Origin of the sequence: Cohnella sp. WQ 127256, from assembly GCF_024519285.1 — a bacterium.
Classification (GTDB): Bacteria; Bacillota; Bacilli; order Paenibacillales; family Paenibacillaceae; genus Cohnella.
The window spans coordinates 346,029-576,714 of sequence record NZ_JAMZCY010000004.1; the positions used below are offsets into that span (position 1 = coordinate 346,029).

Sequence of the window (230,686 nt, forward strand, 5' to 3'; positions counted from 1 at the left end):
CGAGCAAGATCCGCTTGCCGTACGGTTTAACTAGTCCACCTAATTGACTAACCTTACCAGCCCCAAAAACAAGCTTAGTTGGATTATGTAGTTCAAATGCGTTCATGCTCTCTATTCCCTCCTAGGTTCATTAATGTGTCGTTCTGACCATAGTTTACCACTGTTACGGAATATAAGCACATTTGGATTCAATCGTATTTACTTTCACTCGTATAATTCCTTGGCCTTAGGTATGGATTTACAGCTTATTGTCGATTTATGTCGTTTTATGGTATTATTCCCCTATCCTATTTCGTTGTCGGAGGCAGATCTTTAGTGAATTATAATGAAACATTGCATCGGAGAAACAAGCTTCTAGTTAACATCATCTGGGGAATGCTAGTATTAGGAATTGTCGTTGATATTTTGACTGGAGCTCCTACAAGTTCGATTATTGTTCTCGTTATCGTAGGTACTATCGCCAGTGGATTAGCAACTGTGTTGACGTACAAGCGTTGGTTGTCCAGTTACATCATGTATGTCATTTCAGCTATCATTACCGTCCTAACACTGTTATTAATCATTACAGGGCCTGTCATTACAACGTATTCGCTTGTGTACATCAATCTAGCGATCATGACCTTGTATAGCAATTCTCGATCAATCGCATTCTCAGGCTTATCCGGAGTTGCTTTGACGAGCTACTTATTCATTAGCCCCTACAAAAACGAACTATTTGGAACGAGTGACTTCTTCACTATGATGATGTATTTGGTGCTTCTCGGCGTTCCTCTGTATGTATCTGCGAGGTTCAGCGAACGATTGCAGGTTGAAGCCTCATCGCAACGCGAGCAAGCCGTCACCGAGAGAAACCGGGCGCAAGGAATTATAGACAAAGTTTCAGTCTCCCTAACCACTCTTAACGATTTCAGCTCTAGCCTTAAGCAGAACATTACCTCCACAAGTTCCATTTCCAAAGAAGTAACCTCCTCCTTCTCTGAGGTCACTTCCAGCATCGAGACCCAAACCTCTAGCATAACTGAAATTAGCGAGTCCATACTCTTCGTTGAGGAAGAGATTGTCTCACTTGCCGCCCGTTCCACACAGATGAAGGAACGTTCGGAAAATTCAGTTAGACTGACGAGTATCGGAAGCGATGAGGCGGTCTCTTTAGAGACACAGATGAATCATGTCCATGAATCGATTGATACGTCCGTTGAGCTCATGAACGAGCTCAATGAACAAAATCAACACATTGGCGAAATCGTCACAACCATCAAGAACATCTCCTACCAAACCAATTTACTGGCGCTTAACGCAGCTATCGAAGCAGCGCGTGCTGGTGAGCATGGCAAAGGCTTCGCCGTCGTGTCCCATGAAATTCGCAAGCTAGCTGAATCTTCCAAGCAATCCACGGAGCAGATCGAGAGCATCCTAGAGATGATTCGCTCGAAGACAACTCAAGCTACCGAGCAAGTCATTCAAGGTCAACAAACCGTGATTGAAAGCAGCTCAGCGGTCAAGAATGTAGCCGAAATTATGCGTTCATTAGCGGATGACTCGAAGCAAGTCGACCTCCAATCGACGGAGATGAATCGCTCAGCAGATGATCTCACTCACCAATACAACAAGATTACGGATCAAATCGTGACGATAGCTGGTACGACCGAACAGAACATGGCATCTATCCAAGAGATGTCCGCCAGTATGACAACCCAAGATTCAAGACTCAGGGATATCGCGGAAAGCTTCTTACAGTTGGACAAGCTTGCTTCTGAATTGAATAAAATGACCGATCGTTGATGCTCGTAAATTAAAGAGCCACCCATTCAATTCTCAACTACATTGAATGGGTGGCTCTTGCTATTATTAAAGCTACACCGGCAAGGATACCTTCTCGCCTTTTTGCAGCTGATACATCTTATAGTAACGACCCTCTAGCTCCATAAGCTGATCATGATTTCCTCGTTCAACGATTTCCCCACGATGTAGCACGAGAATCTGGTTAGCCTCACGAATCGTAGATAGCCTATGAGCAATAATAAGTGTCGTTCTACCTTCGCTAACGACCTTCAGCGCTTGTTGGATCAAGCCCTCTGTCTCACTGTCAATGCTAGCGGTTGCTTCATCCAGGATGAGAATGGATGGATCAAATGCCAACGCACGAGCAAAGGAGATCAATTGTCGTTGACCGGATGAAAGTGTGCTCCCCCGCTCCACCACTGGCTCGTCATAGCCATTCGGTAGCTGCTCGATGAACGATGCGGCACCGACATCCCCTAGTGCTTTTTTTACCTGCTCAAGCGAGATCTCTTGATTGTAGAGACTCACATTGAACTTAATATCACCAGCAAACAAATAAGGGTCCTGCAATACGATGCCCATGTGCTTACGCAGAGCTTGCTTGGATATCGTTGAAATGTCTGTACCATCGATTGTTATCTTGCCTTTCCCGGGCTCGTAGAAACCTAGCAGTAGATTGATGATCGAGCTTTTACCGGAACCCGTGTGACCCACCAACGCGACCGTCTCACCTTTACGTGCCTCGAAGGAAATTCCTTTTAGAACATCTACACCTTCGTTATACGCAAATGTGACGTCATCGAATTTAACAATTCCTTCTGGGCGACTTACCTGCTCAGCATTCTCGATCTCTTCGCCTTCCCTATCCATAACAGCGAATACCTTCTCTGCGGACACGAACGCCCTCTGGGCATTGGTGAGTTGATCGAATATCCCAATAATCGGATTAAATAACCTGCCCAAGTAATCAATAAACGCATAGAACACACCGAATGAAATTCCGGCATTCTGAATGGAGCCGCGACCGAAATACCAGATGACGAACGCCGTGACTAAGCCACCAATCGTTCCCACAATATTCCTTGAGGACAAGGAAAACACGCGAAACTGTTTAACCTGGTTCACATAACGATCTTCGTTCAACTGCTCAAATTCCTGAAGAGTGACCTTCTCCCGACGAAAAGCCTGAATAATAGGCATCACATTAATTGATTCATTGATCATGGCATTCATATCACTTAATCTGGCTCGCATAATCGCAATATACTTCTTCGAGTACTTCAGATGAACATACATAATAAACACGAATAGCGGCGGAAGGAGCAGAGTGAACAAAGCAAGCTGGGCGTCTAATATAAATAGAGCCACAAAAATTCCCGTAAGTTGAACGAAGCTGACGACGAAGGTAGCCATGAAGCTCATGAACAAGTCACGAACGGCTTCCGTATCATTAGCAATTCTCGATACAACTTGCCCGATCGGCGTGTTATCGAAGTAACGAAGTGGAATTCGCTGAATATGTCGCATAATATCCATACGCATATTCTTAATAATTCTAAGCGCAGTGGCCTGCAAAACATAAGATTGCGTAAAATTACTAATTCCAGCAAGCAGAATGAGTCCGATGTAGAGGGCAAGCAGCCCTAATACAGGCTCTATATCGTTCGTCCGAGTGTAGAGATGCTTATCAATAATCGTCTTGATGATATAAGGACCACCAAGCTCTGCTCCAACAGCGCAGCATAGCACAATAATCGCACCGATAATCCGGTACTTATAGACGAGGGCGTAAGACAGCAGCCTTCTCGCCGTTGATCGTTTGGGATTCATAAAAGCCTCCTTCTATAGGATCAGGGATCCACATGCGATGCGTACTTTTATTCTTCCAAGCTCGCTTCCATCTGCTGCCGCTCCCATTGTTCCTTATACCAGCCAGCATGTAGCATGAGCTGCTCATGCGTTCCCTCTTCACGAATCCGGCCGTCATCCAGCACGACAATCCAATTCGCATGACTAACTGCAGAGAGACGATGCGTCGTAATCATCGTTGTTTTGCCAGCACGTTCCTGACGGATCTGTTGGACGATCCGACTTTCCGTCCGGGCATCTACTGCAGACAAGGAATCGTCCAACAGCAAAATTTCCGAGTCTATCAATAGGGCTCGTGCAATGGCAAGCCTCTGCTTCTGTCCTCCAGACAGCATAACGCCATTCTCGCCAACTATTGTTTCTAATCCTTCTGGCATCTGAGCAATGTCCTGCGTGAAAGACGCCATCTCAATCGCACGAGCAACTTCCTCCGGTGTCGCATCCGGTTTGCCAAGTCTAATATTGTCCCGAATCGATTTGGACAATAGAAGATGCTCCTGCGGAACATAAGCGATCCAGCGCTTCATCTGATCTATTGAAATATTTTCAACAGGGGTATTTGAAATGAAGAGCTTCTGTTCCTCAATCGGATATTGCCTCAGCAATTGCTTTAAGAGTGTGCTCTTCCCGCTTCCCGTTTTACCGACTATGCCTAACGTTTGGCCACGTTCCAGTTGAAAGGCAACGTTATTCAGGCTAGGATGGGTGGCCGTTGGGTAGGTAAAGGTTAACGCCTTCATCTCGATACGTGTAGGAAGTTCGATCTCAACCGGCTTGATCGCATCCTCCACATCCACCTTCTCCGTCAATACGGTTTCCAGACGATCCGCCGAAGCACTACCCCTTTGTAATACATTTATAAATTCGCCAAATGAAATCATAGGCCAGATGAGCATTCCCAAATAGATGTTAAAGGAGATAAGCTGACCGAGCGTAATTTCATCATGAAAAACCAGATAAGAGCCATAACCGATTCCAATACAGTAACTCACACCTACGATAATCGAGATCAGGGGTTGGAACAACGCATTCAAGATAGACACCCGTCTGTTCTTGTTCATCACATCTGTAGTCATCCGATCGAAAGCGTTAAGATCATGCTCTTCCTGTACATAGGAACGAATGACTCGGATACCGGAGATGGACTCCAGAGCATGCTCATTCATCTTCCCAAAGGATTGCTGAGCCGCAAGAAAGCGTCCCCGTACCTTAGTGCCTAACTTGCTAATGACAAATACGAGGAGCGGCAATGGAAGGAGTGCGGCAATCATCAGCTTCACACTTATGAAGGAAACCATCATGAAGATAACGACAGATACCCCCACCAGAGTATTCACGAGTGTCATCACGCCATAGCCTGATGTTTGTCCAATCGCCAAAATATCATTGGTAGCAAGCGCCATGAGCTGACCTGTACTATTACGTTGGAAAAACGCAGGCTTCATCCTCGTGAGGTGTTTCAGCAGCCTTGATCTCAGTAACTTCTCAATTAATGCAGAGTTCCCAAATAAGGTCGTAATCCATATGTAGACCATTATGTAAACCAGTATTGCAAGTCCGACAAGGATGAGAACCGTTTGATTTAATTGCGCCGATGTCAGCGTCTCTTTTCCCATTACATCGATCATATTTCCGATCAACCTTGGAGGGATCATGGACAATAGACTGACCGCGGTCATTAAACCAATCGCTATCGCATAACTCCCCCATCTTTCCTTGAAAAACCACTTCAGACGGATAACGAAAGACAACGTTCTCCCTCCCCATTTTTATTATTTGAGCGCATGATTCGATATTACAGTTTCATCCTGATGAAGTCTACGCTAACATTAAATTCCTTTTTACAAGTTACCTATTGTGTGCCCCATACATACTTTATACTTACTCATTCGCCTAATTAGTCAGGGGTAGAGATACTATGAACGATCTAAGAGCAACATTGATATCCATTCCGAAGGATGCAGCAGCCCATCCGGAGGCCAATCTAGAATGGTGGTACTGCTACGCCTTTATTAACGGTAGCGGTGGACGCCGGTATGCCTTGATGATCTCTTTCTTCCGTGTCGGAGAGCTGTCCCGAATCAAGGGACACTATTTGATTTATTCCCTCATTCGGTTGGACGAACCAGGATTCATTTCCCGCTCTTACCTTGACCGTTCCCTGTTTTATCATATGACCGGATTATATCTCCCATCCTATTTCCTATTCAAACCAAGCGATTGGCAGACGTGGGAGCAATACGGAACGCTATTCAAAGGCAAGCTTCCCACACCTCATTCTTGGATCAAGGACATATCCATGCACTCGCAACCAACCGCCATTCAATACGGCCACGCTGGAATCACCTTCATAGACGACGTGAGCCAGCAGTTTACGCTCCATATTGATGATCCCGAAGTACGTGTAGACCTCACATTCACTCCAAGTAAACCATTGACAGCCATTGATGAACAGGGCACATTGAACGGCCTCTATTATTATTCCTCTACCCGAAATACGATCACGGGACATATTCACCATGAGGGGGGTACGGATCAAGTATCTGGGGAAGGCTGGTTTGACCATCAATGGGGACGAAATTACGAGCTTCTCAAAGGGGAAGGCTGGAATTGGTTCGGGCTTCAATTGGATGACGGACGAGAGCTGCTCATTAACCAGCTACATGCAGCCAAATCAGCCACAACGCCGTCGTCTCCCACAGCAATACTCATTCTTAAGGACCAGGCTTCAATCTCGATAAACAATATCAAGATGAGGCCCCTGAGGGTTTGGCGAAGCTTCCAATCCGGAATGTCCTACCCCGTGGAATGGTACATCTCCATCCCCGATTACCAGCTCGAGCTACATGTCATCCCTGCCTTTGATAACCAAGAAATGCTAATTATCGGTCCAATTCGCGCCATATGGGAAGGAGCTTGTTTAGTCACCGGCCTTGATCATAGCAACAATACGCCAATTAATGGGAAGGGCTTTGTCGAGCTGGCCGGCTTTGCCAAATATGCGAAAGCATAAAGACATAACCGAACAATCGTTACACTCACAAGAATGATTCGTTGAGATTCCTACTGGGTAACAATCACTAACGCATCGGATATTTAATTAGCCGGGAAAGGGGTGGTTGAGATGCCAATTCAACAACGCAACATGGATATCGAAGAAGTTCATGTCGAGAAAAGAATCAATTCCAGCCAAGTCGCATCTACGTTCATTAAATATGCTGCCTATGTGATTATTACTCTAGGAATTTTATACTTCTTGGCGTATTACGTACTTCCTAAGCTGTAGGTGGAATGGGGGGCTACCTCGTTTAGCAGGAGTCCGCTCTCATTGTCGCTTTTTTCGACTAAGGTGGAGCGTGAGACACACCCACTCTCACAGCGAGAACAAAGCCCTTCAGCATCACTAACGCTAATTACGATGCTGGAGGGCTATTACTCGCTGATGCTATCTTCTACTCCGCTTCCGAATAATGCTCCTGACAGAAGGCAGCCAGTGCAGCTTCCTCTTCCGCTTCAAGATCGAGGTCGAGGTGACGTTCCGTGGACTTCTCGATCAGGTCGTAGTTCACAATACTCCCCTGCTCCCCATCGACCTTGTATACCACTTTAATGAATATCCCCTGCTCGGAGTAAAGCTCGTCATCCTCCTCGAGCTCCAGATCAAGTAGAAATTCATAACGCTTCCCCACTAAAATCTGAAAAGGGTCCTTAACCAGCTCAACGCTGTATTCTGCGATCGTAAGCATTTCCTCATCCTTCCTATCTCTATTCCCCCATTATACACGGATCGAGTCACTAGAACGAGAAGCCTCCATCGTTATAACCTGTCGAACGGGTACCATTTCGAGAGGTAGCCCGTTTTCTTTAGGACATGCTCCGTGAAGGGATTGAGCTCCGATATGGGTTCATATAACGAAAAGTAACGAAGCTCCAGTCCCTCATCGTCATTCACTCTGGGCGTGCCTTCGACGTTCATCGCCTCGTAAACGGCCATCACATTGTAGATCTCATCCCCGTGAGGATACTTGTAATACATGTCTTTCCCGGAGAGTAGGTCAACAAACCGAAATTCCTCTGCCCTTAATCCTGCTTCTTCGTAGAGCTCCCTGCCGGCGGCCTCTTCCAACGATTCTCCCAGCTCTAACGCGCCTCCGATTGTTCCCCAATCCTGACTATCGGAACGCTTTTGCAGCAACAGATGTCCCGCCTCGTTAAACACGAGCACGCATGCCCCTGGCATGAGCAGCGGTTGCGAGCCCACCTTTTCTCTTAGATCCATAATGTATCCCATGTCGCTCTCCCCTTAATGCGGCATGCCCGCAATTTCATTTAACGCCTTCTCGGCACGGAAAACGGAAACGTTGAACGACGACCACCGGAGATCCTCGACCTCGATCGTCTCCCATTTGTTAACCAATAAATTTTTCATATCCGGGTATTCATGCTCGCTGAAGTTAACTAACGTCGGGATGGCATCCGCGGACAAGCTGCTTAAGTAATGCAAGTCGATTTTCCCGGTTTCTTTGTACCGCTCGATGTTGTTCTCTGCGATCACCCGGTCCATTTCAACATAATTAATAAATACATACGCCGCCAGACTAATGACGATGTAACATTTCGCCAGCGGGAGGATGTGCATTCTGACTCTGACCGCGGCAATGACCAGCAGAACGGCCAGATAGATCATGAACGCGTGCACCAAAAATCGGATATAGGTGTATCCGTAAACCTCTTCATATAGCACGAGTCGCATGTATGCGGAATACAGCATGACCCCAGAACATCCGATTAGGATGTAGAGCAGAGCTGCTATTCGTCTTCGCGACATGTCTCCTTTAACAAGCGTTATCATAAGAAGGGCAAAATTAATGACGGAAACGGCCACTAGCTCGAGGAATCCGCTCCTCGCGTATTCCGCGTAAGTTTTCCCATCCGGTAATCCCCCGTCCCATGCGCCGAACAAATAGGAGAACTGAACCGCCACGAACAGCACGTACACCGCGTTCACCGAGAGAAGTAACGTCGTCAGAATGATCGAATCGATCTTGGCAGGGTCGTGCTCCCCGCTCTCCTGGAGCTTCCCAGCCGTTCCGGTCTTCACGCGTCTCGGCTTAACGAACCCCCAGAGGTAGCAGAAAAATAATACTCCACACAAGATGATCCATACCCCTCGCGAGAACCCTTCCCCTATCGAAAGGCTGTTTATCCATCTCGGAGCTCCGTTCACGAATCGATTAAATACACCGTCCGCCGAAGCTAATAAAGAAATGACGATAATGAGCAGAGGCATGGCGATGAGCAGTCCGATGAACACCTTGCCTAACGTACTCTTCTGCTCCGCTCCCATTTTTCTCGCAGTTGAGACCTTGAATATGCGGAACACCGTCGGAATATGACGTAAACTTTGCGAGAACACATGGTCGAGAGCGTCATTGACGATTCCGAAATTCCACCAAGCCAACCGCTTCGCCCCGCGCATGTAGGTCACATGAATGAAAATCAGAATCGGGACGGCAACCAAATTTAAAGAATACAAAATGGGATTCGAGAATAACGCATATGTTACCGAGAGCATTAGGATGACAACGAACATGAACCATCCGAATCCCGTAGTCTCTCGCAGTCGATCTCTCCAATCATGGAAAAGATACATATACATCAGAATGACGAACAAGGGATATGAAACTCCGGGGACGTTGTCATAAAACAAATACTGATGGGCAAAAGCGAGAACAAAAGCACCGATCAATGCTACCACGGATCGCCCCATGGGCTTGCGAAACGTGTTCAAGTAGATCACTCCGTTTCCTCATGTCTATCTACCGCCTATTTTAGATGTTAAAATAGGAAAATAAATAGAAATGTGCAGGAGATAAATTTCCTATTTTATACGAAGACGAAGAAATTCGATCCACTGAAGGAGGTTACCGCATGAAACTGCATCAGCATTTCCTGCAGCTTCACTCCCGTTTCGGGAGCCAGGACAGCGTCGAAACGACATTGGAGGAAATCGGCAAGCTGCTCGATTGCACCCCACGCAACGTGACGAATATCATTCGCTCGATGAGCAACGACGGATGGATTTCGTGGGAATCCTCCCGTGGACGAGGGCGTCGATCTACGCTACGTTTCCTCGCGCAACCTGAGGAAATCGCGGTGCAGTCCATGCTCCAAGCGATTAACCGTAAAGAAATAACGCGAGCCATCGAACAGATTCGCATCCATAAACAATCATCCACACTACAAGAACATCTGCAGGGCTGGCTACTCACTTATTTCGGTCACCACGCCGAAACGAACAGCGACCGGCAGATCGACACCTTACGGCTGCCGATTCGGCAGCCGTTACACACGGTCGACCCGCTGTACATGAATTTGTTAGCGGAATCGTTCGTGGCTAGCCATGTATTCGACGGTCTAGTACGGCGGACGAACGAAAGCGACGAAATTCTGCCGAGCATTGCCCATGCGTGGGAAACAGATGAACACCGCACACAGTGGACTTTTTTCCTCCGTAAGGAGGTGCTGTTCCACCACGGCAAGGTGTTGACCGCGGAAGATGTCGTCTATACGTTTGAGCGACTGATCCGCTCTTCGCGCAGGACGCTGTACAGCTTGATATATAAGCAAATCAAAGCCGTTCGCGCCCTCAACCCGACGACTGTAACCTTCGAGCTGGAGGAGCCCAACGAGCTGTTCCTCCCTTTCCTATGCACTAGCCGTGCGGCGATCGTTCCTAAAGACCTGAATCAGATAGGGAGCTTGAGATTCGGAACGGCCCCGCTGGGAACGGGACCTTTCAAGATTTCCGAGATGCATGAGGGCATATGCGTTTTGGAGGCGTTCACTCCCTATTTCCAAGGGCGAGCGCATCTCGATCGAGTCGAGATCGTTCATGTGCCGTGGGCAACGGAAGAGGCCGGAGCGAACGCCACTTCCGATCTCCTCTCTCCTTTCCACATCATCCATAACCCTTCTGCTGCAGACGAAACCCGAAGCCATATCCATTCGGATACGACCGTCCGGAAATTTTTCACGTGCAACACGCAGAAGGTCGGACCGTTAACCGATCCGACCGTTCGTGCGCATTTATTCGCTTCTCTTCAAGGGGATAAGGAACCCTTAAAGTCGGACATTCCCGCTTCCGATCGTACATGGCCGATCCCTATCCAAATCGCGACGATTCCTCCATACAAATTGGATGCGGAGTTACTTGCCGACAAGCTGGGACAATCCGGTTATTCATGTACGGTCGTATCCGTATCTCCGGAGGAATTCAAGGGAAATGTGCGGTTGGCCTCGGATCTGATCCTATTCTCGTTGTTCCGGGATCAGGACGTACAGCTCCGCTTATTCGACCTCTACCTGACGATCGCCGAACACGTCGATTCCCATATGCGGATCGACATCGAGCAAGCGTTACAGCGTATCGCCCGGGAATCCGATCCCGCCGTTCGAGCACGTCATCTCGATAAAATCGAGAGGCTACTTATTCACGAGCATCAACTATTTATTATCTCAGAGAGACCTTTGCCGACTGCCCATTTGCCTTCCGTTCGCGGTGTAACCTTCAACTCACAGGGCTGGGTAAATCTCCGAACAATTTGGTTTCCTCCGTCAATCACGTAAGAATAGCTCCTTCTACTCAGGGTTGGACTGCCGGAATAATAATCTGGTCGATCAGCTCACCAGAGCTGGAGCCCTCTCGCGAATCTGCATCTGACGTGACGACAATGACGATGTTCCATTCCGGTATGATCCGAATATGCTGGCCTCCGTAGCCATTGGCTTCATATTCGAATACATCCTTACCCGCCTTATCCTTCATATCGGGTAGCCAGAATAAATAACCATAGTCGGTATGGTCATCTACTTTCACCTGCTTTTTCACAGACTCCTCCACCCAGCTTTGCGGAATGAGGCTCTTCCCTTCCCACATCCCCTTCTGTAAATACAAATAACCAAACTTAGCCATATCTCTTGGTGTTAAGTTCAACATCGTCCCTCCTGAATACACGCCTTGCGGATCTGTGCTCCATCCGTAATTAGTAATACTCAATGGACCGAATAAATTCTGTATCGCAAATTCCTCCGTCGACATCCCCGAGACCTCCGTTATAACAGACGACAGCAAATGAGGAAGCCCTGTATTGTATCCAAATGTGGTTCCAGGCTCTTGAAGCAAGGGCCTGCTCAATGTATAGGCATTCCAATTCGCACTTTGAAACCATGACATAATATCATTGTCCACTGACTCCAAGCCACCGGTCAAAGTTAACGCCTGCCGAATCGTAAGGTCTTTCTTACGCGGATCGTCCATATTCATAAATAAGTCGGGTAATAAGTCTGCTAGCTTCTGTTCTGTTGATTGAATAAGTCCTTTGTCGATCGCGATGCCGATCAAAGCCGATAAAAAACTCTTCGTTACTGAAAACACTCCCGTTGGGGTATCTTGCGATTTGTTCTGATAGTATTTCTCATAGACAAGACGACCGTCTTTGACGATGAGCACGCTATACGTTTTGCCATGCTTAGCAGCTACCGTGGCATCGATTTTTGCGAGCGCTGTCTCATCCAGCCCCATTTCCTTAGGCGCTGCCACCGTCCATTCGAATGCAGTGCTCTCATTATTCGTGTTGCTCGCATTCGATGTCGTCTCCGGTACCTTTTTACTACAGCTAATCAACACCATAAGCAACACTACCGTAATAACCGATATTCCCCATCCTAATCTACGGTTCATTTTCCACACCCTTTCACCGACCCTTTTATTGTCATTATTTCAAAAATTGTAATAAAAAGATAGATAAAAGGCGTTTAACTCAACCAAAAATAACTAATTGTAGTAATATTGATTAATGATAACTAATCACACCATTTGGAGGGATAAATGTGACGATAAGAGAACTTGCGTTTCTAGCATTACGAGTCCTATCGATCTATTTATTTATTTTAGGACTTAGCCATCTGACCAGCCTGTTAGATTTTACTATACCGACATATTTACAAGTGATTGAGCACGATACGACTTACGCTGAAGTATTTCTCATCATCGGAATACCCACTTTTGTTCTCCTTGTAGGTGGTGTTATTCTTTGGATTTTTGCAGAAAAGCTTTCATCGTATATGGTACCAAAAAGCTCAACTGGATCTGGGAATTTTCCTACGAAAGAGCTTGAAGGATTTGTATTATCCGTAATCGGACTCATACTTTTGATTTTATCTTTCACCAGTATCGTGCGGTTAAGCATGAGCTATATACACCTGATCAACCAAGAAATTGGATTCGATAGGAAAACCTATATTTACCCCCTAGTAGAACAAGCGATTCGACTTCTCATCGGTATTATTTTGTTGTTTAAGGCTGAAGGACTAGCTCTAATGCTAAGAAAGACAAGAAATCTTGGATTAAAGCATCTCAGTAAAGAAAAATAAATAAGAAAGTGACCCAAGCAAAAAACGGGTATCCATAGCCTAACACCTTTTTTCTAAGTGTCCGGTCTATGGGTACCCGTTTAGTATTCATCTTATTATCTTGGGGTTACTGCATTATCAACAGAGGTCACAATCACAACCTCAGCATTCGTTATACCTGGTAACGACCTCGTCATGATTGGGGAATGGTATGCCACAATTTTCGTGCCCACCCTCAATTCAGTTCCCGATGAGAGCAAAGGGATCACTTTTGAACAGCCCCTTCAGGCTCTGACATTAGATTAATAACCGGTATACATCTGGCCGACGATCATAGAAGGGCGCAACTGCACCATGTGCTCTATTGTCCCAAAGCTGACGAAATTCGACCTCTGCGAGAACGATCATATCCTTATTAAGTGTTCCGATCTTCATGATCCCATCGGCCTCGAATGGCAAGTCACAGGGCGTAAAGACACCCGCTTGACTGTAGCCCGTATCTACCTGAGGTCGATCCTCGGATAAAGTCCCAACAAGTCCGCTCAATACAACGAAGAGCTGGTTCTCAACCGCTCTCGCCTGACAGCAATATCGTACACGATGATAGCCATAAGCACTATCGGTATAGGAAGGACAAAGAATCATTTCCACGCCATGAAGCGCTGCTGCCCTAGCTAGCTCTGGAAACTCGATATCGTAGCAGGTCAGGATCGCCATCTTGCCCCATTCGGTTTCGAATACATTCAAATCGTCCCCTGCGACTAGAGGCCAGCGAATCTGCTCCTCCGGTGTCAAATGCACCTTGTTTTGCGTTTCGACTCGTCCATCTGGGAAGAATAGAAATGCTTTATTCACGTATTCATCCTCTTGACCTTCCACCTTCTCTTGCCCTTTCACTTCAGCAGCCTTACAAATATGAGTCCCCGCTAGAATAGCGATGTTCCATTCCGCACTCTGCCGCTTAAAGAACTCCACATACTTGTCCGTTAGCTGAGCCAGAAAGAGACAAGCCTCGTCATGCAGCATGGACACCTCAAGACTTAAAAGATGCGCGGTCATATACTCGGGAAACAAGATCATCGAAGCACCCTGCTCGGCTGCGTCTGTAATCTTCTCTGCAATTCCCGTCCAAAATTGCTCTTCAGACTCAATATCGGTGAGTCCGTATTGGGTCATTGCGATCGTTAGCTTTTTCATATGCACCTCTATGATTTCGTACGAATTTGTAAGGAATAGATGTCAGTTCTGCGGTCATGGAACGAAAGTGCATCACTCGATTTGCGATACCGCTGAAGGGTTTCCATATCTACCTCAGCCATCATCACGGTCTCTGTATTCTCGCTGCACTCTCCCGCAATCCCATCGCGTGGAAATGCAAAGTCCGAAGGCGTATAGATTCCCGATTGCGCGTATTGAACATCTACATTGTCTACATGAGTGAGATTCCCAACTGTACCCGCGGTAACAATAAACACCTGATTCTCAATCGCCCGAGCTTGCGCGCAATATTTGACCCGTAGAAAAGTCTGCCTATCCTCCGCACAGAAGGGAACAAATATAATTTGAGCCCCTTCTTCTGCTACGATCCGAGAAACCTCGGGGTACTCAATATCGCCGCTGAGCTGGATTGATATTTTACCGCAATCCGTATCGAATACCTCCAGCTCCGTCCCGCCATTAATCCCCCACCACTTGCGCTCGTTCGGGGAAATATGTAGCTTGTATTGCTGTTCTATCGTTCCGTCCCGACGGAATAGGTGAGCTACATTATAAATCCGGTTGTTATTCTCAATAAAATGAGAGCCACCCACAATATTCACATTATATTTAACCGCTAATTCAGAGAATAGCTCCATATAGTGAGGCGTATAGGTGCTCAGCTTCCTTACCGCTAAGCTCGGTGAACGCTCATCTAGGAAGGAGAGCAGCTGCATTGTAAAATTTTCTGGGAAGACAGCGAAATCTGACTTATAGTCCGACGCTACATCGACGTAATGCTCACATTGTGTGGCAAATTCATCAAAGGAATCGATCTTCTTCATCATATATTGTATGACGCAAATACGGACGGGAAAAGACATTTTATAATGAGTCTTATTAATGCTTGGCTTGTATTCGATATTGTTCCATTCAAGCAAAGCCGCGTAGTTCTCAGAATCCACATCATCGGACAAGTAATTGGTGATGATCCGCTTGAGCGTGAAGCCATTCATCATCTGGAACGTGAGTACAGGGTCGTAAATGTTCTGCTGCAGCACTTCCTCTGCATACTCTCTAGGCGTCATTGTATCACTGTAATGGTGATAGCCCGGAATGCGTCCGCCCACGATAATACTTTTCAGATTCAGGTGCTCTGCCAGCCGCTTTCTTGCTTCATAGAGCCTTCTACCGATTTTCATACGCCGGAAATCAGGGTGCACCATAACTTCCATTCCATATAAATTCCCACCACGTGGATTGTGATTGCGAATATATCCTTTATCCGTAATTTCCGAATAAGTATGTTGCTCTAAATAATCGTCGAAGTTCACGATCAGGCTTGAGCAGGAACCTATAATTTCCCCATCCAATTCGACGCAGATTTGCCCCTCAGGGAAAGTGCGTACATGGCTCTCTAATTGGTCTATCTTCCAAGGACCCATATTGGGAAAACAAATATTTTGCAGGGCAATGAGGTTATCGAAGTCTGTGCGTACAATGTTGCGGATAATAACCTTCTTCTCAAACTGGGAGATCTGATCTGTTGACATATAGATAGCGACTCCTTAGTATGACTTTATTTATATTATACCCCAAGACCCATACTAATCGTATTATTGGGATGTTGACTCTGTGTTAAAGAAAACGGCACTGCCACATGGGCAATGCCGTTTCGCTATATTATCATTATTCCAATTTCATTAAATCGATGACGACCATCTGATGGCATTCCAGCTTCGGAACGGCGTAATCGATTCGTCCTTCGTTCTGTTCGAAGGAGATCGGAGTCATCTGCGGTGCTAAGTATACTCGCTCCGCTTTCCGCCCTTCAAGAAGCAGCGATACCGAAACATCGTATACGGGCAAAATATCCTCGATAATCTCGACGTCCTCGCCTCGCTTGACCGGAGAAGCATAGAGCAAATGATTGACGATACGCCCTTCGGAGGCTTGCTCTTGAAGAGTGACAACCCCTTGCGCTGGCAAGCTCGTCGTAAGCGTCTTACTAGGCAGCAGCCTGTTTAACGCATAGACGACCGACTCTTTATGCGCCAAGCTGCCTTTCACCGCATAATCCTCAAACACATTCCAAGCGATATAGATTCCGTTGTCGCTCTCGACCATCCCTGGACCGCCGTCCTTCGTGCTGTTAGGCGTGTGCTGATGCGAGCAGAAGGTAAACACGTCGCGGTTGAAGTAAGGATCCTCGCGTCGTCCTAGCTCCGTTCCACCGCTCAATTCGATTTTCTGGCCTTTCGCGTACATGATGAATGCTGCACCGCCTAAGCTAGCAAGAGGGAATCCGGGACGGAAGTAATCCGGCTGATACGGGTTGTCCATAACGTGCTTGACGCCAAGGTCGATCACGAATTCTTTCCCCTCTGGGTCTAATCCAGATTTCCCTGTTGCGAGCACTTTGCCCCCATGCTTGAAGAAATCTTCAAGCTTATCCTTAAGCTTGCCAGACACCACGATTTGATCGGGCAGAATCAATACCTTATAAGCATTGAAGTCGACATCCAGATCGACTACATCGAATAAGAACTTACCTTCCAGCAGCATCCGCACGGCACCCGCATCGGCGCGCCCCGTAAACATGGAGCTATCGTTGCTGATCCCTACCCCAGCCGCCTCAGACGTAAGCAAGGCAACGTCCGCGATATTGACCGTATCCGTGATCCAAGCCTCTTTCCGCTCGACTTCCGAATAGGCGGCTCCGATTAGCTCATAAGTACCCTGATCCATCGCCCCTCCCGGAGGAAGCTGGTCTCCAATGGAGCAACGTGCGCCGTTGGCAAGGCTTAGTGCCGTCTCGTAACGCAAAGCGTTCGGATGCTTGTATCCGCCGAACTCTCCCCAGAACGTATGGAACTTGCCAGTCATCCCCAAGAAGTCCATTCCGAGCAATTGGGCATATCGGGCAGAAAGCGGGAAGTGGTCATAGCCCCATCCGCCCGTTGGCAGAGATTCCAGCTCAAGATGCGAATTCATCGCGGCCAGATCCCTACGTCCTTGAGAGATGTGTCCCGCATTATGGAAAATTCCCATTCCCGGTTTAATCGCATGGACAGCCTCCTTAATCCGACTCGTATAATTCGCATAAACCTTCTCGCCCAATGCGATAATGTCGGCTTTATTGCGAGGATCCTTGCCATCTGCTCTCAAATCTGCGACGCAATTATGGCAATAACAAGTCCGAACACCTACGATGTCGAGGAAAATTCCGTCGCCGTCGTATTTGCGAACGACTTCCTCCACTTGGCTTACGAGCAAGTCCAGGTAAGGGGAATTCAGGCAAAATTGATGCCATCCGGCCGTCATGAAGCCCTTCACCCAGTTTGTTTGGTCGTTCTCGTCCCTCATCAACCAATCGGGGTGGCGACGGGCCAGCTTCTCGTCAAATCCGGCTGACACATATACCGGCGTTTTCACGCCGATCTCATGCGCGGCTTCAATCTGTGCTCCGAGTAAATCGAAATCCAAATGGGGATGCATCTCGTTCGTTTTCGAAGGAAAATACGCCCAGCCATGATGGCATTTGGCGAATATCGTGATCGAATCCACGTGTCCCACTTGAAGCATCTCTTGAAATTGCTGCTTGGAGAACTGCTTGCCGATATCCGGAATCATCTCGGATGTATGGAAGTCTAGATGGATTTGTCTAAAACGCATGTAAGTTCTCTCCCTCCGTTACTCTTACACTTATGCTTATGCTTTCACGGCGCCTGAGCTCAGACCGCCCTCGACTTTCTCTTGGAACAGTAAATACACAATGACGGTAGGGATGATTGTTAACGAAATACTTGCAAACGTAGGTCCCATTTGAGCGGATCCTCGTTCTCCGACGAATGACATCAACGCCATGGAGATATTGTACATATCCCGTTCCGTAATCAGAATGACGTTCCACAGAAGGTCATTATAGATGCTGAAGAATGCCAGTATGCCAGCCGTGGAAATCGCGGGCATCGCCAGTGGAGCTAGAATTTGAAACAAGAATCGGAATGGACCGCAACCGTCCATAACCGCGGATTCGTCAATTTCCTTATGAATGCCCTTCATGTATCCGGTAATCAAGAAGATCGTCATCGGCAACTCGAATACGCCGTAAAGAACCATCATGACGAAGTAGTTGTTAAAGCCGCCGATACTGCCAATCATTCGGGAGATCGGGATAACCAAGGAAAACACCGGGATCATCAGCCCGAGGATGAAATAAATATATACGAAACCGTTTATTTTCAAATTGAATCTCGATAACACATACGATGCCATCGTCCCTAAGAAGAGCGTAACGGCCGTGCCGGCAATCGCATATAGAAACGAGTTTAGAACGGCGTAATGAATATGGGCATCCGTAAACGCCATTTTGAAGTTGCTCCACAGCCACACGTCGGGCAAAGCAAATATTTTGCTGCTGTAGATCCCCGTATTGTCTTTGAAGGAAGACAGTAGGGAAAACACGAGCGGATAGATTAAGATGATGGAACAAATCGCCGAAAAGCTGTAGACGCCCATTTTTCTAAGGCCTGTCATATTTCTTCACCTGCCGATCTAGATTATCTTGCGTTACGGGTACCCATCAACTGATTCAGGATAACGGTCGATAACAATGCCGCAACGATAATGAATGTTCCTATACTGTTTCCTACGCCGAAATTGTTGTATTTGAACGACTCGTAATACAGCAAAGTGGTCGGAACATCCGTTGCTCCGTTCGGACCGCCGTTCGTCATGACGAAGATTTGCCCAAACACCCTTAGCGATTGCGTAACCGCCAGGATCGAGAAGATTTTGATCGTTTCCTGCATTAACGGTACGGTAATATACCGTAATTTTTTGAAGCCAGTCGCCCCGTCCAACGCCGCCGCCTCATACAGATCCTCCGGAATGGCGACCAGTCCGCTAGCGAAAATAATCATGTTCAAACCGCAATAAATCCATGCATTTACGACCACGACAACATAGATGGCGATGGCTGGCTCTCCGAGCCAATCCCTCGTCCATGAGCTCATGCCTAACACCGACATCACGGTATTCACAAGTCCTCCGTCACCCTTGAGTAAGAACTGCCACATTAGCCCGACAGCGGTTAGCGGAAGGATGGACGGCATGAAGAAAGCGACTTTGAAAAACCTCGTGCCCTTCAATTTGCTCGTTATAATAAGGGCGAAAGCAAAAGCAATCGGTAAAATCAGAACGAATGAAGACAGGATGAATACACCAATATTTTTTAAGGAGCGGTAAAACTCCGGTTTATCGAACATTTCAGAGTAATTGGCCCAACCCACAAATTCCAGGGGAACACTCTTGATCCCGTTCCAGCTAAAGAACGACATGTAGGCGGTTTGGAACATCGGAACGACGTACACGAGCGTGTATAACAGGAATGCCGGCAGCAGGAAAGCTGCTGCAATCATATAAGGTCTTCTCTTCACCACTTGAATCCCTCCATTTGAACCCGAATCCACCCCTTAAAGATAGATCATACCGCCCGAAAGTCAGGCGGTATGATGGGTTTGTAACGTTTGATTACTTCGTATTGGAGTCAACGAACTTCTGGATCGCATCCCCTGTTTTTTGCGGGCTATTGCCTGCGAACATCCCTTGGATCTCATTGCGGGTTTTGTCCAACAGTTGCGTGATCGGGCTGTATTCCGTAATTTCGCCTTTGAAGTCCGTAGCCGCGTCAAGAGCAGCCATATACTGAACCGTGATCGGATCTACAGAAGCAGGATCCACATCCATCTTAACCGGGTACACGCCACCGCCAGTTTCTTTCAAGTACGTTTGGAAAGCTTCGACCGAAGTCAAATATTTAAGCAATTTGATCGTCGCTTCTTGCTTGGCTCCTGTAGCTGCTTTGGATACCGAGTACCCGCCCGCTCCACCGAACCAATTGTCCTTCAATTCCGGTTTTTCTTTGTAGCCCGGGAATGCAATTACACCAATCTTGTCCTTGATCGGAGAAGCAGCCATCTGGGACAGCGCCCATACGCCTTCGAAGATCATCGCGCTTTTACCCTCAAGGAACATCGTCGTTGCCGTATTGCCGTCCATCGTTACGATGTTTTTACCGAATACGCCAGCATCCTGCCATTCCTTCATCGTTTGAAGCAAGGAAACCGTATCTGCATCATTCCACTTCGCTGCACCGCTGTTCAAATCCAGCGTTTTTTGGAATCCGTATTTCTTAAGTGATAGGTTCGTGATCAGATGGCCTCCGCGGAAGTTTTCTTTCTCTCCCATGGCCATCGGTACTGCGCCTACGGCTTTGAACTTCTCGACAAGCGCCGGGAAATCTTCTACCGATTTAGGCACTTCCGCGCCCGCTTTCTCGAACAGTTCTTTGTTGTAGTAAATCGCTACGCTATAAAATTCAGTAGGAACGCCGAAAGTTCCCGGTACGTCTTTGTATTGCCATGTGCCAAGCAGCGGCAAGAAGTCTCCTGCCCATTTTTTATCCGCATCCAAGTACGGTTGCAGGTCCAATGCGACATTTTTCGCGTATTCTTTGAACGTCTCTCCGCCGTAGTTCATCCAAATTTCCGGCAGGTTTCCGGTAGCCAAGCCCGTTTTGAACTTATTATTGAAGGCGGCTTCGTCGTTCAACGATTCGTCGACTACAGTAATGTTCGGATTATCCACCATGAACTTCTTCAGTAAGTTTTGATACGCCGTTACGGTTGGACTCGTGCCCGCCGAACGGGTCATAATTCTTATTGTGACTTTCTCGTCTTTGCTGCCTCCGCTTGCTGCAGGCGCCGATGAGCTTGAATTGTTGTTCGAATTTCCGCATGCAGCTAGAACCGTCGACATGGCTAGAATAGAAACGAGCGCGAACGAAAGCATTTTCTTGTTCATGGATGTATTGCCTCCCCTTAGTTGTATGCGTATACATTCGATGATGACGTTTGTGTCGGCCGGACATAACGTTATTATAAGGAGGGTTATCCTCTCTGGAAATGCAATATCTTTACGGCAGGGGGAATATTTTTAACATCCGTTAATCGGGCGTGATAAATTTAGACGGAGAAACGCTGTAATGCTTCTTGAAGCATTTGCTAAAATAATGCGTGTCCTTGTACCCGACCGATTCCGCGATAAAATAAAGATTTTTACAGCCTTGCTCGATTAACTCCTTAGCTTTCACCATTCTGCACCGGGTCAAATACTCAATAACGGAATAACCTAACTCATTCTTAAAAATACGGCTAAGATAGCTAGGATTGACGAAGACGCTTCCGGCGATCTCCGCCAAATCCATATCCGCGTTGGCGTAATTGTCATCTATATATTGCTTAGCTTTGCCCACCAGCTTGGCGGGAGTCGATTGCTTTAGACTGCTGGCACGGGCGAGCACTTTAGTATATTCGTCCCTTACCCAACGCTCGATCTCTTCTATCGTCTCCAGTTCGTCTGCAAGTCGCATCGGATTGAACGGCTCGCTTATCGACGCGTTAGCATCGACTTTGTTCTCCGCGGCGAATATATTCAAGGTCACCATCAGCTCGTAGAGGATCGAATAAAGCATTTCCACGGGTTGCCGATTGGCCGTCAACGATTCGAAGCCTTTATGCAATTGCTCTTGAACCGCAGCGGCCTCCCCTAATCTCAGCTTGATGATCATGCTTTCTCTCATGTACGAGAGATCGTCCGATATTTTCTTATTCGGAAGCCCATCCCACCGGATAACTCGATCGCCGCCGTAGATCGTTTTGTGTCGGATTGCCCTGATCGCTTCTTTGTACGATGTCGCTATCTTCTCAATTCCTACTACGCCGGGTCCAATTCCGGCTGTCACCGTAAACTTCAAGAACTTCCTTACGGCCTGAACCGCATCCGAACAAGCCTTCGATAATAGGTTAAGTCCTGTCTCTACGGAATGACCTTCCGGCATTCCAACTATCAAGACGATCCTATCGTCCTCGTCGTAAGTCGATTCGAAATGCATGAAACCATTCTCAGAGAAAATTTCGTTGCTTATATTCGCCGCCGCGAACCTTTTCCATAAAGGATTGTTCTCCACTCCGATTTTGTCGATACTGATGACAACGACGAACAGTAAATCTCCTATCAGGCTCGGGCAGTACGTTCTTAATTTGTCTTGATCCCTCTCGGTAGTGTCACCCTCCAGACAACTCTGAAGAAAATTCCGCTTCAGGATGCTGTCGCTTTCCATCATACTCATCTGCATATGGGCGCTCAGATGCTTCTGCATAGCATCCGACTCGATGCGTTCTCGAAGTCGATATAACACCTGTACCAGCTCGTCCATATTAATTGGCTTCAACAAGTAATCGGATACGCCCGCTTGAATAGCGGTTTTCGCATATTCAAAGCTGCTGTAGCCTGTCAGAATGACAATCTTCAAATTCGAATGGCTAACCCGAGCCGCTTGGGCAAATGCCAGTCCGTCGATAATCGGCATGTTGATATCTACAATTGCTAACTGCGCCGGAATATGCTCGAGCATCATTAACGCATCCTCGCCGTTGGCTGCTTCCCCCGCGACTTCATAGCCGAGCATGTCCCATTCCACGCACTGCTTCAATCTTTCTCTAACCAAATATTCGTCATCGATGATAAGTACTTTGATCATTCTAAGTCGCCTCCCGTCTCGAGCGTCGGCAACGTAATCGTGACTACCGTGCCTTCCCCGAATACGCTATGTATTTCCACCCCGTATTCCGTGCCGAAATACAGCTTGATCCGCTCGTTCGTTACCTTTAATCCGAACCCGCCCTTGTCTTTGTTATTATCCTGATTAACATCTCGCCCACAGAAGATGCTATCCAGTTTCTCCTTCGGGATGCCGACCCCGTTATCCCTGATGGAGATGATCAAACGATCCTCTTTAATCCTGCCTTGAATAGCAATATGTCCTTTACCGCGCTTATTCTTCAAGCCGTGGTAGATGGAATTTTCCACGATCGGTTGAAGCAGTAGCTTGATCGTATTGTAATGATACACGACAGGATCGATATCCATCGTATAGGTCATTTGGTCTCCATAACGGATCTTCAGGATTTCCAAATAGGTTTGCGTGATCACGATCTCATCCTCCATCGTGATGATCGCGCTGCCCTTGCTGAGCACCCCTCGATAGAACTGAGCTAGCTGATTAACGATTTTAACGACGTCCGCGTTTCTTTTCAAATCGGCAAGCCCGCATATACTCTCAAGCGTGTTATATAAGAAGTGCGGGTTGATCTGCGACTGCATGACGGCTAGCTCATATTCCCTTTTCTGCTTCTGTTCCTCGATAATGTTATTCATTAACAGCTTCGTGTTACCGACCATCTTGTTGAACTCCTTGGCTAAAGCGCCGATCTCATCCCTCGATTTGATGTTCAGCTTGACATCGAGATTGCCCTCTTGAACATCGCGTATCGTTTCCTTTATGACGTTCAGCGGACTCGTGATCGATTTGGCGATCAGCAGGGTGAGAATAACCGCGGCCAACACGAACAATGCGCCTATTCCAATGAACTTCTCGGTCAGGATCCGATTATCTTTCGTAATCTCGTAGATCGGAACGATTCCGATGATCACCCAATCGAATCGTGGGTAGCTTCGGGAAACAACCAAATAGTTCTGACCGTCCATCTTAAACACTTTCCCGCCCTCATCTTTAATCGCCCACGCAAAATAATCGGTGTTACTGATCGAAGTATAAAGCCTGTCCTTGCGGGTATCGGAGGCTACGATTCCGTTTTTATTCACAATAAAGATATTGCCGCTTGCCCCCATATCGATATTGGAATATTGATTGGCGATATACCTTTCGTCTATGGATAGCTGGAGAAGGCCTAAAGGCACACCTGTTTTGGCGGAGTTGAATTTCTGGAACAAGGAAATGACGTTACGGCTGTCATTCTCTTTCAAATAATTGCTGTCATGGGTATTCTTCCATTCGACCCCATACATGGAGCTTGCAAATTTTTCGAAGTAGAAGCTGCTTACATTTTTAATGTTACCCAGGCTTCCTGAATCATATATAGTTTGATGGAGATCATAGACGATCAGCGCATCGACGAAGGTTTTAGAATCCACAATGTTTCGTAACGATTCTTGCATAGCGAAGTATTTGTTGTAGTTTTCTAGCTGGTTCGTTGTCTGTGGCTCACTCATGACCTCTTGAATTGTTTTGTTAGTGATCGCGATTTTAGAGTAATTTTCCGCATTATCAAAGATGATTTCCAGCTTCTCTGAGACTAGCTTCAGATTTTGCGCTGTATTTTCAATCGCTTTATCGATCAAGATCCCCGAAGAGATGCGAAACGCGATTACTGCCAGCAGGATGATCAGCATGGATAATGCTAGCGTGAATGATAGCGTGATTTTTTTGTTAATAGACAAGGAGTAATAATAATCCGTGAGCTTCTTTGGGATAGACACAGCCATTTCTCCGCCTTCCTCTTTCTAAGTTGTCGAATACGCAAAAAGAAGGTGAGCAGTCACCTTCTTTTTGCGTATTTTACAACCGCGACGTACGTTAATCTTTACTTGAGGTTAATTCCGAGGAATGCTCAGCCTTATTGTGTAGCCAATCCTCCAATGTAGCAACTCTCTCCGGATATTCATAGCTACGAGCTAGAAATCCGGCTCCGTGATTCACCATGGGGTCCTGATCCGTCGGTTGATATCTGAGATCGACACTCCAACGGATGCCATCTGATTGGTTCGGCGTCGACATATGAAGCAAACGATCGTTGAATAGGATAGCTGTCCCCGCCTTGACCGGAAGTGCGACTGTTGGCGCCTTGCCGAGTTGATCTTCCCTTAAAGCTGTATATCCCGTTCCCGTTCGCGACTCTTCGTGCCACTTCAATAGCTTCTTCCTATGTGTGCCCGGCTTCAGATGAAGACAACCATTCTCAAGTGTAGCATCAACGAAGGAAATCCACACAGTGATGACTGGGTTCGAATTAGCATCCGGCCAGTATGATTTGTCCTGATGCCAGGGAACAGCTCCCGCGGCAACTCCCGGCACCTTAGGGCGAACGTTATAGACCGGATTGCTGAAAATCTCTCCGCCTATGAGCGACTCGATCGCATCCAGAATCTTCGGATTGCTCATCAGATGATAATAGCCCGGGATCCGATCACGCCAGCTTCGCCCGTACTTGAGAAACTCCTTATCCGTCATTCCCTTAAACAGCTCTGTCAGACGATATTTGAACGGTAGGTTCTCCAATTTATCAGATATCAATCCATCCGTATATAACTCCTCGGCAATCCTAGATACCTTCTCCATCATGGCCTGCTTCGGCAAGTCCATGTCTTCTTCGGACAATAGATCGTTTAGTACAAGATAACCATTAGCTTCGTAATGCTCCAGTTGATATTTGGTAAGACTTCCTCCAAAATACTGCTGAGTACCCATCTGGATAACCCCCAGACGTTTAATTTCTAACTGGATTTATTGTATCATCGAGATATCAAGACGTATTTCAACGACATTCCACTAATTTGTACAAATTTCCGCTAAATGATCAAGCAGAACTTGGGAGCATTCCGATGAAACAGCTAGTAGAAGTCATGCCATTTGTCCGATTGGCGATGCCTTGGACATACGTTGGGGAAGCCGCGGAAGGCACACGAATCGGTTACACCTATGCTTTCCATCTCTTTACCGAAGGTAGAGGACATGTCATCGTTGATGATGTGGCTCACATTGTCGAGAGAGGGTCACTCGTATTCATCCGTCCTGGACAAGTTCATTCGTTTCATCTGAAGCCTGGTTTCGTGTCGGAATCTTACAATGCTTATTGCGATTTCTGGGAAGTACCCGCCGTATTGAACCCGCGCTTCTCCTTTCACCCTGAGCCCCTTGAGCCGTCACTCATGACCCGAATCGAGAATTGCCAGGAGTTGGACACGCTGCCTACCAAATGTTCACTCCGTACATTTCCCTATCTCATAGAGCTATTCATGCAAATATCCAAATCATTCGAATCTGCACATTATGCCACACAAATTACGAGCAGCTTGATGCAAGCTTTCCTATTGCGGTGGTATAACAGCTTCACAGGTATGAACCCTAGCGATTACCGTATCTTGAAGATCACAGAGGAGATGGAGCGTCATCCGGAGCAACAACTGAGCTTTGAGCAATGGTGCGACAAGTGTAACCTAGAGAAATCGCATTTCTATAAGCTGTTTAAGAAGGAAACCGGAATGACCCCGAAACAATATTTGCTCCAGATGAAAATGAAAAAGGCGAACGTACTGCTACAAGAGAGCAGGCAGTCGATTACCTCTATCGCAGATCAGCTCGGTTACGACTCCATCCATTATTTTTCCAAACAATTCTCCGCCTATTACGGGATAAGCCCTTCTCGATTTCGCACAAGGACGACGACATAGATATTCCATATCGCAAGCGGTCAATCATGTGATCTACTATCGCGTATTTTCACTTTGTTTGGCGAATCCGCACTACCTTTGTCACCCTCGCAGGGAGCTGAACATGGACCGCGAATTAAGTAAATAAAGCTTTATTGAATGGAGTGTGCGTGACTATGAATACGATGAAAACAAAGGATGCATCAGTGCAGCTTGGCATTAGCCAAACCACTGTCAAACGTTGGGCTTCCCATTACCCCTCTTCCTTCCAGAAGGATCACTTAGGTCACTACATCTTCTCTGAATATGAGTTTAACCTGCTTCAATATATTAAGGACCAGATCGAGCTTGGTAATCCCCTAGACCAAATCGAGCTGCCTATTAACCCGAATAGCACTTCCGTAGATGCTTCAGAGATAGAACTTATGTCCATGGATGAACCTAATATGATATCCCGTATCTATGAAGTTGAACGCTCCTTACATCAGAAAGCGGATGAAGTTGTATCTGCGCAAGTTCGTCAGCATCGCACAGAGCTCGAGGAGCTGCGCCAAGTCGTAGCCCAGTTAGCAGCCACCGTGGAAACGATGCAAAAGAAGAACATCAAGCCTGTTTCTCAGCGAGAGGCGCTGCAGCCTTCATCCCTTGGGAATACGCCAGGACGAGCTCGAAAGAAACGATTTTTTCGATTCTTTTTCTAGAAATGACAATATTGAAGGATGGCTGGACAGCCTGCATAATATTGGACGTTTAAATCTAACAAAAAAGTTTAAGAATCCACGAATTGCCTCTAACTTTTCCCGCTTTGTTACGTCTAATTAGATAACCAAAAAGAACAGCAAGCGAAGTCGGTTCGTGTCGGTGGGGATGGGGATCCCTCCTGCGCGAATCATCCCCAAGCGCCTATCGTTTCTGGCTGGAAAGTGGAAATGTGGAGGAACGAGTAATGCGGGGAAATCAATCGAATAGAAAGCGACCTTTATGGGGTGCGCTTGGTATTATTATGCTCGCTGTATGGTTAAGCGGATGCTCTATGCTGGAAGAATGGAATAGTAGTGGATTGGGGGCACCTGGTATCGCCGATGCCGCTACTCCGACGGACACAGCTGATCCTTCTGAAACAGCAACAGCACCACCTATACCGACAGTAGTACCTAAACCATCAGAAACACCTAAACCAACTGTAACACCTAAACCAACAAAACCTGAAGTGACGACACCTTCTCCCAATCCGACGGATCCCAAGCAGCAAACTGAAGGCAAGCTTGTCTCCCTCACGTTCGATGACGGTCCCGATGGCAAGTATACCTCTCAAATTCTTGATATCCTTAAAGAATACAACGTCAAGGCAACCTTCTTCGTGGTAGGTCCACAGGTTGAGAAGTACCCGGACATCGCTAAACGCATCGTAGATGAGGGTCATTCTATCGGCAATCATACATGGTCTCATAGTAATTTAACTAAGCTATCTGACAAAGCTAGAATCAAAGAAATTGCTAGGGCTCAACAAGCAATTCTTGATGCAACGGGTGTTACCTCACAGTTGATGAGAGCTCCTTATGGCGCGACTTCGGCTAGTGTATTGAAAACCATTCATAACGACAATATGAAGCATGTCTTCTGGACAGTGGATACTAAAGATTGGGCGGGAACCTCTGTCAAAGAAATGTACACAAATGTGATGAGCAACACCCATCAAGGCGGAATTATTCTTATGCATTCTTTCGGTGGACGCAAACACGCTATCGAACATACCGTTGAACTTTTACCTTCTATTATTAAAGATTTAAGGAAGAAGGGCTTTGAATTCGCAACTGTCGACGAACTTATCGCGTCTGGTCAATACCAGGCATCGGTTATCAAGTAAATCGCCATCGCACAATAAACCAATAGCTAGCCACTCCCTTTCGTAAATGGGGCAGTGACTAGCTATTTTACTGTGTAGACATAGACTTGTGTCCGATAGAAATCCTTGCACGTAATCACTTTTTCCGGTTCCCAATCCGGTAACGCGAAGCATACACTTATTATCTGGGCTCCCGGTGCTAATTGTTCATGAAAAATCGGGCTTAACCGTTTCATTGCACCTGGATACAGATAGCAGATAACGAGATCCGCGTTAGCATAAGGGTAAGTATAGATGTTGCCCTTACGAAAAGTAACGGAAGAATAGGTTGACGAGGCTGAGCTCTGCTTCGGATGAACCCCAAAGGTAAGCCACGCTAATAACTGAGATACCCACAAGGGAATGGGTGAATTCTCGATACCCACAACTTTGCAGTTTCTACATTGCTTTGCCACATGTATGCCGAGCGTGCCCCAACCCGATCCTGCCTCGACGATTAACCCTGAATTCCATCCATAAAGCCGTTTAACCTCTTCCCCAACAACCTGCCTTACCTTGAGTGAGGTTGGCATCGGGGATATTCCATTCCTCCAGCTGACGAACACGATAGACAGCACGATCAACAATACAATTGAAACCAGTAAAAGTGTTACTGACTCATAATAGCCTATATCCATGTTTACCTCCGCAATAAGACCCCTTACATAGATAAACGATACACACCGACAGCCTTGTTTGCAATCTAGATTTAACATTGGCTAATCAGAAGGAGGCATTTCTCATGATGCAGATGATGCAATCCATCGCAAAGCTCAAGAGCCTCTCAAAAACTCAGCATCGACTATTAACCCTAATCCTCGTATGGTGCGGCATAGCCGTCGTATCTAGCGTGTACATTACATTGCCGATGACCTCGCTGTTCGCTCAAGCCTTTCAAACGACTCCGGAACTGACCGCTTGGACCAGTAGCGCCTTTTCTCTGACTTATGCTTTAGGATTCCTACTCCTTGCCCCTTTATCGGACCGCTATGGAACGAAAGCCATGATGCTATTCGGATTAGTCGCACTCACCCTAGTCTCCCCTTTAATCGGACTTATGGATAGCTTACCAGGGGTCATTACGATCCGTGCCGTTCAAGGATTGGTTGCCGCTTCTTTTGTACCCAACGCACTGACCTATATTATGGAGACTTTCCCATTGGAGAAACGGGTTGCAACCATCGGCTTCATTAGCACCGGCTTCCTTCTCGCCGGGATCGTTGGACAGGTGTTTAGCAGCCTCGTTGTTCAGAGCTTAAGCTGGTCCTATGTCTTTTATTGGTTAGGAATCGCCTACTTGCTTTCCGCTGTTTTATTGGGCCTCTTTGCTCCTTCGGGAGCCCATCCCAGAATAAGATCAACGTCAGCATCAACGTCTACGAATAGCTTCTTTCTTGTTTATAAGCAAATGGGGGTGTTATTCCGGAACAAACCGCTTATGTTCTGCTACCTCATCGCCTTGACCTTGTTTCTAACCTTCGTTGGAATGTATGCCGCGATAGGCAGCTACTTATCCTATTCTCCTTACGAATTGAATTCACAACAAATTCTAAGCGTACGCGCAACCGGCATCGTAGGCATGACATTATCCTTATTCACTGGAAAGCTAGTTGCCCGTTTCGGGATGCAGAGGATGGTAAAAGTCGGACTACTCGTTGCGATAACGGGATTAGCCGCGATCGGAATTCAAGGGAATCTTACTCTGCTGATCCTATCCAGTATCGTCTACGTTGCGGGTATTTCTATGATCATTCCCACACTCGTATCCTTGGCCGGGACAATCGCGGGCAACTCACGGGTCGCCGCTATGACGATCTATTCGTTTATTTTGTTCTTAGGAGCCACTCTCGGTCCGCTCATTACACTCAACCTATTGAAAACCACTAGCTTCGTTATCACATTCGAGTCACTTGCCCTTCTTCTTACGATTTCCTACTGCTTCTCCTATTTCACGAAGAATCCGGAGCAATAAATAATCTTTTCCTCTCCCCCTTTACATTGACCTAACGACAACGTTTAAAATGGGGTTGAGGAGGTGTTCGATATGAAAATTAAAGTAGTAGCAGATAAGCTGAACATCTCTCCGCGAGCGATCCGATTCTATGAGCAGAAAGGACTTCTGTCTCCTTCCAAGCAACCGGACAATCTGTATCGGACCTTCACTGAGAAAGACATCTGGCGATTGCAAACGATCATTTCTCTCCGCGAAGCAGGGATGTCCTTGTCGGATATTAGACAGGCTCTGGAGCAATCGGAGGAGCACGGCAAGGAAGAACTGCAATATTACCTGGAGCTTCAACGGTCGGTCATGATGTCCGAATGGCTACAAATCAAACAGATCATTGAAACGACCGATCATATGATTGAGCTTCTCGGAGCCGAGCACACCCTACCTCTTGATCATATTTTTCGGCTTGCCGAGGCTTCTAAGCAGTTAAGAGAGCAGCGCAGCAACTGGAAGGATACGTGGAATTTCAATCAACAGGCACCCACCCACGATGAACGCGTTGCGACGAATACGGGAAACTATGCGAACTACGATGATTCCTTGGACATGATTCTTCGGTCGGTTAAGCCAATGAAGGATGAGCATGGGCTTGATATTGGGACGGGGACAGGTAATCTGGCTGCGAGGTTTCTGGAGCTGGGTAGCCGAATGTCCGGCGTTGATCAATCCAAGGAGATGCTGCGTCTCTGTCGGAAGAAGCTACCTCATCTTGATACAAGGATAGGAAACTTCCTAGCCCTACCTTATCTCGAAGAACAATTTGATTTTGTTGTATCTAGCTTCGCCTTTCATCATCTCACCCCAGATCAGCAGATCCTTGCACTGGAAGAAATGCGAAGAGTATTGAAGCCTCTCGGACGAATCTGCCTTGGCGATCTCGCGGAATCAGATTCTCCCTCGCTCCGAGCCATGATCGAATGGTTTGAGATTAATGGGTATCGCACGAAGCTTCACCAAATGAACGAATCACTACACATCGTATACGCCTATAAGGAGGACAGCCCCCATGCCTGATCACACAAGGATTTATAAGCAAGAAGCAGCCCAATATGACGAATTAATTTCTAAACAGCCAGAGTTAAAAGAAGTGATCGAGGAAATACAGCCATTGAGTGGACTCGATATTGTGGACATGGGAGCAGGTACCGGAAGGTTAACGATGGTTCTCGCCCCAGAGGCCAAAACCATCATCGCTTTGGATGCCTCCGAGGCTATGCTTCAGATTACTGCTGAACGACTAGTAGATGCTTGCCTAACTAACTGGACTACTAAAGTTGCCGACCATCGCAAGCTGCCATTAGACGATCAAAGTGCAGATCTCATCGTCTCAGGATGGAGTATGGGGTACTTAGCAAACACCGACGAACCCGAGTGGGAACAGAACCTGGACATGATCATCAGCGAGATCCAACGTGTCCTTCGCCCTAATGGGACGGTCATTATTTTCGAAACATTAGGAACCGGTCATGAGACTCCTTCTGCACCTGACTTCTTGAAGGCCTATTACGCTAAGTTAGTCGACGTATATGGCTTCTCACATCGGTGGATCCGAACAGATTATGAATTTGACCATATTCAGCAAGCCGAGCGGCTTACACGCTTCTTCTTCGGGGAAGAGCTTGCAGATCGAGTCGTTGAACAACACTTAGTCCGGTTACCCGAGTGTGCTGGCATTTGGTGGCTTAGCCCAGATTAAATCGATACAGCCCAGCCAGTGGCTCTCTGTCTTCGTTATCTTCAATCCCGATTGGTTGACCAGATCGATCATATTACGAGTATGATGACAGCCAATTAATCGGTAGAGCAGCGGGTTCAGTATTTTCTGTCCAACAGAGAACGCCATATTAGAACTGATCCCATGCTCCAGAAGTAAGATTTCACCGCTGGGCTTGCACCATTTCCTAAGCTTTTCTAGTACTTTCAAGGGCTCCTTGTAGCTGCAAAAGGATAACGTGGAGACGATAGTATCAAAAGAATGCTCCGCAAACTCCAATTCATTGATGTCAGACAACATAAACTCAACTTGAGTCCGATATTGTTCTGCTGCCTTGGTCGCTTTCTTAAGCATCTCCGCACTAAAATCAGTAGCCGTAATCTGCACACCAGCGGGATAGAACGGGAAATTCGCCCCAGCACCCACGGCAAGCTCCAGCACATGACCCGACGCATGCTGCAATAGCTTCTGCCGCCATTGGCGTAAGGATTCAGGTTCCTTCTTCTTCTCATATTGTCCCGCTTGCCTATCAAAAATGCGAATTTGCTTATCCTTATTCATAGGCTTACCCACCCCCCATCCACCTCGCACAAACGATTCATTACCTGTATATACGACACAAATGAACAAACCCCTTTTATACTTGGCTAGCTCGGCTGATCGTTGACAGATGAAAGATGACAGCGCATCGCAACTCAAAAGCCCCCAAATCGCTTCATTTGGGGGGCTTCTATTACCTAGCTTCTATTCCCTACCTTCTATTGCCTAGCTTGTTGCTATGTCAGCTACCTACGACTCCAATCTCAAACAATCTAGCTGTCTTCACCTCAGGCAGATGGACAACAAGCTCTCCAGCCTCAGCGTTCCAGCTCCACTCACAATGATGGGCTTGCGGATAAGCGCAGCGAACGGCTAACTCTTGACCCTTCAGTTGTTTAATTGGCAGCGTCATTGTCGGTTCTTCACCAGAAATTCTCCATACTGCCAAATACAACCGATCCTCGCGGCGTAATCCGAAGCTAACCCAATCATCCTGCTGCGTGGGTAATCCGAGAGGCCAGAAAGGTAACGCTTCTCGAATGTCTTCCCGAATCGTCTTGTAATAATCAAGTGCTTCCTTAACTAGTTCCCTCCGGCGAGGACTTAGTTCAGCGAGATGTCCACTCTGGTGTACGCGAAGCAATAATGCGTTTACCATATTAAAGATGACTTCCTCGTCATCCCCCTCGCGAAGCGGATAAGACCAAATCGCGGATTGCTCCGGTGTGAGTGCCGCAGGCGAGCTCGCTGCGATGGCCGCGTATTTGGCGTAATCCTCTTGGTCACTAGTAGATTGAATGCTATGGCGACTAAGCATCGCATAATCCATCCTCATGCCACCACTTGAGCAATTCTCGATAACCAAGTCGGGATATCTTACAAAGATTGCGTCGAGCCAATCCAGATAAGCCCGATTATGCTGAAGCAAGCCATCTCCAAAGCTATCTGCTTCGGTTTCCGTACCGATGCCACCATTGATGTTGTAATCCATCTTAATGTAGCCAACCCCATAATCCTCGACCAATCGCCGAATGACTTCATTCGCATGAGCTATGACAGCTGGATTACGGTAATCCAGCTGGTAACGGCTCCGATCCTTCACTCTTGTCCCATGTCGCATGAAGAACCAATCATCGCTTGTCTCCACAAGCTTCTGACTGTTGATCCCCATCACTTCTAGCTCCAGCCACAATCCGGGGATCATCCCTTTGCCGCGAATATAATCAAGTACATATTTGATTCCTTCTGGAAATCTCTCCTGTGAAGGCATCCATTCACCAACTCCGTCCCACCATTCGCCCGGGGCATACCAGCCAGCGTCGATACAGAAGTATTCGCAGCCCACATCCGAAGCGGCATCAATTAAGGGAAGTAGCTTTTCCGTCGTTGGAGCACCCCATAGACAATTCATATAATCATTGAAAATAACCCGCAATTGTCGGTTATCCTCATTATCCCTGCGAATCCGCCGTCTATAGGTCGTTAACTGCCCAATTGCCTGCTCGAAACCACCATTCACAGCTCCAACAGCAACAGGAACAGAAACGAATTCCTCCCCTGGCTGCAGCTTTTTCCACCAATGATTATCGTGCTCTGTTGGCCCGCTTATCAATAAGGTCAGCCTATCAACTTGATCGATGATCTCCCAATGCCAAGATCCGTTATGCTCAATTTGCCAGAACAAGCTCGTTCCCGTTTCTGTGTTCTCCAATACAGCCATCGGAATATGCTCCGCCGCGGACCAAGAGCCGGTATTGCTGCAAGATATACGCTTGGATCCCCGATCAATGACGTGGGACAAGCCAAGCTCAGGTAGCTTATACGTTCTCCATTGCAGCTCACTTTGCCAGCCATTATGAGCCAACGACAAAGACATCTTCTCATCGCGATCCTGAATTCCACCGATATCCAAGCCAGTTAACGCAAATGACGAGACATATTCCACTCCAACGGAATCGCGACCCTCATTGCTCAAGACGTTCCAGCAACGTACGGTCTGAACCCCTTCGTAAAACTGAAAATGCTGCACCGCTCGCAAGCCTGTCACGGGATCCTTTAGCTCAATTTCGAGCTTACGTCCGTTTTCGTTTCGATTATCTCTATGCTCTTGATAAACCATGCGAAGGCCTGGATAAGTTGCCCGATGCGTTCTTCCGTGATATTCAGCACGATCCTCCCCTGTTAATTGCAGCTCCATAAGCCGGAATCCGGGCTTCTGCTCCTCCTTAACATGATCGGGCTCGAAGCGCTCCACTCCGAAATGAAGCAAGCGCGTATCCCCATCATCCGTTACCTCGATAACTAAGTTCAAACCATTTTCAACGACAGCGATTTGTTTGCTCATGATGGTCTCACACCTTCCCGTTTTTATCTACAAATAAAGCCTCCAACCCCACGTTTAGGTGGTATTGGAGGCCGGTTGTTTTGCTTATTGAGCAGAACCGAATTGAATCCATGCTTTCTGAATTTCATCGATCGCTTGATCCTTCTTCTTGCTGCCGCCAATGTAACCTTGCATTAGCTCACCGAATTTTTGGTGGAAAGTATCCAGGGAATAGTTAACCGACAGATCTCCGGATTTTTCGGTTTTCAGGATTTCTTCCATTTGCTTAGGCATATCCAAGTCAGGCATTGGAGCATCCTTGATCGGAGGAATAACCTTAGCTACGTTAGAGAACCATGCTTTGCCGTAATCAGATGTATACAGCCAGTTAAAGAACTCGATAGTTTCTTTGGCAACCTTGGAATCTTTGTTGATACGTAGAGCTTGATCTGCACCTGTAATGATTTGCGATTGCTCTGCTTTATCACTAACCGGGTAGCCCATAATGCCAAGCTCGAAATCAGGGTTGATTTTCTTAATCGCTTCCTCATCCCATGCGCCTTTACCTGTCATGAACGCTGCTTTACCAGAAGCGAAGTCACTTACTTCGGCATTGCTATCGCGCTCTAGAGGCTTATCTGTTCCGTGCTTCACGGTTTGATCGATAAATTCGAAGAAATTGTTATTCAGAACCGGGTGATCCTTGAAAGTCGTTGTGCCCGCAATGAATTGATCGACTAGCTCTTTAGGAGTGATATTAGCGTCTTGTGCAGCTGCATCCACGAAATGCTGAGCGACATGCTTCCATACCCACCACTCTTTATAAGCATTGGCGAATGGAGTAATTCCTTTCGCTTCCAGCTTCGTGATCGCATCGGCGAGCTCCGCAGTTGTCTTAGGAGGAGTTGCAATCCCTGCATCCGCCAACAATTTCTTGTTGTACATCATCACGAATAAGTTTCCTTTGATTGGAAGACCCAGAACTTTACCATCAGTTGAGCTCATATTTGAACGAACAGCATCCGTCATTGCCGCAGCAAGCGGCTCGCTAGTCAAGTCCGCACTGTATTCTGCAAACGTATCAATGTCCCCACCCGCAGTCGTTTGGAATACATCTGGCGTGCTACCCGCTGCGATTCTTGATTTCAGAACGGTATTATAATCGGCTTGCATAATTTCCAAGTTAATTGTGACGTTAGGCTTAACTTTTTTATATTCCGCGATATACGCATTGAAAGCATCCGTATATTCGGGAGAGGCTGTAAACATGTTGATTGTGACCGGTTTAGAAGAATTACCTTCCGCACTTCCTGTTGCCGTAGCGCCACCATTACCAGCGTTATTGTTGTTATTACTCCCGCATGCAGCGAGGATTCCCACTATTAATACCAAGCTTATGGACAGTGCCCCAAATCTTTTTAACATCGTATTGCCCCCGTTTCTTAAGTTGAATACTTGACTACGATGCCTATTCTAAACAAAGATAAGGCAGATAAGAATGTACATAAGTGAATAGTTAAGGGTAAAAAAGTGGTCGAATGCAGCCGGTTCACTTTTTATCCATCTGCACGTCCATCTCTATATTCTGAGGGTGAAAGAGAGTAGTAGTTCCGGAAAGCCTTGCTAAAATAATTCTTATCCTTGTATCCGAGCATCGCAGAAATGTCCTGAATCTTCAGGCTTGGATCGTCTAAGAGCTGTTTGGCCTTGTCCATTCTCACCTTCTGCACGTATTCATGAATGCCAAATCCAAATTGCTGTTTAAATAGCCTCATTAAGTATTCCCTGCTTAGGAAGTATTTCTCCGTGAACATCGAAATCTTAATATCCTCGAAATAATGGCTATCGATGTATGACTTAATATCCCCTACCTCGAACGGTCTGTTCGTTAACAAAGAGCTTCTTATTTCATCCCCATAATATTCTAAAATCCGGATTAACAATGCTTCGAATTGATCAAAGGTTGTAAAATCAGCCCCTATTCCGATCCCTCGCAAAGCATTCTGACCGTCCATCGGCAAGCGTTCAGAAGCAACCTTGAGCTCTAATGCCATATCATTCATCAGAATGGTGAAATCCTGCAAAGCCCGGTCTGCTTCACCGATGCTAAAGCTATCCAAGGATCTCCATCTTTTCACAAAATCACTCAGTATCGTTTTTGCGTGCTGAATATTCCCACTTTCAAACGCGTTGTGAATGAGCGGCATTCTCGAAATCAAGGAATGGGTGTCCTGCCCTAAGCCTCCTACGACCTTATCCGCCCCATTAACGACGACTGCCTTACGGAGCTTCAACAAATCAACTCCGTTAATAAATGATCGGGCGGTTTCATATGAGGTTGCAATTCCCATCACATCGTCGCAAATTTCCCCGATCCCAACAATCACCAGAGCGTCGAACAACTCATTAAGCTTTAAGGCTACCTTGTTCATCTGATGAACAGAACGATAGACCATATCCTCCCGATACCCGCCCTGCATCGTAACTACAGTAATGATTTCTCTTCCCTGCTTCGGATTAGCAAAGCTAAAGCATTGGAAATGATCACCCGCGATCTCGTTAATAACATTAGCAACAGCGAAATGAAGCAAGTCCACATCCTTATAAAAGCGCCGGCTGCTTATCTCCTCCAGATTGAGAATTCTGAAGATAACAGCCGCAAATCGGTTCGCGGAATGCTCCGCACCAATCAAAGGCAGCATGGCCTCGCTAAGATGAGTCTTTAAGCTACGATCGATGATAGACAAATATATTTTTTCCTTAAGCTTAGGTAAGGACATATTTAACGTGATGTTCTTGTTAATGAACTCGCTCTCCATCTTGTGCTTAGCTTTCAATACATTAACAGCTTTCGTGAGCGCTTGGTTCAAATCTGTCCGATTGACCGGCTTCAATAAGTAATCGACGACCTTGGAGCGAATAGCTTGTCTCGTATATTCGAAATCGTTGTACCCACTAATAACAATGGTCAATAAATCAGGGTACTCCCGTTCAATAATTTGGAGAAGCTCCATGCCGTTCAGTTCAGGCATCTTCATATCGACAATAGCCAGATCGATCTTGTGCTTCGCCAGCATCTCAAGACCCATTTGCCCATTCGTGGCTTCCAGCACCTGCTCGACACCTAGCCCCGTCCAATCCCCTAATATGCGAATGGCCTCACGTAATGGCTCTTCATCATCAATAATTAGCACATTATACATAATTCCCACTCCCCCGCGGTAACCACATCTGCATTTCCGTTCCCGTCGCATCCGATCGAATGCGTAACTCCGCCGCCTCCCCATAGAGAAGCTTCAAGCGTGTATTTAGATTAACCAATCCAATATTCTCGCTCTCGTCATTACGATCTTCCCAATCACTCTCGAAAGATTTCAACACTTTCCCCAGCTTTTCCAACGTAAAACCCGGTCCATCATCATGCACGGAAATCACTGCATGGCTTGGACTTAGCTGCGCTCGTATAATAATGGTCACCGTGCTCGACACCTTCTCGAGCCCATGCTTAATCGCATTTTCAACTAGCGTTTGAATAGACAGCTTCGGTAGCTGTAGCTCCATCAAAGAGTCTTCCCATTCATATGTGACCTGCAGTCTGCTCCCGAACCGGGCCTTCTGCAGAGCCATATAGCGTTCGATGTGTTTCAATTCCTCTCTTGCAAATACAACATCCTTCCCACTAATACAGTATCTCAATGTGAGGGCAAGAGCATCGATCATATCCGCAATATCGTATCGCTCGTTCTTCAACGCTTTAGTGGATATGGCCTGCAGCGCATTGTATAGGAAGTGCGGATTAATTTCCGCTTCGAGTGCTTTGAGAATTGCATTCTTCTCCACGAGCTTCATCTTATACCGCTCGTTAATGAGATCATTCGTCCGCTTCACCATCTGGTTGAAATGGCGGGATAAATACGAAATCTCATCCCTTCCTTTCACCTCAATCTCCGTATCGAAATCACCTGCGCTAAACCGGCTCATCTGATGGGATAGCTTCTTAAGCGGTCTGGTAATGGCGTTCGACGTAAGCGACACGAGAATTACGGAAAGAAGAAGGAACAGGATTCCGATCATGAAGCTCCAATTCCGAGTTGTCGTCGCCGCTTCATAGATTTGCTTGTAAGGAATGGGCTTAATGAGCTTCCATCCGTCCTGTTCTCCAACGTTATAAACCACAAGAAACTTCTCAGCACCTACTCCCCAGGTTACACGTCCGGTCGAGCTTTCCGTTAACTTATCGATAAATCCCTCTTCCTTGATCCGATTGTAGTAAGCAGGATTATCTGCATAAAAAGGCACATTATCCGGACTCAGAAATAAGAGATGCTGTCCGTCGTTATAAGGAATATCCTTCATAATCTCATCTGTGGCGGACTTGTTGAAGTAGAAAGAAAAGACAGCCTGTGGCTGCCGAGATACGATCGTCCTCAATACTCTGTGGTACGCCATAAAGCTTTTCTCAGTGTTAATCGGATAACCAGTCGCAGATACATTACCCACAAAAGATTGGAAAATCCGATTAGATGGATTGTTCAAAGCCTGCTTATACCAAGGCATATCAACGATGACAGGCGACGAGCCTGTGCGGACCGTGATGTTATAATTCTCCTTCGAAATGGAATAATACTTCTGCTGATCAATCAAGTAGAGGTAGATGGTTTCCAAGTCATTACGCGAGAAAAACAGATCACGTAAATAATCCTCTAAATACATTCTTGAGGCGTAGTCCTTATCTTCGTGCATAATCGCATTATTCAGTTCGTCATACCGGATTTGTGGCAGCGACAACTGCTCAATACCCGCCAAATAACTTTCTAGGTTCTGATTAACGAGATGCAAATTGTTCGTCGTGCTTGCAATGCTATTATCAACGGACTCCTTCTGTAGCATCTGATACGAAATAATCGTCAATGATGCAACGACAAGGATAATAATCGATGTAAAAAGCAAGATCAGCTTATTGACCAGCCGCCGCGAATAACGTTCGCTTATTGAAGAAACTGAGCGAATAGCTCGTCCAATTAACTTTTTCATCTTCATTTGGGGCACCCCATTCCGTTCACCTTTTTACCCTTAATTGATTTCTTAAATCCATTTTGCCGGGTGTGAGGCTATTTTATAATACACAGTATAGTCGAATTAAATCGGGTATGTCATATTCACCAACTAAGCCATCATGTGAAATAGGTAAAGAGAGGTGCTTTCATGTTTAAGTCTTTAGGGAGAAAGTGGAGCGACAAACTGGAATTCGGAATATTCACCTTGCCGGTTCTGATCTGTATTGCTGTAGCCTTCTACATCCCCTTCGCCATGACTATCCGCTATTCCATGACGAAGTGGAATGGGATTTCGAAACATCCGACTTTTATCGGACTCGATAATTTCAAGCAAATTTTTAGTGGGGATGCCAATTTCACCAATGCAGCTTTGTTTACATTGAAATACGCGATACTCTACATCGTGCTAGTAAACGTACTTGCGATTGGACTGGCTATCATTCTAGATATGAAGCTGAAAAGCACAACATGGCTTAGAACATCCTTCTTTATTCCTTATATCCTGAGTCTCGTTATTGTCGGATTCATCTGGAAATTCATTTTCATGCAAGGCTTCGAATCGCTCGGGGCAAGCACAGGATGGGGAATCTTCAAGCTCAGCTGGCTCGGGGACCCGGATCTCGCATTTGTTTCCATCGTCGCCGTTTCCATCTGGCAGTCCGTCGGTTTCTTCCTCGTCATTTACATCGCTGGCTTGCAGTCCGTACCTGAGGATTTGAAGGAAGCTGCAACCGTTGACGGCGCTGGACCTTTCCGTAAATTTTTCAGCATTACATTGCCGCTGCTTGCGCCATCCATTACGATATCCGTATTTATGGCTTTGACGAACTCGATTAAAGTATTCGATGTCATCCTTTCTTTAACAGGAGGAGGACCTGGAGGAACAACTTATAGTGTCGCGTACGATATTTATAGAGATACCTTCCAGAATAATCTATACGGCTACGGGACAGCCAAAGCGCTTATCCTATTCGTCGCTGTTCTAATCGTCACTATTGTTCAACTGACGCTCTTCAAACGAAGGGAGGTCGACGCCTGATGAAACGCAACAGAGCAGGTCGTCTTATCCTTGAAATCGTAATGGTGCTTCTCTCGCTCGTCTTCTTATATCCGCTGTTCTTGGCGATCAACAACTCACTTAAGAGCTTCGGAGAAGTCATGAGCGATGTGGTCGCTCTTCCTAAGCAGCTGGCATTTGAGAATTACTCTTACGTGTGGTCTTTCATTAATTATCCAAAGTTATTTCTTAATAACGCGGTCATTACAAGTGTTGGGCTGGCAGGTATCATTCTCGTTTCGTCGATTGCTGCTTACAAGCTCTCTAGAACGAAGAGCCGCTTTAGTATTATTGTTTACTTTCTCTGCATCATGCCGATGCTCATTCCGTTTCAATCGATCATGCTAACCGTGCTTCAGCTATCCAAGGATCTTCATCTGACGAATAGCACATGGGGACTAGGCGTTCTCTATTGGGGCTTCGGTGCACCTCTTGCGGTATTTATCTATCACGGATTCGTGAAGGGAATCCCTAAGGAAATCGATGAAAGTGCCACAATAGATGGGGCATCCGGCTTCGGTCTGTTCTTCAAAGTGATTTTCCCATTGCTTAAGCCAGTTACAGCTACAATTGTCATTATTGATGTCATGTGGATTTGGAATGACTTCTTGCTTCCGCTTCTCATGGTAAACGGTTCTCCATCCACCAAGACACTAACGCTTGCCGCTTACACGTTCGTCGGCCAATATACGTCGGACTGGCAGTATGCGATGACTGCCATGGTAATGGCTGTATTGCCATCCATCGTCGTATTCATCTTCTTGCAGAAGTTTATTGTCAAAGGCGTCGTTGCCGGCGCAGTGAAGGGCTAATATAATTCCAAATAACGGTTAAACAAAGAACGCCCGTTCGCTTCCCAGTTGGGAGTCGAACGGGCGTTCTTTTAAATAAACCTCTCTAGATGAATTTCATGCTCATTGCTAAGGTCGATATAGCTGCCGTTTACCTCCACAATAGGTTGTACCGGATCATGCGCTCCAACCCTTACGATTTTACCTACACATCCGTTCGATAACACTACCGTATTCCCTATCATGACATCCATAATTTTTTTTAAGAAACTCAAAGTAATCGATGGCTCAAGCCGGCCGTATGCATTGTCCGACATTTCCTTCAGCACCTGATAGAACGGGACCGGTAATTTGTAGACCCGCTTAGACACCATCGCATGGAAGACATCCGCAACCGCAACAATTTTACTATAACCATCGACCTCATGGCCCTTCAAGCCGAATGGATACCCACTCCCATCTTCGCGTTCATGATGCTGAAGGGCAACATAGGCATGCCGTTCGGGAATTCCTACAGAGCTCTTGATGATATCGTACCCATATAGCGTATGTTTTTTCACTATCTCATACTCTTCTTTAGTCAGCTTTCCCGGTTTGTTGAGAATCGCAGAAGGAACTTTTGATTTTCCAATGTCATGCAGGAACCCCGCTGTCATCAGCTCCAGCAATTGTTCATCACTGAAATCCAGTGCTTTACCGATTAGCTTAGATAACAGCGCTACCCCTATGCTATGTCGGTATACATACTCGTCGTAGTTTTCCAGATGAACAAGAATTTGATTTAAGTTAGGATGATTGCTCATGAATAGGATTATCGGAATGATTTTATCTCGAACGGTAGCGAAGGGAATATGGTCTGAATTTTTGGCAATATCGAATACCTGCCTAACTTCCTTGATCGCGGAGTCCACCAAATCAAGAATGGTGATCGGCTCCACATCTTGATCCGATAGAAATATCCCGTGCCCTGAAAGGAGGGCGATATCTATGTCTGTTAACGCCCTTAAAGCAGGGATAACCAGAATCCCCTGCTTGTTATATATATTCTTATTCACCCTCATTCCCAAATAATTATCCTGCCGCGTATCCCTATTCATCTCACCAACCACTTTCTGTTGTCAGACATCACTCATTGGTTTAGGCATTACTCTTTTATCATCTGAATATCGAAAGTTGTATCCTCAACGAGTTCGAATACGTCCTTGCAATATTTCCCGATGCATATGCGTCCCGAGAACATTTTTTGAACCTTCACTTTCCTCTTAGCTTTAAGCATGGAAATCGCACCCGTTTGACCCCCGATGACCTTTGCCGATATGCTGTCGCCTGCTTCTAAGCGAGAGCCTCTACATATCGAATTATCAGAAACGAACACGATGTTCCTGGCGGAAAATAATTCGCATAAGAGTACGCCGTCTCGATTGATCACAATGTCGCCGTTGGATTTTAGCTCGCTATTCTGACACTGATTGACGCTGATTTCCACGTTCTCCTCCTGCATCCGAGCGACTTCGCTGTGGGTGTCCTGCAGCAAGGCAAGAAAGCTTTGTACGCATCCGTAAGTGACCATCTCCAGCAGCTTCGTCGGTTGCGAGAATATCTCGGATACTTCCTTCAGCTTCTCGTACTCCTCTTGCTTAATATGCTGGATATTCGAGATCACGTATTGTAATTCTTTAATCGCTTCGGGAATTTCTTTCATCTTAGTTTCCATCAGCAATAGAACGATCTGTCCATATCGGACAGACTGATTCTTGGCTTCAAGCGCCTCCGTCAGAAGCTTGGAGGCAACCAGAAGCTTCTCCATATAATCGCACAGCATTTTCGAAGTATGATAGAGACGGTTAAACAATACGCCGAAGTAACCCGAATATAGCTTGCTCGCAATAACGTTTCCCCTCACGTTAATGCTACCTGTAGCCGTTATCGTAGAATTGTACACGCTTCCGTATACGTACACGTTACCAAGCGATTCGATGATCATGTTGTCTGTGACGTCCCCATGTACGATTACATCACCGGAGAAAACAATGTTGCCCGTCTCGATATCCACATCACCCGATACAACATAGGAAGTAGACACATCGAAGATTTTAATTTTGCTTCCCGTTATTCGTGGCCTTCCCTGAATCCTTGCAATCACGCTTCCATCGGCTGTAAGCTCGACATTGTCCTTCGCCACCATAAACAGATCTTTAGGGGGTGTTGGAAGCGTAATGCTACCGCGCACGTCATATCCGGCGATTCCGTCAACGAGCGGGATTTTTCTCGCCATCAATTCACCCTCCTTGACGGACGGAATTCGTAAATGATTACGAAAATCAATGGATCCATCAACCTCGAAAAATTCGCTCTCCACCTGCTGTGAGAAGTAGATTTCCAGCCGCGCATCTTTGCCCAACACGGGTGCTTTCCCCCTAGCAACGACAATGGGAAGATACGTCGGAAGCAACAGCTCTTGCTGGATCGCTGCAAATTCAATACGTGCCTTAATAGACATCTCTTCGAGCTTAGCCACAACATCCCCAAGCTGTACTGTCTTCAATACCATACCCATGTCCTCTTCAGCCTTAACAATCAACCGGTGTGCCGGGTCCGTATCGGCAATCCTCGAACAGTAACGTTCTTTGGCATGCAGGTGGAAATGAGCGATCAGCTTGTCTTCAGATATCATAACCTCGAACAAGGGCAGCTGTTCGATCTCCCATGATATTCGATCTTCCGCGCTGACCTCGGATTCCCCGAATACCTCCTTGTCGTTGATATACAATTTCAACGGACTCATCGGATAGATGACAGCAAAATCTCCGCCATTGATGGGATCCTGAACATGAATTTTCTGATTGTGGATTCGAATCGATCCATCTTGCTTATACGCTGGATCATTCGGGTCTATTTCATCTGTTCCCATTTCGCTAAACGCTGAATGTTCCTCCATCTTATCCAAATTTAATTGGTCAATGAGCGTTATCAGTTCAGTTTCCGAAATATGTTTCTTCAAGACTAGCACCTCTCGAATGGCAACTCATCGAAGTCACGAGTATACAAATTGCACGCCAACAAGCATAAACGACTGACACCGTCCTTTCACGGAGTTCAACGTTTATGTCGAAGACTTATCAGAAAAATAAAATGAATGATAACCTTTCTGATAGGCAAAAAAAAGAGCATCCTCCGAATGGAAGATGCCCTTACGCTCCATTCGGTAACTTGGCAACCATAGAACGTTAGTTCCTTAGGCCCACAGCTTTGCGTCCCTTTCTTTCAAAAGGTTTGCCTTTTCGTGCATGCGATTCATAGATGCATAATCATATTTAACTAATTTAGGTAGGCAAACATGCCTACCCACAAAAACTCATACCTACATTATAAGTCTTAGGTCTTAACTATATCAAGAGACATATCTAAATTTGTCAGATATGCGCCTTTTTTACTATATCTTTGGATCGACTTCCAAAATCCAACCAAATGGATCTTCTAATGTCCCTCTTTGCATACCGGTAATAAAGTCATATACCTTGGCCGAGATAGGCCCGGTTTGACCATCATTCAACGTCAGCTTGTCCCCTTGCCAGTTCAATTCCCCGATCGGTGAAATGACGGCAGCAGTGCCTGTACCAAACGCTTCCTCTAAGGTACCCTTGCGATAGGCTTCAACTAATTCGTCGATGGAGATTCTCTTCTCCTCGACCTCGATGTTCCAGTGTTGAAGCACTCGAATGACCGAATCACGGGTTACACCGTCTAATATGCTGCCGTTTAACGCTGGAGTGATGACTTTGCCCCCGATTTTGAAGAACACATTCATGCTCCCGACTTCCTCGATATACTTCCGATGAACACCGTCTAGCCAGAGCACTTGGGAGTATCCTTTTTCAGTCGCTTCCTGCTGCGCTTTCAATCCCGCTGCGTAATTACCGCCCGTCTTCGCATTTCCTACTCCACCTGTAACCGCACGGACATACTCCGATTCCACGTAGATGCTAACCGGATTGATTCCTTCTGCGTAGTACGAGCCTACCGGAGATAGGATGATGATAAAATGATACTGCTCCGATGGCGATACACCAAGCGTAGGTTGCGTAGCAATAACGAAAGGACGGATATATAGGGATGTACCTTGCTCGGCAGGAATCCAATCTTCATCTACTTTAATGAGCTGCTTCAGTGCTTCCATAACCAAATCTTCGTCGATGGATGGTATACTCAGGCGAGCATTGGAGCGATTAAGGCGCTGCAGATTCTTGTAAGGACGGAACATAAGAACCGATCCCTCAGGCGTCTTATAAGCCTTCATTCCTTCAAATACGGTTTGTCCGTAATGAAATACTTTGGCCGCAGGATCTAACGAGATCGGTTGATACGGAATGATCCGCGGATCATGCCAGCCTGCCCCTACATCATAATCCATGATGAACATATGGTCCGTAAAATACTTCCCAAAGCTGAGGTTTTCGATTGCCGGTTTTGTTTTAGGTGTTGTCGTTAACTCTACAGAAATCTTAAGGCCCATTTGAACATCTTCTCCTTACCTTCATCCGTTATTATTTAATGATAGCAGAGCGTTAAGTATATTGATAATATTTGTTTTATCGGTTATCCATACCTTTAGGGTATATATGAAGGGGGCAATCATCCGATGGATATGCGCCAGCTACGATACTTCTTAGCTATTGCCAACGAGAGACAGATTACTCGTGCAGCTAAACACTTAAATATGGAGCAGCCTCCGTTAAGTCGTCAGCTTAAGCTGATGGAGCAAGAGCTCGGGGTTATTCTTTTCGATCGCAACGGGAAGCAATTACAGCTTACCCAAGCCGGAGAGCTGCTTCGTCAGAGGGCGATCACCCTCATGGATCAATTTAACGAAACAATCACCTATGTTCAAGAGGTGGGTGAAGGAGTTCAAGGCGTCTTATCAATTGGAGTCGTCGTTTCTTGTATTTCCTTATTACCTCCAGCTATACGGTTGTTCAACGAAAAGTATCCGCAAGTTACCTTCAAAATTCAAGAGGGTGACCACTATCAGCTTGGCGAATTGTTAGAAAATCGAGATCTTGAGCTCATTGTGAGCCGACTCCCTTTTCAATCCGACCTACAATCGCAGCATTATTCCATACTCCCATTGCCTTCGGACCCGTTCGTAGCTGTCGTGCCAAGTGAATGGTGTACAGATCCCAATCAACGTACCATGACTCTACAGGAGCTTGCGCGTTATCCATTCCTCACCCTCAAAACGGATAGAACAACAGGCATGCACAATCGTGTTTTTCACGAGTTCAAACAACATGATCTAGAACCACGAATTATTTGTGAATGCTCCAGTGTCGCTATAACAGTCTCGCTAGTCGCCTCAGGAATTGGGGTGGCCATATTGCCGAAGTCGGTAATGAACACCTTTGCATCCCCTCACCTTAAACAAATCACGATAGCTGATGTGGAATTTCAAAGCGAAGTTGGTATTGTGTGGCTTCGGGATCGTCATCTCTCAAAAAGCGCGAGGCACTTCATGGAAATATTCGTGTAGATCGTTAATAAACCGCAGAAAAAAGCCTTCAAAACCACCTGTTACGCGGCTTGAAGGCTTTATTATTGTTTCTAATTTTCTTTTTATGAAATCATCGTGCCTTTTTTGAGGGCCTTCATATCTTTATTCGTATTATCGATCAAGGGTAGCATCCTCGTTCCACTAACCATCGGAGTGTGACACAGGTGACAAGTGGGTTGATTCTCGAATGCAAAGTTATCGCGAATCCAACCCTTACAGCCTTCCGTTGGGCATGACCAAATCGCTGTGTCTTCCAAAGGAACTTCCTCTAACGATTTTTTTCGATAGTACATATTAACCCCTCCTTAGATTAAAGAACTGCCCTCAACAATGTTAAGGGCAGTTCTTATCTTCCTAGAAATCTGAGAACTACAGTTTTACAACGTTCTCAGCTTGTGGTCCACGGTTGCCTTGTACAATGTTGAATTGTACTCTTTGGCCTTCGTCAAGGGATTTGTAGCCGTCGCCTTGAATAGCAGAGAAATGAACGAATACATCATTTCCGCCTTCAACTTCGATAAATCCAAAACCTTTGTCTGCGTTAAACCATTTTACTGAACCTGTTTCCATAATAAGTGACCCCCAAAATTTTATTAACATGTTTTTCTTGAGTTAAACAAAAATCACACATTGAAAAAGTTATCATTGCACAAATGAACACCTTTTCGATATGTGAGTTTCAAGGTTTTGATTTGTTTAGCAGATCAGATTCTTAGTATAACACATTCAAACGACAATAGCTCCTACTTCCGTAAAATATTTATATTTAGATGTAACTTTGGTCTAAAGCCCCTTCTCCCACTGCTAAAAACAATTTTCGGTTAAAGCTTGCTTATTACACATAAGTACTATATAGTAGGAAATCCAGTTGGAATTCGCAAGTCAGCTCATCTTATTAATGTCGCGGGGTGGAGCAGCCCGGTAGCTCGTCGGGCTCATAACCCGAAGGCCGCAGGTTCAAATCCTGCCCCCGCAACCAACTTGGAAACTTACCATCCTCGGCGATTATGCCGGGGATTTTTTTGTTTTATTTCCAAACCTACGTTAATAGAAGATACTCAATTCGGCATTATTGACACCTATAACATTATAACGTTATATTGTTTACAGAATAGATTAACCACTTCGCCGTGGAAAAGGGTGAAAACCATGCAACAACAATTCGTTTTACGCAACCTCAAAAGAGTGACGGGAGAAGCTATCGATATCACAATCAACAATAAGGTGATCGTAGATATTACTCCAGCCGGCAACGGACGAGGGGACGCGAGCTTCGACTTCTCCGATGTATACGTATCAAGTGGATGGATTGACCTACATGTCCATGCGTTCCCTGATTTCGATCCCTATGGGGATGAGATCGATGAGATCGGGATTAAACAAGGTGTAACTACGATTGTCGATGCAGGAAGCTGTGGTGCCGACCGAATCGGAGACTTAGTCTCCAGCGGAGAACAGGCTCTTACACAATTGTTCGCCTTCTTAAACATCTCTCACATCGGATTATCCCGAGTTGATGAGCTGTCTCAATTAGAATGGATCAATGAAGAGAAAGTTATCGATGCAGTGGCAAAGTATAAATCTAGCCTCGTTGGCTTAAAGGCTAGGATTAGCCAAAGTGTTGTCGGTGCAAGTGGCATCGAGCCCCTTCGTATCGCACGTAAATTATCCGATGAAACTGAGCTCCCCTTAATGGTACACATCGGTTCTGGACCACCGGATATTAGGGAAATCGTTCCCCTCTTGTCCAATAGGGATGTGATTACTCATTACCTGAATGGGAAAAAGAACAATCTGTTCGATCAGGAGGGTAATCCGTTACAGGTATTATTAGAGGCGATCAGTCGCGGCGTGCACCTTGACGTTGGGCATGGTACAGCTAGCTTCTCCTTTAGGGTCGCGGAAGCCGCCATTCAGCACGGGATAGCATTAAACACAATTAGTTCAGACATTTATCGGGGTAACCGCATGAACGGTCCCGTCTATAGCCTTGCACATGTTCTATCGAAGTTTCTTTACTTGGGATATTCCTTGGAGCAAGTCATCTCTGCAGTTACTTCGAATGCGGCAGAGTGGCTTCGCAAGCCGGAGCTAGGTCGTATTCAAATCGGAGATGTCGCAAATCTAACGTTATTCGATATTCGGAAAGAACCCGTCACTTTCATTGATTCTGAAGGTGACGAGCGTTCTGCCAACACTATTATTCAACCAAGAGGAGTTGTTGTGAATGGCAAGCTCATTGAATGCCAAATACGGTCTTAAACGCGTCATTAATGCAAGCGGTAGAATGAGTATTCTTGGCGTGTCGGCTCCAACCGATACCGTCATGGACGCCATGAAGCATGGCGGTCAGAATTATGTAGAGATCGCAGACCTCGTGGACAAGGCCGGAGACTATATCGCTGGAATTCTAGGATCAGAAGCTGCAGTCGTCGTGAACTCCGCATCCAGTGGTATTGCACTATCGGTAGCTGCCCTTGTGACACGCGGGAATCGCCGCAAGAGCGAGCGTCTACATCAAGAGACTATTCCGAACAACGAAATCATTATATTAAAGGGTCACAACGTACAGTACGGAGCTCCTGTTGAGACGATGGTCTATCTGGGTGGAGGCAAGCTTATCGAGGTCGGATATGCTAATGAAGGTAAAGCCGAGCACATCGAGGATGCAATCTGCGACAATACGGCAGCCATCCTATACGTCAAGTCGCATCACTCCGTTCAGAAGAACATGATTTCCGTCGAAGAAGCATGGGACATTGCACAACGCAGGGGCATCCCGCTTATCGTTGACGCTGCCGCTGAAGAGGATTTGCAGAAATATGTGAAATATTCGGATCTTGCTATTTATAGTGGTTCGAAAGCGATCGAAGGCCCAACCTCAGGCATCGTCGGAGGCAAACGCCAATATATCGAATGGCTCAAGGTTCAGCTGCACGGCATCGGCCGGAGCATGAAGGTCGGTAAAGAAGCCTCGTTCGGATTGCTTCAAGCGCTAGATGAGTATAGTGTGAAAATAGATAAAAGTGAGCAAGAGAAAGATGCGCTACAGGTATTGATGCCTCTTAACGAGCTTACGGGAGTACAAGTAACGATCGTGCAGGATGAAGCTGGAAGGGCGATATTCCGGGCCCGCATCAAGATTGATTCTACACTCGCTGGCACAACAGCTGGGAAAGTCGTTGCAGGGTTACAGGATGGCGATATTGCTATCTATACTCGCGACTATGGGGTAAAGCAAGGCTATTTCGATATCGATCCACGCCCGCTTCAAGGCGACGATATGCAAGTCATCGAATCCAGAATACGCGAATTAACAGGGGGACTCTAACATGTCGAATATCTCAAAACGTTTGTACAAGGGCCGTGCAGCATTAAATGTATTAACGAATAGCCTAGACAATGCGAAGGCAGTTTTCGAAGCAGCAGAAGGTTATGTTCTCGTTGGCGTTCTATCCAAGTCATACCCAACGGTCGAAGCGGCTGTTGCTTCTATGAAGGAATACGGCAAGGTGGTTGACGAGGCTGTATCCATAGGTCTTGGTGCAGGAGATAATCGCCAAGCGGCAGTCGTCGCAGAAATTGTGAAACAATATCCAGGTAGCCATATTAATCAGGTATTCCCTGCTGTTGGTGCAACTCGCGCTAACCTTGGTGGGCAAGACAGCTGGATTAATGCACTCGTATCCCCAACAGGACGTGTAGGATACGTTAATATTTCCACGGGTCCAGTCAGCGCAGCGCAATCTGAGCTCGCAATTGTTCCTGTAAAAACAGCTATTGCACTCATTCGGGATATGGGCGGCAATGCCTTGAAGTACTTCCCAATGAACGGACTTAGCTGTGAAGATGAGCTTCGCGCAGTAGCCAGCGCTTGTGCAGAGGAAGGCTTTGCTTTGGAGCCGACCGGCGGCATTGATATGGAAAACTTCGAGACCATCTTAAGCATCTGCTTGGATGCAGGAGTGCAGCAAGTCATTCCTCACGTTTACTCTTCCATTATTGATAAGACAACAGGCGCGACAAACGTTGATGATGTTGCCGAGCTACTCACTATAATGAAGAAGCTAGTGGACGCTGCCGATGCCTAAGAAGATTGCGGCATTCGGAGAAGTGATGATGCGGTTGCAGGTGCCGGGTTATGAGCTACTATCTCAAGCAAGCACATTAAGCTACTCTTTCTCCGGCACAGGGGTCAATGTGATTTCAGCAATGGCCCGCTTAGGGCATGAAGGATATCTCGTGTCCCGATTGCCTGCTAATGCCGTCGGCGATGCTGCTGCTGCTTATTTACGAAAGCTGGGTGTTTCCCAAACCTTCGTAGAGAGAAGCGGTAACTACCTGGGCATGTATTTCTTAGAAAACGGATTCGGCGTTAGACCAAGCCGCGTGACTTATTCCAATCGTCTTGAGAGCAGCTTTAACACCGCACCGGAAGGCACTTATGAATTCGATCGCATTTCCCAGCAGCTAGATGCCGTACATTTTTGCGGGATTACACTAGCCATGAATGATGCAGTTCGGAATCATATGCTCAGCTTTGCGGCAGCAGTTAAAGCTAACGGTGGCACAATCGTGTTCGATTGCAATTATCGCCCTTCTCTCTGGGGCGAAGAAGGTTACGCAAAGGCAAAGCCCTTCTATGAGAAAATGCTGCAGCATGCGGATATCGTCATGATGAACGAGCTTGACGCCATCCATATCCTTGGCATGACAACAGACAAGACAACTCGCCTTGATCAGCTTACTGAGCTTTTGCCGGTTGTAGCTGAGAAATATGGAATTTCTGTGCTTGCTGGTACGCATCGCTCCATTAATGGAGACAACACGCATTCCCTACTCGGCTATCTCTATAAGAACAAAGAGTTTGCTTTCGCTGAGAAGCTTACCTTTACAGTTTGCGATAGAATTGGTGCAGGAGATGCCTATGCCAGCGGTATCGTTCACGGTGAGCTTAAGGGTCTAGCGCCCGAAGCAAGTGTCCGCTTCGCAGCAGCGGCAGCCATGCTTGCTCATACAACGATAGGCGATACCCCTATGTCCTCTGAGAGTGATATACTAAGAGCAATGACACAATCGGTGAGCGATGTAGAGAGGTAGTGGAAGTCATCACAGTCTTCTTATCTCGGAAGAAAAAACCTTTATATTTGCAAATTAAAAATATCCTGAAGGATCGGATTTTACATGGTGCGTATCCCATCGATACAACCATTCCATCCGAGCCGCAATTGGAGCAGGAATTCAAGGTCAGCAAGATCACAGTTCGCAATGCGATCCAAGAGCTTGTTCAAGAAGGCTATCTGGAAAAGGGTAGCGGCAAAGGAACGAGGGTCATTCGCAACACTTCTACTTCCAAGCTGTCCAAACGGAAAAGCTTTACAGAGGTGTTGGTCGAGGAAGGACACCGCATTCGGAAGCAATTACTGCAGGCCGAAGTCGTTCGTAATGAAGTAGGGACGGAGCCTTATCGGTTGTTCGGGGAGCAGTGCTTCTGCATCGAACGCTTATATTATTTAGATGATGTCCCTTATATCCATTACACTCACTATTTAACGATGAGTACGGGGAATATCGAGCTCGCAGATATAGATGATCAGTCCTTGTATGGCTTATTGGAGGAACAAGAGATTACGCTTGATAAATTCCGCGATCAATTTGCCGTGGCATTCGCCCCTCCACTTATTGGGGAGAAGTTACGCGTGCAAGAGAACATGCCTTTATTGAAAAGATCTCGTTATTCCTATGAGGAATCGGGCAACGTCATTGAATTTAGCGTAGGCTATTACAACACCGCAATCCAGAATTACCTCGTCAATTATAACGTCTAACCTTTATTAGACAAGCAGCGAAGAAGCGTACTTGGAGGGTCTGTTTAGACTCTCCAAGTACGCCTCTTCTAAATGTTACATGTCGTTATGGCTTCAGCTCCATGTAGCAGGGGAACCAAGGTGCTTTTTTGGCCCTCGCGAACCAAACGCCACTGCTTCGGCTCAACCAAGGCACTTTTTTGGCCTTCGTGAACCAAATGTCGCTGTCGCAGCTCTACCAAGGCACTTTTTTGGCCTCCGTGAACCAAATGCCACTGCAACCGCTCAGCCAAGGCACTTTTTTGGCCTTCGTGAACCAAATGCCACTGCTTCGGCTCAACCAAGGCACTTTTTTGGCCTTCGCGAACCAAACGCCACTGCTTCGGCTCAACCACGGCACTTTTTTGGCCTTCGTGAACCAAATACCACTGTCGCGGCTCAACCAAGGCACTTTTTTGGCCTTCGCGAACCAAATGCCACTGTCGCGGCTCAACCAAGGCACTTTTTTGGCCTTCGTGAACCAAACACCACTATCGTGGCTCAACCAAGGCACTTTTTTGGCCTTCGTGAACCAAATGCCACTCTTCGGCTCTACCAAGGCACTTTTTTGGCCTTCGCTAACCAAACGCCACTGCAACCGCTCAACCAAGGTACTTTTTTGGCCCTCGCGAACCAAACGCCACTGCTTCGGCTCTACCAAGGCACTTTTTTGGCCTTCGTGAACCAAATGTCGCTGTCGCAGCTCTACCAAGGCACTTTTTTGGCCTCCGTGAACCAAATGCCACTGCTTCGGCTCTACCAAGGTACTTTTTTGGCCTTCGTGAACCAAATGCCACTGCTTCGGCTCTACCAAGGCACTTTTTTGGCCTTCGTGAACCAAATGCCACTGCAACCGCTCAGCCAAGGCACTTTTTTGGCCCTCGCGAACCAAAAGCCACTACTTCGGCTCTACCAAGGCACTTTTTTGGCCTTCGCGAACCAAATGCCACTGTCGCTGCTCAACCAAGGCACTTTTTTGGCCTTCGTGAACCAACATGTGACTTTCAACTCTGACGCTTCGGAGATGACTCCTTTGGACCCCTTTTAATCAGGCGTCACTGCCTGCCGCTAACCCAACTCGTAAATCCAAGTACCATTCGAACGCTTCATTAGGAGCCACAACTTGAGCGGTACCATTGCTGATAGCCCTGGAGAGCGAATCATATAATCCAATGCTAGGCTCTAGCGCGATGGTCGTCCTATCATTAAATAATCCCTCATCAATCCAAACCCCTAGATAAGGAACGAGATCCGGACAGACAGACATCTCCATATAGTTGCCGGTCTCCTCACCTTGCAAAGCGCACCAGCCTTCTGACAAAACGCTTGGCGCATAGAACTTACGGCCATCAGTGGTCATGTTGGGAGATACTAAACTTTGCTGATCCCATTCGTATTTATTCCCAACCGACAAGCTCTTACCTCCATAGACGCATATCATTTCCTTAACAGAATCCGGCAATCGTATCCTCGTCTTCTCTGTTACTTGGAATTGTGGATGCGGCACCCAGAGGAACGGCATATTCGCCGTCCCCCTATTCTCTACGCGATACCGCAACCGAACTTGATTAGCAGAGAGGAACGATACGCTTCTACTTAACCTATAGGGAATACAACTACCATCCACTGAACAGGTTATCGCGCGGCTATCCGCCTCACAGCTCCATGAGCGCGACCAAACCTCGCCATGATCAGGTAATGTAATCGCCTGCCCCTCACCAATTTCACAACAATCAATCGTCGGAAAGCATTCATCCCACCCACTCATGTCCCAGTCGCAGAAGCTAGAGCCTTCCTCTGGTTTCCTCAGGGAACGCTTCCCAGCATCCAGCAACCACTCTTTGCCTGTCGGCTTATAGACAAGAGATACGATCTTTGCCCCAATCTCTGGCACCATCTCTAACCGGACTTCATCGCTTTCCAATATGAATGACTCATAGCCTTCGTAATATCCCTCGTACACCTTAACCTTCACCTTATTGTCCACTAGCTTCCGGTGTTACCCATTCCGAATGAATCTGCACACCTTGATGATTACTGTCCAATGTAACAACCAGCTCGAATTGTTCCCTCGCTTTTGCAAATTGTCCAAGTCCTATAAGCCCTAAGCCCATCATAAAGCGGCAATGGATTTGATTCCGAATGTTCAAATCATCCTCGAAGACAAGGAAATCTGGAAGTGAAACGGCAAAGTAATCTATCTTAACCTCTTCGAACATGTGCTTCTCCGCATAATCAACAAGCTTGTGGAACCGCTTATTGGACTGCTTCGAATCCTTCAGCTTGCTCCATGCTAAGCCTTGATAGAAGATCATTTCTGGAGGCTGATCATTGTAATACATCGCGCTAGCCGGTTCCTCCAAACCTTGGGATGCCTGGATATAAGCCTCTTGGGCTTCAACCGGTAAACCGAGTCCTTCATACGCACAACCTATATAGTAGTAAATATGATTCTCTTGCGCGCCCGTCAATTTACCCTCGCCTAGATTGTCGGGATACACTAGCGCTTTATGCAAATGCTCTAGCGCTTGTTCATATTGCTTACTATGGAGAAGTCCCTTCGCAAGCTCAACATGAGCGAGCACATATTGCCCGGTGACCTTACCCTCGCCGCCTTCCCAAGGGTGGAACAACCTGGACGTGAGTAATTGTACTGCCTCTGTATGAAGCTTCAGCATATTATGAACGGTTACATATTCTACATATAAATCGTCCCTTGCTTGTACAAGCTCAAGTTTCTGCTTTAGCTGCTCTAGCCGTATTCTCGGTTCCACGCCAAGCTTCTTATAGAGCTGATCAAGCTCATAGAATATGCGTGCATCCGTTGGATCGCATATCACCGCATGCTCCAACGCTTCCCTAGCTTGCTCGGGACTGTTCATTTTATTATAGTAAGCGAGCGCTAAATTCCGGTTTACGATGGAGAACGACGGATTCGCCGCACGAGAGAGCTCCCAATGCTGAACCCCTTCCGCATGTCGCTTCTTATCGTATAGTAAATTCCCTAAGTAGTAATGCGCTTTGGAATCACCAGGACAAGCCTCAATCGCGTACTTCAATACCGCGAGATCAAACAGAGTGTTCGGGAAGCAATAGTCCGATATCGCTTCGCTACCTGTACGAAGATGTAAGATCGACTTCTCGCTATGTCCCATCTTTCCATATAAATATCCGATCGTGTACTGGATCATCGGATAGACATCCCCGGATTCACCTTCAACACTCGTCGAAAGTAATTCCAATGCTTCGTTATACAACCCCGCCTCGGAGTAATCCGCAGCCAATGACAGATAGTTATGAGCATCGCCCCTCATGAGAAGGAGCTGCTTCTCATACACGGCTTGGGCTTCCTCTGTCTCTCCGCCACCTTCTAACACCAATCTCAATTCGTTATAAGCACCAAAATCAGCAATATCGAACTTGATCGTTTCCCTTGTCCATTCTTTGGCTTCATCCCGTCTGCCCAGCTTACGAAGCATAGCCGACTTCAAATTGCGTGCCTTGTAATTACGGGTGTTCTTGATCAAAGAACGCTCAACAAGTTCTAACGCTTCTTCGTGCGAGCCTTTCCAAGCCGCAATCTGTGCAAGCGTGAAGTAACCACTGTCTTGCATGGCTGCAGACCAAACCGATTTATATAGCGCAGAGAAGGCTTCCTCCATCCGTCCCTGAAGCTTCAAAGTTACACCTAGCTGATAATAAGCTTCACTATCGTAAGGATTAGGATTACGAGAGGTTAAGCTCTTAATTGCTGTACGGAAGTGTTCCTCGCTTTGTTCTAGCAGCCCTCTGCGCAGCAGTAAAGTACCATAGGCGACATTAATGCGAATATCGTTCGCATCCCGCTTCAAGCCCTCCAAATAATACGCTTCCGGTTCAAAGGTTGCATGACGATATTGCTCAAGATGTAGCCCCGCCAAATAAAGCATTTCATTGGTTTTCATTTCGGAAGGCTCTTGTAGCGGTTGAGCCGCATCTGGCACTTGCTCAATGTCCGGCTTGTTAGGCTGATACCGGATAAGCTCCTGGCCCTTCTCATTGCTGACCTTCAGGATCAGTTCATGCTCCAGCTGACCAGGCTGCAATCCGATCTCAGCATGGAATGTATCGGTAGGGGATAGATTAGCTGTCTTGTTCAAATACACCTGTGAACCGCCCACTAATTCAACAATCAAGCCTTCCATTAGAGAAGTTGCATATACTTGCACGAATGCCTTCTGATTAGCGACATCCACCTCTAAATTTACAGCCAAATCTATCGAAGCATTTTTAACAACTCCAACATTTTTGTAGGGCATAAAATATTGCTTAAACGATTTTTCCTCATAGGGTTGTAGCCATGTGAAGTCAGGCTGGTTGTCGGTATAAACCCCCGTCATTAATTCAATATAAGGTCCATCCTCATCTGTCAGATTCCGATCCCAAGCCTGGCCGAATTCTCCATTGCCCCACGTCCACTGCTTTTTGCCCGGTGAAATATGATGATTGGCAACATGGAGTAAACCCGCTTGCACGGAATGATCATAACCACCCACAAAATTGTAGTCCGACTTATACGCCATATAAGAGGTTGGAACCGGAATATTCTTATAGCGTGAGATGTCTACTCCCTCAGAATAGTCCATCTTATAGTAGGTTCCCGTCGCAATCGGGAATTTGGATACGTCTCTTTTTCCATGATCGAACACTGCGGTGACATCAGGCGGAAATACGGATTGCGTAAAGTCGTTTACCGCTACAGCCGGATTTGCCCACCATAAGAACGTTTGAGGTTCTGGGGTACGGTTGTATAGTTGAGCGTGAATTTCCAAGTATGCCTTGTCCGGATATAGTGTAAAGCCTGCTGTAACCTTAGTACCATTAATACGATCAATCTCGCTTATCCATACCGTTGCGCTTCCATCTTCCTTCTGCTCCAGCCGATATTCCACGGGACCATACGTATTAGGGCGGTGATGCTGCGGCCAGTTAAACTCAATTCCTCCTGAAATCCATGGCCCCAATAGACCTACTAGTGCCGGCTTGATCACTTGGTTGTAATAAACAAAATCATATTGATTCGTTTTGTCTACCGCACGATAAATACGTCCACCCAGCTCGGGCATGACCTCGACACGCAAGTAATCATTCTCAAGAATGACCATCCGGTAAGCTTTCAATTGCTTCTCATCTTCAATCTTATCGATAACGGGATGGGGGTACACCTTGCCCGTGCTTCCTTGATAGACGCGTTTCTCTAGAAACATCGGGTTTTTGTCTGGCTTACCGACTTCATAGGTTGGAATTTCCATCGTTTCTTCCCATACTCGGGTATTTGCATTCAACCTTGTCAAATTCCTCACTCCTGTTTCTAGATAATCTTAGATAATGAACTATAAGATCACTTTAAAGGAGATCAAGGTGTTGGACAATTCACAATCCCCTGTTTATAATGGACGATATTCTGATTTTTAGAGAAACCAATGAGCCTTATGACAAGAAAGGGGAATAGCGGTGCTTAAAAAAGCTGAGGGGTTTGATTCCGAGAAAATTATCGTATTACCGCAGTATCAATTAAACGAATTAATGACTCATCCCCTCGTGAGAGATTTATATGTAACCGACATAGGTTATTTTCCTCGCGCCCTCCATCACTACCGTGAAAGGCCCCAAGGCTGCGAATCCCACATTCTCATCTATTGCGTCCGCGGAGAAGGCTCTGTGTCCTTCGGCCCCGATAAGACCATTCGGATGACGGAGCACACCTTAACCATTATACCTGCCGGGGCTGCTCATTCTTATCATGCAGTCGATTCCAACCCATGGAGTATTTACTGGTTTCACATTAAGGGCGAGCAAGCCTTCCCCTTCCTTCAAGCTTTGGATTTAGATACCCATTCCGCTCCTCTAAAGCTGTCCATCCACGATAGTGAACAATTTAGAAGCTTGTTTAATCAATGCTTTGACATTTTATCAACCAAATCTTACTCTCTTCCTCATCATGTTCACGTTTCACAATTGGTGAGAACTATCCTTAGCTTGATCGGACTTATTCCAGGTCGTAAAGAGGATGAACGGAAGCAGCATTATATCGATGATGCGATCGACTTCATGAGGGAAAGGCTCGAGCATAGCCTTACGTTGGACGAGCTTGTCTCCCACACGCAAATTTCCAAGCAGCATTTGAACTATTTATTTAAGCTATCCACAGGCTGTAGCCCGATTGATTATTACCACCGAATGAAAATCCAGCGCGCAGGACAATTGATGGACTTAACCGGTCTCACGATCAAGGAAATCTGTCATTCCCTTGGCTTCAAGGATCCTTACTATTTCTCGCGCATGTTCAAGAAAATCATCGGACACTCTCCAACCGCATATCGCAATCACTTGAAGGGCTAGATTGGCTGACTACCGGTCTTTACTCGGATTAATCCCGAAGTGTTTTTTATACAATTTACTGAAGTAGAAAACGTCCGCAATCCCAACCTTGTCGATAATTCTCGAGATTGGGTGTGTTGTAGTTCGCAGCAGCAGCCGCGCCTGCTTCAGCCGGTAGGCCTCCATATATTCCATGACAGCCACGCCTTGCTGCTCTTTAAATAGCTTAGACAGATGTGAACGGCTTAGATTCACATGTGCACAAACATCCTCTAACGCCAGCTTCGTGGCATAATGCTCGTGAATGAAGGTTAATGCCTTCGTGATCTCTTCCCGATGCCTGCCATTCCACTCCATCCCTCCAAGCCACTCTGTAAAAGCAACCTTGAAATCCGTGAGTCTGGAAGCCTGAAGCTGGTCAACCTCTGACTTTAAGGCTGCAGGGACGGCAAATCCACCCTTTTCAATAAACTGGATCAACGTCTTAACGTCTCCCTTAACAGATGCAGGTGGTCGACATAGATGACGGAGCAGCTCGAAATAGGTTTCGATTAATCCGGGCAAAGCCGTAACCTGGAACCTCCCATTGCCACTGCCTTCCACAGATTGAAAGAAAGAATACAAATCCAAATCGGCAACAGGCGCTTGCATCTGCTTAACATTAACCATACAAGCATTCTTCTCATAGAAAAAATGAACCAATTGCTGTCGAGATCCCAGCACCTTCTGGAAAAAATCGTTCATTCCACTAAAGTCACTGTTAATTAAGAAGGAAGCTTCTAGCCCCAGGTATTCCTTAGTAACGGCCGAAACATCCTCAATCTTCAAGGCATGTTGGTCGTCATCACATTCACCTAGATCAAGAACAACAAAACGATTATCTCCCAGATGAAACAGCTCGTTGCTCTTATTCCATCGTTTAATCGTTTCTCTAACGACATTGATCAGAGCGTAAACCGCTAAATCCGTCCGGCCTCTATATTTCTTTCCTGTCCAATCCTCGAATCTTTCAATTTCCATGACCGCGAATTTCGAAGGGGTATCGAATGCCTCCCGATATACAGATACGGATAGCCGCTCCGCTCTCCGAAGAAGCTCAGCATTGTGGATATGCCCATTTAGTCGCTCGTAAAACAAAGAATTCTGCACCATCAATATTTCGTTGGGGTCGAATTTAGCGCCTTTTTCCACAGCCTTATCCAGATGAACAATGGCTCTATGTACTTCCTCAGCGACTTTGTCCTTCGTAATCGTTGCTTTCAAGAGATAGTTGCGAGCCCCGTACTCCAACGCCTTTTGCGCCAATTCAAATTCGGCGAAGTTGCTCAGAACGATAAACCATACGTCAGGATGCCTCATCCGACACTGGCGAATCAATTCCATCCCATCCATGACGGGCATCCGAATATCGGTCAACACGATACTCGGGAGTGATCTCTCCATTTGCCGCAGCGCATCCTCCCCATTCACCGCCTCCATGACGGATAAGCCCTCCATGCCTTGAAGCATCGCCACCAAGTGACTACGAATTGCATATTCGTCATCCACGATCATGATATTCATACGACTTCACCTTTCAAATCCGGAATCGTTAAGGATATTATCGTCCCGCTTGGCTGCCTAACGGTAATCTCCAGTACCGATTGCTCCCCATAATGCAGACGCAATCTTTCTCGGACATTACTTAATCCAATGGACTTACGTGCAGTCAATTGTGGTGAGGCTGCAAAGCCGACACCATCATCAGAAACGACGAATCGCACGCCGCTCCCCCAACGATCAGCTTGGATAAGAATGCAGCCATTTGCTCTCCCATTGAAGCCATGTTCAAAGCTATTCTCCACTAGAGGCTGTAAGAGCATTCTTAAGATGGGCATTGGAGTCAGCTCCTTAGAGAAGTCTATCTTTACGATAATATTTTCACCGAATCTTGCCCGTTGGATTTCTATATATTTCAGAAGATATTCCTTCTCTTCCTCCAGTGTCCAATACCCTTCATTCCGATATAACTGTTGTTTCAAGAGATACGAAAGCGATAGTACGAGTGAGCCTATCTTATCCTGAGAGGATTGTTCTGCAAGAAAACGGATCGTATTCAATGAGTTCAGAAGGAAATGGGGATTCATCTGCTCCTGCAGAATTTGCATTTCCAGGTTTCTCTTCTCCGTGGCAGCCCATTCCAAATTGTCGCGTGAAATCTGAAGATTATGAATGAGCTGCTGCAGTAACTCCGATAACTCAGCCAAATGCTGGTCAGAGTGGACAGCGACGGATAGATCAAGGGAAGGATTAACTAGCCGTTTGGATAATAATCGTATTTGATTAAACACCTGGCTGATCGTCTTCATAACGAAGGTCGATGTTGTAATGAAGATCACCAATATAATGAGTATGGTAGCCATAACTGTAAGCTGGAAATAGCGCAATTCATTCTGGATGACAGCCGTGGAGTCCGTTTGCATCATTGACCAGGGCGTAGGAGGCAATAGAATCTTTGAATCGGATGTTGTCTCTTCTCTCCTCGGCTGCTCAGCTTCAGTAGAGAAGATCAGATTATTCTTATCGTCCCATATCGCATACGACCCATTATCCTGATTTAGAATTTCCTTCAAATTCGATAGAGGAATAACCATCGAGACGATCCCTCTTTTGTTAGCGGTAACCGGGCTAAATATCCACCGGCTAAGCACGATCAAAGGCTCGCTTCCCCCTTCGGGCTTAAGCATTCCCCATTGGTAGCTATTAAAAAAGTCATACCCTTCCCAATGAATCGTCTTGAGAATTCCCGCCTGTAGCTCTCCCTTGCGAATACCGAGTCTGGAGGGATTGGACTCGAACATATTACCGTAGTTATCTTGGATGACAACCGCATATTTTTCATTTAAGAAGAAGGTATACTGAAGACGTTCAATGGCCTGGAGATAGGTAGAGTTTTTCTCAATACTCATGGAATCCTTTTCCTGAAGCGCTTGAATGAAAGCTTTGTCGTAGATGAAGTTGTTCGTCGACATAAAGGTACGTTGGAATAGATCCTTCACCCTCGAGGCTGTTTGCTCCACTTTAATCCGGTTAATTTCCGCTACTTTATGCACCATCGTTCGCTCAGAAAAATGATAGGCTGTATATAAAATGATGATCAGCGGAATGAAGATGGAAACAAGTAAAATGATAATTCTCCGCTGCACAGATTTCGGCCCTTGATACCACTTACTTCCCCAGCTCATGACGTATCTCCTTATTAAGAAAAAGCTAAGCCCACCATAAGCGATGGGCATAGCCGTAGAGTCTAATTATTTTGTTGTTCCTTAATCGCTAAGTCCACTTTCTCTTTCACTACACTCAACACCTCATCGACCGTTTTCGAGCCCGTGTAGTATTGGCTAATGATATCAAGGAATGTCGATTCGTATTCTTGTGGCGCCCCCAAGACTGGCTTCTCTTCCACATTGATTACATTCGGATCGCCACCGAACAAGTAAGTCACTTGCTCAAGGTTGATCTCGTCATCCTTCAAAGCATTAGCTAAATCTTCAAAATACTTATCTTTGCTTACTTTAGTATACATTGGAAGTGCGCCAGTGCTCAATGTATAGTCCGCAATATATTCTTTAGCTAGAATAAGGGCCTCTTTAGCATTTTTCGAGTTTTTAGGTATGGCTAAGGAATCGATGCTGGACCAGTTCATGTGCTTTCCTGCCATCTCCGTTGGAACTGGCATTGGGGCAATACCGGCTTTCCAGTCACGCGGGAATTTATCCTTCTGTGTAGCTGCGAGTTGGGCATACCATTGCGCTCCTACAACCATTCCATAGTTTCCGTTCCAATAGGAAAGGAAATCCGTATTATTCTGGATAAACTCCCCGATTGGCATAGCGGCTTTCTTGACGTTCATGACATCGTTCATCCATTCCAAGCTGCGCTTGAATTCTGGAGCATTAATATTAACATTGCCGTCATCCGTGTAGAACTTGCCGTTATTTAGCTGGCTACCGTATCCATAGAAATACATACCCCAGTTGTTGTAGAACATGCCATACACTTTGTCCTTACCATTCAAGTTCGTAAGCTTCTGTGCAACAACGGCCATTTCGTCCCAAGTCATCGGCACTTTAGGATCCGGGTAAGGTACCTTGGCATCGTCGAATACCTTCTTGTTGTAGTAAAGCATCCAGTTATTTTGTTGAATCGGGAAACGATAGTATTTACCGTCTTTATCCGGCTTAAAGTCACCGAAGTCTTTGGACATATCAACATCAACTTCTTTGGCGATATCATCAAGCGGCATTAGAAACCCTTTGTTAATCGCATCGAATTGCTCAACACCATTGCCCCAGATCAGATCAACTTGCTCACCGCTGGCCAACATGATATTGCGCTTGTTAATGTATTGCTCGTGAGGTACGGAAATGGGATCTACTTTGATATTCGGGTATTTCACTTGGAAGCGCTCCAGGAAAGCCTTGAACTCTGTGGAATCCATATACTCCGAAATATTTAGAAACTTAAGTGTTACTTCTTTGTCCGAACCGCTGTCTTTAGATGCAACTGCTTCTGATCCCGACGCTGCCGGTGTAGACGATCCTGCACTGCCATCCTTGTTTCCATTGTCACCGCAAGCAGCAAGTGAGAATACCATTGCGGATGCTGCTAAGACTAACACTGACTTCTTAATCATGTTATAACCTCCCCATATTTATCTTGGTTCCGTTTTCATTATGAACTGCAATTGAATTCTCTCAAATGTAATAAATGCTTTTCTATTTGTATAATTGTATGCTCTTATCCTTTTAAGCCAGAAGATACTATGCTTTCTATGAATTGTTTCTGAAGAGCTAGGAACACAGCAAGTACCGGGATGATCGCTAGACAAGCCAGTGCCATTTGCAACGCATATTGCTTACCGAATTGCGTCTGGAAGCTTTGGAGACCTATCGGTATTGTATACATTTCTTTGGAATGCAGGAAGATAAGCGGCTGGTAATATTGATCCCAGATCATAAAAAAGCTAAGAAGTCCTAGCGTCAATAACGGTGTTCTAGCTAGCGGTAACGCAACTTTCATGAAGGAGCGGAATATACCAGACCCCTCAATGTATGCCGCATGGACTAATTCCTTCGGAAACGAGAGGAAAAATTGCCGCATCAGGAAAATAGACAGAATGTCGACGATGTTCGGAATAATTAACGCCCAATGTGTATCTAGTAGATTAATAAATCGGAACGATATAAATTGAGGGAGCAGTGTTAACTGATAAGGGATAAACATCGTCGTGAGAAAAAAGAGAAAGATCGTATCCGAATAGCGGAACTTCAGAAATCCAAAGGCATATCCCGCTAATGCGGATAGAAGAAGTCTGAGCGCAACGGAAATGATGACGACAAACACGGAATTCCACAACCACGTAGGGAACGCGGTATCCATCAAAATATGTTTATAATTGGCCCAGTTCATCTGATCCCAATGAACAAATACAAAGGGGCGTTCAAACACTTGGTTCTCATATTTGAAAGAAGTAGATACCATCCACAGCAAAGGTGTAATAAAAACAAGCCCGATCAATAAGTAAGCAATAGAACGAATAGTGTATTTTACATTCTGACTTAACAGCACCTTGTAATCCTCCCTCCGTGATGAATTATTGATAGAATACCCACTTTTTCTGAGCAAACCAGTTGATCATGATGAACACCAATGTAAGTAAGAACAGGAACATCCCTACTGCCGAAGCGTACGAGAAGTTATAGTATTCGAACGCCGAACGATAGATGTGATAGGTCATCGTAGTCGTACTGAACGCCGGCCCACCCTTGGTTAGAAGCGCCATTTGATAGAAGGCTTGCAAGCCCCCGATCATCGTAATTAATAACAGAAAGAACGACGTTGGAGAAATAAGAGGAAACGTGATGTGCTTAAAGCGTTGGAACCGATTGGCTCCATCGATAGACGATGCCTCGTAATAATCCTTGGATACCCCCTGTAGGGCAGCCAAGAACAATATGCAATGATAGCCTACGTCTTTCCATGAACCGATAATGGCTAGCATGGGAAGCGCCCAATCCACGTCAACCATGTACTGAGGCGGGTTATTTACACCGAGGCTCATGAGCAAGGTGTTTACTGGACCCTCGGTTGGGTGCAGGAATACGTTCCATACCACAAGCGTTGCGACGTACGTAGTGATGTACGGAATAATAAAGAAGGTTCTAACTACACCTCTTGCCCGCATTTTACTATTCAAGATGAGCGCCATCCCAAGACCTAACACTAAGGTAAGCGGAACATAGATGACCATATAGACCAAGGTGTTCCTCACACTTTTCCAGAAGTCCGAGTCGTGGAGCATTTTCTCGTAGTAGGTAAATTGCTTGAATTCAAACGTATTACTCATCAAATCGACTTTGAATAGGCTAAGCAAAAAAACACAAATCATAGGAATCAGCACAAATAGTAAAAAGCCAATGAGTGCTGGTGTGGCAAATAGCAAGCCCGCTCTCTGCTCTAATTTCTCCAAGGAATAGGATTTCGATTTTTTCTTCTTCTGTTTGTCTTTCAATACGGCCTCCATCATGCGCCCTCCTTTACTGCTTGTGTGTATTATGACTCAATCAGCGATGGGGAAGGAATAGAACAACTGCCGCTCTTATTTGTAAAATCGTCCGATTTAATCGACATAAGCCTGACTTACCAACTTCGTGAGAGATTCCCCTATCGACAAATAAAAAATCCCCCATACGGGGGATTTGGTGAGATATATCGTGAGTACCCATGGTGAGTATTCAATCTACTTTGTGCCAATAAACTCTTGCGTCCAGTGGGCCGCACCGTTCTTCAAGACGTAGCCGACTCCCATATGTGTAAAGTCACCGCTCATAATATTTTTGCGATGTCCCGGCGAATTCATCCATGCCTTTACGACCTCTTCAGGAGTTGGCTGACCCTTCGCGATGTTCTCCCCTGCGGATTGATATTGAACGCCAAAGCTCCTCATCATTGCGAAAGGATCGCCATAAGTAGGCGAGTCATGTGAAAAATAGTTATTCGTCGCCATATCCTCCGACTTAGCTCTAGCGCAGCGATTCAGGCTTGAATTATCTCCTGAGTAAGGCGCTAATCCTTCTTTCTGCCTTTCCTGATTCGTCAGCGTCAACACTTGCTGCTCATATCCGGTCATGCTCTCGTTCGCTGGTAGCGTAACCGTTTGATCCTTCTTAAGGGGATCATCCACCGTATCCTTAGGCACTTCTACCTGCTTGCTCGCACTCGGATTGCCAGTACCACCACCGGTACCTACACCTATCTGCTTTTTCAGATCGGGATTAGCATTCAACAAATCATCTAGGTTCAGGTGAAATTGCTCAGCAATATCCGCTATAGACTCGTTACTCTTAACATGATACTTGTTGACCGGAACATTCGTATCAATTGAGCTCACATGCATTCGCTCTTTCATTATCGGTTGCTGCGATTGTGCTTTCATCCGGGTTGACTGCCCATTCTGATTCCCGCAGGCCGTCAGCAGCATCAGCAACACCAAACTCGATAGCATGACCACACGTTTCATTGTCTTGTCCCCTTTATTTAACGTAATCCTATTCCCTGTTACTTTCCCCCTTTTATCGCGAAAAAATCCATCCATAAAAGGCACATTATCCGCGTACCACCTCGGAGAATGTGCCTTTATGGGGAGCCATTATTTCAATCAGGACGTTACGGGAGAATACTCTTGCTAACAGCGGATTTCCTATAACTAAGCAAAATACCAATAGAGCAAAGACCAATAACGAGCAAGACTTCATAAATATGTCGATACGCCTGAGCTAATGGGATACGGTCTTGATATTCGAGAAGAAGTCCGCATATTGCGACAGATACCGAACCTCCGAAAAACTGGATGAGCTGTGCAAGTCCCATCCCTGCTCCGATCAGATTTCCGGGTAGACGAAGAGAGGTTTCATTGTTCAAGGAGGACAATGTTGCCGACATTGCAGGTGAGAACCCAAGATAGCCACACAGAATGATTGCCGGTGAAACCGCAACATTCATGGCATACAGAGCCATTACAACGACAAGAATGACATGCCCGATAAGTAAAAACCGCATATTGCCATATCGGTCGATCCATCTTCCAACGAACCGCGACAGAATGACCGATAGAATTGCACCCGGAGCAATCATTAATCCGATACGCATCGCAGATTCATCAAATAAATGCGCAAGCACGAGCGGCATTAGGAACAGATTACCTAGGTTGATTACCAGAACACAGAAGCCTATCGCTAACAGCTTCCGATATCCCCTTTCCTTGAGTAGATCTGGATTAATAAAGGTTTCCTTCGCTTTTCTTAGATGCCAGAAATGTGCAAGGAAAGACAAAACACTTATCGCAAACCACATCATCGATTGTTGAGTTACCGCAATTAGCAACGTCCCTGCATTAACAACAGTTAAGACTGCCCCGATCAAATCGAAGTGGACGGCTGTGGGTACTTCCCGTGGGAGTAGTCGTAGCAGTATCGGAAGGATGGCAAGAATAAGACAGGTAACTGCGAATAACCCATTCCATCCAAAATACTCACTAATAACTCCTCCAACAATCGGGCCTAGCCCGAATGCCATTGCGCTCCCCGCAGAGATCATGGCAATCGCTCGGCCGCGCCGATGCGCAGGAACATATCGACTCGCAAGTACCAAGCCTAGCCCCGCCATGGATCCAGCGCCTGCTGACTGGAGTATCCTGGCCGCAAGCAATGCGTGAAAATTATGCGCAAATATCCCTACGATCGAGGAAAGCCCGAGAATTGTGAGCCCCACGGTCACCAGTCTTCGAATGGGCACCCCATCCGAAAGTCTGCTATAGATAACGGTTGATAACGCATATCCAATGGAATAACTCGATATAATCCAAGAGCCCAAGTCCGCAGAGATTTGAAGATCGCTAATGATGCTAGGAATCGATACATTAAACATCGTCGTGTTCATCACAACGATGAACAGACCTACAGTCCATATCGGCAATACAACTTTGTCATTCATAGATGCTCCACCTTTACTAAATCCAACACTAATTTACCCAAATACAAAAAGCAGGATGCATGGGCTTCTCTCCATGCTCCTGCTTACTATCATTCGTAATTTATGTCGTTAAAATCTCTACATTATAGTTAATAAACAAACCAGATTCGATCACTCCAGGTATAGCCTTAATTTCCTTCTCGTAATCGGCTGTTATCTTATTGAAACGAACATCCAAAATTAAATTTCTAGCTTCCGTAATGACCGGACCATCCTTGGATTTCGCTAATCTAAGTTGAATATCGTTCGCGCCCAGCTTCAGCAATTCCCCTTCAACCAAATTGATCGCTCTAGGGTCCACTTCGATCGGAGTCGCAAACTTCTCACCTAAATACGATACAAACTTAGAGGAGTCCACGAGGATATAATTCTCCGGTGAGCTCTTAATCACGAGCTTCTCAGCGAACATTGCGCCGCCTCTACCTTTGATCAAGCTCTTCTGAGGATCAACCTCATCTGCGCCATCGAATGACCAGTCTGGTCTTACATTTAACAAGGTTGATGTATGTAATCCAAGAATAGAACAGGTAAGCGAAACTTCATGTGACGTTGGAATAGCAAGAACGCTAAGATTCTGCTCCTTCACCTTCTTGCTGATCGCTAGCAGCGCTAGATATGACGTTGAACCAGAGCCAACTCCGATGACGTCTCCATTCTTAACGCGTTCCGCAATTTTATCTGCGACCTTTTCCTTTTGCTCTTTATTTGAAATTTCACTCGACCACTGTAAGGTAGTCGCTATTTTATTATCCCAGATCATGAGTAAACCTCGCTTTAGTTAAAGTGAATTGTCGCGCAACCTGATCATTATTATACCATGTTTGTTGGCTAGCGTTGCAAATTCATCCTTACAAAACCTTGTTTACATAAGGGATTCGCACAATAACTAAGGATATCGCAAAACAGATTACGATCGATAGCGGTCCAACAATGAATAGCTTAATTATTGGTGCAAGACTGCTCCCCATGAATAAGGCTGTAAAGCTGACTACAATAATCGGATGAATTACATATGCCGTATACGCGGAACGGCCTAAGCCACGGAATAACGAGCTTGCGGAAGACCAACGAGCTCGAAACCACGCGAGTAACGCAAGGCAAATCCCAAAACATACGAATGGCTCCCACATTGCATACAGGAATGCCTGAATATTGAAGCCACCCGCGAATTCAATATCGTCTTCTAACGCTCCAGTAAGTATTAATCCGATTGGCAATACCGGAATCGTCCAATAAGCAATTCGTCTCCATCTTCGGACCAATGTGCTAGGCATCTGCTCTAGCCAACCCTGTCGTTTGGCGGTAGTCCCCATCACGAATAGCAAGATGTACAGCGGGAAATAGCCTAATTGCAGCTCCCAAGGACCCGTACCCGTCGGGTAAATCAGCCTAACTAAGAAAGCAATCAAGCCACAAATAATAGCTGTAATCCATAATTTGCGATGACTAGGGAACGGACGAGGTTGAGCCCCTGCAGCCTTCTTGGAAAGCAACAGCTGATATGCGGCATACAAAACGACGAAATAAAGCAAAGCTTCCGCAAACCAAAGGGGTCCGAAATTTGGCATCCTTGCTCGAAGAATCGTTGTTGTGAAAAAATGATAATAAGATTCCTCATGACGATAATAGGCTACATACGTCGTTGTCGGACCGAGAAAGAGTAAATAGAACAGCATCGGCAAGCCAAGTCGAATGAATCGATCTATCAAAAACTTCGCGGTTCCTTTACGAGAAAGGGAGTCCGGTGTAAAAAATCCTGAAATAAAAAAGAACAGCCCCATAAAAAATGACTGACATACAGCCGTAAATATCGTTAACAATATCATCGGTACCGTTAATTCGCTTTTATCCACATCTTCAAGATACCATGAGCCCGCAGCCCCATAGGCAATCGTAGTGTGAAAAAAGATAACGAGTGCAGTTAAAGCCACCCTCAGATTATCCAAATCGTACATTCGACGACTCATCTCACACCTCGAACCCATTAGTTTGGGAATGGAAAAAGATAACCTCCGATATACTCCCCTTCATTCAATATAAGGGGCATGAGATTTTTATACAATCTGCAATTTGGGCTTGTTGTTTGTGGCAACCCCTCCAATTCCGTATAATGGTCTAACGAATACTCGATAATAGAACACATACGGACAAGGAGTGACAACATGGATTTTAAGAACAAAACAGCCATTATTACAGGTGCGGGTAAAGGAATTGGCTTAGCAACCGCTCACGCTTTAGCCAAAGAAGGCGTTCGTCTTGGCCTAGTCGCTAGGAATGCCGCTGATCTCGAAGCTCTACAAGGTGAATTGAAAAATAAATATGGCGTAGATTCTTACTTCGCGACAGCCGATGTATCCAAGCAGAACGAAGTCGCAATCGCGATAGACAAGCTGATCACACAGCTGGGATCTACCGATATTCTAATTAACAATGCGGGGACAGCTAGTTTCGGAACAGTGCTCGATATGGATCCGACCGAATGGGAACGAATCATTCAAGTGAATCTGATGGGCACCTATTATGTAACACGCGCTGTATTGCCAACGATGCTGAGCCAAAATGAAGGTAGCATCATTAATGTAGCTTCTACAGCGGGTGAGAGAGGCTTTGCTACGGGCTCTGCCTATTGCGCCTCTAAATTTGCCGTAATGGGACTAACCGAAGCGCTGTTCCAAGAAGTTCGCAAATCAAACATCCGTGTAACTGCCTTAACACCTAGTACAGTAAATACGGCTTTAGCCGTAAATGCCGGGTTGTCGATTGGTAGTGAGGACCACATGATGCAGCCTGAGGATGTTGCTGAGCTCATTATGGCGTCATTACGTCTACCTCAGCGAGTTGTTCTTAAGACTGCTGGAATATGGACGGCTAATCCACAGTAAGCAGCTCTTTTACTCATCACGACACTCATCACGAACCTAACCTATACAAACACGAAAAGGGCACCCCGAGGGATGCCCTTTTCGTTTTCGTTTATCCTCACTTGAAAAGCTGATCCTCCATATAAGAGACTAAAGCTGCTAATGGATTGCCGATAGCCACACCCGAATGCTGCTGAACTAACTTCGCTGCTTCTACCATGGATAGCTGAGCTACCGAAATAGGCTTGCCCGTCTCTGCCACACGTAAATTTTGAATGTATTCAGACACTACACTTCGGGATTTCTCCTTCTTCCCCAGCATGATTAACTCGAAGGCCTCAGGGATAATCCGAACATCAACTTGCAGCTGTTTCCCCAAAGCTAGCGCATGTTCATTCAACCGGTTCATGGTGCCTTCTACTGTAGCGGGATTAGTAAAGAGAAGGATCTGAGGCTGATCGTAACGACAGAGGGAGCTGAACAAGGGTTCGTCGATTTTAATAATAGGAACGGTAATAGAAAGCTGCTCCTCATCGAGCATGGCGATATAATTCGTGCATGTTATGAGAATGGCATCTACATGAGCTTGAGCGATCCACTCGATCTGCTCCCTGACCTTCCGCTCAGCATCCGCTGGACTAAAGGTCACATCCGAGGACACACGAAATACGAGTGCAGGATCTACAAAATGAAGAAGCTCAACCTCATAGGCAGATAGCGCCTGTTCAATATAATCAATGTTCGTATAATGCGCGTGAAGACAGCCTATTCTTTTTTTCATCATATATCCCTACCTTCAATCCTCATTTCTAGCTCTATTCTATCACAGTGTTCCATTACCGCCTTATTCGCCATTATACGGAAAAAGGCACCCCAAAAGGGTGCCCTTCATATTCTCGTCGCTTAATTCAACGATTATTTTGCAGTAACTCCGCCATCCACAGGCAATTCTACTCCTGTAATATAAGAAGAAGCATCAGAAGAAAGGAATAGCACTGCTTGCGCAACCTCCGAAGCTTGTCCGACTCTTGGCAAAGCTGTCTGGGACAGGAACCATTGTAGCATCTGCTCGTTATTCACAAATTCCGCACTCATTGGAGTCTCGATAAAGCCCGGATGAACGGAATTGACGCGAATGTTGTCCTTCCCAAAATCGACTGCTGCAGCTTTAGTTAACATTCGAACTGCACCTTTGGATGCGGTATAAGGTCCAGAACCACTTCCGCCAGTTAGGCCAGCGATGGATGAAATATTAATGATTGATCCACCTTTGTTATTTTGCATATGCGGAATTGAATACTTCATACCAAGAAAAACGCTCGTCAAATTAATATTAAGAACTTTATTCCATTGTTCTACTGTCGTATCTAACAAGGCTGTCGGCCAGGAGATTCCGGCATTGTTAACTAGTACATCTAACTTGCCATATTGTTTAATGGTTTCAGCGACTACCTTGATCCAATCCTCTTCTGAAGCCACGTTGTGAGAATAGGCAATAGCCGTGCCACCACTTGCTTTAATTTCTTCTACCACTGCTTGCACAGCAGCTTCGTTAATGTCAGTCGCTACGACTTTTGCTCCTTCTTGTGCGAGCAGCAGCGCTTCTTCGCGTCCCATTCCACTTCCAGCACCCGTAACGATTGCAACTTTGTTGTTCATAATCGACATGTTTGTTCCTCCTTAGTTGAATATCCTCACATGATGAATGTCTTACTGTTCATCATAAGTTAACCACAAGTTCTATTGGCAATGCTACAATGATATCGAGAATTTGAAAGCCGGTATGTAAATAAAGTCACAGACAAATCAAGCTAAATAAAGCCCCCAGCCTAAGTAAGAAAAAGCCGCCGTCACTAGGACGGCGGCACACCTTTATTCAAAGTAGATTGGAGATCAGCAGTATGAAACTACATAAAGGACAAGTCTTATTTCATCAAGGAGATACGGGACCGCTATATCATCTGAAGAGTGGACTTCTAAAAATCATCCGTCTACACGAAGATGGTACTCCGATATTAGTCAATATCATCGTGCCTGGCGAAATCATCCCACACCATTCCTTAATTAGCCCTAATATCAACTATGGTACAGCCGTAGCACTTGTCACTTGTGACATTGAAGTGCTGCCCTCAGCGGAGTGGTATCAATCATTGGATAACAATCCTGATAAATGTCGATCAATCGCCCTGCTCCTTCAAGAGAAGCTACGAATGATGCAAAAACGAATCGACCAATTAACGGAAGTCACACCCGCCGGCAAGCTTCAGAAGCTTCAAGCCTGGTTCAATTCTTACATCACACAGAAAGATATTACGGATGTACTCACCCAAGACGAGATTGCTCAGTTCATCGGTCTTCGCCGTGAGACGGTGAACCGACTCCTTCGATCTCAGACTGACTTGAGTGCAGACTCCGTTACAGCTTCCAAGCTACCTGCTGGTCCGAAAAATTCATAGTGAATATCTTGCGCTGGGATTCCCCATTCCTTCAATAAGCCATAGACAGCTTTCATGAATGGCACAGGACCGCAGAAATAGAAACTCGCATTACTCGTGGGAACGACACTTTGCAACCAAGACAAATCAATATAGCCTTTCTTGTGGTACGCTTGCGTTGATTCATCAGCAGTCGTCGGTCTCTCGTAACACCAATACGCCTGCACCTGTTGTTGATTGCTCGCAAGTTCCTCTACATGCTCCTTCATAGCATGGAAGTTCCCGCACTGCGCCGCATGGATAAACGTCACCTGACGACTAGAATTAGGATTAGCCTCAACCAGTGTGTTAAGCATGCTGATCATAGGTGTCAATCCAACTCCGCCACTGATTAAGACAACGGGGCGATGGTCTTGTTTGTTCAGTACAAAACTTCCAGCAGGTGCAGATATCCACAGCACCCCATTTTCGTTCATATGCTCATGTAAATAGACCGATACTTTTCCTGAGGGCTTTTCTGGGCTCGTATCTTCCCGCTTCACAGAAATCCGATAATAGGATTTATCAGGAGCATCGGAGAGACTATATTGACGAATGTGGGTATTGCTTTCACCTGGAATATCGACTTTAACACTGATATATTGCCCTGCTTCATAAGTCGCAATGCCTTTACCATCCTGTGGAACAAGATAGAAGGACGTAATCACGTCACTTTCCTTAACCTTTTTGACCACAGTAAATGCCCTAAAGTCCGCCCAGCCCCCATCCTGCTGCTCCGTTTGGGCATACATCTCAGCCTCGACGCTAATGAACACATCTGCGATTACACCGTAAGCTTCTGCCCAGGCTTGTATAATCTCTTCTGTCGCAGCATCGCCAAGCACATCCTTGATCGCAGCTAGGAGATACTGTCCCACTATCGGATAGTGCTCTGGCTTAACACCAAGACTCCGATGCTTATGGGCAATCTGCCTCACTACCGGAAGGATCGACTCCAGCTTGTCTATATTTGCAGCAGCCGCATACACCACATTCGCCAAGGCAGTCTGCTGCTTTCCCTGCTTCTGGTTTGCATGATTAAAAATATTTAACAGCTCAGGATGCTGAGAGAACAACATCTCGTAGAAACGCTTAGTTATTGCCGTTCCATGCACCTCTAAGACCGGTACTGTAGATTTGATGATTGCAATGCTTTTATGACTTAACATGATGTCTCCTCGCTTTCATAACACTGGAATGACTCCAGTATAGGCGAGCTCAACCCTGCCATCTTGTGACTTCAGTCACACTAAAAGTCAACAAACTGTGACTTTTCCCTTGCCCATCTTATAACTAGATCGTCTTAATTTGAAGTAGCTCATATTTCACAACGCCCATAGGTGCGACTACATGAATGGTGTCGCCTACTTTTTTACCCACAAGCTCTTTACCTAGCGGGCTTTCGTAGGAGATTTTATTATCCAATACATCCGCTTCGGCTGGGCCGACAATTTGAACATCCATTTTCTCAGAAAACTCAATATCATTCAGAACAACGAACGAGCCAATCTGGACCGTTGAATTGTCTAATTCTTCGGAATCGACGACCCGCGCCTTGTTCAGCATCTTCTCTAATATGATAATTCTAGTTTCCATGAACGATTGGTCATTTTTGGCGGAATGATATTCACTGTTTTCCTTAAGATCACCATAACTAATCGCGAGCTTAATACGCGCGGCTAGCTCCTTGCGTTTCACATACTTAAGATCATCAAGCTCGGCTTGCAATTTAGCTAAACCCTCTTTAGTTAAGACAATTTCTTCTTTAGACATCAGTTACAGCTCCCATTTTGCTTTCGTCTATCCATTGTAACCTATAATCAAAGTAAAACTACTTTAATCAGCTAAGAATTATATCCCAAGCATCATTCGCCAATAGGTAAATCGTGGTAAAATATCTTATATAGACCAATTGTGAAGGAGTGGTGTTCTTGGAATACTTATTAGGCAAAGCGTCTAAATATGATATTACCAATCACTATGGTCTCACAATAGTGCCTGCCGATACCCTAATTAATGACGATTACCTAGAACTAATGAGAAAACATCGAATCGATCTGGATTCAATTATATTAGATTTAGAAAATTATAACGGGGATATCCATCCCAAAATACTTCAACAAACCGTTAATAGATCTAAAGACCTATTCGACACGATTAAAATTTCACGAAAAATCCCTTTAATAGAAATCAGAAAAGAAATTCTCCCTATTGTGCAGCAAACTTCGGAAAATGCCAACGTATTTAAATTATTCGAGGCAGTTAGAGCCAAAGATGATTATACGTATGAGCATAACATCGGCGTCGGGGTTCTATCTACACTCATAGGAAGATGGATTGATCTCAGCGAGCTTGAGCTTTCGACACTCACTCTTGCAGCAACCCTGCATGATGTAGGGAAAGTAAAGATTCCAATTGAAGTATTGAATAAACCAGGCAAGTTAACGAAAGAAGAGTATCAGCTAGTTAAGCAGCACACCATATTCGGGTACGAGCTTCTTAAGGAAACAACGGGATTAAGCTCCCGAGTTGCCCTTGTAGCCTTGCAGCATCATGAACGTGAAGATGGACAGGGCTATCCTTTTGGCCTAAAGAAAGACAAGATCGATTTATTCAGCTCTATCGTAGCTGTAGCTGACATTTTCCATGCTATGTCTTCCAAACGGCCTTATCACGAGCCTATCCCTTTTTACGAAATCATCAACCAAATGCGCATTGGGAAATTTGGAGAATTAAATCCCTATATCGTCTCCGTGTTCATAGATAATATCATGAAGCATTTAATCGGAGAGAAAGTTGTACTCACTGATGGCAGCTTTGGGGAGGTTGTCTATCTAAACCCCCATTGCCTAGAGAAGCCTTTAGTCAAAGTCGATGATCATTTCTGGGATTTAAGCAGAGAGAGAGACATTCAGATCAAGGAAGTCGTTATTGTGTAGTGCTTATACAATACAAGAAGCGCAAGAGACCAAGCGATTAGTCGCTTGGTCTTCTTTATTTCAGTACATCTCATTTACTTGCGATATCTCTTCTCGGCTTTGACGAGGAATTGGCAATTGTTACTTTCACACGATGCTGCTGATGCATTAAAGATTGAACGACTATTAAGGATAATAACTCTCTTGTAGAAGAGGTTCTTGTTTTATTCTGGATGTTGGCCATATGGTTTTTTACTGTTTTCTCCGCGATAAACAACTCATTTGCTAAGGTCCTATTATTGTATCCGTATCGTGACAGATAATAGACGATCTCTGTTTCACGTTCGGTTAAACCATACCCTCGGGCAAAGGAAATAACGATCTCCAATAAGTCAGTGATTGTACTCGCCCCCACCCTTCAAATACCATTCTGCTGCGACCTTCAATATCTCGCCCATTTTATAGTTGCAGCAGTGGCCTTCATTTTCATATTCAATAAGCCATCTCTCGCCGGGCAAGCTGTTGTATAACTCATAAATATCGGCATCCTTCACGATGTAATCTTTGTTACCGTGCACTAACAGAATCGGGCATAGAGGATCTACTTCGTGGAGCGTCGGCAGAAGAGAGTATTCCTGCTCGTCGAAGAGATAGGATAATCGTTCTTTGAAGTAGTCTGGAATTTTCATTTCTCTTTCCAGCATAGGACTTACCGACATCGTCTTGTGCACTCTCCGATGGCTACTCCCGTATATTGCCCACGCAGCACCTGAGCCTGTCCCGAATAAATTCAAGTCGAGCTCGGGATATTGCGCACTTGCAAAATCGATCACCTGATTCACAAAGAGTGCCCATCTATGACGAGTTGCTCTATGTTTATTAAATACGTAGGTTTCACCCTGCCCAGGTCCATCGAAGCTCACGGTTACGAAGCCCATACCCGCGAAGTATTTCTCGTATGCGTAAAACTCTTCCTTGGAGGTATCGAGAGGATTCATAATAACGACACATGCCTTCGGTTCATCTGGGACGCATATTCTTCCGTAGCAGTCATTGCCATCTATCTGTATCTCAACATAGATCATCACATCTTCCAGAAGCTTATCCGCTTTGTGATACATCTCCTTGCTGCATTGAAACCACTTCCGTCTCTCTACTCCAGTCTCCGGATAAATCCACTGAATGAGATGAAAGTGCATCCCCGCTAACCGATATAGATTGTGTGCTTCTCCTACTAAATATTGATTCAAGTAGCAATCTGCCTGTTGCTCGTAGGCGATCGCATGCTTGTGTAGAATCCGAATCCAATCCTCTAAGCTGATTAATCGATCACGCAGCTCGGATACGGTTGCTCTAGGAAAACCATTTGCAATCCACATGTCCCAGAACCTTCCGAACACAAAACCGGTCATAATCGTTTTTTGTATTGTATTTTCCGGAACCAAGCCGTTCCCCTCCAAACTGCTACTGGATTTTGAACATCGTTACTGAGCTGTTCAAGTCCATCGCCAGCTCCGCCAGGGATTGGGCGGTTGATGCCGTTTGCTCGCTGCTCGCTGCGGCTTCTTCAGTTGCTGCGGATATACTCTCAATAGCACCCATCACCTCGGAGGACTGAGCAGCCTGCTCTTCGCTAGCTGCAGCAATTTCCGTCACCTTATGTGCCGTTTCACTAACCATTGCAATTATATTCTCAAAGGCTTCACCCGATCTGTGCGAGCTCGCAACACCCTCTTCGACCGCTTTGACACCTTGCTCTGTATTCACTTGCATGCCTTTAATAATTTTGGTGATTTGCTTGGTCGCTTCACTGCTTCGTTCAGCCAGCTTCCGCACTTCATCCGCTACAACTGCAAATCCACGACCTTGATCTCCTGCACGGGCCGCTTCAATAGCCGCATTCAGGGCAAGAAGATTCGTCTGCTCCGCAATATCATCAATCACTTCAATAATCTCACCAATTTTGTTCGAATCCTCCTGCAACCGTGACATCTGCTCGTTGACCAAAGACATTCCGTCGATAGAGATACGAACTACCTTACCTCCATCCTTCGCGATGTTCATTGTTCGATTAGACAATTCCGACGCTTGCTCTGCGCTCTCCGCTACTGAATTAATAGCGAGAGATAGCTCCTTGAATAATTCGTTCATCGTCTGAGCTGCATCAGCTTGGCTCATGCTTCCATTGGCTATTTCCTCCGTACTAGCAGAGATCTGCTGCGAAGCAGCGGACACACTCTCCGCGGATACAAGAATCCCTCCGACTGTTGACCTTAATTGGACAACCATCTCATTCACAGATGCCGCTAAGACACCAATCTCATCCTTCGTATGAATACTAGAGGTTTTGCTCAAATCTCCTCCCGCGACTTGCCCGACTAACCTCACAATTTGGTTTAGAGGACGAGCAATGACCTGGGATATGAAGTAACCCAGTCCAATACTCAGGAGGAGGGCTGCCATAATAATGGCAAAGGTAATGTTACGGGATGTCTTATGCAGCTTATCTGCATCCACGTTTGCTTGCTCTGCTAAATCCAAATTAATTAAGACTAGCTTCGTCAGGATGTCTCCTATTTGATTACTCGTATCCTCAAAGCCGGATGTAAGCAAATACTCGGTAAATTCCGCAGTGCTTAAGTTCTTGCTATTCATCTCGAACGCCTTGTCCAAGTAAACGAGATATTCCTTCCATAACGGAGTGAGTTGCTCCAGTTCATCCTTCTCTGCTTGAATTAACACGGGTAACTGGCCATACTTGGTCAATCTATCTTCAATCATTTTTTTATAGCCTAATATTCTATCCTTATATTCCTTATTCTCTGCTTCGGTTCGCGCCATCGTATTCATATCTCTAAGATCAACTTTAATATTCTCATGCAAAACCTGAGCATAGGCCAGATCATTAATCGGTACCAGGTTATTATCATACATACTGGAGATTGATTGGTCTAACTTGCCTAAGTTATTCAGACCAAGGAATCCAACAATGCCTAACATCACTGCAGACATTACAAATGCAGATATTAACTTCTTAGCCGTCTTCATATCATAAAACCATTTCATGATTGCACCTCCAACTTCATTCACAATTTCCCACTACTTTGTCAAAGCCTTTTCAATAGAAGAGAGCACCCGATCCGCTTGAAAGGGCTTAATGATAAAATCAAGCGCTCCAGCTTGAATCGCTTGGACAACCATCCCTTGCTGCCCCATGGCGGAGCACATAATGATCTTGGCATCTGGGTGTGCACTCTTGATGTGTTTAACAGCCTCTACGCCTTCCATAACCGGCATTGTAATATCCATCGTGACTAAGTCTGGCTGTAAAGCCTTGTATTTCTCAATCGCATCGCTACCGTTCTCGGCCTCTCCTACGACCGTATGTCCAGCATTCTCGAGAATACTCTTTAACATCATCCGCATAAACGCAGCATCATCGACGACTAGAATGTTACCCAAGTTGATCCGCTCCCTAATTTTGTAAAAGTAAAATGATGTTTATGTCACCTAGAGCTTCGATACGCACTGTAACCGACAGCCCTCTCTCGAATCCGTACATTTGCATTTGCCCAACCATAATAGTCGGGGGTGTAATATCAACCTTATAGCCTTTGTTATAAACAATGGAGGATGTTTTACCTGCGAGCATGTTCGCTATTTCTCCAATACAGCTATGTAGCATCTCTCCTTCGAGAGGCATTCCGAACATTTTAGTCCCTAGCTTGCTGAAGGTTTCGCTATCTCCTTGAAGTACGATACGACCAGATACATCCCCTGTAATCCCGATTAGAACAGCCATTTCACTCTGAATAACTGCTAGGTTAAACACTTTGGGCGACTGAATCTCAAGCTCCATCGAGAGGATCTGATTCACGGATTCAATAATGCTGTTTAACAAATCCTTGACGCCTTCTTCGCTGGCCATGTGTATCCTCCTTCCTATAGATCCGCCTTGAGAATTAATTCTAAAGAACTAGATCAATCATAAGCTCACAGTAGGTTTTGGTAACCGAAAATGTTTTGCGTGACCACGCAAAACATTTTCGGAACCTTGCATGAAGGTATATAAGCATAAACGGCTAACGCTGTCCTTGAGAATGGTTTCTGAATCAGCAAGAAAAGATCCCGTATCACAACAACGTGAACGGGATCTCCTTATGAGCCTAACAATAGCCTATAAATCGGGTATCTCAATACGGACAGCAAGCCCATGATTTTCTGACGAGCGGAACTCAATGGTTCCCCCCATACTTCTAACTCTTTCTTTAATTCCATATATCCCAATGCTATTAAATAAATCCTTAACGCCTTTCATCAGATCCATTCCCACCCCATTATCCTCATATTCCAATTGTAGCCTATCCGTTTGACTGAACAATCGAATTTGAACTTCGGTGGCATGGGAATGCTTCGTGGCATTCGCTAAGAGCTCTTGGACAATGCGGTAGAGGGCAATTAATTTCTGATCATCTAAGGTATGGTTTAGATGCTCCGCATTGAACTGAATACTATAATTGGCTCGTAGCTGCGTGAAATCGAATAGCGCTTCGAGAGAGGTGATGAGTCCCTCCTCCACTAGCATAGGTGGTCTTAATTCATTGCAAGTAATACGAATATGATAAATAACATCTAGTAAACCCTGCATGATTTGCTCCAGCTGCTCCCGTACTTCTCCACTAAAGGATGTCTCCGACATAAGAAGATCAAGCTTTCGGTACCAGACAATCTGCTCTTGAAGTGCGGCGTCATGCAAATCCTGGGATAGCCGTTTCCTCTCATTTTCGGATAAGTTGAACAGCAGTCGGGATAGCCAAATGGGCGCAATTTGCTTAGAAGCTGTCTGCTCTAGCTCCTTAGTTAAGTCCTCGATTAGCAGAAAGTTATCGAATAGAACGCTCACATAGCGGGTAATCGTTTCAAGCCACACCCTTAAAGGAGCCATCTGTAAAATTGCTGGCTTCTCCTCTATACACAGCAAATAACTCCTACCCCTGATTTCCCCAATCTTAAGATAGTACCCCATATCCGACTCGATAATCTTGCATAGCCTATCATCGTTTACATCTACCTCAACTACGCTAACCTCTGTAACTTTAAGTACGTCCTTTACTTCCCTTACTAGCCGTCGTTCCAACTGACTCACTTTCATAACTCCGAATAAGTCCAAGGAAAAGCGGTCTAAGCTTGTCTGCAGTCGATAATGCAGCTCTTCGCTTTCCCGAGTACTTTGCTCAGAAAATCTTCTATCCTCTTCAGCTTTCTTCCTTGCCGAAATATCCTCAAACATAATCTGTATAGACGAGCTTTGGGGGTCGTAAACGGACATCAAGGATACATCAACAACCTTGCCATCCGCTCGAATAATTTGATAGTCTCCAGGTGGGCAATACCCATTTAATAGAGTGTCCTCTATTCTGTCCATCGTGAACCCATGATAGTCAGGATGAATCCATTCCATCGCATTCGTCTCAATATTCCCCTTGTATTGTTCACCCAGCATCCTTGCTCCGGCCGGATTCATATAGGTAACCTTACCATCCTTAAAGACACCAATGGCTATTGGAGAGAGCTCAACCAATCTTCGGTAGCGTTCTTCACTTCCTTGCAGGGCTTGCTCCATCTTCTTGCGTTCTGAATAATGCCGTTCCTCGATTTGTTTGAGCTCTCTTTCAATTTCCAACTTTTCCGTAATGTCCCGAGACACGATGACAATACTCTCTACTTCACCATCACTACCGACAACCGAGGTACACAAGGATTCCATATTAATAATCGAATTATTCGCTTTAATAATGCGATACCGCATCAACCAACTGTTTTTTTTCTGAATACAATCCATCATCTCATGGCTTAGAGTCTCTTGATCCTCCGGATGAATATATTCAAATAATGCAGTCCCCTTTAAGACATCTTCAGAATAACCCAGTACCTTCACACAAGAAGGTGAGGTGAACACGAGGTGACCTCTGGGATCCATAACCGCCATCATATCAAGCATATTATCAGCAATTAACTGGTACTGTGCATCCCGATCCTCTAATGCCTTCTCTATTTCCTTATTCGCCGTATTATCTATCACAACGCAATCCAACCGCACAACTTCCCCCAAATCATTCAGACTCGGGATGACTCTAACCTGAATCCAGCGGATTTCACCGCTAGCATGAATCATTCGATATTCGCCATGATTTGGAATTCCTAGCTTGATTTGCGCTGACATTTGTTCCATCAGAGGAATGTCCTCTGGATAAATATTATCGAGCCACGTTTTCTTGCCTCTGAATATCCCCAGTGGATACCCCGTTACTTTGGACAGCGCTTCCGAAATAAAGGATAGCTTCTCGGAGCTCACATCGTAAGAGCAAATGGCTACGTCAATCGTATCGAGCATTTTCTCAAGCAGCCTATGCTTGTTCTCTAACTGCTCCTGCGACGTCTTCCTTTCGGTAATATCCAGTATTACGCCATCTATGCGGACTATGATATTACTTTCCTGTTCTCGCCGATCCAACAACGGGATTCCGATACTCTGGACCCATCTCATTTCTCCACGCCTACAGATGACCCGGTGCTCCAAACAACTCGAATGTCCAGACATCAGCTTGTCCATATGCTCAGAGAACAGCTGCACATCTTCTGGATGCACCTGCTCTCTTAGAAAACATGGAGTGTCGGATACACTCTCGTCCACATATCCAAATAATCTCTTGTAACCTGTTGATACCGTAAGTAGATTAGGTTCCTTCTCAATTGACCAAGTAGCTACATCTAAGCTGTCGTATGGGTTCATGTTGTAGTAGCCTTCTCCTTCTCATTCATATCTCTTCCTAAACTATCAGAATAGAGAAGAATGAGAAATAGAAACAAAGCCCCATGTGCATGTTAGATTTAGAGTGTTAGTCCTGCAAGCCATTCATTTACTTTGGCTTCATTCGCTGTAATCCACTTCTTAGCTGCATCTTGTTCGCTCATTCCGCCGAATATGTCTACCATAACAGTCTCCATATCCGCAGTCGTCCATGCAAACTGATCCAATAACTGGTAGGCATCTGGTTGACTATCCTTCAGTCCTAAGCGTACGAGCGTGTGAATCTGCTCATCACCACCATATACTCCTTTAGGATCCTCTAGATATTTCAAATCCATCTTGGCAAACATCCAATGCGGTGTCCAACCTGTAACAATAACTGGCTCTTGCTTAGCGTATTTGTCCTGAAGCACCTTGGCCATAGCTGCAGACGAGCTTTCAAGCAGCTTCCAATCCTTCAACTCATATTGTTCGATAGCTGCAGTCGTTGCCGACATAATTCCTGCACCAGGTTCAATTCCAGTAATCGTATAATTAACTGATTTCCCGAGCTCAGAATTCCCCAATTCTTCAATCGAGTTAATATTCATATAGGCAGGTACAGTAAGTCCAACCTTCGTGCCATCTAGATTTGGTCCAAGATCTTCGAATTTATCTTTATTGGGCTCGTAGTAGAGCTCGCCATGTGTGCCCGGCAACCAGGCAGCAACCATAGCGTCAGCACTGCCGTCAACTATACCTTTGTACATTGGCCCTGCGTCTACCTGAAGCATTTCGACTTTATAATCTAATTTACTTTCTAATATTTCTTTAATGACATTCGTACTGGCAATCTCAGAATCCCACGCTGGATAAGCCAGCGTTATTTTCTTCGCTTCTTCTTTCGTCGAGCATCCCGCAAGTACTAATGCCACCGTCAACATGGAGGCGAGTATAATAACTGTATGTTTTTTCATAGGTTATAATCATCCCTTCTTCTTTGTCTTCACTAGACTTTGTGTCAGTCGATCTAGAATAATCGCAAGTACGACAACGGCTAAACCTGCCTCGAAGCCAATACCTGTTTTGGTTTGGGTTACGGCTCGATAGACATCGGCTCCAACCCCCTGTGCCCCAATCATCGATGCAATGACGACCATGGAGAGTGACAGCATAATCGTCTGATTCACACCCGCCATAATCGTCGGCACTGCGATGGGTAGCTGTAGCTTAATCAACTTCTGCATAGGAGTCGAACCGAATGCATCCGCCGCTTCCACTAAATCCTTAGGAACCTGACGAATACCTAAATTCGTCAAACGAATTGTAGGTGGAATTGCAAAAATAACAGAAGCAATGACTCCTGGTACCACACCCAGAGAGAAGAAAGCCAACGTAGGTAGTAAATATACGAAAGCCGGCATCGTTTGCATGAAATCTAGTATAGGCGTGACTATTTTCTGAACACCATTATTCCTTGCACATAGGATGCCTGTTGGCACACCCAGTACAATGGCGATGAATGAAGCAGTCAGCACCAGCGCTAACGTCTCCATCGTGTGTTCCCAATAGCCTAAGTTGAGTACAAGAAGTAAACCTAGCAGTGTGAAGATTGCAATTTTATATTTTCCGATCAAGTACGATATAGCCGTAAATATCAAAATCAACAGTAAGGGTGGCACAAAGTTGAATCCATCTGCTAAGCCGTTAACCGTAGAGCCAATGACCAGTTTAATCCCGTCGAACAACGGGCCCGCATTTGTATCCATCCAGCTTTCCAGTGCCTCTATCCAAGTAGCGATTGGAATCTTAGGGATATCCATCAAGCCTCACCCGCCTTCGCACTTGAGGTCCCACTCAACGCTGCCAGTACAGATCCCCGAATGATGATGCCAACAAGACGATCCTTATCGAGCACCGCTACCGGTATCTTCGCACTGCTCACGACATCGAACAATTCACCGAGAAGTACATCTGGGGCTACCGTAGGAGTTTCTCGAACAATAATATCCGCCAAACCTTGGCCTGACTTTATGGCTGCGGCTGAGTCCTCAGCGGTAACAACACCAAGAAGCTTACGTGCCTTATCTACGACATAGAGATTGGAAATCCCACGATCACTCATCAACTGTAAGGCAACCCTTGGTCCACGATCCAAAGTAATTGTTTCTGCACGTATCATTACATTCGAGGCCGTCAGTACCTTAGATAAGTCGACATCCTCCACAAATCGCTCCACATAGGCATTAGCTGGATGGGTAAGAATCTCTTCCGGAGTACCGATCTGTACGACCGCACCATCCTTCATCAACGCTATCCGGTCGCCAATACGTAAGGCTTCGTCTAAATCATGTGTAATAAAAATAATCGTTTTCTTCATCGTTGCTTGGAGCTCTAATAGTTCATCCTGCATATCCTTACGGATTAGTGGATCTAACGCACTAAAGGCTTCATCCATAAGAAGAATATCCGGATCATTGGCTAAACCCCGCGCAAGTCCTACACGCTGCTGCATTCCTCCACTTAATTCATCTGGGCTACTATTCTCCAGCCCCGCCAATCCAACTAGCTCTAACGTTTGTTTCGCTTTCTCCCGCCGCTCTGCTTTGGATACACCCTGGATCTCCAGACCATATTCGACATTCTCTAGCACCGAACGATGCGGGAATAGGGCAAACTTCTGGAAGATCATACTGATCGTGCTACGTCTAACCTGACGCAACTCCTCCGAGCTCAGGCGAACGATGTCACGGCCATTAATGAGTACCTGTCCAGAGGTCGGTTCGATGAGTCGATTTAGGAGTCTTACCAGAGTAGACTTTCCGCTGCCGGACAACCCCATGATGACGAAGATCTCTCCTGGTTCGATCGCAAAGCTTACCCGATTAACTCCTACCGTCAGCTTCGTTTCCTTAGCAATCCGTTCCTTAGTCCAGCCCTTATCCAGCAATGATAATGCTCGCTTAGGATCGTTCCCGAACACCTTTGTCAAAGCTTTGACTTCTATAATCGCCACCTTAATCCCCCTTCCTAGCTTTCTCATCTTTCTCACATAAGCCACTAATATAGTTTAGGGTCCCCCCCATTGTGGGTCAAAATGGATATAAGACCGTATAGTGCGTACAGTTTTAACTTTACAAACTTTTTTTAGTTTATGCTCCAATTCCCTTACAATTCCTAATTGGGTGTTTCCTTTACTTCTAGAGAACTATTTTCTACAATAGGTGATAGGGATATCTGGTTCGTATATGGAGACGTTTTGGAGAACAGGGAGTGTACGGCGGCATGATATCATTCGAGGGATTAAACGAAGATCACATTAAGGTGCTAGAAAAATCGCGTAGGCGAGTTATGGATTCGATTGGGAATAACATGGATCTATATGGGGTTACCTTGTCTATAGGCCATCTGTACGGAAATATGTACTTCCATGACGGCCCCGTTACACTAGACGACATGGGCGAAAAGATGGGCATGAGTAAAACAAGTATTAGCACAGGTATGCGCACGCTCGTGGACTTGAAGATGATCGGGAAAATATGGGGTAAAGGTTCGAGGAAAGATCTCTATGAGGTTGAACCCGACTGGCATCAGAATTTTATCGATTACTTCTCCATTAAATGGCGCAAATCATTGGAATTGAATATTAGCTCCTTGAACAAGTCGCTTGCGGAAATCCGTACATTACGCGAGAGCAACATAGACAATGAACAATTGGTTTCCCAAACTGATTTCGATATTCAAAAAATGACGCAAGCCCTACATTATTATAGATGGTTAGCACGATTTATCGATGCCTTGGAGTCCGGGGAAATATTCAACTGGATACCGAAGGAAGAAGATTAAGCACAGGAGTGTGGCCAATGGGGAGTTCGTTCACTCCTAAGTCAGCTCGCTTTATCTAAGCATGGTTAAGGGAGCATATCAGAGGTCTCTATAGACCTCTGATATGCTCCCTTTTCGTTGACATTATATTAGACTAAAGCAGCCTGACCATCTTGCTTGATTTGTTTACTCCGTAGCTGCCCACAAGCCGCATCAATATCTGTCCCGTGCTCTAGACGAACGCTACAGCTTACACCTTGCTTCTTAAGCGTGTCATAGAAAGCGCTGATTGTGTCCCGACTTGGTCTTTGATATTGGCTATGCTCGTCTACAGGATTGTAGGGAATTAAGTTAACATTAACAAGCGAGCGGCGACTTTCACCAATCAGGCCGGCAAGCTCAATGGCGTGCTCCCTCTGGTCATTTACATCCTTCAGCATAATGTACTCGAACGTAATTCTCCGATTACTTTTTTCCAAATAATAATCAATAGCCAACATCAATTTCTCAAGTGGAATTGCCTTATTAATTTTCATGATTTGCGTCCGTAATTCGTTGTTAGGCGCATGTACCGAGATGGCTAAGTTTACCCTCAGATCACTGTCCGCGAAATCATATATTTTATCAGCTAACCCACTTGTGGATACGGTAATATGTCTTGCGGCCAAGGCTAGACCCTTCCGGTCCTTAATAACCTCTATGAAGTCCACTAAGTTCTTGAAATTATCAAAAGGCTCACCAATTCCCATGACGACAACGTGACTAACTAACTCACCTTTATCCGCCTTGTCGAGGTGATGTTGAACGTTCATAATTTGCTCCACGATTTCTCCGCTGGATAAATCACGGCTCTTCTTAATCAAGCCGCTCGCGCAGAAGCTGCAGCCAATATTACAGCCAACCTGTGTCGTGACGCAAACCGACAATCCAAATTTATGTCTCATCAATACCGTCTCAATCAGATTGTCGTCACTTAGCTTGAACAGGAATTTAATCGTTCCGTCTGCAGACTCCTGCCTTAAGTGCTCACTTTGTGTATGGATGACAAAATGATCCGATAAGAGTTGGATGCAATCTTTGTTGACATCCACCATCTCGAAGAAATCCGTTACCCGCTTCCGATAGAGCCATTCCCAAACCTGCGTGGCTCGAGATTTCTTGTGCCCATGCTCCATCAGCCAAGCCGTAAGTTGATCAAATGTAAGTCCATATATGGTTTGTTTACTCAATTGTTTCATTAGATACCCTCTTTTCATTAAAAACAGCAGCTCACAGCCTGTCTATTATTGTCCCAGAATTCGCTTGTATTAACAAGATGAGAAGGAGATGCATTGTTTGTGCATTATTTTAGTGCAAACGTTTGCACTAATCAATTATTTGGGTTAATATGATAAATATTACCTCATGCTTTTACTCCTCTTATATTTTGAAGGGATGGTCATCATGATAACGAATAAACCAGCGAGCAGGTCCGGTATCAACCCCCTAGTTAGGCTCCTAAAATTTCGGCTGTCCCAGCTCAAAATCACGCATCGCATGATCTTACTTCTTGTTCTGCTTACTGTTGTAAACATAGTTGCAAGCGGTTTCATATTTTATCAAAATAATGTCGTACAGAAAGAAATGATAAAATCAGACAAGCTCCAGAAGGTTGAAGCGCAGTACAACAACACTTCTAAGAAGCTAGAGATGTCCACTATTATATTTGTCGAATTGCTTGAGTCCTATACCTCTGCCAAAAAGGATACCTTAGATGCCAACCTCTTGGAGGTATCCAACTCGCTTGAGGAATTGAAGAAGGGTCTTGCACAGCTCGATAGTGAATATAAAGCAGTGGATTACCGTGATTCATTGGAAGCATTAGCAGCAAGAATCCAAATCGGTTATGACCTGCTAAAGAAACAAAATGATAATTTTGAATTAATTATGGAAACAGAAGTGAAAAATAAGATGCGCCGAGATGTCCTTGCCGCTTATACGGATACCCTCAATAAGGCGGACATTGATGCTCAAGTTAAGTTCTCCCACGCATCAGAATCCCGTGATCAAGCACTTAAAAGAGCCGCCTCTTTATCGAATACAATGGTTCTCATCAACATTATCCTTCTAGCGCTGCTGCCTACCGTAATGATGACCGGATTGATCCGCCAAATAAGAAAAAGTTTAATCGGCATTACCAAGCACATTGAAGCCTACAAAAATAACGATTTCACCTATAACCAGGTCCTATCCACACAAGATGAATTCGGGATCATTGATCGTTCAATCCACGATATGGGGCACCAATTAAGGCACACCCTTACTTCCACGGTATCGGTTAGCCACCAGGTTCTCCAAGTCGCTCAGCAAATGACATCCCTGCTGGCGACCAATAAAGACGCTTCTATTGCAGCAAGACAAGAAGTCGCAGTCAGCAAAACTCTCGTATCGACACAGAGCGAATCCAATTCATCCATCTCATCTGTTACAGAGGAAGTAGCCGCAAGCTCCGAGCAAATATCCGCATCTAGCGAATCCATCAACAACGATATGAAGCGGATGCGCCAATCCTCCTATGAGGGGAAAGAGAAGATGAACGAGGTCGTTCAGCTCGTTGCCGAAACGTCCACTGAATTCAATGAGCTTTCGACTATCCTTCAGCAGATGACCAACCGATATAGTAAGGTCGCTCATTTCCTCTCCAATATTGGTGATATTACGAAGCAGACGAACTTACTTTCTCTTAACGCATCTATTGAAGCAGCAAGGGCGGGGGAGCATGGTAGAGGCTTTGCTATCGTTGCAGGGGAAATCCGTAAGCTATCTGGGCAGACAGATGGATTATCTAAAGCTATCAAATCTGATTTAACCCACATTCATAGCGATTTGGGGCAATGTGAGAGAAGCCTAAATTCCTTTGCCCTATTGATTGATAAGACGAAGTCCATCTCTGAAGCTTCTAACGTTACGTTCCACCAGTTGGAAAATCAAAGCGGAGAATTAGCCGAACAGATGATCGATATTACAGCTGCGATTCAGGAAATTACGATCGGTATGGCAACTATTGTTGAATCCGTAGATCAATTGAGCGGTTCCTCATTCAATATTAATGATCGGATGAACCAAGTAGAGGCTCTATCGGAGGAGCAATTCCAAATATCCGACCAATTGATCGAAATGGCAGCTACCTTAAGAGAAGCCTCCCAAAACCTGCGCGAGAAAACTTCCTCCTTCAAGCTATAAGTGATTAAAAGAACGCCCTCTCATGTTTGCCTTAATGGCTAAATGGAGGGTGTTCTTTCTAATGTTATCCTACACAATTCGATAATTTTAGATTCCCGTAAAGGATAGTGGTAAATTTTGTCGAAATTATATAACTAAGTACCTATACAAATGTGTACCTATTGAATAAGGGAAATGCAGCGAGGTGTAAGATGAAGTCGGGTTATGGGCTCTTGGTATTGCGTTATTTAGCCGCGCTAGTTATGTTTGTTCTATTTATGCCTCCTCCACTTGCACACGCAGCAAGTAATCCTATTGAGATTCGGGAATGGCAAATACAGTGGATTCCGACAGAAGAAGTGTCCAACACAGCCCCCTCTACAACCGGACTTTGGCTGAACAATAGTGCAGGTAACCCTTTAACCGTTCTTCCTGAAGGAAAACGAGGAATGTGGGTTCATTTAACTATTCCTCCTACGTCAACCTGGCAACGTCCTGGCTTACTTGCCGATCGATTGTACGGGCACGAGGTTTACATTTATCAAGAAAATCAGCTTATCTACGAATCCAAACGCGATTTTGCATTTGATTTGAATAAATTCATGGTCCAACTGAGCCCCTCCCCAAATCCAACGAATCTCTATATCCAAATTATCTCGATAAGTGAGCGGGCTGGTCTACTGAGCGGCATTCGGATCGATGATTTCAATGATATATCGGATCGATTCGTCATCAAGGACCTACCTGATTTATTCCTTGGCTTTTCTATTGTTTTCCTAGCACTTATTATGTTCATATGCTCCGGATACCTGCATAGAAGACAACGTAGCTCTTGGATTTCGTTATGTCTTATCGCCTTATCACTGGGCTCTCTGGTTATCCTCTACTCCCCTCTACCTTACATTTATTTCGAGGATTACGGGGTCATTATGTTGCTATTGTTCGACATGTCTCTGTTCTTGCTCATTCCTTCATTTAATTATTATATTGATCAAATGTTCGAGGGCCAGTTCGCTTTCTTCACGAAGTTCCGACATTTACAGGCAGGATATTCTGCTTTTTGTGTGATCGCCCTCTTTATCTACACAGCAAATAAGCAAAATTACGAAGTCTATTATTTTTTCTTAAATGTCATTATGAGCGCTCTCATTCTTTTACAGTTCCTGTTTATTATTATCCTATCCATTGTAGTTGCATTAAGAGGCAATAAGAATGCAGTCATTTTGTCCGTAGGAATTATCTTATTTATCTTATCGGGAACCTTTGATTTGATATTTTATTACTTAAGTCATAAAACCTATGTTCTGTACCTGTGGAAATTCGGTATCATTATCCTTATCGCTTCGCTTGTCATTATCCTTGCGAGACGCATATCGAACGATTATACCAAAATCGTTACCTATTCTAAGGAATTAGAGTTTTATAACCATAGACTTCAGCGTACGGAAAAGATGAAAATTATTAGTGACCTTGCGGCTTCCGTTGCACATGAGGTCCGCAACCCGTTGCAAGTTACACGTGGGTTTCTACAGTTGCTTGCAACTAATCCCATTGAAAACAACAAGCAGTATTTTGCATTAGCCATTAATGAGCTGGACAGAGCATCTGATATCATCACTGACTTCCTAACGTTTGCCAAACCCGAAATTGAAGCTGTCACTTTACTAGACCTAGCAGTGGAAATGAAAAAGATTGAAGCTATGATGACACCTCTCGTATCTATTCAGGGAGGGGTTCTCTTGCTCACCACTCAAGACAAGCTCTTCTTTTACGGTAATCCTTCTAAGCTAAAACAAGCCTTTATCAATATTATTAAGAACAGTATTGAAGCAATACGCGAGGACGGAATGATCAAGTTAGAGGCTAGCTCCGAGGCGGGAGAAGTCATTGTTCGTATCATAGACAATGGTGAAGGGATGAATGAAGATGAGATTGTTAAGCTGGGGGTCCCTTTCTTCTCTACTAAATCGAAGGGAACAGGGCTTGGCTTAATGGTGACCTTTCGTATTATCGAGGCGATGAAAGGAACTATTGAATTCCGTAGTAATAAAGCAGTAGGAACCGAAGTGATTATCCGGTTCCCCCAGGTCATTCAAGATAAGAGTCTACCAAACGAATTGCACATTTGATCCGCCACTGACAACGTCCTCCGGATTAGGAGGAAGGATCAAATAGTAAAGAGCTGGGTTTTCTTCAACCACTTTCAGATCAATTCCAGCTGGAATATCTACCCCGAATGCTTCTTTAATCGCCTGCTTAGGCTCGCTTAGAAGAGCTTTCTTGAATTCTGGCTCTGCCCAAGCTTTCTTAATAATCTGTACCTTTAATGATTCTAACGACATGTGGACACAACCTTCCAATAAGTGGTTTTATTCTCTCTTAGATAATATCATGCGTTAGAAATAATAGCCCTCATTTTTTTGCATATTTCGACAATAATGCTATCATAAGAAATAATTTACTATGAGTGAATTCCTACATTATGCGTAACATCACATATTGTAGCGCGACAATTCATTTGGTATATTATAGAAAACGTATCAACTCTCATAAAATCTAAGGGCTATGCATTTCTGGTTGAACCAGGAACAACCCCGCTGCTGTTACTAGTAGCGGGGTTGTTCTATTTTTATCATCCATTCCCAAGAGGAGAATCTAACATGACAATAAGCAATGAATCCAGAGTCATCTTGACGAAGGGCGATCTAATCGAACAGTTCCGATCCTGCGGATTAGCAGAAGGACAAACCGTATTCGTCCATACTTCGCTAAGAAAAATAGGCTTTGTCGTTGGTGGCGCCGAAACCTTAATACGTTCGCTTCTAGACATCGTTGGAGAAGATGGAACGTTAATGATGCCCTCACAAACTTGGAAAAATCTTGACCCTTCCATTGGCGTGCATTGGGAGGAGCCCGTAGAATGGTGGCCAATTATTCGGGACAACTGGCCTGCATACGATAAGGAGGTTACACCTGCAATCGGCATGGGCGTCGTAGCTGAGATGTTCAGAAGGTGGCCGGGAGCTCACAGATCCGATCATCCAGCAAGATCAGTAGCCGCAGTCGGCAAGCATGCCGAATTTTTGACCAAGGATCATGATATAAGCAATATTTTCGGCAAAGACTCACCTGTAGATAAATTATATGAGCTTGATGGATTCATTCTATTGATAGGTGTTGGGTATGACAAAAATACTTCCCTGCACTTATCCGAAACGAGAGCCAGCTTTCCGACAAAAAGGTTTACTAACGAAAGCAGTGCAATTATGAGAGCCGGTAAGAGAGAATGGGTTACCTACACTACCCAAGCGGTTGATGACGAGGATTTTGTTCGACTTGGACAACAATATGAACAAGCCACTCAAACCAAGGTTCATCAAGTTGGGAATGCGAATGTCAGATTTATGAGGCAAAAACCACTTGTCGATTGGGCTGTAAATTGGATGGAGAAGAACAGGTGTTAATCTTATAAGAGCGCGATTCGAGCTGCTTCACGCACAAACCGTGAGGCAGCCGTCAGTTGATTATCTTTCCTCCTTGCTAGCTAAGAAGTACGATAACCCGCCACCGGATGCTAAATTGTTGACGGTTTCCTCTACAGCACTAGCATCACTTCGTATAACCTTAGCCATCTCATCGTGAAAAGCTATCAATACAGCAGGAACATTCGGAATAACCTTCAATCGCTCTCCATAATCCTCCGCTATTTCCGCCAGACGAACCAAGCAGCTATGATGATAGATGGCTTGCTTCACCCTCCGCTCATCCAAGAGCTGTTCAGGAGACAGCGAAAGCTGTTGTCTAACGAGCGTTAGGAACGCATTGCATTTCTCCTCGTCAGCTAAGTCACCCTGCCAATCTACCCAATCATCAGACAACTGCAACGTTGCAAGCACGAGATCGATGGCTTTCTCTAAGTCTGGAATCAGCTCTTGTTGTCCGGATAGCAGTAGCATTCCCGCCACGCATAGCTTGACTGGAGCCGACTTGCGAGCAAGCTGCCCAGGATCGTCCGGCTCAGCTAATTGGGTTCCCTCTTGGGAGACAGCGGAAGCCCAGTCCACAATATAGCTCTGATAATAGACCCAGAACGGTGAATCTACAGGCAAATGGCGATGGTACCGCTGCCGGAACAAATCTTGCAGAAGCTGACTTAGTACCAAGGAGCTGCGTACTTCCGCCCGATGGAATCCTGCCCCTTCATCCATTACGTCATCTAGTAAGAAATAATGAAGCATGGCGAAGACGTTCCCAATCGCCAAATCTCTACATAGTCTCTCTGTACTCGCCGTTTGCTCCTTTAACCACTCAGGTAATAAGAAGCAAATGTAGTTAGTCCCCGTGTCACTCTGCAAAGGATTAAACTTAGCAAGCATCGCAAGTCCCTGCTCATTAAGTGGCATTGGTAACTGGGAAATCTCAGAAGCTGCCTCAGCGAAAATGAGCTCAATCTCACTCTTATACTCTTCATTGATCCAGTCCACTCTCTACTCACCCGCATGTCACTCTTATTTTCCATTTCCTTTATCTTACTATATCAGAGATGGCAACGTACGATTCTTATGCCGCTCAATGTTCAATAATAGGCTTCCTCATCGGGAGTGTTCACTCTATCGGCAATCGTAGCAATCGCCCTATACAGGTTCGGTGGATATTCAGCCAGACGGTGGAAGAAGTAAAGATGCCACTCTTTGCCGTAGGGTAAATAGACTCTCGCACGATATCCCTCATCTTTCAAGGTTTTCAACAAATCCGCACGAATTCCATATAACATCTCTACCTCTACATTCGGTTGCCCCAAATATCCTCGCCGTCTTAACTCTCCAAGAATAGCCTCATCGTGAGTAGCGATGGAGACGGGATGGCCTGAGGCAACTCTCGCTTCGACTAAACGAAGATATTTCTCAGTCAGTCGCTCTGAACGAGGCTCACCATTGTCCTCCGACTCCTGGTACGCCCCTTTAACAAATCTGATCCGACCAGGGTAATGTTGAATTTCCGCTAGATCACGTTCTGTACGGTGCAGATGAGCTTGCAGGGTGATTCCGACATTCACGTAATTACCGGCAGCTCTCTTATAGAGCTCAACAATTTGCTCCGTCTTGAAGGACTCCTCTGCGCTAATCATGATTGTCACCCCGTATAGAGAGGCTTCCCGAAGCAGCTCTTCCAGATGTCGATAAGCGAGCTCACCATCCACCATCATGCCTATTTTCGATAAATCTAAGGACATCGTCGATAGATGACCTGTCCCTCGGAGCGAACGCACAAGCTGTAGAAATTCGTTCTTAGCCTCTGTGCATTCTTTCTCCAGCGTCTTATTCTCACCAATACAATCCAAAGACACGGAGTATCCTTTAGAAATTAATTTTATTGCCTCAGGAAGAGCCTGATCCCTTGTTTCACCGGCAATAAATCTCCTTGCAGCACGGAAAATTAACGGGTACAGTGACTCGGATTCCAGAACATGTTGCTTTATTTGCTCATTCCGGGCAATGGATTTTAGTGCAGAAGTGGCTATCAACCGTAGTTGTTGTTCAGTTTCATTCATTACGCATCATCTCCTCGTCTTTCTTCGACTCCCTCTCTTTTCAATCCATAATTTACTATGATAAAGTGATTCGTAAAAGGATCACTAAATAGCAACTTTGACAGTACCACTTGTGCAAAGGATGGATGCAATGACATGGATAACGATTGATCGAGCTTCTGGAGACCCATTATTCCGGCAAATATATACCGGCTTCCGGACGAAAATATTACAGGGCGAGATGCGCGGTGGAGAGCCACTCCCCAGTACCCGCGAGCTTGCTTCCAACCTTCAGGTTTCTAGAAATGTAGTTGTAGAGGCCTATGAACAGTTATTAGCCGAGGGATATATTGAAGGTCGACATGGATCTGGAACTTATGTAGCAGAAGGGACCTACTTGGATTCCCATGATTATATGCCCTTGCCTAGCCTAGATTTATCGCAGCAATCCGCCATTAACGAGATTGAGGACTTGATTAATTTCCGACATGGCATTCCCGCCTTAGATTTCTTCCCACGACAGCTGTGGGGTCGTCTTGCCAAAAATCTGTGCATCGACGCTCCGAATGAGGCATTCGGATATGGTAAACCCGAAGGGAGCTTCGAGCTCAGGAGGGTCTTGGCCCGATATTTGCATCGGACAAGGGGTGTGATCTGTGAGCCCGATCAGTTGATTATTACAACAGGAGCAACTCAGGCGTTTTCCCTCATTTCCAAGCTGCTACTGTCAGATGAAGATGGCTCCAAAGTTATCATCGAAGATCCGATCACCCACGAGCTTCACCAGATTTTTTCCCAACCGGGAAGCACTCTTCATCCTGTTCCTGTCGACTGGAATGGGATGATGACCCATTTGCTTCCGACCGATATTAAACCAAACTTTATTTATGTAACACCTTCTCATCAATTCCCACTAGGTGGCGTTCTTCCTATACAGCGTCGTGTTCAGTTAATTCAGTACGCAGCAACGACTGGTAGCTACATTGTGGAGGATGATTATGATAGTGAATTCCGCTATGAAAGTGCTCCTATAAGCTCTTTGCAGGGCTTAGATCCAGATCACGTCATCTATATTGGAACGTTTAGTAAAATCTTGTCACCCGCATTACGGATGGGCTATATCATACTCCCGCGTTCTCTTGTACAGGTTGCCCGTAGTCTGAAATGGCTCACAGATTTGCATACCCCTTCGTTAGAGCAGCTTACTCTCGCGAGCTTTATTGAGGAAGGACATCTGGACCGCCATGTGTCGAAAATGAAGAAGCTATACCGCAAACGGCGTGATTTTTTGATGCGACTATTAACTCAAACCTTTGCTGACAATGTAACTATCCACGGGTATTCTACTGGGCTCCACCTCATCGCCGAATTTTCAAACGTTACTTTTACTCCCGCCTTGTTGGAGCATTTCGAGCAATACGGAGTACGAGTTTACCCCGTAAGCATTCACGCCATCTATAAGGATAATCATCATAATCGAGTGATTCTTGGATATGGGAATTTATCAGAAGAGAAATTGGCTGAGGGAATTCGGAGGTTGGAGTCTGCTTTACAGCCGCTTATTAGAGGACAAATGACGTAACACAGTTCGAGCATATTTCACAAGAATCGACCACCTTCCAACATCTTCTTTAATAATAGATAGGAACTGAAAAAAAAAACCATATGAAATTACAAATCAACTGAACATAAAAAAGGACCGTTCCCTTGCCACGAATGGCGTTGAACGGTCCTTCTCTATGTGCTTATAAGATTGATTAGCGCTAACCCATCATACCTAGAGCCTAACAATTCGCATCATTTGTTCAGCTGCCTCTTCTAATAATGACGCTGTTTGTTTCATGGCTTCTTCAAGTGTCATTGGTCGGTTAACGATACTTACAACCGCGGATACTCCATGCTCATATAAATTATCGATTCCTTTGCCGATGGAGCCAGCCAACACGATGACAGGCACGTTGTGTGCTCGGGCGACCCGGGCGACTCCAAATGGAGTTTTACCATGCACCGTCTGATAATCTACCTGACCTTCACCGGTAAAGACAAGATCCGCTTCCTTAACCGCCTCATCTAATCCGGTAACCCGAGTAACGATCGACACCCCCGACTCCAATACTCCGTTCAGGAAGGCAACAATCCCACCGGACAAGCCCCCTGCTGCGCCTGTTCCCGGGAGAAGATGAATAGCCACACCTCGCACACGTTCAATGACATCAGCGAAATGCTTCAAATTCTGGTCCAGCTGCTCTACCATTTCGGCAGATGCGCCCTTCTGTGGACCGAAAACCACTGATGCTCCATTCGGACCGATAAAAGGATTGTCTACATCGCATGCTACGGTGAAATGACTTTCCGCTATTCGTGGATCCAATCCGGTTATCCTGATGTCCACAACCTTTTCCAAGCATCCGCCGCCATAGCCAATCTGCTGCCCTTCCGCATCCAGTAATTCCACGCCCAGAGCCTGCAGCATACCTGCTCCACCATCGTTCGTAGCGCTACCGCCTACTGCCAGAATAAAGCTGCGGCAACCTTCGTCAAGAGCTGACTTGATCAATTGTCCGAACCCATAGGTCGTCGTCTTTAACGGATTTCGTTCCTGTTCACCAATGAGATATAGCCCCGAAGACATCGCCATTTCAATGACTGCCGTCCTCCCATCCCCCAGTATGCCAAAGCCGGAATCAATCTCACGTCCCAACGGATCTTGGACAACCGCGCTTACGAACCTTCCTTGGGTGCCATCAACCAGACAGGACATCGTTCCTTCTCCGCCATCCGCCATTGGAATAATCCGGGTCACGCTATTAGAATTGGCTCGTTTGACCCCTCGCTCTATCGCCAACCCGACTTCCTGAGCCGTTAGGCTTCCTTTAAATGAATCTGGTGCAATGACAATGTTCAACTTTGCCCGCCTCCCTCATTATGGAAACCACGTTATTCGCTAAACCAAGCTTTCTTTAGTCGCAAGACACCTTCTTCGACCTTCTTATCGTTCATTCCACCAAAACCAAGCATCACATAAGAGGAAGGGACATGCGATGGATTCATCCAATGATGGTTGGGCGAATACACCTTCACTCCATGCTGTAATGCGAGCTTGATCAGATCTCTGTTATCATGATTGCGAACATCGAGAAGCATATGCAAGCCAGCCTTCTGCCCAATGACCTCTACTCTATGCCCCATATGCTGTTGAATAGCTTTCAATAATGCTCTATGCCTCGTCTGGTACAGCTTTCTCATCTTGCGAATGTGTCGTTCGTAGTGCCCTTCTCTCATGAAGAGAAGCATTGCTTTCTGAAGAAGTGGCGACACGGACTGGCTATAAGGAGCTAATGCCTTCCGAAAGCTAATCGCCATCTGCTCCGGCAGCACAAGATAACTCATGCGCACAGCGGGTAGGAATGACTTGGAGAAAGTACCCAAGTAGATGACTCTGTCGCCGATATCCATCGCTTTCAGTGCTGGAATGGGCTGTCCCTGGTAACGAAACTCGCTATCGTAATCATCCTCAATAATAAGACCTTCTACTTCGTATGCCCACTGTAGCAGCTTGCTTCGCTTCTGTGCAGAGAGCACGCTCCCTAAGGGGAATTGATGCGATGGAGTCACATATACAGCTTTGACTGACTGCTGCCTAAGACTATTAACTTCTATTCCGTCCGTTTCAAGAGGGATCGGTTGGATGTCACGCCCGTGGTTGGCAAGAACCGTTCTAACTCCATCATAACCCGGTTCCTCCATCGCAACCCTCTGTGATAAGGGAAGTAATTGACAGAGTAAACTGATCGCTTGCTGCGTACCCGAGCAGAGAAACACTTGGCTAGACGAGCACACAACACCACGGGATTGGTATACATACTTCACCAATTGCTCCCGCAGCTCGCCGTTTCCTTGCGGATCACCATAGCCGAAAATCTCATAGGAGTCATGCTGCAGCGCGTCCACGAGACACTTTTTCCATATTTTCAGCGGAAAGCTGTCTAAATCCACATCCCCGTATTGAAAATCAAAGAGCGGCTGATTGTTTAAATCGGGATTTTGAAGCGGTTTAGTCTCCTTGTCACTCATCTGCATCGCAGCTGTAGTAAGCTCAATTCGCTCTATCGGTACAACATGCATCCCGCTTCGTGGCTTACTCTCTACATAACCCTCCGCGTGCAGCTGCTGATAAGCCGTTTCCACCGTATTCTTACTAAGCACTAGATGTGCGGAGAGCTGCCTGATAGAGGGCAACCGTTCGTTTTCCCTTAACGCTCCCGCTTCGATTTCTTGTCTTATATAGGTATATAGCTGTTTGTAGACTGGAATATCACTTTGTTTATCAATGATCGGTGACAACCCTATCATATCCGCTCCAACTGCCCCCTCTTATTCGGTGTAATCTGTCACTTTTAACAATGACAATTCCCTACTAAACTAAACTTACCACAATATAGAAGGAGCGAGATCATTGAACCCTATACGAATGTATAAGCTTGAATGTACGGATCTTATCAAAATCAATGGCTTTCTCGAACAGGCTAGAACCGGATTTCTAGGACTTTCAGCGATGGATAGTCCCTATGTCGTTCCGCTAAATTATACTTGGTGGAAGGGGTCAGTCTATTTTCATGGGGCAGCCGAAGGACGCAAGGTGACTATTCTCCAGAGTAACTCGCAGGCTTGCTTTACCGTATGCGAAGATCAAGGTACGATCACTAACATCATTCCGGCAAAAACGGATACAGCCTATATGAGTGTCATGGTATTCGGAGTCGTCGAGCTCGTCACCGACCTCGAAGAAGCCACTGGGGCGATGCAATCTATACTAAATAAATATGTGCCTGGTTACTACGATAATCCCCTTGCTAAGAGTCACGTCGAGAAATATGTATCCTCACTTGGAAGCAGAACCGCGGTATTCAAGCTTATCCCCTCCGAGGTCACCGCGAAGGAAAACGAGGCTCAAGAGGGAGCTAAGTTCTATCCTGGGAAAACCCAGCATCATGAGGGATAGTAGAGGCTACTAGGAGTGTCTTCCTCGATTTTGTCATTTTTCCGACGCTGACGATATTCTCCCGGGGTTATCCCCGTCCACTTTCGAAAAGCCTTCTGGAACGCACTCGGCTCTGAAAAATGCAAGAAATACGCGATATCCCCAATGCTATACTCCGGCCGGATGAGATACCAGAGCGCGAGCTCCTTGCGAACTTCATTCGCTAGGCGATTGTACGAGGTATTCTCCTGCTGGAGCTTGGCCTGCAAGGTTCTAACACTCATACGCATTTCTTTAGCAGCCTCCTGCAAAGTCGGAAACCGCCGTGCCATTCCGTCGATAATCCATCTGCTCAACTCGCCCGAAACAACAGAACCCTCGGTTAGCTTCGCTCTCACTTCCTCAGCAATCGCTTCGAACACTCCTAACAACCGCGCATCCGCGCTTAGAACCGGATAATCCAACACTGCTTTGCTCATTCGAATCGTATTGGAATCCTGCCCGAACATAGGGACCACACCAAATGCCGATACATACTCCTCAACCTCGATAGATTGACTATGTATAAATCGAATTTCTTTAACGGCGATAGGTCTGCACCCTAGCCCAAGCATCGTTTGGTAAAAAGAGGCTGTCATATCCTCCATGCAATGCCGATTCGCCGCTTGACTTGGATGAGTGAAAAACAGGCGAATAACAACATCATCCCCTTGAGCTTCAACATCCGCATTAAAACCACTACAAACGATTACATTGTATTTTTGGTAGGCTGCTAGTGCCTCTCCGATTGTCTTCGAATGCTGCATCACATAGCCTAAAACACCTAAATCAGAAACATTCATCTTCTGCCCTTGGTGCAAGCCAAAAGCGTCATCACCTGTAAATAGGGAAGCAGCCGTCACGATCCGTTCGAATTCGTCCTCCGCAATGCGCGCATCCGGATTCATTAGAAGACCTGTATCAATAGAAGCATAGCTGCAAAAAGCGTCCCAATCGAACCCCTTTAGTCTTATCGTTTTCATTACTGGAAATAGAAAAGACACAGATACGCCCTGACTTTTCACAAGAGTTACCTCCTTAGTTTGCACAAATGATCAATATATTCGCGCATTTCAACATTTGAATCATACCTTGCCGAAACTATCATAATTGTATACCCATCTTATCACGGTTAGATCGGAGAACACACCACATTCAAGCACCCTATTCGAGAGCAAAGGTGGAATAAATAAAGATGAATATTGCCGTCATCATCGGACATCCCTACCCGAAAAGCTATTGTAACGCGCTAGCTGAAGCCTACACACAAGGTGCCGCTACGAGCGGTGCGATTGTCCGTACCCTCGAACTCAGTCAACTCCAGTTCAACCCCAACTTGCAATACGGTTACCATAAGAGGACTGAGCTAGAGGACGATCTAATCGCTGCACAAGAGACTATTCGCTGGGCTGATCATCTGGTGTTCGTTTATCCCACTTGGTGGGCTACGATGCCTGCTATCTTGAAGGGCTTCATTGATCGGGTATTCCTACCGGGGTTTGCCTTCAAAGCGAAGCCAGATTCTCTCATGACCGAGAAGCTTCTGAAGGGAAAAACCGCACGTCTCATTGTAACTATGGATTCCCCTCCGTGGTATTACCGCTTAGTTCTTAGAAGGTCCGGTCATACTGTCATGAAGCGTGGCATCCTCCAGTTCTGCGGCATCAACCCCGTCCGTATTACTGAGATCGGCACGATGAAAATGAAGACTCCCGAGGCGCGGACAAAGTGGCTTCAGAAGGTTCAAGGGTTAGGCGCAAAATGGGCTTAAGTGTGGGTGCTTATCCGAGTACCGCTACAGTTCGACGCCACCTAACTACGTGGCTTGTTTTGCTAGTTTGGTGCTCTACAGTTCGGCGACACCTAACTCAAATCAAAGGCTGCCCCGTCCGGGGCAGCCTTCAACCTACTTAAATTTAACATCCGCAATTTTTCCGTTTTTTACGAAGCCAATGTTCTGATAAACCTTGTTAGAATGTGGATTTTTCAAATCCGCATACAGCATTGGCACTAAGTGTTCCTTCACTAACATTGTGCACAGCCCCGCTACAATTGCACTTGCATAGCCTTTCTTGCGCATAGAAGTCGGTGTATATACCGCGTTAATCCGAGCATAGCATGCTGAACGATGAGCAATGTTAGCCATGGAGACTGGACTGTTATCTACCATCCAGAGGAACAAGCTTCCCGATTTCACCATGCTCTCTGCTCCGGCAATCTGACTGACCGGATCAACAGGTTTGCCGTACGCCGCCTCTGAGAATCCTGCCATAAACTCTGCTACAATCTCGATGTGCTGCTCATTAGCTGGCTGTATCGTTCCTCCAATATCCACGGGTTGCTTAACCTCTGGACAATAATAAGATTCCATATCCATATGAGGAAGGTATCCTATACCTCTAGTCTCGAAATACACCTGTGTAAATAGCTCAATCGTCTGAGGCGCGCCGGTTATACCCAATAAGTCCATTCCGTCGAGACAATCTATCAGCTCATGTAACCGGATCCTTCGTTCATCTTCACTGACATCATTGGAAATCCAGAGCCAGGCATTATGTCCCTCAGATTGAGCAAATATCATCTTCCCATCAGGTGTCTTGAAGCGAGTAGAACTCTCTATCTCACAAATTCGATAGAGCAAATTGTACTGAACTTGATCAACCCGATCTAAGTTACAATCAACAGCTTGTTCGTCGACTTCAAACTTTTCCCACATACGATTCCCCCACCCCCACAATTGGCTTAACTGCAAAACGCAAAAAACTCCGCCCTGTGAGGGACGAAGTTGCTCCGTGTTACCACCCTGATTGATGTGCATAAGCACATCCTCTCTGCCATCATCTATTCATGATGCCCCATATTAACGGTTGGATTCCGGGTCTGCCTACTTTTTTCAATCGGAGACCTGCTCTGAGGTGATTTTTCGATCCTAGTCGCTGACTGCTTCTCACCAATCCGCAGCTCTCTGCACAGCTAACTTAGGTTTACTTGTCCTCGTCATCGCATTTACAATGTATCGTTTTTTACATTCTAAACCTGTAAATGGATAGGATCAAGGAATACTTCTTCGTGGGACTTTGCCGGAACCAAAGCCGTCTATTTCAAATTAGACAAACCTACATTGTTAAACAACACCGTTATCGTGTCGTACTGCTTAGCCGTATATTCAACCGCTTCTCTGATAGAGTCCTCTTGTGAAGCATCTAAGAATATACCACTCGCTTCTCCGCCTTGACTTCGAATCTGCTCTGCTGCTTCCTTAGCCCCATCTACATTGAAATCTGCGATCACCACTTTGGCACCTTCTTTAGCCAATAAAATGGCCGAAGACAGCCCAATACCCGAAGCTCCTCCAGTAACCAATGCAACCTTACCTTGTACCCGTCCCATGTGCTGTCCCCTTTGTGAATCGTGTCTGATGCCTTTCAATTAGCATCTCCTTGATCGGAGTAACCGATGCAATCGAAGGATCATCTCTTCACATTGAATTGCTTAGATAGACAGGTGTCACACAGGATTGTGCAGAAGGATGTAGAATACGTTGTAGATAAACTATTCGATGGGGGAACGTTTTTTTGAAAAAGATCGGATTACCCGTGTTAATTATCCTGATGAGCGTACTCTATATTTTCTTCATTCCCTCTGAGCCTTCAGGGGTTAAGATGCTGTTCAAGCTCATTCCTATGTGGCTCATCATTACTTATGCTTATTTGCAAATTCCAACAACGGATAGAAAGCGCCATCAGATTTTCATCCTCATTGGCTTATTTTTCTGTATGCTAGGCGATGGTCTCCTGAGTATGTTCATCATCGGACTTTCTGCATTTCTCATCGGGCATTTGTTCTATACAGCAAGCTTCCTGAGCAGATGGCGCTTCTCGAAAGCCCGCTTCGCTATCATCATCCCCCTTGCCCTATATGGCCTATATATGGGTCGAGAGCTTATTCAAGCGCTTGTCCGCGATGGCAAAGAAAATTTGATCATTCCCGTCATGATCTATTTAGTTGTCATATCCTTCATGGCCCTAACAGCCATGATGACCGGCCACCTGTGGGCGATTATCGGAAGCCTACTCTTCGTCGTATCCGATTCCATCTTATCCTGGAACATGTTCATTTCCGATGTTACCTATTCTGGTCCACTTATTATGACAACCTATTATGCCGCCCAATTCCTCTTGGCCTATAGTCTAAGGAAGCAATTACAGATCGCGCCCCCGACGTCGATTTCTGGCTAACAAGTTCAAAGATTCCGGAAAAGTCAGCGTATTTTATACTTGCTTCATCGTTAAAAAACCCTTCTAGCCAATGGCTAGAACGGCTTTTTTCATGCTCTCATAGCTAACGGCTCCCAGGTACTGACTGCGTATGACACCCTCTGAATCGAGGATGAAAGTAGTCGGATAAGCCGTTACCTTATATTGTTTAATAACAGAGCCTTGGTCATCTAATACGATCGGGAAGCTTAAGCTATGCTTCTCTGCATAGCTTCCGGCAAGCTGAATATTTCTCTCTAAGCTCGTTGAGTTAACAGATAGAACGACAACGCCCTCGTCCTTGAATTTCTGATAGAGCTTCTCCACATGGGGCATTTCTGTTTTGCATACTTTGCACCAAGTCGCCCAGAAATTAAGCAGCACTTTCTGCCCCCGGTAATCAGACAGCTGCACTGTATTGCCATCAATATCTGTTAGCTGAAAATTCGGAGCCACCTGATTGTTGCGAATCCCGACCTCAGACGAGCTAGCCGCTTGTTCACTTGTGCCCCTGCCGACCTGATCATACACAGCGGACGCGATCATCGACACGACGAGTGCAATGCCGAGTGCTTGCACCGCATATCGTCGTGATGGACTGAGCAATAGGATTAATATCGCGGCAGATAGCATAAGCGCCCAATAAGAGAGGCTTCCAGCAGAATCATACAGCACGATCTGGAGCAAGAAAAGGACGACCATCGCCGCTGAGCACATCGTTGCAATTATCGCTGCCGCTTGAGAATAGCCCAGTCTTCGGATTTGGCGAAATGCTAAGTAACCGATAACAACGACCGTAGCAAGCCAGATCCCTCTCGTCCCCCCGCTAAAGAAAAGCAAGGACATTGGGTGGTCAATCACACCTGCCGGATCGAATAGAAACAGGCTACCTTTCCACACAACCACCCACAGGAATACCGCATTCCAAGTGTCGGAGACGATCCTTTCCCGATCTGGGTGTAGCTTCAGTCGATACTTTACCGCTAATACACCAACCATACCGGCCAATATATAGATGAGCAGCTCAATATTCAATACAAACGTGCCAACCTGCAGGTTCGGCATCAACATCGTGCACCCTCCTCGCGAGCTACATGCCCCAGCTCTATCTCTTTAGCGACGGACATTCTATCGATTAAGACGGTAACCGATAAACCGCAAATGGCTCCCCGTTACGGAACGGAGCACTGACTTCGTCCAGCATACCCATAACTTCCGAATCGAGCTGGAGCTGTACACTCTTCAAGTTATCCTCTAGCTGCTCCGTACGAGTAGCACCTACGATAACCGTCGACACAGATGGTCTGTCCATTAACCATGCCAAAGAGAGTGCACTAGGTGTGCACCCTTGTTCCGTTGCAAGCTTGCTAACCTGCTGGCTCAGCATAAGGTTTCTATCGTCTAGGAACTTCCCGAAGTTAGGATCCGTGTTTGCTCTTGAGCCGGTAGGCTCCCTAACCTCCAAGCTATACTTCCCGCTCAGAATACCTCCTGCAAGCGGAAAATACGGAATAATGCCTACTCCCTGATCCAGACACATCGGGACAAGCTCATTCTCGGGGGTGCGGTCAGCAAGTGAATAGCTAGTCTGTGTGGACACATATCGGGTATATCCTCTAAGCTCACTAATCCCTAGCGCCTTCATCAGTTCCCAAGCCGCATAATTAGAAGCTCCGATATAACGGACTTTCCCCGAGCTCACCATATCATCCAGAGTCCTTAAGGTCTCTTCGAGCGGTGTGTTCGGATCAAATGCATGGATCTGGTACAAGTCAATGTATTCTGTATTCAGACGTCTTAGACTATCTTCTAGCTCCTGCTGCAAGTGAAGGCGAGAGGAGCCACGCTCGTTCGGCCCCTTGCCCTTCACTAATCCAGCTTTCGTAGCCAAGACCGCATTACGTCGTTTGTCTCCAGCCAGGGCTAAACCGATAATCCGCTCCGATTCAGTCCCTGCATAAATGTTCGCCGTATCAATGAAATTAATGCCTTGATCCATAGCGTGATGAATAATTCTAATGGACGTCTCTTGATCCGCCCGTTTGCCGAAAGCATTGGTGCCTAACCCTAAGGTCGATACTTCCAACCCACTATTTCCAAGACGATGATATCGCATGTTAACCTTCCTCTCCTCATTTGGATCAGCTCAGTGTCATATGCTTTCATTGTCCCAGAATCTTTTTACATACACAAGGTAAGATCCATGCCTAGACACTTCATTCCATTCCCAGCTTACTCAGATACAACAGTGAATCTGGAATTGATATGCTGTGGTTTCTCGATTTCGTCTACGATGGCTATCGCGTAATCAGCATAGCTTACGTGACTATCGCCTTTGGAATTGACGATGAGGTTATCTTTGCCTAACTCATAAGCTCCCGTCCGATTGCCTTCTGGATTGAAAAATGCTGCAGGGCTTACGAAGGTCCATTGGAGATCGGTCGTATTCCGTAATTCTTCAAGGTTCTTACCTTGGTTGGACGCAGTTGGTTTGTAGATGTCGGGAAATTCTGGCGTGTCAATTAGACGGACAGCTTGAGCTTCATCCACAAAGAGGCTACCCGCTCCACCCACTACGATTAACCGTGTGCTGGATGCACCCTTCAGAGCTTCAATAAGCACTCTTCCCGCTTCAACGTGAAGATGCTCCTGTCCAGGTGCTGCGCCGAATGCATTCACGACAGCATCATAAGCGGCTAAGTCCTGCGCGGTCAAATCAAATATTTCCTTCTCAACTACCGCTACGTTCGATTCGTTGATCTTCGCTGCATTACGTACGATAGCTGTGACTTCATGTCCTCTTGTTATGGCTTCCTTAAGGATAACAGACCCTGCTTTGCCACTAGCTCCGATAATTGCGATTTTCATGATTAACAACCTCCATAGGGATAATAGTTACGAAAGGAATTTCAATTTGTTGTAATCGTAATGGTTACAACTCACATAAAAAAAAGCAGCAGCACATCAAGCCTTCGTTTTTATCTGCTTAGATAAAACCGAGACCAACTCCTCCATTGTTATGTCTGCAAGGACACTCTCCATCGCTTCTTGTGCTCGAGAAAGTAGCAATTGCAGGACAGCTTCGATGTTCGCACCAACCGGACACTGTGGATTAGGCTCCCCATGAATATGGAATAGCTGACCCTCTTCCACGACATCAACTGCGCGATACACATCTAACAAATGGATTTCATCCAATCCTTTAAGCAAGAACGCTCCGCCGCTTCCGGCACGAACTGTCACTAAGCCAGCTTTCTTAAGCTGCCCTAGCACTCTTCTAATGATTACAGGATTCGTACCGACACTGCCGGCAATCCAATCCGAAGTGCCGTGAGCACTTGGCGAAATAGCAAGCAACGACAATATGTGTACGGCTATGGAAAAACGGCTGCTGATTTTCATATGGCGTAACATCCTCTCGTTGTAATTATTATAGTTACAACGGAAGCTGAAGTCAAGACAGGGGGAGTTAAAGGAATGAATTGTATTTTAGCGAATGTACTTATAATCACTTTTCTAGCAAAGGAACAAACTCAATATGGATCAATTATGGGAATCCATCTATGCGAGGTTACAGAGGGTGACCCCTATTCCTGATGAGGAGTGGGCATTCTTCAAAGGAATATCCGCCTATCGAGCAATGACTAAAAACAGTCATTTTATTAGGGCCGGAGAACCTGTAGACTCCATTGGAATATGCGTAAGCGGGTTATTCCGCTTTTATTATACGACTCCTGACGGGAATGAATTCAATAAGAGCTTCTGCACAAAGCATGACTTCATCGCTTCCTATAGCTCTCTATTGCTAAGCAGTCCCTCCTTTTTCTCCATTCAAGCGTTAATGGACAGTGAGTTGATCGTCTTCCGGTATACGGATTTTCAATCACTATATTCCAGGCATGCATGTTGGGAGCGGTTAGGGAGACTATTTATTGAACAGTTGTTCGTGAAGAAGGAAATCCGAGAGCGTGAACTGCTTCTTCTTTCTGCAGAGGAAAGATACTTGCGATTCCTTGAACAATACGAGCATTTGATGAGAAATATCCCCCAGTATCATATCGCCTCTTATCTGGGAATTACTCCCGTAGCCTTAAGCCGCATTCGCAAAAAATTAACCTAGGTTAATGAAAACCTCCCCTCACTGCTCTACACTAAGTAGACGAAAGGGGAGATTTAGTGTGAAACTGTCCGGTCATACTGTTCTTATTACAGGCGGTGCTTCAGGAATTGGATTAGCGCTAGCAGAGCGATTCATACACTATGGCAATCAAGTCGTCATTGTCGGGCGGAACGAGAATAAATTGCATGCGTTAAAATTACAATATCCGAGCATCCAGACTTACGCATGTGATATCGGGAACTCGGAGCAATTGAACTTACTGGTCACACAGCTGTATGACAACCACCCCGAGCTCAACGTCCTCATTAACAACGCAGGAATCCAACATAATTATACCTTTCTCGAACCAGCCAATCGTTCAGATCTGGTTGCAGAGGAAATGACCATCAATTTAACAGCGCCCATTCAGCTCATCTCAAAGCTACTTCCCTTACTTTACCGCCAACAGCATAGCGCAATCGTTAACGTTTCTTCCGGTTTAGCTCTTGTCCCTAAGAAATCTGCTCCCGTGTACTGTGCGACTAAAGCCGGACTGCACATTTTCACTAAAGCCCTACGCTACCAGCTAGAGAACACGAATATCAAAGTATTTGAAATCCTTCCACCCGTCGTCGATACCGAGATGACGACAGGGAGAGGGCAAAACAAAATTACTGCGGATGAGCTTGCTACTCAGTTCTTTCGTTATTTTCAGAAGGATCGGTTCGAAGCTCCGATCGGCAAGGTCAAGCTACTTATCTCTATAAACCGTTGGTTCCCCTCTCTTGCGGAGAAAATATTAAAGGACAGTTAACTGCGCCCATTCCGATTCTCTATTCCATTTCCCTTTACCAGCTCGCAGTATGATCCTCCGCCCACCCGAGCAGGCCATCAATTCTAACTCGTTGTCCATCGTCCGTTAGAATATGACCATGGAATTTGCCGATCATCTGGTGCACCTTGGACCGGATAATGACCGCATTCGTTGCCGCTATTCTCTCGAATATAGGCTCGAAGGTCAGGGATACCCGGTCCGACTCGGCTGATCGCAAAGTCCATGGTTCCATGTATCTCTCTTTATTGTAGGACCATCGGATATCCTCATGGATTTTGCTAAGCCGTCCATCGACGACGATTCCATTCTCGTTCTGCCCGGTCCCATCCGTCCATTGACCACCGAAATTGAGGCCAACCATTTTACCGTCTGTCACTCCTGAAGCGGCGCCCCAGTTCCAATCCGCCCGATAAGGCCATTTCCCGCGACCGAAATCTAGACAACCATAAGCTTCCTCGCTCCGCAGAGAATAAACCTCTCCAGCCCAATTCACCGTCCCCGTTGTCGGCAGTGCGGTCATCTTGGATGTAAATTGATAGCGGGTGTTGCTCCAAGGCACGACAACATTAACCGATTCGTGCCCCTCCGGACGTTGGACGAGCAAATCTGCAGAAAGTGGCTTTCCTTTACCTTCGAATGCTGGACAATGCACTCTAATCTGGGTGGAGTCGCCTTTTTCCTCCATAGAAATCGACATTTGCTTTTCTTCGCACTTGAGTGACGCATATACCCCATCAGGCATATCACAACCCATTCCGAAAGGAATAAGCATCGTTTTCTCTTGAAAACGTTTCGTACGCAGATCAAGCGCATACACGAACAATACGGCTGCGTAATCCAGATGAGAGATCGTAGCGGAGAATAACAAATCAGGACTCGTCACGCACCAATAGTTCCATTTCTTCTTACGCAGTGGACTACCTGTGACATTACAACGTATAATCGGATGCTTAGCCCAACCTACACCATCCGGAGATAATCGACCTCTCGAATCACACATATCCGTCGGCACAGTGATTTCTCTTGCCTTCATTCCAGTTCCCCCCGCCAGTTACTTCGCTAAATCAACGAAGCCCTCTCCGAAAACATCGCGTACGTCGTGGATCGTAATGAATGCTTCTTTATCGATTGATTTGACGATTTTCTTAAGCATACTCACTTCCTGCTTACTAATTACGATATAGAGAATCTCTTTAGGCGAATTCGTATAATGACCACGCCCATAAATAACGGTAACCCCTCGCTCCATCAAGACATTCACTTGCTCCGCAATTTTGTTCTGCTCTTTGGACACGATGGTAACAGCCTTCTTGGTATTTAGACCCTCAATAATGAAGTCCATCACTTTAGTCGCAATATAGAGCATCACAATCGTAAGCATCATGCTTTGCATACCAATAATAAAGTAAGAAGCGAATACAACAATCAAATCAACTAACAAAAGAGCATAACTTACATTCCAATCCCAAAATTTGCTCATCATTCTAGCGACTATGGTAGACCCTGCAGTTGTACCGCCAACTCGGATAATCATCCCTATGCCAACACCACTGAATATCCCACCGAATATAGCGTTGACCATTAACTCATCCGAATCAATCGTCCAACCCTCAGTTATATATAAAAATAGGGAGAGAAATATGACAGCTACAATCGTATAAACTGTTGTTGTCTTATCCAGAAACCTGTATCCTACCAGCAATAAGATGGCGTTAAGGATAAAGCTAAGTAACCCTGGAGACCACTCAAAAAGGTAATAAAAAATAATGGTCGCCCCAGTAACGCCACCTTCTCCAAGCTCGTTCGGAATAACAAACAGGTTAATCGCTAAAGCAAAAATAAGAGCTCCAGCAATGATCACAAGGATGTCTACAATACGCTTCTTCATGGTCCTACCCTCTTTTACGGTTAATACAGCTAATATCCTGAATTCTAAATTCATCTTAATTCGACAGAAGTCTGATGTCCAGTAGCTTTAGCGATTAACCTACGACAAGCCAGATAGCTGTATAGACCAATAGCCTCTTACACCGATTACTCGGTGCAGAGGCTATTATTCACTTCCCGTATGAGATTATTTATCTCCAATCATGCTGATCTCTTGAAAATAACTAAAAACCTGATTGAGCAAGCTTGCAAGCTCCTTGCTTTGCTCCTCACCTAGCTTTTCGACGAGGCCGGAGAACATCATCATGTGTCGTTCAGAAGCTTTCTGAGCAATACCTTCTCCCTTATCCGTTAGCCGCAATAGCGTAATCCTCTTATCCTGAGGATCATTGTAGCGCTCAACATAGCCCTCACCCATTAAGCTCTTGATCATTTGAGTCACAGTCGGAGAGGTTACGGATAGTCTCTTGCTTATATCTGAAATATTAACACCATGCTCACTTGCCTCTGATAAGAACTTCAAGCATAGTAGGACTCGAACTTCACTCGATTTAATTCCTGAGATAGGCTGCTTACGCCATTCTGCTTTAGCAAACTGTTGAAAAGCTTCTGTCAACTCCATCACTAAAGGTGGTATCTCTAAAGGGGGTATTTCTTTAGTCATATCCTCACACCTCGATTTCAAATCAGCAAAAGCCAAAGGTTAATGTACTGTAGACTTTTCTAGTTTAACAGTATTTTGTTCTTCTGGCTCTGCTGACTTCTTGTCACTGGCTGAGCGTAACGGAATTTCCTTCAAGAAGAAGGTGAGTACCAATCCTACAGCGACTAAAATTGCACCAAGGATGAAGACAGACGATAAAGTATCACTTAATACAGAACGCAGCATATCAAGCATTTGAGTAAACAAAGGCTGTGCTTGTTCCGGCAGCTTCGCATGCATTTGTTCCAGCATAGGCTGATTCATCAGTGATCTAGGATCCATTAGTGTGGCTAATTGTGTAGCGACTTCTGGATCGGCTTTGGATAAGTCTACGCCTGATCCAGAGCTCATTGCGTCTTTCAAATTCCGTGTCATTGACGAGTTCATAACCGAACCAAATATCGCGATCCCTATCGTTCCTCCAAGGTTCCGGAACAGAGTTGCAGTTGCAGTTGCCACACCAAGCTGAGCAGGAGGCAAAGCATTTTGTACAGTCAAGGTAAATACGGACATACTAAGCCCAAGTCCGATACCAAACACAGTCATGCTCGCAACAGCCATCGCTACACTATTCATAACGGACATCATAACCATGCTGACAATCATGATGGCTACACCAATGAGTGCGTAGCGCTTGTATTTCCCTGACTTGGAAATCCAACGGCCTACTAGCGTACTCAGAACGATCATCGTAATCGACATCGGGATATTAACAAATCCTGATTGTGTTGGCGTTAAGCCCTCCACACCTTGTACGAAGAAGGGCAAATAAATCATTGCGCCCATCATCCCCGCGTTCATCAGAAAACCAACAGAATTGGAAATCGTAACGATACTGTTCTTAAATAAGGAAAGTGGCAATACGGGACTTTTAGCTTTTCTTTCGATAAAGATCAAAATAATAATTCCAACTACAGTAGCCGCAAAGAGACTCAATATTTCTGCTGAATCCCAAGCATATTTATTTCCAGCCCACGAGAAGCCTAACAGTAGAGTGACGATAGAGGCCGATAGAACGATAGAGCCCCAGTAATCGATCGACTCTGTGGAAGAGCGTGCCGTCTTCGGGAACATCCGCCAGATCATCACGAAAGCGACGATACCAAGCGGAAGGAAGGACCAGAATAACCATTTCCATGCCATGTGGTCAATCATAACGCCACCTAATGTGGGTCCGAGGATACTAGAGAATCCAAAAATCGCCATCATAATACCCGTCCATTTGGCTCTTTCTCGCGGTTCGAACAAATCACCAACGGCAGTAACCGTCGTTGACATGAGAACACCGGCTCCAACACCTTGGATCGCGCGGAAAATAATCATTTGGTAGATGTCTGTCGACAAGCCTGTTAAAAAGGAACCTATCATAAACACGACGATCCCACTGAGCAAGAACGGCTTCCGACCGTAAATGTCAGATAATTTCCCTACGAGCACGGTAGAAATCGTTGAACAAAGCATGAAAATAGTGATGACCCAGGAGTAATATTCCATGCCGCCAAGCATAGCAATAATCCGAGGCATCGCCGTGCTTACGAGCGTCTGGTTAATCGCTGCGAAGAACATTGCAGCCATAAGAGCAATCATAACTGTTACCTTTTGTTTCTGTGTTAAATGATTCATTAAACCACCCACGTTTCTAATAATAATTTTGTCATTAGAGTATTAAACCACATAATAGGTAGGTTGGCAACCTATCTATATCTGGGTGATGTAATTTATGCAGAAATCTGATATTCGTGATTAATGTCATTTTCCATTTATAAAACGCTTACTTTTTTCCGACATAATATATTGGAGGATAAATCTGTATATTAGATTGCGCACTTTACACCATGAGAGGGAGACTGAATGATTTTGAAAACAAGACTTATGAATTTGTTTAGACGCAATTTCAAGACCAAGCTAGTGCTAACGTTTATTTTGATCTTAATCATTCCCTCTTTAGTTGTTGGGACGCTAGCCTATAACCAGGCAAAGAAAGAAATTGAACGCCAAATCGTGAATATTGCAAAGGAGAATGTAGATCTAGTCAATTCGACCATCACTAATACATTCGAACCCAAGTTAAAGGATGTGAATTATTTATCCGCTAGTATCAAAGCCTCAATGTATAACGGGGAAGATAGCCCCGAAGTCAGGAACGCTTTCGATCTGTATTTGGGTACACACCAAGAAGTCGCAAGTCTCATTGTTGTGACGGACACTAACCTCAACATACAAGCACCCCAACGAGAATTAAAGGCTGGCTATGATCCCAAAACAAGTGACTGGTACAAAAGTGCCATCGCTAACAAAGGGAAAGCAATTATCACTGAGCCCTACGTTTCTAATATTACAGGTGGCATTATCCTGACTGTTGCCCAGGTAACGGCAGACAATTCGGGTGTTGTCGCAGTGACGCTTAGTATTGATCAAATTAAAAAATCTACCGGATCGGTTAATATCGGCAAAGAAGGATACATAACTGTTCTAGATAAGAACAAAAAATTTGTCGTTCATCCTACGAATAGATCTGGAACAGTAGCCTCAGATGAATCCTTCACTCCGATGTATGAAGGCGCTTCCGGTCAAATTAATTATCAAAGTCAAGGTACAGATAAAAGAATGTATTTCACTTCAAATGAACTACTAGGCTGGAAGGTTGCAGGCATAATGGATGTCCAGGAGGTTGTTGATTCGACCAATCCGATCTTCCTTAATACCTTCCTGACCATCTTAATCTGCTTAGTCATCGGCGGATGTATCATTTTCTTCATCCTAAGATCTATATTGAAGCCTATTCGGCAACTGAAAGATCATGCCGTTGAAGTGAGTAACGGAAACCTAACGGCAAGTAGTCATGTAAAATCAAACGATGAGATCGGAGAGCTTGGTCGTGCTTTCAATGATATGCAGCACAATCTCCGTTCCTTAATTCAAGATGTTGAAGCTAGTGCTGAACAGGTCACTTCTTCATCGAAGCAATTGACAGTAAGCTCTGAACAGACGAGTGCAGCAACGGAGCAGGTCGCCATCGCTGTTCAAGAGGTCGCAAGCAGCGCTGAAAAACAAACAACGGGTATCGATCATAATGTACACGCCATGAATGAAATATCACTAGGTGTCGTTCGCATTGTCGACAGTGTGGCTGTATTATCGGACCTCTCCAGGCATACGACGATTCAAGCAGAAGAAGGCGGAGAGTCTATTCAACAGGTCGTCAACCAAATGAGCTCCATTCATGAATCCGTCGAAAAGTCGGATCGAATGATTAAGTCGCTATACGAGCGCTCGAAGGAAATCGGTTCGATATCGGACGTGATCAGTGGAATTGCTCGACAGACGAACATGCTAGCACTAAATGCGAACATTGAAGCTGCAAGAGCAGGTGAGCATGGCAAAGGATTTGCTGTCGTCGCTAATGAAGTTCGCAAATTGGCGGAGCAATCTCAAATATCCGCACAACAAATATCCGAATTAATTATTGAGATTCAAAAAGAAACAAAGGAATCCGTGGAGACGATGGTAAAAGTAACCTCGGACGTTGATAGCGGTCTGGAAATTTCGAATGATACGATACATAAATTTGAGCAAATCTTAACTAGCATGAAGCAAACGACCCCTCATATCGATGAGGTTTCCGCCATTACGCAGCAAATTTCCGCTGGCGTTCAAGAAGTTACTTCTGTCGCCAACGAGCTTGCGATGATTGCCAAGGGCAATGCAGCAACTTCGGAGGAAGTCGCAGCTTCAACAGAAGAGCAGCTAGCCTCCATGCAAGAAATATCCTCTTCCGCACAATCTTTATCTGCATTGTCAGTAGAGCTTAGGAATGTAATCAACAAATTCAAATACTAATCGTTTGTTGTTGAACGAGCCGCTCGGTCATGGACTTCAGGAAGTCCTAGCTGAGTGGCTTCTTTTATTTTGCTATAGGGTTGACTAAATTCAAAAAGTATATTATCTTTAATTTAAGATATTTCAATTCGAGATATAAGGAGTGTATAGAAATGACAAAGACTTATCGAACAATCGAGGGAACTTACCAAGGTGCACCTTTTCATATGGTAGGCGATGGTTTTCGCGTATCCAACTACTTTCCATCTGGCACGAATTTCGGACAGCGATTCAGCCCGTTTATCTTATTAGATTATAATTCTCCATTTGACTTCCCACCTAGCAACGAGATGAGAGGTGTCGGTGCGCATCCTCATAGAGGCTTTGAAACAGTGTCCATCGCCTATGAGGGATATGTGGAGCACCATGACAACCACGGTAATCACGGAATAATCGGGCCTGGGGACGTTCAATGGATGACAGCTGGCTCGGGACTTCTGCATAAGGAATATCACGAGAAGGAATTCGCTAAACGTGGTGGAACCTTTCATTTTATTCAACTATGGGTCAACCTTCCGCGTGCGAACAAAATGCATGCTCCAAGATATCAAGAATTGTTGAAGAAGAATATGGGGACAGCAGAGCTTCCTGATAACGGCGGATCCGTACGCGTCATTGCCGGTGACTACAACGGCACACGTGGGCCAGCTGAAACCTTCTCACCTGTCCATCTGTTTGATATTTCTTTCAAAGCACAAGGAAAAGCACAATTCGAGCTCCCTTCTTCCTACAATACGGCGGCACTGGTGCTAAGAGGAAGTGCAACCATTAACGAAACAACCGAAGCCAAAGAAGGTAGCTTTGTTCTATTTGACAATACAGAAGGAGAAATCCTCATTGAAGGTCACTCCGATGATACACTCGTCATCATTCTGAGTGGTGAGCCGATTAACGAGCCTATGTATCAGCATGGACCTTTCGTTATGAACAGCAAGGAAGAGATTATGGAAGCCTTTAAGGATTTCCAAGCTGGCAAGATGGGAAATGCTAATTTCTAATGCGCTACAGTGACGAAATTTATGCAAGTTAGTACAACAAAAGGCCGCTATCGCGGCCTTTTGTTTGTATTCTGGGTACTCTGTAAAGCAGTAGCTTCCTTATCAGAACTATGAGTTCTTCTTTAGCGCAACAAGTGGTTCCTCGTAAGACTTCGATAACAATAGATTTAACAAAATGGCGGTTACCGAACCGGTCACAATTCCATTTTGCAGCAGCATTTTCGCGAAATCTGGCAGTTGATCGAACATTTCTGGAAGTGTAGCCGATCCTAGGCCAACAGCGATACTACAGGCAGCTATGAGTAGGTTAGCTTCCTTGCGTAGATCGACCTCCGATAAGATCGAGATGCCAGAAGCCGCAACAGATCCGAACATCACAATCATTGCACCACCAAGCACAGCATGAGGGATAACCGTTGTTAAAGCTGCCAGCTTAGGCAGTAAGCCTAGAACAACCATAATCCCACCCGCAGCGAAAATAACATCCCTTGTTTTAACGCGAGTTAGTGAGATTAAGCCGACATTCTGGGAGAATGCGGTATAGGGGAATGCATTGAATACGCCACCCAGCATAACTGCAAGACCCTCGGATCGTAAGCCGTTTACAATTTGCTTCGACTCGATCTTAACATCTGTCGCCTTCCCGACTGCAAAATAAACACCTGTAGACTCCACCATACTCACAATACTGACTATAATCATCGTGAAGACTGCAGTCACGTTTAGCTGAGGCGTACCAAAGTAGAAAGGCTGTGCAACGCTTACCCAAGAGGCATCCGCAACAGCTGAGAAGTGAACGATCCCCATAGCGTATCCCACGATCGTCCCGACAACCAACCCTACAAGTACAGATATCGCACGTAAAAATCCAGTCGCAAAACGGTTAACTACCAGAATGACGATAAGAGTAGCAAGTGCGAGCACTAGGTTGCGTGGCATACCAAAGTCAGCACTCCCTTGACCCCCTGCTACATTATTCATTGCGACAGGGATGAGGGAAAGCCCAATAATCGTCACAACAGAACCGGTAACAATCGTCGGGAAGAACTTTAACATTTTTCCGTACAGAGGTGCAGCCAGAACTACGAATAGCCCTGACACGATAATAGCTCCGTATGCCGTTGCTAAATTCGATGTCGAGGCAATCGCAATAATAGGACCAACCGCTGTAAAGGTACAGCCCAAGATGACGGGCAATCTGCTTCCGAAGTATTTGGTTCCCATAACTTGAAGAATCGTTGCAATCCCACAAGTAAATAAATCAGCTGCGATCAAATAGGCCATCTGAGTTGCGTTCAGCTTAAGCGCTGCACCCACAATGAGCGGTACGATCACTGCACCTGCATACATCGCCATGACGTGCTGAAAGCCTAAGGTTATTACTCTCTGTTTGCTTAACATTCCTATGCATTCCCCTTGGCCTGTTGGATTGAACTATTCTTCTACAAAGTGAATCTCGCCTGGCGACATGGAGGAAATCCTAGCCAAGGAATGAACCTTAACCCCCTTATCCTCTAGCAAGCCGCGACCTTCTTGGAAGCTTTTTTCAATCACACAGCCCACGCCTACTAGCTCCGCTCCGGATTCCTTGACGATATCAACCAGCCCCACCAACGCAGCCCCAGTAGCGAGAAAATCGTCCACAATAAGTACTTTATCGTTCGGACCTAAGTATTTCTGGGAAATACTCACTTGGTAGGTCTCTTGTCGGGTAAAAGAATGTACGGGCGCCGAATAGACTTGCTCGGACAGCGTGATCGCCTTTTTCTTCTTGGCATAAATAAAGGGAACATTGAGCGCAATCCCCGTTGCCATCGCAAATTGAATGCCGCTAGCCTCGATTGTAAGCACTTTGGTAATCGGCTGATCTACAAATATCCGCCCAAACTCTCGTCCGATTTCCAACGCCAGCTGAGTATCCACTTGATGATTTAAGAATGAATCCACTTTTAATACCGTATGAGACAGAATTAACCCCTCTTGGCGTATGCGATCTTCCAATACTTTCATTTCTCTCTGTCGCTCCCTCTCTGCATTAGAAAAGGGACAAACTGCTTGAGCTTTTTTCTCTCAAGTGAAGCTTGTCCCGTCGGGGTTCAATCCCTTATACCTTGTAATATTACACACCCCTCCCAGTCGTTTCAAGAGGTAATTATTATGCACTTATTCCCACACTTTGTATTCCGAATGTTACTTGGCTTAGTGTCCATGTCAGTCACCGCTTCTTCGGAAGGATTTGGAAACAGGGTCGCGAATATATATTCAAGCAGACTGTCGAATAATGTCGGATTTCAACTGCTGTAGACTACTGAAAGGATTAAAGAGTGCTAGCTAACATCACATCCAAACTCACACAACCAACATCAGAGGAGAATTAATCAGTGAAAAAAATCATTGCATCATTCATGGCCATTATCATGCTACTCACTTTTGCCGTTCCTGCCCTAGCAGCAGATAAGACCAAGCTAGTTGTTAATGGGAAAACAGTGTCTGGAGTAGAATTCAAAACGATCAAAGGGATCATTTATATTCCACTTAAAAATACGAAAACCATTTTCGGGGTATCCTCCTCATTTCATAAAGAGAGCAACACAGTCGTTGTAGGTACTGGAATTGACGTTGCCAAAAAGCAAAAGCGTGCGACTACGACCCGCCTTATTGTAAATGGAAAGATCACTACAGGGGTTAATATCTCTACCCTTAACAATACTCCCTATGTTCCATTGTTGAAATTAGCACCTACCTTAAGCGCTACAGCGAGCTGGAAGGATCAAACAAAGACGGTGACCATCACGTTAAAATCCTCCACTTCTTCCACAGCCGGTACAGTTGGACTGGAGAGCATGAAGATCGCTCTTAGCAAGTACGGTAAAGGTGTTTCATTAACAAGCGCAAGCTCCAAAATAATTACCCAGTATCAAAATCAGTTTTTCTCTAAAAGCCGCACACCACTTTCCCTCGATAAAATAGCAAAGGCTGTCGCTCAAGGGGAAATTGCCAAAGATGTGACCAAGTTCCAAAGCAGCATTGTGAATCTAACCTTTGTTGATATTGATCAGATTACGGAAACAAAGCTAAGTAACGGACAAACAGTCACGCATGCGATTGGACATACAGGTGGAAAATACAATGAAATGACGGAATCATGGGTAGATAGCACCTATTATCAGATCTTTTACCTGGGCTCCACTAAAATATTCAAAGGCTCCGGCACGACCGTTAATGGTGTTCCCATTGGTAAAAGTACAATTGACTTGGTGAGCAATGTTGGCGTTGAGTATACTGCACCTATGTATGTTGTTGTTGCAGGTAACTTCCTTAACAGCATCGATGAATATGATATTCGTAAGGAAGCATCAGACAACAACACCGGTCCAATCCTCTTCCCGGATGAGCTTAGCGATGCACAGAAAGCGCTAGAGAAGCTATCTGTCACAATGTCAGATGGGAAATTGAAAATCCTTGATGAGTGGGGCGTTGATCTTAAAATTAAGAGCATTCAAGTCATGGACTATGAGTACGCAATAAGCTCACCGATTAGCCTCCCGAATAAATATGAAGGTGGTTTATCGATCGAACTAGATTCTCTGAAAAACAGCAATGGTGAATCATTTGCTCCAGTAAATGGGGTAGTCTACTTCATTAAAATCGTAACAGACGCAGGAGAAGTAATTAGATCTGAGTCCCTGTCTTAACCGCTAAACAATATTACGACTGATGCCAATCCTTCCAGCGGCTCACGATCACTCTACAAAAAGCAAAAAACACAGCCCCATTGGACTGTGTTTTTTGCTTTTTATTCATCCATTCATTTACCGAAACATGACTTTATCTACATTATATTTGGCCTTGAGCTCATTAATAATGTACGTTTCATAGATTTCTCTATGTACCGGGTCTTCAACAATACATACCTCGATCTTCGTGACTTCGTCTCTATGCTGCTTGATATCCGATACTGAGTCCTCAAAATGCTTCTTAATTCTTGGTCTTAGCTTCCTTGCCTTGCCAACGAACAATAATTCATTCTTAGAGTTGTAAAACATAAAGATTCCGCCCACTTCCCGCGAAATCAGGTGGAACTCAGTAAATCCGTAAATGTTACTTTCCTTAGGATCTAGCTGCTTAGTAATCGAAACATCCGGCGTCGGAATGGTTATGTTTATCACGAAAGCTCACTTCCTCATCTCTATTGGTGTAAATATTATCACAAAACCCAATGTGATACCATTACCTCCAATAGATCAAGCTCCTGTTGCTCAGCCCACAATGTAATCAGTTTAAGCTTTACTTTGAGACCACAAAGATTCGATCTCCTCCAACGATTTGCCTTTGGTCTCGGGTACAGCTTTCCAGGTGAAGAAGAAAGTGAACAGGGACATGATCGCGAAGATCCAGAAGGTAATCGCCGGGCCTGCAGAAGCAAGCATCGGGGGAAAGGTCTGAGATACGATATAGTCGGCTATCCATAGCGCCATAGATGCAAGTGCCGTAGCCTTACCCCGAATGCGGTTCGGAAAAATCTCAGATAAGATAACCCATACGACCGGCCCAAGCGAAATCGCAAAGGAAGCCACATAAAGTAAAATAAAGATGAGTACAAGCGTCCCTGAAGTTTCCCCCATCTGAAATGCAGCACCAATCACGACGAGGCATATCGCCATTGAAGCAGATCCAATAAGCAATAGAGCTTTACGTCCTACCCTGTCTATGAGCCAAATCGCAAGAATGGTGAAGATGAAGTTAATCATTCCGACCAATATGGTCTGACTCAATGAAGCATCTGTACCCGCACCCGTTGCCTTAAAAATTTCCGGAGCATAGTACATAACCGCATTAATCCCCGTAACCTGCTGAAGGACAGCTAGTCCTACACCCACAATGAGAGCAAGACGTAGCGCGGGACTGAACAACTGACGGATAGATCCACTTTCCTCTTGAAAGGACCTCTTAATATCAAGTACTTCCTTCTTCGCTAATTCCTCGCCGTGAATTCGGATTAATATTGGAAGGGATTGTTCCGCCCTCTTCTGCTTAATTAACCATCTCGGACTTTCGGGCACAAAGAAGAGCAGAATCAAGAACAGCACGCCAGGAATAATTCCTACGCCAAACATCCATCTCCAAGCGGTAGATATATCCCACGCATCATCTCCGTATCCCGCAATCGCTGTATTTATAAAATAAACAAGGAAAATTCCCGTCACTGTCGCGAGTTGATTCAAAGCTACTAGACGACCTCGATATTTCGCCGGCGCTATTTCTGCATTATAGAGCGGACATAATGTAGAGGTAATCCCAATCCCCAGCCCTCCAATAATCCGGGCGATAATATAATCGCTAAAAGTATCGGGAAGAGCAGAGCCCACAGAACCGATAATGAATAGGATCGCCGCAACAATCATCACCTTTTTACGACCAAACCGATCGCTCAGCACACCAGCCCCTGCTGCTCCAAAAATACAACCGATAATTAAACTGGAGACAGCCCAGCCCACCTGCACCTCATTTAGGAGGAAGCGCTCTTTCATAAAACCAATAGCACCCGACACAACGGCTGTATCAAATCCAAATAACAAACCGCCCAAGGCGGAAATAATCGAAACTAAGGTAACAAATTTCAGGCTAACTTGTTGACTCTTATCGTTTAAGCTTGAGTTCACCAATAAGTATCCCCTCCGACTTACAGCAGTCCATGATTTGTTGGCTAGCTCCTTCTAGCATGTGCATGAAATAAAAAAACAAACTTCTGTCGCGATGGGAATTTTTACCCACCAAGGACGGAAGTTTATTAGAGGTAACCTTGAATACTGACTTATTTATTCAGCACATTATGTTCTAGCACTGCGAATTTATCTCCGTATTCTTTAATAATATGCGCTTCACCCCAAGCGCATAGGGAATCGAGTATCGATTTCAAGCTGCCGCCGTATTCGCTAAGCTCGTATTCCACCTTCGGAGGAACCTGGTTATAGCTAATTCGAGTAACTATGCCGTCCTCCTCTAGCTCTCTTAGCTGCTGAGTGAGCATCTTTTGCGTGATTGCAGGCATAAGACGCTTTAGATCGCTTGTTCGTTTTTTGCCATGTGTCAAATGACACAGGATCACACACTTCCACTTTCCTCCGATAACCTCCAAAGTCGCTTCCACTGAAATATTGAATTTTTTCTTGACCACCGTTTTTTCCACAGCTTAATCCTCCCGAATCTATACCTAGGGTATCCATTACGTACGTTACTTTTTAGTACCTATATCACTTTAAAGTACGTACTATTCATTTTCGTCTAAGTAACCCATACTAGCATTTGCCGGTCGATATTACTACACGAAAGGAGTCACAACCATGACTTTGGATAAAAAAAGAAGTACGTTAGCACTCCTTGCATTAGCAATTAGCGCCTTTGCGATTGGGACAACAGAGTTCATCAGCGTGGGTCTACTCCCCCTTATCTCTGAAGACTTAAACATATCCGTCACTACAGCTGCTTTAACCGTTACTTTATATGCTTTAGGGGTAACCTTTGGAGCACCTGCGTTAACGTCATTGACGTCTAATATTCCACGGAAAACATTATTGTTTTGGATTATGATTGTTTTTATTGTGGGCAACAGTCTTGCCGCAACTGCAAGCGGAGTTGGCATTCTGCTCACTGCTCGCATCATCTCAGCATTGTCTCACGGTGTATTTATGTCGATTGGATCGACTATCGCAGCCGACCTCGTGCCTGAGAACCGGAGAGCTAGCGCGATTGCGATTATGTTCTCTGGCCTTACAGTAGCCACCGTAACCGGAGTACCCTTGGGTACCGTGATTGGACAGCATTTCGGTTGGCGAGCCGCCTTTATCGGGATCGTTGTCGTTGGTATAATTGCCTTAATAGCCAATATGGCTCTGATCCCATCTAATCTACGTAGAGGAACCAGAACGCCACTTCGGGAGCAGATCAAGCTTGTGACCAACGGACGTTTGCTGCTTGCATTTTCCATTACAGCTATAGGGTATGGAGGCACCTTTGTCGTCTTCACCTATTTATCCCCGTTGCTGCACGAAATAACCGGCTTCAAGGAGAGCACAGTCGCAATCATTCTCCTTGTATACGGTATTGCTATAGCGATCGGTAACGTAATTGGAGGTAAGGCTGCTAACCGCAAGCCGGTTTCCGCCCTGTTTTATATGTTTATTTTCCAAGCCATTGTCCTTCTTATTCTTACGTTCACCATCCCGTTCAAAGTTGTCGGTTTGCTTACGATTTTCTTTATGGGTTTACTAGCTTTTATGAACGTACCGGGATTACAGGTGTATGTGGTCATCCTTGCGGAACGTTATGCTCCGAAAGCGGTAGATGTAGCATCAGCTATTAATATTGCCGCATTTAATGCGGGAATTGCCATAGGGGCATACTTGGGGGGTGTCGTCACGGATTCCATCGGAATCATTCATACCACATGGGTGGGATCGTTAATGGTTGTCGGAGCTGTATTCTTAACCGGATGGGCACGCTCCTTGGAAAGAAAAGATGAAGCTAAACTCAAGTTGAAGCTTACTTCTCATTGAATCTTTGTAACATCAAAGGTTTGTAGCAGATGATGTCGCTCGAAACGAGGGTTTGAACGAGAACCTTCGGGTCGGTCCAGATCCGGACAACTTTAATTTCTAATAAAACAGGTGAACATAAAGTAGGCCCCCCTCCTGTGAGGATAGGGTCTATTTTACGTTTGCATCCAAATGGAGTAATTACCATAAATTTCTTTGACGATATGGAGTCCCCTAAATATAATTACATAGTCCTAGTCTTTATTGCCTACTCTTCCGACTCTCATATTTTCAGCATGATATAGGAACTGCGCTATATGGACTACATGGCACGTACATATGTATCACTCATCAGGAGGAATAGGAAAATGTCATTTAAGATTTGGAAAAAGACAGTCAGTTTATTAACCGTGCTGGCACTATCGTTGTCCCTTTTGACAACCGCATGGGCAGCAGAGCCTTCAACAAATGCAACAGTTGCAACGGATGACCTGCAAGGTCATTGGGCAGAGTCCCAAATGCGCAAATGGGTAGATCAGGATCTAATGAAGGGCTATGACGGCAGCTTCAACCCAGATCGTCCAATTACACGTGCGGAGTTTATTACTCTAATTAACCGCTCTTTCAACCTAAGTGATCGGATGGAAGTAAAATTCACAGACTTGGCAGCCTCTCATTGGGCTTACGAGCAAATCGCGATTGCGGTCAAAGCTGGATATGTGAAAGGCTACGATGACCATACGATTCGCTTAAACCAAGCCATTAACCGTGAAGAATCCGCAGTTATGGTTCAGAAGCTTCTTAATCTGGAATCTAGTCCGTCGGATAAAGCTGCGAATTTTAACGATGCTTCTTCCGTCTCCAAATGGAGTAGTGACGCAGTGCTAGCGCTAGCTAACCAATCCATAATCGTGGGGAATGTTAAAGGTAATTTTGTTCCTCAAGGTAAGCTTACACGCGCAGAGGCTGTAACCTTGCTTGATAAAGCTATTGAATATGCCAAGCCTAAAGATACCGTATACAGTGTTGCTAACAGCGTATATGGACCTAAGACTGGAACTGAGACGATTAAGGGCAACGTTATCGTATCCGCTCCTGGTATAACCCTTCAAAACCTCATTATCGAAGGTAATCTTACCGTAACTGAAGCGGTAGGTGAAGGAGATGCTTTCTTCAAAAAAGTAACTGTAAAAGGGACAACTACAATCCAAGGTGGAGGCTCCAACTCCGTCCATTTTGAGGATTCATTATTAGTTAGGATCTCCATCGACAAACGTACTGGTACGGTTCGTGTCCTTGTTGCGGGCGATTCCTCCATCCAGCATGTTGTTATTCACTCCCCTGTAAAGCTAGAAGAATCTAACGTAACGAATAGTGGCTTCGCAAATGTTGAGATTGCGCAGGATTTACCTGCCGGCTCACAAGTTACTTTGATTGGTCAGTTCGAGGATGTATTCGTAAAGTCATCTGATATCAAAATAAGTGTACCTAGCGGATCAGTAAACCAATTAAACGTTGCCGCTGGAACAACGAATACTGAAATTGATGTCAACAAGAACGCAACGATTATGGAGCTTATTCTCAATGCTGTCGCTAAGCTACTAGGACAAGGTACGATTACAAATGCTACTGTCAATGATGCGGCTAAGGGATCAACGTTCCAAACACGTCCAACAACGGTGGATGGTTCAGCTGCGAACACCATTACAGCACCAGGTACTGGTGGAGGCGGCGGTGGAAACACTGGTAGCAACAACGGTGGTAATACCGGCGGTAATACCGGTGGTAATACTGGTGGAGAAAACGGTGGCAACAACGGTGGCGGAGAAACTGTACCTTGCACAGGTACAGTCGATGAATGCAGAGCTGCAGCATTGTCAGGTCTAACCGTTTCCGGATTCAATTTGAAGCAATTGGATGCTTCCCAGTACACAACAGGTCAAACAGGCTATAGCCCAAAAGTATTTGCATACAGCATCCTTACAGATCGTGACATGGCTCAGGCTGTAAAATCAACCATATCCGTTACACAATCCACATACTCCAAGGTTAGTTATGACATTTGGGGACCGGGAAACGTATGGATAACGTCTGGCGAAGTCACCGACGAGCAGGGCTCATTTGAATTAGATATACATGCTAAACAAGATTATTGGGTCCGTATTGCTGTAAATAGCGGTGATGGAATTGCTACGAAAGTGTACCAAGTCTATATCGAATATCCTAGAACCCTTCAAGAGGGATTGAAGGTTGGATCTTATATGAGCTCCTATTTAAAGGAAAAAAGCTACCAATTACAGCCAGGCTCGATTCAGGGAGAGAAAATCCATCGTACCGATTCCGTACTCCTGTACGAAGTTGGTGAACCAGTGCCTTTCCTGACATGTAGTGAAAACAATGGTGGCTGCACATTGCCTGATATTAAAGTTCCTCAAGGAACGGGAGTATGGAAAGTTGAAGTTCTACGTGACGGAGAGATCATACATTCGGGAGATTATCATTACGACTTTAGCCCTGCTACTGTGTTAACGAGTGACATTGGCTTAGAGGCAAAACCTTATACGAAGCTAGAGCTTATCGAAGCATTTGTTAATAATAGTCAGCACTATACTGCATTTGAACAAGGCTATAAAGTATTCTTGGACACCGAGAAGCTTGCCCAAAGCTTACCTGGTGCTAAGTACATTGTTGAAGGAAGTATGGAGATGTATAAACCAACACTCGTAATGCTACAAGGACTTAGTAAAGAAGAGCTTAAAGCGGGTATCCAATCTAACGGCTATAGTGGTTATTCTATGAGTTCTCCGCGCCCGATTTATTATAATGAGACCAATCCTCAGCATATAAGCGGTGCTCTCTATTATCAGTCCGAAAATGATACCGATCATAATGTGTATGACAAGTTCATTATTGTTGGCTTTTATGATGAAAATTTTAATTTACTCGGACAATCTATTACAGTACTCCAGTTTGATCAAGATCATGTCGCAGATGGTTATACCGCTGTTCGCAACTGGCAGCCTATTACTGAATAAATCGTTTGACCCAAAAAAACTGGTCTAGGCCAGTTTTTTTGTTTATCTTTCTAATGATCATTTAACTTGTCACCTAAGAAAGTGGGGCCTCTCCACTTTCTTTTTTTTCGCATTAGTGACTTCGTTCCGGTCGATCTCCACAATAGCGTTATGGCATCACTCTATCGACTTATATGGGGCTCTGTACAACCTAATAAAGTTATGCGATAACGCTATCTGCTCCGGACTCTTGTTTTGGGGCGACATTTGAACAAATAGCGTTATGGCATCACTCTATTGATGGTATACGAGGCACTGTACAACCTAATAACGATACGCCATAACGCTATCCACGAACGTTGCTCTGCGCCGCATTCCTGTTATCAGGCATGCGCCGGATGCAGGCTCTACTTCTTCGTTCGCGCCTCAATTTCATCCATAAAGCATTGGAGAGTATGCGTTAAGTACGCGTCCTTGCGCCGGATAAAAATAGTCGTAATTTCCTGATAAGGTTCAGGTATGCGATGACAGAACACAGTACCATTGGCAACCAAATCGGTAATCGACGACTCCGGAATAATCGTGATTCCGATTCCGGCAGCCACACTACCAATAATCGTCCCGAATGTACCAAACTCCATTATCTGTTTGGGAATAATGCCCTCCACCTTCATCCAGCTTTCCAGTCTCCCACGATAACCGCAGCCTTTGTTGTATAGCAATAACGGCTTTGTTGTGATGTCCTCTACGGAAAAAGAGTCGCCTTTAGTAACAAGCACTAGCTTCTCCTGAATAACCTCAACCTGATCGATCAACGGATGTCTGATAGGCCCTGTAACAAAGGCTCCATCCAGCTTCATATCAATGACCTCCTGCAGCAATAGATCAGTTACTCCAGCCTTTAATGAAATTTCCACGTCTGGATACTTGCTGTAGTAGGAGGATAAAATATCCGGGAGCGCAACGACGGTTTCCACGATCCCAATGTTGAGAACACCGGAGGGCTTCGATTGATCATGGAACGTACGCTTCATTTCCTCCACTCTCGATAAGATATCCCTAGAGTGCTCCAACAAGCGTTTGCCTTCCGAGTTGAGAATCATCCCTCGCTTGTGTCGATAAAACAAAGGCGTCTGAAGCTCCTTCTCCAGAAGCTTAATTCTTGCGGTTACATTCGATTGAACATAGTTCAACTCCACTGCGGCTTTGCTGACACTTCCATGAGCAGCTACGGTTTGGAAAATGTGCAAATCATTAAACTCCAATCCGGCCCCTCCTATGCTGCACAACGCTTATAACTTCCTGATTACCATCATTATAAATGATGATAAACATTATTTTCAATCATTTTACTAACCCCTTACAACCCCCTATGATGAATGAGTTGCATACATTTCAGTCAGCAAATCGTTGCTAGGGAGAGTCCTTTCATGCTTAAGAAACAAGTCATCATCGGGTCCATACTATGCCTTATCGCGAGCATGTCGTGGGGCGCTATGTTTCCCGTTGCCCACCTCGCATTACAGAAAATTGATCCCTTCTATTTTTCATTTATTCGCTACTTAGCTGTTGGAATCATCCTCACCGTGCTGCTTTGGGTGAAAGAGGGAAGAAAGTCGTTCCGCTTAGAAGGAAGAGGCAAAGTTTTGTTATTTTACGGAACGATGGCCTTCACGATTTATAATATGTGCGTCTTCCTAGGACAAGATCTCATGGGGGAATCAGGTACGGTCGCAGCTTCGATTATGGAAGTCCTCATGCCGATGATATCCATTATGGTCTTATGGATCACAACTAAAGCAGCACCAAAAAAGTACATGCTTACAAGTGTAGCTCTTGCGCTTATCGGGGCTTTACTTGTGATCACCAAAGGAAACATGGCTTTCTTCACGATGGCTGGACAAAATCTATTTCCGCTACTGCTTATCTTCGCAGGTGTTGTGGGCTGGGTGATTTATTCCATGGGGGGAGGTCGGTTCGGGGATTGGTCGATACTCCGCTACTCCACTCTCACCTGTTTACTTGGTAGTGCGGTATCCTTTGTCATCGTTGCACTTGCCTCCGGATTTGGTCTACTTCCCGTTCCAACCTGGGATACACTCTTATCGATCAAATACGAAATGTCCTTTATGGTTTTATTACCAGGACTCGTCGCCTTGCTAAGCTGGAATCTAGGTATTAAATTGCTATCCCCGCTTAACGGTATCTTATTTATAAACTTTGTTCCGATTACCACATTCGTGATTATGGCTTTCCAAGGTTACCAGATCAGCAGCTATGAATTTATAGGGACGTTGCTCATTATCTTTGCCCTATTACGGAACAATGTGAACCAGAGGAAGGCTACAGCCTTACGGGAAAACACACCTAAAGGGTTTACCTCTGTACGTAATCCTAAAGGTGAACTCATTAAAGCTGCAAGGTAAGATACGGGCTATACTGCCATCGTGTAAAAATGTTTCAAAAGCAATACAAAAAGACACCTTCGAGGTGTCTTTTTGTAACGATATACAGCCCCGTCCACACAGGGCCAATTCGCATTATTCCGTCTCTGCTCCAGCGTAGAACAAGAGGTAGTTTTCAATCTGACTGCTCCAATACGCGTCGTCATGTTTCCCGGCCTTGTTAATATGGAACTCCAACGATTTGGTTTTCACCCCGCTTAGGACTTCATTAATCTTCTTCGCAGGCTCTTTGAAATCAGCATCCTGTTCACCAATATCCAGGTAAATGTTGAGCTTATTCAGCTTCTGACTAGCGGCCAGAGCGATAGGATCATTATCTTTCCGGATCTCTTTCGTTGGATATACCATCTTCTCTAACACATCCCACATTGGACCAACGAATAATGCTGGTGAATGCCCTCCCACTTTACTGTACAGGTTAGGATGACGGAGTCCGATGTGTAACGCTGCAAACCCACCCATAGATGTACCCCCAAGATAACGGCTATTCCGGGACTTTATCGTATTGAAATGGCTATCTACATAGGAAATTACATCCTTAGTCACGTAATCCTCGTACATCCCCGTGTTCAACACACCTTCATCTCCCGGTTTACCACTACCTTCGGCATAGCCCGGTAGCTCAGAGGAATTCACTCCAAAGCTGTTGTCGATTTTCGGAGCCACAATGATTAATGGTTCTATTTTGCCTGCGGCGATTAACTTATCTGCTTTCTCTGTAACCTTTAGTGCGTCAAACCAGTGATCTTCATTCAGCTTGTAGGAATGCAGGACATACAATACCGGATATTTGTCTTGAGCGTCGTAATTCGGTGGCAAGTATACATTTAAGTTCATATCCTTCTGTAAGGACTCGCTGTAAAACTTGACCTTTAACGTAGAGGAAGACGAGTGGACTTCCTTCGGTGCTGCAATTGCAAGGGATTGCCCTAACGTGAACAATAGAACGGCGGCGCTTAACAGCTTAATGAGTTTCATAATCACATCTCCTACTTTTATTTGTAATGATGATCACCTGCTTCTCTTCCTTGCCCCCCCTTAGAATATTATCAAGGCAGATTAGCCCTGTGTACTGAATATCCACAGTCTGTTCCTGCAAATTGACAGCTTTCCACTTCACCGCCCCTAACAAAAAAACGCCCCCAAGGAGCGTCTACAATAGCCTTACTTCTTAAGCATCCAGCAATACTTCGTGCGATATTCCGCTGGGGAGTAACCCGAATACTGACGGAATTTGCGGATAAAATGAGCATCGTCTCTAATGCCGACCCTCTCCATAATTTCAGTCGTTGGAAGGGTTGTATTTCGTAGCAGAGGGTCTGCCATTCTCATACGGATATGGCCAAGATATGAAATTACGGAAAGTCCGGTTGATTTCCTAAACCAATCATTTAAAGTCGTTTTATTCACATGGAACGCAGACGTCAAATTTTCTATTTTTATCTTTTCTTTATAGTGAGTATGTAAATATTCAATCACGGGTCTTATCGTTTCCGATACAGCCTGTGGGATAGCGCTTGGAGTAAAGTCTGACTTCTGATAAATTAATCGGATCATAAACAATAGCTCCATTAAATACGAGCGGCTGCGGCATGGCCAGAAGCTATCTGGCTGTATGCTCAAATTGCTTCCTATCTCTTCGATGATTTCCTCCGCGCGCTTCGCGACAGAAGGATCAAGAAATAGGCAACCATAATAGGCTTCCGTTCGTTCAAGGAAGGTTTCGAGAACCCATAGATCTTGAAAATCCGTTGTTGTCTGTTCCGCACCCTCGGGCAAACCCTTCAGTTGGCTATCAAGTCGTTCATTTAATGCGTTCAGGCTAAACCTTATGGATTTGACCTTTAGAGGAGCACCCGCAATGAAGCTTACTTTTTCCTTATCCGTAAAGCAATAAATGCCAGGAGCAACAATCGGATAAAGAGTTGACCCTACGTGGATAACCCCTACCCCTTCATTGATCAACAGAATTCGATAACCTATCCGCTCCTCACCATCGTCCTCACACAGCGTTTCTTCCGCAGAGTAAGTAATCCCGATTCGATAACCACTATGATGAGTTTTCCCTTCCGTCCAGAGCTGTACCATATCGACTTCCCCCAACTCCCCAATAAGAAAAAACCAAATCTCGAATACTTCTTTTTATTAGTCCTCGACAACTAGCTGTTTCTTATTTTCATATAATAGTTTATTAGCTGAGCTCTATTTTTGATGTCCCATTTACGAAAGATGTTAGAGAGGTGCTTCTTCACCGTAGATTCACTAATATACAACTGTTGGGCGATTTCCATATTCGAATGACCCTCGACAATCAATTGAACGACCTTTGTTTCCTTACCGGTCAAGAGGACGGGGGTAACATCCTTGTCCTTTTCTTCGTTCTCCCCAACAATACCGTACGAAGCGGCCATTCTATTCAAATAATTGTGCAGCTTGTTTCCCCTCGTATCGATAACGAATAGCGGGGCTGGCGCTTGATCTCCATAATCATAATGAATGACATCCTTCGTGATTTCGCAGCCCAAGCTATGAAAGATGGCATGGCAGAAGGGATCAGGAGGTGGGGCTGCAACAATAAAGCAAGAGGATAAAATATGAGAGATGAAGGTTAACCCTGTCCACTGAAGCATTGGAAGATCTGAGGAGTCATAGACATCAAGAGTTTTGAAGAAGTAACCGGCCCTCGAATACCGAGGAACCTGAAGTGCGCTAAGCTCCGCTGCGGACAAGCTGTTGAAATAAGCAGAAGAGAGGGGCTTTGATTTCAAGTATTCCAACGTATGCTCATTAATCGGAATAATAACGGACAACCCGCATACGACACCCTGAAAATCACGGGTAAGCTTCACGATGCTGGCATCCAGTTCGTACAATTCTTTCAAATGAATGTGCATAAGTCCATATAGACTGACTTCGGCCTTGTAAACAAACTCAACGGATTCCTGAGTGTTGGGGTCCTGCAGATTGATCCGAACATCCTTCGTATGCAAATAGCGATTAGCGATGTACTGCTCGGCTTCCTGCCAGTTGGCGAGAGTTAACGGCTCCGTGCTATACGACGAGGAATGCTGGTAGAACGCAGACTGAATCAATTGATCTCCGATATAGTAGAACCATTCAGCGTTATCCCATACCACTGATTTCTTGCCAACCGTTTGTTTAATTTTTTTAAAATAATAGAGCACGCAGCGCTTCCAAAGCTGGTCAAAGCGTTCCGGTTCCCTCAGCCGCAATTCATGACTAACGGCATCACGCAGTAGATCATGCAGTAACCATCCCCGATCTACCCGCTGAACGAAGGAAAGACTTGCTAGCTTCTGAAATTGCTTTACTGTGATCGGTTTCTCAAGTACATAGCTCAGCAATTCCTGATTAAAATAGCGCAGAACGGCTGCCGTTTCGACCAATTCCCTGTAATCATCCGGCACCTCTGTTAGCCAAACATTTACAATATGCTTGAACACCTCATCGGTTGCCATCGTGCCTGTCTTCTGTAAAGTACGGACTAGAGTTGTCGAGGCGAATAATGCCAAGGTCAATGGATGCCCCTTCGTTTGGGTCCAGATCCGCTGTACGGTTTCTTCGCTATCGATACCCGATCGAATCATGTACTGTTTTACGGATTCATAGTCCAGATCGCTAAGCGGTATACGATAGATCAGCTTTCTCCATACCGACGAATAAAGCCATTTCCCTTGCAAAGGTAGCCTTCCACTAATAACGACTAGAAGCTGAGGGGGCAGTTGCGTTAAGAATTCCTCTCTCAGCCACTGCTCTGATTGTCCGAACTCCTCGAACGTATCCAGAGCTAGCACGATTTTCCCTTTACCCGTTGCTTCTTGAATGGTGTCTAAGCATATTTTCGTTATAAGATTTATATCCTCTGTCATTGGGATTTCTTTTGCAGGATAGTGTAGTGTACGTAAAAGCTGTAAGCAGAATTCGAGTGGGGATATAAGCGTGCGGCTGTCTAAGAGCAGGAATGTAGCACCGAACTGTATGGAAAGGCGACGGAATTCGTTCAACAAATAGCTTTTTCCGATTCCCCCGGTTCCATATACATTCAGTATGCGTTCATTCGCGAAGTCCGCCAATAACCGTTCGAGGAAGCATTCGACTTCTTTATCTCTCCCGACGAGATAATGCTGCTCCATTAGATCAATCACGTTAGACATAGCTCACGGATCACCTCACACCTAGATATTACCTAGATCCGTAAATTCAGTCAATGATTGGTTTTTGTTTATTCACACCAAAACCCACCTTCCTGCTCAGAAGGTGGGTTTGGATTGTTGATTTCATTTTTTACTGCTCCGTTACCGTGATTTCTCCCTGCATACCCGGATGCACCGAACAATAATACGTATACGTTCCAACGTTGGTGAACGTGTTGCTAAAGGTGGAGTTCTTCAAGAGGTTAGCACTCTTGAAACTGTCATAAAGATCGTAAACCGTATGAATCTGTGTATCTTCGTTGATCCATTTCACGCTTTGCCCCTTCTTTACGCTCAGCTTATCCGGCATAAAAGCGGACTGGCCAATTTGAACCGTCATCGAGTGAGAGAGTTCTGGATCTCCAGAAGAAGTGGAAGCTCCGCCATCCTCCCCAGAGGATGAATCGGTCGGATCGTGATCTCCTGGCATCTGCATCGATGTAGCTGAGCGAATATCCGCACTCACGATAATACCTCCAGAAGCGTCGCGATCAACCTTTGCACCAAGTTCACTAGCGACGAATCGCAGCGGCACCATTAATGCACCCTTCTGCTCCCGAAGCAGTACTGGCAGCTTAATAACAACCCCGTTAACCATTGCCTGATCACTGCCAAGCCAGAACTGCAGCTTCTTATCCGTCGTCGAATACACGACCGACTTCTCCGTCGCAAGCCATTTCACTTCGGCACCGAGTTGTTCACCAATGAAGCGGAGTGGCACGTAGGTTACGCCCTTGACTACGATAGGGGGGCTCACGAGCGACACACTTTTCCCGTTGACGATTGCTGACGGTTGCCCGGCTTTCAATCGAATGTCCATCTTCATACCTGGGAGCGTACCCGCTTCGGTCACCTCGATCATCGTATGCAGTCCGCCCGGATATACGCCGTTATTTGTGTTGTCCGTGATGTTATGACTGTGGAGTGGAAAAGAACCCGCTTGATCGAACGTGACCAGAAGATCATATCGTTCCCCCGGACCAAGCAGAACGGTATCCTTCTCCAGCGGCTGCGGCAACGGTCTCCCATCAGAAGCGATAATCTGAAAATGGAACCCGTGCATATGAAAGCTATGGGACTCGTAGCCCGCGTTGATCAGCCTAATAAGCACCTTCTGCCCGATGGCTCCATCAATCCGGGTTGTCGGATCGTCCTCCGTATCCGGAAATGCTTTGCCATTAATCGTCCAGAAGGTCGGATGGTAGGCCGTCCGGTCATACTCAGTCCCTTCCTCCACCGCCTTGTGCCAAGTCGTGTCGATCTCGTTGAGTAGAAGGACGTATTCCTTATCATAGGAAGGTCCGCCAGTCCACGCTTCATTCCCTCCGCCCTTTGCTTTAACAACGAAGGCTCCATACATCCCCATCTGGAGATGTTCAATCGTATCAACGTGGCAATGGTAGAAATAAGAGCCCGCTACGTCCGCCGTAAATTGGTAAGTGAAGCTTTCACCAACGGATATCGGAGCCGATGTGTGGGGAACCCCATCATTAGCCTGATCCGTATCCAATCCGTGAAAGTGAATCGTGTGCGACAGCTTCTTGATGCCTGACTTCTTCGCCCCGATGTTCGTCAGCGTGATCTCGACGTGATCCCCTTCATTAACTTCCAACGTCGGTGCAGGATATGTGGCGCTGCCCGGCTCATTGGATAGGCTATACCCCCACAAGTAGAGGGAGGATCCATCAGGTAGCTTCGTGTAACCGTCGGTAGCGTAAAGATGGAACTTCTTGACGATGGGCGTCTGCACTACCGCAGCCGACCCTCGGTCGGCTACTAAAGCGAATAGTAGCTCTCCTAAGGCCAGCAAAATCAGCGTATAAGCTGTGAACCGTGATAGGATCAGCTTCATCCTCCGTTATTCCATCTTCATACCGGCGTGCGAATCGTCGCTAGCAGGACTAGCACTAGCATCTGCTGCCGGACCGACCGGAACCGGAGCGGCCACTGGGGCTGCGGGAACTGCACCGTTAGTGACAGAGAAAGTCTTAGTGATATCGTTCCAGAAATAGGTACCACCCACTGCACGGACAATTTCTTCTGCTGAAGCGTAGCGAACCCCTTTGACCTCATCGCTCTTCGAAGCTAACACGGTGCCGTTAACGATGACGGCTTTGCCATCCTTCGCATACGATCCAGTAGTGCTCGTTTTACCTTTGCCGACCTTGACGACAGTCGCTTTCAGCTTGCTATCGTAGCTTGCTGAGCCGCCTAGCGCCTTGGCAAAATCTGCGATGCTAACGTTGAGAGAGCTGCCTTTCCACTGTGCTTTCGCCGATCCCGCCACTGCCTTGCCGTTGACGAATAGCTTGACGGATGTTTTCGGAACGACGATAACCGTCCCCTTCATCACATATCCGCTGTGCAGGAAGCAATCATAGGTAAACGTTCCTGACTTCGTAAATTTCAGAATATAAGGGTTATCTCCCATAATGCCACCTGAATGGGTGAAAATTTTCCCGTCTTGGACTGAACCACCCGAAGGCAAGAAAGGATTGAAGGTCGGATCAGATTCTGGTTCAGCTAGAAGTGCAGGAGGAAGGTTAAACGATACAAAATGTGGTTCATAGAGGCTTAGGTTTTTCCATGCAACCGAATCTCCCTCGGCGATAACGACCGTTTCTGGATTCATCCGATTATGGGACAGACCCATGTTCGGGGAGCCTAATCCAACGGTGTAAGTCAAGGTGCCATCTGCGTTCTTCCCATAAGCAGGAGCAGCCCCGTCATTGAGCAGCGATTCTTGTAACCGCAGATCGTCCTCGGTTGCCTTGGCCGCGGCTGTTTGCTCGACGAGAGAAGGTATCGGCTGGCCCTTAGGCAGGACGACAACTGAACCCTTCATGTAGATGTGAAGTATGCAATAGTATGGGTATACGCCGCTTGCGTTGAATGTGATCTCATACGACTGTGTAGGTAAGAGCATCCCCGAATTAAGAACACTTTTGCCATCCCATGAGACCCCACTTGGCGCTGTCGGTATCGCAAAATTCGGGTCTTCCGATGTGATCGGCTTGCCACCCGCCAAGAAAGTAGCCGTGTGGACGTTATTGGCAGAGCCATTCGTAAAGACGACCTTGTCACCCTCATGGATGTACAAGGTACCCGGAAACATGGTGTCGAACGAGGATGCAGAGCTATCCTTGCCTACGGATACCTTCCATGTCACTGGTCCGGCCGAGCTGCTGGTGTCCGCTGCGAATACGGAGCTGAATGTCATCAAGGCAGCGGTAAATATGAGGAGCATAGCCAATCCTTTTCTGATCATAAGAGTTGTTCATCCCTTCTATTAACGAATCTCTGGAAAATGAATCAGTTACAGCATACAGTGCCCTATAAGCAAAGGATATTACCCGAAAGTCGTATAAAAGGAGTAGCCTCCGCTAATGACACAAGAAAACCAAAAACAAGCCTCAACGGAATTTCCCGTCAAGGCCTGCTTCCTAGCTATTCTTCATCATGGATGGGTATTTGTTAATTAACTGTACCCTCTTGTTAACATCTAGCTTTCTATAGATATTACTAATGTGCTTCTTGACTGTTGTTTCGCTAAGGAAGAGGTGCTTGGCAATTTCAAGGTTGGAGTAGCCCTTTACAATAAGCTCAAGCACTGTATTTTCTTTAGGAGTTAAATGGAGAAGAGGCTCCTCATCCTGATTCCTTTCTTCCAGGATCCCAAATGATTCAACCATCTTGTTCAAGTATCGCTGAAGCTTGCTTCCTCTTGTATCAACCACGAACAAGGGAGTCGGCGTCTTATCGTCGTAATCGTAGTGAACCACATCCGTCCTCTCACACCCCAAGCTCTGAAAGATGCCATGCGAGAAAGGATGCGGCGGTGGAGCGGCCACAACGAACCCACTAGCTAGCATATGAGTAATGAAGGCCATTCCCGTTGACCGGAGCATTGGCAGATCGGAGTAATCAATCGTATCTAGCGTCTTAAAAAAATAACCCGCCTGCGAATGTTTTGGAACCCTTAGTTTCTTAAGCTCAGATTCTGGCAAGCTATTGAAATACACTGAGGATAGCGGTTTAGATCGTAAGTAGTCCAAAGTATGCTCGTTAATGGGGATAATAACCGCTAGCCCACGGATCACTCCTTGCGGGTCTCGCGTTAGCTTAACGGAATTCGGATCTAGGAGGAATAACTCCTCAAGGTCAATATGTTTTAAAGCATAGAGGCTATCTTCCCTGGTGACCAAGTACTCCATTTGTTCTCCGGCATTTGGTTGCGGAAGCTTGATTGAAATATCCTTCGCATGGAGATGTCGATTAATCATATACTGCTCAGCTTCGGCCCTATTCGTGGAACTAAGAGGCTCAGAGCTATAAGATACGGATTGCTGATAAAAGACGGATTGAATCAACTGGTCTCCAATATAATAAAACCATTCTGCGTTATGCCAAGAAATCGCTTTGTTGCGTGCTGACTTCTTGATTTCCTCGTAATAGTACAATACACATCGTTTCCAAAGTCTGTTGTAGTTCTCCGGCTTGCGGAGTCTTAATTCAGAATGAATAGCCTCACGTAATAAATCATGAAGCAGCCACCCTCGATCTACTCGCTGGACAAAGGAAAACTGTACAAGCCTTTGGAAGGATTCTGTTGACACTTCCTTCTCCATGACAAAGCTCAATATTTCTTGGTTAAATAGCCGTAGCACCGCTACCGCCTCTACTAAAGCGCGCATGTCCTGACTCGGAACCTCTGTTAGCCAATTGTTTACGATATATGTAAAGTGTTCTTTGTCATCCGAATAAACCGTGTGGTGAAAACTCTGAACTAATACTGTAGATACTATCAACGTTAAGGTCAGAGGATGGCCTTTCGTTTGATTCCAAATCCGTCTAATCAGCTCATCCTGCTCAATCCCCGAGCGTTCCAAGTATTGTTTAACCGAGTTATAATCCAGATCAGCAAGCGGCATCCGATAAATATATTGCCGCCATGCAGGAGAGGAAAGCCACCCCCCTTGTAAGGGGGTTCTACTACAAATGACAACAAGAATATCCAAATTAAGCTTAGCAAGGAACTCATCTCGCAACCAATTCTCCATCTCACCGATTTCTTCGAAGGTATCTAAAGCAAGAACCATTTTACTTGATTGTGAAGATTCCAGAATCGCACCTAAACACGTTTCAACTAATCGATTCAAATCTGCGGCTTGCTCTATCATTTTATAAAGGGGATAACGTAGCGCACCTAGTACATGAAGGCAAAATTCAGCCGGATTCTTAGGGAAAACACGGGTGTCCAATAAGAGGAATTTCATCTGTCCGCTCTCTGTCATTCGGCGAAATTCATTTAACAAATAAGTTTTCCCTACTCCACCGGTGCCATAAACATTAAGGATGACCCCTTCCCAGGTGTCACCCGCCAGCGCTGCTTGAAATTGTTGAATTTCATTCTCTCTACCTACGAGAAAATGCTGCTCGATATGATCAACTCTATTGATTATCCTGCGATGTTGTATCTCCTTCGACATGGCCTTGCCACCTCTCATGATATCGATCATAACAAGCTGCCATATACATTTTGTAAACGAGTTGAGTGGGCCGGTCAGCAATCTCTAAGATCCCAGCTCATCCGCAATAGCACGTCCCGCAACCCTTCCCGTGAAGAGACAGCCCCCTAGGAAGGTTCCTTCCAACGCCCGATAACCGTGCACGCCACCACCGCCGAAGCCGGATACTTCTCCTGCAGCATACAGTCCCGGGATCGGTTCTCCCGAAGAGTCGAGAACACGACCGGACAAATCGGTCTGCAGCCCACCTAATGTTTTGCGACTGACGATATGCAGCCGAACAGCGATCAGCGGACCGTTCTTGGGATCTAGTATTTTGTGCGGACGAGCGACCCGAATAAATTTGTCCCCCAAGTAATTACGCGCACCCCGCAGGGCTGTAATCTGCATATCCTTCGTAAACGTATTGTCCATTTCCCGGTCCCTGGCCCGTATTTGCCGTTCGATCTCCTCAACCTTCAATAGATGCTCGCCCGTCAGTCTGTTCATTCCAGTAACGAGCTCGGCAAGATTGTCGGCTACAATGAAATCCTCACCTTTATCCATGAACGCTTTGACAGGAGCCGTAGCTCCGGGCAATACTCTAGCTAGCACTTGCCGAATGCTCTTACCGGTCAAATCCGGATTCTGTTCTGAGCCTGAGAGAGCGAATTCTTTTTCTATCATTTTTTGCGTCAAAATAAACCAAGAGTACTCGTATCCCGTTTGCCTTAGCGTCTCCAGCGTACCTAAAGTGTCAAAGCCAGGGAAGTTAGGTGCGGGCAAGCGCTGGCCCAGCGCGTCTAACCAAATCGATGAGGGGCCAGGAAGAATACGTATGCCGTGATTAGGCCATATCGGATTCCAATTCTTGATCCCTTCCGTGTAATGCCACATGCGATCCCGGTTCACGATTCGGCCGCCCGCTTCCTCGGTAATGGCAAGCATCCGTCCATCTACGTGAGCAGGAACCCCCGAAAGCATATGAGCTGGAGGAGCGCCCAACCGCTTGGGCCAATTCGCCCGAATCAAGTCATGGTTCGCGCCAATCCCACCACTAGAAATGAGCACAGCTTGCGAGCGATATTCGAATTCACCGACCACCACTCTAGAGCTTTCTTCCCCACGTGCTGATTCACTAGACGCTAAAATGGAACCGCTTACACCAATGACTGTACCGTTCTGATTGATTAATTGATCCACACGATGGCGAGGTCCAAACGTGATAAGTCCCTTCTTCATATGCTCTCTAACCCGCCGTTCGAAAGGTGCCACAATAGCTGGCCCTGTTCCCCACACAATGTGAAATCGAGGAACCGAGTTGCCATGTCCCTCTGCCAGATAGCCGCCCCGTTCTGCCCATCCGACAACCGGAAAGAATCGCACTCCCATGCTACGCAGCCACGCTCGCTTTTCCCCAGCGGCAAAGTTAATATAGGCCTCTGCCCACTGCCGTCCCCAATAATCCTCGTCCTCTTCTCTGTCGAAGCCAGCGGATCCAAGCCAATCCTGCAACGCCAATTCCTTAGAGTCTTTAATGCCCAACCGACGCTGTTCCGGCGAATCAACTAGAAATAAGCCGCCGAAAGACCACCAAGCTTGACCCCCGAGCGAGCTTTCCGACTCTTGGTCGAGCAGCATGACCTTATTCCCTTTGTCCGCCATTTCCGCTGCTGCTACCAGACCCGCTAACCCTGCGCCTACCACGATAACGTCGTAATCCAAGGACGATCCCTCCTTACGTAATAAACGAATTAAATATGTTACATATTATACCAGAGACGTATAATCTCGAATATCCACCACACTATACTTACTAAAGTTGAGAAACAATAAATTATTTAGTACACTATAAGTAACGAAGGAGGCGGTTCAGAATGACCCATCTGGCAAACCACATGGAAATAGGAATTAGTACGTTTTTGGAGGCCACACCTAACCCGGTGATAGGTCAAGCGATCAGTCATGCCCAGCGCTTGCGCGATGCAGTTGAAGAGATCGTATTAGCTGATCAAGTCGGACTTGATGTCTATGGAATAGGTGAGCATCATCGTGCTGATTACGCAGCAACCGCTCCCGCTGTAGTCTTGGCAGCAGCTGCCGCCATGACCAAGCGAATCAGACTCACAAGTGCCGTTACCGTGCTATCCTCAGATGATCCGGTTCGCGTATATCAAGCTTTCTCTACCCTAGACGGAATCTCTAACGGTCGCGCCGAAATTATGGCCGGTCGGGGTTCGTTCATCGAATCATTCCCGTTATTCGGACGTAATTTGGATGATTACGATGAATTGTTCGATGAAAACCTAGAGCTACTCCTTGCGATCAGAGAATCGGAGAAGGTTACTTGGCGTGGCGGTCATCGTCCTGCGATTAATAATCTTGGGGTCTACCCCCGCTCTGTTCAAAGCCCACTCCCCGTATGGATCGCAACCGGCGGAAACCCAGAGTCGGCTATACGGGCAGGAACGCTTGGTCTTCCCGTCACGTTCGCCATCATCGGCGGGATGCCAGAGAGGTTTGCACCGTTAGTCAAACTCTACAAGGATGCTGCCGCACGTGCGGGTCATAATCCTGACACATTACAGATTGCTACACATTCGCACGGATTTGTCGGTGAAACAAACGAGCAGGCTGCTGATCTATTTTTCCCGTCCAATCAGGCTCAGATGAACGTGATAGGGCGCGAACGAGGTTGGCCACCTTACGGTCGAGATTCCTTTGATGCCGCCCGTAGCCTGAGGGGAGCCCTCTATGTAGGCGATGCAGAGTATGTAGCGGAGAAGATTGTTCTATTACGCCGCAATCTAGGGATCAACCGTTTCTTCCTCCACTTAGATGTAAGTACAATGCCTCACTCCGAACTTATGCGTTCTATCGAACTGCTCGGCACTAAAGTTGCACCACTGGTGCGTAAAGAGCTTGCTCGCCTTGAGGCAACGGAATAAGGACTAATGATGACAAAAAGAGAAGTGTGCGAGCTAATAGGAGCTTGCACACTTCTCTTCTATACTTGCTGAGAGAATGTATTCAAATTTATTCAATTAGGAACCATTTATTCCTTTATTGTTAATAGAGCAGCATCCAAAGCACGAATAACTTTATCGCACCAGCTATCAAATTCCGGATCCTCTTTTTGATATTCAGGATGGGCTATAATGTTAGCTATCGTTTGCTTGATTCCTTGATCTAGTCGAGTGGTAGCCACGAATCCGGGAACAAGTCTCTTCAGCTTTGAATTATCAAAGACAACGGAATTGGCCTTATCCCCCAATAACCCGCCTCTGTAATCCTCTTTACTACATGCCGCCAAAAATTCAGATGAAACATGAACAGCATTGAGTTTGACACCAAGGGCATCCGCAATCGCCTCATAGATTTGATTCCAGGTCACCGTCTCATCCGAAGTGATATGAACGGACTCCCCAATCGCATGAATATTGCCCATTAAGCCAATAAAGCCTTTAGCAAAGTCGCTATTATGCGTCATCGTCCACAGGGAAGTACCATCTCCATGAATGATTACAGGTTTATTTGCCAGCATACGCCTAGCAACTTGCCATGACCCCTTACTTCCATGCACGCCAAGTGGAATGGAGCGCTCATCGTAAGTATGACTAGGTCTCACAATCGTTATGGGAAAGCCATTGTCACGATACTGCTTCATCAAATAATCTTCACAAGCAATCTTATTTCGGGAGTACTCCCAATATGGATTCGATAAAGGGGTTCCCTCCGTGATTCTATAATCGGATAATGGCGTTTGGTATGCTGAAGCTGAGCTAATAAACATGAATTGCTTCGTTTTACCGTTAAATAATCGGAAGTCTCTTTCCAATTGACTAGGTTCAAAGGCTATAAAATCGGCAACAACATCAAACTCTAAATCTTCAATAAGCTTAGCGACATGATCTTCATCATTAATATCCGCTTGAATACAGTTTACTCCTGCTGGCAAGTCCACATTTCGGTTGCCTCTGTTAAGAAGATACAATTGACAGCCTTCTTCTAACAACTGCTTCGTAATCGCAGAACTAATCGTGCCTGTTCCTCCAATGAATAAGGCTTTCATAATCCACCTCCGCAAGGAATGTACTAAAGTTAACTTAAGGTCGCTACTCTTCACTTAAACATAGGTTGTTGTATAAAGTTACTTAATGTTACTGAGAGAACATTTATGCGTTGGCGCCCTTAAGCTTATTATCCTTCGGCAGCCAGATCGCTAATATGCCAAGCAGAGGCAGGAACCCAGACACTTTCATAATGAATGCGATACTTGTTTCATCCGCTAGCCAACCTAGAAGCGCAGCACCAAGACCTCCCATACCGAAAGCCAACCCGAAAAACAGGCCAGAGACAAACCCGATTTTCCCGGGTATTAACTCTTGTGCATAAACAACGATAATTGAAAATGCAGAGGATAATATGAAGCCGGCCAAGACAGCCATAACTCCCGTCCAGAATAAATTCGAGAAAGGCAGCAAGAGTGAGAATGGGGAGGTTCCCAGAATGGAAAACCAAATGATATTACGTCTGCCAAAGCGATCCGCCATCGGTCCGCCAAAGAAGGTACCTATGGCTGCAGCACCAAGAAAGGCAAAGAGGAACCACTGTGCATGACCGATGGAAACGCCATAATCGTCTATTAAGTAGAATGTGTAGTAGCTCGATATGCTTGACATATAGACGTTCTTAGAGATAACAAGTGCAATAAGAATGACCATCGCCCATACCACTTGTCGACTAGTTAGACCACTCTCGGGCTTACCATCTACGCCAACGGCCGCTTTAGGCTTGACCTCACGCCGTGGCAACAGAAGCTGCGAACCGTACCACTTAGCAACATACATTTGAATAGCAATCGCTGCAAGGGCCGCGAAAACAAACCAGATTACACCTAACTGACCAATATGCACGAATAGAACAGCCGTCATGATTGGACCAAGCGAGCTTCCGATATTGCCTCCCACTTGGAAAATAGATTGTGCGAGACCCCGTCTTGGACCGGCAGCCAAATAAGCGACCCTTGACGATTCAGGGTGGAAAATAGCAGATCCAATCCCCATTGAGGTGACAGCTAGTAAAATAATTGAATATTGAGGTGCAAGTGCCAGTGCCACGATACCGGCTAATGTAAAACAGACGCCAATGGGAAGAATAAGTGGCATTGGTCTTTTGTCTGCGAATCGTCCGATCAGGGGCTGAAGTAATGAAGCCGTCAGATTCATCGCTAAAGCGATCATGCCTATCTGTGTATAGCTTAAGCTAAGTTCCGCCTTCAAGATTGGAAATAGTGCGGAAACCGTTGATTGCATAGTGTCGTTCAGCATGTGAACGATGCTAATTGCAAATAAGATGGGGAACACCGTCACCGACGCAGTCTGGGAGAGGGTCTTTGATTTGTTAACGTCTGCATTTGCACTCATGACTGGGTTTTCTCATCTCCGGATCTATATCTTCTTAACAAACTCCGATTTCAGTTTCATAGCTCCAAAACCGTCAATTTTGCAATCGATATCATGATCTCCATCAATCAATCGAATGCTTTTTACCTTTGTACCTATTTTAACGACTAATGAGGTTCCTTTTACTTTAAGGTCTTTAATTACAGTTACGGAATCGCCATCGTTTAGGACATTTCCATTAGCATCCTTGATAATCCTTACATCATCGTTATGATCGGACTCAGATTCCAAAGACCATTCATGAGCACATTCCGGACATACGAGCAGACTTCCGTCTTCGTAGGTGTATTCTGAATTACATTTCGGGCAGTTAGGTAAAGATGACATCGTTGCATGTACTCCAATCGTTAGTGTAAATTTGTAAAAATGATATGATATCTATACTGTCATAGTCTTCTCTTATTGACAATCATGACCGTGTGTATGCGAACCTGTTTGGGGCTAAGACTGATCCTTCCGATAGAGCTCGCGACTCTTATAGCCGGCCTGAAGAATCATCTTCATTTCCTCTCGACGCTTCGCTCTTGTTTCCTCTTGTTTAGCACTATAGACATAACGTGCCCAATCTTTGCGATAACCCGGGGTAAGCGATTGGTACAAGGCCAGTAAATCTGGCGCATCCTTCAAATCCTTCTCCACACTTGGAATTAAGGAAATGTAATCATCCACGCGTTGACTGGATTGCGAAGAAGACTGGCCCTTTCCTTTGGCATCTTCCTTTAATCCAACAACTGTAAACACATCATCTAAGCCTACCATACGTGCAAATTTGATATTGCTTGTCCCGACATAGCCATCCTCATCACTACCGATTCCCGCAAGTAGGTCGTCCCGATGAATATAGGTGGGGTAAACTTTGTTTCCCATTTTAGGATACGCCGCAAAGAGATAGCCATTCGTATGGAGCCTTCCAAGTTCAATCACTTGATCCACAAGCTCCTTCAGAGACTTCATATCTAGCACAAAGGCAAAGATGAGATCATACGCCTGCTCCTTGAGCGTCGTATCATAACCCGTCATCTCCGCAAAATACGCAGTTCCTTCTGGTGCATTCAATATCGCTACTTGAGCGTACTTGTGTAAATTCAACTTCTCTACTATCGACTTAGCCATTATGCTTCATCCCCTAACTGTTGTCGGATGCGTCTTCATTGATTCATGCTAATTATAATCATTTTATTGTTCGAGTCACAAACCTACAAACAAAAGCGACCTTATACCCGGGGAAAAGTATCCGAGAATAAGATCGCTTAAGATTTATTCGTTATCCGCCATATAAATGAGCTGTATGAGATTACCTTCCACCCGATAGGCCAGCAATAGCGTGTAGTATCCCTTAGCTTCATTCGTAAGGTCAATTGTAAACTTATCAGGGTTTACCACCCATCCGCTAACATCAAATAAAGTCTCTTTGTACGTTTTATTGTGTCTGACGACCGCTAGATAAGGGATAACCTTATTCCCATCTATTCCCGTAACCAGATTATCCACTTCAACGACCGGTCCTTTTAATTCCCTTACTTCCACCACTTGAGGATCCGCCATTAAGTTGTCCAGCTTCGTTAACCCTCTCAGTGGGGAGAAATCTGTAATTTCATTTCCGGTAATATCTAGTGATACTAAATTCTTAGCATACTCTAAGCCTTCAAGACTTCTGGCTCTTCTAGAATCGCTTGATAACGTTGTAAGCTTATGCATATCGCCCAGAGTGATGTCTCCGGTTAAGCCCAATGTTGTCTTAATAGAATCACTTAAATACTTATCCTTAACAGCAATAACTTGCGTGAAGTCTATTTTAACCAACCCATCTTTTGCTGCATTTAATGCGACTAGCGCTCCATCTACTTCAACCTGAGTTGCAACTTGGTTAGCTAGAACCCCTTCCGCTTGTGTAATGCTCATTAGCAAGGTTTCAATGCTTTCCGAGGTGTATCCCTCTTGATCCATGGCTCTTACATCTTCAATCGCTCGCTCCAGATCATTCGTGAACAATCTTTCCGCGTTAGCAAAATGTAGCTTCGAATCTCCCCATGTCGCATGGTCCGATCCGTTGCCGTTGCCTCCGTCAGTAACGACTAGCTTCAACTGCTTCGCTCCATTAATGTCCACCTCAATCCACTTTTGCGGATCTCGCGAATTCATTAACCCACTGTCGAATTTCTTCTCCCCATCTACATAAACCTCGAAGCTTACTGAACCAACAGATCCATGCATCTGCCGATCAACGCCAACGAATGAAGTGAAGTAGTCCACATTTTTACCGCTTAAATCGTACACAATTGTTGAGTTAGAATGTGTTCCAATACCCCTTGCATAGGTAACTTCCTTACCGTTATCATCCGTTAGTCTTAAAGCATTATCGCTAATGGAAATATCCTTCTTAGGAGCCGCATAACTATTTTGCGTAGACGTCCAAGGATCATCCGTTAAGTACTTGTAATCTTCCATGTTAACAACGGCTACCGTTCTCGTCTTCGCTACCGTATTCCCATCACTATCCGCTACGGTATAAGTGATCGTGTATTCCCCTGCTCTGTTGAAGTTTACCTGTTCCTCACCAGTAACAACGATCTGAGAAGTGATATCTCCGTCCTCTATATCTGTCGCGAAATAGCTCTCTTGGAAAGGGATCGGTTGACCTACTTTAGTTGAAATAGATTTAGGGATCGTAAGCTCGGGCGCACTGCTTTGAATGAGAAACTTAGCATCTGCCCAGACTGTATGGTCGGCCGTGTTCCCATTGTTATTAGCATCTGTTGTAACGAGCTTGATCTCTGTTGCTCCTGTAACCGGTATTTTCACAAATCCATGCTCGGTGTTCGACTTGAATACATCACTCGCCCATTTCTTCTCTCCATCTACATAAATCTCGAATGTTGCGGAGGAAGCACTGCCTCTCATGGATTGATCAATACCGATATAGCTTTCAAAGGAATCATAGCCCTTGCCCGCAATATCATATACGACCTCAGAATTCGCATGTACACCGATTCCTTTAGTATAAATGGCATCCTGACCTTGTCTAACTAGCGTGATCGCCCCCCCGGCTGGCGCCTTGTCCTTCATTAAACTTTTCCAGCCCACACGTACGGATTTGGCGGTCAGATCAGAAACATATGCATAATTACTAGCTACCGTGACGTTTGCCGTTTTGGATACCGCAGCTCCTCCACTCTTAATTTCAAAACCAACTTCATAGCTTCCCTTTTTCGTTACATCCACATTATTAAACGTGACTGCGACTTCGCTCGTAATATCATTTCCTTGATAACTAGTCGCCTTCACATAATGGATAGGGTCAAAGCTCTGATTAAGCTTAATTGTGATCTGATCTTCGACGGATAGCGCCGGTTTGAACGCCTTAATCTCTACGGGATTCAGTGTGTTTAGCTTTTTATCATAGCCCACGATTTGATAAGTATAGTTTGTATTCGTATCCATACCTTGGTCCACAAATCCATCCGTACCCGTAAAGCCTACTAATTTCCCATCTCTATACACCTCATAGCCTAAGAGATCCTTCTTAGACACTTGATCGATAGTGAAGCTTAACGTGTTGGACTTTGCAGCTACATTCCGACTGATGCCCACTTCTATGGAAGCATTCTTATCTTCTATTCCTGTTCCTTCATAATTAACAACTGAGTTATTGAGATACCAAAGTTTGTTGGAGGTCGGATATTTGCTTACCTTCTCTCTTGTTTCAGCATTGACGGTGAACCCATGCCTAGCAAAAAAGCTACTTAAATCTAAGCCCAGCACCTCGGAAGAGAATTCGATCAAATATTGCTGCTTCGAGTTATCTCCATTTGTAAGCGTGACTTTGCGATCTCTATATAAGCTGTTGAGCTCCTTCCAATATCCAGGATAGGCTAGCTCTAATTGCCAGTAGGTTCCCAGTCTTGCTCCAAGTCCCTGCTGATCCATAACCACTTTATTTTCTTCAATGACATATTTATAGATATCAGATTCAAATGGGATCCGATTATCCAGAGAGTTATAATCAACAGACATGGCCATCGATAACATGTTATTCGTAATCTCACCATACTCACGTTCCCCAACGGCCATACGGTGTCCAATCTCATGAGTCATCCCCCAGCCTGGATAGGTTTTGCTGAAATCAGCTAAGAGCAAGCCTACCTCTCCACGCTGAATCCCTGTATGATCACCTGCCGCATACATAAAACCGTACGGCTGCATCAACCGAATATTTTCCCTAATCTGCTTAGGATCATGGTTTACACTACGACCATCCAAGCCATAGAAATCAAACAGCTTCTCCATCCAAACATCATAGCCCGTTAACGTATCCATAGGGTTATGACCTTTCGTTATAAACTGGTTGTACGCATCGGTAGCTGTTCCGGTAAAAATAATTCGGTCGCTAACCATCTCCACTACGTCTATTAATTCCCTCTCTTTCACATTGGGATGTGCGGCTTTGTCTTGGTCTACTCTTTGTTTGTAGGCTGTTAAGAAAGCCTTAAATTGTTCCACGTCCGTATCCTTCGTCATCATAGGGAATCTCTCAAGCCCTTCAAATCTAATGCTCGGTGCCTTCCCTTGCTCTGCAGGAGTATATGGATTTACGACGTACACTGTGCCGCCTTTTGTGACATCGAATGCATACGCACTATTTGTCGGGATCTCAGGTACGGTTATCGTATTTTTACCTGGACGCAATGACACTCCCTTGGTCCAGCTGGACCAAGAACCCTCTTGTTGGGAGAAGACTAGCGAAGGTAATTTATCTTTCGAATCTACATCTACATCTACATAAACGTTTATTTTATCGCCCGGCATGGCGACGAACCCCGTAGGCTGATTATTCGTACCCAGTCCGAATCTTAGGTTTTGCTGAGCATGCTGCTTCATATTTCCATGCTGTTCAGCGGTAATGATCGTTCCTTCCATCTGAGCTTCGCCACTCACAATTCTGTTGGCTAAGTCCAATTGATCCTTCAGTTGGGGATATAAGGGATGTGACATCGCTTCAGCTGCTAGTGCATTGATTTTATCTACACTGTTGTACTCTGACACAACCGCACTCATCGTTCCATCGGTGAATAGGCCATTTACAGCATCGGTTACTAGATCTTCTTTATAAAAAGCAAACTCTGCCGCACTTGCCCAGTCCTGATTCGCTTTTGTGAATACGAATTTAATCCGCTTGAATTGTGCAGGAGCGAATTGTATCGCAACAACGTCTCCGGTAGACCCTTTGTATTCGCCAGTGGACACTAATGTAAAGTTATCACCTTCAGCCGTAGATGAACTATAGACTTCGAACTGTTGCGCAAAACCTTTGCCCTGCGCAGTTGATTGTCTAGCTGCGTACACGATTCTATTTAATAGGGTGGATTCATTCAGAACAAATACAACCTCGTTCGTAAAACCAGAAGCATTTGGTTTACCAGTCTCCCAGTGTGTATTCATATTTCCATCTATCGCCTTATCGATTGCCGAGTTTGGATAGTTACCGCCATTATTCGTTATCGATTTAATATTTGCACGATCCATTTTATATACCGTATTGTACGTAGTTAGAATTTCTTGTCCGTGTAGAGCAAACGGAGCAACAGATGCTACTTGTATACTCGCTGTATTGCTTCTATTCTCCATTACCGAACTTACTACGTTCACACTTTGTATTTCTCTCGCCGTAACCAGATCAGCGCTAACAGAAACATTCATTAAGATGGCCGCTGATGTTGCGACCGCAATCACTTTTTTCACGTCTAATTCCTCCTGATGTTTAATGACTAGCTACCTTTAAACGTGAAAAAGCTACCCCAAAGGAGCAGCAGAATATACTCTTTGGCAACTGGCTGACATCGTTATTAGATAACCTTAGTCCCTGTAGCTTTGCGTCCCTATATTTCTATAGGTTTGCCTATTCAGTTGTATGTTCATTTCAAACAGTAACATAGCCCTACCTGATCTCGCATGAACATTTGGTAGCATATCAGTAACCTATCAGCAGCCTATAAGATAGGCACTAGAACCTTACTTGAAGCTTTTCCTGATACTTTTGAACTGGACGAAGGTAAGAAAAAACACATCTTCAATGTTTGACTCTCCCAACCAGACTCCTTGTTTTGGCCTTGTGGAATTATTTGGTATAATCAAAATGCCAAACCATGAGCAAACTGGTATTAGAAAAAGGAGTGTTGTATCCTGGCACAATTAGATGATCCATTTACTTTCAAAGGCTTGAATCTTAAAAATAGAATTGTCATGCCACCTATGTGTCAATACTCGGTTGAAGCACAGGATGGTACACCCAATGACTGGCACTTCGTTCATTATGTATCCAGAGCCGTCGGTGGTGCAGGACTTATTATTATGGAAATGACCGATGTGGAGCCTGATGGTCGTATTTCGAATCAAGATTTAGGATTATGGTCCGATGATCAAATTCCCGCTTACAAGCGTATCATCACAGAAGTCCACAAATACGGAACGAAGATAGGCATCCAAATTGCTCACGCAGGGCGAAAAGCAGAAGATGCCTCACAGCCGGTCGGTGCATCCGATATTCCTGTAAATGTACTTCAGGAGGAAAGTATACGTGGCGAATCAAAGCTACCACGAGCACTCTCTACCCAAGAAGTAAAAGAAATGGTTACTAAATTCAAAGAGGCAGTAGGCCGAGCTGTTCAAGCTGGGTTCGATACGATTGAGCTACACGGCGCTCATGGTTATTTAATCCATCAATTCCATTCCCCTGGCATTAACAACCGGACCGACGAATATGGGCAAGATCTAGCTCAATTTGGGGTCGAAGTTGTCCAAGCGGCTCGCAGCGTGATGCCCGCTGACATGCCTCTTCTTATGAGAATCTCCGCTATTGAATATATGGATGGGGGCTATCAGCTAGAGCACTCCATCGAGGTGGCGAAGCGTTACAAAGAGGCTGGTGTCGATATCTTCCACGTCTCTACGGGTGGAGAAGCTCCTCCAGGGAAATTGAAGCCTGCCAATCACCCTGGATATCAGGTTCCATTCGCCCGAGCGTTCAAGCAAGCATTGAATGTACCCGTTATTGCCGTAGGCAACTTGAACGATCCTCTTCTTGCAGAAGCCACAGTCGCAAACGGCGACGCTGATCTCGTGGCAGTTGGGCGTGGCATGTTAAACGACCCTTACTGGGCATTACACGCTATCCAAACCGTCACAAGAAAAGTTGATCCACCGGTTCAATATCAAAGAGGTATCTACGTGCGATAGCAAATCTCATTCACCCCTTGAGGTTGATTTTTTTAGCTTCCGAAGAGCATCGGGGTATGGCGGATGGGACCTCTCAAGGGTACGAGAAGACCTTGCTGCCCATAGCGCTTATTATTACACCTTCAGTCACGCTTCATGAAGTTGATCTGTAACTACTTTGTCTTCCCAGATCGTTGGTTTTCCGTTAAGTTTCTGTTGTGTTCACAACAGTTGAAACCGTAGCGATCGTTAATGTCGGTAGCCTTGAAATAGGAGAATTAAACCATATTTTGTAGAATCTTTAGAATTAACCCTATACATGTTGGATTCAACATAAAGAGAGAGCCTCCCGCAAAAATGCGAGAGACTCTCTTTCTGATATCTAATGCTTAATATGTTACTTTTGCCCTTCTTCATTTCGAACCCTTCGCATGCTTGAGAATAAGGGCAATATCCTTACTATGCGCTTTACTGGATAAAGCTTTGGGACCGTTCCCTTTGGCTTCAGCTCTCTCCATTGCAGCTATCCCATCCGGGTGAGTAACCGTAAGCACGTGGGCTTTTCCCCCTAACATCGATTGAACACGGTGCCTTGCTTGCTCCAGATAATCATCCTTTTCTTTAACAGAACGAACAGCCGTGCTTCCACTAGAATGCGCATTGCTCGTTCCGGACTGACCGGTATAAGGGCTTAACAATTTCCTTTGTAACGGGTCGATGCCCGAAGCGCCTCCCCGTTGTTCCCCAAGGACAACCTTATCTCCGACCATAAGCACCTTGATTCCCTGAATTCCTTGCTTATTTAGCATGTCCTCCAACTGTCCCGATTTTCCCTCGGCACTTAACCCGGAACTCCCAATTCGGCTGTGTATCGTCGTGCCCATTCCGTTATAGTTGGTACCTTTCCGATTCGTCGTTGTGTATTTAGGTCCGTTGTAGCTTGGAATGACCGAAATTTTGTTGATATTCCCCTCATGCACGGCTTGTCGGGGCGCAGACTTCATTTGTAAAGACTTTTGCGACACACCCGATTGGCCAGTCGAACAAGCAGAAAAAAGGAATACTGCACATACAACAGGAATCACCGCTTTGAACGCCTTTTTGCTCATTGGAACACCCCCTCTAAAATTACTTCTTCCGCCTTTAGCATTTTCTTAGATGGCGATCATTATTTATGGAGGTTTTAGGGAATGCTCTTATTGGCGGCAACTCCCTTGAATGAAATCTGATTAAACAGGAATGCAGGAGGTAATTAATCATGGCAGACTCCAAGCACGATCCAACGAACCACAACGAGCAGCAACCGCTATCGAGCTCGCGCCGTAATTTCCTCAAAGGCACAGGGCTTGCGGTTGGAGGCTTAATTGTGGGTGGCGTGGTGGGCAACCTGATACGCCCAACGACAAAAGAACCGACGAACCCGTCCGTTCCAACCTCACCTGAAGCTACAACAGCTGTGAACTACAATCAGGCTCTAATGTATTTTAGCCAGGAGCAGTTCAAGATTGTCGATGCGGCAACAGAACGGATTTTCCCGAAAGACGATCAGTTACCAGGCGCTCAAGAGCTGGGCGTAGCTTATTTTATCGATCACCAGCTAGCAGGCGAATGGGGCATGAACGGACGCGAATATATGCAAGGGCCTTTCTTTGTGGGAGAAGTTACACAGGGTTATCAAGGGCATTTGCGACGTAGAGAAATTTTTGAGATCGCTCTAAGGGAAATACAGAACTATAGTAACGAGAAGTACCAGAAAGATTTCCCTAAGCTTTCCGCAGAAGAGCAGGATGCTGTATTGAAAGCATTCCAGAATGATGAGGCGAAGCTTACCACGATCTCAGCAAGTGCATTTTTCAAAATGCTCGTTAGCAGTACGATGGAAGGCGTATACGCAGATCCACTGTATGGTGGGAATGGGAACATGAATGGTTGGAAAATGAAGAACTTTCCGGGTAACCAGATGGCGTATACGGAAATCATTGAGAAGGAAGAGTTTGTGAAGATACCGCCGGTGAGCTTGCGAGAACATATGGTACTATAATGCGCAAATGAGGGATTAGGGTGGCAAAAAAATTACCTAAGGTAGATGTTGTCATTGTCGGTGTTGGCTGGGCTGGCGGCATAATCGCCGCGGAACTGACGAAGGCCGGTCTTAACTGCGTAGGTCTAGAGCGAGGTAAGGATCGCAAGACCGAGGATTATTATATGGTGCATGATGAGCTTCGTTACGCACGCCGCTACGAGATGTTTCAGGATCTGTCCAAAGAAACGATCACGTTCCGTCCGAACGAGAAGATTCGTGCACTTCCGATGCGTTCCTACGGTTCGTTCTTGCTCGGCGACGGGCTAGGTGGTGCAGGCGTTCACTGGAACGGAATGACATTCCGCTTCTTGCCATACGATTTTGAGATAAGGTCAAAAACAATTGAACGCTATGGCAAAAACAAAATCCCAGCAGACATGACCATTCAGGATTGGGGCATTACCTATGACGAGCTGGAGCCGTATTTTGATAAATTCGAAAAAATGACCGGTATTTCCGGAGAAACCAATCCACTCGGGGGCAAGCGCTCCAGCGACTATCCGACGCCACCGATGAAAGCTTCACCTGTGATGAAGATGTTTCTTGAGGCGAACAAGAAGCTGAATCATCACCCGTTTATTATGCCTTCCGCTAATCTGTCTACGGACTACACCAATCCCGATGGAATCGAACGTGCCGCCTGCCAATACTGTGGATTTTGCGAACGGTTTGGTTGCGAATATGGAGCGAAAGCCGATCCGGTTGTGACGGTCATTCCAGTAGCGAAAAAAACCGGAAAGTTCGAGATTCGGACGCATTCCAACGTCAGACGGGTACTACATACAGGGAAGAAAGCCACCGGTGTTATGTATGTCGACCTTACAACTGGCGAAGAAATCGAACAGCCGGCTGATATCGTTATCCTGACAAGCTATGTGTTCAACAATGTGCGGCTGCTGCTCACGTCCAACATCGGCAAGCCATACGATCCGACGACGGGCAAAGGAGCTGTTGGCAAAAACTACGCTTATCAGGTTGAGGCAGCCGCAGGGGTTGGCTTCTTTGAGAGCAAGGAATTCAACCTCTATTCCGGAGCCGGCTCGATGGGAGTAACCATCGATGATTACAATGGAGATAATTTCGACCATAAGGATCTCAATTTTATCCATGGAGCGAATATCTCTTACTCACAGTCTGGCAGTCGACCGATTGCGAACAACACAGTGCCACCCGACACACCTGGCTGGGGCCAAGCCTTTAAGTCCGCTTCTCTCAAATATTACAACCGCAACGTCATGGTATGGGCTGAAGGCTCCTGCATGGCGTACAAGCATCATTTCCTTGATCTGGACCCCACCTACAAAGACTCATTCGGTGATCCGTTGATGCGAATTACGTTCGACTTCGAAGAGCAGGACAAGCAATTGGTGAAATACCTAGGTGACAAATGTGGTGCCATTCTTAAGGAAATGGGAGCAGACCAAGTCGTCGTCTACAATGAACAGGGGCCGTACGAGATCACCAACTACCAGTCTACGCATAATACAGGCGGCGCTATTATGGGCGCTAGTCCAGATACGTCAGTAGTTAACTCGTACCTACAGGCGTGGGATATGGAAAACCTGTTTGTTGTCGGCGCTTCCGCATTCGCTCACAATAGTGGCTACAACCCTACAGGAACAGTCGGTGCTCTAGCCTATCGCGCAGCTGAAGGTATTGTGAAGTACAGCAAAAGTGGGGGAAGTCTTGTATAGGTTGGTTTGACCAACTTTTCTCGACTTCCGGTCCATTAGACCGCTCGGAGCGGCTTAGCGAAACGACCAAAACGCCTCATCCGCATTAAAGCGGAGTGAGGCGTTTTATTATTTACTGCTTCTTCATTGGTCGCTCCCCATCTGGAGGTGTTCGATCTCCACCCTGTCCGGGATTTCCACCTTGTCCGCGATTCCCGCCACCCGGTCCTCCCATCCCGCTTCTAGCTTCAGTCACACCTGATTCGTTCAGCCAGGTTACGATGCTTGCAGTCTGAAACTCAACAACCTTCGTACCGTCTTTATAATCGCCACCGTCATAAATTCCATTCATCTCGGTGCCCGTCGATGTCCCCCCTGAGTAAAGGGTATAGCTAGCCTCCTTCTTCATATTCGGAGAGCTAATGAACACGGATTGATAATCTTTGGAAGGAGCAAAGGTGATGACGTTATTGCCTTCGCTATCTTCCAGATGAACCATCGTACCCGCCGACTGAGTCTGAGGATAGGTCATCATAATGCCATATTGCGTCGATGAATCAGATGTGGCCTGCGCCATGCCTGAGCTACCAGCAGCAACGAGAACTCCACCCGTCATTTCGAAGGTACCATCATAATCCAAAGCACCGTTGCCATTGTTGGTCGGACCGTTAACCATAACCGTTCCGCCCGTCATCACAATTGAACCGTTCGCATCCAATCCATCACCTTGAGCATCAACCGTTAAATTTCCACCACTAATCGTAATCATGTTGGATGAAGCTGCACCCGATTGAGGGCCTCCACTTCCAGCACTTCCCTCAGTCTCAGTGGATGCATCATCTCCCCCTGCAGCATTTACTCCATCGTCTGTGGACACCACACTGATTGTGCCATCCGAAATCTTAATTGTTGGAGCCTCAATCCCCTCATTACTTTTAGTAATATCGATCGTACCTCCTGCGATTGCGATCGACACATCCGCATGAATGGCATCGTCACCTGCAGCTATAGCAATATCTCCATCAGCTATTCCAATACCACCGCTACTATGCAGGGCATCTTCACCGGAATTAAGGCTAAACGAACCTCCCGTAATGTCGATATAACCTAGGGAGTCCACCTCGTCATTCGTCGTTTTAACTCCATGTCCGCCTGCTTCGATTGTGATATTACCTTCTTGGACAGCAACCAAATCACGTCCCATCAGCCCATCATCAACAGCATGGATTTCCAGCGTTCCTCCTGTTATTTTCAGCTCATCCTTACTTGTTATCCCATTGTTATAGTTACCTTGAACGATGAGCTTGCCCGTACCATTAATCGTGAGATCATCTTTACTGAAGATCGTCGCGTTAGGCTCGTCTGTAGACGCATCCGGGTAAACGTAAGCTTCTCCATCCGTAATCTGGTTTTCCGTCCCCTCTTGTAAAGAAATAATCGTCTTGCCCGCTTCTTCCACGTAGATTGGGGCGGTGCTGCTGTTGTAAATGTCCACTCCGTTTAAGACTAAGCGAACAATTCCTTTATCCTGCACGTTGACCACAATTTGCCCGTCATCGAGCTTTCCACTCAGCACATAAGTACCCGCCGCTGTAATCGTAATCGTGCTGTCCTTAACTGTTGCTCCAGACCCCTCGACGCTTGCCCCTGAACCATTTAGTTTAATCTCAATCGGATTATCGGAACTCCAATCTGTATAATAATCATTCTCTGCATACTCGATCTTCTTTATCAGATCAACGCTAGCTAATTGTGCGCCTGCTGTCGTCCCATTGGTTTCATTCAACACTGGCGATGAAGCTCCAGCATTAGAGGTTGTTGCAGAATTATTACTGCATGCCGACAAAATAACAGCGCATAATAGAACGACACCTAATTTTTTAACCGTCCACTTGTTTTTCATTGTTCATCTTTCCTCTCTTATTTTAGTATTCTGAAGCGGTGGGGCTCATCGTTAAGGTAATATCCAAATTCCCGTTCCTACATCTGATGGCGTCGAGAAATTCCTTCTGGTTCGTCAGATGGTCGATCGTAACCACATAAACCAATTCGTACAAGCTGCCTAGCTCGGTCGTTCTGACCTTTCTCAACTCGTAATTAATCTTGAATTGCTTGAAAATCTCATCGAAGGCTTCCTCGTACCCTAGATTTTCCGGAATCGTAATTTTAAGCATTTTCTGCGCCGCTTTTTTGGCCCCAAAGTTAATCACCTTCAGGAAGAACATCAGTAAGCAGAGACATACTGTGAACAATATGGCGTAACCAAACGATCCAACACCGCATGCAAGTCCAGCTGCCATTGTAAACAATACAAATGCGATATCCTTCGGGTCGCCTGGCGCGCTTCTAAACCGAATAATGGAGAAAGCCCCCGCAAGACTGAAAGCTCTAGCAATGTTACTACCAATAAGCAAGATGATTATGGCTACAATCGTCGGTAGCACGATCATCGTCAAAGCGAAGCTCTGAGTATACCCTGTTCCAGTTTGAGTCTTCATATAGGTAAAGCTGATAAGTGCGCCTAAAGCGATGGAAATCACGATGGTTAGCACGGCAGTAGATAAAGTTAATTCTGAGCTCGTCGTTGAAGCAAAAATAGATTCGATCATAAAAAAATTCTCTCCTTCTCTAATTTGTTGTTCATCAACATTTTTTTGTATTCGTTGCCGTACTTGGAGAAGCTCGTCCGATACATCTGATGCTCTGACAGCATTCTGGACAGCCACATCGGAATTGTTTTCTCCGCCTTCACTTCCATTAACCATTGCCCACGGTCTAACAGCTGTTCCCCATGGTCTCCATTCTCAAGTCGAAGATCATCACGTCTTGATCTAATGTTCGTGTCAAAAGTAATTCGCAAATCCCGGTTATTTTTGCAGAACATCGCTATTCGGTCATAAGCCAGATACACCTTCGGTTGTAAGTCATAACGTTGTAAAAAATACTGAATCTCATGGATGACTTGTTTATTCATATACTCTCTGAGTTCCGGCTCCGTCCCCGTCCGAACGAATTCGAAAGCCTCGTTCAGCTTCAGCGCTGTCCTCCTCTTGTTCACCAAGCCGAACACCTTCTTCTTAAGCTCCAAGTACACTTTTGCGTCTTTTGCTGGAATGCCGTAGGCTCTAATCCGGAGTTTTTCCCTGTATTTCGGCTTTGCTAGGCTATTTCGGATTAATGAATCATGCTCGGTATCGAAGTATATGTTGCTAATGGAATAGAACTTATCGTTCTTGTTGTACTCATCAAGCTCCATATATTCAAGCAATCGGTTATATAAAACATAAAAAGCTTTGCTATCCATCAGATACTTGCTTTCGTATCGATTGAACACTTCAATGGCCATCGGTTGCGCTCCTTTCATTGGGCGAATGCATCGCCGTTCCATGACTGTATCTTAGAGCCGGAACCTTTAATGAATCTTAAATGTCCGAAGCCATTCGAATTTTTTCCTAAAGTATGGTCTAATGCTACTATTAAGGTTGATTAAAGGTTCGATTAATACAATGATCATGTAATGAAGCTTTACCATGAACACGTGAAGGGGAAGCGACCATGAGAATATTAATCGTAGAAGACGAGGTCCATCTTGCCGAAGCATTAGCCCAAATATTAAAAAAACATCATTACTCTGTCGATGCTGTCCACGATGGTCAATCAGGGTTAGATAATGCTTTAAGTGGCATATATGATTTGTTGTTGCTCGACATCATGCTTCCTGAAATGGATGGAATGACTCTATTAAGGACTCTACGGGGCAAAGGGATTTTCACACCCGTTATTTTGCTGACGGCTAAGGGAGAAATTTCCGATAAGATCTCCGGACTGGATTACGGCGCAGACGACTATGTAGCCAAACCGTTCTCGACGGAGGAGCTATTAGCTAGAATAAGAGCGGCATTACGGCGTAAGGGAGAAGTCGTGCCAGAGGATGCGTTAAAATTTGGCGATATGGAGCTTAATACGGGGAATCTCAAGCTCTCTTGCAAAGGAAAAGAACTCAAGCTGATCTTAAAAGAAAGCGAATTATTGGAGCTATTAATATCGAGGAAAAGTGCAGTCACTTCCAAGGAGCAGATTATTGAAAAGCTATGGGGCTTCGATTCGGAGGTTGAACATAATAACGTGGAAGTATATATTTCTTTCATCCGGAAAAAGATCTCTTTTCTGAATTCATCCGTCCGCATTAATACCATCAGAGGCGTAGGTTATGTATTGGAGGAAACCCCTTAATGTTCAACAAACTCAGGAATCGGTTTCTTATCGTTAACCTGGTTATCATCTCCTTCATGATGCTCTTGGCTTTCGCTTCTATTTATACGATTACCTATCAGAACGTGCGTAGCGATATCGAATCCGAGCTGCATAGTGTATCCGAATTTTATCGCAAACAAGATGGCAAACTCGGAGAGCCTCGACAGGGGCTGGGCGGGGATCATCTACCTCAGCTCTCCAAGGGCAAAGCGAACCCACCGCCGGAACGATCGGTCTCCTTCTCCTTACAGACGGACGAGCAATGGAACATTATCGCTACGGACTCCCGATTCGATATGGACAGTGAATTCTATGAGCTTGCAATTGATAAAGCCGCTTCCGATCCTACGAAGAATGGCCCATTTACCTTGGATGGCAACAGATGGGCTTATACTGTACAACAGAATCAGGCAGGATACTCCATTGTATACCTTGACGTCACCGCCCAGCAGAAGATCGTTACGAATCTCATCTACACATTCGCTGTCGTCGGATTGGTTATGCTCATCGTTATTTTCTTTACGAGCCGTTTTTTCGCGAACCGATCCATTCAACCGGTCAAGGAAGCCTTTGATAAGCAGAAGCAGTTTATTGCCGATGCCTCCCATGAATTGAAAACTCCGTTAGCCGTCATTAACACCAATGCGGACGTCCTCTTATCTAATAGCGAGGACACCATTCACAATCAATCGAAGTGGCTGCACCGCATTAAATCGGAAACGGAAAGAATGAAAACACTAACTAACGATCTTCTGTACTTAACGGAAATGGACGATTCCAGAGCCAGCATGATCTTCACGAACTTTAACGTGAGTGAAGCCGTCGAGGGCATCATTCTAACGATGGAGGCCGTTATGTTTGAGAAGGATATTTCGCTAAGCTACAAGATTGAACCTAACTTGACCGTACGCGGCAACAACGAGCAAATCAAGCAGGTGGTGATGATCCTCTTAGACAACGGCATCAAATACACCAATTCCAAGGGCTCCATAGCTCTCACACTCAAGAAGTCGCACAACGACATTCTGCTAACCGTGACGAATACGGGAGAAGGCATTCCTCCCGAGCATCTCGAAAGAATCTTCGATCGCTTCTACCGTGCCGACGCCTCCAGATCACGCAAACAAGGCGGATATGGCCTTGGTTTAGCAATAGCCAAGTCGATTATTGAGCAGCATAAGGGAAGAATTTATGCCCGAAGTGTGCCGAATGAAACTACGTCGTTCTATGTTCAGCTTCCTTAGGGAAGCTGCTATCACTCTCATAAGCGAGCAAGTACGAGAACGGAAAGAACCACAACCTACTTTATCGGTTGTGGCTCTTTCTATTCGCTCATTATAATTACACCTGGACATTGGCAAGAAGAATCGCCTTACGAACAAACCCATCTGCTTGCTCTAGAAGCCTAGTCGCTTCTTCTACAGGGACACCAACTAGAATCATTACAATAGCTGTTTTGACATGATGGCCGGAGTCCTCATATGCTTGTTGAATCGTTTCTTCGTCAGCACCGGTAGCCATCTCAATCAATCGCTTCGCGCGAACAACTAGCTTCTTGTTGGAGGATTGCATATCTACCATTAAATTGTCATAGACCTTGCCGCTCAATATCATAGAGGCAGTAGTCATCATATTCAAGATCATCTTCTGCGCAGTGCCCGCCTTCATTCTTGTAGAACCCAACACGACTTCTGGGCCTACAACGGCTTCGATCATAATGGATGCCAAGTCTCTCATAGCAGAATTCTGGTTATTCGCAACGCCCACTACGGTCGCGTTAAGCTCTAGTGCTCTCTTCATTGCCCCGATTACATAGGGAGATCGTCCACTCGCAGATATGCCAACGACAACGTCGCGTTCGTTGACTTCAAACCGATCGACATCAGACTTCCCTAAATCCTCGTTATCCTCAGCTCCTTCAACCGCATTTTGGATCGCAGTTGGTCCACCAGCAATGACCCCTATCACTTGACTAGGATTAGTCCCGTAAGTAGGAGGACATTCAGAGGCATCTAGTATGCCCAGCCTTCCGCTCGTTCCGGCACCAAAGTAAAGTAGCCTTCCACCCACCTTGAAGCTACTTACAATAGCTTCAACAGACTTGGAAATCTCAGGCATGCACTCTTTCACAGCGTTAGATACTTTACTATCCTCAATATTAATCAACTTTAGAATATCAATGGCTGATTGTTGATCAATATGACGTGTATTTTCATTTTGTTGTTCAGATGTTAAGTGTTTAATGTCAATACTCATGAACAAATCCTCCTTAAAGTATGGCAAAGTTTAGCGATCCTATGGGCACGACTTACTAGGCGATCTTTCAGTGTCCCCAATCGTCCACTTCCCTTGCTGCCAGCAGGGCGGCTCCATAAGCGGGTGTTTGTTCGGCGGCAACAATCGTTGGCTGCTTCCATATAGCCTCTAACTGCTTCTTGTAAGTTTCCTTGTACAAGGAGGAGTGCTTGAATATTGAACCTGTTACAGCAATTGGAGAATTCGCAAACCAACTATCCTTCGTACGTATTGCGCCTGTCAGATTAGCAAGATCCGTTGCTACGCTCTTAATAATCTCTTGTGCCGCTTGATCATCAAGCTCCGCTGCTCGTATACACAGCTCTGCGGACTCCGCAATGTGCTTCTTTTGAATATGAGGTTGATATATATACGAACGAAGCTCTTGAGGAGAGCGGAGACCATACAGATCAGTAACTAGCTTAGTTAATTGTGTTGGTGGTCGTATTCCATCATAGGCGCTCATAACAGTCTGTAAGGTCATTAGACCAATCTCATAGCCGCTACCTTTATCGCCAAGAATATGCCCCCAACCTCCTGTACGAAAGTTGTGACCCGTTGGAGTAATCCCGTAAACAATAGCTCCAGTGCCTGCAATTGCAATAATGCCCTGATTATTACCTAGTCCGGCCATAAGCGCGATTTCTGCGTCATTCGTTACTCGAATGGGAAGATTAGGGGCTCCTCGTTCAACGAAATATCGTTGGACAAGCTGCAACATTCTTCCCTTTTCTTGCTCCGTATCTACTCCTGCCAACCCTAAGCATACGCCTTGGCAATGCACAGGTTCGAGGGAACCTTTATCATATAACTGATCTAATAGCTCTATGATATGGATCTGGGCTTTATCTAACGTTACGGCTTTAGGGTTGCTCGCCCCTCCCTTATATAAGGAAAGCTCGTAGCCATCCGCATCGACGGCAACCATTTCTGTTTTTGTGCCTCCACCATCGAAACCAAGCACATACTTCATTATGTCTCCCCCAAATTCTGGCATTGTATTTGAAACGGTCATAGGCTGGGAATGATAATATAATAATCTATATATACCTAGTTGTAAAATAAAATTTTATGAATATATCACATATTACGAATGAAACTAGTAACAACTGATTTAAGTATAAACGAAAATTAGCCGAGTTTACGCAACAACATTCAAACAAAAACCCCGTAAATACAAGGAAATATTCATAATTAACCAAGACAGAACGCTAATTATTCACTCTTATTTTACGTAAAAAAATATTTTATATTGAAATTAAATTTCAAAATGATATAATTACGATAGATTGAAACCAGATGGATCATAGAGGGGGCATGTGGGTTGAATAAGCAGGTGTTGGTTGGAGCCGACCAGCTTTCGACCATTGGAAGTAAGCTTTTAAAGGGCAAACGCTTTGCAGTACTCACAAATCCGACAGGCATCGACTCCAAGTTCCGTTCAACGCTTGATATTTGTAAAGAAATAGAAGGAGCCACGTTCAGCGCATGCTTTGCATGTGAGCATGGCTTGCGAAACGAGAAGCAGGCCGGTGTATTGTTCGAGGATGCGATTGACCCAGAGTATGGCATTCCTGTTTACAGTCTCTATGGATCAAATCGTCAACCAACTGAGGAAATGCTGCGGGATATCGATGTTGTTGTTTTCGATATTCAAGATCTAGGCATTCGGTTTTATACGTATTTGACGACACTGATCTACATGATGCAGGCATGTGCAAAGTATAATGTCGCTTTGATCGTGCTAGACCGTCCCAATCCACTTGGAGGTAACCACATTGAAGGGGGTATGCTGAAAGAGCCTTTCTTCTCAATGGTAGGTGCCTGGAAAATGCCGGCTATGACGGGAATGACTATTGGAGAGTTTGCAAGACTTGTTAACGGGCAGATGGATAAAGCTTGTGAGCTACAGGTTATCCCACTCGTTGGCTGGAATCGTTCCACGGAATTTCCCGATACCGGTTTACCTTGGATTATGCCATCTCCCAATATGCCTACGATAAATACCGTCCGGGTATATGCAGGTAACTGTGTTTTTGAGGGTACGAATCTTTCCGAAGGACGGGGAACAACGCGGCCATTTGAGATGGTTGGAGCACCTTGGCTACAGCATCGTAAGCTATGCGATTCAATGAACGATATGAAGCTTCCGGGAGTATGGTTTCAACCAGTCACTTTTTCACCCACATTTCAGAAACACGCTGGACTCCTATGTAATGGAATTATGACCTACGTAACAGATAAAACACTGTATCATTCGACAGAAACCGGTCTACGACTACTTCATCAAATCATGATGATGCATCCAGATGAGTTTGAGTGGAGGGGCAATGAGGACGGCCTACCCTTCATTGATATTTTGACTGGAAGCGATATCGTTCGTACATCATTACATCAGCCTAACGTATTAGAATCGATTATCGCGCAGTGGAGAAGTGATTGCGCGGATTGGGAGCAAATACGAAAACCTTACCTATTATATGAGGACGTCGGAGATAATGACTGAACATATGGATCTCGTGGGGGCTGCTTCTTGGCATACCTCTCCCTCCAGCTTGGAGGAGGTATGGGGGCCAATACGCGAGGCTGTCCACAATAGGCTAATTCCAGGGGCTGCCGCGGCAATTCAATGGAAGGGTAAACGAATCCGCTATGCCACAGGCTTGTCCGTGGATACGGACGAAGAAATGCTACCTGTGCGTTACGATACGATTTATGATTGCGCTTCACTAACCAAAGTTGTCGTAACATTGCCTCTCGTGCTCATGCTAATGGATCAAGGTAAGCTTCAGCTAGAGGATCATATCTCTAATATTGTTCCTGAATTTACACGCAACGAAGCCAAAGCGATGACGATCCGTCACTTGTTAACGCATACATCAGGACTTGCATCTAGCGGTGACTTTCATTCTCTACCTTGTACATTGGACAACTTACTTCATCGCTTGGGTAGTGAGCCGCTCAGTTTTGAGCCAGGCAAACAGGTTGTTTACAGCGATTTAGGGTTTATCGTACTGGGGTCTATCATAGCCCGTATGATGGATATGAGCATCGACCAAGCAGCTAAACGGTATATCTTTGACCCGCTTGGTATGAGGGATAGCTGCTTTTGCCCACCTTCTGACCTACTGCCACGAATTGCTCCGACGGAGATGTCACAGGAAACCGGCAAGCATTGGCGAGGCATCGTTCATGATGAGAATGCTCGAGCTCTTAAGGGTATAAGCGGCCACGCTGGACTTTTCTCTACTGCCGACGATTTGTTACAATACGCAGCATTATGGCTGAATAAGGGCTTTGTTAACAATCAATGCTTGATCTCACCAGCGACGATTGCAACCTCGATCGAAAGTCAGACTCGTAATCTGAGTAGCAGGCGCGGCCTTGGTTGGGTACTGAGGGGAGATCAGGCCGATGTATCCGGCTCCTTATTCTCGCATGAGACTTATGGACACACCGGCTTCACAGGTACAAGCCTTTATATCGATCCAAAGCTTAACCGGGCTGTGGTACTGCTTACAAATCGTGTGCACTATGGCCGTGGTCACAATATCACACAGCTAAGAAGTCATTTTCATGATGCAGCTGCTGCAATAACTAACGATATATAAATTAACCATACAACAGGAGGATTTCAAAACATGAAAACCAAAAAAGTGTCATTAGCAGTATTGGCGTTAGCAACTACAGTCGTCGTATCCGCATGTGGTAACAACAATACGAATAATTCCAGCAGCTCAGCACCTGCGGCCTCAGGATCAGCCGCAGTCGATAAAGTGAAGGTAAGTGTTACTTCTTGGAGAGCTGGCGATAGTGAAGTAGAACTGTACAAGAAGATTCAAGAGGAACTGAACAAAGTCGCACCAGAAATCGAGTTGGAGTATAAGGCTGTTAAAGCGACAGAGTACAACACTTCGCTCAGCGTAGCACTTAAGACCGATTCGGCGGCGGATATTATCCACCTTCGTCCTTATGCGGGTACCACGGCTCTGGCTGATGCCAATTATTTAGAACCGATCGACGGGCTAGAGGGCTTGAGTGTATTCACCGCTGACCAACTGGCTGCTGCTCAGGGATCAGATGGCAAACAATATGGTGTCCCTTATATGCTAAGTGCAACACAAATTTTGTATAACAAAGATATTTTCGAAAAAAATGGTTTGACAGTGCCTAAAACATGGGACGAAATGATCAAAGTTGCAGACAAGCTTAAAGAGAACAAAGTAACTCCATTCGCCTTTGGTTCCAAAGAGGGCTGGGTATTGTCGCTCATGCACGGTGCCATTGCACCGCAATTTTACGGCGCTGATTTCAACGAAAAATTCTTGAAGGGTGAAGCTAAGCTCAACAGCCCTGAATTTATAAAATCAATTGAAGCGATGAACAGCCTTAAGCCTTACTTCCCTAATAACTTCGAAGGCTTGGGAATGGAAGATATTCGCACCATGTTTGCAACGGGGCAGACGGGAATGGTCATCGACGGACATTTCGAAATTGCATCCATACAAGCCTTGAATCCAGATATCAAAATCGGAATGTTCCCGGTACCCCCAGTTGACGCAAATGGTAAAGCTTCCATTTCTACTTGGGTAGACGGTTCATTCGGAATTAATAAGAATTCCAAAAACAAAGAAGCAGCTAAAAAAGTTCTTCAATTCATGACCACCGAAACATACGGATCACTTATTCTTAATAGCACAAAGTCTCCTTCACCAATTCCAGGTGTATCGACCGACGATGAGCTAGTTAATGAAATTGCGCAATATTCTGCCACTAACGCTGTACCTTACTTTGCCGTCACTTATTTGAACTCGGGAAGCCCTACAACTAAATCGGCACTGGAGAATGCGCTTCAAGGTATGTATTTGAATGCTTTGACTCCAGAAGGCGTTGCTGAAGAAGTACAAAAAAGCTTGGACACTTGGTTTAAACCAGTAAGCAAGTAAGTTAACAAAAGCTCCTGTCCTGTCAGACTAGTCCCACAAAATTGCTGTCGCCTCTATGGGTTATGTGCGCTTCTATTAGGAACGTGCCTTGAGATGGCGACAGCTGTTTTTTCTAAAAAGTTCGATTAAGTTTTATTGCGAGGTGAGTTAGCTCTATGGAAAATGCCAATAACGCCAGATTGATTCGGAAAAAGTCGTCCTGGAGAAAACAATTAATCCACTTGATTCCGATTCCTGCCGTCGCTATATATTCGATATTCGTCGTCTACCCCATTCTTGCCGCATTTACCTATAGTTTATTCGAGTGGAATGGCATGACGATGGGCGAATTCAATAATTTTGATAATTTTATTACTCTATTTACTAAAGAGCCATTTAACACGATGTTCTGGAATGCATTAGGCCATAATATCTACTACTTCGTAGTGGAGATGGTTGTACAGAATGGGATCGCCTTCGGGTTGGCCTACATTATTTTCAAGAAAATAAAGGGTACCGGATTTCTAAAAGTAGCTTATTTCCTCCCGCGGTTGTTATCCATTATTGTCGTTGGCTTCTTATGGAAAATGATATTAAACCCGAATATGGGCATTCTCAATGTATTTTTGGAAAAAGTAGGTCTCGGTTCCTACGCACTTGCGTGGCTTGGAAATCCGGATACAGCTTTAACAGCAGTCGTATTGATCAATTCCTGGTTTGCTATTGGTTTCTTCATGCTTCTCTTCTTGGCTGGGTTGCAATCCATTTCGTCAGAGGTATTGGAAGCTGCCAAGCTAGACGGGGCTGTTGGATTCCGTCTCGTGCGGTCTGTGATTCTACCCATGATGTTCCAGCCACTTGTTATCGTTGTCGTAATGACGTTCATCCAAGCCTTTGAAGCCTTCGAGCTAGTATTTGCAATGCAGGGTTCAATGGGTGAGCCTTATTATTCAACAGATTTATTGGCAGTGTTCTTCTATCGCACAGCATTCGGTGGGAATGCAGGGGATTCGGGTGCACTTGGTATTGGTTCTGCACTGGCAGTTGTCATGTTTGTCATTATAGCGACGATTTCCGCCCTATTCATGTCCTATGTGAATAAAAAGGATTCGGCCTAAGAAAGGGGATCGCCTACATGAACTTTAAATTGTTAAAAAGAGGTATTCTATATACAATAGCATTCGTATATGCCGTTATTTCACTCTTCCCGATGTTCCTTATGATCATTTCGTCATTTAAGCCGAATATCGAGATTTTTACCAAACCGCTGTCCTTTCCGCTTAAGTGGACCGTTATCTCCTATGAAACATTATTTGTAAAATTAAACTACGCGAAATATATTGGTAATAGCGTATATGTAAGTATAGTGACACTTGCAATATTACTTATCATTAGTGTTATGATTTCATACTACCTCGCTAGATTTAACTTCAAATGGAATGGATTACTGTTTTTCTATTTTTTGATTGGAATGATGCTGCCCATTAAGCTCGGTCTCGTCCCGCTTTTTTTACTCATTAAAGATCTGGGCTTGGTCGATTCACTCTGGTCGATTATATTAATACATGTTGGAACAGGATTGCCGATGGCTATATTGATTCTGACCGGGTTTTTCCGGACATTACCGAAGGAGCTTGAGGAGGCTGGGAGAATTGACGGCGCGTCCAACATGGGACTGCTATTGAAGATCTTAGTTCCTTTAATGCGTCCGGCTCTTGGCACAGTTCTGATTATCAATTTTATTGGTGTCTGGAACGAATTCTTCTTCCCTATGATCTTTATCCAGAATGAAGCATTAAAGACGATTCCCCTTGGTATGATGCAGCTATTTGGTGAATTCACTACCGACTGGAGTGTATTGTTTGCAGGCTTGACCTTATCTTCCTTACCGATGATCTTAATTTTTGCTTTCGCCTCCAGGCAGTTTATGGATGGGTTAACTTCCGGGGCTGTTAAATAACAACACAACACTCGGAACAAGGGCTTGAACAGGAGGACTTATATGAACGGTGGGCTTGTGAGACTACGAGAAATACTGAATGCGATTACTCCTTCCGAGCGTAAGGTTGCAGATTTCATTATTCAAGATCCACACAGGATCATTGGGATGTCTGTCGCACAGCTTTCCCAGGAAAGCGGCGGCAGTCAGGCAGCTGTTATTCGGTTATGTAAGTCGGCAGGATTTAAAGGCTATCAAGAGCTAATGCTCAAAGTCGTAGGCGATTTGCAGGATGAGAGCAGCAGCGTAGGCTATCAAGAGTTTACACGTGAAGATTCTATAGAACAGATCATTGAGAATGTGTCCAACAATAACATCCAATCGATTCGAGATACGCTCAAAGTGATGACGGTTAAAGACGTGGAAAAAGCCGTTGAGGCCCTACAGCGTGCCAAACGCATCTACTTCTATGGGATTGGTGCATCTAACCTAATTGCCATTGACGCTCAGCATAAGTTTATGCGGATTAATAAAACGTGCTTATCCTTCTCAGATTCAGATCTTCAGCTAATCTCTTCCGTTATGCTAGAGAAGGACGACGTAGTCGTGGGGATTTCCTATTCTGGAGAAACGCAAACGATTATAGATTGCCTGAAGCGTGCACGCGGGCTTGGAGCTACAACGATTTCTATTACTCGCTATGGCAGTACAACGGTTAGCCAATTGGCGGATATCCCGCTTTACATTTCTTCTACTGAAACAGAGATTCGCAGCGGGGCTACCTCCTCCCGCATTACGCAATTGAATATGATCGACATTTTGTATCTCGGCGTTGCTAGTCGGGAATTTGAGAAATCAGTCGGTTATTTAGAAAAAAGCAGGAGTGTCGTGAAGAAATCGAAGAAATGATTTTACACCAGCTTCTACACCAAATTTTATACCAAAAGACAGAATAAGAGCGCTACCCGCGGGTATGCGCTCTTTTCTTCGCTATTCGATATTCATCTTACGTTATGCTTTATTTAATCAACTTGACCAAATCCTCAAGCATCCATTCCATTGCAGCAGTGCTGTAATCGTTCCATCTTGCGCTATCGACTAGCACGACCTTATCGTTCTTCACGGCAGCAATGTTCTTCCATGCGGAAGCTTTAAGAGTATTATACGTATCGATATCTGCCTGACCATCCACGAGGATGAACACGCGATCTGCACCGGCTGCATAATCAACGACAGCCTCTTCCGTAATTGCCTCCGTCTTCGTTACGGCAGCTTGTGCTTCCGTAGGAACGAAGCCGATATCTTGGAACAGTGGCGTAAATACGGTTGTTGCATGCTGATAGATCGCTTTGTTCCAGAATTGTAGAATAACGATTTTCTCACCTGCGAGGTTAAACGGCTTAAGTGCTTCTTTGGTTTGAGCCGCTTTGTCTGCGTATTGCGCTAACCATGCTTTTTCTTCAGCCTCTTTGCCCAACCAACCGGCGATTACGGACAAATGCTCCAGGGGGAGAAGTCCCCACTTCGTTGCGACTGTCGGTGCAATTTTTTGCAAAGCCTCCAGAACTTCAGGGGCAAAGTAGCTAGGAATGATGATCAAATCCGGTTTAAGCCCGAGAATTTTCTCCATGTCGGGTTCATCGCCACCGATACTTATAACGCCAGACAGTAAATCCGCCCCGTATTTACCTAGGTAGTAGTCATTCGTGCCAGCTGGCTTAATCCCCAATGACAGCACTTCACCCATATTCCCTAGCACAACGATCTTCTCCGGCTTTGTTGGAATTTCTACGTCCCGGTCTAGCCCATCCTTAATTGTCTTCGTTGTCGCTTCAGGCTCTACGGATGGAGTAGGTGAGCTACTCTCACTAGCAGTCGGCGATGCCGAAGGGCTAGCAGAATTGTTGCTGCTCGAGTTATTATCGCTACACGCAGCGGCAATAACGGAAAGAATGACAATAAGAATAAGTGCAAATGAGCGTTTTCCTGTTTTCAAAAAAGTTCCTCTTCTCTATTATGTAATTGCCATATTGATTGCGATAAAGTATATTAACAATAGTAAATAATAATGATAATCATTATCACTGTTGATCATTCTAATACATAACGTTACATATTGCAATTTTATTTCTACTAAAGGTGGCTTATATGGATATCTCCTCTAAGAAGGGGTCGTCTGAACCTCAACATCCAATACAAATTAAATCACGTCCCTGGGCTGCGATGTCAATTATTCTAATTGGACTCCTTGCCCTATTGCTCGGCTTGATGTTGTCCGTATCCTTTGGAGCGAAGGATATTGACCTGGCCACGGTATGGTCGGCAATATTCCGCTTTAATCCGGATCTAACGGAGCATCAGGTCATTCATGCGCTCCGGTTACCGAGAGTGTTGGCGGGAGCGATGGTCGGAGCAAGCTTAGCGGTAGCGGGCGCTATGATGCAAGGGATGACTCGTAATCCACTCGCCGATTCTGGGCTGCTCGGACTGAATGCCGGAGCTGGATTAGCTCTGGCATTATGCTTCGCTTTTTTTCCTGGATTGCCATTCTTATCTCTCATGTTATTTTCCTTCTTGGGTGCTACTCTAGGTGGTGTATTGATATTCGGCATCGGATCAATATCGATGGGTGGCTTAACTCCGATGCGATTGACGTTGGCGGGTGCGGCGATAAGTGCACTGCTGCTTGCCTTTAGCCAAGGCATTGCCCTACACTATCGGGTCGGTCAGAGTATGACGTTCTGGTATGCAGGTGGCGTTGCTGGGACAAGGTGGGATCAGGTCGAATTGATGTTTCCATGGATCATTGGGGGCTTAATCGGAGCGATGCTGCTGTCTCGCTTCATTACGTTACTTAGCTTCGGAGAAGAGTTTGCGGTTGGTCTTGGAATGCGTGTTCTGCCTATTAAGATCGCATTATTCTTCATAGTACTGATGTTGGCTGGCATATCTGTTGCTGTTGCTGGAGTGATCGGTTTCATCGGATTGCTCATTCCACATCTTACGCGAGCTTTGGTCGGCGTTGATTATCGCTGGATCATCCCATGCTCGGCGGTGCTGGGAGCTTTACTTGTTGTGGCTGCGGATTTTGGTGCGAGAATGATTAATATGAGCTTCGAGACGCCGGTAGGAGCGTTAATTGCTCTAATCGGTGTACCGTTCTTCCTCTATCTTGTTCGCAAGGAGAGGAGAGAGTTAACATGAATACGTTACGCAGTGAGCCACACAATCCTAAACAAGCACGGGCAACCGTATTTTTCATTACGATTGCGATATTGATCGCAGCTGTATTTATTATTAGTATGAACACGGGTTCGTTGAGCATGTCGCCACTGGATGTGATACGGACGTTGTTCGGACAAGGCACAGACCAGCAGAAGCTCGCCCTTTTTGATTTTCGCCTGCCGAGGATTGTTATTTCCTTACTCATTGGCGCAGGACTCGCAGTGTCCGGATGCTTGCTTCAAGGGGTCGTTCGCAACCCGATTGCCGATCCGGGTATTCTCGGCGTTAATGCAGGAGCCGGGGTTATGGTTGTTCTATTCATTACCTACTTCCCGAATAAGACGATCGCTCCTGTATGGCTTCTACCTTGCCTCGCATTCATAGGAGCTAGTCTCGCCGCATTGCTCTTGGTTATGCTCGCCTACAAGAAGAATATAGGCCTATCACCAACTAAACTCATCCTTTCGGGAATTGCAGTCGCAGCAGGTTTAAATGCCTTGATGATTGTCCTGACGATCCAGCTTGATTCAGATAATTATCAGTTTCTGGCGGCTTTCCTTGCGGGGAGTATATGGGGTACTGATTGGAGATTCGTAGTGGCGCTCTTGCCATGGCTTGTTATCATTCTACCCTTTGTTTTCTATAAGGCGAGGGTACTAGACCTTTTGAATCTTGGCGATCATATCGCGACAGGTCTCGGCGCCCCCGTTCAGAGAGCTCGTCTTACCTTTCTTGCAGCTGCGGTTGCATTGGCCGCATCCTGTGTGGCAGTTAGTGGTTCGATTGGCTTCGTCGGCTTGATCGCCCCACATATCGCTCGTCGACTCATCGGGACAACGCATAAAGTCTTACTGCCGGCTTCCGCGTTGCTCGGCGCATTGCTCGTTCTTATCGCCGATACGCTGTCTCGTGTAATCGACATTCCTGCTGGATTAATCGTTGCGATGCTTGGCGCCCCCTACTTCCTGTATCTTCTAGCGAAGATGAGATGATTTGCTTTCTAGTCCTCAACGGCAGAGCCTTCCGCTCGGCGTTTGGCCTAGTATGAATACATATTCGTGTACATCGAAAAGGGCACCCAAATGGGTGCCCTTTTGTTTAGTAGTTTATTCTTTTTTTTCTCTTTTACGGTGATGGAGTGTACATAACCGTGTATACAACTTCTGACGTTTTTCCGAGGCTATTACTCGCAACAATCTTGAAAGTATTCACGCCCGGATTCAGTGTCACATCCATACTAGAAGAATAGACCATCTTGTCGTTTACATACACCTTAGGATAGTTATCGTTCTCGTCGCTTACGGTCCAAGTAAGTGTGATCTTTTGCGATGCTGTTGATTCCGGCGCGTATCCTAAAATTAATCGCGGCCCCTGCGGCTCGAATACAATTGTACGTGACTCTTCTGTTATTGCACCGAAGCTGTTAACCGCCTTGAGCTTAATCGTATTTGTTCCCGGAACCAGAGAAACGACTGTAACGCTACCATAAACCTGCTCATCGTTAATGTACACTTTCGGGTAGCTATCGTTGTTGTCGGACACAGTCCAGGTCACTTTTACTGAATTTTTACCCGTCGTTGGAGCGATGTTACCTATAATTAGCGTAGGGCCACTGCTCGCAAACGTGACATTCGAAGATATTTCAGCTATTTTCCCTAGCTTGTTAACTGCTTTGACCGTTATTTTATTTTGCCCTGGCTTCAATGAGACGTTCATGCTAGTGCCGTATGCTTGCTCTTCGTTTACATATATCTTCGGATAGCTGTCGTTTTGATCCTTAACATTCCAGCTTACTTTAATCAAATCTTTGTTCGTCGTCTCTGGGAGCGGATCTACAATCAGAACAGGTGCCCCTCCGCTCAATACAACTGTTTTCGTTACTTCCGTTGACTTACCCATACTATTAACGGCTTTGAACGTGAATGTATTCGTACCTTCTTTAAGATTTACTATCGTGGTCGTGCCGTATTGCGGCTCTCCATTAAGATAAACCTTTGGTGAGCTATCGTTGGTATCTTGTACGGACCAGCTTATTTTCAACGTGTCCTTATCCGTCGTTGCCGGAACATTGAGCACGTTTAACACGGGACCATTCCCGCGGAAAATAACGTGTTTGACGACTTTAGTCGATTTTCCAGAGCTGTTCTCCGCAATAACAGTAATCTCATTGTCGCCTTCCACAAGATTAATCTTGGTGGAGCCGGAGGAAGCGTACTGCTTATCACCGTTAACATAGACGACTGGATTCGAATCATTACCATCTTTCGCCGTCCATGTGACGGTAATCGTTTGTTTGTCAGTCGTTTCCGGTATACCCTTCACATCGAGAGAAGGTGCCCCCTTCTCATATTTAACCGTCTTCGTCACCGTTTGTGTCTTGCCACCAGTCAACCGTGCAGATACGGTATACTTGTAGGTACCTTCTTCATTTAGACGGAAACCAACACGGAATGAGCCTTGTACGACTTCGGCTTCTTCGTTGTTAATGAATACCTTCGCGCCCTTGGTTACATCACCCGTGATGTAAAATGTGGGCGTTGCTGTCGTCTCAGCTACTTCAACATTTAGCGTGAGAGCTTGCTGGCTGTCTCCCGCTGCTCCCTTGATAACACGATAAAGTAGAGCTGCGGACTCTGCCCTCGTAACCGGCTGCTCCGGTCTAAATGTCCTATCGTTATAACCATTGATTAACTTATTTTCAACTGCTAGAGCTACATATGTGCTCATATTAGGTGAAATGTCATCCTGGTCGTCAAAGAGGTTAAGTATCTGATCATTCTTCAAATCATCCGGTAAATAACCAAGTGTCTTCACAAGAGCAACCGCAACATCCTCCCGCGTCGCTTTTGCAGTCGGGTCGAAGAAGGCTTTGCCCGATGGTGGATAATACCCCGTAAGAAACTCTTTGGAAGCTTCTATCGCCGTATAAGACCATCTTGATTTCGTCACATCCATGAACGTTGGCGAAAGGCTATCATTCGGCAAATCCAAATAGAAAGCACGGGTAATAATCGCGGCGAACTCTTCTCTTGTTACTTCTTTATTCGGTTTAAAAGTATTATCCGAGTAGCCCTTCACCAGCCCTAACTGGGCCATGCTATTGATTTCGTCCTCTGCCCAGAAGGTACCGCCGACATCCTTAAACTTAACTCCCTCTTCCGCATATGCAAGATACGGAAAAGCTAAAGTAACGATCAGTAGTAAAACTGAAAACATTCCTGCTCTTTTTTTCATGCTCTATGACACTCCTCGACTCCAATGAATTCGCACTTAGATAGAAAGGTTTATGTACGATAGTACTAATATAGCAAATGAATATTGAAAATTTTGTCGAATTATGTCACAAATTCACTATAATAATTGGACTACTAATAAAGCTCTAAATTGGCACTTTTCAACCTCCAATTTTCCTTGTAATCTATTTTACTAATTACTAGTAAACGGAAAACAAAAAGGAGACAAAGCCGATGAAAGTTGAACCTGTTATTTTGCAAGGAGCAAGTGTAACTCTTGTTCCAATGGAAGCTTCTCATATCGCCCCACTGTATGAATCACTGAATGCTCCGGAAATCTGGACCTATTCTCCTCCCGGAATGCGCACTATTGATGATATGAAAGCCTATGTCGAGACAGCTTTAGCGGAACGGGGAGGAGTGACTTTACCTTTCGTCATTCGAGACAGGGTGACAGAGCGTCTAGTCGGAACGACTCGGTTTGCAGATATTTCCGTCCCACATAGGCAATTGGAAATCGGTTGGACAGCACTTGCCCGAGAGGTGTGGAGAACCCGCGTCAACACCGAATGCAAATATTTGCTCCTACAGCATTGCTTTGAGACATTGGGTACGGTTCGTGTGCAACTTAAAGCTGATTCCCGTAACACCCGTTCTTTAAGGGCGATGGAGCGTATTGGCGCAACTCCCGAAGGCATACACCGAAGTCATCGAATTTTGAATGATGGCTATATTAGAGACACAGCTTATTATAGCTTCATCGCTTCAGAATGGCCGGAAGTGAAGAAACGGCTGGAAGGCATGCTTGCTGATCATGCGACCTTATCCAACTAACGCTCATCGCTCCAAAACAAAACCGGATGATCAGTGCGGAGTCTAATAAGCTCAGCACTGATCATCCGGTTATCTAATATCCTCATTCGTTGCCTCTATATACTGATTGGCGATCTGCTCCCCTAAGCTTCTGATCTTGTCCGCTACATGGGCTGGCTCAAGCACACGAACATCCGGTCCATAGCTGAGGATCATGCCATACATCCTTTGATTAATCGAAAAGCTAGCTCTGACTAGCAACGAGCCATCCTCTTGAAGCTCTACGTTGTCCAAGCCATAGGATTCCTCCACCCGCATTCTTAACCTAGAATGAAAACGAAGCAGAAGCTCAACAACAGGACCTCCATCCTTATTCCCCCACCGAGCGTCAAGCTCTTCCATTCGAACACCTCGGTTTTTGAAATGCTCCAAATGAATCCGTAATCCGCTTAATCTCGAAAGGCGAAACGTCCGGTAATCACTGCGAAGTCTACAGTAAGCATACAAATACCAGGCATACCCCTTCCAAGCTATCCCAATTGGCTCTACCTCTCGCTGTTCTCCGAGTCCTTCTGTAGTTGTATATAGAAACGATACGACAGATCGGTTCTTCGATGACTGGCGCAACAAGGAAAGAATGGACTTATCCTTCAATCCCCCTCCATGCCATAGGTTCGTATCAATGATGAGCGTTTCGCCCGCCTCTTCCATCTGGTTCTGCTCGGATTTAGCTACCAATGCCTTAATCTTGGTCAATAAGCCGTCCATTTCCTGGTCATCAAGCGACGCCTGTACACCCTTCAGTGCAGTAAGAATCGATTGAAGATCATCAAATGTAACGATTTGCCGATCGATACGAAACTGCTCCATGATTTCATAGCCCCCGTCGCTTCCAGTAAAGGAAACAAGAGGAATGCCCGCGGTATTAATCGTCTCCAGATCACGATAGATCGTCCGAAGCGACACCTCGAACTTATCTGCAAGCGCCTGAGCGTTAACCCTACGCTGACTTAATAGAACCATAGTAATCCCAAGTAGTCTCTGTACCTTCAAGACAACCCCCCCTTTTTACCACCCATAATTTTATTATGAAGCAAGAAAGCCGTCGATTATTTTCATAATACCGTACCGTCCCTGACATATAGTTGTCAACAAGGGTGGCTTAAGATGATTTCAGATGGTTGTTAACCAATCAATTCAGATAACGGAAAGGACTTGAAGCATATGGCAAAGCTGAATAACAAATTAGGAGTAATCATTGGAGGACTGCTGCTTGCTATTCTGATGGCATCTATGGATAACACAATTGTTTCAACGGCAATGGGGACAATCGTCGGAAAGATGGGGGGGCTCGACAAATTTGTGTGGGTCACTACAGCGTATATGGTCGCTGAGATGGCGTGCATGCCGATCTTCGGCAAGCTATCTGATATGTATGGACGCAAGCGGTTTTTCATCTTTGGGATCATCGTATTTATGATCGGCTCCGCATTGTGCGGAATGGCACAATCCATCATTGAGCTAAGCTTATATCGGGCTGTGCAAGGGATCGGGGCCGGTGCTATGGTTTCGATAGCGTTCACCATACTGTTCGATGTTGTTGCTCCTAAGGATCGCGGGAAGATGATGGGAGCATTCGGCGCCTTGTTTGGCTTGTCGAGTATTCTTGGACCCTTATTTGGTGGATACATCACTGATCACATTAGCTGGTCATGGATCTTCTACATCAACCTACCATTAGGCTTCATTGCCTTACTATTGATTGCATTGTTTTATAAGGAATCTGCAGAGCATTCGAAGCAAAAGATCGATTGGGCGGGTGCTATTCTGCTCATTGGGGCCGTCGTTTGCTGTATGTTTGGGCTTGAGCTTGGCGGCAAAACCTATGCATGGAGTTCTCCACAAATTATCGGCTTATTCACTGGTTTCGTCGTTCTGTCCCTCTTGCTTATCCTTGTGGAGAAGAAGGCCGCAGAACCTATTATCTCGTTCCGTCTATTCCGCAGCAGACTGTACACAACGAGTAATTTGGTCGCGATGTTCAGTGGTGCGGCATTCATGACAGCATCGATCTTCATTCCAATCTATGTACAAGGTGTTCTTGGCGGCTCAGCATCCAATTCAGCATTAACATTACTTCCGATGATGCTTGGCTCGGTGGTAACCGCAACGCTTGGTGGGATTCTGCTGACAAAGCTGTCCTACCGTACAATTATGGTTGGGACACTAGTCATGCTGGTTATAGGTCTTGCACTCCTGTCCCAAGTTACAGCAGATTCCTCCCGTCTTCTCATTACTGTGATTATGATTCTAATTGGACTTGGGATCGGTGCTACATTCTCGGTTTTGAGTACTGCTGTGCTTCATTCGTTCCCTATGTCGCAACGTGGGGCTGCGAGCTCAACATTGAATTTCAATCGTTCACTGGGTATGGCTCTTGGCATTACGATCTTCGGTATTGTGCAAAGCCATAGCCTGCTCTCGAAGCTCACGCAATCTTTTAACAAGGGAAATATGACGATCCCCAAAGACATGAATCTCAGTGATCCTCATACGTTGCTCATTCCGGAGCTTCGTCAATCGGTCGATACTCAACTGCTCGACACCTTGACCACCGGGCTATCGAGCTCTATTGGAACAACCTTTGCATGGAGTCTCATTCCCGCTGCATTGGCGCTAATCGCTGCATTCTTGATGACGAAGGATAAGATGGACCCCTATGCTGAAGTCGAAGGCGATAGAGAAGATGTAGAGGAAGCCATTACCCTATCCCTCATTTGATCTAGATTGCTTGCGAACTGCTTATGTCTATGCCCATTGGCCCCAGAAGGATGGGGAAATCCCCATAAGCATTGATTAGCATCTAGCCTTCCTTCTTGCACAAGAACGTTAAGAGCACTCTCTACTACTTTTCCCAACGGGATAATCAGCACCTGTTCCAGAATTTCAAGTTCTTCATCTATTGACGATAGCGCAGCCGTCTTAAGGAATGGGTTGGATAGCAGTGTGGGGTGGGCACCGCTATAATTTTTCTTGCCCACGAACACCGGAAACCGCAACAAAGATGTCGTATGAAGCAGTTGCTGATGCTCTTGAAATAGTCCGTCGCAGCTGGGTAGGTTCAAATAACGATGAAGGTGGATTTCGTTAAGCATATTGACCAAATTCACTTTCATCGTTCCCGCGAATCTCGCTGCTTCTTTTGCCTTCCCACATACCTCTTCATCCGAAAGCCCCTCTTCCAAAGCGGCTTTTGCTGCTTGTAAGGCTATTCTCATTTGTGTAAAGCCAGGCGTTAACCCTATGATCATCACCTTTGCCGAAGGATTGGTAATCTCATTGTGTGGTGCATAGTACATTTCAAGCTTCCCGTCGCGAGCCATTAACAGATCATCAATCAGTATATCTTCTTTCAATAAAACTTTACCGTTAGGGAGAGAAAGTACAACCTGTTTATATGTATCCAAATGGTTCGAAATAAGCATACATGTACTCTCTCCCTTCCCGTAATAATCTGTCTCCACACCCTTAGGATGAGCAGTAAAATAAAGGAATAACCGAACTTTATGTCGAATTTCTTCGTATGATGATGAGAATAACAAATAAAACGACTCTAAAGAATATAGCAATGATTATTATTATCTTCAGCGTTCTCATCAGTCTGCGATGGGCTTGGTCCACCATGTTCCCTTCAGCAGAGCACTCTCGTGCTGTAAATGGTTTACTCGACTTGCGTGGTTTGGACTTGGAGACATCTCCCTCTATCCCGTTAGATGGCGAATGGCAATTCTACCCTGAGCAATTTGTTTCTCATCAGGATGTGCAATCGGTAGAGAACCCACCCCGTTATATTCAGGTTCCAGGAGATTGGAGCAATGAGCTTACGAATAACACAGGTTCCTCATACGGGTACGGAACCTATCGGCTTCGCATTCTAGTCGATCCATTGCAGAAGCCTGTTTCATTGTGGCTTAGAAGCATACAGGCCTCATCTGTTGTGGAAATAAACGGGATTCCCGAGATTGCTTTCGGTAAACCCGCCACAAACGCTAAGGAGTACAAGCCCAAAAACGTCTCATACACAGCCTCCTACTCTGTAGATGACGCGACAGAAATTGAGCTGCTTATTCGAGTTGCCAACTTCGACGACCCCTACAACGGCGGTATCCTACGCTCCATTCGCTTTGGTTCTCAGGCATCGATTGACTACGTGCGCTGGTACTCCATCGGCTTCCAATTGGTTACGTTTATTGTTTTGCTACTGCATGGCTTATATGCTTGTATTCTCTACTTATTTAATCCTCGAGAACGAGCTTTGCTCACAACCAGCCTACTAACACTATCTATCGGAATAGCAATTATGGTCGGCCACGATAACATGCTCTTATTATGGATACCGATCAACTACACATGGGCAATCAAGATCAGGCTGATCTCACTCCTGTGGCAAAACCTATTTATCCTTCTTTTATTCCGAAGATTATTCTCGCCTCTTCAGCCCAATATGTGGCTTCGAGCATACATCATGGCTCTCGTTTCCCTAACCGGAATCTTGCTAGTCTCACCCGCTTCATGGGCAAATGGAATACTTGATTTAAAGATTTTTATCTTCTTCTATTTAATCCCGTTCACATGGTTTATTTATATTGTAGGAACTGCGATCTTCAAGAAACAAACCGACAAAGACGCCACCTTCTTGCTGCTAACCGCAGCAGGTATCATATCTAATTTGTTATGGAGCATAGCGGAGTCAGCTAAAGACATTACGACCGTATACTATCCTATCGATATCATTGCCGCCATTATAGGCTTCTCTGCTTACTGGTTCAAAAAATATTTCCGGCATTCTAGAGCAAACTCCCAGTTAAACGAGCAGTTAAAAGAAGCAGACAAACTCAAAGACCAATTTCTCGCTAATACGTCGCATGAGCTGCGAACGCCACTGCATGGCATTATGAATATCGCGCATACCGTTGTAACCAAAGAGAAGGGAAATTTGAACGAGAAAAGCGTAAAGGACATGGAGCTACTTATTACAATCAGTCGCCGCATGTCGCATATGCTTGGTGATCTTCTCGATGTCGCACGACTACAGGAGCATCGCATTTTGTTGAAACAAGAGCCCTTAAAAATACAATCGATCGTTCCAGGCGTAATCAGCATGCTTAAATTTATGATTGAAGGTAAGCCTATCCAACTGAACATGAATGTCACGGAATCGATGCCGCTGGTCATGGCCGATGAGCAAAGACTCGTGCAGGTGTTGTATAACTTATTGCACAACGCTCTTAAATACACGGAAGAAGGAACAGTCACCGTATCCGCGGAAATTCGAGAGGGACATGCCCTCATACACGTCTCCGACACCGGGGTTGGCATGAATGAGGAAACCCAGGCCCGTGTATTTCTTCCTTATGAGCAAGGGGAGAATGGGAAACACGATGGAAGAGGAATTGGTCTTGGTTTGAGCATCTGCACACAGTTGGTAGAATTACAGGGTGGTACTTTGACCGTTCGCTCAGAACTGGGGAAAGGATCTATTTTTAGTTTTGATCTGCCGCTAGCGAACGAATCGAATATCCCACTGTCGCAACAGCCTCTTCACCTCCAGCACATATCAGACAAAGCTGCGGACGAGCCCGTTGGATTGATTTATCCGCACACTGCAATTGGAGAAATCGCAGCCACGGTGCTCCTTCCACCGCTGTTGAATGAAGGGAAGATGAACATTCTTGCTGTCGATGATGATCCGGTCAATCTGAATGTGCTTGTAGGCATCCTTTCGACGGAACCTTACAACATCACAACAGCGACTTCAGCTCGCGAGGCATTGGAATTGTTAGGCACACAACAGTGGGATCTTCTCATTGCCGATGTCATGATGCCACAGATGTCCGGCTACGAGCTGACACAGAGAGTCAGAGAGCACTACTCCGTATCAGAGCTTCCGGTTTTGCTACTAACCGCGCGTAGCCAGCCCGCGGATATCTACACGGGATTCTCTTCAGGAGCCAATGATTATGTGAACAAGCCTGTAGACGCACTAGAGCTTAAGTACAGAATCCGGGCATTGACGGCACTTAAACAATCTATAAGTGAACGGTTACGTATGGAAGCCGCTTATCTTCAAGCACAAATTCATCCGCATTTTCTATTCAACACGCTTAATTCCATTATGACACTTAGTGAGATAGACACGGGGAAGATGCGGAACCTAGGCGATGCTTTTGCATCCTTTTTACGAATTAGCTTTGATTTTCTAAATACAGGGCGACTCGTAGAGCTATCCCATGAGCTGGAGCTTGCCGAAGCCTATTTGTTTATCGAGAAGGAGCGGTTTGGCAACAGACTATCTATCGTGTGGGATGTTGAACCGAACATTAACCTGCTTCTCCCTCCGCTCTCGATACAGCCGCTCATTGAGAATGCAGTCAAGCACGGCATCCTTAGTCAGAACAGAGGTGGAACGGTACATATTCGGATTACTCGCCAAGACAGCTTCACACATATTGAAGTCATGGATAATGGCAAGGGCATGGAACAAGAAAAAGTTATTCAACTGTTGAGTCCAACCCTGAAGGGAAAGCGCGGCATTGGACTTTCCAATACGAATCGCAGATTGACCCAATTGTATGGTCAAGGTCTGTCTATTCACAGTAAGCCCAATGAAGGAACAACCGTTTCATTTGTCATACCGGATAACCAATATAAATAGGATGAAGGATCCGCTACTTAGTTTCCACAACGGATGAATTGTCCCAACATTCGATGTTCTCCAAACCCTTAACGCTATCTTTATAAAAGATGGGATCCTTCCCTGATCGCCTCCGATCTAATGTTTTCAAATGTAACAGTAATTATTTCATACCTACTCCACCCCGTTATCAAGAGGAATACTTCAGTTAATGTCGAAATAAAGAGTTATGATGAAAACAAGAAAAATATGGATAATCTCGGTATTGTTTTTATTGGTAATTACCGGTTTCCGTTTGTTATGGCTGCAATATAACTCGGCCACTCATTCCCCGGTTGCGATTAAGGGTGTATTGGACTTACGGGACTGGGATTCTCTGACCGATCATTCCCTTACACTTGACGGTCAATGGGAGTTCTATCCGGGTACGCTCCTTCTTCAGAATGGGACAACCTCGACCGATGCCCACCCTTCGAGTAGGTGGATTCAAGTTCCAAGCAGTTGGACATTCGATGATCAGCCTTACGGTAACGACAAGTATGGCTTTGGTACTTACCGCTTGAAGATTCTGGTGGACCCCCTCCAGGGAGAGTCTTATGGCATCCGCGTGCCGATTAGTAAAAGCTCGTCGGAAGTCTACATCAACGAACGGCTTCTCGGTCATTCTGGTCAACCTGCCGAGAGCAAAGATCGTTACACACCGTTAGACGTTCCCTATACGACGTACTTTACCTTGAAAGACGAGAGCGAGATCGAACTCGTAATCCAAGTTGCGAATTTCGATACCTTTCGCAATGGAGGGCTAATCCGTTCCATTCAATTCGGACTGGAAAATCCGATGAGAAAAGACTTGAGCTTTTCCAGGGATATGGTTTGGGTCGCCTGCATTGCTTATGCGATTCACGTTCTGTACGGGTTCATCTTATACCTGGCAGGAGGCAGGGACAAAAAGCTGATTTACTTTTCCTTGATGATTGCGTGTATTATTCTCGCAACGCTTATCGACGGAGAACGGTTATTGTATACGTGGATTCCCTTCACCTTCGAGTGGAGTGTGAAGTTCATTTATGTCGTCATGCTATGCGGTGGGTACCTTCTACATCAATTAATTAAGGACAAGCTTCCGGTATTGTTGCGACGCCGGGCTTCTCTGGTTTATGAGCTGTTATGCGGCATTGCGCTTTTATCCGTATTTATCCTGCCCTTACCCGATGTGCTTGCACTGCAAGGCTTGTATTTCATTCTCATGTTCATCCCTTGCCTCGGAATGTCGATCGCGATGTACAGGTCGACGGCTAGAATAGACATGGATAACATCTTTTTGCTCTTGGCTGCCATAGCGGCGCTTAACAGCTTGATTTGGCTCGTCATTCTCAATACTTCCCAGGTCGTGGTGATCTCGTATCCTTTCGATCTCATCATCGCGATGATTTGTTTTTCTGCGTTCTGGTTCAAGCGCTTCTTCCGATTGTCGGAAGAATCTCATAAGCTGACGCATACGCTGCAACAGGCAGATAAGCAAAAGGATGACTTCCTGTCTACCGTCGCCCATGAGCTGCGTAATCCGCTTCACGGTATGATTAACATTTCGCAATCTGTCTCGGAGAGAGAGCAGGATAAGCTCGGGAGGAATAGCACCCACGACCTCCAAACGCTGGTCAAGGTCGGTCGCCGAATGTCCTTCATCCTGAACGATCTGCTGGATATGGCCCGACTGAAAGAAAACCGGATCAGTCTGAGCCTTGCCGGCGTATCCGCTCATGGTGTAGCATCAAGCGTCATCGATACGCTGCGCTTTATGACGGAAGGTAAACCGATCCTGCTGATCAACCGGATACCGGTCGACTTCCCGCTTGTTCACGCCGACGAGAACAGACTGAATCAAATCCTGTTCAATCTCCTGCACAACGCCGTGAAATACTCAAATGCAGGTGAGGTATCGGTCCAGGCTGACATCCACAATGGATGGGCGAGTATATCGGTTGCGGACACGGGCATCGGGATGAATACAGAGCTGCTGAGCAGAGTGTTCGTGCCCTACGAGCAAGCCTCGACGGACGGGGCTGCGCTTAGGGGCGGATTCGGACTGGGACTTAGCATTTGCAAGCAGCTCGTCGAAATGCATGGAGGAATTCTTGAGGTCCAATCCAAGCCGAATGAGGGCTCCGTATTCACGTTTACATTAAGGTTTATTGCCGATGGAGTCATTGACGAATCAGCGGAACGGCTAATAGCGGCCACCGATATCGAATCCCACATCGACAATGCACCCGACGTCCAGATGACTCCCTCTGCTGAACAGATTCATATCCCGTCTGCAGACCGAATTCGATTGCTAGCTGTCGATGACGATCCGGTTAATCTGAATGTTCTCAGAACGATTTTTGCAGATGAGCCTTATGAAGTCGTTTCCGCATTCAACGGCCAAGAAGCACTTAAGCTACTGGAATTCGGCATTTGGGATTTGATCATTTCCGATGTAACCATGCCGATCATGTCCGGTTATGAACTGACTGCGCGAATTCGAGAACGTTATTCCATCGCGGAGCTCCCCGTGCTTCTCTTGACGGCGAGCAATCAGGATAAGGACATAGAGGCGGGGTTTCTCTCGGGGGCCAATGACTACGTTACTAAGCCGGTGAATGCTACCGAGCTTAAGATCAGGGTCAGATTGTTAACGAATCTGAAGAGATCGGTGAACGAGCGATTACGGATGGAAGCCGCACTACTGCAGGCTCAGATTAAACCTCATTTCATGATTAACACGTTTAATGCAGTATCCGCTCTTAGCAAGATCGACACGGACAAGATGGATATTCTCGTTGAGGAATTGACCCAATATTATAGACTCGGCATTGATTTTCAGAATTCAGACCGGGCAGTGCCGCTCGACCGAGAGCTCAGGCTCATTCGTTCCTACTTGTATATCCAACAAGAGCGCTTCGAGGAAAAGCTTCAGGTCGTTTGGGAAGTCGATGCCGATGTGAATGTCTACATTCCTCCCTTGACCATCCAGCCCCTTGTCGATAATGCGGTTACGCATGGTCTATTAAAGAGGAACGCGGGCGGGGAAGTCCGAATTCGAATTACCGATCTCGGACCAGCCGTTGAAGTATGTGTTTCTGATAACGGCGTGGGTATCGACGAAGGAACTCTTGAGCGTATCCTGAACAGACAGACGAACGGACGCTCGGGAATCGGACTGCTGAATACGGATCGTCGATTAAAGCAGTTATGCGGTAGCGGGCTAAAAATTGAAAGTAGCCGGGGTTCAGGAACCTCGGTCTCGTTCACCGTATCTAAACATCAAAAGTTGTAGAGGAGTCGGAGCTATGAATTATACGATTCGCAAGTTGCGTCACCCTGATGATTATGTAGCCGTAGCACCGCTTCTCAATCTGATTTGGTCGGAGCCTACGACAGCCGAACAGCTTCGGGAGGATGAGGACAAAATTCCTCCGGGGCAGTTGCATTATGACGAAGAGGGCAAGCTGATGGGGTGGGATCGTCCCAAATGGGTCGTGGAAGACGAGCTCGGTCAAGTGATCGCCTACGCGATGGCATGGAGAGCGCCTTGGACGGAGGCTGGGACCTTGAGCCATAATCTTGTCGTTAAACCGGAGCTCCGGGGCATTGGCGTAGGCAGGGCATTGTATGCCACGCTTCTGGAATGGGCGTTGGAAGTCAAAGCCTCGCGTCTCACCGATAACATCTGGGAGTCGGATGAAAGGTCGATCGCTTTTGCGGAACGCCACGGCTACGTCAAAGAACGCCTCGCTTTCGAATCCGTACTGGATTTGGGATCGTATGTCTTCGACGACAAACTAAACGCATCCATCGACGAGGTGGAGCGTAGCGGCATAAGTTTCGTTACGTTAGCGGAGGAGCCCAGTGAAGAGAACGAAAGAAAGCTCCATGAGCTATATAAAGTCACTCACTTCGATATTCCGGGCTACTCCGGTGATTTCCCTTGGTTCGAGGAATGGAGAAAGTGGAGCCTAGATCAGCCAGGCTTCCGTCCAGAATGGATTCATATTGCCAAAGACGGAGACCGTTATGTCGGTGTTGTCACATTACTGCATAACGAGCAAACGCAAGCCATGTATCATGATTACACTGGGGTTTTACCAGAATACCGCGGACGTCGGATTGCGCTCGCTTTGAAGCTGCTAGGAATACGATCCGCACTTGCGAGCGGGGCCCCCTATATGAAAACGCACAACGACTCGATGAACGGTCCGATGCTACGTATCAACCGTGATTTGCTCGGATTCCGAGCGGAGCCAGGGAACTATAAAATGGTTCGCGAGCTTTAGTGGTTGTTTCTGGATTCATCGTAAAAAAGGGCATCCACTTGGATGCCCTTTTTTATCTAACCAATCCTAGATTTCTTTCAAAATGCCTTTCACAAGTCGAGTAAACTTCGTTCTTACTTGACCTGCTACCTCAATAACCTCTTCATGGTTGAGCGGTTGATCCAATATACCACAAGCCATATTCGTTAAGCATGAAATGCCAAGCACGCGAAGCTTAGCATGTGCTGCAACGATAACCTCGGGAACTGTTGACATCCCTACAGTATCCGCGCCCATGATACGAATCATACGAATTTCAGCAGGTGTTTCATAGGCAGGACCAGTCCACCAAGCATATACCCCTTGCTGTAATTCAGTTCCTTGCTCTTTCCCCACTTTTAGTGCGATCTGACGAAGCTCCGCATTATAAGCTTGGGACAAATCCGGAAAACGGGTTCCCAAAGCATCATTGTTAGGACCGATCAGCGGATTGTTGGCTGCCAAATTAATATGATCCGTAATGATCATAAGCTCTCCTGGCTTAAAGCTTGTATTAATAGCACCGCAAGCGTTCGTAATCAATACACTTTCAACCCCAAGTGCTTTCATCACACGAACTGGAAAAGTAACCTCGTCCAACGTATATCCTTCGTAATAGTGAAAGCGCCCTTTCATAGCGACGACGACTTTACCTTCCATCTCACCAATAACTAATTCATTTGCGTGACCCTCTGCCTCTGATTTGGCGAAATGAGGAATTTGATTGTAAGGAATGACTGTCGCATTTTCAAGCTCATCGGCAAGCCCCCCTAGACCAGAACCGAGAATCATACCGATGGTAGGATGTAGCTTCGTTTTACTTAATATGAAATCTGTAGCTTCAGAAATCTGTTGTAGTTGTTGCATAAAGGAAATGCCTCCTCGAATGTTCTTGGACAACCTTAACGGCTCTTTGGGAATAGGTTGTCCCTGTGCTGCAGTAGCCTTAGATTTCCCATTGATTCTAATATTATAGCGCATTTATAGATTCAGGCTATATCGCAGTTATACTTTGCCCATAACATGTAAATAAATAGAGGTAAAATCTTAATTTCAAATCCAAGTAACATTCAAAAAGGAGCAATATACGCTGCAGGAATACTGGGTAATTATCGTCCGAACCTTTGTGGCTTTCTTTCTCATGCTGATCATAGCAAGAATACTAGGCAAGCAGACAATTTCCAACATGACCTTTCACGATTTCGTTAGTGGTATTACACTTGGTGGCATTACCGCAAATCTAGCATTTAACGATAAAATAAATCACTGGTTTGCGATCATCGCATTATTGGTGTTCTTCGCTATCTCTTATCTGATCTCTGTACTTGCTTTGAAAAGCAGGGCGTGGAGCAGATGGGTTTCAGGTACTCCGACCGTGATTATTGAGAATGGAAAAATTCTCGAGGACAACATGAGGAAGATTCGATATACAATGGATTCCTTAATCCAATCTTTGCGGGAAAAGGATGTTTTCAATTTGCAGGAGGTCGAATATGCAGTATTGGAGGATCATGGGAAGCTTTCCGTCAAAAAGAAAAGCGAGTACGAATGGGTGACGCGGAAAGATTTGAAGCTACATGTGGATGCCCTCAAATCATTTCCGGTTGAGTTGATTATGGATGGGAAAGTCATCGAAGAAAACCTCGTCTCAAATGGGTTGACCCACCAATGGCTGGAGAAAGAACTGAAACAACGCAACAAGACCCTCCCTGATGTTTTTTATGCGGTGAGAGGGACTCAGGATAAGCTGTTTTTTGATTACTATCAAGATAACATTCAAAATCCGATCGATTGATAACAAAACCAAATCCTATTCGGTTTTGTTCCGGTGATAGGTTTCCATACTAGGCTGTCGCGATCTTCTGATCATACATACTCGACACTTGTCTGTTAATATCAGGCACCTGATCCGCTACCTTCTCCCAAGCCTCCACACAGGCGGGTTCGAAATGCGTGCCCTTGTGATCCTTTAAGAATTGCATGGCTTCTTGATGGGTCATCGCTTTGCGATATGCCCGATCAGAAGTCAACGCGTCATACACGTCCGCGACAGCTACAATCCTCGCCAAACGCGGAATTTGCTCTCCACGCAGTCGATCCGGATAACCTTCTCCATTCCATTTTTCATGATGTGAACGTATGATATCTAGCTCTTCCTTCATGAAACCGAGATTTCTGCACATCTCGTACCCCCGCGTGGGATGCATCTCAATCTTCGCACGTTCCTCTACTGTCAATTTACCCGGTTTATTCAATATTTCATCGGCGATTTCAAGCTTACCGATATCATGAATGATCGTTCCCTGTGCGACCGCTCGTAGTTGATCCGGTCTTATTTGCAGTTGTTCCGCAATCTTGAGCGCATAGACTGTAACTCTAAAATTATGACCTGCGGTATAGAGATCCTTGCTCTCCGTCGCGATCATCAACGCCTTCACGCTTGGTGAAATAGAGTTCGTAATTTGCTCGTAGGGATCAAGCGTGAACAAAGCACGCATCGCACCCGTTAACGACCGATTTGCCCCATACTGCTTAATGAGTCCACCTACCATAACAATCATAGAAGAAAGGAGCAGGAAGTGGTAGATCCACCAGCTAAGCCGCCATGATTCTCCCGTCACCATGATGACCTGGGAAACAATAAGCCACCCCGCACTGTACACAATTGCTATCTGCAGCGGAAACCTGGAATAGGCATAGGATTGAAAATAGCGGTACATGGTATGTAAATTAAGGCTTGCAATGACAATGGTTATTGCACCGTTCAATGGATATACGTCAAGCTTAATGAATTCAAGTAAATGAGGTTGTAGCATCACAAGAGTACCGAGTAACGCTAATATTGTCGTCCATACGGGGAGCAGCAGACGTTCATGCTTGGCAAAATAAACAACCAAACGATGATCAGCTGGAAAAGTGGATAGCCAGAGCCAGAAGGTCGTTGCAATAACGCTTAATGGGGCCATAACACCTGGAACATGAGTCTGATGAAGAATTAAATTGGGGGTAGATAGCCCATGCACCATAAATATTTCGGCCAAGGAGATAAAGGCTAATGCGAGGAAGCTTACTTTAATATTCCGTGTCCTTCTCCCCGCAACCCCAACCGCGAATGCGATTGTAACAGCTAATAAAGCAACTACGCTGACAATGTAAAAGTGACCATGTGGTAAAAATAATCTAACGTCCCATGCGGATTGCCTTCTTAAGTATTCATAGATGATATAGGGAATAAGAATTCCCGCCAAGGGTCCTGCTAGCCTACGCAACAGCATGCGACTATTCTCCTTTGAATACTTCTTATGATTCCTAAGTTATAAGTCTAGTATACAATCGAATTAGTATTGATAAAATAACTATTTTCGCCTAAACGTTGCACATTTCTACACCTACTGAAAGGACTGTCCACAAGCAGCATCTCCGCCTGCGGACAGTCCTTTCACAATTGTGTTTGCTATTCAATTAATCAATTAATTTAGCCTTCCTCAACATCCGCTGAACGATGGCAGCCGTTTCCGCTCTTGTGATTTCACTCGTAGGCCTCAAGCCAGCATCGCTGCCGTTGACGATGCCAATCTTCGCAGCCAAAGCAACAGATGGTTTAGCCCATGCGCTTATTTCTTCGTTCCCCGCAAACCTAGATAATGTTGCTTCGATATCAGTCGCGTTAACAGCTGTTTCCAGTCCCGTCAGCTTCATAGCCCGCATAATCAAAGCCATTGCTTCCTCGCGTGTGATCGTGTTCGCAGGACGGAATGTTCCATCCTTATACCCATTAATGATTCCGTATTCCTGCGCTTGCGACACTGCTCCTGCATACCAGTCGCTCGATTTCACATCCGTAAATTCAGTAGTGCCTCCGATGTCAGATAACCCTAATGCTCTCACGATTATTGCTGCGAATTCCGCTCGTGTCACCGCTTTATTCGGATCATAATGCGTTTCGTCAGCTCCATTGACGATGAGCCGCGAAGCCAAATCATTCACCGCATTTTTGGACCAATGATTATCCACATCCGCGAACGACACCTGATTGTTAATCAGAGCGTAAACACTGTTCGTTAAGCTATGAATGACCGCGAAGTACTTCCCGTCTCTTGATCTCACGTACGTAGGTACATGATGAAGCGTTCCATCCTCATGCCTCACAACAGCCGTAGTGACCTCATTCGGATTGACCCCGTTAGGCAGCGGAATTTCCCGCTTTATATACGAGATGAACTTACTTACTTCCTTTGTCTTTCCTTGATATGTGGCAATTATCCGGAAATCAACCGACTGCCCCACAAAGGTGAATTGACGTTTTCCTGTTCCATTTACATTCCATTTTTCCCCGTTTACACCGTTCTTCCCGATACGTACCTGCACGATAATATTCTTTAATAGGTCAGTTCCAAACTGTGCAGCAATACGGTCGATGCCTATTTCTGATGCGGGAAGAATGTAATTTCCATTAGGCGTGCGAATTTCCCATACGATATGCTTTCTTTCCATCGCTTTGATTACATCCCCGGGCAAAAACACGGATATGTTATCCACCATAGATGAGATATTCATACTGACGACCGATATCCCATCCCTTTTCTCCAGGAGATCCAGCATGCGGGTAGCATCTAATGTGATTGTCAGATCGTGCTCCCCTGTCATACTGGCACTCGCTATCCGATCATAAGACTGGTCACCGATCATCAACTGAATTTGATCTTGCAGTTGCGGCGGTTTCTCTTGATTAGACCCGGAACTAGACGAGCCTGAGCTAGATGATCTTCTATCCACCGTTACTAAATAGGTTTTCGTCATCCCATTCTGTGCTGTGACCACGATACTGATCGTGTTTCTGCCTACATTTAAGTTTACCTGAGCGGTGCTTATTTCCTTACCGTTCACTATGATTTTGACCGAGGCGTTCTCCTCATACACTGCTGCCGTCACAGATGTTGCGTTAGTACCGTTCGTTACACTAGCTGTGTATGAATAAACGCCTGTCTCGAACGTCGGACTAAGTGTAATTCCCGTTAATTTCAAGCTCCGCAGACTCGTATCTCCACTAAGGGGCATGGCGATGACTTCATTGGAGTACAAACTCTTTCCTCCTACACTGTTTGCCATGACAGTGAAGTAATAGCTTGTGCCATTGGTTAGACCAGATACCACATAGCTGTATGTTGTGCCGCTTACGCTTGCAATAGGGGTTTCTCCGTAAGAGCGAGAAGCGGTTCCCCCGTACACATTATAGTAGACGGCTCCCTCCACGCTTTCCCAGGTTAAGGTTGCCATACCATCGTCGTCCTGCACCACGAGTCCAACAGGGGCTGCTGGTGCTCTTGTAATTGTCACCGAATAAGCCTTAGTCGAACCGTCCTGCGCTGTCACATCCACAACGATCGTATTTTTCCCCTCGATCAGATTAATCGTCTCAGACTCTTGACCGCTTGTAACCTCTGTCTTATTTACTTTGACGACGGAATGTCTATCATGCACCCACGCCGTCACCTTGACTGACCTGATACTGTTAAATACATTCGCCGTATAATGTGTCATATCCGTTGTAAAGACTGGATTCAGACGCGTATCCGAAACGATCAAGTTGCTCAGTTCTGCGCTGCTGCTTGTTGTCCACTTAGCATATAGCCTCGTATTTCCCATGATTACCGATGCAAAATTGAAAGCTGTCGACAACCCTGCGTCCGTGTACCAACCAGCGAACGTGTAACCTATCCACGTCGGATCGGCAGGCTCCGTGGCCGTGCTGTTATAGCTTACCGCCTGGCTGTTCACGGCCGAGCCTCCAGTGCTATTGAATGTTACCGCGTAACTGCCCGTCGCCCATTTTGCATACAGTATCGTATCTCCAACGATCTTCTTGTTGAATAGGAAAGGCGTTGTGAACCCTATGTCCTCATACCAGCCTCCAAACGTGTAACCTGACTTCGTCGGGTCTTCTGCAGGTGAAGTGACCGTACCGTTATAGCTCACCGCTTGACTGCTCACTGTAGACCCATCGTCGCTGTCAAACGTCACCGTGTAACTGTTCGCCGTCCAGTTCGCATACAGAGTCGTCACTCCAGTGATCGGTGTTGTAAATTGGAAATGCGACGTAAAGCCTTCGTCCGTGTACCAGCCTTCAAACTTATGACCCGTTTTCGTCGGATCAGTAGGTGCAGTGGCCGTGCTGTGGTAGCTCACAGTCTGTTCGCTCACTGCCGTACCACCGTTACTTATGAACGTCACCTTATAATCACTTTGTTCCCACTTCGCATACAGCGTTGTATCCCCTGTAACCACCGTGGTGAATAGGTAAAGTGTCGTCAGGTCTACGTCCTCATACCAGCCTCCGAATGTGTAACCAGTCTTTGTCGGGTCTTCTGCTGGTTTATTGGCCATGCTATTGTAGGTCACCTCTTGAACGCTTACCGCCGAACCTTCTTTGCTGTCAAACGTCACCGCGTAACTGTTCGGTGTCCAGTTCGCATACAGCGTTATATCGTCCGTAATCGCCGTCGTGAAGGTGAAGACATTCGTCAAATCTACATCCGTGTACCAGCTTTCAAACGTATGGCCCGGTTTCGTCGGATCAATCGGTGCAGTAGCCGTGCTGTTGTAGCTCACAGTTAGTTCGCTCACTGCCATACCACCATTACTGATGAACGTCACCTTATAATCATTTTGTTCCCATTTCGCATACAGCGTTGTATCCCCTGTAACCACCGTGGTGAATAGGTAAGGTATAGTCAGGTCTACATCCTCATACCAGCCTCCGAATGTGTAACCAGTCTTTGTCGGGTCTTCTGCTGGTTTATTGGCCATGCTATTGTAGGTCACCTCTTGAACGCTTACCGCCGAACCTTCATTGCTGTCAAACGTCACCGCGTAACTGTTCGGTGTCCAGTTCGCATACAATGTCGTATTTCCAGTGATCGGTGTTGTAAATAGGAAAGGCGTTGTAAAGCCAGCGTCCGTGTACCAGTCTTCGAACATATAGCCCGGCTTTGTCGGATCATCAGGTGTAGTAACCAGGCTGTTGTAGCTTACCGTCAGAACGCTCACTAGTGCACCGCCGTTACTGTTGAATGTCACCGTATAACTCATCGGTGTCCACTTCGCATATAGCGTCGTATTCCCTGTGATCGCCGTGGTGGTGAATTCGAAAGGTGTCGTCAAGCTCTCTTCCTTGAACCACCCTCCGAACGTGTAGCCTGTCTTCATCGGGTCTTCTGCTGGTTCTGTGGCCATGCTATTGTAGATTACCGCTTGAACGCTTACCGTAGAACCTTCGTTACTGTCAAACATCACCACGTAACTGTCCGTCGTCCACTTCGCATACAGCGTCGTATTACCAGTAATCGGTGTTGTAAACAGGAAAGGCGTTGTAAAGCCAGCGTCCGTGTACCACCATCCGAACGTGCTGCCTGTATTGGTCGGAGCTTCAGGTGGCGTCACCTTGCTATTGTAGCTCACCGTCTGACTATCCACGGCCGTTCCTCCATTGCTATCGAACGTGACCGTGTATTCTATCGGCGTCCACTTCGCACGCAATACCGTATTTCCTGTGATCAGTGTGGTGAATACATAAGGCGTCATTAATTCTACATCCGTGTACCACCCTCCGAAAATGTTGCCTGTCTTCGTCGGAGCGGTAGGTTCTGTGGCCGCGCTGTTGTAGCTTACCGCCTGACTGCTCACGGTTGTACCGCCATTGCTGTTGAAGGTGACCGTGTAAATCGACACCCATTTCGCGTACAGCCTCGTATTTTCCGTGATCGCCGTGGTGGTGAATACGAAAGGCGTCGTCAAACCCTCATCCTTGTACCATCCTCCGAACGTGCTGCCTGTCTTCGTTGGATTGGCAGGCGTCGTTGCCTTGCTGTTGTAGCTTACCGTCTGACTGATCACGGTCGATCCGTCGTTGCTATCGAACGTGACCGTGTAAGTATTTATCGTCCACTTCGCATACAGAGTCGTATTCCCTGTGATCGCCGTTGTGAATACGAAGGCTGTTGTCAAACCTTCTTCCTTATACCACCCTCCGAACGTATAGCCCGTTCTCGTCGGAGCTGTAGGCGCCGTTATCGTACCGTTATAGCTCACTGTCTTACCACTCACCGTCGTACCGCCATTGCTATTGAACGTAACCGTGTAATTATTCAACGTCCACTTCGCATACAGGGTCGTATCCCCTGTGATCGCCGTTGAGAATACGAATGCTGTCGTCAAACCCTCTTCCTTATACCAACCTCCGAACGTGCTGCCCGTCTTCGTCGGAGCTATAGGCGCCGTTATCGTACCGTTATAGCTCACTGCCTTACCGCTCACCGTCGTACCGCCATTGCTATTGAACGTAACCGTGTAATTATTTATTGTCCACTTCGCGTACAGAGTCGTATTCCCTGTGATCGCCGTTGTGAATACGAATGCTGTTGTCAAACCCTCTTCCTTATACCAACCTCCGAACGTATAGCCCGTTCTCGTCGGAGCTGTAGGCGCCGTTATCGTGCTGTTATAGCTCGCCGGTTTGCTACTCACGGCTGTACCACCATTGCTATTGAACGTAACCGTGTAATTATTCAACGTCCACTTCGCATACAGCGTTGTGTTCCCTGTGATGGCCGTTGTGAATACGAATGCTGTCGTCAAACCCTCTTCCTTATACCAACCTCCGAACGTATAGCCCGTTCTCGTAGGAGCTGTAGGCGCCGTTATCGTGCTGTTATAGCTCACCGGTTTGCTACTCACGGCTGTACCACCATTGCTATTGAACGTAACCGTGTAATTATTCAACGTCCACTTCGCATGCAGTATCATACTTCCTGTAATCGGTATGCTGAATGTATACGGCGTATTAAAGGCTGCATCCGTATACCACCCTCCGAACGAATTGCCTATTTTGTACGGTTCTGGAGGTTTCACCGGAATACTGTCATAGCCTAACGTTTGGCCGCTCACGGCCGAACCTCCATTGCTGTTAAACGTTACCGTATAATTAATCGGTGTCCACTTGGCAAATACTTCTGTATTACTGGTGATCGCCGTAGCGAAATTAAAAGTCGTCGTCATAGCCGCTTCCTTATACCAACCTCCGAACGTATAACCCGTTCTCGTCGGATCGGCCGGTGCTGATGCTTTGCTGTTATAAATCACAGTCTGACTACTCACCGGCGTTCCACCGTTGCTGTTGAAAGAAACGTTAAATTTCGCTTTTTGAACATTGGCGATGCTTATATTGTCCAGTTTTAATCTAGATGGATCCAATTTATCTTCAAAAGTCCATAATATTTTAATCATACTTACATTATCCATTTTAAAAAGTGTACCTTTGTTTAACAACGTAGAAAGTTTAACCGAGCCTGTCCCCACACTTAAACTGGAGCCCCCTGCGTATTGATAATTATCGATTGTAGTCAGTTGTGCGCCTGTCGAGTCGAATAATGCAATGTGCACAAAACTAAGCTTTAGCCCATTCTTCACAGCGCTGAATCCTAAATCCTGAAACGTAAAGCTTCCGAGCACGTTAGTCCCTTCTGCTTTGAGTATAATTACCCCCGGATTATCCTTATTCAATTGCGTCTGCGGCCATAAACTCGTTCCGCTTTTTACAAGATCTTTGCTGACAAGAAACTTGTCTCCTGTCTTATTGTATACACTGTCATTTGCCACCAAGGTACCGCCGAAATCATAAGTACCGTCTGTTACTCCCGTAGCTACCGCGCCCACTGTACCCGGAACAATAGGAACACACATCAAAACTGCTAATAGAAACAGACAAGCAAATCTCATCTTTGTTCGTATGCTAGACTTCATAGAAGCATTACTTCCATCTTCCGTTCTTCCCCAACCTTTATCCATTATTGAATCTCCCCTCTATCTAAAAAGCCACTTCTCCGGAAGTATGAACCATCTATTGTACTAACCAATATTTTACTTGATGTTTATCGCTTGAATTATTAATGGATTATTAATGGATTTAACGGGTAAGCCCTTACTGCTGGAGGAACTGCCCCTATTATTCCGAACTAAAATGGGACATGCAAAAGACCGGATGAAAGCTGTGAGCTTTCGTCCGGTCTTAGTTGTCCTCTCCATTGCTAGTGGCATAGAAATTGTGGCTGGTATTCTAGAATGGGTTGGCTGGTCTATACTTCCATATACTTATTCCGATACTTTTTTATTCCATGGAGCGATTGTTCCCGAAACCCCCAGATTGTTCATTCGGCGAATGCGACCCAATTTTCTAGGTAGCACCTTCTCGATGGCTATTCCACGCTTGAGCTCCGGCATGCTTTTCTTCAAGCCCATTCGCCATTTCGTGTAGTAGCCTTTGGAAAAACCATAAAGTTTGGTCGACATCCAGCCTTTTTCTTTACTCGCCGAGAATCCATCCTTCAACCAAGCTTCCTTATGAAACTGACCATTCAGCCTATACCTTCCGCTTAATTTGAAAAAGTAATCAGCTCGAAGCGATTGAATATAACGATGAGCGAGCCATAATCCGATCGCTTCGCCAAGCCCTTTATGAGGGCTATCAACCGCTTGTCTGACGATTTTCTTGCCACCTAGATAAATATAGCGGTCTGCCATCGATTTGAATGGCTTTGATCGAGCTTCTCTAGTACCTAACTCTATTAAAACAATATATGCATTCGGGAATTTAGAACGTATGGACTTCATACTTTGTATCGTTTGGTTCATTCTTTCTTCGGGTGTAAATCGAGAACGGGTCTTACTGTACGACAACGGGGAAGGCACGAAATGAACAACCGACGTTATCAAAAACACAATTTTCTTCTGCATCACAATCGTCACCTCCAATGGATAAGTACACTGCCAGAATCATCCATCGCAATGGAAAACAGCATGTCTTATCTTATGGAAGAAAGGACGAAGATGTACGATATACGTGTCGGGGGGACCCTACTATTTTTACTTATTGGGTATCCTCATTTGAATCTACCTGTTCAAGCTTGAGCTCCGTAATCTAAAAATCCGTCAATCAATCAATCAAACAAACATCCGTTTACTGTAATGTTTTCCATAAACGGAGAAGGGCGACTGCCGCTTCCGCTCTTGTCGTTAATCCATCCGGCACGAATTGATTGCCTGCCCGTCCTTCTAGAATACCGCGGTCGCGCGCAGCCTCAACATAAGCCTTTGCCCAGGCTGGAATGCTTGCATCGTCAGAGAACGATGGACTTGTTGTACTCCTAGCCTTCCATTTCATTGCCCTTGAAATCATAGCAGCCATTTCTGTCCGAGTTACCGTTTGCATCGGCTGTAACGTGCCGTCCGGATAGCCGGCGAGAATGCTTTCGGCTACGGCTGTCTGGATGGCTTGTCGCGCCCACTCGGGGATGTTATCCCTGTCGCTGAAAGACACAGCGCTCGTCTCCGTTCGGATAGGGATTTCAAGTGCCCGCTGCAGCATAATGGCGAACTCCGTTCGCGTGACGTAGCGATTAGGCTCAAAGGAATGAGTGCTCACGCCCTCTACGATTCCCAATCCCGCCGCTTCGCAAATACTGGATTTTGCCCAATGCTTCTCAATGTCCGTAAATGAACATGCCGAAGTTGGCGGAGTCGTATTCTCATTCTTCGCAACGCGATTAATCGTTACGGTATACTTTTTGATCGTTCCATCCTCTGCCTGAACCGTTATCGCCAGCACGTTGGCCCCTATCGACAACGGAATGTTCTTCGTTCCATCGATGCGTTCGCCGAGTAGTTTGACAATCGCCTTGGATTGAGCGGAAGACACTTGGAACTCTACCTGCTCCGCGTCGGTAACTGCCGAATAATCATTAGTCCCAGGCGAAAATGCAGGCGATAATTCCAGTACTTTGCCGGATATGGTTATGGTTAATTTAGCTAAATCCGCTTGACCGGATGGCATTGACGATGGCGCTGTTGGCGTTGGCGTAACCGATGGCGTCGGCGCAGCACCTACTGTAACCGTAGAAGTTTGGCCCGAAACCTCTACACCGTTAAGATAAACGGTTAAAAGGTGATTGCGTGCGGTTTGGGTTGCGTTTGACGGTAGAGAGATCGTTGCTTCCGCTCTCGTTGCACTGTTCACAACCGCCGTGGCGGCTTTGACTCCGTCCACATACACGGTTACCGTCTGCCCGATCAGATGGGTGCCCGATATCGTCGCGATCGTACTGCCCCCGGCGCTTAGCAAGCTTGTAGGAGCGGCGAAGATCTCCGTAATTATAGGCACGGCTACCGTAAAGCTTGCGTTTGCTGCATCAAGCGTATTTTGAAAGACATTCCTCACCGCGTTCCCGGCAACAAGCATCTCGTAATCCCCGTCTTCCAACGTACCGTTAAAGCTTAAAGTGAACGTTCGGGAAAGCTCGTCATAGCTTGGCGTATAGGCTGAGAATGCCTGTCCGTCCTTTTGCATGCTGATCAGCGGCAGCGCATTGGCTGAATTCAGCAGAGTTCCGCCTGCGATCCAATACACGGCTTCACTGACGGAAACCGTAACCGCTGCAGGTGGCATAATGAAACGATGACCGTCTGTGAAGCTGCCGAAAGTCACGGTTGGCTTGGTCGTGTCGTAAAGCAAGTTCAACGTGTTGGATACTGTATTGGACATTCCCACTGTATCCGTTACCGCTCCTGCCGACACCATTACCGTTACGGCCTGACCGCTAGTCGTTGGGCTTACGGTAGCCGTATATGTCGTAGAGGTTACAGACACTAGATTCGACACTGTTCCATTTCCGATCACCAGGTCATCCTCCGTAAAACCATGGATGCCTTCGCTAAAGGTGATGGTTACGGGAAAATCAGCGTTTACCGTACCGCCTGCCGAGGTGGAAACCGTTGCTGTCGGCGCGGTATTATCTAGTAAAAAAGGATTTGAAACCGAATCGACGACATTGCCGACCTTGTCGCTAGCTCTAACGTGCAAGTACCAGTTGCCGTCACCGCTTGTTTGACTTAGCGTATCTCCATCGCCGAAGGTTGTCCATCCGCCAGCCGGCACAGCCGCACTCTGCGTCCACGCATATTGCAAGGAAGCGGAATCGACACCGCTTTCCGTATCGCTCACCGTGACTGCGCTTGCTGCGGATTGCGCCGCCGTAGCCCGACCATTAGCGCTAAACTGCACGCTCGGTTCCGTCTCGTCAATCGCTAGCGTAACCGTGTACGTTTTACTAGGCTTCAAATACGGCTCAACGCGAACGGGGATATCAAAGCTGGTCGGTGCTCCCGGTACGTTAATCGTCGCGGCGGTGCCGCTCGCGACCCATTCATCATTGACGTACAAGTCCGCTCGGGGCGTATTGTTAAGCGTCGCTGTGAGATTTGCGCTATTCGGCAAGGTATCCTTAAAGTAAGCCGTATAGGTTGTATCGGAGGATTGAAAGGATTCGTTGAACTCTCCCTCTTGTAGAGTTAAAGCGCTCAAATTGTCATTGCCCGGCGTAGTTGTTTGACCCTCTGAACCTCTTCCCCATCCTACTACGGTGCCATCCGCTTTGAGCGCGAGGGAGTGGAAATCTCCGCAGGCGATCGCTACTACTCCGCTAAGCCCTGTTGGCACGGAGGTTTGACCATAAGCGTTGGTGCCCCACGCGACGACGGTACCGTCCGATTTGAGCGCGAGTGAATGAGATGTCCCAGTGGCAATCGCCACCACGCCTGTCAGTCCCGTAGGCACGCTAATTGGATCATAAGTATTGAGCCCCCATCCAACTACAGTGCCATTCGATTTCAACGCAAGTGAATGGTTTGCTGCGGCGGCGATCGACACTACGCCGGTCAATCCAACTGGTGGGGTCACTTTACCATAGGAGGTATCTCCCCATCCGACGACGGTACCGTCCGATTTCAACGCGAGTGAATGATATTCTCCCGCGGCGATCGCGACCGCATCGGCGAGTCCTGCCGGAGGGATTCTTTGACCACTACCGTTGCTTCCCCATCCTACGACGGTACCATCCGCTTTCAGCGCCAGCGAATGATATAGTCCTGCGGCAATCGACACCACATCGGCGAGTCCCTCCGGTACGCTCAGTTCACCGCTGCTATTGAATCCTTTCCATGCAACCACGGTACCGTCCGACTTTAACGCGAGCGAATGATAGGTTCCCGCGGCAATCGCCGCCACTCCGGCGAGTCCCGCCGGAATAACGTTACTCCCCCCATAATTTACTCCCCATTCGACGACGGTGCCATCCGATTTTAACGCTAACGAATGAGCTAATCCCGCGGCAATCCGATCGCCTTTGACAGGTAAAGAAAAAGCCGCCGGAACGGTCGTTTTACCATAATTGTTGCTTCCCCATGCAACGACGGTGCCGTCTGCTTTTAATGCGAGTGAAAAGTGTTCTCCCGCGGCGATGGACACAACATCGCTTAATCCTTGCGGAACGGTACTTTGCCCGTCATTGTTTTTTCCCCATGCAACGACGGTACCGTCCGATTTCAGCGCCAGTGAATGATATAATCCGGTAGCAACCGCCACCACATTCAAGAGTCCCGACGGAATGATGGTTGAATTATCACTATTAGCTCCCCATGCAACAACGGTGCCATCCGCTTTCAGTGCAAGCGAATGATAGGCTATGGGTCCTGTAGCGATCGATACCACATCCTCGAGCCCCCCCACATTCGTTTGACCGTTGATGTTGTATCCCCAAGCAACCACAGTACCGTCCGATTTTATCGCCATCGAATGAAGGGCTCCGGAAGCGATCGACACCACATCGGTGAGCCCTGTCGGAACATTCCTTTCACCAAAGTCGTTGCCTCCCCATGCAACGACGGTGCCGTCCATTTTCAGCGCAAGCGAATGAGTGGTTCCTGCGACGATCGACTTCACTCCGGCAAGTCCACCCGGCACGGATATTTGACCCTCAACATTTCTCCCCCATCCGACGACGGTGCCGTCCGCTTTCAGCGCAAGCGAATGAAAATAGCCTGCGGCAATTGACACCACATCGGACAGTCCTGTCGGTATATTCGTTTGACCCCAACTGTTATCACCCCAACCGACGACGGTGCCGTCTGCTTTTAATGCGAGCGCATGATGTCCTCCAGCTGAGATTTGTACAAACTCGCGGCTTCCCCCCTCTATTTGCGCCGCATCTGCTGAATGGTTACCTAATGGAGCGATCAAGATGAACAACAATACGAACACCAAAGCTAGGTGAACATTCTTCCATTTTATCAACGATAACATATGTACTCTCTCCTCAATTCCCATTTCCGATTTTGTCGAAGTTCCTCGGATTGAATCATAACAGACCGCTATGAAAGAATTATGAAAGAACCTCCAATCCCGTCGTACGACGGGATTGGAGGCTTCAGTAATTTCTGTTATAGGTAGTCTGAGGATGGATTGCTTTGAAAACTGAAAAGATCAGGAGCCAAAGCATCTCCCAATCGCGCAGTGATTCATAATGATCAACGAAAATAATCGTCCTTCGACGTGAAATCGAATCCATAAGCTCCCTCGCAGTCGATCGTCGGTTCCCGCTGTGACTTGTGTCCGAGCTCGTTTGGCGCAACATCTCAGAAACGATATGCGCTGATGAAGCCTTACAACGGTTGCCATCTACGCAGTTCGGATGTCCATCTCCCCTAATCATTAATCAGATACCACCAATTGTATGATTATACAAGGATTACTTGTTTCGCTTGTCGAATAATAGTCCAGGACATGACTATGACCGGATTTCTCTATTCAGTTGAACAGAACATATCATTTGGGAGTGTGATTAAAGATATGCAACCCATTCTCATTGTGGATGATGAAGTTGATATCCGCCAATTAATCCGTCTACATATCGAACGGGTAGGCATGCAAGCGGTAGAAGCCGAATCTGGGAGGGAAGCTATCGCATTGCTGCAGAGTTGCAGCTTTGACCTAATCATTCTAGATTTGATGATGGACGACCACAACGGATTTGAAGTGCTAAAGTATTTGCATGAAAATCAATTGGACATGCCTGTCATCGTCCTTAGCGCAAGAACACAAGTGCAGGATAAAATCATCACATTAGGTTTAGGTGCCGACGATTACGTCACGAAGCCTTTCAGTCCGCTGGAGCTGATTGCTAGGATTCAAGCGAATATCAGGCGATATCATCCTAAGAAAAAATACCCTACTAAGACGCTAAAATTCGACGATATCGTATTAAACTTGGACACTTATCTTCTTGAATGCTACGGGTCGATACATCGTTTAACATCCTTGGAATTTGAGCTTCTCCATCTATTTATGCTTAATCCCGATCGAGTTTTGACAAAAAAAGAAATTTATCGGCACATATGGAAGCATGATCATTACGATGAAAATAACTTGCGCGTTTATATCAATCGACTGCGTAAACTTCTGGATAGTCCCTCTTCACCTGGTAGACACTTTCAAGCGATTCGGGGAATCGGCTACCGATTCTCAGGTGATGAACTATGAGGCTACGCACGAAGCTATGGTTAATTGTCATTGTTAGCATCGTCCTTAGCCTTACGCTTTTTATTACTCTTTCCCTGTGGATGGGTCAGAAGTTCAACAATGGGTACGACTTAAAGTCTCTAGACAAGGTCATCGAGACTACGCTCGAACAAATCCAGGCTGAGCAAGCATTCACGAAAGAACAAGCCCAACTCACTCTGGACAACATTCACAAGCAGCATCCACAGCTGCGATTCGAGTGGCTCGCCTCGGACGGCATACCCATCTATGACACCTCTGGGCAGTCGACTCCTTACAGCTTCAAAGAACTGACAGAACGTTTTATTTCCATGCCCACCCGTCAATGGGCCGACGGGCAACCCATTACATTCGCAGCTTCTGCCGACAAAGATGGGCAATCCTATTATTTGCTGGTCAGTCTGCCAGGTGAAGCCATGAATCCTGGGCAGTTGTATATTTTCATCCGCAATTACGAAGCTTTATTCAGGCTTGCTTTGCCGCTTTTGCTAGCTTTTATAACCCCTTACTTACTGTCCTTATGGTTTTTTTCGAAGATTAACCGCCGTCTTCGCAAGCTCGACCATGCGCTTAGTCAAGTCAATCTAAGAGGCAAGGATATCATATTGCAGGATAACGCCAAGGATGAAATCAGTCGACTTAATATGCATTACAATGAGATGACCCGAAGAATTAGATCCCAGATCAATCAGATCGAACAGTTTGAGATCAGGCGTAAGGTGCTTCTATCTAATTTGTCCCATGACCTGCGTACCCCCTTAACGATGATCCTTGGATATGCCGAGACGATTCGATTAGGACATTATGATACCGCGGAACAATTGAAATCAAGCGCCAAAACAATTCTGAAGCATTCCCGATACATGGAGAGCTTGCTCAAACAAATTCTGGAAGTATCCAGGCTGGATACAGATGGAATACACATTAGATATGCCCATGAAGATCTATCTGAGCTCGTTAGAATCTTGTTAGCCGATTATTTTTTGATGATTGATGAGAAGACAGTCACCCTTGATTTCCATATCCCCAGTACAGAGCTGATAATCGAAATGGATGCTACGCTAATTGAGCGAGCCATACGTAATTTACTGGATAATGCGATTCGTTACGGAAACGAAGGACACTATCTCGGTGTCCGCTTAAATGAAGAGGGAGAAAATGTGCTAATAACGATTACCGACAAAGGTAAGGGTGTTGCTCCTGAGAATCGAGATCTCATTTTCGAACGCTTTTATCGCAGCGATGGAAGATCAGGTCAAGGACTTGGTATTGGTCTCTCAATTGTGAAGGAAATTGCTGAAGCCCATCAGGGTAGCGTTGAAATGTCGAGCCTTCCATTTGTAGAAACCGTGTTTCAACTCAGATTGCCTAAGAACAGAGCAAATTAGTCCGATTGAGGTTGAAGATGCCTTAATAGGCATGATATAATTCTAAATGTTAAACATTTCATGACTGGAGTTGAAAGAATAATGTAATATTTCTTGCTCACGATAAAACAGTAAAAGCGATATTGATCGCATGTTTTATTTTGTATGCAAGAAAGTTACAAACTCTTTCACTCAAACAATATATCCTTATCTACCTCCGTAATGGGGTGGATGAACTGTATTTATTTGAGCTACAAGAAGGTAACTTTCTTGTGGCTTTTATTTTTTTCATACAGGAGGATAATGATATGTCATTAATAAATGTTACAAACCTGACGTTTGCCTATGAGGGAAGCTACGAGAACATATTTGAAAATGTAAATTTCCAAATCGATACCGATTGGAAATTAGGATTCACAGGAAGAAACGGTAGAGGTAAGACCACATTTCTCAATCTGCTACGCGGTAAATATGAATACAGCGGAAATCTTTCAGCTAAAGTCAGTTTTGATTATTTCCCGTTCCCTATCGCAAACAAGGAAATGAATACTCTTGATTTGATCAGCGATATTTTCCCAGACTATGTTCATTGGGAATTAATGCGGGAATTTTCATTACTACGGGTTTCTGAGGATGTTTTATATCGCCCATTCGATTCATTGTCTAACGGAGAGCAAACGAAAGTGTTACTGGCTACCTTATTTATTAAGGAAGATCATTTTCTGTTAATCGATGAACCCACCAATCACCTTGACATGAGCGCAAGAAAGCTTGTCAGTGATTATCTCAACACCAAGAGCGGGTTTATTCTGGTGTCTCACGACAGATCATTCCTTGATAACTGTGTAGACCACATCCTTTCAATTAATAAGACCAACATAGAAATCCAAAAAGGTAATTTTTCAAGCTGGTGGGAAAATAAAAAGAGACAAGATCACTTTGAGCTTGCAGAGAACGACAAGCTTAGTAAAGACATTAAACGTCTGTCGGACTCCTCTAAACGAACGAGCAACTGGTCACACGAAGTGGAAAAGACCAAAAACGGAACAAGAAATTCCGGTTCTAAGGTTGATAAAGGATATATAGGTCACAAGGCTGCTAAAATGATGAAGCGCTCTAAAGCCATTCAGCAAAGACAGCAATCTGCTATTGATGAAAAATCTAAACTCCTTAAAAATATCGAAAGCTCTGACAGCTTAGAGATTTCGCAGCTTACTTATCATAAAAACCAACTTGCTGAACTTGTTGATATTTCAATCTATTACGGCGAGAAAAGGGTTTGTACCGATGTAAGCTTTACGATTGAGCAGGGTGACCGCATTGCGCTTTCGGGCAGTAACGGCTCTGGAAAATCAAGTATCCTTAAACTAATTTGCGGCGAGGAGATCAACTATACAGGTACCTTCCATAAGGATCATCAGTTGAAAATATCCTACGTATCACAGGATACATCCCATCTTCAAGGTAATTTATCTGACTATGCTGCAAACTTCGGAATTGATGAGAGCCTTTTTAAGACCATTCTAAGAAAGCTTGATTTTTCCAGAAATCAATTTGATAAGGATATATCCGCTTTTAGTGGAGGACAAAAGAAGAAGGTGCTCATTGCAAAAAGTCTAAGCGAAAAAGCTCATTTGCACATTTGGGATGAGCCGCTTAATTTTATTGATGTTATTTCTCGCATGCAAATTGAAGATTTACTACTTGAGTACTCACCAACGATTCTTTTTGTCGAGCACGACAGGGAATTTTGCAACAATGTTGCAACTAAGCTCATTACTCTCTAAAGCGCTAAATTTGAAGGCACCCTTCTGGGTGCCTTTGGTTTACATAAAGCTTTAACTGTTTAAGAACCCAGGCTTCATGAAGCTGGGGTCTGGGTATTTGTAAAACCCTTCGCCCGTTGCACGTCCGAGCTTTCCTTTATCGATATACTCCAATTTCAATAACTGGGCAACCTTTTCAAACTCTTGATTACCTGTAGCCTGCGCCTTAGCTTGTCCGATATTGTAAGCCGTATTAATGCCCACCACGTCCAGAATAGCGAAAGGACCAAGAGGTGCCCCCGTTGCGACCATCCATGTTTTATCGATCGTTTCCACATCTGCGACTTCTTTAATTAGGAGCTTTTGGGCAGCTTCCAATAAAGGCACTAACAAAGAATTCAAAATATAACCTGGCTGTTCTTTATTTAACGGCAAAGCAACCATCCCGATGGCTTTTGCGAAGTAGATCACTTCATCGAACACTTTCTGATCTGTTCCTGGATGCTTCATAATTTCGGCCGTATTGTTTTTCCATATTTCATTTGCAAAGTGTAACGCTAGAAATTGTCCCGGTCGACCCGTCGCTTCAGCGAATTGGCTTGGCAATAATGTTGAAGAGTTCGTCGCGAAGTTTGTTTGATCGGGAGCCACTTTTCCTAACTCTTTGTAGAAATCCACTTTTAGTCGAACAACTTCTGGAATCGCTTCGATCACGAGGTCTGCTTTGGCAACCGCCGCCGATAAATCGGAGTGAAAAGAAATGCGAAGATCAACCGCATTAACCTCCTCTTCAGTAACCCCCAAATCCTCTTGATAGCGCGGTTTCAATTGTTCGATTCTTTCTTTCGCGCGCACTAATACTTCATCATTAATATCGTATACGGAAACATTGAACCCTTTGAACGCAATTTGGAATGCGATCTGGCTCCCTAGAACCCCGCTTCCGGCAACGGTTATATGCTTATAATTCATAGCCATTCTCCTTTTATCAATTTTCACTTTAAACTAAGATACCCCTACCGACTGAATCACATGCTTAAGCAATAAGCACATAAGAAATCATTCGTTACTTGAACAATGATCCGATTTGGGAAATTCAGTTCACTTGACCATATACCCCTATGGGTATATTATAGGTTATAGAAACAAAGACTTCCGTTATTGCAGCAAAAAAATTTGAAAAATTATATACCCATATGGGTATGCACATGTAAAGGATTATTAAAACACATACTGGGGGAATGCTTGAATGACTGCAAAGAAGAAAACGACAATTGTGTTATTTAGTGGTGACTATGATAAGGCAATGGCAGCATATATCATCGCAAATGGAGCAGCAGCTTATGATCATGAAGTTATCATTTTCCATACCTTCTGGGGATTAAATGCTTTACGTAAAGATGAGCCATTGACCCTGAAAAAAGGCTTCCTTGAAAAGATGTTTGCAAAAATGATGCCTAGAGGCGCCGATAAGATGGGGTTATCCAACATGAATTTTGCCGGTATGGGTCCCAAAATGATCAAACACGTTATTAAGAAGCATAACGCTATGACTCTTCCTCAACTCATTGAGATGGCTCAAGAGCAAGATGTGAAGCTAATCGCTTGTACGATGACAATGGACTTATTAGGGCTACAGCAAGCAGAATTATTAGATGAAATTGAATATGCAGGTGTGGCCGCTTACCTAGGCGATGCCGAGGATGGTAACGTAAATTTATTTATCTAATAGAGGAAATTTTTTTGCTGCCCATTTCAATACCCCCATACGTATATAAATATTAGGAGGCACACACATGATTAAGTCAAATTCCGTTTTAGATGCAACAGGGTTAGCTTGTCCAATGCCCATTGTAAAAACTAAAAAAACGATTAACGGGATGGAACCAGGTCAAGTACTGGAAATCCAAGCAACGGATAAAGGTTCAACCGCTGATATGAAAGCATGGTCAGAAAGTACGGGGCATCAATATCTAGGCACGATCGAAGAAGGAAAAATTCTCAAGCATTACTTGAGAAAATCAAGTGGAGAAGAACTAACAGAAACGAAATATGAATCTATTATTTCAAACCATGAGCTTCAAGCTCATTTAGAACAGAACAAAAATTCGATTGTACTTGATGTACGCGAAGCAGCTGAGTACGCATTTAATCATATTCCTAGTGCCAGGTCGATACCTCTAGGGGAACTAGATGAACGTTTAGGTGAATTGGATCACGATGACGAAATTTTTGTTATCTGTCGTACAGGCAGCCGAAGTGACTTAGCCGCACAAAAACTAACGTCGGCAGGCTTCAAACAAGTAAAGAATGTTCTGCCTGGGATGAGCGAGTGGAATGGCCCTGTAGATTCTACAACATGAGGGGGAACAATTGTGCCAATCAATCAAATGACAGCTACAGAAGTGGCAAATAGAGTGATTAATAAGAACGAATTATTTATTTTGGATGTGCGGAATCAAAGTGAATTTAAGGATTGGAAGATTGAAGGGGAGAACATTGAAGTCTTTAATTCCCCTTACTTTGATTTACTCGATGGCGTTGAGGAAGTTATGGTCCATATTCCAACAGACAGAGAAGTATTAGTCGTTTGTGCCAAAGAAGGCTCATCCGTTCTGATTGCCGAAATGCTGTATGAAGCAGGGCTTACGGCAGTGTCTTATTTAAAGGGCGGTATGAAAGCATGGAGTGAACATCTAGAACCTGTCAAAATTGGGGATTTGGATAAGGGTGGCTCTATTTATCAATTCGTTCGTCTTGGTAAGGGTTGTTTATCTTACATGGTCGTTACTAACGGTGAAGCAGCTGTTATTGACTCCACAAGAATGACGGATGTATATATCGACTTTGCAGATCATATCGGTGCACAAATAACTCATGTATTAGATACGCACTTACATGCGGATCACATTTCGGGCGGCAGACAAATTGCTGAGAAAACAAATGCAACCTATTGGCTACCTCCTAAAGATGCAACGGAAGTTACATTTGAGTACCAGCCATTAGAGGGCGGGAATGTTGTAACCATTGGGAATACGGCCATAGACATTCAAGCTCTGTATTCTCCAGGTCACACAATTGGTTCCACATCATTCGTTGTAGATCATAAATACTTGCTTTCAGGAGATATTTTATTCATAGATTCTATCGGTAGACCCGACTTAGCAGGATTGGCTGAGGACTGGGTTGGGGATTTAAGAGAGACGCTTTATCGTCGTTACAGAGAGTTATCAGACGAGTTAATTGTATTGCCTTCCCACTTCATGATCATTGAAGAATTGAATAACGATGGCAGTGTTGCTAAGAAGTTAGGGACGTTATTTGCCGAAAATCATGGACTAAACATTGCAGATGACAAAGAATTTAGAAGTATGGTTACAGGCAACCTGCCTCCACAGCCCAATGCGTATCAAGAGATACGTGAAACTAATATGGGGAAAATAACTCCAGACAATGAACAACAACGTGAAATGGAAATCGGACCTAACCGTTGTGCAGTTCGATAATTCCGTAATCATGATGTTAATAAACGCTGATTACAAAGGAGAGTTCTAGTGGACATTACATTTATCCTGACTATCTTTTGTATCGGGTTTATCGGATCCTATATTTCTGGGATGCTCGGTATAGGCGGCTCCATTATTAAGTATCCCATGCTTTTATATATCCCCCCACTATTCGGTCTAGTCGCATTCAGTGCACATGAGGTATCTGGGATAAGTGCTGTCCAAGTCTTATTTGCTTCGATTGCCGGTGTCTGGGCCTATCGTAAGGGCGGTTATTTAAACAAACCGCTCATCATCTATATGGGTGGTAGTGTGTTAATCGGAAGTGTAATCGGAAGTTTGGGATCTCAATCCATGTCCGAAAACGGGATTAACATTGTTTATGGGGTGCTCGCTTTAATAGCGGCAGTCATGATGTTTATTCCTAAGAAAGGAATAGATGATATTCCTCTGGATCAAGTAAAGTTCAACAAATGGATTGCCGCAATTTTAGCTTTAATCGTAGGCTTAGGCTCAGGTATCGTGGGTGCAGCAGGGGGCTTCCTATTAGTTCCGATTATGCTACTCGTTCTAAAGATTCCGACAAGAGTAACCATCGCATCTTCGCTTGCGATAACCTTTATTTCATCGATCGGGGCAACAGTGGGAAAAGCAACAACTGGCCAAGTGGATTACTATCCTGCGTTAATCATGATAGTAGCCAGTATCATTGCATCTCCACTCGGCGCAAGAGCTGGGAAAAAAATGAACACAAAAATCCTGCAAATCATTTTAGCCGTCCTTATTCTAGCCACTGCCATTCAGATTTGGGTAGGTATTATAGATTAAACTCCGATGTGGGATTAAGCCTACGCTAGTGCCGAGCTACCGGCTCATGCGTCAGGCTTTTTCTTTCGTTTTTCTGTTGCGATACGGTTCAGCGTAACGGAGCTATAGATATTTTTAAGGTTTTGTATCCACTTTGTCTATACGCGACTTTTCTTAATGAAATATTAATGAACTTCCAAAACGACGGCTCTTTTCGAACATTCGAGACCCTATTCTTGTATTATTTTTCCTAATAGGTTTGATTCAATTAAAGAGACAATTATTGTTACGGAGAGAGGGTGCAACATGAGTCAAATTCTAATTGTTGATGACGAACCGACCATTCGTGAGCTCATTCGCATTCACTTGGAGCGAGCGGACATGGAAATTATAGAAGCCGAGTCGGGACGGCAGGCGATTGAGCGGATCCAGGAGCATCCCATTGAGTTAATGATCTTAGACTTAATGATGGATGATGGGAATGGCTTCGAGGTGCTTCACTACTTGCGCAAAACCAGTTCGCAATTGCTCGTTATTGCACTTAGCGCCAGAAGAGAGGTACAGGATAAGGTGGACACACTCGGCTTAGGAGCGGACGATTATATCACAAAGCCATTTAGTCCGATGGAGCTGGTTGCTCGTGTTCAAGCCCAATTAAGGAGGTATAATTCCCTTACTTCGCAACAATCCGAGCTCATTCGATTGAACAACCTTGTTCTCGATGTAGACAATTTGGTTCTGGACAATGATGGGGTACAGCACCAACTAACTGAGATTGAATGCGAGCTTCTGCAATTATTTATGACAAATCCCGATCGCACGCTGACCAGGAAGCATATCTATCAACACATCTGGAAACATGAAAATATTGATAATAATAACTTGAATGTTTTTATCAACCGGCTTCGCACAATGCTCGAAGACACTGCCGATTCTCCCATACACCTTCATTCTATACGGGGTATCGGATATCGTTTTTCAGGAGATGGACGATGAAAAGTCGCTTCGTTAATGACAAGAGCGGAGTGGACGGATACCCATTCAGCCAGGTTTGCGAGTCGCTACGAAAATATTCCCCGTGGTTAAACAAAATCACCCTCATAGGGGTGATTTTGTTGATCGTTTATACAGCAATTTCCCACCTATATTTCGTCAAATCTCTCATCTGACATTCATGCCCGTTTATACATCTTTTCCGCTTCAAGAGGACTCTCTTTTGCCGTCACATGGCGCGGGATGACCCGACAAACTTGAACTGGTCCACCGAATACAGCTGACCTATACTTTTCAACATGCTGCTTGGGCAAGGGGCGGTTATAATAGCCGGGTACATATTTATTAATCATTTCCTGAAGTACATGGGTGGCTTCATCCAAATCTGTGATTGGCTCTGCTTGTCCAAATATCATTACGCTCATATATGCCGTATCCGTTTTGGCAGGTACCGGATCCGTAATGGTTCCGTAGTCCTCACATACCGTAAAACATACCTCTGGATTTTCACTCATGACCTGATTACGTCTTCCATCTCCAGCTCCGTGAAAATAGAGTTTCCCCTCAGTCCATACATAATTAAGCGGTACAACATAGGGGCGGTTCCCATCAACCAACCCAAGATACCCCACTCTTGCTTGGTGAAGGAAACTTTCAATTTTCTCTTGATCCAGGCATTCCCTGATCTTGTAACGAACAGAATCCATTTCAAAATCTCTCCTTTCACACCTAAGATATTCATCCCATTCCAAGGGTCTTAACTCCGAGACTCTTCTAGAGTTCAGCAACGACCAGATTGCAAATACCAGCGTTATTACGGTAGTATAGCAATGAATGGAGTGCGTTTACATATCCAAACATCAGGGTTTTAAACAATCCATAATTAATTAGATAGGGTTGGAGCTTCTATGTGGAGGTATGCACGATGTTGAAAGTTATTCGTAATGATAAGAGACCGATCTGGCAGCAATTGCTTGATCAAGCGATTCATAATATTACAAACGGAATCTGGGCTCCAGGAGAATTGCTAATTCCTTCCCGCGAACTCGCTCACCTGGTCGGTGTCTCCCGCTCAACTATACAGATTGTCTATGAGGAATTGCTAAGTCGAGGTTATACGGTTACGTCCCGTCGAGGAGGAACCCGAGTTAGTCAATGGAATCAAGTCACTGAGTCTACGGAGGAAATAGTAGCACATGGCCCCATCCCCCCCTCACTTCCCTTGTTGAACTCAGCAGTTGATCAATTACATGACTGGTTTAGAGGCAAAGATCATCGAAAAGTGGATATTGATTTTAGTCCCCACGAACCTTATTGGGATGAACAATTTCAGAAGAACTGGCGACAATCGCTTCACCACGCATCCGCTGCAATGGATTTATCAAACTGGGCTTACGGCAATCCCTATGGTTTCACACCATTACGTGAGCAAATTCAGCGTTATTTATCACTTGAACGAGGCATCCATACCCAAACAAATCAGATTCTGTTGACCTCAGGAGCTCAGCATAGCATTGACTTAATCGCCCAATCGCTTTTATCTGATGGGGATACTGTCTCTGTAGAAGATCCCGGTTTTCCAGCTGCCTGGATGGCGATGAAATATCGGCGTATGAATGTGGTGCCCGTTCCCGTTGATGAGTATGGTCTTGTGGTTGAGTGTATACCCCCACAATCCAAACTGATTTTTGTGACCCCTTCGCACCAGTGCGCGGTCGGGGTCGTTATGTCGGAGCCTCGTAGGCAACAATTGCTCCATAAGGCCGCTCAAGAACAATCCTGGATTATTGAGGACGATTATGATAGCGAATTTCGATATCGTGGGGAGCCGCTTCCAACGCTGTTTAGCCAAGCACCCAATAATACCTTGTACCTCATGAGTTTTTCTAAAATGATTGCTCCAGGTATTCGTATTTCGGCTATCGTTGGATCAGTCGAGGCAATTGCTCAACTAGCGAGGGTGCAGGAACTGACTTACCGTCATCTTCCGATTATGGATCAGCTAACACTAACCCATTTCATCAAGAATGGGCATTTTATGCGCCATATGCGAAGAGTCAGAAATGTGTACCGACGAAGACACGAAGCCATGACAAAGGCTATTATGGCTAGTGGTTTAGGAGAGCGTTTCACACTAAGTGGAGTAGAAACGGGATTGCATATGTTACTTGAAGCTGAAGAGTCATATGATGAAGAAACCGTGACAAGGCTAGCCCTTCAAAAGGGAATACGTGTATACCCTCTTGGACCGTATTGTTTGGAAAGCAAACGAAAGGGATGGGTATTGGGGTTTGCACAAGTAGATGAAGCATCAATTGAGCGGGGGATTAAGCGTCTTGCGGAGTTGATCTTATAGCCTTCACCTTCACAAGCTATTTAGCGTCACGAAGCCGTACGGATGATCATCCGTACGGCTTCTATCGGTTTATTCTGCTTCTGATGTATGGATTACTTCCAGATCTCTTCGGCGATTTCTTTGATGAACGCAAGCTTACGCCATTGCTGTTCCTCTGTTAGGTGGTTACCTTCCTCCGTGGATGCGAAGCCGCACTGCGGGCTCAGGCAAATTCGGTTCAGATCAACGTGTTGCTTCGCTTCCTCGATACGTTTCAGGATATCTTCCTTGCGTTCAAGCTCACCGAATTTGGAAGAGAACAGTCCAAGCACGACCTGCTGATCATCCTTCAGGAAACGAAGCGGCTTGAAATCGCCTGCCCGGTCGGTATCAAACTCCAGATAGTAGCCTGAATAGTTATTAATGCTCAGGAGCGTTTGCGCGATCGGCTCGTAACCTCCACCTACTCCAGCATAAGTCGACACGTAATTTCCACGGCAGACATGTGTCGTTACGACGAGATCACCCGGCAGACCAGACACAACGTCCTCGTTCAATATTGCGAGTTCATTCGCATATTCGGCTACATTCATGCCGGCCTGCTCCATGTAGGCCATGAACTGTTCGTCGCAAAGCGCTCCCCATGTGCAATCGTCAATTTGAATGCTACGGCAGCCTACTTCATAGAAGGCCAGGATCGACGCTTTGTAAGCTTGGGCAATATCCGAGAGAAGCTCTTCCCGATTCGGATAAATTGCCTTTGTGCTTTCCTGATTCTCTATCCGGTCTAGCTCAAACAGAAACTGCGCAGCGGCAGGAATCGATTGACGCGCAACGACATCCTCGCCTGCCACACCTTTTAAGAACGCATAGTGCGAAACAAAAGGATGGCCGCTGTAACTGATTTTCCCAGTCACTCGGGCTGTTTCCGGTCTAGATTGAGCACCATTGAATTGGTAACCTTGGTCAATGATTGTCCGCTCTACACCGTCAAGTCCCCAGAAGAAGTCCAGATGCCACCAGGAACGGCGGAATTCGCCGTCGGTTACAGCTTGAAGGCCAACCTCTTTTTGTTTCTGTACGAGCTTAACGATTTCGGCGTTCTCCACTTCCTTCAGCTGCTCAGAAGTAATTCCGCCGTGCTGGTGCTGTAATCTGGCCTCTTTCAACGCACTGGGACGTAAAAAGCTACCAACGATATCATATCGAAACGGGGTAACCGTTCTTTTTTTAGGTTCGGTTTGAATGCTCATAGGTTAGTCTCCTCGTAAATTCATTGTAAAATTAATATAGCATAACCAATTGGTTATACTGTTCTACCAATGAACTATAGCACGTTATAGTTATTAGCTATAACAAGCTAGACATTAAGCCCCTGAACCACAAGCAGACAACCTATTCTAATCTTCACTATTCAGCTTTTTATACAGGTTTGCTAGCAATGTCCGCTCCTGCTCGGTTAACATTTCGAATAAGTTTTTACGCAGCTTTTGCCCCTCAAGCGAAGCTCTATTAAGGACATCGGTACCTTTGTCGGTCATGCCCAAATAAATAATGCGACGATCAGACTCATCCACTATTCTGACGGCTAACTTCTTCGCAACAAGTTTTTCCGATAAATAACTGAGCGTAGGAGGGGTAAGCCCTAATATTTTTGCAATATCCGAGGGCCGGCTCTTTCCATAATTCTTTAGATGCCCGAGCACAAGAATATGAGAAATACCGAGGTCCTCATTGAATGTTTTGTTCCACTGGATAATCATTCGGTTAGTGAACTTATCCATATTGTGTATGAGTTCAAAAAGGGTCTGCTCTTCCATAAAATCCTCCTGGGTAAAAAATAAACGACAGCCCCCAATGAAGATTAAGGGCTGTCATAATTTTACACGCTATTGGGCGGAGTATCCACCATCAATAACGATCTCAGAGCCTGTAATGTAAGAGGAATCATCTGAAGCCAGGAACAGCGCCGCTTGGGCAATATCGATAGCTTGACCTAAACGTTGCAGAGGCGTTGCCTGGATTAACCGGTCCACCAGATCCTTTGAAGTGCTTAAAGCTTGAGTCATTGGTGTTTCAATGATCCCAGGGAATAGAGCATTTACCCGAATCCCTTGACGGCCAAAGGTTGTAGCCGCAGCTTTAGATAAAGCGCGTACCGCACCCTTAGATGCCGAGTAGTGATTAAAGCCTTGGCCGATCAAAGCCGTATACGAAGAAATATTGATGATGGAGCCTTTCTTGTGGGCTGCCATGTAAGGAGCGACATGCTTCATTCCGGCGAATGGGCCAAAACCATTTATGGAGAGCATTTTCTGCCAATCCTCAGCATTGATTTGCTCATATGGTTTTTCAGAAGAGATGCCAGCGTTGTTGACAAGAATATCAATTTTACCAAAGCGATCATTTATTTCCTTTGCCAGCGCCTGCCAATTCTCATCAGAGGCAACATTCAATTTCATTCCATGGACATTCTGTTTCTGACTCGCCCTCTCAAGCGCTGCCTCATTAATGTCTGCGGCGATGACGATGGCGCCTTCTTGTGCAAACAAATCAACCATTCTTTCACCGATACCGGAAGCCCCACCGGTAATGATAGCTACTTTATTATCTAATCTTCCCATATCACATGCTCCTCACTTTAATTTCATTAATTCACCCATTAGTTGTTCCGGCTCATATATTGTTCGAAATCAGGGACGGTTGGGTTGGCAATATAATGTCCGCCCTCTACCTGAATCGTCTGTCCGGTAATAAACTTGGATTCATCTGAAGCTAGGAACAGAACAGTATGTCCAATATCATCCGGTTCTCCGTGATAAGGCAGCGCATTATATTTCGCGAAAATATCCAATACCTCTGGAGGCATATTATTCTTGGCAGCTGGCGTCAAAATCAATCCAGGTGCGACAGCATTACAACGAATGTTACTTTTCCCATATTGTGTTGCGATATATTTAGTAAGATTTACAACAGCCGCCTTCGACGCCCCGTATGCAACCCGAACAGCATCTCCAGTAAAACCCGCCATGGAAGCTGTATTGATGATCGATCCTCCACCCGCCTCAATCATATGAGGAATAGCGAATCTGCACCCTAACAATACGCTCTTTAGATTAACGTTCATGAGCCGATCCCACTCATCCAGATCAACGTTAAGAACATCCTGATCCTTCATTAGATTTGTTGAGCCGACATTGTTGAACAGGGTCGTTATTTGACCAAACTGCTGTACCGTAAACTCAACAGCTTCCTTAATCGAAGCTTCATTTCCGGCATCGAGAAATATGCCCACTGCCTCTCCGCCTTGGGCTTTAATATTCTCGGCAGCTTGTAGAGCCCCGTCCGCATTAAAATCGGCAATGACTACTTTGGCTCCTGCTTGTGCCATTAAGTTAGCAGTAGATAAGCCAATGCCTGAAGCGCCTCCCGTGATAAGCGCTACCTTGTCTTTCATTCTCGCCATTATTCGTAGGCTCCTTTCTTTTGGACACCCATGATTTAATATGCCCCTCTAATACTTAGATGTCTAAGTATTAGATAGCTAAATATTATCAAATTATTTATCCCATTGCAACGGAGGCGCTTAGAATAAAAAAGGCGGTTCAGGACTAATATCCTAGACCGCCTTAAATTGTCCATTGGGTACTGCCCTAAATTTAATTTGTACAGTGTCCCAAAAGAAAGATTGCCTCACCGTTGAAATAAAAATCGCCGTCCGATTCCCGACAGGGATCGTGAACGGCGACAATTGTAGAGTCATCAAGTAAGCAGCAAGCAAAAACCGGTATACCTTTGCAATGCTAATAGGTCAGCTCCGCCAGCACCTTGCCAAGTCGGTCAAGCTGCTGTTCATTAGCTTCTGTGCAGATCGGCTTAGCTTGTTCAAACTCCTCTTTTTTCTTGAAAAGTTGACGGAAGGTGACCCTAGTGCGCCCTTCGAAGCTCTCGAAGGTAGCAGTTATCCGAAATTCATGAAAGTTTATATGATCAAGCACGATCCGCTCCGGCGGCACAATCTCAACAAAGTCGTTATGGTTAGGATAATCGACACCATCCGGTCCGTGCATGGTAAACTTCCACGTGCCTCCCGGTCTCATATCACACTCGTGAAACGTATTCGTGAAGCCTTGAGGTCCCCACCATTGGGCTAACAAATCGGGGGTTGTCCATGCCCGAAACACAAGCTCCCGCGGGACATCGTACTCGCGCGTAGCTATAAGTTCATTTTCACCTATTGTCATGTTCATGCCTCCCCTACTAATACCTTGCCCAGTGCATCCAACATGACGTTTGTACCGTGTTCCCGTATTTCCGGTGTATCGTGTCCGTCAAAGAACGCCCCTTGCTCCGTGAAAATCAGCTTCGTGCCGCCCTCCACCTTAATAAGCTCGACCGTTGTGATCGAGACGGAGATGCGTATGCTGTCCGAATCCAAGGTGTACGTATAGACAATGCGCTGCTCTGGAACAAGCTCTTGGTAGTTGGCGTCGAAGGTAAAGATCGGCCCATCTGGTGGCCCACCGCGGCTATACTCGCGCCCACCAACTTGGAAATCGAAGATGTCCGGCTTCGAAAACCACTTGGCCTTGGCATTCGGGTCAGCCCATGCTTGATAAACACGCTCCGGCGAAGCTGAATAAGTCTTCTCGACGACGAAGGTTCCATGCTTAACGAATCGTTCGTTCATTGATTTTCCTCCTCATTTTTCGGAATTCCGCTCTCCTCAGCAAGAAAGTCACCCAATAGGTCCAAATGTCGCTCCCAACTCTTTTGCCGATCAATGACCGGTTTCTCAAATCCCATCTTCATCAATTGCAGAAGACTCGTGAAATCTTCAACCGCTAAATCCGTCTTGCCCTGCATAAGCTTGGATACATATCTGAGCTGCTCCAATCGTTTCTGCTGCAGTTTGATCTGATCATTGATCTGGTTTATCTGCAGATTGACGATCTCAAGCGGACTGATCTGCCCGCCAATTAAGGTCGACTTAATCTCCTCGAGGGATAACCCCAGCTCCTTAAGTGATAAAATCTGGTGCAATCGCGACAAGTCTGATTCACTGTACAGCCTGTGGCCGGATTCCGTTTGTCCCGACGGAGAGAACAACCCGATTTGATCATAAAACCGCAAGGTTCGTACGGTAAGCCCTGTCAGCTTGGCGAGATCACCGACCTTCCAATGTCTCTTCATGAACCATCTCCACTCTTTGGCGCTAGCTATGTACCGGTAGCTTTATTGTAAAACATTACGTTACGTAAGGTGCAAGTGAAATCGTGACGCTCACCCCTTTTATTTTTACATAGGATCAAAAATGTAATTTGAATTACATATTGGACGAGTACTTATGTTTTATAATACAAGACGAAACAATCCAACTCGATTGAATCTATTTGGTGAGGAGTTTTAACTATGGCAGAATTAATCAAAATTAGAGGCAGTGTATTTATCGGCGGAATGCTCTATTTGCCGCCCATGCAAGATCCATCCACAGGTATGATCTATGAATTTCAAGCGGATGCTAGGGAATTCACGCCTCACGCGTCAAACACTGGCAGATGCCGAGTGGAGCAGGAAGTCGTGATCGACTTCCTCAAGCAGAGAATTACTTCATTCGCCAATACGGGTGTCACAGTCCTTAAATTGACGGCTCCAGATGGTAACGTCGAATACAAGCAAGGCAAAGCGTCTACAGAAAGCATTCTAGTTGAAGACGAAACGTGGACGGAGGATGCCGTATCCTTGACCATGCGTGCGAGTGCAGGCAATCCTCTTCGCCCGGATGCCCCGACGGTTGACTATTCACTGCAAATTATCGCCTATAAAAATGGTGACGTGCAGATAAAGGGCAGCCATGACGGGTTTCCTTGCTACGAATTTTATAAACAATTGGATTACGGGGATTTTCAATTGCTTCACGCCCATGATTTCAGGAAGACGGGAGATACTCCAGCCTCAATGGCCGGGGAAATGGAATATCAATTTGAAGTATGAAACCCTAGGATAGCCCGGCATATGATCAAGTAAAAACAAAACGGGGTCAGCCCCTATTAACTTAATAGGCTGACCCCGCTTATTGCAGTCGAATCGATGAGTCGGAATTGCCAAGGCCCAATACTAGTCGGTCACTATGATTTCTCCCACCATGCTCGGATGGGTGGAGCAATAATATGTGTAGGTCCCCGTCTCCGTAAAGGTATAAGAAAATTCGGCATTAGGAAGGATGTTGGGACTATTAAATCTGTCCTGAAGGTCGTATACCGTATGGATTTGCGTATCCTTATTTACCCATTTGATAGTTTGCCCCTTCTTAATCTTCAGCTTCGCAGGCATGAAAGATGTGGTGATATCGACGGTCAACGGATCGGTGCTCGTTGACTTATCTACATTGCCTGTGCTGCTGCTCCCGTTGGTCTCACCGCCCGTGGTTCCCTCGTCATGAGATTGATGAGACGGCGCTACGGCTGCTCTCATTGATCTCGTCACGATGATCTCTTCCGTCTTGCTATCCTTATTGAGCTTAGCTCCTACTTGTTCGGCAATAAAACGCAGTGGCACCATTACCGATCCTTTGATTTCCTTGAGAGGAGCAGGCAATGAAACGAGTCGACCGTTCACTTTCGCCTGCATGCTGTTCAGCCATAGTTGAATCGTGGTTTGATCCATTGTATAGAGAACGGACTTCTCCTTCTGAAGCCATTTCACCTCTATACCTAACGTCTCACCGATAAACCGAAGTGGGACATAGGTTGTTCCGTTTAACGCAACCGGTGAATTGGGAAGCTGGATGGGCACACCGTTAACCGTCGCCGAATTACGCCCGGCTTTCAAACGGATAGTCATTAGCATAGGTGAAGGATCAGCCGTATCTTCCTTGACATCGATCATCGTGTGTAATCCGCCTGGGTAAACTCCGTTATTCGTATTATCCACGATGTTATGGCTGTGGAAGGGAAACATCCCCGATTGATCGAAGGTAACGAGAAGGTCATACCTCTCGCCTGGACCGATCAGTACGGTATCTTTCGTCACTGGCTCAGGCAGCGGCCTGCCATCGGAGGCAATGATCTGAAAGTGATAGCCATGCATATGAAAGCTATGCGGCTCGTACCCCGAATTGATCAGCCGAACGAGAACGGTTTCTCCGACGACTCCATCAATAAAGCTCGTGGGGTCCTTTTCCGTATCCGGATAGGCTTTGCCGTTGATCGTCCAGTATTTAGGGTGGAAATCCGTTTTGTCATATGGTTTCCCTTCCTCCACCGCTTGGTGCCACACCGGATCGATTTCATTTAACAGGAACACATAGTCTTTATCATAAGACGGACCACCTGTCCAAGCTTGATTGGTGCCGTTCTTGGCTTTCACAATGAATGCTCCGTACATTCCCATTTGCAAATGCTCAATCGTATCTACATGACAATGATAGAAATAAGTGCCCGCATGCTTGGCCGTAAACTCGTATTTGAAGCTTTCACCAACTTGAATGGCTGGAGAAGTGTGTGGAACTCCATCGTTCTTCTGGTCGGTATCCAACCCGTGGAAATGAATCGTATGAGCAACCCGTTTAATTCCCGCTTTCTTGGGGCCGATGTTCGTAAGCGTGATCTCAACGCGATCTCCTTCGTTCACTTCTATCGCCGGAGCAGGAAAGGCCGCGCTCCCAGGCTCATTAGCTAAACTATACCCCCAAATATACAATTGATTACCATCGGGCAGCGACATATAGCCATCGGTTGCATACAGCTGAAATCGTTTCGTAGTTGTGGTTTCGGCTGCTATGGAGGAAATGGGAGTAACCAAAGTAATCGTCATGACCAATGCCGCCAGTAAAAGCTTTCTAATTCCGAGTAGACGCAAGGAATTAATCATCATCGCATTCTTCCTCTCGCAAGTAGAAATCGCAAGGAAAGGGAGTCACTATGACTCCCTTTCCTTCCTCATTCGAATTTCATTATTGTCACATCTCAGTGCATATGATCCATCGAAGCGGCAGGGGCTGGAGCACCGACCGTAACCGTTAAGGATTGAGTTGCTCCATTCCAGCTATAAGATCCACCTAGCCCTTGTACGATATTTTCCGCAGAAGCATACGTCGTGCCTTTCAGAATGTATCCGGCCGTTTTAACCGATTTTCCATTTACCGTGATCGTGTACATCTTCGATTTATTATCCACTACAAATTTGCCGCCCATCGCTTTGGTGAACGATGCAATACTGACGTTCAGGTCGCCATTCTTCCATTGCGCACCTGCAGAATTGGCAACGGCATTACCATTCACGATCAGCTTTACTGCGCCCTTCGGAAGAACAATTACGGTGCCCTTCATCAATGAACCCGAATGCAGGTAACATTCATAAGTATAGGTTCCCGCCTTCGTAAATTTCAGATCATACGATTGCGTGCTCATGAGTATACCCGAATTGGTGAAACCCGTGCCGTTAAACTCCTTGCCGCCCGCTGGAGGCATAAACTTAGGATTAAATTCGCCTTTTTCTGTTAGGAAAACCAGGTCGGCAGGTTTGTTAAAGGTAACCCAGTGAGGTTCATAGGGGCTGAGATTGGTCCAGGAAACCGAATCTCCTTGGCTTACAATCAGCGTCTCAGGACTCATGCGGTTATGTGAGAAAGTCATATTCTGCGAGCCAAGATCTACTTTATAGGTCAAAGAGCCATCCTTATTCGCTACATATTGGGCTGCATGAGAGCCTTGCAGCATGCTCTCCTGGAAGAGAAGATCATTTTCCTGTGCCTTTGCGGCTGCGGCTTGCTCTACTTTCGAGGGGATCGGCTGGCCCTTCGGCAATACGACTACCGTACCAACCATCATGGGATGGAGTATGCAATAATAGGAATAAGCTCCGCTAGTGGTAAAGGTGACTTCATAGGATTGCTTTGGAGCCACAATACCTGAATTTAGTAGGGACTTGCCATCCCAGCTTCCACCACTTGGTGCACTAGGAATAGCGTAAGTTGGGTCTTGAGAGGTAAGAGGCGTCTGGCCGGCCAGGAACGTTACGGTATGCGGAGTTGCAATAGCCCCGTTCGTGAATACGACTTTGTCTCCTTCATGAACAAATATGACTTTCGGGAACATGGAGTCAAGGGACGTAGCCGCGGTTTCTTTACCAACGGATACCTGCCAAGTTTCCGGTGTCGCTGCATCAGCGGCAAATACAGAGCTTATCATCAACCAAACTGCAGCAAAAGTAAGAACCATTGCAAGAGCTGTTTTTTTCATTTCAAATCTCCTTTGAATGGAATGAGTAATCGATTAATTAAGGTTTAATAATCATAAATACGAATAATGCCAGACCCATTACCGAAGCTGCGTAAAGCATCGCATTCGCTTTTGAGAGGTTGACCCTTTGCTCCTGAGGAAGCTCGATTTGGCTTGCGTTCGCGGCATCGAATACCCATTGTTTGACACGTTTTTGCGCTGGAGCTACATATCCGATCACGACGATTTGGATCAGGACATAGAGGATAAGCGATCCCACTAACCACATCTGCGTATAAGAACCGTAGTCGTTCAACGAGATGAGCAGAATACCTGAGATCACCGCAATGGTGCCCCCGATTTTCGGAAAAAAGTCTAGCAAACTAGCCAGCTTCATGGAGTGTCTCAACTGCTCCAACGTTTGGTTGTTCCTAACCAACACGTGTCCGAAAAATGTTGGACCCACACCAATAATCGCCGATAATACATGGATCAACACCAACCACTTCATTACCCAGTTTCCTCCAATCTAATTACTTTGGTTTCTTAAGATTACCCTCTTTCCCTGACGATTTCTATTATCCGAACGTAGCAAATGTACCGAATTCAGGGTATACTTTTGTTCTCCTCGCAGACAAAAAAAGAAGACAAGCTCTCTCCTAAGAGAAAACTTGTCTGATTACGATCATTATGTTTTTTTCAAATAGCTGTTAACGAGTTGCGTCCGATTTACGACATTCAGCTTTCGAAATACCGCTGTCAAATGCTTCTTGACCGTTACTTCCGTAATATGCATTTCCACCGCAATTTCTTGATTCGTATACCCTCTCGCCAGCAGAACCACCACTTCTTTTTCCCGCTCGGATAGCGTCGGCATATCATCATCCTTCTTCTTAGAATGATCTGAAAGGCCGAAGGACTCTATCATTTTGTTCAAATAATCCTGTTGCCTGCCGCCCCTCTTATCGAGAACATAATACGGCGTAGGCGTGTTATTGTCATAATCGTAATGTGCAACGTTCTTCATCTGCTCGAACCCCAAACTAAAGTGGAATTCATTTAAGAAGGAGAGATCCGGAGGACCAACCACGACATAATCGGAAGAAATAAGCAGTGAGACGATCGATAGCCCTGCAGTTGTACGTATCGCCTCGTCCTCAAAATCTAGCACATCAACCGTTTTCACAAAATAACCCGCAATTTGTTCATTCGGCACTCGGAGCTCCTTTAGTCTATGAACGTTCAGACTTTGGAAATAAGCGGATGACAGCGGGTGAGTTAGCAAGTAGTCAAGCGTTCCTGTATGGATCGGAATGATTGCCGTCAGACCGCATATTGCTCCCTGCTGATCTCTCATCAGCTTAACAATGCTACGATCGAGCTCGTAAAGCTCTTGAAGATGGATATGCTTAACCGGGTATAAACCTTCTTCTTTGGAAATCTTATACTCGATCCACTCGCCCGTATTCAGGTTCTGGAGAGTAAGGCAAACTTCCTTCGGATTGCTGCGACGATTTGCCAAATACCGCTCTGCCTCCACCCAATTCGACGGATTCAACGTCTCCATAAGATGCGGAGTCAATTTCTGAAAACAGAAATTGCGGACAACATGATCACCGATATAATAGTACCATTCGACGCCTTCCCAAGCGTTCTTCTTTTGCTTGGAAGGGTTAGTCATCTTATTGTAGTAATACATGATGCAGCGCTTCCTTAACCCGGCGTAATGTTCAGGCTGGCGCAAACGCAGTTCATTGCTGATAGCATCCCGCATCAAATCATGAAGGATCCAACCCCTATCCACTCTCCGAATGAAGGAAAGTCCGACCAACCGTTGGAATAAATCCGTCTTTACCTGCCGATTCAGTACATAGGAGAGCAACTCCTGGTTAAAATGCCGAAGTACAGCCACAGTCTCTACGAGTTCCCTAAGATTGTCGTCCGGAGCCTCTTTTAACCAAATGCTCAGAATATGTTCGAACACTTCGGTTTCATCAACCAGTTTCAAGCTCTGAATATTCTGAAGCATCGTCGTCGAGACGATCAAGGACATCGTGAGCGAATGTCCTCTCGTTTTCATCCAAATCTGCTTGATCACCGGCTCCTGCGAAATGCCCGAGCGCTCCAGATATTGCTTAACGGACAAATAATCCAGATCTCCAATGGGCATCCGGTGTATCCAGTGGCGCCATGCTGGAGAACTGAGCCACATGCCTTGCAAGGGGAATCTTCCCGCAATGAGAATGAGGATTTCCGGGTACAATTGGGTGAGAAATACCTCTCTCAGCCAGAGCTCCATATCACTCATGTCCTCGAATGTGTCTATTGCAAGGACAAGTTTCTGATTCACCGCCTTTTCCCTCAGGAGTTCATGGCATAGCGCTAGAAGCGCCTGCGGCTCGGTAATCTGCTGCAGCTTCTCCATCGGATAACCGAGCATACGTAACAATTGCGTGCAAAAGTCCTGCGGTGTATGTGAGAACCCACGGCTGTCCATCAACAGAAATGCGGCATTCACATTCGCCGCCAGCCGACGGAACTCATCGATTAAATAGCTTTTTCCTACGCCGCCGGTACCATAGAGATTCAAGATCCTTCCCTGTTGTCCGCCGTCTATCAATTGCTGCAGGAAATATTGAATTTCGATGTCCCGCCCTACCAAATAATGCCGTTCCAGCTGGTCAATCTGGACAGCTCTGCGTTTATCGGGACGGCCTACCTTCACCTTTCCATCATACATAGGATATATGGCATTGAATGGGGTCGAGCCTATTCCTTCTAAAATATCCAGCTCTTTCATGACCATCACTTCACCCTTTGCACATGTTTTAATACTTACCTCATCAGTTACTATATTAGTGTTAAACAGATGTACTTTTATTAATGAATTATTAATAAACTTCACCGATTTCCCGACAGAATCGTGAACGGCTTTGTAATGCTCCGTTCATCCCCCGTTCATATTGCGATTGCATACTCAAAGTGCAACAGAGAAAGGGAGGAACCGTTATGAATATGGCATGGAAAGAAATCAAGAAGAGTAAAGCGAAGTTTGTTATATTAGGCTCAATCATTTTTTTAGTTAGTTTTTTAACCTTTATCATATCGGGACTCGCCAATGGTTTGTCACAAGACAATGCAGCTTTAATCAAGAATCTACCTGCTGGTCATTTCTATATGAATGAACAAGCTAATGAAACTTATAATATGTCCAAAATCGATCCAAGTGCACAAGAGAAAATCTTGCAGGAACATAAGGATTCAGCTGCACTTTCCATTCAGATGGGATTCGTGAACGATACGGAGGACAAGCAGCATGGAGTTGCTTTTGTGACTTCAACCGAATCTCCATTGTTCGAGAATGTGAAGCCCGGAGAAATTGTCTTAGATCGTTCTTTAGAGAAAGATGGCATTCAAGTCGGAGATGTATTAACGAATAATCAGTTCAGCGGTGAATTTAAAGTCATCGGATTTGCGGATCAGAAGAAATACAGCCACTCACCCGTTGCTTTTATCCACATGGATAATTATAAAGAAATGTACCGTGTGAATACGATGCAATTGCTGTTCATCCCAGGGCAGGATCAGCCACAGACTATTGACGGATTACAATCTTTTTCAATTAAACAGTTTCTGAACACCATTGCGAGCTATAGTGCAGAACAATTGTCACTTAATATGATTATTTGGTTCCTAGTCGCTATTAGTGGCATGTTGTTTGCGATTTTCTTCTATATGATGAATGTGCAGAAGATCGGACTATACGGGATCTTGAAAGCCATCGGTGTAAAAACAAGCACATTATTCCGTATGATGTGGGCTCAAATGTTCTTCATCACCGCAATCGCACTTATCTTATCCGTTGCACTCAGTCAGGGCTTTAATACGATTGCACCAGAAGGCATGCCTTTTAGTCTAACGATGGGGACTACCCTTCAATTGTCGATCCTTTTCGTAATCATTGGATTTATAGGCGCAACACTTTCTGGTCTTCAAATTCGCAAAGTTGAGCCCCTACAAGCCATACAGCAAGGAGATGTCTAATATGACAAGCTTCACTATACAAGATGTCCGAAAAACATTTACGAATGGCGAAGTAGAAGAACAAGTATTAAACGGAATCAATCTTTCCCAGCAGCAAGGGGAAATAACGGCTCTCGTGGGTGCTTCAGGCTCTGGAAAAAGCACGCTTCTCACGATCGCAGCAGGTCTTCAGCGCGCATCTGGTGGACAAATCATTTTCGAGGGAAAGAACATGACCGACATGACGCAGGAAGAGATTCGCAAAATACGCGCCAGTCAGTTCGGATTTATTTTTCAATCCTCTCATCTTGTTCCCTTCCTTACCGTAGAAGATCAGCTCATGCTGATGCTTAATGTGTCAGAGACCAAGATGAGTAAACGCGCGCAAAAAGAAGAAGTCATGAAGATTCTCAAATTAGTCGGAATGGATCATCGCAAAGACGCCTACCCAGCCTCATTGTCGGGTGGGGAGAAACAACGGGTCGCGATTGGTCGCGCCATCATTCACAAGCCCAAAATGCTATTCGCCGATGAGCCCACTGCAAGTCTAGACTCCACAAGATCCAAGGATGTCATGACGCTCATCCGTAAACTGACGAAAGAATTAAACATTACAACCTTACTTGTGACGCATGATGAAGAAATGCTCTCTTATGCTGACCATGTCATTACGATGAAAGATGGATTAATTATTGAATAACCCAAAGATGCACCATCGGGTTTTTAAACAAACACAACCATTGACGACTTGGGTAGTCGACAATGGTTGTATTTTTATTTTTAAAAATGACTAATTATGTAATTCAAATTACAATTTTGACGAGTGATATGTTTTATAATACGAAAAGGGATAATTGTTATTATTAGAGGAGAGTCATTCATGGACATCATTCGGAGTTCGCCCGGCATGCAGAAAGCTGTAAGGGTCTTTCTTGCTGTCGTGTTATTTACATCAGTGATATTAACGGCAATGTCCATCTCCAGTCAGACTGTATTTGCAGCGTCCAACTGGAGGATGGGCGACGGCGAGGCTGGTCATCCGGCGGCTCTCGGCTTTGAACCATACGGGATGGACGTCGATCCCGTCAACGGCTACTTGTTCGTAACGGATTCAGCAAGTAACGCTGTGAAAATATTCGACTTGGACGGGAACGCTACAGGGATGACGCTAACTGCCTCCCCTGGTAGCTTCACTGAACCCCTAACCGTTAAATTCGATGGCGCAGGGCATATCTATGTAACGGATAAGTGGTA

Annotated in this window: 186 protein-coding genes, 1 tRNA gene, 1 pseudogene, 2 riboswitches and 1 other annotated feature (2 of these 191 only partly in view); of the genes and pseudogenes, 73 read left to right on the forward strand and 115 right to left on the reverse strand. The window is 45.6% G+C overall.

Annotated features, from left to right (window positions below):
- Positions 1–106, reverse strand: partial view of an iron-containing alcohol dehydrogenase gene (locus M1K58_RS13165; RefSeq protein ID WP_256759316.1) — the start only. Its footprint begins 1,058 nt before the window's first position; the window shows 106 of its 1,164 coding nt (coding positions 1–106); it begins with the start codon at positions 104–106; the stop codon falls past the left edge of the window.
- Positions 107–315: 209 nt separating this feature from the next.
- On the opposite strand from M1K58_RS13165, the gene M1K58_RS13170 reads away from it, so the two are divergent.
- Entirely contained in the window at positions 316–1,782 is a 1,467-nt protein-coding gene (locus M1K58_RS13170; protein ID WP_256759317.1) for a methyl-accepting chemotaxis protein, read from the forward strand.
- A gap of 72 nt (positions 1,783–1,854) precedes the next feature.
- Here M1K58_RS13170 and M1K58_RS13175 read toward each other — a convergent pair whose 3' ends face one another.
- Together M1K58_RS13175 and M1K58_RS13180 are read right to left on the reverse strand one after the other, a co-directional pair.
- Positions 1,855–3,612 (reverse strand): ABC transporter ATP-binding protein, encoded by a 1,758-nt coding sequence (locus M1K58_RS13175; RefSeq protein WP_256759318.1) that lies wholly within the window; start codon positions 3,610–3,612, stop codon positions 1,855–1,857.
- 47 nt (positions 3,613–3,659) lie between these two features.
- Positions 3,660–5,402 carry an ABC transporter ATP-binding protein gene (locus M1K58_RS13180; RefSeq protein WP_256759319.1) on the reverse strand — a complete coding sequence of 581 codons (1,743 nt, stop codon included), beginning with the start codon at positions 5,400–5,402 and terminating at the stop codon, positions 3,660–3,662.
- A 167-nt stretch (positions 5,403–5,569) separates the two neighbouring features.
- Here M1K58_RS13180 and M1K58_RS13185 point away from each other — a divergent pair, with 167 nt between their 5' ends.
- Complete coding sequence (locus tag M1K58_RS13185; protein ID WP_256759320.1) at positions 5,570–6,664, forward strand: lipocalin family protein; 1,095 nt, start codon at positions 5,570–5,572, stop codon at positions 6,662–6,664.
- 111 nt (positions 6,665–6,775) lie between these two features.
- Positions 6,776–6,937 carry a hypothetical protein gene (locus tag M1K58_RS13190; RefSeq protein ID WP_256759321.1) on the forward strand — a complete coding sequence of 54 codons (162 nt, stop codon included), beginning with the start codon at positions 6,776–6,778 and terminating at the stop codon, positions 6,935–6,937.
- A 166-nt stretch (positions 6,938–7,103) separates the two neighbouring features.
- On the opposite strand, the gene M1K58_RS13195 is transcribed toward M1K58_RS13190, so the two are convergent.
- From M1K58_RS13195 to M1K58_RS13205, 3 genes are all read right to left on the reverse strand, one after another.
- A complete protein-coding gene (locus M1K58_RS13195; protein WP_256759322.1) occupies positions 7,104–7,397 on the reverse strand; it encodes a DUF6509 family protein in 294 nt (97 codons plus the stop codon).
- Between the two features lie 71 nt (positions 7,398–7,468).
- Positions 7,469–7,942, reverse strand: coding sequence for an NUDIX hydrolase (locus M1K58_RS13200; protein ID WP_256759323.1), 474 nt, complete (start codon positions 7,940–7,942; stop codon positions 7,469–7,471).
- 12 nt (positions 7,943–7,954) lie between these two features.
- Positions 7,955–9,451 (reverse strand): DUF4153 domain-containing protein, encoded by a 1,497-nt coding sequence (locus tag M1K58_RS13205; RefSeq protein WP_256759324.1) that lies wholly within the window; start codon positions 9,449–9,451, stop codon positions 7,955–7,957.
- Positions 9,452–9,582: 131 nt separating this feature from the next.
- On the opposite strand from M1K58_RS13205, the gene M1K58_RS13210 reads away from it, so the two are divergent.
- Positions 9,583–11,280, forward strand: a complete 1,698-nt coding sequence (locus tag M1K58_RS13210; RefSeq protein WP_256759325.1) for an ABC transporter substrate-binding protein — start codon at positions 9,583–9,585, stop codon at positions 11,278–11,280.
- A 16-nt stretch (positions 11,281–11,296) separates the two neighbouring features.
- Here M1K58_RS13210 and M1K58_RS13215 read toward each other — a convergent pair whose 3' ends face one another.
- A complete protein-coding gene (locus M1K58_RS13215) occupies positions 11,297–12,394 on the reverse strand; it encodes a serine hydrolase domain-containing protein (protein WP_256759326.1) in 1,098 nt (365 codons plus the stop codon).
- A 149-nt stretch (positions 12,395–12,543) separates the two neighbouring features.
- On the opposite strand from M1K58_RS13215, the gene M1K58_RS13220 reads away from it, so the two are divergent.
- Positions 12,544–13,086 (forward strand): hypothetical protein, encoded by a 543-nt coding sequence (locus M1K58_RS13220; protein WP_256759327.1) that lies wholly within the window; start codon positions 12,544–12,546, stop codon positions 13,084–13,086.
- 276 nt (positions 13,087–13,362) lie between these two features.
- Here M1K58_RS13220 and M1K58_RS13225 read toward each other — a convergent pair whose 3' ends face one another.
- From M1K58_RS13225 to M1K58_RS13265, 9 genes are all read right to left on the reverse strand, one after another.
- The gene (locus M1K58_RS13225; RefSeq protein ID WP_256759328.1) at positions 13,363–14,262 is read right to left on the reverse strand and encodes a carbon-nitrogen hydrolase family protein; all 900 of its coding nucleotides are present in this window, start codon (positions 14,260–14,262) and stop codon (positions 13,363–13,365) included.
- An 8-nt stretch (positions 14,263–14,270) separates the two neighbouring features.
- Positions 14,271–15,815, reverse strand: a complete 1,545-nt coding sequence (locus M1K58_RS13230; RefSeq protein WP_256759329.1) for a bifunctional GNAT family N-acetyltransferase/carbon-nitrogen hydrolase family protein — start codon at positions 15,813–15,815, stop codon at positions 14,271–14,273.
- A 136-nt stretch (positions 15,816–15,951) separates the two neighbouring features.
- Complete coding sequence (locus M1K58_RS13235; RefSeq protein ID WP_256759330.1) at positions 15,952–17,937, reverse strand: alpha-amylase family protein; 1,986 nt, start codon at positions 17,935–17,937, stop codon at positions 15,952–15,954.
- A gap of 36 nt (positions 17,938–17,973) precedes the next feature.
- Entirely contained in the window at positions 17,974–18,801 is an 828-nt protein-coding gene (locus tag M1K58_RS13240; RefSeq protein ID WP_256759331.1) for a carbohydrate ABC transporter permease, read from the reverse strand.
- A gap of 23 nt (positions 18,802–18,824) precedes the next feature.
- Entirely contained in the window at positions 18,825–19,706 is an 882-nt protein-coding gene (locus M1K58_RS13245) for a carbohydrate ABC transporter permease (RefSeq protein WP_256759332.1), read from the reverse strand.
- Between the two features lie 91 nt (positions 19,707–19,797).
- Entirely contained in the window at positions 19,798–21,129 is a 1,332-nt protein-coding gene (locus tag M1K58_RS13250; RefSeq protein WP_256759333.1) for an ABC transporter substrate-binding protein, read from the reverse strand.
- Positions 21,130–21,271: 142 nt separating this feature from the next.
- Positions 21,272–22,867 carry a response regulator gene (locus M1K58_RS13255; protein WP_256759334.1) on the reverse strand — a complete coding sequence of 532 codons (1,596 nt, stop codon included), beginning with the start codon at positions 22,865–22,867 and terminating at the stop codon, positions 21,272–21,274.
- Positions 22,864–24,672: a sensor histidine kinase gene (locus tag M1K58_RS13260; protein WP_256759335.1), complete on the reverse strand. Its 1,809-nt coding sequence runs from the start codon at positions 24,670–24,672 to the stop codon at positions 22,864–22,866. Before M1K58_RS13260 ends, M1K58_RS13255 begins: the two co-directional genes overlap by 4 nt.
- 91 nt (positions 24,673–24,763) lie before the next feature.
- On the reverse strand, positions 24,764–25,654 hold the full coding sequence (locus M1K58_RS13265) for a phytanoyl-CoA dioxygenase family protein (protein ID WP_256759336.1): 891 nt from the start codon (positions 25,652–25,654) through the stop codon (positions 24,764–24,766).
- Positions 25,655–25,788: 134 nt separating this feature from the next.
- Here M1K58_RS13265 and M1K58_RS13270 point away from each other — a divergent pair, with 134 nt between their 5' ends.
- From M1K58_RS13270 to M1K58_RS13280, 3 genes are all read left to right on the forward strand, one after another.
- Complete coding sequence (locus M1K58_RS13270) at positions 25,789–26,637, forward strand: helix-turn-helix transcriptional regulator (RefSeq protein WP_256759337.1); 849 nt, start codon at positions 25,789–25,791, stop codon at positions 26,635–26,637.
- Between the two features lie 155 nt (positions 26,638–26,792).
- A complete protein-coding gene (locus tag M1K58_RS13275) occupies positions 26,793–27,317 on the forward strand; it encodes a MerR family transcriptional regulator (protein ID WP_256759338.1) in 525 nt (174 codons plus the stop codon).
- A gap of 245 nt (positions 27,318–27,562) precedes the next feature.
- On the forward strand, positions 27,563–28,483 hold the full coding sequence (locus M1K58_RS13280) for a polysaccharide deacetylase family protein (RefSeq protein ID WP_256759339.1): 921 nt from the start codon (positions 27,563–27,565) through the stop codon (positions 28,481–28,483).
- Between the two features lie 62 nt (positions 28,484–28,545).
- Here the strand turns inward: M1K58_RS13280 and M1K58_RS13285 are convergent, their stop codons facing one another.
- Complete coding sequence (locus M1K58_RS13285; protein ID WP_256759340.1) at positions 28,546–29,139, reverse strand: class I SAM-dependent methyltransferase; 594 nt, start codon at positions 29,137–29,139, stop codon at positions 28,546–28,548.
- A gap of 104 nt (positions 29,140–29,243) precedes the next feature.
- Between M1K58_RS13285 and M1K58_RS13290 the strand changes: the two genes are divergently transcribed.
- The 3 genes from M1K58_RS13290 (at position 29,244) to M1K58_RS13300 (ending at position 32,205) form a co-directional block, all read left to right on the forward strand.
- Positions 29,244–30,473 carry an MFS transporter gene (locus M1K58_RS13290; protein WP_256759341.1) on the forward strand — a complete coding sequence of 410 codons (1,230 nt, stop codon included), beginning with the start codon at positions 29,244–29,246 and terminating at the stop codon, positions 30,471–30,473.
- A 72-nt stretch (positions 30,474–30,545) separates the two neighbouring features.
- Positions 30,546–31,523, forward strand: coding sequence for a MerR family transcriptional regulator (locus M1K58_RS13295; protein WP_256759342.1), 978 nt, complete (start codon positions 30,546–30,548; stop codon positions 31,521–31,523).
- The gene (locus tag M1K58_RS13300) at positions 31,516–32,205 is read left to right on the forward strand and encodes a class I SAM-dependent methyltransferase (RefSeq protein ID WP_256759343.1); all 690 of its coding nucleotides are present in this window, start codon (positions 31,516–31,518) and stop codon (positions 32,203–32,205) included. Before M1K58_RS13295 ends, M1K58_RS13300 begins: the two co-directional genes overlap by 8 nt.
- Here M1K58_RS13300 and M1K58_RS13305 read toward each other — a convergent pair.
- From M1K58_RS13305 to M1K58_RS13325, 5 genes are all read right to left on the reverse strand, one after another.
- Positions 32,164–32,784 (reverse strand): class I SAM-dependent methyltransferase, encoded by a 621-nt coding sequence (locus M1K58_RS13305; protein WP_256759344.1) that lies wholly within the window; start codon positions 32,782–32,784, stop codon positions 32,164–32,166. The genes M1K58_RS13300 and M1K58_RS13305 overlap by 42 nt on opposite strands.
- A 220-nt stretch (positions 32,785–33,004) precedes the next feature.
- Complete coding sequence (locus M1K58_RS13310) at positions 33,005–35,107, reverse strand: glycoside hydrolase family 36 protein (RefSeq protein ID WP_256759345.1); 2,103 nt, start codon at positions 35,105–35,107, stop codon at positions 33,005–33,007.
- 84 nt (positions 35,108–35,191) lie between these two features.
- Positions 35,192–36,511, reverse strand: a complete 1,320-nt coding sequence (locus tag M1K58_RS13315; RefSeq protein ID WP_256759346.1) for an ABC transporter substrate-binding protein — start codon at positions 36,509–36,511, stop codon at positions 35,192–35,194.
- Between the two features lie 131 nt (positions 36,512–36,642).
- On the reverse strand, positions 36,643–38,289 hold the full coding sequence (locus tag M1K58_RS13320; RefSeq protein WP_256759347.1) for a response regulator transcription factor: 1,647 nt from the start codon (positions 38,287–38,289) through the stop codon (positions 36,643–36,645).
- Positions 38,282–40,126: a sensor histidine kinase gene (locus M1K58_RS13325; RefSeq protein ID WP_372339156.1), complete on the reverse strand. Its 1,845-nt coding sequence runs from the start codon at positions 40,124–40,126 to the stop codon at positions 38,282–38,284. The genes M1K58_RS13320 and M1K58_RS13325 overlap by 8 nt, the downstream gene beginning before the upstream one ends.
- 165 nt (positions 40,127–40,291) lie before the next feature.
- On the opposite strand from M1K58_RS13325, the gene M1K58_RS13330 reads away from it, so the two are divergent.
- Both M1K58_RS13330 and M1K58_RS13335 read left to right on the forward strand, forming a co-directional pair.
- Positions 40,292–41,182 carry a carbohydrate ABC transporter permease gene (locus M1K58_RS13330; RefSeq protein WP_256759348.1) on the forward strand — a complete coding sequence of 297 codons (891 nt, stop codon included), beginning with the start codon at positions 40,292–40,294 and terminating at the stop codon, positions 41,180–41,182.
- Positions 41,182–42,012 (forward strand): carbohydrate ABC transporter permease, encoded by an 831-nt coding sequence (locus tag M1K58_RS13335; RefSeq protein ID WP_256759349.1) that lies wholly within the window; start codon positions 41,182–41,184, stop codon positions 42,010–42,012. Before M1K58_RS13330 ends, M1K58_RS13335 begins: the two co-directional genes overlap by 1 nt.
- A 71-nt stretch (positions 42,013–42,083) precedes the next feature.
- Here M1K58_RS13335 and M1K58_RS13340 read toward each other — a convergent pair whose 3' ends face one another.
- The 3 genes from M1K58_RS13340 to M1K58_RS13350 form a co-directional block, all read right to left on the reverse strand.
- Positions 42,084–43,088 (reverse strand): HD-GYP domain-containing protein, encoded by a 1,005-nt coding sequence (locus M1K58_RS13340; protein WP_256759350.1) that lies wholly within the window; start codon positions 43,086–43,088, stop codon positions 42,084–42,086.
- Between the two features lie 47 nt (positions 43,089–43,135).
- Positions 43,136–44,992, reverse strand: a complete 1,857-nt coding sequence (locus tag M1K58_RS13345; RefSeq protein ID WP_256759351.1) for a FapA family protein — start codon at positions 44,990–44,992, stop codon at positions 43,136–43,138.
- Positions 44,993–45,192: 200 nt separating this feature from the next.
- Positions 45,193–45,279, reverse strand: a riboswitch (cyclic di-GMP riboswitch).
- A gap of 145 nt (positions 45,280–45,424) precedes the next feature.
- Positions 45,425–46,504, reverse strand: coding sequence for a branched-chain amino acid aminotransferase (locus M1K58_RS13350; RefSeq protein WP_256759352.1), 1,080 nt, complete (start codon positions 46,502–46,504; stop codon positions 45,425–45,427).
- A gap of 126 nt (positions 46,505–46,630) precedes the next feature.
- Between M1K58_RS13350 and M1K58_RS13355 the strand changes: the two genes are divergently transcribed.
- On the forward strand, positions 46,631–47,518 hold the full coding sequence (locus M1K58_RS13355; RefSeq protein ID WP_256759353.1) for a LysR family transcriptional regulator: 888 nt from the start codon (positions 46,631–46,633) through the stop codon (positions 47,516–47,518).
- An 83-nt stretch (positions 47,519–47,601) separates the two neighbouring features.
- Here M1K58_RS13355 and M1K58_RS13360 read toward each other — a convergent pair whose 3' ends face one another.
- Together M1K58_RS13360 and M1K58_RS13365 are read right to left on the reverse strand one after the other, a co-directional pair.
- Positions 47,602–47,832 (reverse strand): cold-shock protein, encoded by a 231-nt coding sequence (locus M1K58_RS13360; RefSeq protein ID WP_256759354.1) that lies wholly within the window; start codon positions 47,830–47,832, stop codon positions 47,602–47,604.
- 76 nt (positions 47,833–47,908) lie between these two features.
- On the reverse strand, positions 47,909–48,109 hold the full coding sequence (locus tag M1K58_RS13365; protein ID WP_256759355.1) for a cold-shock protein: 201 nt from the start codon (positions 48,107–48,109) through the stop codon (positions 47,909–47,911).
- Between the two features lie 332 nt (positions 48,110–48,441).
- On the opposite strand from M1K58_RS13365, the gene M1K58_RS13370 reads away from it, so the two are divergent.
- The 6 genes from M1K58_RS13370 to M1K58_RS13395 all read left to right on the forward strand — a co-directional run bounded on the left by M1K58_RS13370 (position 48,442) and on the right by M1K58_RS13395 (position 53,367).
- A tRNA-Met gene (locus M1K58_RS13370) sits at positions 48,442–48,518 on the forward strand.
- Positions 48,519–48,688: 170 nt separating this feature from the next.
- Entirely contained in the window at positions 48,689–49,801 is a 1,113-nt protein-coding gene (locus M1K58_RS13375) for an amidohydrolase/deacetylase family metallohydrolase (protein ID WP_256759356.1), read from the forward strand.
- Positions 49,767–50,870, forward strand: a complete 1,104-nt coding sequence (locus tag M1K58_RS13380; RefSeq protein WP_256759357.1) for a DgaE family pyridoxal phosphate-dependent ammonia lyase — start codon at positions 49,767–49,769, stop codon at positions 50,868–50,870. Before M1K58_RS13375 ends, M1K58_RS13380 begins: the two co-directional genes overlap by 35 nt.
- A 1-nt stretch (position 50,871) precedes the next feature.
- A complete protein-coding gene (gene dagF / locus M1K58_RS13385) occupies positions 50,872–51,630 on the forward strand; it encodes a 2-dehydro-3-deoxy-phosphogluconate aldolase (protein WP_256759358.1) in 759 nt (252 codons plus the stop codon).
- Positions 51,623–52,639, forward strand: a complete 1,017-nt coding sequence (locus M1K58_RS13390; RefSeq protein ID WP_256759359.1) for a sugar kinase — start codon at positions 51,623–51,625, stop codon at positions 52,637–52,639. The genes dagF and M1K58_RS13390 overlap by 8 nt, the downstream gene beginning before the upstream one ends.
- An 8-nt stretch (positions 52,640–52,647) precedes the next feature.
- Entirely contained in the window at positions 52,648–53,367 is a 720-nt protein-coding gene (locus M1K58_RS13395) for a GntR family transcriptional regulator (RefSeq protein ID WP_256759666.1), read from the forward strand.
- A 214-nt stretch (positions 53,368–53,581) separates the two neighbouring features.
- On the opposite strand, the gene M1K58_RS13400 is transcribed toward M1K58_RS13395, so the two are convergent.
- The 3 genes from M1K58_RS13400 to M1K58_RS13410 form a co-directional block, all read right to left on the reverse strand.
- Complete coding sequence (locus M1K58_RS13400; RefSeq protein WP_256759360.1) at positions 53,582–54,250, reverse strand: hypothetical protein; 669 nt, start codon at positions 54,248–54,250, stop codon at positions 53,582–53,584.
- Between the two features lie 183 nt (positions 54,251–54,433).
- Positions 54,434–55,348 (reverse strand): aldose epimerase family protein, encoded by a 915-nt coding sequence (locus tag M1K58_RS13405; protein WP_256759361.1) that lies wholly within the window; start codon positions 55,346–55,348, stop codon positions 54,434–54,436.
- 13 nt (positions 55,349–55,361) lie between these two features.
- Positions 55,362–58,676, reverse strand: coding sequence for a DUF5107 domain-containing protein (locus M1K58_RS13410; protein ID WP_256759667.1), 3,315 nt, complete (start codon positions 58,674–58,676; stop codon positions 55,362–55,364).
- A 202-nt stretch (positions 58,677–58,878) separates the two neighbouring features.
- Here M1K58_RS13410 and M1K58_RS13415 point away from each other — a divergent pair, with 202 nt between their 5' ends.
- Positions 58,879–59,766, forward strand: a complete 888-nt coding sequence (locus M1K58_RS13415; RefSeq protein ID WP_256759362.1) for a helix-turn-helix domain-containing protein — start codon at positions 58,879–58,881, stop codon at positions 59,764–59,766.
- A gap of 9 nt (positions 59,767–59,775) precedes the next feature.
- Here M1K58_RS13415 and M1K58_RS13420 read toward each other — a convergent pair whose 3' ends face one another.
- The 9 genes from M1K58_RS13420 to M1K58_RS13460 form a co-directional block, all read right to left on the reverse strand.
- Positions 59,776–61,308, reverse strand: a complete 1,533-nt coding sequence (locus M1K58_RS13420) for a response regulator (RefSeq protein WP_256759363.1) — start codon at positions 61,306–61,308, stop codon at positions 59,776–59,778.
- Positions 61,305–62,969, reverse strand: coding sequence for a sensor histidine kinase (locus tag M1K58_RS13425; RefSeq protein ID WP_256759364.1), 1,665 nt, complete (start codon positions 62,967–62,969; stop codon positions 61,305–61,307). The genes M1K58_RS13420 and M1K58_RS13425 overlap by 4 nt, the downstream gene beginning before the upstream one ends.
- A 62-nt stretch (positions 62,970–63,031) precedes the next feature.
- Positions 63,032–64,420, reverse strand: coding sequence for an ABC transporter substrate-binding protein (locus tag M1K58_RS13430; protein WP_256759365.1), 1,389 nt, complete (start codon positions 64,418–64,420; stop codon positions 63,032–63,034).
- 104 nt (positions 64,421–64,524) lie between these two features.
- Positions 64,525–65,355 (reverse strand): carbohydrate ABC transporter permease, encoded by an 831-nt coding sequence (locus M1K58_RS13435; protein ID WP_256759366.1) that lies wholly within the window; start codon positions 65,353–65,355, stop codon positions 64,525–64,527.
- Positions 65,356–65,380: 25 nt separating this feature from the next.
- The gene (locus M1K58_RS13440; protein ID WP_256759367.1) at positions 65,381–66,313 is read right to left on the reverse strand and encodes a carbohydrate ABC transporter permease; all 933 of its coding nucleotides are present in this window, start codon (positions 66,311–66,313) and stop codon (positions 65,381–65,383) included.
- Positions 66,314–66,526: 213 nt separating this feature from the next.
- Entirely contained in the window at positions 66,527–67,306 is a 780-nt protein-coding gene (locus tag M1K58_RS13445) for a CAP domain-containing protein (protein WP_256759368.1), read from the reverse strand.
- A 146-nt stretch (positions 67,307–67,452) separates the two neighbouring features.
- The gene (locus M1K58_RS13450) at positions 67,453–68,778 is read right to left on the reverse strand and encodes an MFS transporter (protein WP_256759369.1); all 1,326 of its coding nucleotides are present in this window, start codon (positions 68,776–68,778) and stop codon (positions 67,453–67,455) included.
- A 100-nt stretch (positions 68,779–68,878) separates the two neighbouring features.
- Positions 68,879–69,577 (reverse strand): ribose 5-phosphate isomerase A, encoded by a 699-nt coding sequence (rpiA, locus tag M1K58_RS13455; protein ID WP_256759370.1) that lies wholly within the window; start codon positions 69,575–69,577, stop codon positions 68,879–68,881.
- An 88-nt stretch (positions 69,578–69,665) separates the two neighbouring features.
- Positions 69,666–70,784 carry an acyltransferase family protein gene (locus tag M1K58_RS13460; protein WP_256759371.1) on the reverse strand — a complete coding sequence of 373 codons (1,119 nt, stop codon included), beginning with the start codon at positions 70,782–70,784 and terminating at the stop codon, positions 69,666–69,668.
- 195 nt (positions 70,785–70,979) lie between these two features.
- Between M1K58_RS13460 and M1K58_RS13465 the strand changes: the two genes are divergently transcribed.
- The gene (locus tag M1K58_RS13465) at positions 70,980–71,699 is read left to right on the forward strand and encodes a 3-ketoacyl-ACP reductase (RefSeq protein WP_256759372.1); all 720 of its coding nucleotides are present in this window, start codon (positions 70,980–70,982) and stop codon (positions 71,697–71,699) included.
- A 97-nt stretch (positions 71,700–71,796) separates the two neighbouring features.
- Here M1K58_RS13465 and M1K58_RS13470 read toward each other — a convergent pair whose 3' ends face one another.
- Positions 71,797–72,459, reverse strand: coding sequence for a hypothetical protein (locus M1K58_RS13470; protein ID WP_256759668.1), 663 nt, complete (start codon positions 72,457–72,459; stop codon positions 71,797–71,799).
- A 134-nt stretch (positions 72,460–72,593) separates the two neighbouring features.
- The gene (locus M1K58_RS13475) at positions 72,594–73,346 is read right to left on the reverse strand and encodes an SDR family NAD(P)-dependent oxidoreductase (protein WP_256759373.1); all 753 of its coding nucleotides are present in this window, start codon (positions 73,344–73,346) and stop codon (positions 72,594–72,596) included.
- Positions 73,347–73,579: 233 nt separating this feature from the next.
- Between M1K58_RS13475 and M1K58_RS13480 the strand changes: the two genes are divergently transcribed.
- A complete protein-coding gene (locus M1K58_RS13480) occupies positions 73,580–74,134 on the forward strand; it encodes a Crp/Fnr family transcriptional regulator (protein ID WP_256759374.1) in 555 nt (184 codons plus the stop codon).
- On the opposite strand, the gene hmpA is transcribed toward M1K58_RS13480, so the two are convergent.
- Together hmpA and greA are read right to left on the reverse strand one after the other, a co-directional pair.
- A complete protein-coding gene (gene hmpA / locus M1K58_RS13485; protein ID WP_256759375.1) occupies positions 74,068–75,321 on the reverse strand; it encodes an NO-inducible flavohemoprotein in 1,254 nt (417 codons plus the stop codon). The genes M1K58_RS13480 and hmpA overlap by 67 nt on opposite strands.
- A 124-nt stretch (positions 75,322–75,445) precedes the next feature.
- The gene (gene greA, locus M1K58_RS13490; protein WP_256759376.1) at positions 75,446–75,925 is read right to left on the reverse strand and encodes a transcription elongation factor GreA; all 480 of its coding nucleotides are present in this window, start codon (positions 75,923–75,925) and stop codon (positions 75,446–75,448) included.
- Between the two features lie 158 nt (positions 75,926–76,083).
- Here greA and M1K58_RS13495 point away from each other — a divergent pair, with 158 nt between their 5' ends.
- Positions 76,084–77,091 (forward strand): HD-GYP domain-containing protein, encoded by a 1,008-nt coding sequence (locus tag M1K58_RS13495; RefSeq protein ID WP_256759377.1) that lies wholly within the window; start codon positions 76,084–76,086, stop codon positions 77,089–77,091.
- A gap of 70 nt (positions 77,092–77,161) precedes the next feature.
- Here the strand turns inward: M1K58_RS13495 and M1K58_RS13500 are convergent, their stop codons facing one another.
- The 9 genes from M1K58_RS13500 to M1K58_RS13540 all read right to left on the reverse strand — a co-directional run bounded on the left by M1K58_RS13500 (position 77,162) and on the right by M1K58_RS13540 (position 86,876).
- Complete coding sequence (locus M1K58_RS13500) at positions 77,162–77,485, reverse strand: response regulator transcription factor (RefSeq protein ID WP_256759378.1); 324 nt, start codon at positions 77,483–77,485, stop codon at positions 77,162–77,164.
- Complete coding sequence (locus tag M1K58_RS13505) at positions 77,463–78,515, reverse strand: alpha/beta hydrolase (protein WP_256759379.1); 1,053 nt, start codon at positions 78,513–78,515, stop codon at positions 77,463–77,465. The genes M1K58_RS13500 and M1K58_RS13505 overlap by 23 nt, the downstream gene beginning before the upstream one ends.
- A gap of 19 nt (positions 78,516–78,534) precedes the next feature.
- A complete protein-coding gene (locus tag M1K58_RS13510; RefSeq protein ID WP_256759380.1) occupies positions 78,535–80,136 on the reverse strand; it encodes a methyl-accepting chemotaxis protein in 1,602 nt (533 codons plus the stop codon).
- A gap of 33 nt (positions 80,137–80,169) precedes the next feature.
- Positions 80,170–80,532 (reverse strand): response regulator, encoded by a 363-nt coding sequence (locus M1K58_RS13515; RefSeq protein WP_256759381.1) that lies wholly within the window; start codon positions 80,530–80,532, stop codon positions 80,170–80,172.
- Positions 80,533–80,545: 13 nt separating this feature from the next.
- Complete coding sequence (locus M1K58_RS13520; RefSeq protein WP_256759382.1) at positions 80,546–80,998, reverse strand: chemotaxis protein CheX; 453 nt, start codon at positions 80,996–80,998, stop codon at positions 80,546–80,548.
- Positions 80,999–81,247: 249 nt separating this feature from the next.
- Positions 81,248–83,863 carry a PAS domain S-box protein gene (locus tag M1K58_RS13525; protein WP_256759383.1) on the reverse strand — a complete coding sequence of 872 codons (2,616 nt, stop codon included), beginning with the start codon at positions 83,861–83,863 and terminating at the stop codon, positions 81,248–81,250.
- Positions 83,864–83,961: 98 nt separating this feature from the next.
- The gene (locus M1K58_RS13530; RefSeq protein WP_256759384.1) at positions 83,962–84,837 is read right to left on the reverse strand and encodes a glycine betaine ABC transporter substrate-binding protein; all 876 of its coding nucleotides are present in this window, start codon (positions 84,835–84,837) and stop codon (positions 83,962–83,964) included.
- A gap of 9 nt (positions 84,838–84,846) precedes the next feature.
- Positions 84,847–85,683 (reverse strand): ABC transporter permease, encoded by an 837-nt coding sequence (locus tag M1K58_RS13535; protein WP_256759385.1) that lies wholly within the window; start codon positions 85,681–85,683, stop codon positions 84,847–84,849.
- Complete coding sequence (locus tag M1K58_RS13540) at positions 85,683–86,876, reverse strand: quaternary amine ABC transporter ATP-binding protein (protein ID WP_372339157.1); 1,194 nt, start codon at positions 86,874–86,876, stop codon at positions 85,683–85,685. The genes M1K58_RS13535 and M1K58_RS13540 overlap by 1 nt, the downstream gene beginning before the upstream one ends.
- A 269-nt stretch (positions 86,877–87,145) precedes the next feature.
- Between M1K58_RS13540 and M1K58_RS13545 the strand changes: the two genes are divergently transcribed.
- Positions 87,146–87,706: a GbsR/MarR family transcriptional regulator gene (locus tag M1K58_RS13545; RefSeq protein WP_256759387.1), complete on the forward strand. Its 561-nt coding sequence runs from the start codon at positions 87,146–87,148 to the stop codon at positions 87,704–87,706.
- 128 nt (positions 87,707–87,834) lie between these two features.
- On the opposite strand, the gene rlmN is transcribed toward M1K58_RS13545, so the two are convergent.
- On the reverse strand, positions 87,835–88,914 hold the full coding sequence (rlmN, locus tag M1K58_RS13550; RefSeq protein WP_256759669.1) for a dual-specificity RNA methyltransferase RlmN: 1,080 nt from the start codon (positions 88,912–88,914) through the stop codon (positions 87,835–87,837).
- 214 nt (positions 88,915–89,128) lie between these two features.
- Here rlmN and M1K58_RS13555 point away from each other — a divergent pair, with 214 nt between their 5' ends.
- Complete coding sequence (locus M1K58_RS13555; protein ID WP_256759388.1) at positions 89,129–90,907, forward strand: methyl-accepting chemotaxis protein; 1,779 nt, start codon at positions 89,129–89,131, stop codon at positions 90,905–90,907.
- Between the two features lie 191 nt (positions 90,908–91,098).
- Complete coding sequence (locus M1K58_RS13560; protein ID WP_256759389.1) at positions 91,099–93,015, forward strand: sensor histidine kinase; 1,917 nt, start codon at positions 91,099–91,101, stop codon at positions 93,013–93,015.
- Here M1K58_RS13560 and M1K58_RS13565 read toward each other — a convergent pair.
- On the reverse strand, positions 92,992–93,228 hold the full coding sequence (locus M1K58_RS13565; RefSeq protein WP_256759390.1) for an NHLP leader peptide family RiPP precursor: 237 nt from the start codon (positions 93,226–93,228) through the stop codon (positions 92,992–92,994). The two genes, M1K58_RS13560 and M1K58_RS13565, sit on opposite strands and share 24 nt — an antisense overlap.
- A 318-nt stretch (positions 93,229–93,546) precedes the next feature.
- On the opposite strand from M1K58_RS13565, the gene M1K58_RS13570 reads away from it, so the two are divergent.
- Positions 93,547–94,350: an AAC(3) family N-acetyltransferase gene (locus tag M1K58_RS13570; RefSeq protein WP_256759391.1), complete on the forward strand. Its 804-nt coding sequence runs from the start codon at positions 93,547–93,549 to the stop codon at positions 94,348–94,350.
- 60 nt (positions 94,351–94,410) lie between these two features.
- Here M1K58_RS13570 and M1K58_RS13575 read toward each other — a convergent pair whose 3' ends face one another.
- Both M1K58_RS13575 and M1K58_RS13580 read right to left on the reverse strand, forming a co-directional pair.
- Positions 94,411–95,370 carry a class 1 isoprenoid biosynthesis enzyme gene (locus M1K58_RS13575; RefSeq protein WP_256759392.1) on the reverse strand — a complete coding sequence of 320 codons (960 nt, stop codon included), beginning with the start codon at positions 95,368–95,370 and terminating at the stop codon, positions 94,411–94,413.
- A gap of 92 nt (positions 95,371–95,462) precedes the next feature.
- Entirely contained in the window at positions 95,463–96,437 is a 975-nt protein-coding gene (locus tag M1K58_RS13580) for a proline dehydrogenase family protein (protein WP_256759393.1), read from the reverse strand.
- A 130-nt stretch (positions 96,438–96,567) separates the two neighbouring features.
- Here M1K58_RS13580 and pdxR (M1K58_RS13585) point away from each other — a divergent pair, with 130 nt between their 5' ends.
- Entirely contained in the window at positions 96,568–97,998 is a 1,431-nt protein-coding gene (pdxR, locus tag M1K58_RS13585; protein ID WP_256759394.1) for a MocR-like pyridoxine biosynthesis transcription factor PdxR, read from the forward strand.
- 195 nt (positions 97,999–98,193) lie between these two features.
- Here pdxR (M1K58_RS13585) and M1K58_RS13590 read toward each other — a convergent pair whose 3' ends face one another.
- Complete coding sequence (locus tag M1K58_RS13590) at positions 98,194–99,321, reverse strand: glycerate kinase (RefSeq protein WP_256759395.1); 1,128 nt, start codon at positions 99,319–99,321, stop codon at positions 98,194–98,196.
- A gap of 32 nt (positions 99,322–99,353) precedes the next feature.
- Positions 99,354–100,769: a MocR-like pyridoxine biosynthesis transcription factor PdxR gene (gene pdxR, locus M1K58_RS13595; RefSeq protein WP_256759396.1), complete on the reverse strand. Its 1,416-nt coding sequence runs from the start codon at positions 100,767–100,769 to the stop codon at positions 99,354–99,356.
- Between the two features lie 103 nt (positions 100,770–100,872).
- On the opposite strand from pdxR (M1K58_RS13595), the gene M1K58_RS13600 reads away from it, so the two are divergent.
- Positions 100,873–101,418, forward strand: a complete 546-nt coding sequence (locus tag M1K58_RS13600; RefSeq protein ID WP_256759397.1) for a pyridoxamine 5'-phosphate oxidase family protein — start codon at positions 100,873–100,875, stop codon at positions 101,416–101,418.
- On the opposite strand, the gene M1K58_RS13605 is transcribed toward M1K58_RS13600, so the two are convergent.
- Positions 101,406–102,461, reverse strand: a complete 1,056-nt coding sequence (locus M1K58_RS13605) for an AraC family transcriptional regulator (RefSeq protein WP_256759398.1) — start codon at positions 102,459–102,461, stop codon at positions 101,406–101,408. The two genes, M1K58_RS13600 and M1K58_RS13605, sit on opposite strands and share 13 nt — an antisense overlap.
- 170 nt (positions 102,462–102,631) lie before the next feature.
- Here M1K58_RS13605 and M1K58_RS13610 point away from each other — a divergent pair, with 170 nt between their 5' ends.
- Positions 102,632–103,207 carry an NAD(P)H-dependent oxidoreductase gene (locus M1K58_RS13610; RefSeq protein WP_256759399.1) on the forward strand — a complete coding sequence of 192 codons (576 nt, stop codon included), beginning with the start codon at positions 102,632–102,634 and terminating at the stop codon, positions 103,205–103,207.
- Positions 103,208–103,342: 135 nt separating this feature from the next.
- Here the strand turns inward: M1K58_RS13610 and M1K58_RS13615 are convergent, their stop codons facing one another.
- Both M1K58_RS13615 and M1K58_RS13620 read right to left on the reverse strand, forming a co-directional pair.
- The gene (locus M1K58_RS13615) at positions 103,343–104,152 is read right to left on the reverse strand and encodes a GNAT family N-acetyltransferase (RefSeq protein ID WP_256759400.1); all 810 of its coding nucleotides are present in this window, start codon (positions 104,150–104,152) and stop codon (positions 103,343–103,345) included.
- A gap of 56 nt (positions 104,153–104,208) precedes the next feature.
- Positions 104,209–104,446: a binding site (T-box leader), on the reverse strand.
- Between the two features lie 89 nt (positions 104,447–104,535).
- Positions 104,536–104,826 (reverse strand): annotated as a pseudogene (locus M1K58_RS13620) (SDR family NAD(P)-dependent oxidoreductase); the annotation flags it as partial.
- A gap of 185 nt (positions 104,827–105,011) precedes the next feature.
- On the opposite strand from M1K58_RS13620, the gene M1K58_RS13625 reads away from it, so the two are divergent.
- Entirely contained in the window at positions 105,012–105,674 is a 663-nt protein-coding gene (locus M1K58_RS13625) for a lysoplasmalogenase (protein WP_256759401.1), read from the forward strand.
- A gap of 63 nt (positions 105,675–105,737) precedes the next feature.
- Here the strand turns inward: M1K58_RS13625 and M1K58_RS13630 are convergent, their stop codons facing one another.
- The 4 genes from M1K58_RS13630 to M1K58_RS13645 form a co-directional block, all read right to left on the reverse strand.
- A complete protein-coding gene (locus M1K58_RS13630) occupies positions 105,738–106,763 on the reverse strand; it encodes a peroxiredoxin family protein (RefSeq protein WP_256759402.1) in 1,026 nt (341 codons plus the stop codon).
- A 64-nt stretch (positions 106,764–106,827) separates the two neighbouring features.
- Positions 106,828–107,808 (reverse strand): aldo/keto reductase, encoded by a 981-nt coding sequence (locus M1K58_RS13635; RefSeq protein ID WP_256759403.1) that lies wholly within the window; start codon positions 107,806–107,808, stop codon positions 106,828–106,830.
- Positions 107,809–107,924: 116 nt separating this feature from the next.
- Positions 107,925–108,560, reverse strand: a complete 636-nt coding sequence (locus tag M1K58_RS13640) for an NAD(P)-dependent oxidoreductase (protein ID WP_256759404.1) — start codon at positions 108,558–108,560, stop codon at positions 107,925–107,927.
- A 96-nt stretch (positions 108,561–108,656) separates the two neighbouring features.
- Positions 108,657–109,094 (reverse strand): Rrf2 family transcriptional regulator, encoded by a 438-nt coding sequence (locus M1K58_RS13645; protein WP_256759405.1) that lies wholly within the window; start codon positions 109,092–109,094, stop codon positions 108,657–108,659.
- 136 nt (positions 109,095–109,230) lie between these two features.
- On the opposite strand from M1K58_RS13645, the gene M1K58_RS13650 reads away from it, so the two are divergent.
- Both M1K58_RS13650 and M1K58_RS13655 read left to right on the forward strand, forming a co-directional pair.
- The gene (locus M1K58_RS13650) at positions 109,231–109,812 is read left to right on the forward strand and encodes a Crp/Fnr family transcriptional regulator (protein ID WP_256759406.1); all 582 of its coding nucleotides are present in this window, start codon (positions 109,231–109,233) and stop codon (positions 109,810–109,812) included.
- 58 nt (positions 109,813–109,870) lie between these two features.
- A complete protein-coding gene (locus M1K58_RS13655; protein ID WP_256759407.1) occupies positions 109,871–110,605 on the forward strand; it encodes an SDR family oxidoreductase in 735 nt (244 codons plus the stop codon).
- Positions 110,606–110,639: 34 nt separating this feature from the next.
- Here M1K58_RS13655 and M1K58_RS13660 read toward each other — a convergent pair whose 3' ends face one another.
- From M1K58_RS13660 to M1K58_RS13675, 4 genes are all read right to left on the reverse strand, one after another.
- Positions 110,640–111,659 carry a DUF2804 domain-containing protein gene (locus tag M1K58_RS13660; protein WP_256759408.1) on the reverse strand — a complete coding sequence of 340 codons (1,020 nt, stop codon included), beginning with the start codon at positions 111,657–111,659 and terminating at the stop codon, positions 110,640–110,642.
- An 18-nt stretch (positions 111,660–111,677) separates the two neighbouring features.
- Positions 111,678–112,514: a YitT family protein gene (locus tag M1K58_RS13665; protein WP_256759409.1), complete on the reverse strand. Its 837-nt coding sequence runs from the start codon at positions 112,512–112,514 to the stop codon at positions 111,678–111,680.
- 186 nt (positions 112,515–112,700) lie between these two features.
- Positions 112,701–113,177, reverse strand: a complete 477-nt coding sequence (locus M1K58_RS13670) for a MarR family winged helix-turn-helix transcriptional regulator (RefSeq protein WP_256759410.1) — start codon at positions 113,175–113,177, stop codon at positions 112,701–112,703.
- Between the two features lie 39 nt (positions 113,178–113,216).
- Positions 113,217–114,839, reverse strand: coding sequence for an MDR family MFS transporter (locus M1K58_RS13675; RefSeq protein WP_256759411.1), 1,623 nt, complete (start codon positions 114,837–114,839; stop codon positions 113,217–113,219).
- Positions 114,840–115,067: 228 nt separating this feature from the next.
- Here M1K58_RS13675 and M1K58_RS13680 point away from each other — a divergent pair, with 228 nt between their 5' ends.
- Together M1K58_RS13680 and M1K58_RS13685 are read left to right on the forward strand one after the other, a co-directional pair.
- Positions 115,068–117,056 carry a methyl-accepting chemotaxis protein gene (locus M1K58_RS13680; protein WP_256759412.1) on the forward strand — a complete coding sequence of 663 codons (1,989 nt, stop codon included), beginning with the start codon at positions 115,068–115,070 and terminating at the stop codon, positions 117,054–117,056.
- A gap of 152 nt (positions 117,057–117,208) precedes the next feature.
- Positions 117,209–118,093: a pirin family protein gene (locus tag M1K58_RS13685; RefSeq protein ID WP_256759413.1), complete on the forward strand. Its 885-nt coding sequence runs from the start codon at positions 117,209–117,211 to the stop codon at positions 118,091–118,093.
- A gap of 108 nt (positions 118,094–118,201) precedes the next feature.
- Here M1K58_RS13685 and M1K58_RS13690 read toward each other — a convergent pair whose 3' ends face one another.
- Both M1K58_RS13690 and M1K58_RS13695 read right to left on the reverse strand, forming a co-directional pair.
- Positions 118,202–119,494 carry a nucleobase:cation symporter-2 family protein gene (locus M1K58_RS13690; RefSeq protein ID WP_256759414.1) on the reverse strand — a complete coding sequence of 431 codons (1,293 nt, stop codon included), beginning with the start codon at positions 119,492–119,494 and terminating at the stop codon, positions 118,202–118,204.
- A gap of 33 nt (positions 119,495–119,527) precedes the next feature.
- Positions 119,528–120,103 carry a xanthine phosphoribosyltransferase gene (locus M1K58_RS13695; RefSeq protein ID WP_256759415.1) on the reverse strand — a complete coding sequence of 192 codons (576 nt, stop codon included), beginning with the start codon at positions 120,101–120,103 and terminating at the stop codon, positions 119,528–119,530.
- Positions 120,104–120,474: 371 nt separating this feature from the next.
- On the opposite strand from M1K58_RS13695, the gene M1K58_RS13700 reads away from it, so the two are divergent.
- A complete protein-coding gene (locus M1K58_RS13700; protein ID WP_256759416.1) occupies positions 120,475–121,788 on the forward strand; it encodes a stalk domain-containing protein in 1,314 nt (437 codons plus the stop codon).
- 117 nt (positions 121,789–121,905) lie between these two features.
- Here the strand turns inward: M1K58_RS13700 and M1K58_RS13705 are convergent, their stop codons facing one another.
- The 3 genes from M1K58_RS13705 to M1K58_RS13715 form a co-directional block, all read right to left on the reverse strand.
- Complete coding sequence (locus tag M1K58_RS13705) at positions 121,906–122,262, reverse strand: nucleotide excision repair endonuclease (RefSeq protein WP_256759417.1); 357 nt, start codon at positions 122,260–122,262, stop codon at positions 121,906–121,908.
- A gap of 111 nt (positions 122,263–122,373) precedes the next feature.
- Entirely contained in the window at positions 122,374–123,756 is a 1,383-nt protein-coding gene (locus tag M1K58_RS13710) for a sugar porter family MFS transporter (RefSeq protein ID WP_256759418.1), read from the reverse strand.
- Positions 123,757–123,908: 152 nt separating this feature from the next.
- Complete coding sequence (locus tag M1K58_RS13715; RefSeq protein WP_256759670.1) at positions 123,909–124,271, reverse strand: winged helix-turn-helix transcriptional regulator; 363 nt, start codon at positions 124,269–124,271, stop codon at positions 123,909–123,911.
- A 166-nt stretch (positions 124,272–124,437) separates the two neighbouring features.
- Between M1K58_RS13715 and M1K58_RS13720 the strand changes: the two genes are divergently transcribed.
- A complete protein-coding gene (locus tag M1K58_RS13720; protein ID WP_256759419.1) occupies positions 124,438–125,649 on the forward strand; it encodes an MFS transporter in 1,212 nt (403 codons plus the stop codon).
- A 347-nt stretch (positions 125,650–125,996) separates the two neighbouring features.
- Entirely contained in the window at positions 125,997–128,663 is a 2,667-nt protein-coding gene (locus M1K58_RS13725) for an S-layer homology domain-containing protein (protein ID WP_256759420.1), read from the forward strand.
- A gap of 386 nt (positions 128,664–129,049) precedes the next feature.
- Here M1K58_RS13725 and M1K58_RS13730 read toward each other — a convergent pair whose 3' ends face one another.
- Positions 129,050–129,907 carry a LysR family transcriptional regulator gene (locus M1K58_RS13730; protein ID WP_256759421.1) on the reverse strand — a complete coding sequence of 286 codons (858 nt, stop codon included), beginning with the start codon at positions 129,905–129,907 and terminating at the stop codon, positions 129,050–129,052.
- A 165-nt stretch (positions 129,908–130,072) separates the two neighbouring features.
- Here M1K58_RS13730 and M1K58_RS13735 point away from each other — a divergent pair, with 165 nt between their 5' ends.
- Positions 130,073–131,068, forward strand: coding sequence for a DMT family transporter (locus M1K58_RS13735; protein ID WP_256759422.1), 996 nt, complete (start codon positions 130,073–130,075; stop codon positions 131,066–131,068).
- A 114-nt stretch (positions 131,069–131,182) separates the two neighbouring features.
- Here the strand turns inward: M1K58_RS13735 and M1K58_RS13740 are convergent, their stop codons facing one another.
- The 7 genes from M1K58_RS13740 to M1K58_RS13770 all read right to left on the reverse strand — a co-directional run bounded on the left by M1K58_RS13740 (position 131,183) and on the right by M1K58_RS13770 (position 142,553).
- Positions 131,183–132,085 (reverse strand): alpha/beta hydrolase, encoded by a 903-nt coding sequence (locus M1K58_RS13740; RefSeq protein ID WP_256759423.1) that lies wholly within the window; start codon positions 132,083–132,085, stop codon positions 131,183–131,185.
- A 186-nt stretch (positions 132,086–132,271) separates the two neighbouring features.
- Positions 132,272–133,195: a helix-turn-helix transcriptional regulator gene (locus M1K58_RS13745; RefSeq protein WP_256759424.1), complete on the reverse strand. Its 924-nt coding sequence runs from the start codon at positions 133,193–133,195 to the stop codon at positions 132,272–132,274.
- Between the two features lie 71 nt (positions 133,196–133,266).
- Positions 133,267–135,282, reverse strand: coding sequence for a helix-turn-helix transcriptional regulator (locus tag M1K58_RS13750; RefSeq protein ID WP_256759425.1), 2,016 nt, complete (start codon positions 135,280–135,282; stop codon positions 133,267–133,269).
- Positions 135,283–135,412: 130 nt separating this feature from the next.
- Positions 135,413–137,173, reverse strand: coding sequence for a stalk domain-containing protein (locus M1K58_RS13755; protein ID WP_256759426.1), 1,761 nt, complete (start codon positions 137,171–137,173; stop codon positions 135,413–135,415).
- Between the two features lie 6 nt (positions 137,174–137,179).
- Positions 137,180–138,589: a plastocyanin/azurin family copper-binding protein gene (locus M1K58_RS13760; protein WP_256759427.1), complete on the reverse strand. Its 1,410-nt coding sequence runs from the start codon at positions 138,587–138,589 to the stop codon at positions 137,180–137,182.
- Between the two features lie 175 nt (positions 138,590–138,764).
- A complete protein-coding gene (locus M1K58_RS13765) occupies positions 138,765–140,810 on the reverse strand; it encodes a helix-turn-helix transcriptional regulator (protein ID WP_256759428.1) in 2,046 nt (681 codons plus the stop codon).
- A gap of 84 nt (positions 140,811–140,894) precedes the next feature.
- Positions 140,895–142,553, reverse strand: coding sequence for an FAD-binding dehydrogenase (locus M1K58_RS13770; RefSeq protein WP_256759429.1), 1,659 nt, complete (start codon positions 142,551–142,553; stop codon positions 140,895–140,897).
- 152 nt (positions 142,554–142,705) lie between these two features.
- Here M1K58_RS13770 and M1K58_RS13775 point away from each other — a divergent pair, with 152 nt between their 5' ends.
- Positions 142,706–143,776 carry an LLM class flavin-dependent oxidoreductase gene (locus M1K58_RS13775; protein ID WP_256759430.1) on the forward strand — a complete coding sequence of 357 codons (1,071 nt, stop codon included), beginning with the start codon at positions 142,706–142,708 and terminating at the stop codon, positions 143,774–143,776.
- A 107-nt stretch (positions 143,777–143,883) separates the two neighbouring features.
- On the opposite strand, the gene M1K58_RS13780 is transcribed toward M1K58_RS13775, so the two are convergent.
- The 5 genes from M1K58_RS13780 to M1K58_RS13800 all read right to left on the reverse strand — a co-directional run bounded on the left by M1K58_RS13780 (position 143,884) and on the right by M1K58_RS13800 (position 152,032).
- Positions 143,884–144,900 (reverse strand): SDR family oxidoreductase, encoded by a 1,017-nt coding sequence (locus M1K58_RS13780; protein WP_256759431.1) that lies wholly within the window; start codon positions 144,898–144,900, stop codon positions 143,884–143,886.
- A gap of 103 nt (positions 144,901–145,003) precedes the next feature.
- Complete coding sequence (locus M1K58_RS13785) at positions 145,004–146,254, reverse strand: MFS transporter (RefSeq protein WP_256759432.1); 1,251 nt, start codon at positions 146,252–146,254, stop codon at positions 145,004–145,006.
- Between the two features lie 24 nt (positions 146,255–146,278).
- Positions 146,279–146,620 (reverse strand): zinc ribbon domain-containing protein YjdM, encoded by a 342-nt coding sequence (locus M1K58_RS13790; protein ID WP_256759433.1) that lies wholly within the window; start codon positions 146,618–146,620, stop codon positions 146,279–146,281.
- Positions 146,621–146,734: 114 nt separating this feature from the next.
- A complete protein-coding gene (locus M1K58_RS13795) occupies positions 146,735–147,406 on the reverse strand; it encodes a YdeI/OmpD-associated family protein (protein WP_256759434.1) in 672 nt (223 codons plus the stop codon).
- Between the two features lie 144 nt (positions 147,407–147,550).
- Positions 147,551–152,032 (reverse strand): NPCBM/NEW2 domain-containing protein, encoded by a 4,482-nt coding sequence (locus M1K58_RS13800; protein WP_256759435.1) that lies wholly within the window; start codon positions 152,030–152,032, stop codon positions 147,551–147,553.
- 80 nt (positions 152,033–152,112) lie between these two features.
- A riboswitch (cyclic di-GMP riboswitch) is annotated at positions 152,113–152,200 on the reverse strand.
- Positions 152,201–152,473: 273 nt separating this feature from the next.
- Between M1K58_RS13800 and M1K58_RS13805 the strand changes: the two genes are divergently transcribed.
- Positions 152,474–153,526, forward strand: a complete 1,053-nt coding sequence (locus M1K58_RS13805) for an NADH:flavin oxidoreductase/NADH oxidase (RefSeq protein WP_256759671.1) — start codon at positions 152,474–152,476, stop codon at positions 153,524–153,526.
- Between the two features lie 392 nt (positions 153,527–153,918).
- On the opposite strand, the gene M1K58_RS13810 is transcribed toward M1K58_RS13805, so the two are convergent.
- On the reverse strand, positions 153,919–154,614 hold the full coding sequence (locus tag M1K58_RS13810) for a hypothetical protein (protein WP_256759436.1): 696 nt from the start codon (positions 154,612–154,614) through the stop codon (positions 153,919–153,921).
- A 149-nt stretch (positions 154,615–154,763) separates the two neighbouring features.
- On the opposite strand from M1K58_RS13810, the gene M1K58_RS13815 reads away from it, so the two are divergent.
- Positions 154,764–155,546 (forward strand): gluconate 2-dehydrogenase subunit 3 family protein, encoded by a 783-nt coding sequence (locus M1K58_RS13815; RefSeq protein WP_256759437.1) that lies wholly within the window; start codon positions 154,764–154,766, stop codon positions 155,544–155,546.
- A gap of 20 nt (positions 155,547–155,566) precedes the next feature.
- The gene (locus M1K58_RS13820; protein ID WP_256759438.1) at positions 155,567–157,282 is read left to right on the forward strand and encodes a GMC family oxidoreductase; all 1,716 of its coding nucleotides are present in this window, start codon (positions 155,567–155,569) and stop codon (positions 157,280–157,282) included.
- Between the two features lie 112 nt (positions 157,283–157,394).
- Here the strand turns inward: M1K58_RS13820 and M1K58_RS13825 are convergent, their stop codons facing one another.
- From M1K58_RS13825 to M1K58_RS13835, 3 genes are read right to left on the reverse strand one after another with little or no spacing between them, the layout of a single operon-like run.
- Complete coding sequence (locus M1K58_RS13825) at positions 157,395–159,164, reverse strand: carbohydrate-binding domain-containing protein (protein ID WP_256759439.1); 1,770 nt, start codon at positions 159,162–159,164, stop codon at positions 157,395–157,397.
- Between the two features lie 22 nt (positions 159,165–159,186).
- Entirely contained in the window at positions 159,187–159,870 is a 684-nt protein-coding gene (locus tag M1K58_RS13830) for a DUF4956 domain-containing protein (RefSeq protein ID WP_256759440.1), read from the reverse strand.
- Positions 159,867–160,607, reverse strand: a complete 741-nt coding sequence (locus M1K58_RS13835; protein ID WP_256759441.1) for a polyphosphate polymerase domain-containing protein — start codon at positions 160,605–160,607, stop codon at positions 159,867–159,869. The genes M1K58_RS13830 and M1K58_RS13835 overlap by 4 nt, the downstream gene beginning before the upstream one ends.
- A gap of 209 nt (positions 160,608–160,816) precedes the next feature.
- Between M1K58_RS13835 and M1K58_RS13840 the strand changes: the two genes are divergently transcribed.
- Both M1K58_RS13840 and M1K58_RS13845 read left to right on the forward strand, forming a co-directional pair.
- Positions 160,817–161,494, forward strand: coding sequence for a response regulator transcription factor (locus M1K58_RS13840; protein WP_256759442.1), 678 nt, complete (start codon positions 160,817–160,819; stop codon positions 161,492–161,494).
- Positions 161,494–162,759 carry a sensor histidine kinase gene (locus M1K58_RS13845; protein WP_256759443.1) on the forward strand — a complete coding sequence of 422 codons (1,266 nt, stop codon included), beginning with the start codon at positions 161,494–161,496 and terminating at the stop codon, positions 162,757–162,759. Before M1K58_RS13840 ends, M1K58_RS13845 begins: the two co-directional genes overlap by 1 nt.
- A gap of 97 nt (positions 162,760–162,856) precedes the next feature.
- Here M1K58_RS13845 and murQ read toward each other — a convergent pair whose 3' ends face one another.
- The gene (murQ, locus tag M1K58_RS13850) at positions 162,857–163,771 is read right to left on the reverse strand and encodes an N-acetylmuramic acid 6-phosphate etherase (protein WP_256759444.1); all 915 of its coding nucleotides are present in this window, start codon (positions 163,769–163,771) and stop codon (positions 162,857–162,859) included.
- A gap of 67 nt (positions 163,772–163,838) precedes the next feature.
- Entirely contained in the window at positions 163,839–164,783 is a 945-nt protein-coding gene (locus M1K58_RS13855) for a BadF/BadG/BcrA/BcrD ATPase family protein (RefSeq protein ID WP_256759445.1), read from the reverse strand.
- 351 nt (positions 164,784–165,134) lie between these two features.
- On the opposite strand from M1K58_RS13855, the gene M1K58_RS13860 reads away from it, so the two are divergent.
- The 6 genes from M1K58_RS13860 (at position 165,135) to M1K58_RS13885 (ending at position 171,583) form a co-directional block, all read left to right on the forward strand.
- Positions 165,135–166,316: an exo-beta-N-acetylmuramidase NamZ family protein gene (locus M1K58_RS13860; protein WP_256759446.1), complete on the forward strand. Its 1,182-nt coding sequence runs from the start codon at positions 165,135–165,137 to the stop codon at positions 166,314–166,316.
- Complete coding sequence (locus tag M1K58_RS13865; RefSeq protein ID WP_256759447.1) at positions 166,309–167,421, forward strand: serine hydrolase domain-containing protein; 1,113 nt, start codon at positions 166,309–166,311, stop codon at positions 167,419–167,421. The genes M1K58_RS13860 and M1K58_RS13865 overlap by 8 nt, the downstream gene beginning before the upstream one ends.
- A gap of 30 nt (positions 167,422–167,451) precedes the next feature.
- On the forward strand, positions 167,452–168,756 hold the full coding sequence (locus M1K58_RS13870) for an ABC transporter substrate-binding protein (protein WP_256759448.1): 1,305 nt from the start codon (positions 167,452–167,454) through the stop codon (positions 168,754–168,756).
- Between the two features lie 155 nt (positions 168,757–168,911).
- On the forward strand, positions 168,912–169,853 hold the full coding sequence (locus M1K58_RS13875; RefSeq protein ID WP_256759449.1) for a carbohydrate ABC transporter permease: 942 nt from the start codon (positions 168,912–168,914) through the stop codon (positions 169,851–169,853).
- Between the two features lie 17 nt (positions 169,854–169,870).
- On the forward strand, positions 169,871–170,695 hold the full coding sequence (locus tag M1K58_RS13880) for a carbohydrate ABC transporter permease (protein WP_256759450.1): 825 nt from the start codon (positions 169,871–169,873) through the stop codon (positions 170,693–170,695).
- A 42-nt stretch (positions 170,696–170,737) separates the two neighbouring features.
- Entirely contained in the window at positions 170,738–171,583 is an 846-nt protein-coding gene (locus tag M1K58_RS13885) for a MurR/RpiR family transcriptional regulator (RefSeq protein WP_256759451.1), read from the forward strand.
- A 109-nt stretch (positions 171,584–171,692) separates the two neighbouring features.
- Here the strand turns inward: M1K58_RS13885 and M1K58_RS13890 are convergent, their stop codons facing one another.
- The gene (locus M1K58_RS13890; RefSeq protein WP_256759452.1) at positions 171,693–172,670 is read right to left on the reverse strand and encodes an ABC transporter substrate-binding protein; all 978 of its coding nucleotides are present in this window, start codon (positions 172,668–172,670) and stop codon (positions 171,693–171,695) included.
- Positions 172,671–172,822: 152 nt separating this feature from the next.
- Here M1K58_RS13890 and M1K58_RS13895 point away from each other — a divergent pair, with 152 nt between their 5' ends.
- The gene (locus M1K58_RS13895) at positions 172,823–173,878 is read left to right on the forward strand and encodes a FecCD family ABC transporter permease (RefSeq protein ID WP_256759453.1); all 1,056 of its coding nucleotides are present in this window, start codon (positions 172,823–172,825) and stop codon (positions 173,876–173,878) included.
- Positions 173,875–174,891 (forward strand): FecCD family ABC transporter permease, encoded by a 1,017-nt coding sequence (locus tag M1K58_RS13900; RefSeq protein WP_256759454.1) that lies wholly within the window; start codon positions 173,875–173,877, stop codon positions 174,889–174,891. The genes M1K58_RS13895 and M1K58_RS13900 overlap by 4 nt, the downstream gene beginning before the upstream one ends.
- 133 nt (positions 174,892–175,024) lie before the next feature.
- On the opposite strand, the gene M1K58_RS13905 is transcribed toward M1K58_RS13900, so the two are convergent.
- Positions 175,025–177,133, reverse strand: coding sequence for an S-layer homology domain-containing protein (locus tag M1K58_RS13905; protein ID WP_256759455.1), 2,109 nt, complete (start codon positions 177,131–177,133; stop codon positions 175,025–175,027).
- Between the two features lie 233 nt (positions 177,134–177,366).
- Between M1K58_RS13905 and M1K58_RS13910 the strand changes: the two genes are divergently transcribed.
- Positions 177,367–177,966, forward strand: a complete 600-nt coding sequence (locus M1K58_RS13910) for a GNAT family N-acetyltransferase (RefSeq protein WP_256759456.1) — start codon at positions 177,367–177,369, stop codon at positions 177,964–177,966.
- Positions 177,967–178,035: 69 nt separating this feature from the next.
- Here the strand turns inward: M1K58_RS13910 and M1K58_RS13915 are convergent, their stop codons facing one another.
- Positions 178,036–178,998, reverse strand: a complete 963-nt coding sequence (locus M1K58_RS13915) for a helix-turn-helix transcriptional regulator (RefSeq protein ID WP_256759457.1) — start codon at positions 178,996–178,998, stop codon at positions 178,036–178,038.
- 171 nt (positions 178,999–179,169) lie between these two features.
- Between M1K58_RS13915 and M1K58_RS13920 the strand changes: the two genes are divergently transcribed.
- Complete coding sequence (locus M1K58_RS13920; RefSeq protein WP_256759458.1) at positions 179,170–180,726, forward strand: MDR family MFS transporter; 1,557 nt, start codon at positions 179,170–179,172, stop codon at positions 180,724–180,726.
- Here the strand turns inward: M1K58_RS13920 and M1K58_RS13925 are convergent.
- Positions 180,663–181,430 (reverse strand): uracil-DNA glycosylase family protein, encoded by a 768-nt coding sequence (locus tag M1K58_RS13925; protein WP_256759459.1) that lies wholly within the window; start codon positions 181,428–181,430, stop codon positions 180,663–180,665. The genes M1K58_RS13920 and M1K58_RS13925 overlap by 64 nt on opposite strands.
- A gap of 143 nt (positions 181,431–181,573) precedes the next feature.
- Here M1K58_RS13925 and M1K58_RS13930 point away from each other — a divergent pair, with 143 nt between their 5' ends.
- From M1K58_RS13930 to M1K58_RS13940, 3 genes are all read left to right on the forward strand, one after another.
- A complete protein-coding gene (locus M1K58_RS13930) occupies positions 181,574–184,660 on the forward strand; it encodes a hybrid sensor histidine kinase/response regulator (protein WP_256759460.1) in 3,087 nt (1,028 codons plus the stop codon).
- Positions 184,661–184,868: 208 nt separating this feature from the next.
- Complete coding sequence (locus tag M1K58_RS13935) at positions 184,869–187,958, forward strand: hybrid sensor histidine kinase/response regulator (RefSeq protein WP_256759461.1); 3,090 nt, start codon at positions 184,869–184,871, stop codon at positions 187,956–187,958.
- Positions 187,959–187,971: 13 nt separating this feature from the next.
- Positions 187,972–188,955, forward strand: coding sequence for a GNAT family N-acetyltransferase (locus M1K58_RS13940; protein WP_256759462.1), 984 nt, complete (start codon positions 187,972–187,974; stop codon positions 188,953–188,955).
- Between the two features lie 66 nt (positions 188,956–189,021).
- Here the strand turns inward: M1K58_RS13940 and M1K58_RS13945 are convergent, their stop codons facing one another.
- The gene (locus M1K58_RS13945) at positions 189,022–189,840 is read right to left on the reverse strand and encodes a purine-nucleoside phosphorylase (RefSeq protein ID WP_256759463.1); all 819 of its coding nucleotides are present in this window, start codon (positions 189,838–189,840) and stop codon (positions 189,022–189,024) included.
- A gap of 244 nt (positions 189,841–190,084) precedes the next feature.
- Between M1K58_RS13945 and M1K58_RS13950 the strand changes: the two genes are divergently transcribed.
- Complete coding sequence (locus M1K58_RS13950) at positions 190,085–190,768, forward strand: DUF421 domain-containing protein (RefSeq protein WP_372339161.1); 684 nt, start codon at positions 190,085–190,087, stop codon at positions 190,766–190,768.
- A gap of 49 nt (positions 190,769–190,817) precedes the next feature.
- Here the strand turns inward: M1K58_RS13950 and M1K58_RS13955 are convergent, their stop codons facing one another.
- The 4 genes from M1K58_RS13955 to M1K58_RS13970 form a co-directional block, all read right to left on the reverse strand.
- A complete protein-coding gene (locus tag M1K58_RS13955; protein WP_256759465.1) occupies positions 190,818–192,248 on the reverse strand; it encodes an HD-GYP domain-containing protein in 1,431 nt (476 codons plus the stop codon).
- 187 nt (positions 192,249–192,435) lie between these two features.
- Entirely contained in the window at positions 192,436–198,816 is a 6,381-nt protein-coding gene (locus M1K58_RS13960) for an InlB B-repeat-containing protein (protein WP_256759466.1), read from the reverse strand.
- Positions 198,817–199,119: 303 nt separating this feature from the next.
- Positions 199,120–199,764, reverse strand: coding sequence for a hypothetical protein (locus M1K58_RS13965; protein WP_256759467.1), 645 nt, complete (start codon positions 199,762–199,764; stop codon positions 199,120–199,122).
- 220 nt (positions 199,765–199,984) lie between these two features.
- Positions 199,985–204,160 (reverse strand): S-layer homology domain-containing protein, encoded by a 4,176-nt coding sequence (locus M1K58_RS13970; RefSeq protein WP_256759468.1) that lies wholly within the window; start codon positions 204,158–204,160, stop codon positions 199,985–199,987.
- A gap of 534 nt (positions 204,161–204,694) precedes the next feature.
- On the opposite strand from M1K58_RS13970, the gene M1K58_RS13975 reads away from it, so the two are divergent.
- The 3 genes from M1K58_RS13975 to M1K58_RS13985 all read left to right on the forward strand — a co-directional run bounded on the left by M1K58_RS13975 (position 204,695) and on the right by M1K58_RS13985 (position 208,568).
- Entirely contained in the window at positions 204,695–205,396 is a 702-nt protein-coding gene (locus tag M1K58_RS13975) for a response regulator transcription factor (RefSeq protein ID WP_256759469.1), read from the forward strand.
- Positions 205,393–206,802, forward strand: a complete 1,410-nt coding sequence (locus tag M1K58_RS13980) for a sensor histidine kinase (protein WP_256759470.1) — start codon at positions 205,393–205,395, stop codon at positions 206,800–206,802. The genes M1K58_RS13975 and M1K58_RS13980 overlap by 4 nt, the downstream gene beginning before the upstream one ends.
- Before the next feature lie 287 nt (positions 206,803–207,089).
- The gene (locus M1K58_RS13985) at positions 207,090–208,568 is read left to right on the forward strand and encodes an Lsa family ABC-F type ribosomal protection protein (protein ID WP_256759471.1); all 1,479 of its coding nucleotides are present in this window, start codon (positions 207,090–207,092) and stop codon (positions 208,566–208,568) included.
- Positions 208,569–208,619: 51 nt separating this feature from the next.
- On the opposite strand, the gene M1K58_RS13990 is transcribed toward M1K58_RS13985, so the two are convergent.
- A complete protein-coding gene (locus M1K58_RS13990) occupies positions 208,620–209,519 on the reverse strand; it encodes a 3-hydroxyacyl-CoA dehydrogenase (protein ID WP_256759472.1) in 900 nt (299 codons plus the stop codon).
- Positions 209,520–209,796: 277 nt separating this feature from the next.
- On the opposite strand from M1K58_RS13990, the gene M1K58_RS13995 reads away from it, so the two are divergent.
- The 5 genes from M1K58_RS13995 (at position 209,797) to M1K58_RS14015 (ending at position 213,856) form a co-directional block, all read left to right on the forward strand.
- On the forward strand, positions 209,797–210,276 hold the full coding sequence (locus tag M1K58_RS13995) for a DsrE/DsrF/DrsH-like family protein (RefSeq protein ID WP_256759473.1): 480 nt from the start codon (positions 209,797–209,799) through the stop codon (positions 210,274–210,276).
- Positions 210,277–210,343: 67 nt separating this feature from the next.
- Entirely contained in the window at positions 210,344–210,910 is a 567-nt protein-coding gene (locus M1K58_RS14000; RefSeq protein WP_256759474.1) for a sulfurtransferase TusA family protein, read from the forward strand.
- Between the two features lie 27 nt (positions 210,911–210,937).
- Entirely contained in the window at positions 210,938–212,053 is a 1,116-nt protein-coding gene (locus M1K58_RS14005) for an MBL fold metallo-hydrolase (RefSeq protein ID WP_306220451.1), read from the forward strand.
- Between the two features lie 48 nt (positions 212,054–212,101).
- Positions 212,102–212,881 carry a sulfite exporter TauE/SafE family protein gene (locus M1K58_RS14010; RefSeq protein ID WP_256759476.1) on the forward strand — a complete coding sequence of 260 codons (780 nt, stop codon included), beginning with the start codon at positions 212,102–212,104 and terminating at the stop codon, positions 212,879–212,881.
- A gap of 285 nt (positions 212,882–213,166) precedes the next feature.
- On the forward strand, positions 213,167–213,856 hold the full coding sequence (locus M1K58_RS14015; RefSeq protein ID WP_256759477.1) for a response regulator transcription factor: 690 nt from the start codon (positions 213,167–213,169) through the stop codon (positions 213,854–213,856).
- A 176-nt stretch (positions 213,857–214,032) separates the two neighbouring features.
- Here the strand turns inward: M1K58_RS14015 and M1K58_RS14020 are convergent, their stop codons facing one another.
- A complete protein-coding gene (locus tag M1K58_RS14020) occupies positions 214,033–214,560 on the reverse strand; it encodes a pyridoxamine 5'-phosphate oxidase family protein (protein WP_256759478.1) in 528 nt (175 codons plus the stop codon).
- A gap of 218 nt (positions 214,561–214,778) precedes the next feature.
- Here M1K58_RS14020 and pdxR (M1K58_RS14025) point away from each other — a divergent pair, with 218 nt between their 5' ends.
- Entirely contained in the window at positions 214,779–216,209 is a 1,431-nt protein-coding gene (gene pdxR / locus M1K58_RS14025; protein ID WP_256759479.1) for a MocR-like pyridoxine biosynthesis transcription factor PdxR, read from the forward strand.
- A 92-nt stretch (positions 216,210–216,301) separates the two neighbouring features.
- Here pdxR (M1K58_RS14025) and M1K58_RS14030 read toward each other — a convergent pair whose 3' ends face one another.
- From M1K58_RS14030 to M1K58_RS14060, 7 genes are all read right to left on the reverse strand, one after another.
- Positions 216,302–217,441 (reverse strand): 5-methyltetrahydropteroyltriglutamate--homocysteine S-methyltransferase, encoded by a 1,140-nt coding sequence (locus M1K58_RS14030; RefSeq protein ID WP_256759480.1) that lies wholly within the window; start codon positions 217,439–217,441, stop codon positions 216,302–216,304.
- 147 nt (positions 217,442–217,588) lie between these two features.
- A complete protein-coding gene (locus M1K58_RS14035) occupies positions 217,589–218,008 on the reverse strand; it encodes a MarR family winged helix-turn-helix transcriptional regulator (protein WP_256759481.1) in 420 nt (139 codons plus the stop codon).
- A 69-nt stretch (positions 218,009–218,077) separates the two neighbouring features.
- Positions 218,078–218,812 carry an SDR family NAD(P)-dependent oxidoreductase gene (locus tag M1K58_RS14040; protein WP_256759482.1) on the reverse strand — a complete coding sequence of 245 codons (735 nt, stop codon included), beginning with the start codon at positions 218,810–218,812 and terminating at the stop codon, positions 218,078–218,080.
- Positions 218,813–218,850: 38 nt separating this feature from the next.
- Complete coding sequence (locus tag M1K58_RS14045) at positions 218,851–219,654, reverse strand: SDR family NAD(P)-dependent oxidoreductase (RefSeq protein ID WP_256759483.1); 804 nt, start codon at positions 219,652–219,654, stop codon at positions 218,851–218,853.
- Between the two features lie 337 nt (positions 219,655–219,991).
- On the reverse strand, positions 219,992–220,432 hold the full coding sequence (locus M1K58_RS14050; protein WP_256759484.1) for an SRPBCC family protein: 441 nt from the start codon (positions 220,430–220,432) through the stop codon (positions 219,992–219,994).
- A gap of 2 nt (positions 220,433–220,434) precedes the next feature.
- Positions 220,435–220,878 (reverse strand): SRPBCC family protein, encoded by a 444-nt coding sequence (locus tag M1K58_RS14055; protein WP_256759485.1) that lies wholly within the window; start codon positions 220,876–220,878, stop codon positions 220,435–220,437.
- Positions 220,875–221,381, reverse strand: a complete 507-nt coding sequence (locus M1K58_RS14060; protein ID WP_256759486.1) for a MerR family transcriptional regulator — start codon at positions 221,379–221,381, stop codon at positions 220,875–220,877. The genes M1K58_RS14055 and M1K58_RS14060 overlap by 4 nt, the downstream gene beginning before the upstream one ends.
- A gap of 219 nt (positions 221,382–221,600) precedes the next feature.
- Between M1K58_RS14060 and M1K58_RS14065 the strand changes: the two genes are divergently transcribed.
- The gene (locus M1K58_RS14065) at positions 221,601–222,182 is read left to right on the forward strand and encodes a DUF3238 domain-containing protein (RefSeq protein WP_256759487.1); all 582 of its coding nucleotides are present in this window, start codon (positions 221,601–221,603) and stop codon (positions 222,180–222,182) included.
- Between the two features lie 123 nt (positions 222,183–222,305).
- Here the strand turns inward: M1K58_RS14065 and M1K58_RS14070 are convergent, their stop codons facing one another.
- From M1K58_RS14070 to M1K58_RS14085, 4 genes are all read right to left on the reverse strand, one after another.
- The gene (locus M1K58_RS14070; protein ID WP_256759488.1) at positions 222,306–224,063 is read right to left on the reverse strand and encodes a stalk domain-containing protein; all 1,758 of its coding nucleotides are present in this window, start codon (positions 224,061–224,063) and stop codon (positions 222,306–222,308) included.
- Between the two features lie 92 nt (positions 224,064–224,155).
- Positions 224,156–225,430 (reverse strand): plastocyanin/azurin family copper-binding protein, encoded by a 1,275-nt coding sequence (locus tag M1K58_RS14075; protein WP_256759489.1) that lies wholly within the window; start codon positions 225,428–225,430, stop codon positions 224,156–224,158.
- Between the two features lie 37 nt (positions 225,431–225,467).
- A complete protein-coding gene (locus tag M1K58_RS14080; RefSeq protein WP_256759490.1) occupies positions 225,468–225,920 on the reverse strand; it encodes a DUF2269 family protein in 453 nt (150 codons plus the stop codon).
- Between the two features lie 177 nt (positions 225,921–226,097).
- Positions 226,098–228,209 carry a LuxR C-terminal-related transcriptional regulator gene (locus M1K58_RS14085; protein WP_256759491.1) on the reverse strand — a complete coding sequence of 704 codons (2,112 nt, stop codon included), beginning with the start codon at positions 228,207–228,209 and terminating at the stop codon, positions 226,098–226,100.
- Positions 228,210–228,418: 209 nt separating this feature from the next.
- Here M1K58_RS14085 and M1K58_RS14090 point away from each other — a divergent pair, with 209 nt between their 5' ends.
- From M1K58_RS14090 to M1K58_RS14100, 3 genes are all read left to right on the forward strand, one after another.
- Positions 228,419–229,453 (forward strand): ABC transporter permease, encoded by a 1,035-nt coding sequence (locus M1K58_RS14090; RefSeq protein WP_256759492.1) that lies wholly within the window; start codon positions 228,419–228,421, stop codon positions 229,451–229,453.
- A gap of 1 nt (position 229,454) precedes the next feature.
- Positions 229,455–230,132 (forward strand): ABC transporter ATP-binding protein, encoded by a 678-nt coding sequence (locus M1K58_RS14095; RefSeq protein ID WP_256759493.1) that lies wholly within the window; start codon positions 229,455–229,457, stop codon positions 230,130–230,132.
- 180 nt (positions 230,133–230,312) lie between these two features.
- A protein-coding gene (locus M1K58_RS14100) for a cadherin-like beta sandwich domain-containing protein (protein WP_256759494.1) crosses the window boundary here: on the forward strand, positions 230,313–230,686 show its start. 3,034 nt of this gene lie beyond the right edge of the window; the window shows 374 of its 3,408 coding nt (coding positions 1–374); its start codon is at positions 230,313–230,315; its stop codon lies beyond the right edge, outside the window.

What these genes read in the sequence shown, in the direction of transcription:
- M1K58_RS13810 (WP_256759436.1), bottom strand. Translation starts at nt 154,614, where the DNA reads ATGAGCAAAAAGGCGTTCAAAGCGGTGATTCCTGTTGTATGTGCAGTA.
- M1K58_RS13195 (WP_256759322.1), bottom strand. Translation starts at nt 7,397, where the DNA reads ATGCTTACGATCGCAGAATACAGCGTTGAGCTGGTTAAGGACCCTTTT.
- M1K58_RS13295 (WP_256759342.1), top strand. Translation starts at nt 30,546, where the DNA reads ATGAAAATTAAAGTAGTAGCAGATAAGCTGAACATCTCTCCGCGAGCG.
- M1K58_RS13660 (WP_256759408.1), bottom strand. Translation starts at nt 111,659, where the DNA reads ATGAAGGCAAGAGAAATCACTGTGCCGACGGATATGTGTGATTCGAGA.
- M1K58_RS13520 (WP_256759382.1), bottom strand. Translation starts at nt 80,998, where the DNA reads ATGGCCAGCGAAGAAGGCGTCAAGGATTTGTTAAACAGCATTATTGAA.
- M1K58_RS13645 (WP_256759405.1), bottom strand. Translation starts at nt 109,094, where the DNA reads ATGAAAATCAGCAGCCGTTTTTCCATAGCCGTACACATATTGTCGTTG.
- M1K58_RS13210 (WP_256759325.1), top strand. Translation starts at nt 9,583, where the DNA reads ATGAAACTGCATCAGCATTTCCTGCAGCTTCACTCCCGTTTCGGGAGC.
- M1K58_RS13530 (WP_256759384.1), bottom strand. Translation starts at nt 84,837, where the DNA reads ATGAAAAAACATACAGTTATTATACTCGCCTCCATGTTGACGGTGGCA.
- M1K58_RS13410 (WP_256759667.1), bottom strand. Translation starts at nt 58,676, where the DNA reads ATGGAAATTCCAACCTATGAAGTCGGTAAGCCAGACAAAAACCCGATG.
- M1K58_RS13445 (WP_256759368.1), bottom strand. Translation starts at nt 67,306, where the DNA reads ATGAAACGTGTGGTCATGCTATCGAGTTTGGTGTTGCTGATGCTGCTG.
- M1K58_RS14095 (WP_256759493.1), top strand. Translation starts at nt 229,455, where the DNA reads ATGACAAGCTTCACTATACAAGATGTCCGAAAAACATTTACGAATGGC.
- hmpA (WP_256759375.1), bottom strand. Translation starts at nt 75,321, where the DNA reads ATGTTAAGTCATAAAAGCATTGCAATCATCAAATCTACAGTACCGGTC.
- M1K58_RS13635 (WP_256759403.1), bottom strand. Translation starts at nt 107,808, where the DNA reads ATGCGATATCATCGTCTTGGAAATAGTGGGTTGGAAGTATCGACCTTA.
- M1K58_RS13740 (WP_256759423.1), bottom strand. Translation starts at nt 132,085, where the DNA reads ATGAAACTCATTAAGCTGTTAAGCGCCGCCGTTCTATTGTTCACGTTA.
- M1K58_RS13835 (WP_256759441.1), bottom strand. Translation starts at nt 160,607, where the DNA reads ATGGCCATTGAAGTGTTCAATCGATACGAAAGCAAGTATCTGATGGAT.
- M1K58_RS13175 (WP_256759318.1), bottom strand. Translation starts at nt 3,612, where the DNA reads ATGAATCCCAAACGATCAACGGCGAGAAGGCTGCTGTCTTACGCCCTC.
- M1K58_RS13680 (WP_256759412.1), top strand. Translation starts at nt 115,068, where the DNA reads ATGATTTTGAAAACAAGACTTATGAATTTGTTTAGACGCAATTTCAAG.
- M1K58_RS13565 (WP_256759390.1), bottom strand. Translation starts at nt 93,228, where the DNA reads ATGTCGTTAGAATCATTAAAGGTACAGATTATTAAGAAAGCTTGGGCA.
- M1K58_RS13460 (WP_256759371.1), bottom strand. Translation starts at nt 70,784, where the DNA reads ATGAGTCGTCGAATGTACGATTTGGATAATCTGAGGGTGGCTTTAACT.
- M1K58_RS13350 (WP_256759352.1), bottom strand. Translation starts at nt 46,504, where the DNA reads ATGGGCCTTAAGATTTCTGTAGAGTTAACGACAACACCTAAAACAAAA.
- dagF (WP_256759358.1), top strand. Translation starts at nt 50,872, where the DNA reads ATGTCGAATATCTCAAAACGTTTGTACAAGGGCCGTGCAGCATTAAAT.
- M1K58_RS13790 (WP_256759433.1), bottom strand. Translation starts at nt 146,620, where the DNA reads ATGTCATCTTTACCTAACTGCCCGAAATGTAATTCAGAATACACCTAC.
- M1K58_RS13725 (WP_256759420.1), top strand. Translation starts at nt 125,997, where the DNA reads ATGTCATTTAAGATTTGGAAAAAGACAGTCAGTTTATTAACCGTGCTG.
- M1K58_RS13185 (WP_256759320.1), top strand. Translation starts at nt 5,570, where the DNA reads ATGAACGATCTAAGAGCAACATTGATATCCATTCCGAAGGATGCAGCA.
- M1K58_RS13685 (WP_256759413.1), top strand. Translation starts at nt 117,209, where the DNA reads ATGACAAAGACTTATCGAACAATCGAGGGAACTTACCAAGGTGCACCT.
- M1K58_RS13560 (WP_256759389.1), top strand. Translation starts at nt 91,099, where the DNA reads ATGAAGTCGGGTTATGGGCTCTTGGTATTGCGTTATTTAGCCGCGCTA.
- M1K58_RS13310 (WP_256759345.1), bottom strand. Translation starts at nt 35,107, where the DNA reads ATGAGCAAACAAATCGCTGTCGTTGAAAATGGTTTGAACTTAGTTATC.
- M1K58_RS13665 (WP_256759409.1), bottom strand. Translation starts at nt 112,514, where the DNA reads ATGAAGAAGCGTATTGTAGACATCCTTGTGATCATTGCTGGAGCTCTT.
- M1K58_RS13785 (WP_256759432.1), bottom strand. Translation starts at nt 146,254, where the DNA reads ATGAGTGCAAATGCAGACGTTAACAAATCAAAGACCCTCTCCCAGACT.
- M1K58_RS13940 (WP_256759462.1), top strand. Translation starts at nt 187,972, where the DNA reads ATGAATTATACGATTCGCAAGTTGCGTCACCCTGATGATTATGTAGCC.
- M1K58_RS13525 (WP_256759383.1), bottom strand. Translation starts at nt 83,863, where the DNA reads ATGAACCCATACGACAGCTTAGATGTAGCTACTTGGTCAATTGAGAAG.
- M1K58_RS13430 (WP_256759365.1), bottom strand. Translation starts at nt 64,420, where the DNA reads ATGATTAAGAAGTCAGTGTTAGTCTTAGCAGCATCCGCAATGGTATTC.
- M1K58_RS13330 (WP_256759348.1), top strand. Translation starts at nt 40,292, where the DNA reads ATGTTTAAGTCTTTAGGGAGAAAGTGGAGCGACAAACTGGAATTCGGA.
- M1K58_RS13610 (WP_256759399.1), top strand. Translation starts at nt 102,632, where the DNA reads ATGAATATTGCCGTCATCATCGGACATCCCTACCCGAAAAGCTATTGT.
- M1K58_RS13900 (WP_256759454.1), top strand. Translation starts at nt 173,875, where the DNA reads ATGAATACGTTACGCAGTGAGCCACACAATCCTAAACAAGCACGGGCA.
- M1K58_RS13570 (WP_256759391.1), top strand. Translation starts at nt 93,547, where the DNA reads ATGACAATAAGCAATGAATCCAGAGTCATCTTGACGAAGGGCGATCTA.
- M1K58_RS13375 (WP_256759356.1), top strand. Translation starts at nt 48,689, where the DNA reads ATGCAACAACAATTCGTTTTACGCAACCTCAAAAGAGTGACGGGAGAA.
- rpiA (WP_256759370.1), bottom strand. Translation starts at nt 69,577, where the DNA reads ATGATCTGGGATAATAAAATAGCGACTACCTTACAGTGGTCGAGTGAA.
- M1K58_RS13985 (WP_256759471.1), top strand. Translation starts at nt 207,090, where the DNA reads ATGTCATTAATAAATGTTACAAACCTGACGTTTGCCTATGAGGGAAGC.
- M1K58_RS13280 (WP_256759339.1), top strand. Translation starts at nt 27,563, where the DNA reads ATGCGGGGAAATCAATCGAATAGAAAGCGACCTTTATGGGGTGCGCTT.
- M1K58_RS13365 (WP_256759355.1), bottom strand. Translation starts at nt 48,109, where the DNA reads ATGGAAACAGGTTCAGTAAAATGGTTTAACGCAGACAAAGGTTTTGGA.
- M1K58_RS13825 (WP_256759439.1), bottom strand. Translation starts at nt 159,164, where the DNA reads ATGAAAAACAAGTGGACGGTTAAAAAATTAGGTGTCGTTCTATTATGC.
- M1K58_RS13290 (WP_256759341.1), top strand. Translation starts at nt 29,244, where the DNA reads ATGATGCAGATGATGCAATCCATCGCAAAGCTCAAGAGCCTCTCAAAA.
- M1K58_RS13980 (WP_256759470.1), top strand. Translation starts at nt 205,393, where the DNA reads ATGAGGCTACGCACGAAGCTATGGTTAATTGTCATTGTTAGCATCGTC.
- M1K58_RS14005 (WP_306220451.1), top strand. Translation starts at nt 210,938, where the DNA reads ATGACAGCTACAGAAGTGGCAAATAGAGTGATTAATAAGAACGAATTA.
- M1K58_RS14045 (WP_256759483.1), bottom strand. Translation starts at nt 219,654, where the DNA reads ATGGCGAGAATGAAAGACAAGGTAGCGCTTATCACGGGAGGCGCTTCA.
- M1K58_RS13255 (WP_256759334.1), bottom strand. Translation starts at nt 22,867, where the DNA reads ATGATCAAAGTACTTATCATCGATGACGAATATTTGGTTAGAGAAAGA.
- M1K58_RS13420 (WP_256759363.1), bottom strand. Translation starts at nt 61,308, where the DNA reads ATGAATATCATGATCGTGGATGACGAATATGCAATTCGTAGTCACTTG.
- M1K58_RS13325 (WP_372339156.1), bottom strand. Translation starts at nt 40,126, where the DNA reads ATGAAGATGAAAAAGTTAATTGGACGAGCTATTCGCTCAGTTTCTTCA.
- M1K58_RS13855 (WP_256759445.1), bottom strand. Translation starts at nt 164,783, where the DNA reads ATGAAGTATGTGCTTGGTTTCGATGGTGGAGGCACAAAAACAGAAATG.
- M1K58_RS14065 (WP_256759487.1), top strand. Translation starts at nt 221,601, where the DNA reads ATGGCAGAATTAATCAAAATTAGAGGCAGTGTATTTATCGGCGGAATG.
- M1K58_RS13905 (WP_256759455.1), bottom strand. Translation starts at nt 177,133, where the DNA reads ATGAAAAAAAGAGCAGGAATGTTTTCAGTTTTACTACTGATCGTTACT.
- M1K58_RS13480 (WP_256759374.1), top strand. Translation starts at nt 73,580, where the DNA reads ATGAAACTACATAAAGGACAAGTCTTATTTCATCAAGGAGATACGGGA.
- M1K58_RS13910 (WP_256759456.1), top strand. Translation starts at nt 177,367, where the DNA reads ATGAAAGTTGAACCTGTTATTTTGCAAGGAGCAAGTGTAACTCTTGTT.
- M1K58_RS13545 (WP_256759387.1), top strand. Translation starts at nt 87,146, where the DNA reads ATGATATCATTCGAGGGATTAAACGAAGATCACATTAAGGTGCTAGAA.
- M1K58_RS13475 (WP_256759373.1), bottom strand. Translation starts at nt 73,346, where the DNA reads ATGTCGATTATGAACAACAAAGTTGCAATCGTTACGGGTGCTGGAAGT.
- M1K58_RS13470 (WP_256759668.1), bottom strand. Translation starts at nt 72,459, where the DNA reads ATGAAAAAAAGAATAGGCTGTCTTCACGCGCATTATACGAACATTGAT.
- M1K58_RS13190 (WP_256759321.1), top strand. Translation starts at nt 6,776, where the DNA reads ATGCCAATTCAACAACGCAACATGGATATCGAAGAAGTTCATGTCGAG.
- M1K58_RS14050 (WP_256759484.1), bottom strand. Translation starts at nt 220,432, where the DNA reads ATGACAATAGGTGAAAATGAACTTATAGCTACGCGCGAGTACGATGTC.
- M1K58_RS13380 (WP_256759357.1), top strand. Translation starts at nt 49,767, where the DNA reads ATGGCAAGCTCATTGAATGCCAAATACGGTCTTAAACGCGTCATTAAT.
- M1K58_RS13690 (WP_256759414.1), bottom strand. Translation starts at nt 119,494, where the DNA reads ATGTTAAGCAAACAGAGAGTAATAACCTTAGGCTTTCAGCACGTCATG.
- M1K58_RS13225 (WP_256759328.1), bottom strand. Translation starts at nt 14,262, where the DNA reads ATGAAAAAGCTAACGATCGCAATGACCCAATACGGACTCACCGATATT.
- M1K58_RS13230 (WP_256759329.1), bottom strand. Translation starts at nt 15,815, where the DNA reads ATGTCAACAGATCAGATCTCCCAGTTTGAGAAGAAGGTTATTATCCGC.
- M1K58_RS13260 (WP_256759335.1), bottom strand. Translation starts at nt 24,672, where the DNA reads ATGGCTGTGTCTATCCCAAAGAAGCTCACGGATTATTATTACTCCTTG.
- M1K58_RS13320 (WP_256759347.1), bottom strand. Translation starts at nt 38,289, where the DNA reads ATGTATAATGTGCTAATTATTGATGATGAAGAGCCATTACGTGAGGCC.
- M1K58_RS13580 (WP_256759393.1), bottom strand. Translation starts at nt 96,437, where the DNA reads ATGAATGAAACTGAACAACAACTACGGTTGATAGCCACTTCTGCACTA.
- M1K58_RS13555 (WP_256759388.1), top strand. Translation starts at nt 89,129, where the DNA reads ATGATAACGAATAAACCAGCGAGCAGGTCCGGTATCAACCCCCTAGTT.
- M1K58_RS13630 (WP_256759402.1), bottom strand. Translation starts at nt 106,763, where the DNA reads ATGTTGATGCCGAACCTGCAGGTTGGCACGTTTGTATTGAATATTGAG.
- M1K58_RS13315 (WP_256759346.1), bottom strand. Translation starts at nt 36,511, where the DNA reads ATGTTAAAAAGATTTGGGGCACTGTCCATAAGCTTGGTATTAATAGTG.
- M1K58_RS13995 (WP_256759473.1), top strand. Translation starts at nt 209,797, where the DNA reads ATGACTGCAAAGAAGAAAACGACAATTGTGTTATTTAGTGGTGACTAT.
- M1K58_RS14090 (WP_256759492.1), top strand. Translation starts at nt 228,419, where the DNA reads ATGAATATGGCATGGAAAGAAATCAAGAAGAGTAAAGCGAAGTTTGTT.
- M1K58_RS14085 (WP_256759491.1), bottom strand. Translation starts at nt 228,209, where the DNA reads ATGAAAGAGCTGGATATTTTAGAAGGAATAGGCTCGACCCCATTCAAT.
- M1K58_RS14030 (WP_256759480.1), bottom strand. Translation starts at nt 217,441, where the DNA reads ATGAGCATTCAAACCGAACCTAAAAAAAGAACGGTTACCCCGTTTCGA.
- M1K58_RS13285 (WP_256759340.1), bottom strand. Translation starts at nt 29,139, where the DNA reads ATGGATATAGGCTATTATGAGTCAGTAACACTTTTACTGGTTTCAATT.
- M1K58_RS13240 (WP_256759331.1), bottom strand. Translation starts at nt 18,801, where the DNA reads ATGACAGGCCTTAGAAAAATGGGCGTCTACAGCTTTTCGGCGATTTGT.
- pdxR (WP_256759394.1), top strand. Translation starts at nt 96,568, where the DNA reads ATGACATGGATAACGATTGATCGAGCTTCTGGAGACCCATTATTCCGG.
- M1K58_RS13885 (WP_256759451.1), top strand. Translation starts at nt 170,738, where the DNA reads ATGAACGGTGGGCTTGTGAGACTACGAGAAATACTGAATGCGATTACT.
- M1K58_RS13930 (WP_256759460.1), top strand. Translation starts at nt 181,574, where the DNA reads ATGATTATTATTATCTTCAGCGTTCTCATCAGTCTGCGATGGGCTTGG.
- M1K58_RS13955 (WP_256759465.1), bottom strand. Translation starts at nt 192,248, where the DNA reads ATGCTGTTGCGTAGGCTAGCAGGACCCTTGGCGGGAATTCTTATTCCC.
- pdxR (WP_256759396.1), bottom strand. Translation starts at nt 100,769, where the DNA reads ATGATAGGGTTGTCACCGATCATTGATAAACAAAGTGATATTCCAGTC.
- M1K58_RS13340 (WP_256759350.1), bottom strand. Translation starts at nt 43,088, where the DNA reads ATGAATAGGGATACGCGGCAGGATAATTATTTGGGAATGAGGGTGAAT.
- M1K58_RS13250 (WP_256759333.1), bottom strand. Translation starts at nt 21,129, where the DNA reads ATGAACAAGAAAATGCTTTCGTTCGCGCTCGTTTCTATTCTAGCCATG.
- M1K58_RS13735 (WP_256759422.1), top strand. Translation starts at nt 130,073, where the DNA reads ATGCTTAAGAAACAAGTCATCATCGGGTCCATACTATGCCTTATCGCG.
- M1K58_RS13925 (WP_256759459.1), bottom strand. Translation starts at nt 181,430, where the DNA reads ATGCTTATTTCGAACCATTTGGATACATATAAACAGGTTGTACTTTCT.
- M1K58_RS14060 (WP_256759486.1), bottom strand. Translation starts at nt 221,381, where the DNA reads ATGAAGAGACATTGGAAGGTCGGTGATCTCGCCAAGCTGACAGGGCTT.
- murQ (WP_256759444.1), bottom strand. Translation starts at nt 163,771, where the DNA reads ATGAGTATTGACATTAAACACTTAACATCTGAACAACAAAATGAAAAT.
- M1K58_RS13830 (WP_256759440.1), bottom strand. Translation starts at nt 159,870, where the DNA reads ATGATCGAATCTATTTTTGCTTCAACGACGAGCTCAGAATTAACTTTA.
- M1K58_RS13425 (WP_256759364.1), bottom strand. Translation starts at nt 62,969, where the DNA reads ATGAGCTGGGGAAGTAAGTGGTATCAAGGGCCGAAATCTGTGCAGCGG.
- M1K58_RS13745 (WP_256759424.1), bottom strand. Translation starts at nt 133,195, where the DNA reads ATGGTACAGCTCTGGACGGAAGGGAAAACTCATCATAGTGGTTATCGA.
- M1K58_RS13815 (WP_256759437.1), top strand. Translation starts at nt 154,764, where the DNA reads ATGGCAGACTCCAAGCACGATCCAACGAACCACAACGAGCAGCAACCG.
- M1K58_RS13200 (WP_256759323.1), bottom strand. Translation starts at nt 7,942, where the DNA reads ATGGGATACATTATGGATCTAAGAGAAAAGGTGGGCTCGCAACCGCTG.
- M1K58_RS13695 (WP_256759415.1), bottom strand. Translation starts at nt 120,103, where the DNA reads ATGAAAGTATTGGAAGATCGCATACGCCAAGAGGGGTTAATTCTGTCT.
- M1K58_RS14070 (WP_256759488.1), bottom strand. Translation starts at nt 224,063, where the DNA reads ATGATGATTAATTCCTTGCGTCTACTCGGAATTAGAAAGCTTTTACTG.
- M1K58_RS13275 (WP_256759338.1), top strand. Translation starts at nt 26,793, where the DNA reads ATGAATACGATGAAAACAAAGGATGCATCAGTGCAGCTTGGCATTAGC.
- M1K58_RS13510 (WP_256759380.1), bottom strand. Translation starts at nt 80,136, where the DNA reads ATGAAATGGTTTTATGATATGAAGACGGCTAAGAAGTTAATATCTGCA.
- M1K58_RS13875 (WP_256759449.1), top strand. Translation starts at nt 168,912, where the DNA reads ATGGAAAATGCCAATAACGCCAGATTGATTCGGAAAAAGTCGTCCTGG.
- M1K58_RS13920 (WP_256759458.1), top strand. Translation starts at nt 179,170, where the DNA reads ATGGCAAAGCTGAATAACAAATTAGGAGTAATCATTGGAGGACTGCTG.
- M1K58_RS13755 (WP_256759426.1), bottom strand. Translation starts at nt 137,173, where the DNA reads ATGAAGCTGATCCTATCACGGTTCACAGCTTATACGCTGATTTTGCTG.
- M1K58_RS13780 (WP_256759431.1), bottom strand. Translation starts at nt 144,900, where the DNA reads ATGAAAGCCTTATTCATTGGAGGAACAGGCACGATTAGTTCTGCGATT.
- M1K58_RS13970 (WP_256759468.1), bottom strand. Translation starts at nt 204,160, where the DNA reads ATGTTATCGTTGATAAAATGGAAGAATGTTCACCTAGCTTTGGTGTTC.
- M1K58_RS13945 (WP_256759463.1), bottom strand. Translation starts at nt 189,840, where the DNA reads ATGCAACAACTACAACAGATTTCTGAAGCTACAGATTTCATATTAAGT.
- M1K58_RS13235 (WP_256759330.1), bottom strand. Translation starts at nt 17,937, where the DNA reads ATGCGTTTTAGACAAATCCATCTAGACTTCCATACATCCGAGATGATT.
- M1K58_RS13675 (WP_256759411.1), bottom strand. Translation starts at nt 114,839, where the DNA reads ATGAATCATTTAACACAGAAACAAAAGGTAACAGTTATGATTGCTCTT.
- M1K58_RS13450 (WP_256759369.1), bottom strand. Translation starts at nt 68,778, where the DNA reads ATGAATGACAAAGTTGTATTGCCGATATGGACTGTAGGTCTGTTCATC.
- M1K58_RS13305 (WP_256759344.1), bottom strand. Translation starts at nt 32,784, where the DNA reads ATGAATAAGGATAAGCAAATTCGCATTTTTGATAGGCAAGCGGGACAA.
- M1K58_RS13880 (WP_256759450.1), top strand. Translation starts at nt 169,871, where the DNA reads ATGAACTTTAAATTGTTAAAAAGAGGTATTCTATATACAATAGCATTC.
- greA (WP_256759376.1), bottom strand. Translation starts at nt 75,925, where the DNA reads ATGTCTAAAGAAGAAATTGTCTTAACTAAAGAGGGTTTAGCTAAATTG.
- M1K58_RS13615 (WP_256759400.1), bottom strand. Translation starts at nt 104,152, where the DNA reads ATGTGGGAAAAGTTTGAAGTCGACGAACAAGCTGTTGATTGTAACTTA.
- M1K58_RS13670 (WP_256759410.1), bottom strand. Translation starts at nt 113,177, where the DNA reads ATGACTAAAGAAATACCCCCTTTAGAGATACCACCTTTAGTGATGGAG.
- M1K58_RS13960 (WP_256759466.1), bottom strand. Translation starts at nt 198,816, where the DNA reads ATGGATAAAGGTTGGGGAAGAACGGAAGATGGAAGTAATGCTTCTATG.
- M1K58_RS14080 (WP_256759490.1), bottom strand. Translation starts at nt 225,920, where the DNA reads ATGAAGTGGTTGGTGTTGATCCATGTATTATCGGCGATTATTGGTGTG.
- M1K58_RS13300 (WP_256759343.1), top strand. Translation starts at nt 31,516, where the DNA reads ATGCCTGATCACACAAGGATTTATAAGCAAGAAGCAGCCCAATATGAC.
- M1K58_RS13360 (WP_256759354.1), bottom strand. Translation starts at nt 47,832, where the DNA reads ATGTACTATCGAAAAAAATCGTTAGAGGAAGTTCCTTTGGAAGACACA.
- M1K58_RS14040 (WP_256759482.1), bottom strand. Translation starts at nt 218,812, where the DNA reads ATGGGAAGATTAGATAATAAAGTAGCTATCATTACCGGTGGGGCTTCC.
- M1K58_RS13845 (WP_256759443.1), top strand. Translation starts at nt 161,494, where the DNA reads ATGTTCAACAAACTCAGGAATCGGTTTCTTATCGTTAACCTGGTTATC.
- M1K58_RS13650 (WP_256759406.1), top strand. Translation starts at nt 109,231, where the DNA reads ATGGATCAATTATGGGAATCCATCTATGCGAGGTTACAGAGGGTGACC.
- M1K58_RS13270 (WP_256759337.1), top strand. Translation starts at nt 25,789, where the DNA reads ATGAAACAGCTAGTAGAAGTCATGCCATTTGTCCGATTGGCGATGCCT.
- M1K58_RS13640 (WP_256759404.1), bottom strand. Translation starts at nt 108,560, where the DNA reads ATGAAAATCGCAATTATCGGAGCTAGTGGCAAAGCAGGGTCTGTTATC.
- M1K58_RS13265 (WP_256759336.1), bottom strand. Translation starts at nt 25,654, where the DNA reads ATGGGTACTCAGCAGTATTTTGGAGGAAGTCTTACCAAATATCAACTG.
- M1K58_RS14035 (WP_256759481.1), bottom strand. Translation starts at nt 218,008, where the DNA reads ATGGAAGAGCAGACCCTTTTTGAACTCATACACAATATGGATAAGTTC.
- M1K58_RS13440 (WP_256759367.1), bottom strand. Translation starts at nt 66,313, where the DNA reads ATGATGGAGGCCGTATTGAAAGACAAACAGAAGAAGAAAAAATCGAAA.
- M1K58_RS13215 (WP_256759326.1), bottom strand. Translation starts at nt 12,394, where the DNA reads ATGAACCGTAGATTAGGATGGGGAATATCGGTTATTACGGTAGTGTTG.
- M1K58_RS13765 (WP_256759428.1), bottom strand. Translation starts at nt 140,810, where the DNA reads ATGTCGAAGGAGATACAACATCGCAGGATAATCAATAGAGTTGATCAT.
- M1K58_RS13535 (WP_256759385.1), bottom strand. Translation starts at nt 85,683, where the DNA reads ATGGATATCCCTAAGATTCCAATCGCTACTTGGATAGAGGCACTGGAA.
- M1K58_RS13870 (WP_256759448.1), top strand. Translation starts at nt 167,452, where the DNA reads ATGAAAACCAAAAAAGTGTCATTAGCAGTATTGGCGTTAGCAACTACA.
- M1K58_RS13895 (WP_256759453.1), top strand. Translation starts at nt 172,823, where the DNA reads ATGGATATCTCCTCTAAGAAGGGGTCGTCTGAACCTCAACATCCAATA.
- M1K58_RS14015 (WP_256759477.1), top strand. Translation starts at nt 213,167, where the DNA reads ATGAGTCAAATTCTAATTGTTGATGACGAACCGACCATTCGTGAGCTC.
- M1K58_RS13465 (WP_256759372.1), top strand. Translation starts at nt 70,980, where the DNA reads ATGGATTTTAAGAACAAAACAGCCATTATTACAGGTGCGGGTAAAGGA.
- M1K58_RS13865 (WP_256759447.1), top strand. Translation starts at nt 166,309, where the DNA reads ATGACTGAACATATGGATCTCGTGGGGGCTGCTTCTTGGCATACCTCT.
- M1K58_RS13750 (WP_256759425.1), bottom strand. Translation starts at nt 135,282, where the DNA reads ATGTCTAACGTGATTGATCTAATGGAGCAGCATTATCTCGTCGGGAGA.
- M1K58_RS14075 (WP_256759489.1), bottom strand. Translation starts at nt 225,430, where the DNA reads ATGAAAAAAACAGCTCTTGCAATGGTTCTTACTTTTGCTGCAGTTTGG.
- M1K58_RS13720 (WP_256759419.1), top strand. Translation starts at nt 124,438, where the DNA reads ATGACTTTGGATAAAAAAAGAAGTACGTTAGCACTCCTTGCATTAGCA.
- M1K58_RS13390 (WP_256759359.1), top strand. Translation starts at nt 51,623, where the DNA reads ATGCCTAAGAAGATTGCGGCATTCGGAGAAGTGATGATGCGGTTGCAG.
- M1K58_RS14055 (WP_256759485.1), bottom strand. Translation starts at nt 220,878, where the DNA reads ATGAACGAACGATTCGTTAAGCATGGAACCTTCGTCGTCGAGAAGACT.
- M1K58_RS13795 (WP_256759434.1), bottom strand. Translation starts at nt 147,406, where the DNA reads ATGGCTAAGTCGATAGTAGAGAAGTTGAATTTACACAAGTACGCTCAA.
- M1K58_RS13335 (WP_256759349.1), top strand. Translation starts at nt 41,182, where the DNA reads ATGAAACGCAACAGAGCAGGTCGTCTTATCCTTGAAATCGTAATGGTG.
- M1K58_RS14000 (WP_256759474.1), top strand. Translation starts at nt 210,344, where the DNA reads ATGATTAAGTCAAATTCCGTTTTAGATGCAACAGGGTTAGCTTGTCCA.
- M1K58_RS13990 (WP_256759472.1), bottom strand. Translation starts at nt 209,519, where the DNA reads ATGAATTATAAGCATATAACCGTTGCCGGAAGCGGGGTTCTAGGGAGC.
- M1K58_RS13935 (WP_256759461.1), top strand. Translation starts at nt 184,869, where the DNA reads ATGATGAAAACAAGAAAAATATGGATAATCTCGGTATTGTTTTTATTG.
- pdxR (WP_256759479.1), top strand. Translation starts at nt 214,779, where the DNA reads ATGTTGAAAGTTATTCGTAATGATAAGAGACCGATCTGGCAGCAATTG.
- M1K58_RS13355 (WP_256759353.1), top strand. Translation starts at nt 46,631, where the DNA reads ATGGATATGCGCCAGCTACGATACTTCTTAGCTATTGCCAACGAGAGA.
- M1K58_RS13775 (WP_256759430.1), top strand. Translation starts at nt 142,706, where the DNA reads ATGACCCATCTGGCAAACCACATGGAAATAGGAATTAGTACGTTTTTG.
- M1K58_RS13840 (WP_256759442.1), top strand. Translation starts at nt 160,817, where the DNA reads ATGAGAATATTAATCGTAGAAGACGAGGTCCATCTTGCCGAAGCATTA.
- M1K58_RS14020 (WP_256759478.1), bottom strand. Translation starts at nt 214,560, where the DNA reads ATGGATTCTGTTCGTTACAAGATCAGGGAATGCCTGGATCAAGAGAAA.
- M1K58_RS13760 (WP_256759427.1), bottom strand. Translation starts at nt 138,589, where the DNA reads ATGATCAGAAAAGGATTGGCTATGCTCCTCATATTTACCGCTGCCTTG.